General features: G+C 70.7%; 219 protein-coding genes, 1 tRNA gene, 5 pseudogenes and 1 riboswitch (1 of these 226 cut by a window edge). Of the genes and pseudogenes, 137 read left to right on the top strand and 88 right to left on the bottom strand.

The window, feature by feature from the left end:
• Positions 1-245: 245 nt before the first annotated feature.
• Positions 246-896 (top strand): hypothetical protein, encoded by a 651-nt coding sequence (locus AGRA3207_RS38270; RefSeq protein ID WP_231332250.1) that lies wholly within the window; start codon positions 246-248, stop codon positions 894-896.
• A gap of 240 nt (positions 897-1,136) precedes the next feature.
• Here the strand turns inward: AGRA3207_RS38270 and AGRA3207_RS38265 are convergent, their stop codons facing one another.
• Entirely contained in the window at positions 1,137-1,922 is a 786-nt protein-coding gene (locus AGRA3207_RS38265; protein ID WP_231332249.1) for a hypothetical protein, read from the bottom strand.
• 258 nt (positions 1,923-2,180) lie between these two features.
• On the opposite strand from AGRA3207_RS38265, the gene AGRA3207_RS38260 reads away from it, so the two are divergent.
• Both AGRA3207_RS38260 and AGRA3207_RS38255 read left to right on the top strand, forming a co-directional pair.
• Entirely contained in the window at positions 2,181-3,056 is an 876-nt protein-coding gene (locus tag AGRA3207_RS38260) for an aldo/keto reductase (RefSeq protein WP_231332248.1), read from the top strand.
• A 380-nt stretch (positions 3,057-3,436) separates the two neighbouring features.
• Positions 3,437-3,781 carry a protein kinase family protein gene (locus AGRA3207_RS38255; RefSeq protein WP_231332247.1) on the top strand — a complete coding sequence of 115 codons (345 nt, stop codon included), beginning with the start codon at positions 3,437-3,439 and terminating at the stop codon, positions 3,779-3,781.
• Positions 3,782-3,968: 187 nt separating this feature from the next.
• Here AGRA3207_RS38255 and AGRA3207_RS38250 read toward each other — a convergent pair whose 3' ends face one another.
• Complete coding sequence (locus AGRA3207_RS38250; RefSeq protein WP_231332246.1) at positions 3,969-4,370, bottom strand: YybH family protein; 402 nt, start codon at positions 4,368-4,370, stop codon at positions 3,969-3,971.
• 164 nt (positions 4,371-4,534) lie between these two features.
• On the opposite strand from AGRA3207_RS38250, the gene AGRA3207_RS38245 reads away from it, so the two are divergent.
• On the top strand, positions 4,535-4,831 hold the full coding sequence (locus AGRA3207_RS38245; protein WP_231332245.1) for a winged helix-turn-helix transcriptional regulator: 297 nt from the start codon (positions 4,535-4,537) through the stop codon (positions 4,829-4,831).
• On the opposite strand, the gene AGRA3207_RS38240 is transcribed toward AGRA3207_RS38245, so the two are convergent.
• Positions 4,828-5,490, bottom strand: a complete 663-nt coding sequence (locus AGRA3207_RS38240; protein WP_231332244.1) for a thiaminase II/PqqC family protein — start codon at positions 5,488-5,490, stop codon at positions 4,828-4,830. The genes AGRA3207_RS38245 and AGRA3207_RS38240 overlap by 4 nt on opposite strands.
• A 129-nt stretch (positions 5,491-5,619) precedes the next feature.
• On the opposite strand from AGRA3207_RS38240, the gene AGRA3207_RS38235 reads away from it, so the two are divergent.
• The 6 genes from AGRA3207_RS38235 (at position 5,620) to AGRA3207_RS38210 (ending at position 11,865) form a co-directional block, all read left to right on the top strand.
• Positions 5,620-6,903 carry a citrate synthase gene (locus tag AGRA3207_RS38235; RefSeq protein WP_231332243.1) on the top strand — a complete coding sequence of 428 codons (1,284 nt, stop codon included), beginning with the start codon at positions 5,620-5,622 and terminating at the stop codon, positions 6,901-6,903.
• Positions 6,904-7,117: 214 nt separating this feature from the next.
• Complete coding sequence (locus tag AGRA3207_RS38230; RefSeq protein WP_231332242.1) at positions 7,118-8,341, top strand: cytochrome P450; 1,224 nt, start codon at positions 7,118-7,120, stop codon at positions 8,339-8,341.
• A gap of 133 nt (positions 8,342-8,474) precedes the next feature.
• Positions 8,475-9,377, top strand: coding sequence for a hypothetical protein (locus tag AGRA3207_RS38225; RefSeq protein ID WP_231332241.1), 903 nt, complete (start codon positions 8,475-8,477; stop codon positions 9,375-9,377).
• 269 nt (positions 9,378-9,646) lie between these two features.
• On the top strand, positions 9,647-9,823 hold the full coding sequence (locus AGRA3207_RS38220; protein WP_231332240.1) for a hypothetical protein: 177 nt from the start codon (positions 9,647-9,649) through the stop codon (positions 9,821-9,823).
• A 236-nt stretch (positions 9,824-10,059) separates the two neighbouring features.
• Positions 10,060-10,524 carry a hypothetical protein gene (locus tag AGRA3207_RS40440; RefSeq protein WP_420830845.1) on the top strand — a complete coding sequence of 155 codons (465 nt, stop codon included), beginning with the start codon at positions 10,060-10,062 and terminating at the stop codon, positions 10,522-10,524.
• A gap of 681 nt (positions 10,525-11,205) precedes the next feature.
• Positions 11,206-11,865: a nucleoside triphosphate pyrophosphohydrolase gene (locus tag AGRA3207_RS38210; protein WP_231332239.1), complete on the top strand. Its 660-nt coding sequence runs from the start codon at positions 11,206-11,208 to the stop codon at positions 11,863-11,865.
• A 33-nt stretch (positions 11,866-11,898) separates the two neighbouring features.
• On the opposite strand, the gene AGRA3207_RS38205 is transcribed toward AGRA3207_RS38210, so the two are convergent.
• Positions 11,899-12,126 (bottom strand): hypothetical protein, encoded by a 228-nt coding sequence (locus AGRA3207_RS38205; protein WP_231332238.1) that lies wholly within the window; start codon positions 12,124-12,126, stop codon positions 11,899-11,901.
• Positions 12,127-12,336: 210 nt separating this feature from the next.
• Here AGRA3207_RS38205 and AGRA3207_RS38200 point away from each other — a divergent pair, with 210 nt between their 5' ends.
• Positions 12,337-13,032 carry an alpha/beta fold hydrolase gene (locus tag AGRA3207_RS38200; RefSeq protein ID WP_231332237.1) on the top strand — a complete coding sequence of 232 codons (696 nt, stop codon included), beginning with the start codon at positions 12,337-12,339 and terminating at the stop codon, positions 13,030-13,032.
• 2 nt (positions 13,033-13,034) lie between these two features.
• Here the strand turns inward: AGRA3207_RS38200 and AGRA3207_RS38195 are convergent, their stop codons facing one another.
• Complete coding sequence (locus AGRA3207_RS38195; RefSeq protein WP_231332236.1) at positions 13,035-13,643, bottom strand: DUF4291 domain-containing protein; 609 nt, start codon at positions 13,641-13,643, stop codon at positions 13,035-13,037.
• Between the two features lie 50 nt (positions 13,644-13,693).
• Positions 13,694-14,449 carry a TetR/AcrR family transcriptional regulator gene (locus AGRA3207_RS38190; RefSeq protein ID WP_231332235.1) on the bottom strand — a complete coding sequence of 252 codons (756 nt, stop codon included), beginning with the start codon at positions 14,447-14,449 and terminating at the stop codon, positions 13,694-13,696.
• A gap of 97 nt (positions 14,450-14,546) precedes the next feature.
• On the opposite strand from AGRA3207_RS38190, the pseudogene AGRA3207_RS38185 reads away from it, so the two are divergent.
• Positions 14,547-15,451: pseudogene (locus AGRA3207_RS38185) on the top strand (TIGR03620 family F420-dependent LLM class oxidoreductase).
• A 193-nt stretch (positions 15,452-15,644) separates the two neighbouring features.
• Here the strand turns inward: AGRA3207_RS38185 and AGRA3207_RS38180 are convergent.
• Positions 15,645-16,316, bottom strand: a complete 672-nt coding sequence (locus tag AGRA3207_RS38180; RefSeq protein ID WP_231332233.1) for a response regulator — start codon at positions 16,314-16,316, stop codon at positions 15,645-15,647.
• A 2-nt stretch (positions 16,317-16,318) separates the two neighbouring features.
• Positions 16,319-17,470 carry a sensor histidine kinase gene (locus AGRA3207_RS38175; RefSeq protein ID WP_231332232.1) on the bottom strand — a complete coding sequence of 384 codons (1,152 nt, stop codon included), beginning with the start codon at positions 17,468-17,470 and terminating at the stop codon, positions 16,319-16,321.
• 132 nt (positions 17,471-17,602) lie between these two features.
• On the opposite strand from AGRA3207_RS38175, the gene AGRA3207_RS38170 reads away from it, so the two are divergent.
• The 4 genes from AGRA3207_RS38170 to AGRA3207_RS38155 all read left to right on the top strand — a co-directional run bounded on the left by AGRA3207_RS38170 (position 17,603) and on the right by AGRA3207_RS38155 (position 21,538).
• The gene (locus AGRA3207_RS38170) at positions 17,603-18,505 is read left to right on the top strand and encodes an ABC transporter ATP-binding protein (protein ID WP_231332231.1); all 903 of its coding nucleotides are present in this window, start codon (positions 17,603-17,605) and stop codon (positions 18,503-18,505) included.
• Entirely contained in the window at positions 18,502-19,275 is a 774-nt protein-coding gene (locus AGRA3207_RS38165) for an ABC transporter permease (RefSeq protein ID WP_231332230.1), read from the top strand. Before AGRA3207_RS38170 ends, AGRA3207_RS38165 begins: the two co-directional genes overlap by 4 nt.
• Positions 19,275-20,054, top strand: a complete 780-nt coding sequence (locus AGRA3207_RS38160; protein WP_231332229.1) for an ABC transporter permease subunit — start codon at positions 19,275-19,277, stop codon at positions 20,052-20,054. The genes AGRA3207_RS38165 and AGRA3207_RS38160 overlap by 1 nt, the downstream gene beginning before the upstream one ends.
• Positions 20,055-20,671: 617 nt before the next feature.
• Positions 20,672-21,538, top strand: a complete 867-nt coding sequence (locus AGRA3207_RS38155) for a helix-turn-helix domain-containing protein (protein WP_231336518.1) — start codon at positions 20,672-20,674, stop codon at positions 21,536-21,538.
• 48 nt (positions 21,539-21,586) lie between these two features.
• Here the strand turns inward: AGRA3207_RS38155 and paaI are convergent, their stop codons facing one another.
• Positions 21,587-22,045 (bottom strand): hydroxyphenylacetyl-CoA thioesterase PaaI, encoded by a 459-nt coding sequence (gene paaI, locus AGRA3207_RS38150; RefSeq protein WP_338028245.1) that lies wholly within the window; start codon positions 22,043-22,045, stop codon positions 21,587-21,589.
• 84 nt (positions 22,046-22,129) lie between these two features.
• Between paaI and AGRA3207_RS38145 the strand changes: the two genes are divergently transcribed.
• The 8 genes from AGRA3207_RS38145 (at position 22,130) to AGRA3207_RS38110 (ending at position 30,333) form a co-directional block, all read left to right on the top strand.
• The gene (locus tag AGRA3207_RS38145; RefSeq protein ID WP_231332228.1) at positions 22,130-22,531 is read left to right on the top strand and encodes a nitroreductase family deazaflavin-dependent oxidoreductase; all 402 of its coding nucleotides are present in this window, start codon (positions 22,130-22,132) and stop codon (positions 22,529-22,531) included.
• 99 nt (positions 22,532-22,630) lie between these two features.
• Positions 22,631-23,680 (top strand): phosphotransferase enzyme family protein, encoded by a 1,050-nt coding sequence (locus AGRA3207_RS38140; protein ID WP_231332227.1) that lies wholly within the window; start codon positions 22,631-22,633, stop codon positions 23,678-23,680.
• Between the two features lie 155 nt (positions 23,681-23,835).
• Positions 23,836-24,702, top strand: coding sequence for an NAD(P)-dependent oxidoreductase (locus tag AGRA3207_RS38135; protein WP_231332226.1), 867 nt, complete (start codon positions 23,836-23,838; stop codon positions 24,700-24,702).
• 52 nt (positions 24,703-24,754) lie between these two features.
• On the top strand, positions 24,755-25,156 hold the full coding sequence (locus AGRA3207_RS38130) for a VOC family protein (protein WP_231332225.1): 402 nt from the start codon (positions 24,755-24,757) through the stop codon (positions 25,154-25,156).
• 336 nt (positions 25,157-25,492) lie between these two features.
• On the top strand, positions 25,493-26,398 hold the full coding sequence (locus AGRA3207_RS38125) for a serine/threonine-protein kinase (RefSeq protein WP_231332224.1): 906 nt from the start codon (positions 25,493-25,495) through the stop codon (positions 26,396-26,398).
• Positions 26,395-27,501, top strand: coding sequence for a PD-(D/E)XK nuclease family protein (locus AGRA3207_RS38120; protein ID WP_231332223.1), 1,107 nt, complete (start codon positions 26,395-26,397; stop codon positions 27,499-27,501). Before AGRA3207_RS38125 ends, AGRA3207_RS38120 begins: the two co-directional genes overlap by 4 nt.
• 16 nt (positions 27,502-27,517) lie before the next feature.
• Positions 27,518-28,990 carry a hypothetical protein gene (locus tag AGRA3207_RS38115; RefSeq protein ID WP_231332222.1) on the top strand — a complete coding sequence of 491 codons (1,473 nt, stop codon included), beginning with the start codon at positions 27,518-27,520 and terminating at the stop codon, positions 28,988-28,990.
• Positions 28,987-30,333 (top strand): AAA family ATPase, encoded by a 1,347-nt coding sequence (locus tag AGRA3207_RS38110; RefSeq protein WP_231332221.1) that lies wholly within the window; start codon positions 28,987-28,989, stop codon positions 30,331-30,333. Before AGRA3207_RS38115 ends, AGRA3207_RS38110 begins: the two co-directional genes overlap by 4 nt.
• A gap of 159 nt (positions 30,334-30,492) precedes the next feature.
• Here the strand turns inward: AGRA3207_RS38110 and AGRA3207_RS38105 are convergent, their stop codons facing one another.
• Complete coding sequence (locus tag AGRA3207_RS38105; RefSeq protein ID WP_231332220.1) at positions 30,493-31,293, bottom strand: ABC transporter ATP-binding protein; 801 nt, start codon at positions 31,291-31,293, stop codon at positions 30,493-30,495.
• A gap of 124 nt (positions 31,294-31,417) precedes the next feature.
• Here AGRA3207_RS38105 and AGRA3207_RS38100 point away from each other — a divergent pair, with 124 nt between their 5' ends.
• From AGRA3207_RS38100 to AGRA3207_RS38090, 3 genes are all read left to right on the top strand, one after another.
• On the top strand, positions 31,418-31,933 hold the full coding sequence (locus AGRA3207_RS38100; RefSeq protein WP_231332219.1) for a hypothetical protein: 516 nt from the start codon (positions 31,418-31,420) through the stop codon (positions 31,931-31,933).
• 309 nt (positions 31,934-32,242) lie between these two features.
• Positions 32,243-32,935: a thioesterase family protein gene (locus AGRA3207_RS38095; RefSeq protein WP_231332218.1), complete on the top strand. Its 693-nt coding sequence runs from the start codon at positions 32,243-32,245 to the stop codon at positions 32,933-32,935.
• A gap of 160 nt (positions 32,936-33,095) precedes the next feature.
• A complete protein-coding gene (locus AGRA3207_RS38090) occupies positions 33,096-33,317 on the top strand; it encodes a hypothetical protein (protein WP_231332217.1) in 222 nt (73 codons plus the stop codon).
• Positions 33,318-33,326: 9 nt separating this feature from the next.
• Here the strand turns inward: AGRA3207_RS38090 and AGRA3207_RS38085 are convergent, their stop codons facing one another.
• The 4 genes from AGRA3207_RS38085 to AGRA3207_RS38070 form a co-directional block, all read right to left on the bottom strand.
• Positions 33,327-34,865 carry a coiled-coil domain-containing protein gene (locus AGRA3207_RS38085; protein WP_231332216.1) on the bottom strand — a complete coding sequence of 513 codons (1,539 nt, stop codon included), beginning with the start codon at positions 34,863-34,865 and terminating at the stop codon, positions 33,327-33,329.
• A 192-nt stretch (positions 34,866-35,057) separates the two neighbouring features.
• On the bottom strand, positions 35,058-36,008 hold the full coding sequence (gene pip, locus AGRA3207_RS38080) for a prolyl aminopeptidase (RefSeq protein WP_231336516.1): 951 nt from the start codon (positions 36,006-36,008) through the stop codon (positions 35,058-35,060).
• An 8-nt stretch (positions 36,009-36,016) separates the two neighbouring features.
• Positions 36,017-39,949, bottom strand: a complete 3,933-nt coding sequence (hrpA, locus tag AGRA3207_RS38075; RefSeq protein ID WP_476692275.1) for an ATP-dependent RNA helicase HrpA — start codon at positions 39,947-39,949, stop codon at positions 36,017-36,019.
• 248 nt (positions 39,950-40,197) lie between these two features.
• Positions 40,198-41,034 carry an NAD(P)H-binding protein gene (locus tag AGRA3207_RS38070; RefSeq protein WP_231332214.1) on the bottom strand — a complete coding sequence of 279 codons (837 nt, stop codon included), beginning with the start codon at positions 41,032-41,034 and terminating at the stop codon, positions 40,198-40,200.
• 73 nt (positions 41,035-41,107) lie between these two features.
• Here AGRA3207_RS38070 and AGRA3207_RS38065 point away from each other — a divergent pair, with 73 nt between their 5' ends.
• Positions 41,108-42,067: an AraC family transcriptional regulator gene (locus AGRA3207_RS38065; RefSeq protein WP_231332213.1), complete on the top strand. Its 960-nt coding sequence runs from the start codon at positions 41,108-41,110 to the stop codon at positions 42,065-42,067.
• 36 nt (positions 42,068-42,103) lie between these two features.
• On the opposite strand, the gene AGRA3207_RS38060 is transcribed toward AGRA3207_RS38065, so the two are convergent.
• The 3 genes from AGRA3207_RS38060 to AGRA3207_RS38050 form a co-directional block, all read right to left on the bottom strand.
• A complete protein-coding gene (locus tag AGRA3207_RS38060) occupies positions 42,104-43,114 on the bottom strand; it encodes an aldo/keto reductase (protein WP_231336515.1) in 1,011 nt (336 codons plus the stop codon).
• Positions 43,115-43,291: 177 nt separating this feature from the next.
• Positions 43,292-44,044, bottom strand: coding sequence for an enoyl-CoA hydratase/isomerase family protein (locus AGRA3207_RS38055; RefSeq protein ID WP_231336514.1), 753 nt, complete (start codon positions 44,042-44,044; stop codon positions 43,292-43,294).
• 52 nt (positions 44,045-44,096) lie between these two features.
• Positions 44,097-44,804 carry a GntR family transcriptional regulator gene (locus AGRA3207_RS38050; RefSeq protein WP_231332212.1) on the bottom strand — a complete coding sequence of 236 codons (708 nt, stop codon included), beginning with the start codon at positions 44,802-44,804 and terminating at the stop codon, positions 44,097-44,099.
• Positions 44,805-45,062: 258 nt separating this feature from the next.
• Here AGRA3207_RS38050 and AGRA3207_RS38045 point away from each other — a divergent pair, with 258 nt between their 5' ends.
• Together AGRA3207_RS38045 and glpK are read left to right on the top strand one after the other, a co-directional pair.
• Complete coding sequence (locus AGRA3207_RS38045; RefSeq protein ID WP_231332211.1) at positions 45,063-45,881, top strand: MIP/aquaporin family protein; 819 nt, start codon at positions 45,063-45,065, stop codon at positions 45,879-45,881.
• A 66-nt stretch (positions 45,882-45,947) separates the two neighbouring features.
• Entirely contained in the window at positions 45,948-47,516 is a 1,569-nt protein-coding gene (gene glpK / locus AGRA3207_RS38040) for a glycerol kinase GlpK (RefSeq protein WP_231332210.1), read from the top strand.
• 66 nt (positions 47,517-47,582) lie between these two features.
• On the opposite strand, the gene AGRA3207_RS38035 is transcribed toward glpK, so the two are convergent.
• The 5 genes from AGRA3207_RS38035 to AGRA3207_RS38015 all read right to left on the bottom strand — a co-directional run bounded on the left by AGRA3207_RS38035 (position 47,583) and on the right by AGRA3207_RS38015 (position 56,406).
• The gene (locus AGRA3207_RS38035; RefSeq protein WP_231332209.1) at positions 47,583-48,569 is read right to left on the bottom strand and encodes an SDR family NAD(P)-dependent oxidoreductase; all 987 of its coding nucleotides are present in this window, start codon (positions 48,567-48,569) and stop codon (positions 47,583-47,585) included.
• 88 nt (positions 48,570-48,657) lie between these two features.
• Entirely contained in the window at positions 48,658-49,929 is a 1,272-nt protein-coding gene (locus AGRA3207_RS38030; RefSeq protein WP_231332208.1) for a glycosyltransferase, read from the bottom strand.
• Positions 49,913-52,831 carry a bifunctional glycosyltransferase/CDP-glycerol:glycerophosphate glycerophosphotransferase gene (locus AGRA3207_RS38025; RefSeq protein WP_231332207.1) on the bottom strand — a complete coding sequence of 973 codons (2,919 nt, stop codon included), beginning with the start codon at positions 52,829-52,831 and terminating at the stop codon, positions 49,913-49,915. Before AGRA3207_RS38025 ends, AGRA3207_RS38030 begins: the two co-directional genes overlap by 17 nt.
• A gap of 238 nt (positions 52,832-53,069) precedes the next feature.
• Positions 53,070-53,813, bottom strand: coding sequence for a CHAP domain-containing protein (locus AGRA3207_RS38020; protein ID WP_231332206.1), 744 nt, complete (start codon positions 53,811-53,813; stop codon positions 53,070-53,072).
• A gap of 11 nt (positions 53,814-53,824) precedes the next feature.
• Positions 53,825-53,980: riboswitch (cyclic di-AMP (ydaO/yuaA leader) on the bottom strand.
• Positions 53,981-54,468: 488 nt separating this feature from the next.
• Positions 54,469-56,406, bottom strand: coding sequence for a SpoIIE family protein phosphatase (locus tag AGRA3207_RS38015; RefSeq protein WP_231332205.1), 1,938 nt, complete (start codon positions 56,404-56,406; stop codon positions 54,469-54,471).
• 251 nt (positions 56,407-56,657) lie between these two features.
• On the opposite strand from AGRA3207_RS38015, the gene AGRA3207_RS38010 reads away from it, so the two are divergent.
• Both AGRA3207_RS38010 and AGRA3207_RS38005 read left to right on the top strand, forming a co-directional pair.
• Positions 56,658-57,986, top strand: coding sequence for a pyridoxal phosphate-dependent decarboxylase family protein (locus AGRA3207_RS38010; protein ID WP_231332204.1), 1,329 nt, complete (start codon positions 56,658-56,660; stop codon positions 57,984-57,986).
• A 5-nt stretch (positions 57,987-57,991) separates the two neighbouring features.
• Complete coding sequence (locus AGRA3207_RS38005) at positions 57,992-58,459, top strand: GNAT family N-acetyltransferase (protein WP_231332203.1); 468 nt, start codon at positions 57,992-57,994, stop codon at positions 58,457-58,459.
• Here AGRA3207_RS38005 and AGRA3207_RS38000 read toward each other — a convergent pair.
• Entirely contained in the window at positions 58,438-59,199 is a 762-nt protein-coding gene (locus AGRA3207_RS38000) for a hypothetical protein (protein ID WP_231332202.1), read from the bottom strand. The two genes, AGRA3207_RS38005 and AGRA3207_RS38000, sit on opposite strands and share 22 nt — an antisense overlap.
• Positions 59,200-59,417: 218 nt before the next feature.
• On the opposite strand from AGRA3207_RS38000, the gene AGRA3207_RS37995 reads away from it, so the two are divergent.
• Positions 59,418-59,491: transfer RNA gene (locus tag AGRA3207_RS37995), tRNA-Pro, on the top strand.
• Between the two features lie 121 nt (positions 59,492-59,612).
• On the opposite strand, the gene AGRA3207_RS37990 is transcribed toward AGRA3207_RS37995, so the two are convergent.
• The 10 genes from AGRA3207_RS37990 to AGRA3207_RS37950 all read right to left on the bottom strand — a co-directional run bounded on the left by AGRA3207_RS37990 (position 59,613) and on the right by AGRA3207_RS37950 (position 67,200).
• Positions 59,613-60,761, bottom strand: a complete 1,149-nt coding sequence (locus AGRA3207_RS37990; protein ID WP_231332201.1) for a tyrosine-type recombinase/integrase — start codon at positions 60,759-60,761, stop codon at positions 59,613-59,615.
• 17 nt (positions 60,762-60,778) lie between these two features.
• Positions 60,779-61,039, bottom strand: a complete 261-nt coding sequence (locus AGRA3207_RS37985; protein ID WP_231332200.1) for a helix-turn-helix domain-containing protein — start codon at positions 61,037-61,039, stop codon at positions 60,779-60,781.
• Positions 61,036-62,412 carry a replication initiator gene (locus tag AGRA3207_RS37980; protein WP_231332199.1) on the bottom strand — a complete coding sequence of 459 codons (1,377 nt, stop codon included), beginning with the start codon at positions 62,410-62,412 and terminating at the stop codon, positions 61,036-61,038. Before AGRA3207_RS37980 ends, AGRA3207_RS37985 begins: the two co-directional genes overlap by 4 nt.
• 625 nt (positions 62,413-63,037) lie before the next feature.
• Entirely contained in the window at positions 63,038-63,172 is a 135-nt protein-coding gene (locus AGRA3207_RS40030; protein WP_273699975.1) for a hypothetical protein, read from the bottom strand.
• Between the two features lie 193 nt (positions 63,173-63,365).
• Positions 63,366-63,509, bottom strand: a complete 144-nt coding sequence (locus AGRA3207_RS37975; RefSeq protein WP_231332198.1) for a hypothetical protein — start codon at positions 63,507-63,509, stop codon at positions 63,366-63,368.
• 100 nt (positions 63,510-63,609) lie between these two features.
• Complete coding sequence (locus tag AGRA3207_RS37970) at positions 63,610-64,062, bottom strand: DUF3307 domain-containing protein (RefSeq protein WP_231332197.1); 453 nt, start codon at positions 64,060-64,062, stop codon at positions 63,610-63,612.
• Positions 64,063-64,234: 172 nt separating this feature from the next.
• On the bottom strand, positions 64,235-65,020 hold the full coding sequence (locus tag AGRA3207_RS37965) for a DUF2637 domain-containing protein (protein WP_338028244.1): 786 nt from the start codon (positions 65,018-65,020) through the stop codon (positions 64,235-64,237).
• Positions 65,021-65,035: 15 nt separating this feature from the next.
• Complete coding sequence (locus tag AGRA3207_RS37960; RefSeq protein WP_231332196.1) at positions 65,036-66,472, bottom strand: FtsK/SpoIIIE domain-containing protein; 1,437 nt, start codon at positions 66,470-66,472, stop codon at positions 65,036-65,038.
• 115 nt (positions 66,473-66,587) lie between these two features.
• A complete protein-coding gene (locus AGRA3207_RS37955; protein WP_231332195.1) occupies positions 66,588-66,866 on the bottom strand; it encodes a hypothetical protein in 279 nt (92 codons plus the stop codon).
• Between the two features lie 4 nt (positions 66,867-66,870).
• Positions 66,871-67,200, bottom strand: coding sequence for an SCO3933 family regulatory protein (locus AGRA3207_RS37950; RefSeq protein ID WP_231332194.1), 330 nt, complete (start codon positions 67,198-67,200; stop codon positions 66,871-66,873).
• A gap of 167 nt (positions 67,201-67,367) precedes the next feature.
• On the opposite strand from AGRA3207_RS37950, the gene AGRA3207_RS37945 reads away from it, so the two are divergent.
• Positions 67,368-68,105, top strand: coding sequence for a GntR family transcriptional regulator (locus AGRA3207_RS37945; RefSeq protein ID WP_231332193.1), 738 nt, complete (start codon positions 67,368-67,370; stop codon positions 68,103-68,105).
• A 442-nt stretch (positions 68,106-68,547) separates the two neighbouring features.
• Here the strand turns inward: AGRA3207_RS37945 and AGRA3207_RS40435 are convergent, their stop codons facing one another.
• On the bottom strand, positions 68,548-71,097 hold the full coding sequence (locus AGRA3207_RS40435; protein WP_420830843.1) for a LacI family DNA-binding transcriptional regulator: 2,550 nt from the start codon (positions 71,095-71,097) through the stop codon (positions 68,548-68,550).
• 964 nt (positions 71,098-72,061) lie between these two features.
• Complete coding sequence (locus AGRA3207_RS37930; protein ID WP_231332192.1) at positions 72,062-72,457, bottom strand: hypothetical protein; 396 nt, start codon at positions 72,455-72,457, stop codon at positions 72,062-72,064.
• Between the two features lie 151 nt (positions 72,458-72,608).
• Here AGRA3207_RS37930 and AGRA3207_RS37925 point away from each other — a divergent pair, with 151 nt between their 5' ends.
• The 5 genes from AGRA3207_RS37925 (at position 72,609) to AGRA3207_RS37905 (ending at position 77,342) form a co-directional block, all read left to right on the top strand.
• A complete protein-coding gene (locus tag AGRA3207_RS37925; RefSeq protein WP_231332191.1) occupies positions 72,609-74,333 on the top strand; it encodes a hypothetical protein in 1,725 nt (574 codons plus the stop codon).
• Between the two features lie 398 nt (positions 74,334-74,731).
• Entirely contained in the window at positions 74,732-74,989 is a 258-nt protein-coding gene (locus AGRA3207_RS37920; RefSeq protein WP_231332190.1) for a hypothetical protein, read from the top strand.
• A 484-nt stretch (positions 74,990-75,473) separates the two neighbouring features.
• Positions 75,474-75,782 (top strand): hypothetical protein, encoded by a 309-nt coding sequence (locus tag AGRA3207_RS37915; RefSeq protein WP_231332189.1) that lies wholly within the window; start codon positions 75,474-75,476, stop codon positions 75,780-75,782.
• Between the two features lie 163 nt (positions 75,783-75,945).
• Positions 75,946-76,887, top strand: a complete 942-nt coding sequence (locus tag AGRA3207_RS37910) for a hypothetical protein (RefSeq protein WP_231332188.1) — start codon at positions 75,946-75,948, stop codon at positions 76,885-76,887.
• Entirely contained in the window at positions 76,884-77,342 is a 459-nt protein-coding gene (locus AGRA3207_RS37905; RefSeq protein ID WP_231332187.1) for a hypothetical protein, read from the top strand. The genes AGRA3207_RS37910 and AGRA3207_RS37905 overlap by 4 nt, the downstream gene beginning before the upstream one ends.
• Before the next feature lie 209 nt (positions 77,343-77,551).
• Here AGRA3207_RS37905 and AGRA3207_RS37900 read toward each other — a convergent pair whose 3' ends face one another.
• The 3 genes from AGRA3207_RS37900 to AGRA3207_RS40025 all read right to left on the bottom strand — a co-directional run bounded on the left by AGRA3207_RS37900 (position 77,552) and on the right by AGRA3207_RS40025 (position 81,905).
• Positions 77,552-78,913 carry a transposase gene (locus tag AGRA3207_RS37900; RefSeq protein WP_231332186.1) on the bottom strand — a complete coding sequence of 454 codons (1,362 nt, stop codon included), beginning with the start codon at positions 78,911-78,913 and terminating at the stop codon, positions 77,552-77,554.
• Positions 78,868-79,185 (bottom strand): transposase, encoded by a 318-nt coding sequence (locus AGRA3207_RS37895; RefSeq protein ID WP_231332185.1) that lies wholly within the window; start codon positions 79,183-79,185, stop codon positions 78,868-78,870. The genes AGRA3207_RS37900 and AGRA3207_RS37895 overlap by 46 nt, the downstream gene beginning before the upstream one ends.
• A 263-nt stretch (positions 79,186-79,448) precedes the next feature.
• Positions 79,449-81,905 carry a tetratricopeptide repeat protein gene (locus tag AGRA3207_RS40025; RefSeq protein ID WP_273699974.1) on the bottom strand — a complete coding sequence of 819 codons (2,457 nt, stop codon included), beginning with the start codon at positions 81,903-81,905 and terminating at the stop codon, positions 79,449-79,451.
• Between the two features lie 64 nt (positions 81,906-81,969).
• Here AGRA3207_RS40025 and AGRA3207_RS37880 point away from each other — a divergent pair, with 64 nt between their 5' ends.
• From AGRA3207_RS37880 to AGRA3207_RS37855, 6 genes are all read left to right on the top strand, one after another.
• Complete coding sequence (locus AGRA3207_RS37880; RefSeq protein WP_231336542.1) at positions 81,970-82,203, top strand: hypothetical protein; 234 nt, start codon at positions 81,970-81,972, stop codon at positions 82,201-82,203.
• A 232-nt stretch (positions 82,204-82,435) separates the two neighbouring features.
• Positions 82,436-84,031 carry a hypothetical protein gene (locus tag AGRA3207_RS37875; RefSeq protein WP_231332184.1) on the top strand — a complete coding sequence of 532 codons (1,596 nt, stop codon included), beginning with the start codon at positions 82,436-82,438 and terminating at the stop codon, positions 84,029-84,031.
• Positions 84,032-84,126: 95 nt separating this feature from the next.
• On the top strand, positions 84,127-86,271 hold the full coding sequence (locus AGRA3207_RS37870) for an ATP-binding protein (protein WP_231332183.1): 2,145 nt from the start codon (positions 84,127-84,129) through the stop codon (positions 86,269-86,271).
• 516 nt (positions 86,272-86,787) lie between these two features.
• Complete coding sequence (locus AGRA3207_RS37865; protein WP_231332182.1) at positions 86,788-86,976, top strand: hypothetical protein; 189 nt, start codon at positions 86,788-86,790, stop codon at positions 86,974-86,976.
• A gap of 126 nt (positions 86,977-87,102) precedes the next feature.
• Complete coding sequence (locus AGRA3207_RS37860) at positions 87,103-87,408, top strand: hypothetical protein (RefSeq protein WP_231332181.1); 306 nt, start codon at positions 87,103-87,105, stop codon at positions 87,406-87,408.
• 82 nt (positions 87,409-87,490) lie between these two features.
• The gene (locus AGRA3207_RS37855; RefSeq protein ID WP_231332180.1) at positions 87,491-88,501 is read left to right on the top strand and encodes a tyrosine-type recombinase/integrase; all 1,011 of its coding nucleotides are present in this window, start codon (positions 87,491-87,493) and stop codon (positions 88,499-88,501) included.
• A 483-nt stretch (positions 88,502-88,984) separates the two neighbouring features.
• Here AGRA3207_RS37855 and AGRA3207_RS37850 read toward each other — a convergent pair whose 3' ends face one another.
• Both AGRA3207_RS37850 and AGRA3207_RS37845 read right to left on the bottom strand, forming a co-directional pair.
• A complete protein-coding gene (locus AGRA3207_RS37850) occupies positions 88,985-89,617 on the bottom strand; it encodes a TerD family protein (protein ID WP_231332179.1) in 633 nt (210 codons plus the stop codon).
• Positions 89,618-89,732: 115 nt separating this feature from the next.
• On the bottom strand, positions 89,733-89,951 hold the full coding sequence (locus AGRA3207_RS37845; RefSeq protein WP_231332178.1) for a hypothetical protein: 219 nt from the start codon (positions 89,949-89,951) through the stop codon (positions 89,733-89,735).
• A gap of 291 nt (positions 89,952-90,242) precedes the next feature.
• Here AGRA3207_RS37845 and AGRA3207_RS37840 point away from each other — a divergent pair, with 291 nt between their 5' ends.
• From AGRA3207_RS37840 to AGRA3207_RS37645, 41 genes are all read left to right on the top strand, one after another.
• Entirely contained in the window at positions 90,243-90,428 is a 186-nt protein-coding gene (locus AGRA3207_RS37840) for a hypothetical protein (RefSeq protein ID WP_231332177.1), read from the top strand.
• Positions 90,429-90,596: 168 nt separating this feature from the next.
• Positions 90,597-92,306 carry an ATP-binding protein gene (locus tag AGRA3207_RS37835; RefSeq protein WP_231332176.1) on the top strand — a complete coding sequence of 570 codons (1,710 nt, stop codon included), beginning with the start codon at positions 90,597-90,599 and terminating at the stop codon, positions 92,304-92,306.
• 252 nt (positions 92,307-92,558) lie between these two features.
• A complete protein-coding gene (locus AGRA3207_RS37830) occupies positions 92,559-93,614 on the top strand; it encodes a DUF932 domain-containing protein (protein WP_231332175.1) in 1,056 nt (351 codons plus the stop codon).
• 393 nt (positions 93,615-94,007) lie between these two features.
• On the top strand, positions 94,008-94,400 hold the full coding sequence (locus AGRA3207_RS37825) for a hypothetical protein (protein ID WP_231332174.1): 393 nt from the start codon (positions 94,008-94,010) through the stop codon (positions 94,398-94,400).
• 129 nt (positions 94,401-94,529) lie between these two features.
• Positions 94,530-95,363, top strand: coding sequence for a class I SAM-dependent methyltransferase (locus tag AGRA3207_RS37820; RefSeq protein WP_231332173.1), 834 nt, complete (start codon positions 94,530-94,532; stop codon positions 95,361-95,363).
• Positions 95,364-95,407: 44 nt separating this feature from the next.
• On the top strand, positions 95,408-96,679 hold the full coding sequence (locus tag AGRA3207_RS37815) for a DNA cytosine methyltransferase (RefSeq protein ID WP_231332172.1): 1,272 nt from the start codon (positions 95,408-95,410) through the stop codon (positions 96,677-96,679).
• 191 nt (positions 96,680-96,870) lie between these two features.
• Positions 96,871-97,194 carry a hypothetical protein gene (locus AGRA3207_RS37810; RefSeq protein WP_231332171.1) on the top strand — a complete coding sequence of 108 codons (324 nt, stop codon included), beginning with the start codon at positions 96,871-96,873 and terminating at the stop codon, positions 97,192-97,194.
• Positions 97,191-98,540 carry an Eco57I restriction-modification methylase domain-containing protein gene (locus AGRA3207_RS37805; protein ID WP_231332170.1) on the top strand — a complete coding sequence of 450 codons (1,350 nt, stop codon included), beginning with the start codon at positions 97,191-97,193 and terminating at the stop codon, positions 98,538-98,540. The genes AGRA3207_RS37810 and AGRA3207_RS37805 overlap by 4 nt, the downstream gene beginning before the upstream one ends.
• Before the next feature lie 419 nt (positions 98,541-98,959).
• Complete coding sequence (locus AGRA3207_RS37800; protein WP_231332169.1) at positions 98,960-100,843, top strand: ParB/RepB/Spo0J family partition protein; 1,884 nt, start codon at positions 98,960-98,962, stop codon at positions 100,841-100,843.
• A 97-nt stretch (positions 100,844-100,940) separates the two neighbouring features.
• Positions 100,941-101,939, top strand: a complete 999-nt coding sequence (locus AGRA3207_RS37795; RefSeq protein WP_231332168.1) for a hypothetical protein — start codon at positions 100,941-100,943, stop codon at positions 101,937-101,939.
• Complete coding sequence (locus AGRA3207_RS37790; protein ID WP_231332167.1) at positions 101,939-103,081, top strand: recombination directionality factor; 1,143 nt, start codon at positions 101,939-101,941, stop codon at positions 103,079-103,081. Before AGRA3207_RS37795 ends, AGRA3207_RS37790 begins: the two co-directional genes overlap by 1 nt.
• A gap of 319 nt (positions 103,082-103,400) precedes the next feature.
• Complete coding sequence (locus tag AGRA3207_RS37785) at positions 103,401-103,829, top strand: hypothetical protein (protein ID WP_231332166.1); 429 nt, start codon at positions 103,401-103,403, stop codon at positions 103,827-103,829.
• Between the two features lie 310 nt (positions 103,830-104,139).
• Entirely contained in the window at positions 104,140-105,414 is a 1,275-nt protein-coding gene (gene dnaN, locus AGRA3207_RS37780) for a DNA polymerase III subunit beta (protein ID WP_231332165.1), read from the top strand.
• A 779-nt stretch (positions 105,415-106,193) separates the two neighbouring features.
• Entirely contained in the window at positions 106,194-106,391 is a 198-nt protein-coding gene (locus tag AGRA3207_RS37775) for a hypothetical protein (RefSeq protein ID WP_231332164.1), read from the top strand.
• A gap of 123 nt (positions 106,392-106,514) precedes the next feature.
• Positions 106,515-107,978 (top strand): serine/threonine-protein kinase, encoded by a 1,464-nt coding sequence (locus AGRA3207_RS37770; RefSeq protein ID WP_231332163.1) that lies wholly within the window; start codon positions 106,515-106,517, stop codon positions 107,976-107,978.
• Complete coding sequence (locus AGRA3207_RS37765; protein ID WP_231332162.1) at positions 107,975-108,304, top strand: PP2C family protein-serine/threonine phosphatase; 330 nt, start codon at positions 107,975-107,977, stop codon at positions 108,302-108,304. Before AGRA3207_RS37770 ends, AGRA3207_RS37765 begins: the two co-directional genes overlap by 4 nt.
• A gap of 163 nt (positions 108,305-108,467) precedes the next feature.
• Positions 108,468-109,538 (top strand): hypothetical protein, encoded by a 1,071-nt coding sequence (locus AGRA3207_RS37760; protein WP_231332161.1) that lies wholly within the window; start codon positions 108,468-108,470, stop codon positions 109,536-109,538.
• A gap of 469 nt (positions 109,539-110,007) precedes the next feature.
• On the top strand, positions 110,008-110,130 hold the full coding sequence (locus AGRA3207_RS40020) for a hypothetical protein (RefSeq protein ID WP_273699973.1): 123 nt from the start codon (positions 110,008-110,010) through the stop codon (positions 110,128-110,130).
• Positions 110,131-110,478: 348 nt separating this feature from the next.
• Positions 110,479-110,967 (top strand): hypothetical protein, encoded by a 489-nt coding sequence (locus AGRA3207_RS37755; RefSeq protein ID WP_231332160.1) that lies wholly within the window; start codon positions 110,479-110,481, stop codon positions 110,965-110,967.
• Positions 110,968-111,603: 636 nt separating this feature from the next.
• A complete protein-coding gene (locus tag AGRA3207_RS37750) occupies positions 111,604-111,987 on the top strand; it encodes a hypothetical protein (protein WP_231332159.1) in 384 nt (127 codons plus the stop codon).
• Between the two features lie 223 nt (positions 111,988-112,210).
• Positions 112,211-112,675, top strand: coding sequence for a hypothetical protein (locus AGRA3207_RS37745; protein WP_231332158.1), 465 nt, complete (start codon positions 112,211-112,213; stop codon positions 112,673-112,675).
• Positions 112,676-113,553: 878 nt separating this feature from the next.
• Positions 113,554-113,931 carry a hypothetical protein gene (locus AGRA3207_RS37740; protein WP_231332157.1) on the top strand — a complete coding sequence of 126 codons (378 nt, stop codon included), beginning with the start codon at positions 113,554-113,556 and terminating at the stop codon, positions 113,929-113,931.
• 82 nt (positions 113,932-114,013) lie between these two features.
• Entirely contained in the window at positions 114,014-114,853 is an 840-nt protein-coding gene (locus AGRA3207_RS37735) for a deazapurine DNA modification protein DpdA family protein (protein ID WP_231332156.1), read from the top strand.
• Positions 114,854-115,135: 282 nt separating this feature from the next.
• Positions 115,136-115,705 (top strand): DUF6939 family protein, encoded by a 570-nt coding sequence (locus AGRA3207_RS37730; RefSeq protein ID WP_231332155.1) that lies wholly within the window; start codon positions 115,136-115,138, stop codon positions 115,703-115,705.
• 31 nt (positions 115,706-115,736) lie between these two features.
• On the top strand, positions 115,737-116,219 hold the full coding sequence (locus tag AGRA3207_RS37725; protein WP_231332154.1) for a hypothetical protein: 483 nt from the start codon (positions 115,737-115,739) through the stop codon (positions 116,217-116,219).
• A 102-nt stretch (positions 116,220-116,321) separates the two neighbouring features.
• Positions 116,322-117,488 (top strand): hypothetical protein, encoded by a 1,167-nt coding sequence (locus AGRA3207_RS37720; protein ID WP_231332153.1) that lies wholly within the window; start codon positions 116,322-116,324, stop codon positions 117,486-117,488.
• A 135-nt stretch (positions 117,489-117,623) separates the two neighbouring features.
• Positions 117,624-118,760 (top strand): phosphoadenosine phosphosulfate reductase domain-containing protein, encoded by a 1,137-nt coding sequence (locus AGRA3207_RS37715; RefSeq protein WP_231332152.1) that lies wholly within the window; start codon positions 117,624-117,626, stop codon positions 118,758-118,760.
• Between the two features lie 261 nt (positions 118,761-119,021).
• Positions 119,022-119,387: a hypothetical protein gene (locus tag AGRA3207_RS37710; protein WP_231332151.1), complete on the top strand. Its 366-nt coding sequence runs from the start codon at positions 119,022-119,024 to the stop codon at positions 119,385-119,387.
• 223 nt (positions 119,388-119,610) lie between these two features.
• Positions 119,611-119,766, top strand: coding sequence for a hypothetical protein (locus AGRA3207_RS37705; RefSeq protein WP_231332150.1), 156 nt, complete (start codon positions 119,611-119,613; stop codon positions 119,764-119,766).
• Between the two features lie 422 nt (positions 119,767-120,188).
• Positions 120,189-120,338: a hypothetical protein gene (locus tag AGRA3207_RS37700; RefSeq protein WP_231332149.1), complete on the top strand. Its 150-nt coding sequence runs from the start codon at positions 120,189-120,191 to the stop codon at positions 120,336-120,338.
• Between the two features lie 38 nt (positions 120,339-120,376).
• Positions 120,377-120,919, top strand: a complete 543-nt coding sequence (locus AGRA3207_RS37695; RefSeq protein ID WP_231332148.1) for a hypothetical protein — start codon at positions 120,377-120,379, stop codon at positions 120,917-120,919.
• Entirely contained in the window at positions 120,916-121,383 is a 468-nt protein-coding gene (locus tag AGRA3207_RS37690) for a hypothetical protein (RefSeq protein ID WP_231332147.1), read from the top strand. Before AGRA3207_RS37695 ends, AGRA3207_RS37690 begins: the two co-directional genes overlap by 4 nt.
• Before the next feature lie 92 nt (positions 121,384-121,475).
• Entirely contained in the window at positions 121,476-121,625 is a 150-nt protein-coding gene (locus AGRA3207_RS37685; RefSeq protein WP_231332146.1) for a hypothetical protein, read from the top strand.
• Positions 121,622-121,816 (top strand): helix-turn-helix domain-containing protein, encoded by a 195-nt coding sequence (locus AGRA3207_RS37680; RefSeq protein WP_231332145.1) that lies wholly within the window; start codon positions 121,622-121,624, stop codon positions 121,814-121,816. Before AGRA3207_RS37685 ends, AGRA3207_RS37680 begins: the two co-directional genes overlap by 4 nt.
• 1,517 nt (positions 121,817-123,333) lie before the next feature.
• Positions 123,334-123,747 carry a hypothetical protein gene (locus AGRA3207_RS37675; protein ID WP_231332144.1) on the top strand — a complete coding sequence of 138 codons (414 nt, stop codon included), beginning with the start codon at positions 123,334-123,336 and terminating at the stop codon, positions 123,745-123,747.
• Between the two features lie 103 nt (positions 123,748-123,850).
• Positions 123,851-124,972 (top strand): DUF475 domain-containing protein, encoded by a 1,122-nt coding sequence (locus tag AGRA3207_RS37670; RefSeq protein ID WP_231332143.1) that lies wholly within the window; start codon positions 123,851-123,853, stop codon positions 124,970-124,972.
• A gap of 178 nt (positions 124,973-125,150) precedes the next feature.
• Positions 125,151-125,966, top strand: a complete 816-nt coding sequence (locus AGRA3207_RS37665) for a hypothetical protein (protein WP_231332142.1) — start codon at positions 125,151-125,153, stop codon at positions 125,964-125,966.
• A 93-nt stretch (positions 125,967-126,059) separates the two neighbouring features.
• The gene (locus tag AGRA3207_RS37660; protein ID WP_231332141.1) at positions 126,060-126,419 is read left to right on the top strand and encodes a hypothetical protein; all 360 of its coding nucleotides are present in this window, start codon (positions 126,060-126,062) and stop codon (positions 126,417-126,419) included.
• A gap of 343 nt (positions 126,420-126,762) precedes the next feature.
• Positions 126,763-127,032: a hypothetical protein gene (locus tag AGRA3207_RS37655; RefSeq protein WP_231332140.1), complete on the top strand. Its 270-nt coding sequence runs from the start codon at positions 126,763-126,765 to the stop codon at positions 127,030-127,032.
• A gap of 306 nt (positions 127,033-127,338) precedes the next feature.
• A complete protein-coding gene (locus AGRA3207_RS37650; protein ID WP_231332139.1) occupies positions 127,339-127,554 on the top strand; it encodes a hypothetical protein in 216 nt (71 codons plus the stop codon).
• 509 nt (positions 127,555-128,063) lie between these two features.
• The gene (locus tag AGRA3207_RS37645) at positions 128,064-128,333 is read left to right on the top strand and encodes a DUF4326 domain-containing protein (protein ID WP_231332138.1); all 270 of its coding nucleotides are present in this window, start codon (positions 128,064-128,066) and stop codon (positions 128,331-128,333) included.
• 612 nt (positions 128,334-128,945) lie between these two features.
• Here the strand turns inward: AGRA3207_RS37645 and AGRA3207_RS37640 are convergent.
• The 3 genes from AGRA3207_RS37640 to AGRA3207_RS37630 all read right to left on the bottom strand — a co-directional run bounded on the left by AGRA3207_RS37640 (position 128,946) and on the right by AGRA3207_RS37630 (position 130,802).
• Positions 128,946-129,122 (bottom strand): hypothetical protein, encoded by a 177-nt coding sequence (locus AGRA3207_RS37640; RefSeq protein ID WP_231332137.1) that lies wholly within the window; start codon positions 129,120-129,122, stop codon positions 128,946-128,948.
• A gap of 308 nt (positions 129,123-129,430) precedes the next feature.
• Entirely contained in the window at positions 129,431-130,402 is a 972-nt protein-coding gene (locus AGRA3207_RS37635) for a pentapeptide repeat-containing protein (RefSeq protein WP_231332136.1), read from the bottom strand.
• A gap of 202 nt (positions 130,403-130,604) precedes the next feature.
• Positions 130,605-130,802: a hypothetical protein gene (locus AGRA3207_RS37630; RefSeq protein ID WP_231332135.1), complete on the bottom strand. Its 198-nt coding sequence runs from the start codon at positions 130,800-130,802 to the stop codon at positions 130,605-130,607.
• Between the two features lie 501 nt (positions 130,803-131,303).
• On the opposite strand from AGRA3207_RS37630, the gene AGRA3207_RS37625 reads away from it, so the two are divergent.
• The 6 genes from AGRA3207_RS37625 to AGRA3207_RS37600 all read left to right on the top strand — a co-directional run bounded on the left by AGRA3207_RS37625 (position 131,304) and on the right by AGRA3207_RS37600 (position 136,693).
• Entirely contained in the window at positions 131,304-131,828 is a 525-nt protein-coding gene (locus AGRA3207_RS37625) for a single-stranded DNA-binding protein (protein WP_231332134.1), read from the top strand.
• Positions 131,829-132,202: 374 nt separating this feature from the next.
• On the top strand, positions 132,203-132,979 hold the full coding sequence (locus AGRA3207_RS37620) for a hypothetical protein (RefSeq protein ID WP_231332133.1): 777 nt from the start codon (positions 132,203-132,205) through the stop codon (positions 132,977-132,979).
• Between the two features lie 949 nt (positions 132,980-133,928).
• The gene (locus AGRA3207_RS37615; protein WP_231332132.1) at positions 133,929-134,288 is read left to right on the top strand and encodes a hypothetical protein; all 360 of its coding nucleotides are present in this window, start codon (positions 133,929-133,931) and stop codon (positions 134,286-134,288) included.
• Positions 134,289-134,789: 501 nt separating this feature from the next.
• A complete protein-coding gene (locus AGRA3207_RS37610; RefSeq protein ID WP_231332131.1) occupies positions 134,790-134,966 on the top strand; it encodes a hypothetical protein in 177 nt (58 codons plus the stop codon).
• 161 nt (positions 134,967-135,127) lie between these two features.
• Positions 135,128-135,700 carry a hypothetical protein gene (locus AGRA3207_RS37605; RefSeq protein ID WP_231332130.1) on the top strand — a complete coding sequence of 191 codons (573 nt, stop codon included), beginning with the start codon at positions 135,128-135,130 and terminating at the stop codon, positions 135,698-135,700.
• A 117-nt stretch (positions 135,701-135,817) separates the two neighbouring features.
• A complete protein-coding gene (locus tag AGRA3207_RS37600) occupies positions 135,818-136,693 on the top strand; it encodes a hypothetical protein (protein WP_231332129.1) in 876 nt (291 codons plus the stop codon).
• 194 nt (positions 136,694-136,887) lie between these two features.
• Here the strand turns inward: AGRA3207_RS37600 and AGRA3207_RS37595 are convergent, their stop codons facing one another.
• A complete protein-coding gene (locus AGRA3207_RS37595) occupies positions 136,888-137,253 on the bottom strand; it encodes a hypothetical protein (protein ID WP_231336541.1) in 366 nt (121 codons plus the stop codon).
• Positions 137,254-137,283: 30 nt separating this feature from the next.
• Here AGRA3207_RS37595 and AGRA3207_RS37590 point away from each other — a divergent pair, with 30 nt between their 5' ends.
• Positions 137,284-137,799, top strand: a complete 516-nt coding sequence (locus AGRA3207_RS37590; RefSeq protein ID WP_231336540.1) for a hypothetical protein — start codon at positions 137,284-137,286, stop codon at positions 137,797-137,799.
• A 146-nt stretch (positions 137,800-137,945) separates the two neighbouring features.
• Here the strand turns inward: AGRA3207_RS37590 and AGRA3207_RS37585 are convergent, their stop codons facing one another.
• Positions 137,946-138,362: a hypothetical protein gene (locus tag AGRA3207_RS37585; RefSeq protein WP_231332128.1), complete on the bottom strand. Its 417-nt coding sequence runs from the start codon at positions 138,360-138,362 to the stop codon at positions 137,946-137,948.
• 374 nt (positions 138,363-138,736) lie between these two features.
• Between AGRA3207_RS37585 and AGRA3207_RS37580 the strand changes: the two genes are divergently transcribed.
• Entirely contained in the window at positions 138,737-139,036 is a 300-nt protein-coding gene (locus tag AGRA3207_RS37580) for a hypothetical protein (RefSeq protein WP_231332127.1), read from the top strand.
• Positions 139,033-142,269, top strand: coding sequence for a relaxase/mobilization nuclease domain-containing protein (locus AGRA3207_RS37575; protein ID WP_231332126.1), 3,237 nt, complete (start codon positions 139,033-139,035; stop codon positions 142,267-142,269). The genes AGRA3207_RS37580 and AGRA3207_RS37575 overlap by 4 nt, the downstream gene beginning before the upstream one ends.
• 2 nt (positions 142,270-142,271) lie before the next feature.
• Here the strand turns inward: AGRA3207_RS37575 and AGRA3207_RS37570 are convergent, their stop codons facing one another.
• The 3 genes from AGRA3207_RS37570 to AGRA3207_RS37560 form a co-directional block, all read right to left on the bottom strand.
• Positions 142,272-142,550 (bottom strand): hypothetical protein, encoded by a 279-nt coding sequence (locus AGRA3207_RS37570; protein WP_231332125.1) that lies wholly within the window; start codon positions 142,548-142,550, stop codon positions 142,272-142,274.
• 61 nt (positions 142,551-142,611) lie between these two features.
• Positions 142,612-143,100, bottom strand: a complete 489-nt coding sequence (locus tag AGRA3207_RS37565; RefSeq protein WP_231332124.1) for a hypothetical protein — start codon at positions 143,098-143,100, stop codon at positions 142,612-142,614.
• Complete coding sequence (locus tag AGRA3207_RS37560) at positions 143,097-143,378, bottom strand: ParB N-terminal domain-containing protein (RefSeq protein ID WP_231332123.1); 282 nt, start codon at positions 143,376-143,378, stop codon at positions 143,097-143,099. The genes AGRA3207_RS37565 and AGRA3207_RS37560 overlap by 4 nt, the downstream gene beginning before the upstream one ends.
• Before the next feature lie 169 nt (positions 143,379-143,547).
• Between AGRA3207_RS37560 and AGRA3207_RS37555 the strand changes: the two genes are divergently transcribed.
• Positions 143,548-143,946 carry a hypothetical protein gene (locus AGRA3207_RS37555; protein ID WP_231332122.1) on the top strand — a complete coding sequence of 133 codons (399 nt, stop codon included), beginning with the start codon at positions 143,548-143,550 and terminating at the stop codon, positions 143,944-143,946.
• A gap of 166 nt (positions 143,947-144,112) precedes the next feature.
• Here AGRA3207_RS37555 and AGRA3207_RS37550 read toward each other — a convergent pair whose 3' ends face one another.
• The gene (locus AGRA3207_RS37550; RefSeq protein ID WP_231332121.1) at positions 144,113-145,648 is read right to left on the bottom strand and encodes a pentapeptide repeat-containing protein; all 1,536 of its coding nucleotides are present in this window, start codon (positions 145,646-145,648) and stop codon (positions 144,113-144,115) included.
• Positions 145,649-145,911: 263 nt separating this feature from the next.
• Between AGRA3207_RS37550 and AGRA3207_RS37545 the strand changes: the two genes are divergently transcribed.
• Entirely contained in the window at positions 145,912-146,565 is a 654-nt protein-coding gene (locus AGRA3207_RS37545; RefSeq protein ID WP_231332120.1) for a DNA/RNA non-specific endonuclease, read from the top strand.
• Positions 146,566-147,173: 608 nt separating this feature from the next.
• Positions 147,174-147,647, top strand: coding sequence for a GmrSD restriction endonuclease domain-containing protein (locus AGRA3207_RS37540; RefSeq protein WP_231332119.1), 474 nt, complete (start codon positions 147,174-147,176; stop codon positions 147,645-147,647).
• A 230-nt stretch (positions 147,648-147,877) separates the two neighbouring features.
• On the opposite strand, the gene AGRA3207_RS37535 is transcribed toward AGRA3207_RS37540, so the two are convergent.
• Both AGRA3207_RS37535 and AGRA3207_RS37530 read right to left on the bottom strand, forming a co-directional pair.
• Entirely contained in the window at positions 147,878-149,053 is a 1,176-nt protein-coding gene (locus AGRA3207_RS37535; protein WP_231331942.1) for an IS3 family transposase, read from the bottom strand.
• Between the two features lie 504 nt (positions 149,054-149,557).
• Positions 149,558-151,006: a pentapeptide repeat-containing protein gene (locus tag AGRA3207_RS37530; protein WP_231332118.1), complete on the bottom strand. Its 1,449-nt coding sequence runs from the start codon at positions 151,004-151,006 to the stop codon at positions 149,558-149,560.
• A gap of 331 nt (positions 151,007-151,337) precedes the next feature.
• Between AGRA3207_RS37530 and AGRA3207_RS37525 the strand changes: the two genes are divergently transcribed.
• Entirely contained in the window at positions 151,338-151,673 is a 336-nt protein-coding gene (locus tag AGRA3207_RS37525) for a hypothetical protein (RefSeq protein WP_231332117.1), read from the top strand.
• Positions 151,674-151,758: 85 nt separating this feature from the next.
• On the opposite strand, the gene AGRA3207_RS37520 is transcribed toward AGRA3207_RS37525, so the two are convergent.
• From AGRA3207_RS37520 to AGRA3207_RS37470, 11 genes are all read right to left on the bottom strand, one after another.
• Positions 151,759-152,364, bottom strand: coding sequence for a DUF6245 family protein (locus AGRA3207_RS37520; protein WP_231332116.1), 606 nt, complete (start codon positions 152,362-152,364; stop codon positions 151,759-151,761).
• 146 nt (positions 152,365-152,510) lie between these two features.
• A complete protein-coding gene (locus AGRA3207_RS37515; protein ID WP_231332115.1) occupies positions 152,511-153,482 on the bottom strand; it encodes a hypothetical protein in 972 nt (323 codons plus the stop codon).
• On the bottom strand, positions 153,479-154,195 hold the full coding sequence (locus AGRA3207_RS37510; protein WP_231332114.1) for a DUF4913 domain-containing protein: 717 nt from the start codon (positions 154,193-154,195) through the stop codon (positions 153,479-153,481). Before AGRA3207_RS37510 ends, AGRA3207_RS37515 begins: the two co-directional genes overlap by 4 nt.
• Positions 154,192-156,006, bottom strand: a complete 1,815-nt coding sequence (locus AGRA3207_RS37505) for a type IV secretory system conjugative DNA transfer family protein (RefSeq protein ID WP_231332113.1) — start codon at positions 156,004-156,006, stop codon at positions 154,192-154,194. Before AGRA3207_RS37505 ends, AGRA3207_RS37510 begins: the two co-directional genes overlap by 4 nt.
• Complete coding sequence (locus tag AGRA3207_RS37500; RefSeq protein ID WP_231332112.1) at positions 156,003-158,255, bottom strand: hypothetical protein; 2,253 nt, start codon at positions 158,253-158,255, stop codon at positions 156,003-156,005. The genes AGRA3207_RS37505 and AGRA3207_RS37500 overlap by 4 nt, the downstream gene beginning before the upstream one ends.
• A 116-nt stretch (positions 158,256-158,371) precedes the next feature.
• Entirely contained in the window at positions 158,372-159,739 is a 1,368-nt protein-coding gene (locus AGRA3207_RS37495) for an SCO6880 family protein (RefSeq protein ID WP_231332111.1), read from the bottom strand.
• Between the two features lie 72 nt (positions 159,740-159,811).
• Positions 159,812-161,773 carry a hypothetical protein gene (locus tag AGRA3207_RS37490; protein ID WP_231332110.1) on the bottom strand — a complete coding sequence of 654 codons (1,962 nt, stop codon included), beginning with the start codon at positions 161,771-161,773 and terminating at the stop codon, positions 159,812-159,814.
• Positions 161,773-162,501, bottom strand: a complete 729-nt coding sequence (locus AGRA3207_RS37485) for a hypothetical protein (RefSeq protein ID WP_231332109.1) — start codon at positions 162,499-162,501, stop codon at positions 161,773-161,775. The genes AGRA3207_RS37490 and AGRA3207_RS37485 overlap by 1 nt, the downstream gene beginning before the upstream one ends.
• Before the next feature lie 7 nt (positions 162,502-162,508).
• Complete coding sequence (locus AGRA3207_RS37480; protein WP_231332108.1) at positions 162,509-162,868, bottom strand: hypothetical protein; 360 nt, start codon at positions 162,866-162,868, stop codon at positions 162,509-162,511.
• Positions 162,865-163,416 carry a hypothetical protein gene (locus tag AGRA3207_RS37475; RefSeq protein ID WP_231332107.1) on the bottom strand — a complete coding sequence of 184 codons (552 nt, stop codon included), beginning with the start codon at positions 163,414-163,416 and terminating at the stop codon, positions 162,865-162,867. The genes AGRA3207_RS37480 and AGRA3207_RS37475 overlap by 4 nt, the downstream gene beginning before the upstream one ends.
• A gap of 46 nt (positions 163,417-163,462) precedes the next feature.
• Complete coding sequence (locus AGRA3207_RS37470; RefSeq protein WP_231336510.1) at positions 163,463-164,617, bottom strand: C40 family peptidase; 1,155 nt, start codon at positions 164,615-164,617, stop codon at positions 163,463-163,465.
• On the opposite strand from AGRA3207_RS37470, the gene AGRA3207_RS40015 reads away from it, so the two are divergent.
• Both AGRA3207_RS40015 and AGRA3207_RS37465 read left to right on the top strand, forming a co-directional pair.
• Positions 164,608-164,739, top strand: coding sequence for a hypothetical protein (locus AGRA3207_RS40015; RefSeq protein ID WP_273699972.1), 132 nt, complete (start codon positions 164,608-164,610; stop codon positions 164,737-164,739). The two genes, AGRA3207_RS37470 and AGRA3207_RS40015, sit on opposite strands and share 10 nt — an antisense overlap.
• A 695-nt stretch (positions 164,740-165,434) precedes the next feature.
• Positions 165,435-166,553, top strand: coding sequence for a VOC family protein (locus tag AGRA3207_RS37465; RefSeq protein ID WP_231332106.1), 1,119 nt, complete (start codon positions 165,435-165,437; stop codon positions 166,551-166,553).
• A 212-nt stretch (positions 166,554-166,765) separates the two neighbouring features.
• Here AGRA3207_RS37465 and AGRA3207_RS37460 read toward each other — a convergent pair whose 3' ends face one another.
• Complete coding sequence (locus AGRA3207_RS37460) at positions 166,766-167,095, bottom strand: hypothetical protein (protein ID WP_231336539.1); 330 nt, start codon at positions 167,093-167,095, stop codon at positions 166,766-166,768.
• A gap of 566 nt (positions 167,096-167,661) precedes the next feature.
• Between AGRA3207_RS37460 and AGRA3207_RS37455 the strand changes: the two genes are divergently transcribed.
• Positions 167,662-171,570 carry a CHAT domain-containing tetratricopeptide repeat protein gene (locus AGRA3207_RS37455; protein ID WP_231332105.1) on the top strand — a complete coding sequence of 1,303 codons (3,909 nt, stop codon included), beginning with the start codon at positions 167,662-167,664 and terminating at the stop codon, positions 171,568-171,570.
• On the top strand, positions 171,567-171,953 hold the full coding sequence (locus tag AGRA3207_RS37450) for a hypothetical protein (RefSeq protein WP_231332104.1): 387 nt from the start codon (positions 171,567-171,569) through the stop codon (positions 171,951-171,953). The genes AGRA3207_RS37455 and AGRA3207_RS37450 overlap by 4 nt, the downstream gene beginning before the upstream one ends.
• 332 nt (positions 171,954-172,285) lie before the next feature.
• Here AGRA3207_RS37450 and AGRA3207_RS37445 read toward each other — a convergent pair whose 3' ends face one another.
• The 3 genes and pseudogenes from AGRA3207_RS37445 to AGRA3207_RS37435 form a co-directional block, all read right to left on the bottom strand.
• Positions 172,286-172,537, bottom strand: coding sequence for a transposase family protein (locus AGRA3207_RS37445; protein WP_231332103.1), 252 nt, complete (start codon positions 172,535-172,537; stop codon positions 172,286-172,288).
• A gap of 78 nt (positions 172,538-172,615) precedes the next feature.
• Positions 172,616-173,725 (bottom strand): IS110 family RNA-guided transposase, encoded by a 1,110-nt coding sequence (locus AGRA3207_RS37440; protein ID WP_231332102.1) that lies wholly within the window; start codon positions 173,723-173,725, stop codon positions 172,616-172,618.
• Between the two features lie 234 nt (positions 173,726-173,959).
• Positions 173,960-174,436: pseudogene (locus AGRA3207_RS37435) on the bottom strand (transposase family protein); the annotation flags it as partial.
• A gap of 352 nt (positions 174,437-174,788) precedes the next feature.
• Between AGRA3207_RS37435 and AGRA3207_RS37430 the strand changes: the two are divergent.
• Both AGRA3207_RS37430 and AGRA3207_RS37425 read left to right on the top strand, forming a co-directional pair.
• Positions 174,789-174,959 (top strand): annotated as a pseudogene (locus AGRA3207_RS37430) (IS701 family transposase); the annotation flags it as partial.
• A gap of 563 nt (positions 174,960-175,522) precedes the next feature.
• Positions 175,523-176,437: a helix-turn-helix domain-containing protein gene (locus AGRA3207_RS37425; protein WP_231332101.1), complete on the top strand. Its 915-nt coding sequence runs from the start codon at positions 175,523-175,525 to the stop codon at positions 176,435-176,437.
• A gap of 72 nt (positions 176,438-176,509) precedes the next feature.
• On the opposite strand, the gene AGRA3207_RS37420 is transcribed toward AGRA3207_RS37425, so the two are convergent.
• On the bottom strand, positions 176,510-177,301 hold the full coding sequence (locus AGRA3207_RS37420) for an SAM-dependent methyltransferase (RefSeq protein ID WP_231332100.1): 792 nt from the start codon (positions 177,299-177,301) through the stop codon (positions 176,510-176,512).
• 361 nt (positions 177,302-177,662) lie between these two features.
• Between AGRA3207_RS37420 and AGRA3207_RS37415 the strand changes: the two genes are divergently transcribed.
• Entirely contained in the window at positions 177,663-179,237 is a 1,575-nt protein-coding gene (locus AGRA3207_RS37415; protein ID WP_231332099.1) for an SAM-dependent methyltransferase, read from the top strand.
• Between the two features lie 50 nt (positions 179,238-179,287).
• Here AGRA3207_RS37415 and AGRA3207_RS37410 read toward each other — a convergent pair whose 3' ends face one another.
• On the bottom strand, positions 179,288-180,187 hold the full coding sequence (locus AGRA3207_RS37410; protein WP_231336509.1) for an IS5 family transposase: 900 nt from the start codon (positions 180,185-180,187) through the stop codon (positions 179,288-179,290).
• A 631-nt stretch (positions 180,188-180,818) separates the two neighbouring features.
• Here AGRA3207_RS37410 and AGRA3207_RS37405 point away from each other — a divergent pair.
• Together AGRA3207_RS37405 and AGRA3207_RS37400 are read left to right on the top strand one after the other, a co-directional pair.
• Entirely contained in the window at positions 180,819-181,607 is a 789-nt protein-coding gene (locus AGRA3207_RS37405; protein ID WP_231332098.1) for an AfsR/SARP family transcriptional regulator, read from the top strand.
• A gap of 346 nt (positions 181,608-181,953) precedes the next feature.
• Entirely contained in the window at positions 181,954-182,625 is a 672-nt protein-coding gene (locus AGRA3207_RS37400; protein WP_231332097.1) for a hypothetical protein, read from the top strand.
• 430 nt (positions 182,626-183,055) lie between these two features.
• Here the strand turns inward: AGRA3207_RS37400 and AGRA3207_RS37395 are convergent, their stop codons facing one another.
• The gene (locus tag AGRA3207_RS37395; protein ID WP_231332096.1) at positions 183,056-184,360 is read right to left on the bottom strand and encodes a helix-turn-helix domain-containing protein; all 1,305 of its coding nucleotides are present in this window, start codon (positions 184,358-184,360) and stop codon (positions 183,056-183,058) included.
• Positions 184,361-184,566: 206 nt separating this feature from the next.
• Between AGRA3207_RS37395 and AGRA3207_RS37390 the strand changes: the two genes are divergently transcribed.
• From AGRA3207_RS37390 to AGRA3207_RS37355, 8 genes are all read left to right on the top strand, one after another.
• Positions 184,567-184,842 carry a hypothetical protein gene (locus tag AGRA3207_RS37390; RefSeq protein ID WP_231332095.1) on the top strand — a complete coding sequence of 92 codons (276 nt, stop codon included), beginning with the start codon at positions 184,567-184,569 and terminating at the stop codon, positions 184,840-184,842.
• On the top strand, positions 184,802-185,341 hold the full coding sequence (locus AGRA3207_RS37385) for a DUF6879 family protein (protein WP_231332094.1): 540 nt from the start codon (positions 184,802-184,804) through the stop codon (positions 185,339-185,341). The genes AGRA3207_RS37390 and AGRA3207_RS37385 overlap by 41 nt, the downstream gene beginning before the upstream one ends.
• A gap of 112 nt (positions 185,342-185,453) precedes the next feature.
• Positions 185,454-186,221 carry a DUF5753 domain-containing protein gene (locus AGRA3207_RS37380; RefSeq protein ID WP_231332093.1) on the top strand — a complete coding sequence of 256 codons (768 nt, stop codon included), beginning with the start codon at positions 185,454-185,456 and terminating at the stop codon, positions 186,219-186,221.
• Between the two features lie 197 nt (positions 186,222-186,418).
• Entirely contained in the window at positions 186,419-186,730 is a 312-nt protein-coding gene (locus tag AGRA3207_RS37375) for a hypothetical protein (RefSeq protein WP_231332092.1), read from the top strand.
• A gap of 113 nt (positions 186,731-186,843) precedes the next feature.
• Positions 186,844-187,065: a hypothetical protein gene (locus AGRA3207_RS37370; protein ID WP_231332091.1), complete on the top strand. Its 222-nt coding sequence runs from the start codon at positions 186,844-186,846 to the stop codon at positions 187,063-187,065.
• Positions 187,066-187,155: 90 nt separating this feature from the next.
• Positions 187,156-189,381: a cobalamin-dependent protein gene (locus AGRA3207_RS37365; protein WP_231332090.1), complete on the top strand. Its 2,226-nt coding sequence runs from the start codon at positions 187,156-187,158 to the stop codon at positions 189,379-189,381.
• Positions 189,382-189,410: 29 nt separating this feature from the next.
• The gene (locus AGRA3207_RS37360; RefSeq protein WP_231332089.1) at positions 189,411-190,502 is read left to right on the top strand and encodes an aldo/keto reductase; all 1,092 of its coding nucleotides are present in this window, start codon (positions 189,411-189,413) and stop codon (positions 190,500-190,502) included.
• A 289-nt stretch (positions 190,503-190,791) separates the two neighbouring features.
• Complete coding sequence (locus AGRA3207_RS37355; protein ID WP_231332088.1) at positions 190,792-191,352, top strand: class IV adenylate cyclase; 561 nt, start codon at positions 190,792-190,794, stop codon at positions 191,350-191,352.
• Between the two features lie 319 nt (positions 191,353-191,671).
• Here the strand turns inward: AGRA3207_RS37355 and AGRA3207_RS37350 are convergent, their stop codons facing one another.
• A complete protein-coding gene (locus AGRA3207_RS37350; RefSeq protein ID WP_231332087.1) occupies positions 191,672-192,127 on the bottom strand; it encodes a hypothetical protein in 456 nt (151 codons plus the stop codon).
• 26 nt (positions 192,128-192,153) lie between these two features.
• The gene (locus tag AGRA3207_RS37345) at positions 192,154-192,924 is read right to left on the bottom strand and encodes a hypothetical protein (protein ID WP_231332086.1); all 771 of its coding nucleotides are present in this window, start codon (positions 192,922-192,924) and stop codon (positions 192,154-192,156) included.
• 270 nt (positions 192,925-193,194) lie between these two features.
• Between AGRA3207_RS37345 and AGRA3207_RS37340 the strand changes: the two genes are divergently transcribed.
• From AGRA3207_RS37340 to AGRA3207_RS37325, 4 genes and pseudogenes are all read left to right on the top strand, one after another.
• Complete coding sequence (locus tag AGRA3207_RS37340) at positions 193,195-193,959, top strand: HEAT repeat domain-containing protein (protein WP_231332085.1); 765 nt, start codon at positions 193,195-193,197, stop codon at positions 193,957-193,959.
• An 839-nt stretch (positions 193,960-194,798) separates the two neighbouring features.
• Positions 194,799-195,521: a DNA/RNA non-specific endonuclease gene (locus AGRA3207_RS37335; RefSeq protein ID WP_231332084.1), complete on the top strand. Its 723-nt coding sequence runs from the start codon at positions 194,799-194,801 to the stop codon at positions 195,519-195,521.
• A 386-nt stretch (positions 195,522-195,907) separates the two neighbouring features.
• Positions 195,908-196,336 (top strand): annotated as a pseudogene (locus AGRA3207_RS37330) (helix-turn-helix domain-containing protein); the annotation flags it as partial.
• Positions 196,337-196,442: 106 nt separating this feature from the next.
• Complete coding sequence (locus AGRA3207_RS37325) at positions 196,443-196,769, top strand: transposase (RefSeq protein ID WP_420830841.1); 327 nt, start codon at positions 196,443-196,445, stop codon at positions 196,767-196,769.
• A 324-nt stretch (positions 196,770-197,093) separates the two neighbouring features.
• On the opposite strand, the gene AGRA3207_RS37320 is transcribed toward AGRA3207_RS37325, so the two are convergent.
• The 17 genes from AGRA3207_RS37320 to AGRA3207_RS37240 form a co-directional block, all read right to left on the bottom strand.
• Positions 197,094-198,467, bottom strand: coding sequence for a DHA2 family efflux MFS transporter permease subunit (locus AGRA3207_RS37320; RefSeq protein ID WP_231336508.1), 1,374 nt, complete (start codon positions 198,465-198,467; stop codon positions 197,094-197,096).
• Positions 198,468-198,675: 208 nt separating this feature from the next.
• Positions 198,676-199,881, bottom strand: coding sequence for an ATP-grasp domain-containing protein (locus AGRA3207_RS37315; protein ID WP_231332083.1), 1,206 nt, complete (start codon positions 199,879-199,881; stop codon positions 198,676-198,678).
• A complete protein-coding gene (locus tag AGRA3207_RS37310; protein WP_231332082.1) occupies positions 199,878-201,053 on the bottom strand; it encodes a hypothetical protein in 1,176 nt (391 codons plus the stop codon). Before AGRA3207_RS37310 ends, AGRA3207_RS37315 begins: the two co-directional genes overlap by 4 nt.
• Positions 201,047-201,721 (bottom strand): HAD family hydrolase, encoded by a 675-nt coding sequence (locus tag AGRA3207_RS37305; protein ID WP_231332081.1) that lies wholly within the window; start codon positions 201,719-201,721, stop codon positions 201,047-201,049. Before AGRA3207_RS37305 ends, AGRA3207_RS37310 begins: the two co-directional genes overlap by 7 nt.
• A complete protein-coding gene (locus AGRA3207_RS37300; RefSeq protein ID WP_231332080.1) occupies positions 201,718-202,692 on the bottom strand; it encodes a hypothetical protein in 975 nt (324 codons plus the stop codon). The genes AGRA3207_RS37305 and AGRA3207_RS37300 overlap by 4 nt, the downstream gene beginning before the upstream one ends.
• Positions 202,693-203,062: 370 nt before the next feature.
• Positions 203,063-203,419, bottom strand: coding sequence for a 6-carboxytetrahydropterin synthase QueD (gene queD / locus AGRA3207_RS37295; RefSeq protein ID WP_231332079.1), 357 nt, complete (start codon positions 203,417-203,419; stop codon positions 203,063-203,065).
• 36 nt (positions 203,420-203,455) lie between these two features.
• Complete coding sequence (gene folE / locus AGRA3207_RS37290; protein ID WP_231332078.1) at positions 203,456-204,160, bottom strand: GTP cyclohydrolase I FolE; 705 nt, start codon at positions 204,158-204,160, stop codon at positions 203,456-203,458.
• 1,999 nt (positions 204,161-206,159) lie between these two features.
• Positions 206,160-206,339, bottom strand: a complete 180-nt coding sequence (locus AGRA3207_RS37285; protein ID WP_231332077.1) for a hypothetical protein — start codon at positions 206,337-206,339, stop codon at positions 206,160-206,162.
• Positions 206,329-206,850 carry an RNA polymerase sigma factor gene (locus tag AGRA3207_RS37280; protein WP_231332076.1) on the bottom strand — a complete coding sequence of 174 codons (522 nt, stop codon included), beginning with the start codon at positions 206,848-206,850 and terminating at the stop codon, positions 206,329-206,331. Before AGRA3207_RS37280 ends, AGRA3207_RS37285 begins: the two co-directional genes overlap by 11 nt.
• 212 nt (positions 206,851-207,062) lie before the next feature.
• Positions 207,063-207,296 (bottom strand): hypothetical protein, encoded by a 234-nt coding sequence (locus tag AGRA3207_RS37275; RefSeq protein ID WP_231332075.1) that lies wholly within the window; start codon positions 207,294-207,296, stop codon positions 207,063-207,065.
• Positions 207,297-208,745: 1,449 nt separating this feature from the next.
• Positions 208,746-209,252, bottom strand: a complete 507-nt coding sequence (locus AGRA3207_RS37270; RefSeq protein WP_231332074.1) for a hypothetical protein — start codon at positions 209,250-209,252, stop codon at positions 208,746-208,748.
• 503 nt (positions 209,253-209,755) lie between these two features.
• Positions 209,756-210,124: a hypothetical protein gene (locus AGRA3207_RS37265; protein WP_231332073.1), complete on the bottom strand. Its 369-nt coding sequence runs from the start codon at positions 210,122-210,124 to the stop codon at positions 209,756-209,758.
• Positions 210,125-210,158: 34 nt separating this feature from the next.
• Positions 210,159-210,587 (bottom strand): hypothetical protein, encoded by a 429-nt coding sequence (locus AGRA3207_RS37260; protein ID WP_231332072.1) that lies wholly within the window; start codon positions 210,585-210,587, stop codon positions 210,159-210,161.
• Between the two features lie 430 nt (positions 210,588-211,017).
• A complete protein-coding gene (locus AGRA3207_RS37255; protein WP_231332071.1) occupies positions 211,018-212,217 on the bottom strand; it encodes an rRNA adenine N-6-methyltransferase family protein in 1,200 nt (399 codons plus the stop codon).
• Positions 212,218-212,222: 5 nt separating this feature from the next.
• On the bottom strand, positions 212,223-213,041 hold the full coding sequence (locus AGRA3207_RS37250) for a radical SAM protein (RefSeq protein ID WP_231332070.1): 819 nt from the start codon (positions 213,039-213,041) through the stop codon (positions 212,223-212,225).
• 549 nt (positions 213,042-213,590) lie between these two features.
• Positions 213,591-214,202 (bottom strand): GNAT family N-acetyltransferase, encoded by a 612-nt coding sequence (locus AGRA3207_RS37245; protein ID WP_231332069.1) that lies wholly within the window; start codon positions 214,200-214,202, stop codon positions 213,591-213,593.
• Positions 214,199-215,650 carry an NsdA family TPR-like regulatory protein gene (locus AGRA3207_RS37240; protein WP_231332068.1) on the bottom strand — a complete coding sequence of 484 codons (1,452 nt, stop codon included), beginning with the start codon at positions 215,648-215,650 and terminating at the stop codon, positions 214,199-214,201. The genes AGRA3207_RS37245 and AGRA3207_RS37240 overlap by 4 nt, the downstream gene beginning before the upstream one ends.
• A 179-nt stretch (positions 215,651-215,829) precedes the next feature.
• Between AGRA3207_RS37240 and AGRA3207_RS37235 the strand changes: the two genes are divergently transcribed.
• The 17 genes and pseudogenes from AGRA3207_RS37235 to AGRA3207_RS37160 form a co-directional block, all read left to right on the top strand.
• Entirely contained in the window at positions 215,830-216,453 is a 624-nt protein-coding gene (locus tag AGRA3207_RS37235; protein WP_231332067.1) for an HAD family hydrolase, read from the top strand.
• A complete protein-coding gene (locus AGRA3207_RS37230; protein ID WP_231332066.1) occupies positions 216,450-217,982 on the top strand; it encodes a sensor histidine kinase in 1,533 nt (510 codons plus the stop codon). The genes AGRA3207_RS37235 and AGRA3207_RS37230 overlap by 4 nt, the downstream gene beginning before the upstream one ends.
• Positions 217,983-218,052: 70 nt before the next feature.
• The gene (locus AGRA3207_RS37225; protein ID WP_231332063.1) at positions 218,053-218,730 is read left to right on the top strand and encodes a roadblock/LC7 domain-containing protein; all 678 of its coding nucleotides are present in this window, start codon (positions 218,053-218,055) and stop codon (positions 218,728-218,730) included.
• Complete coding sequence (locus tag AGRA3207_RS37220; protein ID WP_231332061.1) at positions 218,727-219,170, top strand: DUF742 domain-containing protein; 444 nt, start codon at positions 218,727-218,729, stop codon at positions 219,168-219,170. The genes AGRA3207_RS37225 and AGRA3207_RS37220 overlap by 4 nt, the downstream gene beginning before the upstream one ends.
• Complete coding sequence (locus tag AGRA3207_RS37215; RefSeq protein ID WP_231332059.1) at positions 219,157-219,807, top strand: GTP-binding protein; 651 nt, start codon at positions 219,157-219,159, stop codon at positions 219,805-219,807. Before AGRA3207_RS37220 ends, AGRA3207_RS37215 begins: the two co-directional genes overlap by 14 nt.
• A complete protein-coding gene (locus AGRA3207_RS37210) occupies positions 219,804-220,508 on the top strand; it encodes a GAF domain-containing protein (protein ID WP_231332057.1) in 705 nt (234 codons plus the stop codon). The genes AGRA3207_RS37215 and AGRA3207_RS37210 overlap by 4 nt, the downstream gene beginning before the upstream one ends.
• A 167-nt stretch (positions 220,509-220,675) precedes the next feature.
• Positions 220,676-221,887 (top strand): acyl-CoA dehydrogenase family protein, encoded by a 1,212-nt coding sequence (locus AGRA3207_RS37205; RefSeq protein ID WP_231332056.1) that lies wholly within the window; start codon positions 220,676-220,678, stop codon positions 221,885-221,887.
• 88 nt (positions 221,888-221,975) lie between these two features.
• Positions 221,976-222,860 (top strand): SAM-dependent methyltransferase, encoded by an 885-nt coding sequence (locus tag AGRA3207_RS37200; protein ID WP_231332055.1) that lies wholly within the window; start codon positions 221,976-221,978, stop codon positions 222,858-222,860.
• Positions 222,857-223,762, top strand: coding sequence for an SAM-dependent methyltransferase (locus AGRA3207_RS37195; protein ID WP_231332054.1), 906 nt, complete (start codon positions 222,857-222,859; stop codon positions 223,760-223,762). The genes AGRA3207_RS37200 and AGRA3207_RS37195 overlap by 4 nt, the downstream gene beginning before the upstream one ends.
• Positions 223,759-225,291, top strand: coding sequence for a hypothetical protein (locus AGRA3207_RS37190; protein WP_231332053.1), 1,533 nt, complete (start codon positions 223,759-223,761; stop codon positions 225,289-225,291). Before AGRA3207_RS37195 ends, AGRA3207_RS37190 begins: the two co-directional genes overlap by 4 nt.
• Complete coding sequence (locus tag AGRA3207_RS37185; RefSeq protein ID WP_231332052.1) at positions 225,288-225,689, top strand: MerR family transcriptional regulator; 402 nt, start codon at positions 225,288-225,290, stop codon at positions 225,687-225,689. Before AGRA3207_RS37190 ends, AGRA3207_RS37185 begins: the two co-directional genes overlap by 4 nt.
• Positions 225,690-225,894: 205 nt before the next feature.
• Entirely contained in the window at positions 225,895-226,647 is a 753-nt protein-coding gene (locus tag AGRA3207_RS37180; RefSeq protein ID WP_231332051.1) for a hypothetical protein, read from the top strand.
• On the top strand, positions 226,644-227,354 hold the full coding sequence (locus tag AGRA3207_RS37175; RefSeq protein WP_231332050.1) for a TetR/AcrR family transcriptional regulator: 711 nt from the start codon (positions 226,644-226,646) through the stop codon (positions 227,352-227,354). The genes AGRA3207_RS37180 and AGRA3207_RS37175 overlap by 4 nt, the downstream gene beginning before the upstream one ends.
• A gap of 61 nt (positions 227,355-227,415) precedes the next feature.
• Positions 227,416-227,700: a hypothetical protein gene (locus tag AGRA3207_RS37170; protein ID WP_231332049.1), complete on the top strand. Its 285-nt coding sequence runs from the start codon at positions 227,416-227,418 to the stop codon at positions 227,698-227,700.
• Positions 227,701-228,078: 378 nt separating this feature from the next.
• A complete protein-coding gene (locus tag AGRA3207_RS37165; RefSeq protein ID WP_231332048.1) occupies positions 228,079-228,234 on the top strand; it encodes a hypothetical protein in 156 nt (51 codons plus the stop codon).
• A gap of 523 nt (positions 228,235-228,757) precedes the next feature.
• A pseudogene (locus tag AGRA3207_RS40430) lies at positions 228,758-228,856 on the top strand (hypothetical protein); the annotation flags it as partial.
• 48 nt (positions 228,857-228,904) lie between these two features.
• Positions 228,905-229,592 carry the 5' portion of a WD40 repeat domain-containing protein gene (locus AGRA3207_RS37160; protein ID WP_231332047.1) on the top strand. The gene runs 29 nt beyond the window's last position, so only the first 688 of its 717 coding nucleotides appear in the window; it begins with the start codon at positions 228,905-228,907; its stop codon lies beyond the right edge, outside the window.

The following is a 229,592-nucleotide window of genomic DNA, read 5'->3' as shown; positions in this document are numbered from 1 at the left end:
AGCCCCCCGAGTCCAAGACTCATGGGAAACCGCAGACACGAACGACCGCTCCACCAAGCCCTCCCAGCACCACACCGGCGGCACCGACCACCAAGAAGACCCCCACACCAGCGCTTGAGCATGAGAAAGCCGATAGCGAACAGCCAAAGTCACACTCGCTACAGCCAGTACTCCTCTTGAGTCTTCTTCTTTCAGTCGCTGCGGCATGCTGTTATCCGTTCAGGCACCGCCTCTCCACCGTCGCCGTGGGGGCGCGATCCTCCCCGGTTTCGACAGAAGACAGCACATCCAACGAGCAGCCCGCACCCCTGACCTACCGCCCCTCACTGGACCCGTTCGCGCGTCCGGCCTTGGGCCTGTCGGGTCCAGGCGCCATCACTACCGCACGCCTGCTGGCGCTGGCCGCGCTCAACGATCTCGGCGACACGTCCCTCACCGTGATTCCGCGGCCCGTTGCCACCACCCTGTTCGGTCTGGACGAAGACGAGCTCCTGGACGAATCTGCTGCCGGCCTCTTCATCCCCGGCAACCTCGATGCCGCCCTCGCCTATCTCGAAACAGAATTGGCCATTCGTCAGAGCACCGGCGTCACCCAGGCACGACGCCTCCTCCTTGTAGCCGACTGCGAAGATGAGGCCGACCGGATCAGCAGACTCCTCGCCCGACACCCCGGTGGCGTCTCGGCGGTCCTCCTCGGCACTTGGACAGGTGATCAGGTCACCATCGACGAAGAAGGACTCGTCACCGCACCATCAGCCCTAGCGGAGTGCCTGCCCAGTCCCCTGCCGACCGTGTCACGCACCGAGGCACGCGACCGCTTGCACGCCGCCATCGAGCGCCACAGACAAGAGCAAAAGCGTCCTTCGGGCCGACGCCATGCCACCAGACGAACCTGATCCACGACACCGACAACACGATCGCCGGATCCGAGAACACCCCAGCACAGCACACCCTCCACGCCACTCCCACCCCCGATCCCCGATCCCCGATCCCCGATCCCCGAAGACGCTGCAGGGCGACACTCGTAGCCGCGGGAGAGGGGTCTTCGAGTTATGTCCGCTGGACATCCGGCGACGGCGGACTTCGGGACCTCACCGGCTCACGACCTGCTGCCGGAGCGCCTGCGTCAGAAATGCCTAAGTCTCACCGCGCTCTTGCCTGGCTGTCTCGGCTCTGGCAGTGACCAGTGCGCGGATCGCTCGCCCCGCGGCTCCGGGGTCCGGCGGCTGATCGGCGGTGCGATCCACGTAGGCCATGCATTGGAGGAGCCAACTGCGGACGACGTCCTCAATCCTGGTCTCCGTTTGCCGTGTTCTGGCCAGTGCCAGCCGTCGCTTCTCTTCCACGACCCGGCGGGCCAGGTTCTCGTCCTCGGCCAGGGCGCGGATGTCATCGAGGGCATAGCGGCCAAGCTGGTCGACCGGCAGTTCGAGCTCGCCCGCGATCGAGTCGAACGACCTTCTGGGCCAGTCGAGGATCATGGCCGCGCCGCTGGCGTCGACGCTGTCGAGCAAGGGGCCTTTGCGGGCGGAGACGACTCTACGCACCGATTCCGGGTCGAGGCGGTCCAGGTCACGGATGAGGTACACGGGATAGCCCCGGAAGTGGCTGATGACGTTGAGATCACCTTGGGCGACCAGTACCTCGACGTCCCCGCGTTCCACGTCGAGTCCGACTCGTGAGGCCAACCGGGCCGCCGCGCGGGCGGAGCCGATCGGCGGCTCGTCCCCGAACATCGCGATGACCGTGGCGCCGTTTCCGCTTGCTTCCTCGACGAGGCGGGCAGACCACCGTTCACCTTCGCGATCGGGAGGCGGGACGAGGCCGTGTTCGCGCCCGACCCGGAGTTGCCAGCGGGATAGTCCCAGGTGTCCCGCGAATTGGTGCACACCGAAATCGCCACGGGTGATCTGAGCAGCCATCTTGTGCCTCCCTGTCTCGATGAACGTCGCAGGGACAGCCTCACCCAAGCCGCTCGACGGCAATAGTAGAACGCAATTCTGTGGATAACCGAGAAAAGTGATTGCAGCGCAATTCATGCTATTAGCCTTTGATCAGGCAAACCGGGCATCACTTTTCGGGTCCTCGATCCTCGCAGGTCATGGCACGCTGTGAGGGTGGATGCGATAGGGCGAGTGGGACTAGGTCTGGCCGCGGTGGGACGTCCCGCGTATATCAACGTGGGCAGGACAGAGGTGCTGCCCGCAGACCGCAGCGTGGACGAGATGCAAGCCGCGACCTGGGATGTTCTGGACGTGGCGTACGCGGCAGGCGTCCGCTGGGTGGACACGGCACGGTCCTACGGTCTCGCGGAGGAGTTCTTGAGCGGCTGGCTCTCAGCACGCGCTGCGCACGACGTGACCGTGTCCAGCAAATGGGGCTACACCTACGTCGGCGACTGGAACCTGGACGCTGCCATCCATGAGGTCAAGGAACACAGCCTTCAGCGCTACCGCGAGCAATACGGCGAGACGAGAGCTCTCCTCGGGCAATATCTGGCCGTATACCAAGTGCATTCGCTCACTGAGGAAAGCGTAGTGTTCCAGGACGTTCGTCTGCAGGCGGCCCTTGCGGAGGCACGCGATGACGGCGTACGTGTCGGCTTCTCCACTTCCGGCCCAAGGCAGGCCGACACGATACGGCGTGCCATGACGCTTGAAGTGTCCGGGCAGCCCCTCTTCAGCACCGTCCAGGCGACGTGGAATCTTTTCGAAACCTCTGCCGAGACGGCCCTGAAGGAGGCACACGCGGCGGGTCTGCACGTCCTGCTGAAGGAGGTTTTGGCCAACGGGAGACTCGCCGTGCTGCCTCCCGCCGAGCTACAGCGCATCGCATCAACGAACCAGACACGGCCGGACGCTTTGGCTCTCGCGGTTGCGCTGAACCGCCCTTGGGCGGACACCGTGCTGGTCGGCGCGGCGAGCCCGGCACAGCTGACATCGAATCTCGATGCGACAAAGCTGTCACTTACCGGCGGCGAGTTGGACGCGCTCGCCGGACTGAGCGTCCCACCCGAACGCTATTGGGCCGAACGGAGCACGCTGCCCTGGGCCTGAACGACTCCGGCTCAGAGTAGGGGCTGGTTCATGGCACGATGAAGCGCGCGCCCACCGTGATCGGAACTCGTACCCATGCAGCCTGATCCTCCACAGATGATCAGTCCTTCTCGTGTGGTCGCGCGGCTGGGTTCGGGTGGGATGGGCGAAGTCTTCCTCGCGACGTCGCCGAGCAGGCGGCTCGTCGCCGTGAAGGTGATACAGCGGGAACTCCTGGGCGACCCCAAGGGCCCAAGGGCGCGCCCGGTTTCGCCGGGAGGTGACATCGGCGCAGTCGGTCAGTGGTTTCTATAGGGCGCCCGTCGTCGACGCCGACCCCGACGCGAATCAGCCTTGGCTCGCGACCCAGTTCATCCGCGGGGGTGAGTCTTTCCGCAGTCGTGCGTGAGAAGGGGCCGCTGCCAGAGCAGGCACTGGGCGACCCTGCGACGCCTAGGAGTGACGGGTTCTCACTTGGCGCGAGTCTCGTCTTCGCCGCGACGGGTGCCGCGCCGTTCGGTATCGGTCACAAGGTGCGCGGACGCATCGTCCACGGCGAACCGGACCTCAGTCGGTGCCGGACCCCATGCGTGGGGCTCGTGACGACGTGTCTCGTGAAGGATCCGGCGGACCGTCCATCGCCGGATCAGGTCCTCATCGCCCTCTCCACGCTCATCGGTGTTCAGGAACGAACCTTGGTCGAGATCACGGCTGAACTGCCGACCGTCCAGGAGGAGACGCGATAGATGGGACGGTGGATCGGCTAGGAGGTACCCAATCCCGACCAACCCGCCGGGGAGAAGGCAGGCCCATCGAGTGGCGTGAGCCCAGCCGAAGCCCTTCCCGTCGAGATCGCGTCCTGACTGCGTTGGCGTGGGCCACCAAGGCATCTTCGGCATGGTCTCGATACGACTTGGTGACGCGATTCTGCCTTCACGGGTGGGGGCGGGTTTGCGAAGACACGCCGAAGGGGTTGTCGATGACATATCGCCAGTGCCCGTCCTGTCCTCGCCGGGCGACATCGGTGGCGGTGCCCTCAATGTGCACGACCCGTCCATCACGGTCGGCGCCGTGGATGACCCAGTCCACGATCAGCAGGGCTATGTCGCCTGCCGCGTAGACATGGCGGGGCTGAACCGTGATCGGCAGCCCCAGGTCCACGAACCGGCGATTGGCATCGTGGGCTTGTCGGCCGGTCAACGCTGAACCCGGATCAGGGACGAACACCGCCCCGCTCTCGTACATCTCCGCCACCGCCACCGGATCACCGCTGTTGAAGCGCTCGGCGAACACCGCGGGCACGTCCTCGGGACGTACGGCGAGCCTCCCCATCATCCATACACGACCTTCCAGCAGGTAGAAAGCACCTAGACGCGGCAACGCTAGGAGGCGCCCTCGTGACTCACCAAACGGTTGGTCACCCCGTCAGGCCGGGACTGCCCGACGACCCACGCGCGGACGTCGTCGAACCCACTCCGTCCTGTCCGGTGGAGGTCGCCTTGGCAGCCCTGCGCGGCCGCTGGACGACCTTGGTGATCCGCGAGCTGCTGCGCGGCGGACGCACCTTCAGCGAACTCAGCCAGGCGTTGCCGACGCTGTCGGACAAGGTCCTCTCCGACCGGCTCGCGCATCTCACCGAAGCCGGTGTGGTCGATCGCCGTCGTCAGGCCGGCTGGCCGCCCCGAACCCACTACCGGCTCACGGCCCTTGGCAGCGGCCTCGGCCCAGTCCTCCAAGCGCTCTGGGACTGGGGCAGCCAGCACAGCCCTCAGGCGGCACCTCCAGGAGGCCGCTAAGACAGCCCCTCCGCGAGTGCGTCCCAGAAGGCGGTCTCGTAGGCGTGCAGGAGCCGCGCCGCGCGAGCGACCTCCTCAGGGTCGTCACCAGCCGCGAGTCCGGCCGCGACAACGGCCATGGCCTGTTCCTCGAAACCGGGGGGCGACTCGGCGAAGAAGGTGAAAAACGCGACCGCCTCTTCGTCGAGGCCGTAGTGAAGGTTGAGTGCCTTGGCCGTGCGCGAGCAGTAGCCGCCCCACTCCTCCAGGTTGGCGAGCATGGCCAGGGCGACCTCGGCAGCGGTGCCGAAGACGGCGCGCTGGGCGAGGTAGGCGGGGTACGCCTGGGCGAACGCGCGGGGCTCGTACGCTCTGAGATTCTTCTCACTCTCGCCGAGTGCCTCGGCGAATCCGTCGAGCAGCTTGAGTGCCTGCCCCTCGCCTTGCGCGAGTCCGAGGAAGAGGTCACCGGCCGGTGGATCCGGATACCGCGCGGCCAACAGGGCGAAACTACGCCGGTCGCTACTGACGATTCGATACTCCTCTCCGGCCAGCCAGACCAGGCGTTCTCGGGGCAAGCGACCTGTTTCGAGCAGGTCGAGGAAGCGATTGCCCGTCGGCGCGGCGGCGATCTCGCGGCGGACGCGCGCGAGGAGTTCGGTGGCGATGTGGTCGCTCATGCTCCCACCGGAGCACCACGCCGGGTCCTTCGTCAACGAGCCGGGCCCGGATCGGCCCGTGTGATCACGTGGATACGATGAAGAGCGGAGCGTCTGCGCAGGTGTGGACGGAGTTGGGAGCGAGCGAGTATGTCGGATTTCGAGCTCAGCCACGCGGGCGGCCGCATGCCCCTTGAGGTGACGGAGGCGACCGAGGGTCCCTCCGGGCTGGGCATGGGCAGCCTCTTGAAGGAGACCGGTCACGTCACCCTCGATCCCGGGTTCACCAACACCGCGTCCACCACGTCGTCGATCACCTACATCGACGGTGAAGCGGGCATCCTGCGCTACCGCGGCTATCCCATCGAGGAACTGGCGGAGCGGTCGTCCTTCCTCGAGGTCGCCTACCTGCTGATCTACGGTGAGCTGCCGACCGCCGACCAGCTCTCGGAGTTCACCGCCAGCATCCGCGTCCACACGCTGCTGGACGAGAAGTTCCGTGCGTTCTTCTCCGCCTTCCCGCGCCGCGCGCACCCGATGGCGGTCCTGTCGTCCGCGGTCAGCGCACTGTCGACCTTCTATCAGGACAGCCTCGATCCCTTCGATCCCGAGCAGGTCGACCTGTCCAGCATCCGGCTCATCGCCAAGCTGCCGACGATCGCCGCGTACGCGTACAAGACCTCCATCGGGCAGCCGCTGCTCTACCCCGACAACTCCCAGGGGTACGTGGAGAACTTCCTCCGCATGACCTTCGGGCTGCCCACGCAGCCGTACGAGATCGATCCCGAGATCGTGCGTGTCCTGGACATGCTGTTCGTCCTGCACGCCGACCATGAGCAGAACTGTTCGACGTCGACCGTGCGGCTGGTGGGTTCCAGCCAGGCGAATCTGTTCTCCTCGGTCTCCGCGGGTGTCGACGCGCTGTTCGGGCCGCTCCACGGGGGCGCCAACCAGGCCGTGCTGGAGATGCTGGAGAGGATCCACGAGAACGGCGACAACGTCGACTCGTTCGTCCAGCGGGTGAAGAACAAGGAGCCCGGCGTCAAGCTGATGGGCTTCGGCCACCGCGTGTACCGCAACTACGACCCGCGCGCGGCGGTAGTGAAGAAGGCCACCGGCAAGGTCCTGGAGGCCCTCGGGAAATCCGACCCGCTCCTGGACCTCGCCATGCGCCTGGAGGAGGTCGCCCTGAGCGACGACTACTTCGTCGAGCGCAAGCTCTACCCGAACGTCGACTTCTACACCGGTGTGATCTACAAGGCCATGGGCTTCCCCACCAACGCGTTCACCGTGCTGTTCGCGCTCGGGAGGCTACCCGGCTGGATCGCCCAGTGGCGCGAGATGATGAACGACACCGCCACTAAGATCGGACGTCCGCGTCAGGTGTACGTCGGTCCGGGCGAGCGCCGCTACGTAGATCTTTCCGCCCGCTGAGGACATCGTCAGGTCGCGGCCTGAACTGCGACGACCCAAATGGATTCCGGCTGGATTCGACGAGGATGCACTGGGCGGGCCGACGGCCCGTCCAGTGCGCACCCCCGGCCAGGCCGAACGCGACCCGCCGCCCTCGCCGCGTGCCACAACCGAGGGCTTCTCGCAAACGGCCGGGTAACCTGTGGTCGATTCCTCACGGAAGGCGGCCGGATCAGTGCCCTCCATCGTCGAGACACAGCTGACGAACCTGGACTTCTGGGCAAAACCACATAAAGAACGCGACGAAATGTTCGCCGCACTCCGGGCGGCCGAAGAGCGGATCTACTGCCCGCTTTCCGATGGTTCCGGCTTCTATGCGCTCACCCGGTATGAAGAGGTCAGCGAGGCCAGCCGGCACCCCGAGGTGTTCAGCTCCCAGCCCACCGCCGTCAGCGTCACCGACCCGGCACCGGAAGTCACCGAATACAGCGGTTCCATGATCAGCCTGGATGACCCGCGCCATGCGAGGCTCCGCCGGATCGTCTCCCGCTCATTCACCCCGCGCATGATCCAGCGGTTCACCGGCGACGTGACCGTTCTGGCCCGCCGTCTCGTCGACGAATTAGCGGAACGAGGCCCGTGCGACTTCGTCGAGCACGTCGCCACGCCGATGCCGCTGCAGATCATCTGCTCGATGATGGGCATCCCGGGCACGGCCTACGGCGACGTCATCGACGCCACCAACGCGGTCCTGGCGATCGGCGATCCGGACTACGTCGGCCCTGACGGGAAAGACCGCGCGACAACGATTCGCGAGAAGTTCTCCTACCTGCACGAACTCATGTCCGACCTCGGACGCCTGCGCCGTGAGCGGCCAGCGGACGACCTGGTGACGGCGCTCACGAACGCGAACGTGGACGGCGAGGCACTCACGGACATCGAATTGGGGCGGTTCTTCACGCTCCTGGTCGTGGCCGGGAACGAGACCACTCGGAACGCGCTGTCGCACGCGCTCGTGCTCTTCAGCGCGAACCCGGATCAACGGATGCTGCTCCTTTCGGATATGAACCGGCGGCTCCCCGGTGCGGTCGAGGAGGTCGTCCGCTATGCATCACCGGTGACCTGGATGCGTCGTACCCTGACGCGCGACTACGAGCTTCAGGGACACGCCTACCAGGCCGGCGACCGAGTCATCCTGTACTACAACTCCGCCAACCGCGACGAAGCCGTGTTCAAGGATCCGCACACGTTCGACATCACACGCTCTCCCAACCCGCACGTCGGATTCGGTGCACCTGGGCCCCACTTCTGTCTGGGCGCGCACTTGGCCAAGCGTGAAATCACTGAACTGCTCCGTGAGCTCTATGCGCGTCTGCCCAACCTGCATGCAACGGACCATGCCTGTCGCCAGCGGGCCAGTTTCATCAACGGCATCACATCGTTGCCCTGCGCCTTCTGAAACACACCATCTATCCGACTTGTGCTAAATCTTCCCCTCGTTATCCACAGAATCCCGTTCCACTTCCGCCGGATGGACGCCGCCCTGAGGCTGGACCATGACGCCAGTTCGCCACAGGTCCAGGGAGGCTGCCATGTCCGTCACCATCGCGGTACCCGAGAAGGTCATCGCCCGCTTCGTCGTCACGGCCGATCTGGTGCCCGAGGACATTCCCAGTATGATCCGCCAGTGCCTGCCGACGCAGTACACGGACTCCGTGACGGAACGCCTGGGCACGCCCCTCCTCGACGTTTCCGAACACCAGGCCGTGGAGTCGCATTGTGGCCTGGAAAATGTCACTGCCAGTGATGCTGATGACCTCAAGAAGGTACAGGGAGCCGCTCGGCACATCCATCTGACATCCGTGCTACCTGCCACGGACCTTCCCCACGGCCTGCACCTCGCCCGCGTCGCCACAGAGGCTCTGGCCGAGTCGCTCTGCAGTGTGCCCGTGGACCTTGATACGGCCCGCGTTCTTCCGGGTAACCCCTTCGACCGTCCCGAGCGGTTCCTGCTCGCCGATGAATGGCTGGGCGTCTCCTTGCCGTCCTACCGGAGCGCCGGCGCCTGCCCCGCCAAGGCGGACGACATCGACGGTTGCGCCTGCGTCGACCTCCGCACCCGTGGCCTGCCCCGCTTCGGTCTGCCCGACCTCGAGATCACGGACGTGGCTTGCGCACACGACCTGGCAGCCCTCAACATCCTGCGCACGACCGCACAACGGGTGCTTCCTCTAGGTCGACATCCGGGAAAGCACATCCTGTCTGCGGAGCTCCTTTTGTCGAGCGACGATTTCTCCGGCTTCTGGGGCGCCCATGGGCCACTGTGGGAAGACGGTCCACTACCCGTCAGGCTGGCAAAGGTCGGTTCCAGCCGTTTGAGCGTCCAGGCGCCGGAAGACTTTCCCGGCACCTTGAACGAGTGGCTCTGGGACGAACTTCCGCCCATCCTCCACGAACTACTGAGCTGCGAACCCGACGACCTGCACCCCACCTGACAACGGTCAGGAGCAACAACTCTCAACGGCGAACCCCAGGAACAGCGCCAACCGGCAAGAGGCGAGGCCGCTCAGACAGCATGACCAGAGCGTGACACCGCACCCGCAGAACGCCACCTTGCTGACCGGCTGCCTCCGAAGTCTTGCCCTCCAGGTGATCACAACGACCAACCTCCCGAACGCCGGACCCGCCGACACCTTCAGAAACGAGGGCTCACACTTGACAACGCATCAGACGTTCTCGAAGCCGGGGAGGCGGTCTCTGTCAGATGACCAGCACGGCCGTCAAGCAGGAAACCGGACACCTCGGGGCCGCCATAACGGTGACGAGGCGGTTCGACGTGCCGACGAGCCGCAGGCGCGGCTGGACCGTCGCCGCCAGTGCCCGCGCGGCCGGTCGGGCCTCCAAATGGACGGATCGGCAGCTCATCCACGGCATCCGATGACGAACCCGAGTCGGTGCACCTTGGCGGGGCGTCCCGTGGCGCCATGGCTCCTATGGGTGTGGGCAGCTCGTCCTGTGCGTCGTCGTCGCCCTGTACACGGCGGCGTTCCTGTGGCTGCGGCGCCTGGCGAAGTACGAGCTTCCCGGGCGGTTCCTCAGCGGGGCCCGCAAGGAGCAGCCGGGCGTGCCCGGCGAGGTGCCGACCACGGTCGCCGGCTGGCAGGGCGGAGGCGGCGCGTGACGGGAGCGATGATCGCGGGCGCCGTCGCCGGAGCCGGGCTCTACCTGCTCGTCCGGGCGCTGTTCCCGGCGCGTCCCGGGCTCGCCGCGCGGATGGCGGCCTTCGACGCCGCCCGCCGCCGCGACCTGGAGGAGGCGCAGGCCGGGCGGATGGCGCCGACGCTGGACCGCGTCGGCGGGATGCACGCGAAGGTACGGATTGTTCCGCCGCTGGCACTGCGATGGAGGTGGGCGAGAATTCTGTCCGGGTTGCAGGCATGTGCCGATGCCATCGGTCTGATCACCTGGCAGGTCGGCATGGATTCCACCGTCATGCGCGCCCACCGGCATGCCGCGGGAGCCTGGCGGCAGGGCGGGTCACAGGACACATCGCTGGGCGTGTCACCCGAAGTGACCGCACGCCAGCCGGGACGATCACTATCTGCGACGGCCGCGCGGTGGCTGCCGATCAGCTCCACCTGATTTGCGAGCAAGGCCAGAAGCCGTTGTCGCTGGTGGTGGCGGCCGCGCAGCGGTGCGGCGCGCCGTAGTTCGAGCCGCCCGGGGGAACCATGTGCGAGCCGGATGGACACGCCCTGGGACGTTCGCAGGGCGGACTGTCGACCAGGCTGCACCTGGCGTCCTGTCAGGGTGGAAGAGCGGTTGCTGGTGGTGGCGGCCGCGCAGCGGGGCGGCGCGCCGTTGTTCAAGGTGGTGACGGCCGTTGTTCAAGGTGGTGACGGCCGTTGTTCAAGGTGGTGACGGCCGTTGTTCAAGGTGGTGACGGCCGTTGTTCAAGGTGGTGACGGCCGGGATCGGGTCGCCCGTATCGGTGGCGGGCATCCTCGAACCCGGTCCGATCGGGTTCGCGCCGCCGAGGCGTACTCCTCCCGCACGAGTTGGGTCCGCCTGCGGTGACGAGGCATCGCAGTCGCGCTTCCCGAACTGGCCGACCAGGCCAGCCAGGTCGGCCGGCCATCAGCAGCGCAGCGACGGGGTGTCTGGGACGGCGAGCGGTCGGGGGCGGGATGACGGCGTGCGACGGGGCGGTAGGCGTCGCATCAGGGTGATTGGGCTGAGGAGCGTCGCGAGGGTTCTGTCTCAAGGTTGACGGGCTGTGGCGTCTTGCGGCGCGGGTTCGAGGAGTCCGGTTAGCTTGCGCTCATGGAGGACGAGGGAGTTGCACCTGCGCTGGCCAGGGTTCTGGCGGACGTCGCGGCCGAACGCGAAGCGCAGGACCGGATGTGGGGCGTTCAGGAGTTTCCCGACGGCAGTGGGCCGGAGTTCGTCGAGCGTGCGGAGGAGGCGAAACGGGAGTGCAGCACGGCGTGGGAGCGCGGACGGCTGACATGGCGCCATGTGCTCACGGAGGAGTTCTTCGAAGCGCTCGCCGAGGCGGAGCCGGACAGGCTTCGCGCCGAACTCGTCCAGACGGCGGCGGTCGCCGTGAAGTGGATCGAGTCCCTGGATCGGCGGCATGGCGGCATGGTGCACCGTACGAAGTCGGGCGGGGGCTTCACCGAGAAGCTCGTCCGGGACCGGATCCCCCAGGTCATCGAGGAGTCCGGACGGCGCGCCGAGTTCCGTGTGGCCGGTCTTGACGAGTACAGGTCCCGGTTGCGCGCCAAGCTGTACGAGGAGGCGGGCGAGTATGTCGCGAGCGGTGACCCTGAGGAACTCGCCGACGTGCTGGAGGTCGTCCACGCGTTGGCGGCGGTCCATAGGCTCACGCCGGACGGGTTGGAGGCGCGGCGAGCGGATAAGGCGCAACGGCGTGGCGGCTTCTCCGAGCGGATCGTCCTGCGATTGCCGGAAGGCCCTTAGGGTCGGGTGCCCGGCGCGGGTCGGCCGGTGGTGTCAGGGCCAGACCCGACGGAGCGTCCACGGGCCCGCAGGAGAGGCGATGACCTCGGCGATCGCCGGCCCCTCCGGCGTGGTGACCTGGAGGCGGTAGAACCTCGCCTGACCAGGTGCCTGCCATTCCTCAAGGACCCGGCGTACCCGGTAGTGTCCGCGTGAGCCGGAGATCTGCGACGGGCGGCCCGTGGGGGTGGTCTCTGCGGAGACGGGTTCATCGATCAGCACGGAACGACACCCTAACCCGAACACACGTTCGAGAACAGTGGGACACGCGGGTTTCGAGTCCCTTCGTGGGAGGGGTCGGCGGATTCGTCGTCGCATGGTGCGTGGCTGTCGGTAAGGGCGGGAGTCGGCGTCCTCGATGCGTGGTGGTGTGTTCGTGGGAGCGGGCGCTGCCAGATTCGGCGATCTCACCTTGGTAAGGTGCTGTTGAGTATGGCGACCTATGTGCTCGTCCCCGGGGCCGGAGGACGGGCCTGGTACTGGCATCGGCTCGTCCCGAGGCTGCGAGAGCGGGGGCACGAGGTGACGGCCGTCGATCTTCCGGCCGCGGACGATCAGGCCGGGCTCCAGGAGTACGCCGACACGATCGTCGACGCGATAGACGGCCGGGACGAGGTAGTCCTGGTCGCGCAGTCCATGGGTGGCCTGACCGCTCCCCTGGTCTGCGACCGGGTGCCGGTGGACCTGCTGGTGATGCTCAACGCCATGACGCCCCGGCCCGGTGAGACGGGCGGTGCGTGGTGGGACGACACCGGCCAGGCCCAGGCCATGGCGGACCAGGCGGCCCGGGAAGGACGGACGCTTCCCGCCGAGTTCGACTTGCGTGACACCTTCTTCCACGACGTCCCGTCAGAGGTGACGGACGAGGCGCTCGCGCAGGGAGAGCCGGTCCAGGCGGCCAAGCCGTTCACGGAACCGTGGCCGCTGGCGGGGTGGCCGGACACGCCGACCGTTTTCCTTCAGGGACGGGACGACCGCTTCTTCCCGCTGGAGTTCCAAAGGCGCGTCGTCTCTGACAGGCTCGGCATTCCGGTCGACGAGATGCCCGGAGGGCACTTGGTCGCGCTCAGTCGGCCGGAGGAACTCGCCGGGCGGCTTGAGGGGTACCGGACGCGGTGGGCAGTGTGATCTCAGCGTCCGGGGGTGTCGGCGCCGAGGCGGTGGGCGAGGGCGGCTGAGAGCGGGTACGGGCGTTCCGGTGGGAGGAGCGCCTTGGCCTTGCCGACCTGGCCGTCATGGACGAGCCGGTGCAGCCTGCGGACGAGGGGCGTGCGGTCCTCGATCCCGAGGATCCAGTGGTCGACGTAGCGGTCGACGATGTGGCGGCTCAGCCCGATCTGGATGCTGCGGGCCTCCAGTTTCCGGCCTCGCAGTGAGCGTTCCGGATCCCATTGGACGTGGACGACCGCGTCCGCGAAACGCTCGCGCCACTCGGCGGATCCGCGGAAGACACGCCGGTCCGGGTGCGTGGGGACGGCGAGGCCGAGCGCCTGCTCCCATCCCGCGCGGCTGATCCGGACGGCGAGCACCGACTCCTGTCCCCGTTCGCGCGCCCAGTTGCTGCGCGCCATCAGCCACAGGAAGGACGGTTTGATCCAGGTCATGCGGTTCCGGGAGAACGGCGGCACGAACGTGCCGTGCTCGGCGGCGGGGCCACCGATCTCCGGTCCGTACGCCTGGTAGACCGTGATCGTGTCGCGGTCGTGGTCCGCGCGGATCTGGCGTGTGGGCGTCTTCAAGCCGGCTCCTGGGTCGGGTGGCCCAGCGTGGCGCGCGGGTGGCCGGTGGATCAATCGGATTTCGCGCGGTGGCGGCGGCGGTGGGCCGTCTGCCGGCAGGTGGGACCGCAGTAGCGGGCGGGACGGCCGGTCCGGGCGACCGCCAGCGGTGTTCCGCAGACCGCACAGATGGTGGTTCCGTTACGTGACATCGGTTTCGTTTCGTTACGCACGTGGGGCGGGGGCGCGGCGCCACCGGGTGGGCGGAGGGCGTCGCAGGCCAGGGCGGTCATGCGGCCCGGCGGGCCCGCCGTCCGGCGCCGCCGTTCCATGATCATGCAGCCGACGAGCAGGGCACGGACATCGGCGACGTCCACGTCGTCCCGCACGCCGCCGGCCTCCTGGGCCCTCCGCAGCAGGACGGCGAGGGCGACCGTGAAGTCCTTGTCCACACAACGGTGGTCGAAGGCCGCGGCGGTGTCGACGTCCAGGGCCAGGGCCTCACACAGGGCGTGGTTGACCATCGCCCGCTCGACCACCCACGTCACGAAACCGTAGAAGGCGTCCACCGGTTCACCGCTGTCCGCGAGGGCCCTCGCCTCTTCCACGATCCGTAGGAAGCGGTCGGTGATGACGGCCGTGAAGAGGGCCTCCTTGGTCGGGAAGTTGCGGTAGACGGTCCCGGCGCCGACACCGGCCCGGCGGGCGATCTCGTCGAGCGGGACGAGCCGGCCGTCGCTGGAGAAGGCGTCGAGGGCGGCCTCCATGATCCGCGTCCGGTTCCGGAGCGCGTCGGCGCGGCGGGGGACGGGCTGTTCGGCGGTCACCGGACCTCCTTCGGCGGACGTTTGACAACCGGGCCATGCGTTCCGGTACCGTCCTAAACGGGCTACTGGTTCCGATATTACGGCGTCCGAGGGAGACATGATGGCGAGCACAGTGGTGGACGAGGCGCGACATCGGCTCGGGCGGATCGGGGCCGTGCTGATGACGCCCCTCGCCCCGGCCGACGAATGGCGGGACGCGGCGGCGCGGATCGAGAAGGCCGGGTACGGGTCGATCTGGCTGAACGAGATCGTCGGCGGCCGCGAGGTCTTCACGCAGATGAGCGTGATACTGGCCGCCACCGACCGGGTCGTCGTGGGATCGGGGATCGCGAACTGTGGGCCCGGCACCCCGCCACGATGCAGGGCGCCGCCTCCGTCCTGGCCGACGCCTATCCCGGTCGCCTCGCACTCGGGATCGGCGTCAGCATGGGCTTTCTGGTCGAGCAGAGCGGCCAGCAGTGGACCAGCCCTTTGCGCAAGATGCGCGAGTATCTGGACGGGATGGACGCGGCCGTCGAGGCGGCGCCGGTGCCGTCCGTCCCGTTCCCGAGGCTGCTCGCCGCGCTCGGGCCGAAGATGCAGGGGCTCGCGCGTGACGGCGCGGACGGCGCGCTGCCCGCGATGATGCCGCCCGAGCACACCCGGCGCGCGCGGGAGCTGCTCGGCCCGGACAAGCTGCTGATCACCGTGCAGAGCGTCATCCCCGAGCCCGACCTCGACAAGGCGCGCGCCATCGCGCGGCAGACGCCGACGCTGACGCTGCCCGGGTCCCCCTACATCCGCGCGCTCAGGAACCTGGGCTACGACGACGCGGCGCTGGCGGACGGCGCGTCCGACGCGGTCATCGACGCCTGCTTCACCCTGGGCGACGACGACGCGATCTCGGCGAGGGTCCAGGAGCATCTCGACGCGGGCGCCGACCACGTCGTCACCGCGGTGTTCGCGCCGGACCTCGCATCGACCGCCGACCGGTTCGAGCGGCTGGCATCCGCGCTCCTCTGATCCTCCCCGAGGGCCGGCCCGCCTCCGCTGGGATTGATCCCGCAGGAGCGATGCGCCCACGCTCCTCTCGTCCTGCGCAGAGCGACGCGCCCACCCTCATCTCATCCTCCGTATGAGCGGCGCATCCGGGCTTGGTGAACTGAGAAGGGCGGCACGCCCGACTCCTGTTCATCCCGCAGGAGCGGTGCGGTGGTCAGCGCGGCCGGACCAGCCCGGTCTCGTATGCGGCGATGACCAGCTGGGCGCGGTCACGGGCGTGGAGCTTGGCGAGCAGGTGGCCGATGTGGGTCTTGACCGTGGCCGGGCTGAGGTGCAGGTGCTCGGCCAGCTCGGCGTTGGACAGCCCGCGGGCGACGAGGCCGAGCACCTCCCGCTCGCGTTCGGTGACGCCGTCCAGCCCGGGGGGCGGCGGGCGGACGGGGGCGGGGCGGCGGACGAACTCGGCGATCAGGCGGCGGGTCACGGTGGGCGCGAGGAGCGAGTCGCCCGCGGCGACGACCCGGATGGCCGACAGGAGGTCGGCGGGCGGCGTGTCCTTCAGCAGGAACCCGCTGGCGCCCGCGCGCAGGGCGGAGTAGACGTAGGCGTCCAGGTCGAAGGTCGTGAGGATCAGGACGCGGACGTCCGGCAGGCCCGAGCAGATGCGGCGGGTCGCCTCGATGCCGTCCATCTCCGGCATCCGGACGTCCATGAGGACGACGTCGGGGCGCTCCCGCCCGGCCAGGTCGACGGCCGCGGCGCCCGTGCCCGCCTCGCCGACGGTGCGGAGGCCGGGCGCGGTGTCGACCAGGACGCGGAAGCTGCCGCGCAGCAGCGCCTGGTCATCGACGACGAGGACGCGGATCTCGTCCGGGGGGCTCTCCATGGTCACGCCGGATCGTAGGGGAAGGAGGCGGAGACGGCGAAGCCGCCCTCCGGCCGGGGGCCCGCGGCGAAGTCCCCGCCGTACATCATGACGCGCTCGCGCATGCCGACGAGCCCGTGCCCCTCCCCCGCCGCGCCGCCGGGCAGGACGCGGACGCCGGGACCGTCGTCGGCGACGCGGATGCGCATCCGCCCGCCCGCCGCGTCGACGAGGACGCTGCACCGGGCGGGCGTGGCGTGCTTGACGACGTTGGTGACGGCCTCCTGGACGATCCGGTACGCCGAGAGGGCGACGCCGTCGGGAAGGTCACCGGCCCGGACGTCGAGGTCGACGCTGACGCCCGCCATGGCGGCCCGCTCGGCCAGGGCGGTCAGCGCGGTCAGGCCGGGCGTGGGTGCCAGCGCGGCCTCGGGCACGGATCCGTTGCGCAGGACGCCGAGGAGGTGCCGCATCTCGGCGAGGGTGCCGCGGCTGGTGGTCTCGATGACGCGCAGGGCGTCCAGCGCCTCCTGCGGCCGGGCCTCGGCGACGTGGACGGCGACGCCGGCCTTGACGGCGATCAGGCTCATGCTGTGGGCGACGACGTCGTGGAGCTCGCGGGCGATGCGCAGCCGCTCGTCGGTGACCGCGCGGTCGGCGAGCTGGCGGGCGGAGCGTTCGGCGTGCGCGCGGCGCTCGCGGAGGGCGCGGCCGAGGGACCAGGTCACGCCGAGGACGCCGAGGCCCACGACCAGCGCGCCCGGCCGCCCGGCCTGCCAGCCACTGGGACCGACCGTCGCACCGCCGAGGATGGCCAGGGCGCCGGCGGCCCCGATCGCGGACGTCGGGACCCAGCGGCGGCGGGGCTGCCCGAGGGCGACCGGGTAGAGGGCGTACGCGGCGGCCGCGAAGAAGTCCCAGGGCAGGCCGAGGGCCAGGGAGAGCAGGGACGCGCAGAGGACGGCGGCGAACACCGGGACCGGATACTGCCGCCGGACGGCGAGGGGCAGGCCGGTCGCCGCCGTGACGGCGCACGCGAGGGGCGCGGGAACGTCGCCGCCCGCGAACGTCATGACCAGGAGGGTGTAGAGGACCGCGACCACGGTGTCGGTGAGGACCAGGCCCCGCCGGCCGAAACGGCGGAGGAGCAGGGAGCGCAGCTCGGAGTCGTCCACGTCACGAAGGTAGCCGCAGGCCGCCCGCGGCCGCGTCCGACCGGTGGACGTCAGCCCGGGGTCCGATTCCGCGGCGCGGAACCCGGACGTGGCTCCGATGCGCGGGCGGGACGCCGCCGCGAGGGTGGGGCCATGATCGAGGTGCGTGAGCTGACCAAGCGGTACGGCGGGACGGTGGCCGTGGACGGGTTGTCGTTCGAGGTGAGGCCCGGGACGGTCACGGGGTTCCTCGGCCCGAACGGCGCAGGGAAATCGACCACCATGCGGGTCCTGCTGGGGCTGGCCGCCGCGTCGTCCGGCGAGGCGCTGGTGAACGGCGGCCGGTACGCCGCGTTGCGGCGCCCCATACGGGAGGTGGGGGCGCTGCTGGACGCCGGCGCCGTGCACGGCGGCCGGAAGGCGTTCGACCATCTCGGGTGGATCGCCCGCAGCAACGGGATCGGATCGCGCCGGGTCGCCGAGGTGCTGGAGCGCGTGGGGCTCGCCGGGGTCGCCCGCAAGCGGGTCGGCGGGTTCTCCCTCGGCATGCGGCAGCGCCTCGGGATCGCGGCGGCGCTGCTCGGCGATCCGGGGGTCCTGATGTTCGACGAGCCGGTGAACGGGCTCGACCCGGACGGGGTCCGCTGGATCCGGGAGCTGATGCGCGCGCTCGCCGCGGAGGGGCGGACGGTGCTGATCTCCAGCCATCTGATGAGCGAGATGGAGCTGACCGCGGACCGGCTGGTCGTCATCGGGCGGGGCCGGCTGATCGCCGACACCACCGTGCGGGAGCTGGCGGCCCGCTTCGGCCGCGGGGTGGTCGTGCGGTCGCCGCGTCCGGACGACCTGCGTGGCGTGCTGACCGCGGCCGGAGGGACCGTGGAAGAGGCGGAGGGCACCCTCACCGTGACCGGCCTTGGCGTGGCGGACATCGGCGACCACGCCGCCGCGCACGGGATCCCGCTGTACGGGATGACGCCGCAGGCCGCGTCGCTGGAAGAGGCGTACATGGAGCTGACCGCAGGCAGCGCCGAGTTCGGGGCGGTGCCGCGGTGAGGGACGCGCTGGCGGCGGAGTGGCTCAAGCTCCGGTCCGTCCGCTCGACGATGTGGATCCTCGGGACGGTCGTGGTCTGCATGCTGCTGTGCGTGCTGTGGGCGTGGTACGCGGCCCGTTCCTCGGACGGATCGTCCGCGCAGCAACGGGAGGTCGTCTCGGCTCCGGCGGACCAGCCGCTCACCCTGGCGCTGCCCCTGTGCGCGATGGTGCTCGGCTCCCTGACCATCACGTCCGAGTACGCGACCGGGATGATCCGGGTGAGCGCGGCCGCGTCGCCGCGAAGGCTGCGGCTGCTGTCGGCGAAGGCGCTGGTGGCCGGTGCCGTGGCGCTCGCCGCGGGCCTCGTGAGCGTGTCCGTGGTGCTGCTGGCGGGGAAGGCGATCGTGGGCGACCGGCCGGTGGAGGCGTTCGAGACGCCGGTGACCGGCCATGTGCCCCATCTGCTGGCGACGGGGGCGGCGACGGCGGCGATCACGGTCGTGACCGTGGGGCTCGGCGCGGTGCTGAGGTCGGGCGCGGCGACGATCACGCTGGGCGTGATGCTGCTGTTCGTCCTGCCGACGCTGATCGTGGCGGTGCCCTCCCCCTACGGCGAGCGGATCTGGTCGGTGCTGCCGGGGACCCTGTCCGAGCAGATGGCGTCCCCGCCGGGCCTGCCCTACGACTACGGCGTCCTGTCCGCTCCGGCCGCCGCGGGGCTCCTGGCCGTGTACGTGGCGGCCGCGCTCGGGACCGGTGCGTACGTGTTTTGCAGGAGGGACGTGTGATGGGCGACGCGCTGGCGGCGGAGTGGTGGAAGCTGCGCTCGGTCCGGTCGACGTACTGGACGCTGGCGGCGGCCGCGGGGATCGTCCTGCTGGTGGTGCTGATCGCGCTTCAGGCGGCGCACGTGTGGGACGGCCTGCCGGCCGACGAGCGCGCCCGGTTCACCCTGCGCCCGCTGCAACGGCTCGGCCCGTGGGCGGCCTCGCTCTGCCTGGCCGTCCTCGGCGTGCTCACCGCCACGTCCGAGTACCGGACGGGGACGATCGGGACGAGCCTCACCGCCGTCCCGCGCCGGGGACGGCTGCTCGCGGCGAAGGCGGTGGTGGTGGGCGCCGTCTCGCTGGCCGCCGGGGAGGCCGCGGCGCTCGCGTCCTGCCTCGGGACCCGCCTCGCCGTCGGCGGCCGGCCGTTCCCCGACCAGCGGGAGCCGGTCCTGCACGACCTGCCGGGCTTCGCGGTCGAGGGCACGTCGGTGGCGATGTTCGCGCTTCTCGGGCTCTCGCTCGGGCTCCTGCTGCGGTCGGCGGCGGCGGCGATCACGACGGTCGTCCTCATCTGGCACGTCCTGCCGCTGGCCGTCTCCCACCTGCCGGGGCCGTGGAACACGCGGATCGGCTCGGTGATGCCGGGCGGCCTGGCCGCCCAGGCGAGCGGCCTGACCACGGAACACTCCATCTACGGCGACGTGCTGCCGCCCGGCGTGGCGGCGGTGATGATGCTGGCGTACTCGGCCGTCCCGCCGGCACTGGCGGCGCTCGTCTTCTCCCGGCGCGACGCCTGAGCCCGCGGCGACGGCCTCGGCTCGTCTCGGCGCGGGACTCCAGGGACGCCGGGGACGAGAGTTTCGTCACGTCGGCGCGGCAGGTCGTGAATGTTCCCCGGAAGGCAAGACATGCGTCATTCCGGCGCCATATACGAGTGCACCGGAAAACCGGTCACATTGGTCATCGACGGCACAGAAGAACACCGGGAAATTCTTCTGCCGGAGATCCTGGGCAGAACTGTGGAAATGCCCCCCGGCACGAGGGGCGCCACGCTGCCCGGTACCACGTTCCGCACTCGCGCCACCACCGACCGCACTGGTCACGGACACTCGTCACGGTCCAATCGATCATTGGCGCACGCGGGCCGTTCCGGGCATGGCGGCCGCACTTCCCGGACCGGGGTACCCTTACCGCGCGGCGATCGGAGAACGCACGTCCCCCGGCGACCCTTCTGCCATGAACGGGCAGTCGCGCCGGAGACGCGTTTTTCATACTTCCCAAAAACGTGGTTCCATCCTCTAACATAGGGCGGTGCCGTGCCGCCCGTGAGCAGACCCGTCGACTGGCTGGTGACCCCTTGCCCCAGGATTCAGCTGCACCCACCCCTCCGGCCGAAGGCGAACCGGCCGGAAGGCTGATCGACTACCCCCGGCGCGGTGGTCCCACGGTGCTGCGCATCCTCCTCGGCGCCCAGCTGCGCCGCCTCCGTGAGTCGCGCGGCATCTCCACCGAGCAGGCCGGATACGAGATCCGCGGCTCGCACTCCAAGATCAGCCGCATGGAGCTGGGCCGCGTCGGCTTCAAGGAGCGGGACGTCTCCGACCTGCTGACCCTCTACGGCGTCACCGACACCGCCGACCGCGCCACGATGCTGGAGCTGGCCAAGGAGGCCAACACGCCCGGCTGGTGGCACCGCTACGGCGACGTCCTGCCGAGCTGGTTCGAGGTCTACCTCGGGCTGGAGGAGGCGGCCTCGCTGCTGCGCACCTACGAGCTGCAGTTCGTCCCGGGGCTGCTCCAAACCGAGGCGTACGCGCGCGCGGTCGTCCGCCTCGGCTTCTCCGACGCCTCGGACGAGGAGGTCGAGCGGCGTGTCCAGGTCCGCACGACCCGGCAGGAGCGGTTCACCGCGCCCGGCGCGCCCACGCTGTGGGCCGTCCTGGACGAGGCGGTCGTGCGCCGCCCGCTCGGCGGCCGCGAGGTGATGCGGCGGCAGATCCGGCACCTCATCGAGATGTCGGAGCTGCCGAACGTCACGCTGCAGATCGTCCCCTTCGGCGCGGGCGGCCACGCGGCGGCGGGCGGCCCGTTCACCATCCTGCGGTTCGCCGAGCCCGCCCTGTCCGACGTCGTCTATCTGGAGCAGCTCACCAGCGCGCTCTACCTCGACAAGCCGACCGACGTCGACACCTACATGCGCGCGATGAACAACCTCTGCATCACCGCGGCGCGGCCCGACGACACGGCCCGGCAGCTCGACGCCATCCTGAAGGAGCTCTAGCACCCGGGCGGGCGCCACGGCGCCGCCCGCCTGGCCGGGACCGCCCGCCTAGCCGGTGCCGGTGCCGGTCTCGGTATCGCCGTCCAGGACGCGTTCGCCACGAGAGCGGCTGCCGCCGCGGAACTCCGCGATGACCTGCCCGTCCGGGACGCGGCGGACCGTCACGTCGTAGACGCCGCTGCGGCCGTAGCGGGTGCGCTCGACCGCGGTCGCCTCCAGCACGTCCCCGCTGCGCGCCGGCGCGACGAACACCACGTCGGCGGACGCGGCGACCGTCACTGCGCCATGGGTGTTGCAGGCGTAGGCGAACGCCGAGTCGGCCAGCAGGAACAGGTAGCCGCCGTGGGCGATGCCGAAGCCGTTCACCATCGCCTCGCCGACCGTCATCCGCAGCCGGGCCCGGCCCGGCCCGATGTCGGCGATCCGCATCTGCAGTTCCTGCGCCACCCGGTCCCGCGCGTACATCGTCTCGGCGCATCGGCGCGCCACCTCCGCCGCGTCGCTCACCCGCACAGCGTAATGATCGCCGGGCATTGACAGGCCCTCACCGGGGAAGGTCATCGTGACGCGGGATCACGATCAGGAGGAACCATGCTGTACGGCAAGGAGCACGTCGAGCGCTATCAGGAGACGGACGGCGAGGAGGGGCACGAATGGCAGGGCACCGTCACCCTGCTGCTCACCACCACCGGGCGCCGCAGCGGGAAACGGCGCACGACGCCGCTGATCTACCAGCGGGAGGGGGACGCCTACCTGGTCGTGGCGTCCAACGGCGGCGCCGACGAGGCGCCGGCGTGGTACCGCAACCTTGAGGCGGACCCGACGGCGCACGTCCAGGTGAAGGGCGAGAAGTTCACCGCGAGGGCACGGAACGCCACGCCCGAGGAGAAACCCGCGTACTGGGAGAAGATGACGGCCGTCTGGCCCGCCTACGACGACTACCAGCGCAAGACCGGCCGGGAGATCCCCGTGGTCGTCCTCGAACCCGCGTGAGGCGCGCGGTTCCCTTTCGCGGCGGGCGCCCGCCCGTGTAGCGTCGGTGTGGGAACATCCGTTCGACCGCCGTCCGTCCGACGCCGCCGAGGTGCTGAGGTGCCGACGTCACAGAGTGCTGACACCGAGCCGCCGCCACGGCTGCTGGGTCGCTGGGAGATCGGCGCCCCGGACGCCGTGTCCCCCGGGCCGGGAGGCCGGTGGAGGCGGATCGACACCGCCCGGGGCTCGTTCTTCCTGAAGGAGTACGCGGAGGCCGACCGGCGGCGCCTGCGGTTCCAGCACACGGTCACCGCCGCGCTCGACGCGGCGGGACTGCCGGTCCTCGCGCCCGTGCCCACCCGGAGCGGGAGAACGCTCGTCACCGCGGCCGGGCGGGTCTTCGTGCTGTACCCGTGGGTCGCGGGCCGCGTCCGCGGGGGGCTGGAGCTGACGTTCGGCCAGTGCGAGGCGCTGGGCGGGCTGCTGGGACGCCTGCACGCCGAACTGGACCGGCTGACACCGCCGGTGCAGCAGAGCCTGCTGGTGCCGACGCCGCGCGCCGCCGACGCAGCCGAGGCGGTCGGCGCGATGCTGGAGGCCGTCCCCGGCGACGGCGGGGGCACCGACTTCGACGCGCTGACCGGGCGGCGGCTGCGGGAGCGGCACGTCCTGCTCACCGAGTTCGCCGGCCACCAGCCGCCGGAGATGGAGGTCAGCACGGTCGGGCACCTGCACGGCGCGTTCGAGGCGGAGAACCTGCGCTACGGCGGTTCCGGCAACGTCACCGCGGTCCTCGGCTGGGACGGGCTGCGCACCGGGCCGGTGGCGGGCGAGGTGGTCCGGGCGGCGGCGCGGCTGTTCGCCTGCGAGGACGAGCGGGGTCTCGACCTCGACCGCGTCCAGGCGTTCGTGCGAGGGCACCGCGCGGTGTTCCCGCTGGACGCCGGGCAGATCCAGGCGGCCGTCCACCGGGAGTGGTGGGAGCGGCTGTGCGACGTCGCCGCGCTGCGGCACCGCTACCTCGGGGAGGAGGGCGCGGGCGAGCGCGGCTCGGCCGCGCTGGTCGCGTGGTGGTCGGCGCAGCTGGACCGCACCCTGGAGGTGTTCGCCGCGCCCTACACCGACGCGTTCGCGGACGCGCCCGGGGACAGCCCCGCCTTCGGCTGAACGCGACCGGCGCAATGTGACCGGCGCCGTCTGGCCGCGGTCGTCGACACCACCCTGCGAGCCCTGCCCGTTCCGGGGTAGGGGCGGGACGGGCCCGGCGTACGCCCGGAACCATCCCCGATCTGTAACGTCCAGTCGAGAAAGAGGATCCGATCATGAGCGATGTCGCGCTGCTGGGGACCGGGATCATGGGCGCGGCGATGGCGCGCAACCTGCTCCGGAACGGGCACCGGGTGAGGGTCTGGAACCGCACCCGGTCGCGGGCCGAGCCGCTCGCCGCGGACGGCGCCACGGTCGCCGGGACGCCCGCCGAGGCGATCGAGGGCGCCGAGGTCGTCATCACGATGCTGAGCGACGGCGGGACCGTCCTGTCGGTGCTGGCCGAGGCGGCGGACGCGCTGCGGCCCGGGCAGGTCTGGGCGCAGATGAGCACGGTCGGCGTCGCCGCGCTGGGGCCGCTCGCCGACCTCGCCGCCGAGCGGGGCCTGACGTTCGTCGACGCGCCCGTCCAGGGCACCAGGCAGCCCGCGGAGCAGGGCACGCTGGTGATCCTCGCCGCCGGCCCGGAGGAGGTCCGCGCCCGGCTGGAACCGGTGTTCGGCGCGGTCGGCCAGAAGACGCTGTGGCTCGGCACGGACGGCGCCGCGGGCGCCGCCACGCGGCTGAAGCTCGCCACGGTGGGCTTCGGCATCTCGATGACCTCGATCGTCGCCGAGGCCCTCGGGCTCGCCAAGGGCCTCGGGCTGGACCCCGCGCTGTTCGGCGAGGTCGTCACGGGCGGCCCGATGGACAGCCCGTACCTGCAGGCCAAGATGAAGGCGATCCTCGCCGGGGACTACACGACCAGCTTCGCCCTCCGCAACGCCGAGAAGGACACCCGGCTGATCCACGAGGCGGCCGCGTCCGCCGGGGTCCGCGTCGACATGAACGACGCCGCGGGCGACCGGTTCCGCCGCGCGCTGGAGCAGGGCCACGGCGACGAGGACATGGCCGCCACCTACCACGCCGGTTTCGACGGCTGAGCCGGGGCGTGGCGGCGCCTTCCGGTGGCGGCCGGGAGGCGAGGATGGGGCCATGGACGTCCTGAGCAGCCGCATCCTGCTCCGCCCGGCCGACCCGGCGCGCAGCCGCGCCTTCTACCGCGACGTGCTGGGGCTCGCGGTGTACCGCGAGTTCGGCCCGCCGGACACGCCCGGCGTCGTGTTCTTCCTCGGCCAGGGGTTCCTGGAGGTGTCGGGGCACGGCCCCGGTGGTGGCGGCGCCCCGGCCGTCCCCTGCCCGATGATCTGGCTGCAGGTCAGGGACGTCCGGGCCGAGCACGACCGCCTCGCGGAGGCCGGCGCGCGGATCACCCGGGGGCCGCGCGAGGAGCCGTGGGGGCTCGTCGAGATGTGGATCGAGGACCCCGACGGCGTGAAGATCGTTATCGTCGAGGTCCCGGAGGGACATCCCCTGCGGCGCGATCCGCGTCCCTGACCCCGCCAGGCGACGATGACCAAGGACCAGGCGGCCGACGAGCGGACGGGCGGCGAGTACTGGAACCACGACACGCACTACCACGGCGTCGTGCTCCGCAACGTCCGGCCGGGCGGGGGCCTGGTCGTCATGAGCCTCGCCGCCGACGCGGGCGCCCGGGATGACCTGGGGCGAGGTCCGCGCCGAGTCACTGCGGCTGCTGCCCGGCGCCTCGTTCCGGCGGCACGCTTTGTGGCGCTACTGCGTGGTGTGGCGCAAGCCGCGCTGATTCCGGATGCCTCGCCGGGTAACTGGAAAACGCTGGAACTGTCTGGAAGCTGCTGTACTGTCACGCGCATGCCCCGGTCCCCCGGCGTCCCCACCCCCGACGCGCTGGAGGCGCGCATCGCCGAGCTGCGCGCCGCCGTCCGCCGGGCGATGGCGACCGGCGACCGCCGGGGCGCCCGGGAACTGCGCGCCGACCTCCGCCTGGCCGAACGGCAGTGGGACGAGGCCGTGCTCGGTGACGCGGAGGCCCCCGCCGGAACCGCCGACCCCGACTCCGGCTCCGATGCCGACGGCGCGGGCACGGGCGCGCGGCGGGACGGGCGCGGGGAACGGCCGGAACGAGGGCTGCTGCCCGTCCGGGAGCAGGTCCACCAGGCGCTGACGCTGCTCGGTGCGCCGTCCGCGCCGAAGCTGGTCGGATCGGTGTACGCGGCGTTCTTCCCCGGCGAGATCGCGGGCGCCCGGCTGACGAGCCTGCGCCGCGACGAGGAGCGCTCCTTCCGCACCGCGCCGTACGCGCGGCCCTTCTACCTGTGCGCGGCGCTGACCGCCGACCTCCTCGCGCCCGCCCGCGGCCTGCTGACGGTGAGCACCTGGCCGCTGGAGAACCGGATCGTCGGGCCGCTGAGCCCGCGCACCGACTTCCTCACCTCCGCGATCCGCCTCGCCGAGCACGCCGGACGGGGAACGCCGTCCCCGGACGTGCAGCGGCTGCTGTGGCGGTTCGCGTCCAACATTCCCGGTACGGCCACCGGTACGGTCGGTACAGTCGACCCGGCCGATCTGGCGGAGGCCGCCCGGGCGGAGCTGGAAGTGCACCGGGATCCCGACCGGCGGCGGCGCGAGGAGGCCGCCGGACGGGCCCGGATCCGGCTCGACGACGCGGAGCGGCTGTTCGGCAGCCGGCTGCGGGCCCTGCACGCATCCGGCACGCCGGGCAGGCGGCGTGCCACACCTGGAGAACGAGACCGATGACCGAGACCGCGCCGGACCTGGACCGGCTGCGCGGCGGCGCTCCCCCGCGCAACCACGACGCCCGCACGATCGCGGCGCTGACCGCCAACCCCGGCTGCGCCCGCCGCGGGGTGATGGACGCGGCGGGTGTCGACAAGGACGCGGTGGCCCGGCACCTGGGGTTCCCCGCGCCGTTCGGCCAGTCGCAGTTCGCGATCACCCGCGGGAACGCGTTCGAGGCGCAGGTGAAGGCCGACGGATGCGCCGAGCTGCTGACGCTGCTGCGCGACCGGCTCGGCCTGGCCGTCGCGGAGGCCGCCTACGACGACCTGGAGGTCGTCGCCGGCAACGAGGGCCGGGAACTGCGGCACGCCCGCACCCGGCGGCTCCTCGCCCGCGCGCTGGAGACCGGCGAGGGCACGCTGTTCGACCATCCGCTGCTGCGGCTGGAGATCGGCGGGCGGCTCGCCTACCTGGAACCGGACGTCATCGCGTTCCAGGTCGAGGGCCGGCTGCACGTCATCGAGGTCAAGTCGTTCGCCGTCGTGGACGGGCAGGCCGAGCCGGAGCAGGTAGCGGCCGCCGCCCGGCAGTCCGCGGTGTACGTGCTGGCGCTGCGGCGGCTGGCGGCGGAGCTGGGCCACGACCCTGGGCGGGTGTCGCACGAGGTGTTCCTCGTCTGCCCGGAGAACTTCTCCAACCGGCCCACGGCGACGCCGCTGGACGTCCGGCCGCAGCTCGCCGTCCTCGAACGGCAGCTCGCGCGGCTCACCCGCGTCGACACGATCCTGGAGGCGCTCCCGGAGGACCTGTGCTTCGAGCCGGGCGACGCGCTCGCCGACTCGGTGCGCGCGGTCGAGGCCCGGTACGCGCCCGAGTGCATCGCGGGCTGCGAGATGGCGTTCTTCTGCCGGGACGAGGCGCGGGCGTGCGGGGCGACGGGGACGCTCGGCCGCGGCGTCCGCGACGACCTCGGCGGCATCGACACGGCCGGCACCGCGCTGGCGCTCGCGGACGGCTCGCTCAGCCCGTCCGACGACCTGGCCGAGACCGCCGCGCAGCTGCGCACGGCGGCCCGGCTCCGCGACGAGGCGCTGGCCGCCGCCCGGGGCGGCGCCGCGTGACCGCCGCCACCGCCCTATGAGCGCGCTGACCGCCCTGGCGCAGGTCCAGGCGATGTCCACCGGGATCGCGCAGCCGCTCGCGACGGTGCGGCACTGCCACGTGCCGGAGACGCCGCTCGTCCTCGTCCCGGTGAAGCTGGCCGGTGAGGCGGCGGCGCCGCTCGCCGTCATGCTCGGTGACACGCCCCGGGAACCGACGCTCCTGATCGTCCCGCAGCCGCGCAACCGCGACCTGCGGTTCGCGTTCGCCGCCTCGCTCGCCAAGCTCGTCCTGAACCACATCGAGACGAGCCGCGGCGCCGTCGAGGAGCTGCCGCCGGGCAAGGAGGGCGAGGAGCGAATCCGGTACGGCGACGCGCCGCAGCTGCTCGTCCCGAACCGGGGCGGCGTCGGGTTCCTGCGGCTGCTCGGGCGGTCGACACGGTTCCGCAGCACGGAAGGGCCCTACGCCGTCGACCCGGCGGTACCGGTCCTCGGCCGGTGGCTGACGTGGTTCGCCGACCGGCACGACCACCCGGGCTCGTCGCTGCTCCACGCCATGACGGAGCTGCTGCGGCTGCACTGGGCGACCGGGCAGAGCTCGGTGGAGGACGGCAACCTCGCCGCGCTGCTGGGCTGGATCGACCCGCCCGACGGCCTGGACGGCCCGGCCGCCGCCGCGCGCGCCGAGGACCCGGTCACCTGCCCGCCTGCCGGGCCAGCCACCGACCCGACGTTCGACAACGAGGTCCTCGCCCCGGCCATCGCCGCCTACGACCGGTCCGGCCGCGACCCGCGCGCCGAGGAGCGGCTGCGCGCCGCCGTCCGCTCCCAGCTCGCGCCGACCTGGGAGCTGATGTGGCGGGCCGTCGGGCTGCTGCGGGCGCTGCCCGAGGCCGCGAGCGTCGCGGGCCGCTGGGAACGCGACCGGGACGCCTTCACCTACTACCACCAGACGTTCGGTGAGGCGTATCCCCAGGCGCGCCGCGACCCGCCCGTCCGGGCGGCGCGCAGGCTGCACGACCTCGAACGCGCCCAGGACGCCTACGACGCCCAGCGGGCCTTCGACGACCCGCTGGTCATGGCCGAGTACCGGCTGTCCGGCCAGGCGTTCGGCGGCGTGGTCGCCGAATGCGAGCCTGACCGCCTGGACGAGACGGGCAGGCGGCCCAAGCTGCGCCCGCACCTGCGGGTCCGCACCGAGGACCCGGTCAGGCTGGACGCGGGGACGGCCGTGTGCAGCGCCGCGCGGCCGGCGCTCAAAGGCAGGATCGTGGAGGCGCGCGGCGGCACGGTGCTGGTGGAGCTGACCGGCGGGATGGGCCGCAAGCTCACCGCCGAGCCCGGAACCGTCCCCGCCGTGGGCGAGCGGGTGTGCTTCACCTCCCTCACGGACGGCTCGTGGGGCACGGCGAAGTTCCCCGACCGCGAGGACACGCCGTGGACGCACGGCGGGCCGCCCGCCGAGTACGTGCCGACCGACGAGGACGCCGAAGAGGACTGGTCATGACCGAACGCCACCTGGTCGCGCCGACGGGGGAGGACACCGGCCCGTCCGAGGCGGCCGGGCGGGTCGTCGACGCCGTCCTCGCCGACCTGGACGGCGCGCACCGCGGGGTGGTCGTCGACTCCCCGCCGGGCGCCGGCAAGTCGACGCTGGTCGTCCGCGCCGCCGCGCACCTGGCCGCCGCCGGCCGGCGGCTGATGATCGTCGCGCAGACGAACGAGCAGGTCGACGACCTCATCGAGCGCATCGCGGGCAAGCACCCGGACGTGTCGCTCGGCCGCCTGTCGGCCTCGGGGTACGTCCCGTCCGACCGCGTCCTCGGCCACCCGGCGGTCCGGGTCGCGCAGAAGGCGGACGAGCTCGCCGAGCACACGGTCGTCATCGCGACCGCCGCGAAGTGGGCGACGCTCACGTCCGGCTCGTGGCCGTGGGCGATCGTGGACGAGGCGTACCAGATGCGCTCGGACATGCTCCTGCGCATCGCCGGACGGTTCGAGCGGGCGCTGTTCGTCGGTGATCCCGGGCAGCTCGACCCGTTCTCCACCGTCGAGGTGGAACGCTGGGCCGGGCTGTCCTGGGACCCGATGCGCAGCGCCGTGTCCGTCCTGCTGGCCCACAACCCGGACCTGCCCGTCCACCGCCTGCCCGTGTCGTGGCGGCTGCCCGCCTCCGCCGCGCCGGTGGTGTCGGACGCCTTCTACCCCTTCACCGGATTCCGCGCCGGGACGCGGGAGGGCGAACGGCGCCTGGAGTACGGCGCCCGAGGGATGGGCACCACCTACGACCTGGCGCTGGAGGAGGCAGCCGCGAGCGGCTGGGCGCTGTACGAGCTGCCCGCCCGCCACACGCTCCGCACCGACGCCGAAGCGGTCCAGGCCACCGCGGCGCTCGCCGTCCGGCTGCTCCAGCGCGGCCCGGTCGCCCACTCGGAGCTCGGCTCCCACCCCGTCGGCGCGGACCGCGTCGCGATCGGCGCCGCCCACCGCGACCAGGTCGCCGCGATCCGCGCGGCGCTCGGCCCGCACGGCGAGGGCATCACCGTGGACACCGCCAACCGCCTCCAGGGCCGCGAGTACGACGTCACGGTCGTCCTTCACCCGCTCTCCGGCCGCCGCGACGCCACCGCGTTCCATCTGGAGTCGGGACGGCTGTGCGTCCTGACATCACGCCACCGCCACGCATGCGTCGTCGTGGCCCGCGCGGGCATCCCCGAGCTGCTCGACGCCCACCCCTCCACGGAACCCGTCCACCTCGGCGTGCCCGTCAAGTTCCCCGACGGCTGGGAGGCCAACCAGTCCGTCTTGGCCCACCTGTCCCTCCACAAAGTCCAAGCGGGCTGTGTTTGACTCAATCCCGGCCCAAGGGGCTCGCCTGGCGGCTCGCCCCTTGACCGTGCTTGGGCGAGCGCGACATCGCTCCGCGATCAGACCGCGTGAGGCTCGCCTCCGGCTTTGCCTCACCCGGGCTGGTAGCGCGCTCGCGTGACGGCTGGGGACCCCCGTCGCTCAGGCCGGTCCGGCGGTCGCGGCCCAGCGTCCGTTGTTCCGGGTGATCGTGATGGGGTGGTCGAAGCAGGCGCTGACCAGCTCGGTGGTGAGGACCTCCCCGGCCGGGCCCGACGCGAGGACCTGCCCGTCCCGCAGCAGCAGCGCGTGGCTGGTGCTGGTGGGCAGCTCCTCCAGGTGGTGGGTGACCAGCACCGTCGTCAGGTCGGGACGGTCCGCCCGCAGCTGGTCGATCGAGGCCAGCAGCCGCTCCCGCGCCGCGACGTCCAGGCCGGTGGCGGGTTCGTCGAGCAGCAGCAGCGGCGGGTCGGGCATGAGCGCCCGGGCGATCAGGGCCCGGCCCCGCTCCCCCTGCGACAGGTTCGGCCAGCGCGCATCCGTGCGGCGGGTCAGGCCCATCAGCCCGATCAGCTCGTCGGCGCGGCGAAGCTCGTCCTCCGAGGGGGTCCAGCGCGGGACCAGCTCGATGGTGCCCGTCACGCCGGTCAGCACGATCTCCCGGACCGTCCGCGCCGACTCCAGCGGATGCCGCGGGTTCACCTGGCCGATCAGCCTCCGCAGCTCCTGCACGTCCACCCTGCCGAGGCGGCGCCCGAGGATCTCCGCCATGCCGCGCGTCGGATGCGTGTAGGCCCCGAGGATGCCCAGCAGCGTGCTCTTCCCCGCGCCGTTCGGGCCGATCAGCGCCCAGTGCTCGCCGCGGAGCACGGTCATCGTCACCGCGTCGAGGAGGAGGCGCCGCTCACGGACCAGATCGATCTTGTCGGCGTTGAGCACGACGGACGCGCCGTAGCGAGACACGGGACCTCCCACCAGGGATCGAAGAAAGATCTTCAAGGTACCCGAAGGTTCGCGGCACCCGGTACGACGGAGCGCCCCGGCCGGATAATGTGAGTTCCGGTGCCTCAGCGATCAGGGGAGGGACATGGAGGACATCGGCTTCATGTGCGCCCGCTGCGGCGGCGAGGTGCACGACGTCACGCACAACCGTGAGGGTTCGCTGGACGGCGTGGGCTACCGCCACAACCGGCGGGTGGAGCCATGGGACCACGAGCTGGAGCTCGCGGTCGGCGCGCCCGCCGCCCAGGACCAGGCGTGCGACTTCTGCGCCTCGGCGGGCCCGAGCTGGCTCTACTACCCGACGCTCGACCCCGAGGACACCGACATGTTCGAGGTCGAGCTCGACACGACGCACCTGTCCGACGACGACACCGCCGTCGCCGTCCTCAACATGCTCTACCCCTGGTACGCCTGCGACACCTGCTCGGTCCTGGTCGCCGACCGCAACGTCGACCTGCTGATCGCCCGCGCGCTGGACCTCACCCCCGTCCCCGACGACGGCCCCGTGGACGAGGAGACCGTCCGCGCCCGCCTCAAGGGCTCCCTCTCCGTCTTCTTCACCACCCGCCCAGGCCGTCCCCAACCTTCCCGCGCCGTATAGAGGGTCAAAGAAGCGCACCGGGGGTCTGGCGGTCGCCCCAGGCAAACGTGCCTCGAAACCCCGACCCCGGCAGGTTGAGCCTCAACCACCGGTTCGAAGCCCGGCCACCGGTTTCGGGGAGGCACGCGGAGCGAGCGCAAGCGAGCGGAGCGGGTATCCCCGGCGCGCCGCGTCCCCGCAACGCAGCGAGTGCAGCGAGCGCAGTGGAGGAGACCCGTGCCGCGCAGCCGGGGGATATGGGGGCTCGCCTCCCCAATAAATATAGGATCGGTCCGGTTTTCGGGCGGTTTGAGCACGGGGGAACGCAGAGTGATCATTGAGAAGCGGTTCCATGGGCCGGACGGGTCGGGCAACGGCGGGTACGTCGCGGGGTTGCTGGCCGGGCGTGCGGCGTCCGACACGGTGACGGTGACGCTGCGGCGGCCTCCGCCGCTGGAGGTGGAGCTGACGGTCACGGTCGAGGACGAGCGCGGCCACGGGGTGCGGCTCTGGGACGGTGACGTGCTGGTCGCCGAGGCGCTGGCGGGGGCGATCGTGGTGCCGCCGGTCGCGGCGGTGCCGTTCGAGGTCGCGGAGGAGGCGGCGGCGGCGTTCGGGGCGGCGGCGGAGAGGCATCCGTTTCCGCGGTGCTTCGTGTGCGGGCCCGAGCGGGAGACCGGGGACGGGTTGCGGCTGGAGCCGGGGACGGTCGCGGAGGCGATCGTGGCCTCGCCTTGGGTGCCGCGGGAGGTGCCGGAGCCCGAAGTGGTCTGGGCGGCGCTGGACTGCCCCGGTGGCTGGTCGTTCGGCGTGGCGGGCCGGCCCGCGGTCCTCGGGACCATGACCGCGCAGGTCACCGGGCTGCCGCAGGCGGGTGAGCGGTGCGTGGTCATGGGGCTGGCGCGGAGCAGGGAGGACCGCAAGATGCACGCCGCCACCGCGCTGTACGGGGCGGACGGGCGGCTCCTCGGCCGTGCGGAGCAGATCTGGATCGAGGTCGATCCGGAGACGTTCGGGCGGTGATCCGGCGGGAACGTGCCAGGGGGTCACGTTCACCGGGGAATCGGTACCGCGCGGTGGTGGTCCGGTTCCGCATGGATTCTGGAAATGTGTCGTTTGACGCGGCCCGGCCGGGCCGGTCCGCTGTTCACTGTGAGCTTCCGCGAACACGGAGGCGGGACAGATGAGCGGATACGGAACCGGGTTACTGCTGCTCGGGCTGGCCGGGCTCGCGATCTACACGGGCATCCACTGGGAACGGGCACGACGTGCGGTGTTCGACGTGCGGCTCGGCCGCAAAAGGGTGAGCAGCCTGCGGCAGACGGCCGCGAAGGAGCGCACGCACACCGCGCTCCTCGTCGCGGGGTCGGCGATGGTGCTCCTCATGGTCGTCAAGTTCGGGTGAGCCGGGCCGTCAGGGGCCGGTGAAGAGGGGGTCCTCCCGGTCGGCGCCGTTCAGTGACGACTGCCCGCGGCCCGGCGGGACGGTGCCCTGGGCCGGGTGGCTCGGGGGCGGCGCGCTGAGCGGGACCGGCGCGTTCTGCGGGCGGGGGGCCGCGGACGGGCCGGGGCCGATCGGGGGCGGGCCCGGCGGGATCCCGGGGGGCGGCGGGGGTGCCGCGTTGTGCGAGAGGCCCGCGGAGGGCGCCGGGGTGCCGCCGCCCGGCATCCGGCCGCCGGGCGGGATGTTGGACGACAGCGTGTTGTGCGTGAACTGGTCCACCTGGCGGCGGGCACGGTCGGCCTCGGCGCGGGCGGCGTCGCGCTCCTCGGCGAGGGCGGTCAGCGCGGCCTGCTGCTCGGCGACCGACTGGGACAGCTGCCGGAGCTGCACCGACTGGTCGCTGATCTTGGCGTTGAGCTCCTCGCGCTCGGCGGTGGCGGCCTGGGCCATGGCCTGGGCGGCGTCACGCTCCTTGACCGCCTCCTCGGCCCGGGCGTTGGCGCGCACGAGCTCGGCCTCCGCCTCGGACTGGGCCCGCAGGGCGGTGGCGCGCTCGGCCTCGGCCTTGCTGGCGGCCTGCATCGCCCGCTGCCGCTGCGCCTCGGTGTCGCGCATGGCGTTGCGCAGGTCCTCGGCGCCCTGCTTGGCGACGGCCGCCTCGACGCGCTGGGACTCGACGGCCCCCTCGGTCTCGGAGAGTCTGGCGTGCAGGGTGACGAGTTCGGCGCGCGCCGCCTCCAGGGCGGCGAGCAGCTCGGTCTCGCGCGCGGCGATGCGGTCGCGCTCGCTCTCGGCGGCGAGCTTGGCGGTCATCGACTGCTGCGCGACCTGGTGGGCCTCCTCCCACGCCTGCTGGGCGGCGTCGCGCTTGGAGGTGGCGAGCTTGGCCTCCTCGCGGGCGTGCGCGGCCTCCTTCTCGGCGCTCTCGGCGCGGCCGCGGGCGGAGGTCGCCTCGTGCCACGCCTCCTCGGCCTTGCGCTGGGAGGAGTCGCGCTCGCTCTGCGCGATGGCGAGCTCGCGGGCGGCCTCGGCGCGCACCTCGGCGACGCGGCGCTCGACGCCGGCGACGCTCAGCTCGGAGGTCAGCGAGTCGGCGAGCAGGTCGGCGGCCTTCTCCAGGCGCTCGACCATCTCCCAGGTGGAGGCGACCTGGCCGGTCAGCCCCGGCGCGTCGCGGCCGCGGTCGCGGCGGTCGCGGGCCTCGCGGGCGCAGGCGCCGTCGTTGTCCTGGCAGTAGCGGACGGAGCGCACCGCCCCCACCGGCTGCGGGACGGGCCGTCCGCAGTTGGCGCACGGCCACACCGCGACCGGGTCGCCCACCCGCGCGACGGCCGTCTCGGCGGGACGTTCCGGCGTCGGGCCGCCGCCCCGCGGGTCCTGCGCGCCCGCGTCGTCCCCCGGGGGCGGGGGCACGCCGTCCTGCGGCTTCGCGCCTCCGGAGACCGCGGCTTCCGGAGTCGCGGCCGTCTCCTCGGGGCCGCTATTGTCGCGCTCTTCGCTCTTCGGCATGGAATGAACCATACGCACTAGTCGACATGACTGCAGTGACTTGCGAGGGACGAGTGGACATGTCCAGGTCGTCGGAGAGTGAGCGGATCGCTCCGCGACGACCGCCGCCAGGTGCGGAAACGGCGTGCGCACAGGGGTTCCCGGGCCTCGCCGTGAGAGGGCCGTCACCGGCACCGGGGTCCGAAAAGGTGGTCATCCGCGGAAGCGGTCGGTCGCCTCGATGAGGACGTGCCGCGTCCCAGGCTCGGACCCGCCGTGCCCCGCGTCCTCGACGATGGTGAACTCCGCCTCGGGCCAGGCGCGGTGCAGGTCCCATGCCTGGTCCGGCGGCGTCTTGATGTCGTAGCGCCCGTTCACGACCACGGCGGGGATGTGCCGGATGCGGTCCACGCCCGCGAGCAGTCCCTCCTCAGGAAGGAATCCCCCGTTGGCGATGTAGTGGTGCGTGATGCGGGCGAACGCGACGAGGAGGGAATCGTCCAGGTCGGGCGGCGGCACGGGCAACAGGGTGTTGGCCGACAGCTCCCATCCCATCCAGGCGCGCGAGGCGGGGACGTGCACCGCCGGGTCGGGGTCGTGGACGCGGCGGCCGTAGGCGCGCACCAGGTCGCCCTGTTCGGCGGGCGGTATCGCGTCGCGGAACGCGGCCCACTCGGCGGGGAAGAGGTGCGCCGCGCCACCCGGAGTGAACGCCCACGCCTCGTCCGCCGGACGGATGAGCCACACTCCGCGCAGCACCATCTCCGTGACGCGCCCGGGGTGGGCCTGCGCGTAGGCGAGGCCGAGCGTCGTGCCCCAGCTCCCGCCGAAGACCAGCCAGCGCTCGATGGACAGGTGCTCGCGCAGGCGCTCGATGTCGGCGACCAGATGCGGGGTCGTGTTGTGCTCCAACAAGACCCCCGGGTCGTCCGCGCCGGGCCGGCTGCGGCCGCAGTTGCGCTGGTCGAACAGCACGATCCGGTACGCGGACGGGTCGAAGTAGCGCCGGTTGTCCGGGAGCAGGCCGCCTCCGGGGCCGCCGTGCAGGAAGACCGCGGGCTTGCCCGCGGGGTTCCCGCACACCTCCCAGTAGATCTCGTTGCCGTCGCCGACGTCGAGCCACCCGGAGTCGTGCGGCTCGACGGGCGGGTAGTAGTCCCTCAGCCGGTCGTTCACAGCTGGGCGAGGACCTTGCGGATCCGCTTGTCCGACACGGGGTAGCGCGTTCCGAGCTGCTGGGCGAACAGGCTGACCCTCAGCTCCTCCAGCATCCAGCGGGCCTGCCGCGCGGGCTCGGCGTCCCGGCGGGACGGGTGGAGGCGCTGCAGCGCCCGCTCGTACTCGCCGGTCAGCTCCTCGACCTGGTGAGAGAGCATCCGGTCGCGGCCGGGGTTCTCGGGCAGCTTGTCCAGCCTCACCTGGAGAGCGCGCAGGTAGCGGGGCAGATCGGGCAGACGCTGCCAGCCGGTCGCGGTGACGAACCCGGGGGCGATCAGTGTGGCGAGGTGGCCGCGGATGCCGGTCAGCGCGGGGACGAGCGTCAGGCTCGTGGTCCCGCGCAGCCGCCGGTCGATCTCGTGGGCCTCGGCGAGGATCCGCTCGACCTGCGCGACGATCGCGGCGGTCGCGTCGTGGAGGCCGGCGCGGACGTGCTCGTCCAGGGCGCGGAAGCCGTCCTCGTCCCACGCGGGCCCGCCGGCCTCGGCGATGAGCCGGTCGGCGGCGGCGGTGACGCAGTCGTCGAAGAGGGCGGGCACGGAGCCGTGCGGGTTGTGGCTGAGCGCCAGCTTGCCCTGGTTGGTCAGCCGCCCCTGGATGAGCTTCACCGGTGAGGGGGCGTTGAGGAGGACGAGCCTGCGGGTGCCGAGCCACATGGCGCGGCGCTGCTCGGCCTCCGTCTCGTACATCCGGACGGCGACGGCGTCGCCCTCGTCGGTCAGCGCCGGGTACGCCTTGACGTCGTAGCCCGCCTGGTTGCGCTCGTAGGTGCGCGGCAGCTCCCCGATCGTCCACTCGCGGAGCCCGGAGCGTTCGATCGTGGACGCCGCCTGGGACAGCGTCCCGCGCACCTTGCCCGCGAGCCGGCGTTTCAGCTCGTCGAGGCCGGTGCCCTCGCCGAGGGTGCGGCCGCGGTCGTCGACGACGCGGAACGTGATGCGCAAATGGGCGGGGAGCCGCGACGGGTCCCACGCCTCCCGCGCGATCTGCACGCTCGTCATCGCGGTCAGCTCGCGTTCCAGCGCGTCCAGCAGCGGCTCGGTGCGCGGCGCGACGCGGTCGAGGAGCTTGCGCGCGTAGTCGGGCGCCGGGACGAAGTTCACGCGCAGCTGCTTGGGCAGCGAGCGGATCAGCTCGGTGACCAGCTCGGCGCGCAGGCCGGGCACCTGCCACTCGAACCCGTCCGGCCGCACCTGGTTGAGGATCTGCACGGGGATGTGGACGGTCACGCCGTCGGCGTCGGTGCCGGGCTCGAACTGGTAGGTCAGCCGCAGCCGCAGCGGCCCCTGCTGCCACACGTCCGGGTAGTCGGACTCGCTGACGCCGTCGGCGGTGTCGTTGATGAGCATCGACTTCTCGAACCCGAGCAGGTCGGGCTCGGACCGCCGGGTCCGCTTCCACCAGGCGTCGAAGTGCCGCCCGGAGACGACGTCCTCGGGGATCCGCTCGTCGTAGAAGTCGAACAGCGTCTCGTCGTCGACGAGGATGTCGCGGCGCCGGGCGCGGTGCTCCAGCTCCTCCACCTCGTCCAGGAGCGCGCGGTTCTCGTGGAAGAACCGGTGGTGGGTCTCCCAGTCGCCCTCGACGAGCGCGTGCCGGATGAACAGCTCGCGGGACAGCACGGGGTCGATGCGGCCGTAGTTGACGCGCCGGTCGGCGACGATCGGCACGCCGTAGAGGGTCACCTTCTCGTGCGCCATGACGGCGGCCTGCTTCTTCGACCAGTGCGGCTCGCTGTAGCTCCGCTTGACCAGGTGCCCGGCGAGCGGCTCGATCCACTCAGGCTCGATCTTGGCGTTGACCCGTCCCCACAGCCGGGACGTCTCGACGAGCTCCGCCGACATCACCCAGCGCGGCGGCTTCTTGAACAGCGCCGACCCGGGGAACACCGCGAACTTCGCGCCGCGCGCGCCGAGGTACTCCTGGCCGCGCCGCTGCTTGTCCTTCTTCTCGGTGTCGGCGAGGCCGATGTGGGAGAGCAGCCCGGCGAGGAGCGAGACGTGGACGCGGTCGGGCGCGGCGTCGGAGGTGTTGAGCGTGACGCCGAGGGACTTGGCGACCTGCTTGAGCTGGCCGTGCAGGTCCTGCCACTCGCGCACGCGCAGGAAGTGCAGGAACTCGTTCTTGCACATGCGGCGGAACGCGCTGCCCGTCAGCTCCCTCTGCTGCTCGCGCAGGTAGTTCCACAGGTTCAGGTAGGCCAGGAAGTCGGACGTGGGGTCGGCGAACCGGCGGTGCCTGTCGTCGGCGGCCTGCTGGTGCTCGGCGGGCCTCTCCCGGGGGTCCTGGATGGACAGCGCGGCGGCGATGACCAGGACCTCGCGGACGCAGCCGTTCGCGTCGGCCTCCAGGACCATCCGCGCGAGCCTCGGGTCGACGGGGAGCTGGGCCAGGCGGCGGCCGAGCGGGGTGAGGCGCTTGCGCGGGTCCTTCTCGGACGGGTCGATCGCGCCGAGCTCGTGCAGCAGGTCGACGCCCGCCTTGACGTTGCGGCGGTCGGGCGGCTCCACGAACGGGAACGCGGCGATGTCACCGAGGCCGAGCGACGTCATCTGCAGGATGACCGACGCCAGGTTGGTGCGCAGGATCTCCGGGTCGGTGAACTCCGGGCGGGACTCGAAGTCCTCCTCGGAGTACAGCCGGATGCACACGCCCTCGGACACGCGCCCGCAGCGTCCCTTGCGCTGGTTCGCCGACGCCTGGGAGACGGGCTCGATCGGGAGCCGCTGCACCTTCAGCCGGTGACTGTAGCGGGAGACGCGGGCCGTGCCGGGATCGACGACGTACTTGATGCCCGGGACGGTCAGCGACGTCTCGGCGACGTTCGTCGCGAGGACGACCCGCCGCCCGGTGTGCCGCTGGAACACCCGGTGCTGCTCGGCCGCCGACAGCCGCGCGTACAGCGGGAGGACCTCGGTGGCGTCGCGCCTGCGCTGGAAGTGCTTGGCCAGCGCGTCGGCGGTGTCGCGGATCTCGCGCTCGCCGCTGAGGAAGACCAGCACGTCGCCGGGCGCCTCGCGGCCCAGCTCGTCCACCGCGTCCAGGATCGCCTGGATCGGGTCGCGGTCGGGGTCGGCGGACGGGTCGCCGGGGTCGGCGATCGGCCGGTAGCGCACCTCCACCGGGTACGTGCGGCCCGACACCTCCACGATCGGCGCGCCGTCGAAGTGCTCGGAGAACCGTTCGGGGTCGATCGTCGCCGAAGTGATGATCACCTTGAGGTCGGGGCGCCTCGGCAGGATCTCCTTGACGTACCCGAGCAGGAAGTCGATGTTGAGGCTGCGCTCGTGCGCCTCGTCGATGATCAGGGTGTCGTACTGGCGGAGCAGCCGGTCGGCCTGGATCTCGGCGAGCAGGATCCCGTCGGTCATCAGCTTGACGAGCGTGTCGTCACCGGAGTGGTCGGTGAAGCGCACCTTGTAGCCGACGGCGTCGCCGAGCCCGGTGCCGAGCTCCTCGGCGATCCGGTCGGCGACGGTGCGGGCGGCGAGCCGGCGCGGCTGGGTGTGCCCGATCGAACCGAGCACGCCGCGGCCGAGCTCCAGGCAGATCTTCGGGATCTGCGTCGTCTTCCCCGACCCGGTCTCCCCCGCGACGATCACGACCTGGTGGTCGCGGACGGCGGCGAGGATGTCGTCCTTCTTCCGGGCCACCGGCAACTCGGCCGGGTAGGTGATCGCGGGCACGGCGGCGCGGCGCCGCGCCACGCGGCGCTCCGCCGTCTCGATCTCGGCGGCGATCTCCTCGGTGACCGCGGCGCGGCGCGCGGCGTCGCGCATCTTCTGGATGCCGTCGATCCGGCGCCGCAACCGGTGCTGGTCGCGGAGCATCAGATGCGGCAGGCGCGCGCGCAGGTCGGCGAGCGGCGATCTCACAGACGTCCTCATAATCCTCGACAAGGATAGGGTTCCAGGCCCCTCGGCCCCGCTCACCCCTCAAACCTTCGCACCGTAGCCGGAACGCCTCACACGGGGCGATTGATTTTCCCCGGCGGCACGACTGTTCAACACCGCGCGGCTGGACGGCATTCCGCGCGCACGGCCCCGGATCGGCGGCTGCCGGAGGCCGCCTGTGACCCGGCCGTCCGCCGAATGGTCCGGCGCCATCTGGCGGACTATCGTCCCCGGCCGCCCGGCTAGGCCGGGCCGCTCCAGGCACCGGCGGCCGCGGCCTCCTTGACGTACTCGGCGAACGGGCGCGGCTCACGGCCGAGCACATTCCGCACGTCGCCGGTCACGCGGTCGCCCGTGCCGTCGGCGATCCCCGCCAGCAGCCTCGCGAGGATCTCGATCAACGGGCCGGGGACCGCGTCCGCCTCCAGTCTCGCCTTGAACTCGGGCACCTCCAGCGGCGTGTAGCGGATGTCGCGGCCCGACGCGGCCGCGACCGTCCGGACGACCTCCCGGAACGACAGCGGCTCCGGGCCGGTCAGCTCATAGGTCCGCCCGTCGTGGCCGTCGCCGGTGAGCGCGGCGACCGCGATGTCGGCGATGTCCGCCACGTCGACGAACGCCTCCCGGCCCTCCCCCGCGGGCAGTGCCAGGTCTCCGCCGAGCAGCGGGGAGAGCAGGAAGTCCTCGCTGAAGTTCTGGTTGAACCACGCGGGGCGCAGGATCGTCCATTGCGCGCCGGCCTCCCGGACGGCGCGCTCGGCGGGCTCCTGCTCGGGCATGGGCCGCCCGTCCACGCCGCGCGCGGACAGCAGGACGAGCCGCCGCACTCCGGCGGCCGCGGCCTCGCCGGTGAATTCGGAGACGGCTTCCTGGCGGACGTGCTCGTTCATCGGGACGAGGTACACGGCGCCCGCGCCCTCCAGCGCCGGGCCCCAGGTGGAGCGGTCGGCCCATTCGAAGCGGGTCCCGGTCGTGCGGGACGCGGCGCGGACGGCCAGCCCGCGGTCCCGGAGGCGTGCGGTCACCCGGCGTCCGGTCTTGCCGCGGGCGCCGAGGACGAGGATCGGTGCATCGGTCATGTGACCAGCACATCAGCCGGGGCCGAGACGATCCATGGTCGCACGTCTCGATCACATGTGGGATCGTCTCAGCATGGACATCCTCGACGACCTGCTCTCGGGCGTGCGGGCCCGGGGCGCCGTGTTCTGCCGGTCGGTCGCCGAGCCGCCGTGGGCGGTGCGGTTCGACGCCCCCGCGCCGCTCGCGCTCGGCACCATGCTCAGCGGCGAGGCGTGGCTCGTGCCCGACGGTGGGCGGCCCCTCCCGGTCCGGCAGGGAGACATCGTCCTGACGCGCGGCGGGACGCCGTTCACGGCCGGGGACCATCCGGACACACCGCCGCAGATCGTGGTCCTCGACTCCGAGCGCTGCTACGCGACCGCCGACGGCCCGGCCGCCCCCCGGCGCGACTACCGGCTCGGCCCGCGCACCTACGGCTTCACCGCCGACGGATCGGACCTGTTCGTCACGGCCGAGTACCCGATGCGCGGCGACGTGTGCGAGCGGCTGCTCTCGGCGCTGCCGGAGCTGGCCGTCGTCCCGTGGCAGCGGGAGTTCGCGCCGCTGCTCGACCTGCTGGCGGCCGAGGTCGCCCGCGAGGAGCCGGGCCAGCAGATCATCCTCGACCGGCTCCTCGACATGCTGCTGGTGCGGGCGCTGCGCGCGTGGTTCGCACGCCCGGACGCGGCGCCGCCCGCCGGGTACCGGGCCCTCGGCGACCCGCGGATCGGGCTCGCGCTGCGGCTCCTGCACGAGCGGCCCGCCGGGCCGTGGACGGTGGCGTCCCTCGCCGCCGAGACGGGCATGTCCCGCGCGGTGTTCGCGCGCCGCTTCACCGAGCTGGTCGGCAGCCCGCCGCTCGCCTACCTCACCGAGTGGCGGATGACGCTGGCCGCCGACCTGCTGCGCGAGCGCGGCGCCAGCGTCGCCTCGGTCGCGCGGCGGGTCGGCTACGCCGACGGGTTCGCGTTCAGCAACGCCTTCAAGCGCGTCCGCGGCGTCGCCCCGAGCACCGTCCTGCGCGCCCGGGACGTGGACAGCCCAGCGCCCTGAGCCGGCCCGTCCCGTGGCCGCGCAACGGCGCCCGCTTCAGTAGCGTCCGCCGACGGCGGCGGGCACGGCGTCCAGCGCCGCGAGGTCGGCGCCGGTCAGTTCCAGGCCGGCGGCGCCGGCGTTGTCGCGCAGGTAGCGCTCCTTCTTGGTCCCGGGGATCGGGATGACGTGGTCGCCCTGCGCGAGCGTCCAGGCGATGGCGACCTGGGCCGGGGTGGCACCGTGGCCGTCCGCGACCGCCCTGACGACGTCGACGATCCGCAGATTGGCCTTCAGCGCCTCCTCCTGGAAGCGCGGGTTGATGCCCCGGAAGTCGGTGGCCTCGAACTCGGAGGTGGTCACGGTCCCGGTTAAAAAGCCCCGGCCCAGCGGCGAGAACGGCACGAACGCCGCGCCGTGGGCGGCGCACCAGCCGACGACGTCGCCCGCCTCGCCCGCCCCGGCGATGGAGCCCACGCCGTCGCCCGCCGCGCCCCCGCCGGGCTCGCCCATGGCGTCGCGCGTCCACAGCGACAGCTCCGACTGGACGGCTGCGACCGGGTGGACGGCGTGCGCCTCGGCGGCCTGCGCGACGCTGACCTCCGACAGGCCGAGGTGGCGGACCTTGCCCGCCGCGACCAGCTCCGCCATGGCGCCCCAGGTGTCGGCCAGCGGCACGTCCGGGTCGACGCGGTGCAGGTAGTAGAGGTCGATCACGTCGGTGCGGAGACGGCGCAGGCTGTCCTCGGCGGACGCGACGACGTGCTCGGGCGTGCCCCGCCGGACGATGCTCCTGGTCGCCATGTCCGCGACGACCAGGCCGGTCTTGGTGGCGAGGACCGCCTCGTCCCGCCGGCCGGCGAGCGCGCGGCCCACTAACTCCTCGTTGTGACCGTCGCCGTAAACCTGGGCGGTGTCCAGGAACGTCACGCCGAGGTCGAGGGCCTCGCGGATCAGCGCGGCCGACGCCTCGTCGTCGCGCTCGGACTCGGCGTACGCCCAGCTCATCCCCATGCACCCCAGGCCGACCGCGCCCACCGGCGTTCCGGCGAAGTCCCGGTTCCTCATCATCGAGCCCCTTCCTCCGGCTGTGCCGACGACGATATCCGCCAATTCCGGGCGTGATCGCGGAGCGCACTCAGTCCTCCGGCAGCCGGCGACCGATGATCATCTACTTGCCGTCGGCGGTGCCCTCGCCTCTCAGCGGCATCGGAGCGTCGGGTCGCCTCCCGGGCCGGCGTGCTGTCAGCGGCCCTCGAAACGGGGCGTCCTGCGCCCGGCGAACGCGGCGCGTCCCTCGGCGAAGTCGGCGGTTGCGAACAGGGCCGCCTGCTCCGCGCACTCGGCCTCCAGGAGCCGCTCCAGCCCGTCGTCACCGGCGAGCACGCGTTTGGCGGCGGCGACCGCCAGCGGGGCGAGGGCGGCGGCCCCGGCGGCGCGTTCCAGCGCGGCGTCCAGCGCGCCACCGGGCGGGGCGAGCGAGTCGGCCAGGCCGATCTCGTAGGCGCGGGACGCGGGCACGGGCGCGCCGAAGAGCAGCATGTCCCTGGCGGCGCCCGACCCGACCCGCCGCGGGAGCGTCCAGAGGAGCCCGCCGTCCGGGACGAGGCCGATCCTGCCGAACGCCGCGACGAACCTGGCGTCCTCGGCGGTGACCACGTGGTCGCAGACCGCGGCGAGGGAGACGCCCAGCCCGGCGGCGGTGCCCTCGACGGCCGCCACCACGGGCGTCCCGCCCGCGGCGATCAGCCGGACCACGTCGTGCAGCGGCGCGAGCCGCGCCCGCACCGTGTCCGGGGCCGCGCCCTCCATGGAACGGACGTCCCCGCCCGCGCAGAACGTGCCTCCGGCGCCGGTCAGCACGACGGCCCGCACGGCGGGATCGTCCACCGCGCGCCGGAGCTCGTCCCGGAGGGCTTCACGCGCCGGGACGTCGATCGCGTTGCGGGCCTCCGGGCGGTCGAGCGTCAGCACCCGGGTCGCCTCGTGCTCGGACACCGTGATCAACCGCATCCTCCTGGATATCGCTTATACGCTATAGGCGGCCGGTTCACCGGGCCGAGCGACGGCCACCGGCCCGCTCGTCCCAGAATCCCTGGGCCTCCAGGTGCACGACCAGCAGCGTGCCCGCGTGCCGGATGTGCGCCCGCATCGCCTGCCGCGCCGCGCCGGCGTCCCTCGCCCGCAGCGCAGCGAGGACGATGCGGTGGTCGTCGACGGACGCCTGTGTCCAGCCGTGGATGCTGGAGTAGAAGCGGCGCGGCGCGTACCGGACCACGAGCTGCAGCAGCCAGGCCGTCTTGGGCGACCCCGCGCACAGGTTGATCGACCGGTGGAACCGGTGGTTGGCGAGCTCGATCTCCTCCGCGTCCAGGGACCGGGACGCCTTCTCCAGCCGCGCCTGTGTCTCCTCCAGCGCGTCCAGCTCCGCCTCGGTGATCCGCCCGGCGGCGCGCGCCGCCAGCTCCCCGGCGAAGTACGCCTGCGCCTCGAACAGGTCCTGGACGTCCTGCCGTGTCAGCGGCGCCGGCATGAACCCGCGGCGTGGCTCCAGCGTGACGAAGCCCTCCCCGCGCAGTGACAGCAGCGCCTCCCGGACGGGCGTGACGCTGATCCCGAGATCCTCGGCGATCCGTTCCATCCGCAGGAACTCGCCGTGCCCGACCTGCCCCGACATGATGAGCTCGCGGACGTAGGCGGCCACCTCGTCGCCGAGCTGGCGGCGCCTGCCGAAGGCCGGCTCGCTGGTAGGGCCCACCGTCATCTCCCGCTGACATCGCCGGGTTCTCCTATCAAATATAGGAAAAGGGCGACCGGGCTGAGGAGCCCGGCGTCTTCGGCCCTGCATTCCCTCCCTTGCGCGCGGAAGCGGAACGGCGTGCCTGCTCCCGCCGGACGCCGCCGCACGCCCCGACGCCGGTGAGCGGCCCCCGACCGGCCTCTGTTGTCAGGCACTCCCGTACGACCTAGCGTCCAGGCCACCACGCACCACCCCCGCGTGACGAGGAGAGCAGACATGGCGGAACGAAGAACGATCCCACCCCTGGCCGGTGAACTCGCCGCGGAGTTCGCCGGCACGCTGATCCTCATCCTGTTCGGCGTCGGCGTCGTCGCGCAGGTCGCGGCCGCCGGCATCGGCGACCACGACAGCATCGCCTGGGCATGGGGCCTCGGCGTGACGCTCGGCGTGTACGTCGCGGCGCGCATCAGCGGCGCGCACCTGAACCCGGCCGTGACCGTCGCCCTCGCCGTCTTCAAGGAGTTCTCCTGGCGGAAGACGGCCCCCTACATCGCCGCCCAGACGCTCGGCGCGTTCGTCGCCGCGCTGATCGTCCGATGGAACTACAGCGAGGTGCTCGCCAAGGCCGACCCCGGCCACACCATCAAGACCCAGGGCGTCTTCTCGACCCTGCCGGGCAACGGGACGCTGCCGGTGGGGACGTGGGGCGCTCTCCGCGACCAGGTGATCGGAACCGCGATCCTGCTGTTCGTGATCAAGGCCGTCACGGACGCGCGCAACGCGCCGCCGCTGGCGAACCTGGCGCCGTTCGTCATCGGCCTTCTGGTGGTGGTGATCGGAATGGCGTGGGGGACGGACGCCGGTTACGCGATCAACCCGGCGCGCGACTTCGGGCCCCGTCTCGCCTCGTTCCTCACCGGATACGGGTCAGCATGGCGGGACCAGAACGGCGACCTGTACTTCTGGGTGCCGATCATCGGCCCGCTCCTCGGCGGCGTCCTCGGCGCGGGGCTGTACAAGGCGCTGATCGGACGGTTCCTGCCCGGCGACGCCCCACCCGACCAGAGGGCCGAGCCCGAGTACGAGGCGGCGTGAACCGCCACCGCGGCACCGGCCGCCCCCTCCCCCCGTCCGTCCCCGACATGACAGGAGACCCCGGACATGGCTGATTTCGTTGGTGCGCTGGATCAGGGGACGACCAGCACCAGGTTCATGGTGTTCGATCACTCCGGTGCGGTGGTGGCCCGGCACCAGCTGGAACACCGGCAGATCCTGCCCCGCCCCGGATGGGTCGAGCACGACCCCGCCGAAATCTGGGAGAACACCCGCACCGTCATCCAGACCGCGCTGGCCACCGCCGGGCTGTCCACCACCGACCTGCAGGCCATCGGCATCACCAACCAGCGCGAGACCACCGTGGTCTGGGACCCCCGCACCGGCCACCCCCTGCACAACGCCATCGTCTGGCAAGACACCCGCACCGACCAGATCACCACCGCCCTGCAACACGACAGCCGCGGCCAGATGATCCGCGACCGCACCGGCCTGCCCCCCGCCACCTACTTCTCCGCCGCCAAAGCCCAATGGATCCTGGACAACACCCCCGGCGCCCGCCAAGCCGCCCACCACGGCCACGCCCTCATGGGCACCATCGACACCTGGCTGCTATGGAACCTCACCGGCGGCCCCCACGGCGGCGTCCACCTCACCGACCCCACCAACGCCTCCCGCACCATGCTCATGGACCTGCACACCCTCACCTGGGACCCCGAACTGCTGGACATCTTCACCCTCCCGGCCACCATGCTCCCGGCCATCGGCCCCTCCACCCAGCCCGGCGGCTACGGCCCCACCCACCCCGACACCCCCCTCGCCCACCCCAACGGCACAACCACCGCAAGCACAGGCACCGGCGGGAGCGGCACCGGCGGGGTGCCGGTCACCGCGATCCTGGGCGACCAGCAAGCCGCCACCGTCGGACAGGTCTGCTTCGCCCCCGGCGAGGCCAAAAACACCTACGGCACCGGCAACTTCCTGCTGCTCAACACCGGCCACCAGCCCGTGACCTCCCACGCCGGGATGCTCACCACCGTGTGCTACCAGCTGGCCGGGCAACCCCCCGTCTACGCCCTGGAAGGCTCCATCGCCGTCACCGGATCGGCCGTGCAATGGCTACGCGACCAGCTCGGCCTCATCACCGACGCCGCCCACAGCGAAACCCTGGCCCGCCAGGCCGGCGACAACGGCGGCATCTACTTCGTCCCCGCCTTCTCCGGCCTGTTCGCCCCCTACTGGCGCGCCGACGCCCGCGGCGCCATCGTCGGGCTGTCGCGCCACACCACCGCCGCGCACCTGGCCCGCGCCACCCTGGAGGCCATCTGCTACCAGACCCGCGACGTGGTCGAGGCCATGCACCACGACTCCGGCGTCACCCTGGAGGTCCTCAAGGTCGACGGCGGCGTCACCACCAACCACCTGTGCATGCAACTGCAAGCCGACATCCTGGGCGTCCCGGTCTCCCGCCCCACCATCACCGAGACCACCGCCCTGGGCGCCGCCTACGCCGCCGGCCTGGCCACCGGCCTGTGGCACGACACCGACGAACTACGCACCCACTGGCACCAAGACCACCGCTGGGAACCCACCTGGACCCCCCGCCAACGCGACCACGCCTACACCGGATGGAAGAAAGCCGTCGAACGCACCTACGGATGGATCGACATCGACTGAACACGGCGGAGCGCCCCGGTGGCCCCGCCGTGGGCGGTCGTCCCCCCACAAGAGACCGGTGACAGGTCACGCGAAGGCGTCGACGCCCGTCAGCTCGGCGGACAGTGCCCAGAGCCGCGCCGCCTCGTCGGGGTCGACCGCGTAGGACCGGACGCCGCTCATCGGCCGCTCCGCCCCCGCGGGGCGGCCGATGGTCTCCGGGAGGTCCCCGGGCGCGGGCTCGGCGATGTCACAGTCCTCGCAGTAGACGCCACCGTGCCCGGCCAGCCGCGGTGACGTGGCAGCCCACACCCCGGTGGCCGCGCCCTGCCCGGGTGTCTTGAATCCCGCGCCGATCTCGTTGCCGTGCTCGTCGATCCAGCCCCGTTCCCTCTGCTCTTCCTTGGCGACATGCCGCACGAGCGGCGTGAGGATGCTGCCCGGGTGCAGGGAGAAGGCACGCACGGTGTCCCGGGCGAGCGCGTCGAGATGGACCGCGAAGAGGATGTTCGCGGTCTTGGACTGCCCGTACGCCTCCCATTTGTCGTAGCCGCGGTCGAAATGGACATCGTCCCAGCGCATGCGGGAGAAGTGGTGCGCGGCCGAGGAGACGGCGACGACCCGGGCACCCGGCCGGATCGCCGGCCACAGCCGGTTGACCAGTGCGTGGTGGCCGAGATGGTTGGTCGCGAACTGGGCCTCCCAGCCCGGGCCGACCCGGCTCTCGGGACAGGCCATGATCCCGGCGTTGGCGATGAGGAGGTCGATGCCGCGGCCGGTCGCGAGGAAGCGGCCGGCGAACGCCCGGACGTCCTCAAGGTCGGCCAGGTCCAGCTCGCCGACCTCGACGCCGCCGATCCCGGCGACGGCGTCCTCGGCGGCCCGCCGCCGCCGCGCGGGCACCACGACGCGGGCGCCCGCGGCGGCGAGCGCGCGGGTCGTCTCCAGCCCGATGCCCGAGTACCCGCCGGTGACGAGGGCGAGCCTCCCCGTCAGGTCGATCCCCTTCAGGACGTCCTCGGCGGTGCTGCCCGCGCCGAACCCCGATCCGATCTTGTGTTGAGAGCTCGTCATGGACGGAACGCTAGGTGCTGGATCGCGCTCCAGGTCAAGGGCCCGACGGCCAGCGGTACGGCTCGGCGATCCCCTCGGCGGACGGTCGTCAGGACGGGTCGCCACCGAGCGCGGGCTCGGCGCCCCGCACCGGGATACGGCCCAGGGCGCCGTCCCGGGCGCCGGGCCGCCGCGCGGGGACCGCCTCCTCGCGCTCACGCGGGGGTTCTCCGTGGAGAAGGCCGAAGAGCCGGTCCCACCGGGCGAGCACCGCGTCCGGCCGGAACCGCTGGACGGACGCGAGCGCCGCGCCGCCGAGCGCCCGCCGCAGGTCCGGGTCGTCCATCAGCCGGCCGAGCGCGGCGGCGAACGCGGCCGTGTCGCCGCGCCGGACCAGCAGCCCGCCCTCCTCGTCCCCGATCAGGGAGCGGACCCCGGGCGCGCAGTCGAACGCGACCGAGGGCAGCCCGTAGGCCATCGCCTCCATCACCGACATGGGCAGGCCCTCGTCCCGGGACGGCAGCGCGAAGACCGACGCCTCGACCAGCGCCTCCTCGACGTCGGCGATCACCCCCCGGAACTCCACCGATCCCGCCACCCCCGCGGCCTCGGCCCGTGCCCGCAACGCCTCCCGCTCCGGGCCGTCGCCGTAGACGTGCAGCCGCCAGCCCGCCCGGCCGGCGACCGCCCGCTCCCACGCCTCCAGCAGCAGGTCGACGCCCTTCTCGTACGACAGGCGCCCCACGCAGGCGACGACCGGGAGGTCGAGCGTCGGGTGGACGGCGGGCTCGACGGGCAGGGCGTTCGGGATGTGGTCGACGTTGGTCATGCCGTCGCGCGCCCAGGCGTCGGCGTCCTCGGCGGTCAGGACCAGCAGCCGGTCCGCCCCGGCGAAGTGCTCCCTGACCCGCCGGTACCGCGACGACCTGCGGGACGCCGCGTACGACTCGTGGCTCATGCCGATGACGCGCGGACCCCGGACGTCCGCCAGCCGGACCCACTCCATCGCCCACACCTGCGCGACGATCACCACCGCGCCCGGCCGCGCGGCGGCGAACAGCTCGGTCAGGCGCGCGGCGCCGCGCCGCTGGGCCGCGCGCCGCCACAGGTCGCGGCCGCGCGCCGCCACGTCCAGGCGCTGCCACAGGCCGGTGGGGCGCCACGGCAGGACGGGCGGACGCCACCGCCCGTGCAGCACCTCCACCGCGTAGGAGCCGTCCCGGTGGTGGTGGTAGGGCGTCTCCCCGCGGGTGATGCCGACGAGGGTGACGCGGTCGCCCCGCCCGGCCAGTAGCCGGGCCATGTGGTGCGCCCACCGCTGGAGGCCGCCCATGTCGTCGGCGTTGTTGCAGACGATGAAGACGTCACGAGGTCCGGCCACGGCCGCTCCCTTCGCCGAAGTAGCGTTCCACGACCGTGCGGGCGGCGGTCCCGCGGTCGTGCTCGCCGAACCGCAGCGCGAACGCCCGGCGGCGGGCCGCGTGGGCGTCGCCCGGTGAGCGCAGGCCGGCGAGCGCGGCGACGAGCTCGTCCTCGGTGCGCGTGATCGGGCCGGGGGCGTGCCGCCGCAGGTCGAAGTAGCCGGTGTCGAGGCCGTCCTCGTCCGGGAGGTGCAGGATGATCGGCCGGTCGAGCAGCGCGAAGTCGAACATGATCGAGGAGTGGTCGGTGACCAGCGCGTCCGCGAGCAGCAGCAGCGGTGTCACGTCGGGGACGGCGCCGGCGTCGCGCATCACGTCGTGCGCGGAGGGCGGGAGCGCGGCCTCGCACAGATAGTGGGGCCGGACGAGCAGTACCAGCTCGCCGCCCAGCTCGCGGGCGAACACCGCGGGGTCGACGGGGGGATCCAGCCGGCGGACCGGGCGCCCGCCGGGGCCGGTGCGGAACGTCGGCGCGTACAGCACGGCGCGGCGGCCGTCGCCGAGGCCGAGCGAGCCGCGGAGCGCGGCGATCTCGGCGGCCAGCTCCGGATCGCCGTCCACGCCGGTGACGAGCGGGTCGTTGCGCGGGTAGCCGGACGCGAGCAGCTCGGCGCGGACGCCGAGGCCCCTGGCCAGGGTGCCGGCGTCGTGCCCGGACCGCACGAGGAAGCAGTCGAACCGCTCTGCCATGCGCCGCAGCCGGGCCCGCTCGGACCTCGGGCCGCTCTTCACGCTCGGCTTGTCCGTCCCCATCGGCTTGTACGCCGAGCCGTGCCAGGTCTGGATGTAGGTGGTCTCCGGCCGTTTGCGGAGGCCGTCCGGATATCCCTGGTCGTCGACCCAGAACCGGGCCCGCGCGAGCGCCAGGTGGTAGGCCCAGGATCCCCGCCTGACCAGGGTCGCGTCCTGCGGGAACCCCTTCGCGGACGCCGCGTACGACCACACCGCCCGGACGGGCCGGCCCGAGCGGCGCAGCTCCCGGTAGATGTACTTGGGGTTGCCGGCGTACCGGGCGCCGAGGTGGCTCTCGAAGACCACGAGCCCGGCGCGGACGGGCAACCGGCTCAGCACCCGGTTGAACACGGCCGTCTTGGTCGCGCGGGACGTCAGCAGCCCGCGTGCCGACGACTTCAGCCGCCGGACCTCGCGCCAGGCCCGCCGCGCGGCGCGCGTCGTCGCGGCCCGGTGCACGGCCGCCCCGGCAAGCCGGGCCGGAGCGCCGCCCGGGTCGAGGGTGAAGGCCAGGTGGCCGCCCCCGGTGACGTACGAGCGGAGACGGCCGGCCGCGAGCCGCGTCAGCCGGGGCCGTACCGGAAGGGCGACCCCGTCGAGCGGAGGTGATCCCGCGCCGTCGCCGGGCCGGGTGACCAGCTCCTCGCCGTCCACCCGCACTCGGAGCAGGACGTCCCAGACGGGATCGACGAAGCCGACCGGGTGGACGCGGCGCGGGTCGAAGTCGGCCCGCCAGTCCAGCCGCCCTCCGCGGTGCTCGATCCGGGCCCGGGTCCGCCGACGGCGCGACGGACGGCGCCGGTCGCGGAACTCCAGCGTGGCCGCGAGGCGGGAGTCCGGACGTATCCGCTCCAACGGGTTGAGCACGTAGCCGGACATGTGCGCCTTGTCGCCGCGCATCTCCAGTCCCGTGACCGTGTTCGCCGGGCGCAGTTCCCGGAGGGGCCGCTCGTGGAAGCCGAAGTCGGTCACGTCCAGGATCCGGCGGCCCGCCGCCCTTGCCGTCCAGGCGGCCACCCCGTGCGAGGGCGCGGCGCCGTCCGGGGACGGGGCGCCGCCCCAGAGGACCCGCCCGTCCCGCTGCTCCTCCAGATGGACGCGCAGCTCAGGACGTGCGGCCCGGCCGTACTCGGCCGCCGCCAGCGCCCCGGCGTGGTCGCCCTCGCGGGTCAGGTACGCGGCGATGGCCGCCATCGGGTGGGCCGTCTCGAAGGCCCTCGGATCCAGCTCCGCGAGGTAGCGGGCGGCCGAGTCCAGGAGCCGGGCCCGGTGGCCGGGGTCGCGGCCGCGCAGCTCGCGCAGGCAGAGGACCAGGTCGTGGTTGACGAACTTGACGTCCTTCGCCCGTCTCAGATCGTGGGCGCCGCGCAGCGCGAACAGCATGTCGATGCGCCGGTGGACCTCCAGCCGGTCGGCGAAATTGGCGACCTCGGCCCGCCGGCTGGAGATCGACGGCGGGACCTCCCGCTCCTTGACCAGCCAGTGGTAGACCCGGTGGGGGATCAGCGCCGTCCGCCCCGCCGCGAGGTACGCCTCCGCCGTGAACAGCAGGTCCTCGTAGTGGAGCCGCTCGGCGAACCGCAGCCCGTTGTCCTCCAGGAAGGCCCGGCGGTACGCCTTGTTGGTCGACAGCGTGTCGTAGAGGAGGTTGGGCCGCTCGCTCAGCGACCGGTGCACCGCGCTATGCCTGTAGAGCCACGGATACCAGGGGCGGACGCGGTCCTTCCGCCCCTCGGGCACGTCCAGGAAGATCCGCTCGCACAGGCCCGAGACCAGGTCGGCGCCGGTCTCCTCCGCGGCCGAGACGAGGTTGAGGCAGGCGTGCCGGTCCAGCAGGTCGTCGCTGTCGAGGAACATCACGTAGCGGCCGCTCGACCGCTCGATCCCGGTGTTGCGGGGACGGCCGCAGCCCCCCGAGTTGGACGGCAGGTGGACGGCGCGGACCCGTCCCGGGTGCGCGGCGGCCAGCCGGTCGGCCGCCCGCGCGGTCCCGTCGGTGCTCGCGTCGTCGACGATCACCGTCTCGACGCCGCCCAGCGACTGCGCCAGCACCGAGGCGACCGCGCGGGGCAGCCGCCGCTCGTCGTTGTAGGCGATCACCACCACGCTGGCCTCCGGGCGCGCCCGCATGGCCCTCCCCTCCCCGACTCCCCCGTAACCGGGCGGATACGTCAGAGAGTGTGTTTCCCGGAACGCCGCGCAGACGTCCAAGATCAGTCAAAGGGCCTCATTGATTGGCATTACCCGACATGGAGGAAACACCTGGAGGCTCGGGGCGGACAGCCGGAAGGCGCCCGGCGGGGGACCGGGCGCCTTCCGTGGGGGACGCGGGCGCCTCGGGGGAGGGGCGCCCTGCGGCGGGAGCGGGTCAGCCCCGGTAGTCGGGGTAGCCGTAGCCGACGACCTGGGAGGTCTTGCGGACCTTCCGCTTGACGGCGTTGCCGGTGTTGCCCTCGACGGTGTCGATCGTGCCGTCGCCGTTGTCCTTGACGACGAGGCCGACGTGCTGGATGCCGCCGATCCCGCCGGAACGGCCGTCCTTCCAGTCGAAGAACACGACCGCGCCGGGCCGGGCCTTGGTGCCCCAGCGGTCCTCCTTCTTGAACCAGGTGGCGTGCTGGACGGTGTAGGCGTCCCAGCCCATGTCCTTGGCGCCGACCTGCGCGCCGACCCAGGAGACGAACATGTTGCACCACTGGGCGCCGTCGTAGTCGGCGACGGCGCCGCCGTCGCGCCGGGCGGTCTCGGCCGCGTGCGGGGTCGACATGTACCACTTGTGGTACTTGGTCCGACCGTTCTTGCCCTCGCGGATGCCGACCTGCGACTCCGCCATCTTGATCACTTCGGACGGCTTGACGCGGTGGGGGGCCACCTTGAAGCCCTCCCGGCGGGCCTCGGCGGCCGAGAGGCCGGCGGCCTTCGCGGACTTGCCCGAAACGTGCGCGGCGGCCGCGGCGCGGGCCGGGGTCTCGGCGGTCGCGCGGTCACCGGAGAGGGGGTTGAACACCGCCAGCCCGACGGCGCCGGCGAGCACGGCGCCGACGGCGACGCCGACGGCCCGGTCCTCGGGGCTGAGGCTGGTCAGGGACAGTCGATTGAAACGACCGGTCATGCGGGGAATCTCCTTGTCTTCCATGGCGCCTACCGGGTTAGCTGACGGATTCGGGCATGGAAGCAGCCCTACGGCGCGCTCTGAGAGCGCCCCGATTCACCCCTGGAACCTGGGTCCCCGGCTCCGTCCGGTCGTGACGACCGGCACGGACTCGGCCTGGCATCGCGCCGTGCGATGCCGTTGTCGGATGTATCTCTGCGACTGATCTTGACTGGCGCGCATCGTCCTGGCGCGCGTCGCGTGCGTCATCGCTCCGCGACCTGCGGCCGCGCTCGGCGCGACCGGACACAACGCATGGAACGCGTTGGTGATTGGGTAGAAGGTACCAACCATCCCAAGAAAAGCAAACCAGGCACAAAGCACTGTCTTGCCTGCTCAAGAGCCTTCCAAGAGACTCCCAACGCCGCCACCCGGCAGGGTCTTCCCGATCTTTCCGCAGGTCGGCGCGGAAGGGACGTCCGACCAGGCGAAAGCCCTTATGGCACCGGGTTTTCCCCGCACAGCGCGGGTCTCGGATTTTACCTTGACGAGGCTGCGCAACGGCCGGGTAAAGAAAGTCCGGCGCGTGGCGGGCTCCCGGCATCGGCCGGCCGCCCGTGCGTCGGCGTGTCCTGCATCACGCGGGGTCACCGGCCGGGCAGGGCTGTGACCTGCCTCACTCCACGCTGATCGCGAAGAGCGTCGTGTCGTCGGCCGCCCGGTCGTGTTCCATCCGCGCGAGCACCTCGTTCAGGACCAGGTCGGGGCCCGAGGAGCACTCCTGCAGGATCTTCGTGAGCCGCCCGATCCGCTCGTCCAGGTCGGCGTCCCTGCGCTCCACCAGGCCGTCGGTGTAGAGGAAGACCAGGTCGCCCGACTTCAGCCGGGTCTTGACCGTGGCGTACTCCCATCCCGGGACCGCGCCGAGCATCGGGTCCGGCGCCACCTCCATCGGCGCCGCCCGCCCGTCCCGCACCAGGATCGGCGGCGGATGGCCCGCGCACGTCCACTCCAGGACGCGGCGCCGGGGCTCGAAGCGGGCGACGACCGCGGTTCCCGTCGCGGGCGGCTGGATATGGCCGACCAGCTCGTTCAGCCAGCCCACCAGCTTCCCGGGCGGCTGCCCGGTGGAGGCGAGCCCGAGCAGGCCGTTGCGGGTGCGGGCCATCGCCGCGGCCGCCGGCAGCCCGTGCCCGGCGGCGTCCCCGATCGCGAACAGCGCCCGCCCGTCCAGCATCGCGCGGGTCGCGAACCAGTCCCCGCCGATGCGGGCGGTGCTCTCGGCGGCCAGGCTGCGCAGGGCGACCCGCAGGCCCGGCAGGTCCTCCAGCTCGTGCTCGTCCGGCAGGATGGCACGCCGCAGCGTCACCGCCACCCGCCGCTCCTGCGCCGTCTTCGCCCGCTGCTCCAGCATCTGACGGCGGGTCTCGGCCAGCGCCCGCTCCACCCCACGCCGCCGGGTGATGTCCTGCGAGACGATGTTGATCGACACCGGCAGCCCGGAGGCGTCCAGCACCGGCTCGGCGAACACCCACAGGTGCCGGGCCGTGCCGTCCTGGCCGGTGACGCGGTGCTCGGCCTCCACCGGCTCCCGGCGCGAGAACAGCGTCTGGACCGCCTCCTCCACCAGCGGCAGGTCGTCGTCCGCCACGACCTTCGGCAGGTCGTGCGGCATCGGCGGCACCTCGTCGGGGAGCAGCCCGTAGTTGGCGAGCATCTGCGGCGTCCAGTCCGCCTCGCCGGTCGCGAGGTCCCACTCGCCGAAGCCGAGCAGGGCGAGCCGCTCGACCCGCTCCAGCCGCCGCGCCTGCCGGTCCTCCTCCCGGTGGTAGCGCCAGGTCACGCACACGCCGGTGGGCACCGCCACGCAGCGCACGCTCATCCGGGACGTCCGCGAGAGCCCTCCCTGGGCGGTGGAGTGCGTCATCGACCCGCGCTCCAGCCGCGCCCCGGTCTCCAGCACCTCCACATAGGCGTCGAACAGGCCGCTCAGGACCGTCCCGGGGTCGGTCTGCACCAGCCGCAGCCCCGCCAGCTCCTCCGCGCCCCGGCCGAACAGGTCGCGCGCGACCTCGTTGAGCTCGGCGTACAGGAAGTCCACGACCTCCCCGTCCCGGCCGCGGACCGGGACCAGGTGCGCCGCGCCGTCCAGCGTCCCGTCCAGCACGGCCCTGGCCACCGGGTCCTCGGGCAGGCCCGCGATGATCTCCGCGTCCCCCGCGGTGTCCTCGGCCCGGACGCGGCGCAGCACGTCCTCGGCCTTCGACACCACGGCCTGCCGCGCCCCGGCGTCCTCGGCGCGGGGCGCCCCCCGGCCCGCCATGATCGCCCCGATCGGCCCGGCCCCGGCGTCCTCGTCGCGGACGCCGACCACGAGCCCCGCCGCCTCGGCCAGCTCGAGGTCGAGATCGCGCGCCAGCCAGATGAGGTGCTGCAGGGCCTCCCCCGGCGGGACGCCCAGCCGCCGCGCCAGCACGACCCGGGCCTCGGACAGGACGGCGCGGTCGTGCGCGGCCCCCCGCAGGTCCTCCAGGTCCGGCACGGCGGCGTGCGCACCCGCCGGCGCGGGCGTTCCCGCCGCCGGAGCAACCGGCGTGCCCTCGGCTTCCGCCACCCAGTCCCCCCATTCGGCATGACATGGCCCCGGGAGTGAAAAGCTACATACGCGGAGGAAGGGGTATTCGCACCCCTCACGTAAGCAGGCCCTATCTTTACCCTGGTTTTCCTTTCAGCCCGAAGACGACCGGTTCAGGTGACCATTCCCCGAAACATCCCAGCCCCACGGAGTGATCTGCGTCACACCACCGGACCACTTCCCTGGATTGGATCGCGACACGGCCCGGAACCGGTGCCTAGCGTGGGCCCATGCACGACGACCTGGACCGGCTGCCCGGCCTGCTCTCGCACCACGCCGCCGCCCTCCTGGCCGGCCTGGAGGACCGTCCAGCCGCCGTCGTGGACCGCCCGCCGCCCCCGCGCAGACCGCTCCCCGCCCCGACCGGCCTGGACGGCGCGCTCGCGGAGTTCACCGAACGCTGGGAACCGGGCCTCTCCGGCAGCGCCGGCCCCCGCTACCTCGGTTTCGTCACCGGCGGCGTCACCCCCGCGGCCCTCGCCGGGGACTGGCTGACCGGCGTCCTCGACCAGAACCCGACGTCCCGGCTCGACTCCTCGGCCCCCGCCCTCGAAGACGAGACCACTGGCTGGCTCGCCGAGATCCTCGGCCTGCCGTCCCACACCGGCATGCTCGTCTCCGGCGCGACCATGTCGAACGCCACCGGGCTCGCCATCGCCCGCGAATGGCTGGGCGAACGCGCGGGGATCTCCGTGGCGGACGACGGCGTCGGCGCCCTCGGCGAGATCACCGTGTTCTCCGCGGCGCCGCACGCCAGCGTCCACAAGGCCCTCTCCCTCCTGGGCATCGGCCGGAAGAGGCTCAGGACCGTCCCGGCCCTGCCGGGACGCGAGGCCGCCGACGTCACCGCCCTCGACGAGGCCCTCACCGCGCTGGACGGCCGTCCCGCCATCGTCGTCGCCAACGCCGGAACCGTGAACACCGTCGACTTCGACGACCTCGGCGCGATCTCGGCCCTGCGCGACCGCCACCCCTTCTGGCTCCACGTGGACGCCGCGTTCGGCGCGTTCGCCGCCCTCTCCCCCGCCCACGCCGGCCTCGTCGCCGCCCTCGACCAGGCCGACTCCGTCTGCGTGGACCTCCACAAATGGCTGAACGTCCCCTACGACTCCGCCGTCCAGTTCACCCGCCGCCGCGACCTCCAGCTCCGCGTCTTCCGGAACGACGCGCCCTACCTCGGCGCGCCGGGTGACGTCCCCGCCGACCTGACACCCGAGAACTCCCGCCGTTTCCGCGCCCTCCCCGCCTGGTTCACCCTCCGCGCCTACGGACGCGACGGCCACCGCGCCGTCGTCGAACGCAACATCGCCCAGGCGCACCGCCTCGGCGCCCTTCTGGAGACCACTCCCGGCTGGCGCCTGCTGGCCCCCGTCCGCCTCAACGTGGTCTGCTTCGCCCACGAGACCCGCTCCCCCGACGAGATCATCAGGAGGGCCTCCCCCGAGGTGTTCGTCACCCCCACCACCCTCTGGGGCTCCCCCGGCCTCCGCGCCGCGTTCAGCAACTGGCGCACGTCGGACGACGATGTGGAACGCGCCCACCGCGCGCTCCTACAGTGAGCCCCATGCGCGAAACGATCACGTACCTGGAGATGACCAGCCCGGACGACCTGGTCCCCGCGCGCCCCGCGCCCGTCACCATGGAACCGGCGGGACCGTCCCTCGTCCGCGACCTCAGCCTCCGCGTCGGCACCCCGCACCAGTGGCCCAGCAGCACCTGGACCGACGAGCAGTGGGCCGAGCACCTCTCCCGCCCCCACCACTCCTGGGCCCTCACCACCACCGAGCCCGCCGGCCTGGCCCGCTACGCGGTCGAGGGCGACGACGTCGAGATCACCTCGTTCGGCCTGCTCCCCGAATGGATCGGCCGCGGGATCGGCGGCCACGCCCTCACCCTCACGATCCGCAAGGCGTGGACCCTGACCCCCGGCGCCCGCAGGGTCTGGCTGCACACCTCGACCCTCGACCACCCCCACGCCCTGCCGAACTACCAGAAGCGCGGCCTGCGCCCCTACCGCACCGAAGCCCGGTAGACCTGCCGCGTCAGCGACGTCACCCGCGCCGACGCCGCCTGGAACGACGAACCCGCCGGCTGCAGCGTCAGCACGACCACGATCCTGTCCCCCACGATCCCGGTCGTGTGCAGCACCGGCCTCCCGATCCCCAGCCCCGGCGCCGATGCGGGCCGCATGTTCCCGTTGCACGGCACCGCCGGGACGTCCCCGAACCCCGACCACCCCTGCTTCACGGCCCACGGCCGCTCCACCGCCCTCGGGATCCCGAACGTCTGGTCGAACCCGTCCTTCCCGCACGGCGTGGACCTCCGCAGCTGCGCGACCACGAACTCCCGGTGCTCCTTGGGCGCCTTCTCCAGCAGATACCGGTACGTCCGCACGACGTCCTCCGCGCTGAGCGCGGTGTACCCCCAGAACCCGGGCTTGTCCCGCGGCGGCGGCGCCGTCTCCGTCAGCCCCAGCCGCGGCGCCATCCGCCCGATGACCTCCGCCTGCCCTCCCCGCCGCCAGAACTCGGTCGCCGCCTTGTCATCACTGGACCGCAGCATCGACCCCAGCAGGACCCGATCGGCCGCCGACACCTCATGCTCCCGCATGTAATCCAGCGCCAGCAGGACCTTCACCACCGAAGCCGACCGGAACGTCCACCGCGCCCCACGCTGCAGGACGACCCGCCCCGCCTTCCGGTCGTACACCATGTAGGCGGCACGCACCCCCACGGGCACCCGCACCCGAGGCACCGGCGCCCGGCTCGTCACCCGCGGACTCCCACCGGCAGCGGAAGGCGTCGCCACCGGACTACTGGCCCCGGACGGCTCGTCCGCCCCGCACCCGCACACCAGAGCCCCGAGCACCAGAGCCGCCCCGGCCCGCGCCACCAAAGTCACCACGAGGCATGCCTACCAGACCGCCCTCAACCCGGTACGCACTCGCACGCAGACTGCGCTACAGTAATCACGCCTGCTCCGGCGGGCACCGGGACGTAGCGCAGTTTGGCAGCGCACTTGACTGGGGGTCAAGGGGTCGTGGGTTCAAATCCCGCCGTCCCGACAGCACGAAAAGCCCTGCCGATCACGGCGTTTGCCGAGGTCGCAGGGCTTTCGCATTGACACGCACCTTTCGCCTGACCGGGCGGTGCGGATCTTTGCCGGGGACCACTTGGGGACCACGATCATTTAGCGAGATGCACGCTCAGCGCCGCACCGGCCCCGACAATCGCATCCAAGTCCGGGTGCAGGTACCGCTGCGTCGTCGTCAGCGAGCCGTGCCCCGCGATCAGCCGCAGCACATGCACCGGGACGCCCGCGTCTGCCATCCAGGTCAGACCGGTGTGCCGCAGGTCATGGCGCCGCAGGCTCTCAAAGCCGAGTGTGGTCACCACCTCATCCCAATGCGTGGCATCCCGCAGAACCGCAGTGGTCAGACGACCGCCGCGCGGCCCCGTGAACAGCCGGGCATCAGGTCGGCCTTGAAGCTTGTCCAGCCGCCGGGCCACCAGCGGACGCACCTCTTCGATCAGCGGCACCCGACGAGCGCACCGCCCCTTGGTGGCCTTGTCCACCAGGCCGCCGGGACTCGGCGTGGTCTGACGGCAGACCGTCCACACCCAGGCGCCCGGGTCGATGTCGCGGACCCGCACACCCGACACCTCACCGATCCGCGCGGCCGTGCACGCGGCGAAGACGACCGCCTCACCCCAGCCCGCAAATCGGCCGGCGGAACGAGCCACGAGCGCATCGGCGAGCTTGACCAGCGCTGCCCAGTCCGGCAACGCCAGCGCGCGCGGATCGTCCAGCTCATCGAACGCCTGCCGGTACTGACGCTGCCAGCCAGTGATCCGGGCCGGGTTACGGCCGATCAGCCCATCACGGACGGCCTGTTCCATCACCCGCACCAGCGCAGCCAGACTGTTCTTCACCGTTGACCGGCCGTGCCCCTCATCAATCCAGCCGAACACGGTCCGATCCACGACACCGTTGGTGATCCGCCGCACAGGCAGATGACCCAGCGAGGGGACCACCCGCAGCCGCCATCCGGCAAGGTAGGGATCCAGGGTCTTGGCCTCCAGTCCCCGCATGGCCAGCGGCATCACGCACCCGCCGTACTCGGCGAGCGACATCGTGAAGGTCGCCGGATCCACGCCCGCCGCCGCAGCCGCCATCACCTCATCGATCCACTTCTGCGCCGCGTCCTCATCAGGGGCAGCTTCGGAGATCGAGCGGCGCCGCTTGTCCACCGGATCAACCCAGCGGACCCGTGCCCGGTAGGGCTTGAGACGATCGTTGCGGTACTCGACATCAGCCGACAACGACAGGCCCACCGGAAGACGCTCAGGTGTCACAGGGCGCCCTCGTCCGGGTCGATCCGATGGCGCAGCATCCAGCGGCGGACGTCGGCCGCGTTGTAGCGCGTGACGGCCCCGCTCAGCCGGACGAACGGAGGCCCCTGCAACGGTCGCCCAGTCCGCCACCGGCGCAGAGTCGAGGGATCCACGGCCAAGAGCACCGCGAGCTGCTCCGTGGTGTACCAGACCTCCGACAACACCGGCCCGCCATCGAGCACCTCGTCTGATGGCAGGAGATTGGGGTGAGCGTTCATGGCGAAGGTCTCCGCTCGCCCTGGCCGGGCGATGGCCCTGTCACCGTCTCGACGAGCTGCCGTTCAGCAGCGGTATATCCCTGCCCGAGGTAGCGCCAGTGCGCCACTACGAGGATCGTTTCGTCGGTCGGATCAGGGCGGCCCAGACGACGACGGGTGTACTCCGCGCGGACGCCGCGAAGCGTGCCGAGCGTGGTGGAGTAGCCGCGCGACTTGGTGGTGAAATGACCGCGAAAGCCCAGCATGTGCGCCCACTTGCGGAGCTTGGCATCGGCAAGTTCGGGATGGGCGGCAATGTCGCCCAGATGCCAGCACGTACGAATGAGCCGGGCCGCGTGCCGCGTAACGCCACGTTCAGCGAGCCCGGCAAGGTCGTCTCCGTTGACGCGCCGGTCCAGTGTGCCCGTGCTCTCGGCAGCTTTGGTGGCGTACTTGGCGACGTACCCGGCAACGGCCTGATCACTGATCTCACAGCCGTCCCCGAACGCCGCGATGGACTGGACATCGACCTGTTCACCGAAGCCGAGCCGGAAGGCACGGCCCAGGCTCGGTACCTCGACGTCCAGGCGTACAGCAGCCGCAGCCGAGCCGATGGCCGCATCGAGGAGGCCGGGCGTCGCCCAGCACGGCGGAGCGGGCCAGGCGTCCGGGCCATCGGCGCGCCCGTCCAACCGGATGACAGCGTGGAAATGGACAAGGCCGCGCGCCTGATATTCGGCGACTTTGGCGAAGGAGACCTTGACTGACTGATTGAAGGCCCGCTGTGTCATGCCAGCCGCAGCAGCCAAGTGCCGCCGCAGGTAGGTAGTGAAGCGTCGCCACAGCTCCCCGGCATGCGCGTTCCATACCACGTGGCCCGCGTAGTCGTAGGCGTCGGGTTGGAGAGGCTGTCCGATCAGCTCGTCGTCGGAGCCGTGACGTCGCCAGCATGCGGGACCGTTGCGGCGTGGGTGACAGACCCGGACCCTCCCGGCCTTGTCCGGGCCGCGATGCACGGCCCCGAAGGTTGGCGCGGTCAGGGTCGCGAGCACACGGGGATGTGATCCCACTGAGACGGGAACCCCTTTGTCCCCGCCGCACAACCCGGCTTTGATCAGGTGATAGGTGTCGGCGCGGTACTCCTCCGCGCACGATGGGCAGCGGGACGCGCGCCGGTTCTTGCAGCGCACCATGAGTTGTCCGTGTGGTTCACCTTGCGTGGTGTAGGACGAGAGCACTTCGCCCGTGGTCGCGTTCAGGGTCATCGACTCACCAGACAGGCGAACGGGTTCGGCGCAGCCGCGAAGTGCGTTGACCTGATCGATCCAACGTTGCAGATCGGTCCCGGACCGGCGCGTCAGGTCTCGCAGTACCGGCCCGATGATGTCGGACAACGGGATAGGTGGGGTGGACATAGGTATGGGACCTCCCAGCGGTTGCGGGTGAGTGCAGGAGAGCGGGCGGGACGGCCAGTGCTGGCAGGCGTCGGGCCGTCCCGCCCGGAGGGTCGTCGGTCGTGGTCAGGGATTGGGGTCGATGCCGGTCCCGCCGCAGCGGAGGCAGGCACGGCCGCTATCGACGCGCGCTCCGGCGCAGCCGTAACAGATGGTGATCACCTTCCCCATCGGTCACCGCTTGCGAGCGGACTTGTTCTTGGCGTCGCGGCGGGCATAGACCGCCTCGTTCCAGCGGCGGATGAACTCGGCCGCTTCGGCGTCGTCGTGGGTGGCCATGGTCAGCCGGTCTGGCCGGTGCCGTTACAGACCGGGCACTGAACGGTGCCGGTACGGGTGCAGGCCTGACCGAAGCCGTCGCAGTCGGAGCAGGGACGGTCGGCCATGTCAGACCTCCCCCACGCCGTCGCAGACGGTGCACGTCGCAGTGGTGCCCCCACAGCTCATGCGACCGATTCCCCAGCACTGCACACAGGGTTGCTTGCTCATGGACTGGTGTTCCTTCCTGTTCGGGTGAGTGAAGTTGGGGGCGAGTGCTGGCAGGCATGTCGGCCCCCGTGGTGGATCAGTGGTCGGGGTAGGGGTGGATCAGTCCGAGGCCGTTGCAGGTCCGGCAGATCAGGCCAGCGGCGTCCAATCCGCCGGCGCCGCAGTCGAAGCACGCGCCGGACAGGTGAGATCCGGGGGCGTTGAAGGTCACCGGTGATGAATCCTTTCTGTGCTGAGACTTAGCCGTTGCCGCAGCAAGTCCCGTCACATTCGGCGGCGTGCTGGCATTCGGTCGAGCAGAACCCCTGGTAGGCGCGACATGGTGCGCCACAGTTGCCGCATTCCATGATTTGGTGTTCCTCTCTGGTCAGATGCGTGGTGGCGGGTCCTTTCCGTGCCTTGGGTCAGGCGTTGGCGTCGCCGGAGCAGGTCATGCACAACGCTTCCTGCTTGACGGCCTCGCCGGTTCGCCGGTTGGTTCGGGTCGTGGTGATCTGGCCGGTTCCATCGCAGGCGAGGCACGGAACCGGAGTGCGCTTGCGGCCCATGGCGGTTACCTCCCTTCGACGCCGTTGCAGGTGCAGGGGACGGGCGGGCGGCGGCAGCCCGCGCACAACGGGCAACGGCCGGGCCGGGGACGGTTCACGGTCACGGTGCGGCCCCCACACAGCAGCCCAGCGCTGCTACCAGGAGCCAGCCGACGTGCCAGGACTGATCCAGTGCGTAGGCGCCGGTCCCCGCGGGCGCGACTAGGCCGTCACCGAGCCGGGCAAAGTTGCCTTTGCCGAGGCGTTCCGCCAACGCGGCGAGCGTGCGACGCCGGTCGGCCCAGTAGTGCGAGACAGCGTCCACGGCCAAGGACATGATTACGGCGCAGGGCTTGAGGGGCAGGGCCAGCACCACGGCGACCAAACCCACCATGCTCGCCTTGACCAAAGCGAGCACGACGACGTGCCCAGCACAGGCCAACCGTCCAGCCCAGTCCGGCCGCCCCTTGGTGATCGCCTGATAGTCAGTCTGGATCCAATGGTCACCGACCTCATGCACGGCATACAGCACGGCGAAGGCCGCAGCGAATGCGGTTGCGTCAGCGTGGAACATGGCGTCGTCAGTGCCGCCGGGACAGCGTCCGGCGCCGGGTCTGGACCCGGCAGGAGCCGCACAGCACCCCATCACCCGGCCGCTTCCGGGCGCCGCAGGTCGGGCAGGTCAGGTCGTGAGTGGTCATGACAGCGAGTTCCTTTCAACAGAGGGAGTGAGCGATCAGGATTGATTAAGCAGGTTCGGTGCGGACCTCTCGCAGCAGGGTGGAAGCCAGGTCGGTGCCGATTTTGAGCCGGGTACGAAGCTGGTCGCGAGTGATCGGTTTGCCATGCTGGGCGCGGTGAGCTTCGGCGATCTGGCGCGCGTAGTTCACCAGCGCCGGAGACGGACCCGGCGTACCGCCGCTACCGGATGTACCGGAACCGGCAGCGGCCGGAGCCGAGGACGCACCAGTAGGCGTGTGAGCAGGGATTTCAGGTCGCTGCAAGTCGGAGGCAGGACCGACCGGGGCCGGGGAGGCAGCAGGCTGATCCCCCGCCGAGAGGTGTTCGGCGACGGCGGACGAGGGCTCGGCCCCCAGGCCATCGGCAGTGTGCCGTTCCTGCGGTTCCACTAGGACAGACGATCCGTGAGCGGCACGGCGCTCCAGCATGGAGACCGCGACCAGGAACGCCGCAGCGGGAGTCGCAGCCATTACCCAGCCCCACACGACCGGTTCGGCTTGCGCCAGGTTCGCTGCAAGCGACAACAGAACCCCGCCGATCAGTACGCACGTCGGCCACGACAGCCGGGGCGTGATCCGGCCGACGCGCTTGTCTCGCTGACGTTCCCGAGCCGCCATGACGCAAGTCAGGTCGATGCACACCGCCACGGCCCAGGCCATCCATCCGTGCTGGCCGTGTTCATTCGCGGTGTCGCGGATATGGGTGAACGAGCCAGCCGCCGCGATAACGGCCAACACCAGCACCGGGCTGGAATCGATGAGCAGGCCGGGCAGGCGACGCACCCGAGACATGGAGCACCTCCCTTTTCAGATCGGCGTCGTGGCGTCGGAGAACTCGGATTCGAACGCGTCTAACTCGGGCAGCTCGCCCGCCGTGTCGATTTCGGCGAGCAAGGTCTTCCACTCCGGCGCCAACGGCGCGTAGAAGGCGGCGGCATCCTCCGCCTGTTCCTCGGTGCGGTAGGCCGACCGGGCACGGTGCCATAGGCCATCGGAACCGATCACCACCGCCACGCCCGGCATGTTCGCCGGGATCTGCCGGGCAGCAGCCAACGCGGCCCTGTCCATGTCGCCAAGGGTCATCTCAGCAGTGGCTTCATCATTGACGCGATGACAGATCCGTCCCGATAGCTGCGAACGCAACGCGGTCACTCCCGAGCCGAGGTCGGAGCCGACACGCTGGCCGCACACCACCAGGTAGACACCGAAAGCGCGGGAGATCTGCGCGAGCCGCAGCAGCGCGGTAGCCGCGCGGGTGACCTCTTCCTTCTGTGACTTGTCGGCCATCAGGAACAGTTCGGCTATCTCATCGATCAGCACCACGATCGGAGTCGGACGCACGTCGGCCGAGATACGCGGATGCCAGATGTTGCGGGCACGATGCCGACGGCACAACGCCATCCGGGCACGGACGATGTCAATCAACTGATCCAGGAGCGCCAGGCAGTCGGCCCGCTCCGTCGCCAGTGCCGACATGCGCGCCTCATAGGGGGTGAACTCCACCCCGCCCTTAAGGTCAAAGCCCACGAGCGCGACGCCCTGACCCTCGTATTCGGCAGGTTCACCGGTCAGCGCCTCCCCGGACGCCAGCTGTGTCGTCAACCCCATGATCAGAGCGTTGATCAGGGTTGACTTGCCCGAATTGGTCGCGCCCGTGATCAGCCAATGCGGAACCGCGCGGAAGTCCATCACGAACGGCTCGCCGGTTTCCAGAACCGCCGGAACGACCGTCAGCAGGCCCGCCGATAGATCGGCCAAGTCCACATCCACCAGCGGGTCAGCGCCCGTGACCAGCAACGTGACCCGACCCGGCTTCCATGAATGCAGCCGCACCGCATGGACTCGCCAGGCGTGCGCGAGCCGATCCAGCGCCGCCCGCACATCATCGGGAGTCTGACCGTCATGCAGCCGCATCGGCACCCGGAGCCCGCGCGCGGTCGGCCGGATCACCCCCAGTCGAGGAGCCTTGTCGATCTGAACACGGCCCAGCCTTCGACGATGACGGAAGACCGGCGCCATGCCGGGGAACGCCTCAGCGCTCCACCGCAGCGCACGCCGCCGCCGGGTCAGGCCGCAGCCGGACGCCACGTGGTGCCACGTGCCGTACACCTGGGCGGCTTTCAGCGGGTAGCCGACGCCGTACCAGAACGAATGCGGCGCGTACCGCTGCCACGCCACCCCACCGGCCGCCGCCGCGAACGGTGTAGCCGCGATGACATACTCCACCGGAGCGAAATCCGGCATACTAAAGACACCTCCTCGTGAGGTTGCTTGCAGGAACCTTTCTGCAGGTGAGTGACCCGGGGCGGGTGATGCTGGCAGGCATATCTACGGCCCGCCCCGGGGACTCCTCGTGCTATCAGGCCGCCGCGTCACCCGAGTCACCGGCCGATTCGGCGGCGAGCGCGTACAGCCGCTCCACTTCAGCCGCGAACTGGGTGACGACCTTCAACAGCTGCCGGGCGTTCTCCACGTCGCCCGCCTCCACTCCCCCGGCCCGGCCGGACAGCATCAGCCAGCCCCCGGGAAGGTCGATCGTCAGAATCGGCCCCGACTCCGGGTTGTCGGGATAGGTCTCACAGACGAACCGCGCCCCCTCACCCAGGGCAATCGACGACGTCACGTAGCCGTGCTTCATGGCGCTACACCCCCGCCTCGTCGAGAACCGGCGCGATCGCGGTCACCGAGAACGACACGCCCGCACGGCCCGAGGTCTCCCAGAAGAAGCCCGTCAGCCCCTCCAAGGCCACGACCTGACCCGCCCGCACGTCCGGCGGGGCGTTCGTCGGCAGCGACACCGCCATCAACTCGGTACGCCGCCCCTCGCCCTTGACCGTCATCAGCACCTCGTACACCGGCACACCGGCCGCGTTCACCTTCATCTCGCCCGTCTCGCGGTTCTTCAGCTTCGGCGCGATGTCCTCCACCGCCCGGAACTCCAGCCCCGCCACATCCACCGGGATCCTCTTCACGTGTCTGACTCCTCCTCTTGGTTCGCCGTCGAGTCCGGCCTGTCCGCGTACTAGCTTGCGCTGAGTCTACGTGTACTAGTACGCGAAGGCAAGCCCTCTGGAGAGGAGACTTGTCTGCGCACTAGTAGGCATGTGATGCTTACTAGTAAGCAGAGAGAGGAGAAGAAGTGTCACCCCAGGTAGAGCGCACACCGCCGCCGTACGTACAGATCGCTGATCACTTCAGGCGGGAGATCAAAGACGGTCGACTCACAGAAGGCGACCGGCTTCCGTCCATCGCCGAGATCTCTCAGGGATGGTCCGTCGCCACCGCTACAGCAGCCAAAGCACTTACTCAGCTTCGCAATGAGGGCTTCGTGCAAGCCTCATCGCAGGGAACGTATGTTTCCATCACCCATCGCCAGACAACCGGCCCGGACCGGCTTCAGATGCTCCGCGCCACCGGCAACGGCTATCGCCCAGGCGAGCACGCAGAGATCCTAGAAGCGGAGCTGACCACAGCTTCGAGCGAGGTAGCGGCCGCTCTGAGGATCGAGGAGAACGGCCAAGTCATACGGCGACGCCGGGTCTACCGAGATGGCCACGGAGTCGTAACAGTCTCGACTTCCTGGCTCTCGGGAGAACTCGCCGAAGCAGCGCCGGAGCTCCTAAGCACCGAACCGCTCCCACAAATGACCTTTGGCTTGATCGAAGAGCGAACCGGGCGCCGGGTGGTTCGCCGACGTGACATCGTCACAATCAAGGCTGTACCCGAGGACATAGCATCGATCCTGGAGACAGAGGTCGGTACGCCAGCTCTGACCATGACCAATCACTATTGGGATCAAGAGGGCGAGCCAACGGAGTACGCCATCGACTTCCTGGGATCCGGACGCGAGCTATCCGCAGAGTACAGTTTCGACTAGACAGCAACGCGTGATCGTTCACGACCTCAGTCGGCCAGGGTCGCCCGGCCAGCCCGCCGCCGGAGGAGCAGACTAGGAGCATGGCCTACCCTTGCTGACCAGAGAGGAACGGGATCATGGCTGACGAGAAAGGTAAGCACCGCAGGCCCGTATCGTGCGCCATGTGCAACGGGACAGGGAAAACCCTGGTCAGCAAGAACGGCTCCAGCGAGCAGAAAGAACGAGCATGCTCACGCTGTAACGGGACAGGGAAGACAGCATGACTGATCGCCTAAGCTGCCCCGAATGCAACGGCGCAGGAGAGCACCAGCTAGGAGGAATCACCCTCCAATGCGAGTTCTGTCTAGGCGTCGGCTATGTAGGCGACGACAACGAGCCCGCCGAGGAGCATCCCGGATCGGACAGGCCGACCGCTGTGTGGGATCAGGTCGGAGCTAGCGACCTACCCGGCTGCCCTACCTGTCTGGGGAGGGGAAGAGTGGTCCACCTCGGCAAGGCCAGACCCGCGCGAACCCTCATCCAGGTCCCTTGCCCCACCTGTGCAAGCGGCCCCCTGTGACAAGTTTCTGTACGTCATCAAGCCGACGCGCGTTGCGCGTCGGGGGGCGGCAGCGAGCTGGCGGAGTTGCAGCGCGGATGCTCGGACGGTTCGCGGCAGGCGGGATGGTCCGGGGGCCGGTGCCCGCGTCCGGCGGGCTGCGGCCTCTTCGGGCCGGTCCCGCCTGCCGCAGCACCGCCCCGCGCCTACCGGCGCCAGCAACACACCAGCCAGCGGGCAAGCCGCCGACCGACGCACCCAAGCGCGAAGCGGCAAGCAGGCGCACAGTCTCCCCACCGGCACAAGCAGCCTCCGGCGGGGGCACTCTGACTCTGGGATGAGCCGGGGCAGGTCGGGAGACCGCGGGTGGTTGAAGGCTGAGATAGAAGCCTGCTCATCCCGCCTGCCGCCGTCCCGATCGGAGATCACCAGACCAGAACCAGGCGTCAAGGTCGTTCGTCCGGCAGGGCGCTCCACCTTGACGCCTGGCCCTGGCCCGGTAGCGCGGAGCGCGGGACGACGGCAGACGGGATGAGCAGGCAGGAAGGGCGTGCGCGCAAGCGCGCACGAGACAGGACGAGGGTGCGCGGCCCAGAGCCACGCGGCACGACACGGGTTCCCGCAGAGCGCGGGACGGCGCCCTCGACACGGGCCGCTCTGGGGACCACTTGGGGACCACACGCCATGCACGCCCCTGCACAGAGCCCGTTCCGCCGCACGCGCTGATAGCGCCCGGATGCGCGGTGACCTGGGAAGACCCGTTCCCCCGCAGTCCTGGGGGTCAAGGGGTCGTGGGTTCAAATCCCGCCGTCCCGACGCAGGCCAGGACCGCTTTCGGGGTCTGGCCCTGAAGGCAGGAACACCCCTCTGTGGGAGATCTGTGGGACGATCTTGGGATCGTCCCCTTTCCCGTGCCTGTGACCAGGCACGCAGTAGCTCATCGAGCACCGGCACCGGCGACGCCGGGCACAGCGCCAGCCGCGCGGCCAGCGCCGCCTCCCACCGCACGGTCAACTCTCCCACCAGACGCCGGCGCATCGGCGCGGTGACATGGGTGTAGCGGCGCTGCACCGAACCGTCCTCGTGCCCCATCCGCTCGTCGATCAGCACCGGCGGAATCCCGTCCTCCTCCAGCATCGTCCGATGTGAGTGCCGCAGGCCGTGCGGCGTCAGCCCGGCCGACAGCGGCGTCCAGCACGCCTCCGCCCGCCCGTGTGCGTTGCGGCCCCGCAGCGGCCTGCCCGGCCACGGGTCGGCCAGCAGCGGCACCGGCCGCGGCGGCTGCGGCGCCTTGCGGGGATACCAGCCCGACGCCGCCGGGCCGAACACCCACGTCGCGAACCCTGACCGGCGCCAGTGCGGCGCCCCCGCCCAGCCCTCGGGCGCGGTCGCCGGAGCGGGGCGGTCAAGGCCCAGCGCGCCGATCGCCGCCTGCACCCTGTCCCGGGTGGCGGGCGCGACGCGGTCGGGGTGGTTGAGGACGTTGGAGACCGTGCCGACGCTGACCTGCGCCCGCCTGGCCACCTCGGCGGTGTTCACCGGCCCGCTGCGCCGCCGCGCAGAGTCCGCCCCGCGGAAGACGTACCGTTTGCCGTGGCAGGGGCAGGGCTCGGGTGCGGTGCGGTGGATGTGTGCTGACAGCAGCGCCGACAGCCACGGGGGCAGGTCGACATCGCGGTAGGAGTCGTCTTTGGGCGGGATGGCGTGGAAGACACCGTCGTCGTCCTCCCACAGCTGCCGCTCGACCCGCAGGCTGCCGGGCCGGGCGTATCGCACCTCCAGGCCGACCAGTTCGGCCCAGCGCAGCCCGGTGTAGGAGCCCAGCAGGACCATCACCAGCTCGTCGTCGCGGCCGGTCAGCAGGCTCGCCCGCTCGGCGATCAGCAGGGCGCGCAGATCATCGGTGATCACCTTTTCGGGGCCGCGGCCGGCCTTGCGGCCCGCGCGTTTGCCCCGGCCGGGTCGCCGGGTCGCCGGGTTGCCCGGGATCAGGCCTTCCTCGACGGCGTCGCCGAGGAAGACGTGCAGGGTGCGGCGCCAGCTGCTGACGCTGTTGGGCTTGTACCCGGCGGCGTTCTTGGACCGCTGCCACTCCTCGATGCGCTCGGGCTCCCGGTAGAGCTGGTGCAAGGTGAGGTGCTCGAAGGAGGGGAGCAGGTGGTTCTCCAGGTGGCGCCGGTAGTTCTGCATCGTGGACAGGGCCAGGTCCAGCTCGGCGTACCGGCGGCTGGTGAACGCACCGAAGGTCTCCTGCGCTGCGCTGGGGTCGTACCACCGGCCCTTGCGCACCTCGGCCTCGGCGTCCTCGCCGGCCTTCTGCGCATCCAGCTTCTTCTTGAACCGCAGGGTCTCCCCGTCGGCGTTCTTCACTGTGGGCCAGTTGCCGCAGCCGTCGCTGAAGCGAGCGATGTAGTAGGCGTTGGCTCCTCTACCGCGTTTCTCCGAGTAGGCCATCCCTTTCCTTCCTGTAGGCGGTGGTTGACTTGGTCGCTTGTTGAAGTTTCATTTTTGCGCTGGCGCTGCAGCGGCCCATGATTCCATGCACCCGGCACCGGACGCTTCGTTTCCGCATATCGCACATTCAGCTGACCATCCCGCTGACATACGTGGGGATAACCTGTCTCGCAGGGGGGCCGCCGGCCTCGCCGCGCATGGCAGTGGTTACTGCGCGCACTGGCCGCCGATACTGTGCGTGAATATGCTAGGGGGTTCGATGCTTCACCGAAATGGGCTGCCGAGCGGGGCGCTCTGTGTCACGGCAGGGCTGCCATCAAGGCGGGCCGACACGGTCACGTCGTCGCGGCTTGCGCCCGGGAGTCGGAGCGATGCGGCTGGGGCGGTGGCCGGTATCCAAGTTCGGGCCCCACACCCTGAACCGACGTGCCGCTTTGCTGGTGGTGTTAAGGCGGACTGTTGGATATGGCTTCATTTGCTGTCGGCAGGCAGCCAGGGCTGGGCGGGTTGATATGGTCCAGCATCGAGTGCCCTGCTCTGATCGGGCTCCGTTTCATTTGCATTCGGTCTCTGAGGCAGCCTCCCTCCTGTCCGAGGGGATAACCGAGAGCTGGCTTCGAGAGAAGGCGCGCCTGCGGAAGATTCCGCACTGCATGATCTCGGGGAAGTACATGTTCTCCGACGGGCATCTTCAAGAGATCGTCGTGTTGTTCGAGCGCCGGCCCGCCACGCCTGTATTGCCTCGGCAGGTCCGGCGGCCGACGGCCCCGGCGTCAGGTATCACACCTTTGACCGCTCGGGCTCCGCGACGGAAGCCAGCGCGATAGAACCATGTGCCGACGCCCGGCCCTGCTTCTGCGAGCCCGCTGCCGGTGTCCGGTGTGACGGCGAGATGCCCGCAAGAATCGAAGTCGCAGGATGTTCGCCCCTACTCGGCACGGCCGCCCGAGTGGCCGCTGCAGTGTCAGCCGTTCCGGTCGCTGTGCGTCTCTTCGTAGCGCCGCGTCGCGGCCATGAGCCGTCGGTGATGCAGGCCCGTGCCGGGGCGCTTGCCCCGTCCCTTGCCCATCAGGCATGGCCCTTGATCGACGCCGCAGTCCGGGCATGGGAGGGTCCGGGCGATGGTGTGGATGTCCTTCTTGCGGGCTTGCCATGCCGCATCGGCGGCGTCGATGACCTCTTGCGGCGGCCGCTCGGGGAGTTCGGCGCCGGGCCGCCGCAGCCAGTGGGCGAGGAGCCTTTCGATGATGTTGTTGCGGTTGTCGCCCATCTGCTCGGCCAGGTGCCTGGCCGGTTCGAAGTCGTCGTCCCAGAAGTTCACTGCTCGTGGGCGGCGTCCGGAGCTGGGCTGACTGGGCACACGCGGAATTTTCGCAGGCGCGCGAACATGGTTCAACGCGGGCTCCCCTCTATCGCGGGGGTTGAGCTGGATCGTCCTCAAAGTTACGGTGTAGCTATACCCAATAGCAACCCTGGTTTGCTGCCGCAGAGCCGACGAAAAGGGTGTCAGCATGATCGATCTCGCGAACGCCCCAGCTCCCTGGATGCTCGTTGCCGCCGCCCTCCTGCTGGAATTGGTTCTCGCGCTCGCCGGTGGCCTCGTGCTCTACCGGGCTGGGCGGCACAGCGAACGCCGCCGCGGCCTTGCCCGGGCGCCCGCCGCAGGCAGCCGTCGCAGGGCAGAGAACTGGTTGACGTTCGCGGCTGCGGCTCTGGCAACGGCCGTGCAGGCCCAGGGCATGTGGCGCGTGTTCGAGCACCGTCTGCACATGCCCCTCGAGCTGCGCGTGCTGACCTCGGCGTTCCTGGAGATCGCCGTGGTGACCTGTGCGGTCCGGGCGCGCAGCAACGTGCAGGATCCGCGGATCGGCACGGCGGGGCAGGACGGCGTCGCGGTGTGGGCACTGACCGGCGCATCGGCGTTCGCGGCGGCCTGCGATTCACAGAGCTGGATCGAGGGCGTCGTGCGCTTGATCGCGCCGCTGACGGCGGCGTGGCTGTGGGAGCGCGGCCTGCACGTCCAGCGACGACACCACGCATCACAACGTCTGGCCTGGCTGAGGACGATCAATTGGCGCATCACGCCAGAGCGGGTCCTCGTGCGGCTGCGGGTGGCTGAGCCCGCCGATCGGACCGCCGGGCAGGTCGACGCGCACCGCCGCCTGGCACATCTGGCCCGCGCCGCCCGCCGGCTCCGCATCCTGCGGCACGCCGACGCCGCCCGATGGCGCCAGCACCGCGCGCAGCGCCACCTGAACAAGGCCCTCGACCGGGCGATCGAATACACCGGACTCATCAACGATCCGGCGTCGAAGAACGTGCTGACGACCATGCTCGCCACGATGTACCACGCCGGGGACCTCGCCGATCTGGCAGTGCCTGGCCCCTGGCTCCCCGGACCCGGCGGCGGCCGGTCGACTTCACCGCGCACCGAGCCCGGCAGCGCAGACCGGGACGCGCCGTTCTTGATGGCCGTCCCCGGGCACGGCGCCCTGGCTTGGTCGACGACCAGCCCTTGCGTGCGCTGGTCCCAGCGCCGTGCGCCCCACCGGACGCAGACAAGTCCTGGCGCCACCCATCCCGCAGACACCGGACTTCCCGCCCCGGGTCTGCGTTTCGGCGCAAGGATGGCACCGGTGCCCGATAGGGAGGCAGCGATCCAGGTGGCCAGGAACAAGGCCGCCGGTCCACCACCCGCCCCCCTGCAGCCCCTGCGTGCCGCTGCTCCCCGCGGGGGCGCCAGCCCGGCCGCCAGCGGCCAGGCCAACGCCGACACCGATCCAGGGGGCGGCCTGCCGCCGGCTCCCTCCGCCTCTGACCGCCACGACACCGGTAATCCGCGTGCGGCCGCCAGGACGCGTCGGCCGATGCCGCGCTGGGTCCAGCTGGCGGGGCCGATCTTCCACCGGGGGCTGCACGAGCGCGGGCGCCAGCCCACCGGAGCCGAGTTCGCAGCCGCCATCGCCGACGCCGGGCTCGGCGCGGTTTCGATCTCCACCGCCAAGAACATCCGCGCCGCCATCCGCAAGGCCTCATCGCCCCACAGCCCTCCTGCGCATGACGTGCCGACGGCATCACCACACTTGAGCAGCTCAACGCAGGTACCGGCATTCTCGGCGACAGCGATCCAGCAAGCCTCTGACGAGGCAACGCCCATCGACACCACTGGCGGACGCGCAGGCCTGACCGCTATCGCAAGGAAGAGTCCCGTGAGCGGGAGTGATGGGCCGGCGTAGCTTGCGAAGGTCGTCTCGATGCTGATCACCCCGCGATGCGCGGACCGGCAGCACCCGGCTTCGGGGCGCACGGACCTGGGCACGAACTCCAGGGCAAGGGGCGCCGTCGTCGCGCTCAGCTCAGCACGATCGGCGAGGCCGACCAGGGCGCCTTCGGCGTCGCAAGCGATGGCCCTGCGGGCCACCCTGGCCGGCCACCGCCGATCGTGCCGGGTGAGACGCACGACGGCGCCCCTCACCCTGGAGGTATTCGCGGTGAACACATCGAGCACCATCCGCAGACTCATTCACCTTCTGGACGACCGGCAGGCGGGCTCACCGCGGCTAGCCGATAACCGACGAGCGCGGGGGCCCAGCCTGGCCGGCGCAGGCCAGCGCAGGAGAACGGAGCGTCTCACGTGAGACCTCGCCTGGTCCTGCACATGTGTGAGCGCGGCCACTGCCACGCCATGCACCCGCTCGCCGTCCAGGTGGCCCGGGAGCGCCGGTGGAGCTGGGCGTGCCAGGTGCCAGGGTGCACCGGTCACCTGTCGCCGGTCGAGCCGCTCGCGAAGATCCCACCAGATCACCGTGATGACCACTGCCGCCAGGAGCAACTGGCGCTACTGGCCGCCGCTGCGGTGGTGGTCGTGTGGGCCTGGCGCAAGCGGCGATGAGCCCTATCGGCATCCAGCGCCGCCACACCGCGGACCGACGCATGCCGAGGACACGCGCCCAGTCACGCAGAAGTCACGCCGGAGATCACAGGCTGTGAGACCGGGTGATGACCGCGCACGCCAGGCCGACTCCACCCACCGCACACTCCACCGCCCTGGCCCGGGACAGGGAGCTCTGCTTCCGGGGGCACCGCCCCAGTCTTTCCATATGCGCTGTGCCCTCGGCACAAGTCCGCGGCCTGTACCCCGGCACGTCGTGGTGATCTTCGGGCGCGGACACCGCACCCGAGCGTCATCCACAGCTGACCGATCCGCAGGGTGCCCGGTTCCGGCCTGTCAGGATGAGCCGTCTGTGCCTAGGGGCAACCGCTTCGCTGGGTTGCCCCTAGGCACAGGACGACTCAAAACCCCGACACCGGAACCGAGCATCCTGCGCTCCGGGCCGCCGCAACGGCGGCCCTGACCCTTCCAGCAGGAGAGTTTAATGACCTCGATCTCGCCGCTGCCAGCTGCGATCACCCGCGAACTGCCCGCCCTGGTGGAGGAGGCGTTGAACGCCTGCGCCAACGCGATCATCGACAGGCTGCTGGAGGAGTTGGAGGGCCACGGGCTGCATCGTGACGAGGTCTGCCAGGACCGGATCTACGACACGCTGAGTTCAGCGTCCACCCCTGGCGAGGATGCCCACGGCCTGGCACTGGAACTCAATGACGTCCTCGTGCACATCCAGGTGGCCGTGGCAGGGTCCGAGGCCGCTTCGGCCGCAGCTCCCTGGCCGGACACGCCGCATTGACACCCGCATCTGCGGCTGCCGCGATCACCAGATCCTTTGATGCCGCCTTCCTGGCGGCCGCGCCCTCACCGAGGGCTCGGATTCCCAGGCGACTTCTGTGGCCCGGCAGCCCGGCAGTCCCTGGACTTGGCCCAAATCCGGGGCGCCCCGGAAAGGAACATCGATGTCCAGCAGCGACCTGACAAGCATGACAGTGATCCCGGTGTATGGGCGCATCACCACCGCGCCCATACCCGAAGACACGACGTGGCTGTTCACGCGCGCAAACCGGCTGGAGGCAACTCTCCCGCTGACGCACGACCCCGTCCACGGGATCGAGGTGGTGGTGCGGCACGGCACTGCACCCAACCGCCACCGCAACTGCGTCGCCGAGCAGCTGATCACCTTCTACACCGGTACCGATCAGCCGGTGACCGGGCTGGCGGTGCTCACCGCCGCTGATGCCCGCGGGCCGGTCACCGTCCCCTCATCGGTCACCGACCGGGCCCGCGTGCTGGCCGAATCCCCCGGCCCCGGGTCTCCGACCATGGCAGCGATCAGCCCCGCCGACGCCAGGGCGCAGCGGATGCTGGCCGTGCTGCCCCCTCACACACGCGGCATCGGCATTCATTCTGATCTGGTGACCGACATCGCTGCGGCGATCGGCGATCTGCTCAGCTACGCCGCCGTGCTGGCGGGGCCGCGCAACCACGCCACCGCCGGCGTCATCATCGGCAAGGTGATCGCCGCGGTCGCCGACCAGGCACGCGAGGACATGGCCGCCATCTTGCTGCCGGGCCTGCGCGCGCATGCCGCTCCGGGATTCCAGCAGGAGGCGGCATGGGCGATCGGCGAGCTGATCACCCAAGCGCAGCGGCGCCGGCCCGGCGACCCGCACACCAGCGGGTTCACCCTGCTGCGCGAGGCGGTCATCGCCCACATGCTCAACGCACCGTTCACCGACCTGAACCTGCGGCCCGAACGCGACACCATCACCGGACTCGGCGACCGGCTGGCGGAGCTGATCGACCGGGCCGAAGCCGAACTCGGCCCCGACGGCCCGCTGGCCCTGCTGTGCCACGCCCTCAACCGCCCCGCCGCCCCAAGCCGAACAGACCAGGAATGAGAACCGGGCGGCCATCGCAGCCGACGGGCGCAGCCGCCCTGACGCACCGACGCCCGCCAGCTCTGAAGGCCGAGCTGATCACCGCCGTCCAGCGGCTGTTCCCCGGCTGTGCGGAGGGACTGGTGCTGTGTGTCCATTTCCGCCGGCGCCGGTTCCGCCGCGAGGCGGTCACGGTCTCCAGCGTCTGGGCGCCTGGTAACGGCGATGGCGGACGCTGCATCTGGAGCAGGTCCCAGCAGCCACGCCGTCCGGGCACGGGCCGCTGGAGCATCCCGAGGCCGATCCTGTGGCGCCTGGCGCGGACCGTGGCGCGGCTGGAATCGGGAGGCGCGTTCTGCTGCGGGGATGACAGCGGATGGGTCGATGGCGACGGCTGGTGGCACTGGATTGACCCAGAGCCGGACGCCTACCCCGGCCTGGACCGGCTGGTCATCACCGTCATCCCGCGCCGATAGCGACCCTGGCCACGCTGGCGCGCCCACACCGGCCACCGGCCGGGCGCACCGCTGGGCAGCACTGGCACACCGATGCCCTACCCGGCCCGCGAGGCCCCCGGGTGCCACCGGTCCAGCCCGTGCTGCAGCCCCTCGCACCTCGTGCTTGCGGCCACTCCCCGATTGGTTCTGTCTCACTTCATGGATGCTGTTGGTGATGTTGGGCGTTGTTAGTCGGCCGGTGGCGTGTGGAATCGTTGGCAGAGCTGCTGGAATGGACTGGTCGGACGTGAGAGCCGGTCGGGGATGGTGCCGGGCGGGTAGCACTCGGCGAGCCGGATGATGTTGGTGCCGGCGGCGGTGAGAACGTGCTGGACGTGGGTCTTGGCCAGGCCGCGGTAGCGGCAGCGGCGCAGGCCATGGGCATGGACGGTCTCTGACACGGTGGCCTCACAGCCGGCGCGCTGTGCGTAGCGGGCCTGCCATTGGAGCGTCTGCTGCTCGGCTCTTGCGCGGGTTTGGATCTTCTGCAGGGGCTCGGGCAGCAGGGTGATGTGGCGTCCCTTGCCGTCGGCGTTGCCGGTGCAGGCCAGGCGGTCCTCGCAGACCCGGCAGGCCTTGCGGGGGAACAGCACCGACAGGTATGCGCGACCGTCGCCGGTGGCCGGTTTCCAGGGCGGGCTGGTCACTCCGCGTGGGCAGGTCAGGGTGTGCGCCTGCCAGTCGATGTGGAAGTCGGCCTTGGTGAAGCCCGGCCGCTGTGCGCCTCGCGGGTCGGCCCGGACGGGGCCGAGCAGCGTGATGCCCCATCGCGTGGCGGCGTGGTGCATGGCGTCGGGAGTGACATAGCCGCCGTCGACCAGGTGCTCGCAAGGCGCCAGGTCGCGGGCGGCCAGTCCCTGATGGATGGCCTCCAGGGCATCGATGTCCTGCTCGGGTGCCAGCCGGGTCACCACGTGCACGATGACATTCGGGCCCTCACCGTCGCAGGTCTCGCTCTGATGGTCGCGGTAGCCGATCCACTCGGCCTTGCCCGCAGATGTGGCCGTCGCTGCGCCCTTCCGGCAGTAGCGGGCCTGGGGATCGTGCGGGGTGAGGACCTCCAGCCCGGCCCACGGAACCCGGGCCGAGTCCGGGTCCGGCCGTCCGCGTACCGCTGCAGCCGCAGAGCGGCGGCGTGGGGTATCGCGACGGCTTTGCCGGTCCCGGGTGGTCTTGGGCCCGCGCCAGGCCAGGGAGCCGTCTTCTTCCCTCCAGTACTGCTGTACCCACATCTGGCGCAGTACCTGCACTTTGGGCAGCTCACGCAGCCGCCGCGGAGCGCCGGCGGCATACACCGCCTCCAGGATCTGCATCCCGTCGGCACCGACCCGCAGCACCCATGCGGCCAGTTCGTCCTTGCCGCGGGGCAGCCGTTCAAAGCGGATCGGGCGGTGGTAGCGCCGCGCCCATTCCGCCGTGACCAGTCCGGCCAGCCATTCCCCGCCGACGGCGGCCAGTTCCTCAAGCGCGGCGCGCAGCGTCTCACCGACCAGCTCGGCCCGGTTCAGCCGCCGCACCGCCGCCAGCACATGCGTGGAATCGGTCCGCACCCGCCGCGCCGCTTGACCAGTCCGGCTGCCACCAGCCGATCCACCATCACCGCCAGCAGCCCATCAGCCCGGTCCCCCCAGGCCATCCGGTCCCGGAACTCACACAGCACCGAATGATCGAACCCCGGATCGGTCAGCTCCAGCCCCAACGCGTACTTCCAGTCGATCCGGCACCGCACCGCCGGCGACAACCCCCGCCGCCCATCAGCCGGATACCAGCCGGCGAAGTCGTCATCGGTGCACAGACCCGCCAGCCGATCCCGGATCCACATCGCGGGTGTCCCACCCGGATTACTCGCCCACGCCGCCCGCACTGTATCCGCCGGGATCACCCGCCCGGCGGCACGCCCCATCGACACCCTGCCACCTCACTCACGGCGCGGACCGGAAGCGCGGCATACCCCACCAGAGAAACACCACTACCGCGAGATCGCCACAACCCGAAGATCACCAACAGCATCCTTCACGGGATGTGATTACGAAGAGTGAGTGGCGGTTCTATTGGAGCTCTGGTCGGAAGCGGTGTTCGAACGGGTCATTGGCTGCTGTTCTCCCGCCTGGCCGCCTCCAGGTTCCCGCGCACCACTCGGGTCGTTGGGTGCTCGGCGCCCAGTACCCGCTCGGTGTCGGTGAGGGTCTGCTCGTACAGCGGGATCGCCCGGCCCAGATCACCCACCGACTCATAGGCGTAGGCAAGGTTGTTGCGGGATCGCAGGGTGTCGGGGTGCTGCTCGCCCAGCACCCGCTGCCGGTCGGTGAGGGTCTGCTCGTACAGCGGGATCGCCCGGCCCAGATCACCCACCGACTCATAGGCGTAGGCAAGGTTGTTGCGGGATCGCAGGGTGTCGGGGTGCTGCTCGCCCAGCACCCGCTCGGTGTCGGTAAGGGTCTGCTCGAACAGCGCGATCGCCCGGCCCAGATCACCCACCGACTCATAGGCGCCAGCGAGGTTGTTGCGGGATCGCAGGGTGTCGGGGTGCTGCTCGCCCAGCACCCGCTGCCGGTCGGTGAGGGTCTGCTCGTACAGCGGGATCGCCCGGCCCAGATCACCCGCCGACTCATAGGCGTAGGCGAGGTTGTTGCGGGAGGTCAGGGTGTCGGGGTGCTGCTCGCCCAGCACCCGCTCGGTGTCGGTGAGGGTCTGCTCGAACAGCGGGATCGCCCGGCCCAGATCACCCGCCGACACATAGGCGTAGGCAAGGTTGTTGCGGGATCGCAGGGTGTCGGGGTGCTGCTCGCCCAGCACCCGCTGCCGGTCGGTGAGGGTCTGCTCGTACAGCGGGATCGCCCGGCCCAGATCACCCGCCGCCCGGTAGGCGTAGGCGAGGTTGTTGCGGGAGGTCAGGGTGTCGGGGTGCTGCTCGCCCAGCACCCGCTCGGTGTCGGTGAGGGTCTGCTCGAACAGCGGGATCGCCCGGCCCAGATCACCCACCGACTCATAGGCGTAGGCGAGGTTATTACGAGAGGTCAGAGTGTAGGGGTGCTGCTCGCCCAGCACCCGCTCGGTGTCGGTGAGGGTCTGCTCGAACAGCGGGATCGCCCGGCCCAGATCACCCACCGACTCATAGGCGCCGGCAAGGTTATTACGAGAGGTCAGAGTGTAGGGGTGCTGCTCGCCCAGCACCCGCTGCCGGCCCACGAGGGCGCGGTGAAAGTAGTAGATGGCGCGGGCCTCGGACCCCTGGTTGTGCAGGAAGGCGGCGGTGCGGTTCAGCAGGAGGCTGGTGGTGGCGGTGTCGGTGCCGGGGGGTGCGTGCTCGGCCAGGGCGTCGATGTGCGGCAGCAGCAGCCGCCAGGCCGGCCATCCCGCCGGATCCAGGGCGTCGGCGGGGCGGGCCTGGTCGAGCAGGGCGGTGGCGGTGGCGCGGGCGTGGTCGATGTCGGCGGCCTGCCGGTGCGGGTCGGCCGGGTCGGGGGTGCGGGCCAGGGCCTGCACCAGCCGGTGCACGGTGATCGTCTCACCATCCAGGGTGATCATGTTAAAGGCGGCCAGAGCGCCCAGCGCCCGCTGCAGGTCCGCAGGATCGGCCAGGGGCACGGCCGGTAACCGCCGTGACCGTCGTCGCGGCCACCGCAGCCCTCGCCCTCGCCACCCAGGCCTCCACACAGGCCTTTGCCTGGGTGCTGCCGGCGGGGCGGTGGCGGCGGGGATGGCCTCCAGCAGGGTGCGAGGGACGTCCTGGGGTGCGTACCAGGCCAGTATCCGCAAGATCGGTCCCGCCAGCGGGGCGTCCCGGGCGAGGGCGCCCAGGGTGATCTGCCAGATCCGCGCGATCGTCCGCCCGCTCTGCCCGCCCGCCGCGGCCTGGTCGTACACCCGGGCGGGTGAGGTGGCGAGCAGGTCCAGATACGCGCGCGCCGACATCTGGTTCTGGTGCAGGAACGCCGCCGCCTGCTCGACGGCCAGCGGCAGGCACCCCAACTCCCCCACCAGCTCCCTGGCACCCTCCAGCCCCGCCCTCACGCCGGTGTCCACGCCTGTGGCGATGCGGGTGAGCAGGTCCACCGCCTGGTCCTCGGTCAGCACCTCCAGCCGCACCACCTGGGCGCCGAAACGGTGCCAACCCTGGCCCAGGCGGCTGGTGACCAGGACCCGGCCGCCCGCGGCACGGTCCATCACCGCGGCGATGTCGGCGGGGTCGGTGACGTTGTCCAGCACCAGCAGCCATCCGCTGTGGCAGCCCAGCCACTCCAGCGCCCACCCGGCCATCTCCTCCAGCGCCAGCACAGTGCCCAGCGCCGGCTGCAGCGCGGTGGCCAGGGCGGCCAGACCCGCCTGTACCGCCTGGGGGGCGTCGGCGGTGATCCACCACACCGGGTTCCACCGGCCCCCGCGGCCGGCGGCGTAGCGAGCGGCCAGGGTGGATTTTCCGATCCCGCCCAGGCCGTGCACCGCGGCCACCACCACCCCGCCGGGAGCCAGCAACGCCGCCTCCAGCTCGTCCAGCTCGTCGCGGCGGCCGACGAACAGGTGCTGCGCGGGCACGTTCACCAGACCAGGCGGTGCCTGGACACGTGCCGCCGGGCCCAGCGAATCGGGCGGCAATACCGTCTGCGTGATCTTGGCGTTGTCACCGGTCGAGGCGATCCCCGAGATCCGCCCCGCGCCGATCGCCCGCCGCCCCGCCGCCGAAGGTGGCGGTGGCGGTGGCGGTTCCTCACTGCCCGGCATGGCCGCCATCATCGACCCGTCCGCCCCGCCGCCGCAGGCCATCGGTCATACCCGCCCGCATCCGGACACCCGCCCGCCCCACTATCGCTCACTCTTCGTGACCGATCCCGTGGAGTGAGACAGAGCCACTTGGAGCTGGCTGCTGTCGGCCTCGGGCGGGCTTTCCACAGCGAGGTGCCCCGGGCTCATCGGAGCACCTCCGAGACGCATCCGCAGCGCCCCGGCGGCACATGAGCGCCCGCCCCTGCTGACCGGGGTACTGCGGACGCACCAGGAGTAGCCGCCGACGGGCCCCGCCCGCGACTGCGCTCGCATCACAGATGCGCTGATCCCACGGGAAGGAGACGGCGATGGCGGAGCCGGACGGCGGGTCTTGGATCCTGGTGCTGTGCGGTGCGGCGGGTGCCGGGGTGGTGGCGGTGCTGGCCGTCGCGTTCTGGGCCAGCGGTCGGCGCGTGCGTCGTCGGGCGCTGCGCCAGGGGGTACCGCCGGAGCCGAAACCACCGGTGCGGGCGGGAGGTACCAGCGGGGGTGATCTGGCCGCGGCGGCGATCGCGACCGCGGTCAGCGCGGAGGGGATGTGGGAGACGTTCTCTGCGCTGGCGATGCCGGTTTGGCTGCGGGCGGGCACGTTCGCGTTCATCGAGCTGATGACGATCCAGTGTGTGCGCCGTGCCCGCCAGTCGATGCACGCCGGGTTCGGCCCCGGTGGGGACGGGGTCGCGATGTGGGTGCTGACCGCTGTGTCGGCGGTGTTGTCGGTCTCGCACGAAGTCACCTCCGCCCACCCCAACACCGCCGTCATCTTGGTGCGGTTGACGGCTCCGCCGGTGGCCGCCTGGGGCTGGGAACGCAACATGCGCTTGCAGCGGCGGCGCCGGTCTGGCCGGCGGATTCACTGGCGGGTCACGGCCGAACGAATCGCCGTCGGGCTGGGGCTGGCCTCAGGCGCCGGCAGCGCCGCCGGGCAGGATGAGGCGCACCGGCACCGGACCCGAGTGGTGCGTGCGGGGTTGCGGCTGCGCAACCTCCAGCAGACCGGCGCGTGGGGGTGGAGGGCCCGGCGGGCCCGGACCCGGCTGGAGAAGGCCGTGGCCCGCGCGACCGAACGCACCCCGCTGGCGCATGACCCCCGGATGCTGCGGCAGCTGATGGCCGAGCTCGGCGCGGTGTACCACGCCGCGGGCCTGGCCGAGCTGGCGATCAGCGCGCCGTGGTCGCCGGACCCTGTGCCCGCACCCGCGGGCCGGGCGGGCACTGGCGCGCACACCAAGGTGTGCACACCGCGCCCGCCTGCGAGGGTGCGGGCAGTGCCTGCAGCACCGCTCCGCTCTCCCCCGGGCGCCGACGGCGTCACGGCCGTGCGCTACCACCGCGCGCTCGTGCTCGGACACGGCGGCCGGTCTTCCGCCAGCACACCCCGCCCAGCCGGTGAGGTTCGTCGGCGACACCACCGGCCGCGGCCCGGCGCCACAACGGGCTCGGCTTCTGGCGCCAGCAATACCGGCGGTGTGACCGCCACCAGCCCGGCGGCCACCGCCGCCAGCACCGCCGGTGATGCTGCCAGCAACGGTCGGCAGAACCCGCCGGCTGGCGGCAATACCGTGGCCGCCGCCAGCTCCGGCGCCGACAACGGCAGCGATCCTGGCGGCCAAGGCCGCCACCGCCAGCACCGCCGTGCCAGCGCCGACACCGGCTCACCTCAGCGTCGCCACAGGCCCCGGGCCGGTAGTCCGGCAGGGAGAACAAGGCCACGCCGGCCGATCGAAGAGTGGGTCGAACTGGCGGGTCCGGTGTTTGAGGCCGAGATGGCGCGTCTGCGGCGCCAGCCGACGGGCGCTGAGTTCGCGGGCGCGATCGCCGCCGCCGGTCTGGGCGAGGTGTCGGCGTCCACCGCCAAGACCATCCGCGCCAGGATCCGCGCCACCGCCGAGCTGACGCGCTAACCCCAGGCCGCCGGTGCCGGCGTCAACAGCATGCCGTGATGCGAAGCGACCAGCCGATGCCCCGCAGCGGCCACGGCGCCGCAGGGAGGGCACCGATGGAGTCGTCTGAAGAGCGTGAGCCGCCCGCTGTAGATCTGGTTAAGCACGCGACCGAGTTGCTGCGATGCAGCGACGATGAAATCCAGATCGCTGAGCCTGAAGACCTCGACGTGCTGGAGGGCCGGGTGGTCGATGCGCCCCTCGGGCCGGTGGCCGCGGTCCGTGGGATGCTCGCCGAGGCCGCCGGGCACCGCTACACCCAGACTGCCGTCCGCCAGGTCCTCTATGTGGCGGGCGGCGTTCTGGTGTTGATCAGGCGGGTGTGGGACAGCCGCACCACCGCCCGGTATGAGCGGATGCTGCGCGCCGCCGAGGCGGGCGGTGACCAACAGGCCACGCTGGAATGGGAGGCACGCGCCGCGGCGTTTCGCCGGGATCGTCATGATCGGCGGATGGATCTGCTGAATGTACCGCTGCAGATCGTCTCAGCGCTGCCGAAGCTGGCGGCCGGTGCGGCCGTGCTGCTGATCGGGCCGGGGATCTTGGTGGCGGTCGCCAACGACGATCCTCGCCAGATCACCGCTCCGGTGCAGGGCCTGGCCCACCTGGTCCAGTTCCTCATCGTGGTCGCCGGTGCGATCTGGGTGCCGGTCCTGCTGGCCACACCGTGCGCCATGGCGGCGGCGCTGTGGTCGCTGGGCCGCACGCGGGCTCACACGCCTGGTTGGCTGGTCAGCGCCGCCGACGCCGATGTGGATCTGACGATCGATGAGACCACAATCGCACGGGCGCTGGAGGCGTTGCGGATACCGCAGATCACCGCCCACTTCAAGCAGGGCCTGCCGTTGCAGTACCTCACTCCGGCACGGCGGGACGGCCGCGGCACTCACGCGATCGTGCGGCTGCCGCCCGGCGTGACCGCCGAGCGCATCGCGCGGCGTCGTGCCGACCTGGCCACCGGCCTGCACCGGCTGGCCAAGGAGGTGTGGCCGACCACCGGCAGCGAGGCCGGGATCGTGGATCTGTGGATCGCCGACAAAGGCGTGCTGACCGAGGGCGCCGGCCCCTATCCCCCGCTGGAGGAGGGGGCCACCGACCTGTTCAAGGGCGTCCCGTTCGGCCGGACCCTGCGCGGTGACCCGATCACGGCGCCCATCATGGACAGCAACACCATCACCGGAGGCATGCCCGGTCAGGGCAAGTCCAGCGCCACTCGCGCGATCATGGCCGGCGTCGCGCTGGACCCGGCCGCCGAACTACGCATCTGGGTGCCCGATACCAACTACGACTTCGATGCCTTCCAACCCCGCTGCTCACGCTTCGTGCGAGGTGACGACGCCGCCCACATCGCCCAGATCCGCGATGATTTGCTCGAACTCAGCGAAGACGTGCAGCGGCGCGGTGACCTGCTGGTGCAGTACGAGGTCACCGCGGTCACCCGGGCGCTGGCCGACGCCGGTATCGGGCTACATCCGCTGGTGTGCCTGCTGGAGGAGGCGCACGTCGCTTTCCAGCATCCCCGCTACGGCGAGGAGATCTCGGGGCTGTACATCGACATCGTCAAGCTCGGCCGCAAGCGCGGCATTCATATGATCACCTCCACCCAGGCCCCCACCAAGGACTCGATGCCGCGCGCCATCACCCGCAACTGCTCGGTCGGCATCGCGTTCGCAGTCGGCGACCACTACGCCAACGACGCGCTGCTCGGGCAGGGCGCCTACGCCAGCGGGCACCGCGCTACCGAGCTGATCCCCGGCATCGACCGCGGTACCGCGGTCGTCAAAGGCTTCACCGGGCAGCGTTCGCAGATCGTGCAGGTGTACTTCCTCAGCGCCGACAAGAGCAACGACCAGGTCACCCCCATCATCGAGCGGTCCCTGGCCGAGATCGAGCGCGGTGGCCGCGCGGTGCCGGGCACCGACCGGTTCCGGCCCGGCCGGCACGCCCAGGACCTGCTGGCCGATCTCGACCGAGTCCTGGGCGCCGAACGCATCCGGCTCGCCGACGTCACCGTGCTGCTGCGCGAGCTGGCGCCCGCGTACGGCCCCTACCTCACCCTGACCGGCGTGCAGTTGCGTGACTGGCTGACCCAGCTGGGGGTCCGGGTCACCAACACCGGCAACGTCCTTCGGCTGGACCCGGCCGAAGTCCGTCACGCCCTCGCCAAGCGCGACATCCCCGCACCCGGCCACGACCAGTGAGTGAGTGAGTGAGGCCCCATCTCCCTCGAATCGGGCCTGGCAGGGCCCTGAACGGGGTCTGCGCCCCACTGGCCTAACTCACTCACTCACCTAACTTCCGCAGGTCAGCGGCCGGTTAGCAGCGCCTATGGCGCAAGTTAATGAATTAACTCAGTTAGCTGCCACCAGCTAACTGCAGTTATCGGAAAGGATCACCCCGTGCCGCCGCATAAGCCCGTGCAGAACAAGCCCGATCCCGCTCCCAGGGCCACCCCCAAGAACAAGGTGACGCCTGGCAGGAATGCTCCGGCGGCCAAGCGGAGGCTGGCGGGCGCGGGGTCGGTCAAGGCCCACGACCGTCACACCAGACACGGAACCGTCCACGTCCGCTCTCACGACCGCAGGGGTACCGGCGGTGGCTCGGCTGCACACCCTCACGGCACACGCCACCGGCATCGCCCGAACAGTGCCCAGTGGAGGAGGGCCGGTACCGCATGGGTCGGCGCCGGTGCCAGCGGGATCCTGGCCATCGGGCTGGTGCTGCAGCTCAGCTTCACTCTCGTCGCCGCCCTCGCCCTCCTCGCGGCAATCCTGATCAAGGTTGTGGTCTACCTGCTGACCAGCGAGGACCTCGGCCTGCCCCGCCAGAGCCGGTCCAGGCGCCGTCGACGCACCCGGCGCAACTCCGTCCGCCGCGGCACTTCCCGCAACCGCCGCCGCAGGTGAACACGCCGCCTGCGCGCCATCTCGTGTCCTGCCCTGATAGCCCGCTGGCGTCGACCATGCAGAACTCTCACATGCTTCATCAACCGGAGCCTTCACCCGATCAGCATCCTGCCGCAGGGAGTCGATGTGAGCGCATTGTCCGCGCAGGTGGTGGCATGGAACGACGAGGGCATCCCCCCTCAGATCAAGATCATGGAACGGGGTCGGCGCGTACGAAGCCCTCAGGTGGTCGGTCAGGCGTTCCTGACCGACCACCACGACGGATACGTCGATGAGTACGCCGTCGTCCTCAGGGGGCGGCAGATCGGCACCGTCGAGATCGGCAACCACTCCTCCCACGGAGGTATCTGGCCCGACTACCCCCAGATCACCGAGGAACGGCTCGCGTGCGAGGTCGCGCACGGCGCCGCCAGACGAGTGCGGGCGGACTGAGGGCGTGGACGCCTCCAACCCAGTCGGCCGCACGGCCGACACCGCGGCGGCACCCCCGCCGCCCCGCGCCCCATCGCTTGCCGTGGACGCACGGGAATGGCAATTCCCAGAACACGATCATGACGGCGCCGAACTGATCCTCACCGCCGCGGCCGCTCCCCCGCCCGCGCACAACCCGTACCTGGTGTACCTGGCCACCGTCGCCGGCGGCGAGAGCCGCCGCGCCATGGCCGGATGCCTGGACCGCATCGCCGGGCTGTGGGCCGTCCGCCTCGACCTCGAACCACCCGCCCCCGCCGGACAGCACTTCGCCTGGAGCGCCCTGCGCTACCAGCACACCGCCGTCATCCGCACCCTGCTCCACACCCAGACCAGACCTGGCGGGGCGCCTTGGGCGCCGTCCTACCGCAACAAGCACCTCACCGCCCTGCGGATGACGCTCAAGCAGGCGTTCCTGCTCGGCCAGATGACCGCCGAGGACTACCTGCGCGCCCGCGAGGTCAAAGCCGTCAAGGGCGTCCGCGTCACCACCGGCCGGCTCCTCGCCGCCCACGAACAGCAGCGGCTCGTCGACACCGCCCTGGGCGAGGGGACGCTGCTGGGCCTGCGTGACGCCGCGCTGTTGGAGACCCTGGATGCCACCGGCTGCCGCCGCCAGGAACTCGCTCTCGCCGTCCGCGACGACTACTCCCCCGGCACCCGCACCCTCCTGGTCACCGGCAAGGGCGACAAGCAACGCGAGGTCTACCTCACCCAGACCGCCGCCGCGCAGCTCGGCGCCTGGCTGACGGCGGCCCGCCCCGCTGGGCCGCTGTTCCCGGCCTTCGACCGCTGGGGCAACATCACCGCGCAGCCGATGACCTCCAACGGAATCGGCCGGATCGTCACCCGCCGCGCGGTGCAGGCCGGTGTGCCCGACCTCAGCGCCCACGACTTCCGCCGCACCTTCATCAGCCGCCTGCTGGACCTCGGTGTCGACCTGGCGACCGTGCAGCAGCTGGTGGGACACGCCTCGGCCACCACCACCGCCGCCTACGACCGCCGCCCCGCCGCCACCCGCCGCGCCGCAGTCGACCGCACCAACCGAACCTGACAACACAGGAACAGCGCAGCGCAGGGACGTCCGGTCACCCTGGCAGTCACAGCACTCCAGGACACCTAATGACGCCGAAGAGCGCCGCAGCGAGCTGTGGATCAGACAGGGCGCAGCGACGACTGGGAGAGCGAGCCCCGGTCTGTGAGGACGCTGTGGTAGCCGAACCTGCAAGAGGTGCACAGAATCAGCTTGTGATCTTGTGGAGAAGGGTGAGAACGCCCACCCCGACGAGGATCGGAGGGGCCAAAACAGGATGTATGGCTGCGACTCCTCCAGCGGTAACTGCGACGGCCGTAAGCAGCAGTGCTCGTAACGTAAGTAGCGGCTCAGAGTTTGGTGATCTCTCCTGACGGGGTTTAGCGCTTGGCAAGCGACGGCGTAGCCTCATTGCAGGTGCTCCTGTTCTCATCCATGGCTGGTTGGGACTCGGACTCCTACTGGCGGCTCTCCTGTTCCCGCAGGAGAGCCGCCGCCTTGTTCTCAGGGGCAGCCGGAGCGGTGGCGGTCTCCGCCCATCAAGGCCCCTTCCCTCATCGTGGAAGACTTTGGACCCAAGTCCAGGGCAATACCGGCCAGTCCGGAGGCGTCTCTCTGGCCGACGGCCCTGAACTTCCATTCGCCACTGTGGCGGTAGAGCTCGCCGAACACCATGGCCGTCTCGGTGGAGGCGTCCTCGGTGAGGTCGAAGCGGGCGAGCTCGTTGCCGTCGGCGCGGTTGACGATGCGGATGAACGCGTTGCGGACCTGGCCGAAGTTCTGGTGCCGGTTGTCGGCGTCATAGATCGACACCGGGAACACGATCCGCTCGCACTCGGCCGGGACGCCGGTGAGGTCCACGTTGATCGACTCGTCGTCGCCCTCGCCCGCGCCGGTGGTGTTGTCGCCGGTGTGCTCGACCCCGCCGTCCGGCGTGCGCAGATTGTTGAAGAACACGAAATGCTGGTCGGTGAGGATCTTCCCGGAGGCGTCCAGCACCAGCGCGGAGGCGTCCAGGTCGAAGTCCGTCCCCGTCGTGGTCCGCACGTCCCAGCCAAGCCCGACGGTGACCGCGGTCAGCCCCGGTGCCTGCTTGGTGAGCGAGACATTGCCGCCCTTGCTGAGACTGACACCCACAGTACGCCTCCAAGATCGCATGCCGTATCCGACGCCGACATATCAGGAGGCTATCCGTTCCATGGCTGCGACCCGTTAGGCACCGAAGTCCACTACGACGCAAACACCCCAGTTCTCAGGCGCACGCCAACCGACCGGATTCCCATTCGCCAATAATTCGGTTGTGGTGGCCTGGCGCTAGGCTCTCGTGGCGGAACCCTTTGACGGTGGTCGCCGCATCCGGACCGTCGCCTCGGTTGAGCACCAGCGACGACACAAACGCTGCGATGATCAGGGCGCCGCCGTGCTCTAGGTAGATGTACTCGTGCAGGGTGCCCTTACGGACCAGGAACACCGGTGCCGCCGCAACAGCGCTCGGGACGTAAGCCGGGCGCAGTGGCTGGCCTTCCTGGCCGACACTAGGTGTTTGCGCGTGGCGGAGTGGCCTTGCGAGTTGACTGCGCTGGACCGGTTGGCTTCTCTCGTCCGGCGGCCTACGCACGTGGGCGCCCACCGGCCCAGCCGGACCCGCCGCCCCCTTTGCCGGTCCGGGCGACGAACCCCCTGTACAAGTTCGTCGCGCACAATCGCCTGGGCCTTCGAATCGCGGCCGCGATCAGGGAACGGCTGGCACAGTTGCCCGACGATGCCGATCAAATCGCCCGCCGCCTGCGAGAACACAGCTTGCACCGGCCGGTTGAACAGCGCTGAGCGGTGCCAGCTGGCCCGCTATCTCAGCGACGGCCTGGTGGCTGGCGTGTTTGTCCGCGTCAACGGAGAGGACAAGCGCGTCAGCGTGCACCGCGGCGGCCTGGCCGGGCCGCTGCCGTAGGCCGAGCCACTGCCGCCCGCCGTCATCACCTTCATCCGCAGCTTCGACGAGGGCCGGTATTCCAGCCTGATGGGCCTGTGCAGCTAACCGGCCCGACTCCGGCGGCAAGCAAGGTCGCACAGCTGCACCCGGGTCTCAAGGGCTCTCTACACCTTCTGGAGGACAAGCATGGCCGGCTCCGCCTGCCTGCAGGCTGTATCCCTCATCGGCGTCGACACCTTCACCGTGCAGGTCCAGGCATGCCTGACCCCCGGCGTGCCAGGACTGCAGGTGCACGGCCTGCCCGCCGACGCCGCGGCCGGTGTCGAGGAACGGGTCCGCGATGCCATCGCCAGTAGCGGGCTGGACTGGCCGCAGCGGCACGTCACGGTGTCGTTGCTGCCGGCCGCCGTGGCCAAGCCGGGTACCGGGCTGGACCTGCCGGTCGCGGTCGCGGTCCTGACCGCCAACGGCGTCCTGCCCAGGCAGGCATGCGCGGACATGCTGCTGTTCGGTGAACTCGGCGCAGGTGGCGCGATCTGCGCGGTACCCGGGGCGGTGGCCGCGGCCCGGCACGCTGCCGCCACCGGGATCGGCACGATCGTGGTGCCGGCGGCCAACGCCGCCGAGGCCCGGCTGGTGGCCGGTGTGCGGGTGGTGACCGCGCGGACGTTGCGCGGGCTGGTCGCGCTGCTGCGCGGTGACCCTCCCGGTGGCGGACCCGACGCCCCGCCCGCCCCGCCGGTCCTGCCGCCGCCCGGCGGCCCCGGCGGGCTGACCGGTGCCCGCCAGGCCGACCTCGCCGACACCCAACTCCCCGACTCCGCCGTGCTGGCGCTGGCCGCCAGCGCCGCCGGCGGCCACCACCTGATGGTGTACGGCGCCCCCGGCAGCGGCGCCCGCATCCTGGCCGACCGGCTCGCCGATGTGCTGCCGCCACTGGATCCCCAGGCCGAGCTGGAGGTGGCGGTGATCCGCTCGGTGGCCGGCCTGCGCGGCCCCGGCCGAACCGCTGCCATTCGGCCTCCGGTCGCCTACCTGACCCCCGGCACGGGGCCGGCGGGGCTGCGTGGGCACCAGCCCGGCCCCGATGATCTGCACCGGCCGGGGGTGGTGTCGCTGGCCCACCACGGGGTGCTGCGCGCCGACGATCTGCAGCGGCTGCCGGCCGCGGTACTGGCGGCCTTGCCCGGCGTCCTGGTTCAGGGCGCGGTCGACACGCTGGGCCCGCATGGGCACTGCCGGTTCCCCGCCCGGTTCGTGCTGGCGGCAACCCTCACCCCGTGTCCCTGCCGAGCCGATCGGCCCGCGCACTGCCGCTGCACCCCCGGGCAGCTGCGCGGCCATCACGCGCGCATCCCCGGCCGCCTGCTTGCACGCCTGGACCTGCACGTGCACCTTTCCGCCCTGCCTGCCGCCAGGTCTGCGGACACCCTCTCACCACCGTCGGCAGGCGACCAGAACCCCACCCCGGCCAGCACGGCACACCCCGGAGCGGGCGCCACCAGTACGGCACCGGCCAGCACGGCACCGGCCACCGCGGCGCTGGCCGACCAGGTTGGTGAAGCCCGCGACCGCGCCCGTAAACGGCTGGACGAGACCGGATGGTCGTGCAATGCCCAGGTCTCGCGGCGTGCGCTGCACGCCGACTTTCGCCCCAGCGAGTACGGCGCCCGCTGCCTGCGGCGCGCGCAGGAGCGCGGTGAGCTCAGCAGCACCGGCGCCGCCCAGGTGCTGCGGCTGGCATGGACCTTGGCGGACCTGGACCACCAGGCACGCCCCGGCGCCGATCACATCCTGCGGGCACTGCAATACCGCCGGCCCTTCGACATCGCCGCCTGGGCCGCCGCACGATCACCGCGCGGCGCCAGTGCGGCATCGGCACATCCTGCCTTGTGACCCGCCAGCGGCAGCGCGCCGAAACAGCGTGAGCGGGCACGACCGGCCCGCGGAAAAACCGGTCACCGCATCCGCCACGCCCCGCACCCCGATCCCACCCCAGGGGACGGGGCGAGCTTCGCTCGGCGGTCCCGGCACGCGGCCGCCCGGCCGCCGCCCGGACCGCCATGGGCCGGCCTTCCCGGCATTCACCATCCGCTGCACCAGGCAACCCATGTCCGTGCCGAATCCGGCCGATCGACAGGAGAACCCATGTCCCGTGAGACGTCCGCCTGGCTCAACACCAACACACTGATCGGCTTCACCGACGAACGCGGAACCGCCTGGCACTACCGCGCCGACGACCAGGGCACCGAGCCCAACCACTACCCAGGCCCGATCCCGATCGAAGACGTGCAACGGCGCCTGTTCGGCTGGGAGGCCGTCGAGAGCATCAAGATCGCGGTCACCTACCGCACCCCCGGCGGCATGCTGCGGACCAAGGTCGACCACGACCGCAAGGCCATCATCCGCGCCGACAGCACCAGCCCCGGCACCGACAGCATCTTCGAGTACTTCAAGCACGGATACCAGATCCACCAGTACCGCCAGTGGCTGCTGAAGAACTTCGGGCTACTGCTGGACAGCGACCTGCGGATCGGCTCGGCGGGACTGCTGGACGGCGGCGCACGCGCCTGGGTCCAGGTGGAGATGCCCGGCAGCTGCGACACCCCCGAGGGCGTGAGGTTCCGGCCGTTCCTGTCCGGCGCCACCAGCCTGGACGGGACGCTGTCGACGACCTACGTCCGCGGCGCCCAGCTGGTGGTGTGCGACAACACCCTGTCGGCGGCACTGACCGAGCCCGGCACCGGCCGCATCAAGATCAGGCATTCGCGGAACTCGCTCGGCAGCATCACCCAGGTCCGGCAGGCGCTTGACATCGTCCACCAGGTCGAGCAGGACTTCGCCCGCCAGATCACCGCCCTGTGCCAGATCCCGGTCAGCGACCGCCAGTGGGACCGGTTCCTGGCCGTCGAAGCCGCCCCCGGCCGCGACACCAAGCACAGCCGCGCCCGGGCCGACCGCAAGCGCGCCGACCTGGAGGGCCTGTGGAGGCACGACGAGCGGGTCGCGCCCTGGGCCGGCACCGCCTACGGCGTGGTCGCGGCGATCAACACCTACACCCACCATCTAAAAACCGTCCGGGGCTCCAGCCGCGCCGACCGCAACGCCGAACGCGCCATCACCGGCGGCGTGGACAAGCTGGATTCCAAGACCGTCCAGGTGCTCAACCAGATCCTCGACAACGCCCTGGCCCACGCCACCTGACCGGCCCGGCCCCCGTTCCGCCTTCGCGCCGGCGGCCACCGGAGGTGGCCGGTCATCCCGGCCGCGGCCAAGGCGCGCCGCCACCCTCCGCTACCCGCACCGGCATGCGCATGCCGGGCACGGGAACCTGCTCTGGTCCCGCCTGGCCGAAGCGCCCGCCAGGCACCCGCACAACCCTCTCCCCGGCAGGGGCGCAATGCCCTTCGGCCCTCACCGCCTTCCACCCTGGCACGCCGGGCACAGCCTGCCGCGTGCACCACGCGAGGCCGATACAGATGTTCACCAGATCCGCCGCCCCGATCTTCCAGCCGACCGACACCCAGGTGATCGACTGGACCGACCAGTACTACCGCTCCCTGCGCCCCCCCGGCCCAGGGCGGCGCCTACTGCGCCGTGGCGACCGGCACCGACCTGGAAGTGGTCGTCGTGAACGCCGCCGACCAGGTCGCTGAACAGCACGTCCCTGGGCGAGGGGACGCCGGGCATCTGATCACCGGCGTGAATGTGTGGCCGCTGGCCGATCCCGACTACGACGAGGTGCTCATCACCGTCACCCTCGCACAGGCGCCGTGGACGCGACTGGCCTCCGAACCCATCGACATCACCACCTTCATCGCCCCGGCCAACGGCGCTGCGCCCGGCGGCCGGGAGGTCATCTCGCACGCCCTGACCGAAGTGCTCACCACCGCCCGGCACCTGCTCGCCGACCACCAGAACCTGCGCCAGCCAGCCGGGGCCGCCGCCAGGGCCTGGCAGCGCCTGCGGCGACCGCTGCGCAGGGTTTGACCGCCGCAACAGCGGCACACCCCGCTGCCCGGCCCACAGACCGCGCCGCGGGCGCGAGCGGATCCGCACCTTCACCCAGGCGCACTCGTGCGTGCGTTCTCGCCACTGACAGCACCGCGGGAGACCCCTGTGGCCGCATTGACCAGACGCCAGGCGACACGGCATCTGCAGGCGTGCGAACTGGTCGCGCTGGAACGAGACCTGACCGATGAGGAGAAGTGGTTCGTCCTGGAGCGCTGGCAGGAATCGGCCACGGCGGCCAGCCCCGTGGACGGCGCCTTCTTCACACCGCTGGGCCTGGCACGGGATCTGTCGCTGCACGTGCACGGGGAGCGGATCATCGATCTCGGCGCCGGCATCGGACGGCTGTGCTGGCAGTGCCGGGACGTGACCCCAAACTCCAACGGCGATTCCGCACGCCAGTTGGTGTGCATTGAACGCAACCCCGCCTATGCCGCCGTCGGCCGCAAGATCCTGCCGCAGGCCCGGTGGATCGTCGCCGACATCTTCGAGGTGCCCGCCCTGGGTCTGGGCCGGTTCGACTGCGCGATCGCCAATCCGCCGTTCGGGCGGCTGCCCCGTTCGGGCCGCAGAGGACCCCGGTATCGGGGCAGCCGGCTGGAACTGCACGTCATCGACATCGCCGCCGACCTCGCCCGCCAAGGCGTGTTCCTGGTCCCGCAGGACTCGGCGCCCTTCAGCTACAGCGGCAAGCAGCGCTACCTGGACGAACCCGGGCCGCACTATCGGCGGTTCACCACCGAAACCGGGATTCGGCTGGAGCCCAGCATCGGGATCGACACCTCCGGCTACGACAGGCAGTGGCACAGCACCCCGCCCCCGACCGAGGTGGTGATCGCTGACTTCACCGAACGCGCCGGCCCGGGACACCTTTCCCGGCCGGGGTCACCGGCACACCACCGCCCGAGCCGGGTGCAGCGGGCGCCGACGGGCCGAGCGTGAGGCCCGCGCCCCTTGAGCGCGCGCGGCTGGCGCCTGGAGATGCCGTGACCGTGCCCGCACAGCGACCTGCCAGCACGGGCCGGGGCCTCAGGCGGAAGGCCCATGCCGGCGACGTCATCGACGAGGAGATCATGGGAATCGAGTCGACCCATCTGCTGGCCGGCGGCGGCGGGGACATGGCGGGCTTTGTCGAAGCCGGCACCCGCCCGGTCATCGCGGTGAACCACATGCGGGCCTGCATCGACACCGTACGGGCGAACTGGCCGTGGGTGCGGGGGCTGGTGGAGGACGTCGCCCGGCTCGACATGCACGCCATGCCCCGCTCCCCGGTCCTGGTCGCCTCGCCGATCTGCACCGAGGGGTCGCCGTCGGGCCGCCGCAGCACCGCCAGCCAGCGCACCGACCCCTGGACCAAGACCAGGATGACCGCGTGGTGCCTGGTGCGGTACGCCGAGGTACACCGTCCCGAGGTGGTGTGCGGCGAGAACGTCCTGGACTTCGCCACCCGCTGGGAGCTGTTCGCCGGGTGGCTGCATGTGTTCGAGCTCATGGGCTACACCGCCCAGATCGTCTCGGTGAACGCCGCCCATCTGTCCGGCCCCGGCAATCCGGCCGCCCCGCAGCTGCGTGACCGGCTGCTGTTCGTGCTGACCCGCCGAGGGATCGACATCGATCTGGAGGTGCGCCCCGATGTGCTGTGCCCGGCCTGCGGGCCGGTCCAGGGGCGGCGGCTGTGGAAGCGGTCCGCCCGGCGCTACGCCGGTCACCTGGTCGGCGCCTACGGACGTGCCCGCGGCGCCTACTACTACGTGTGCCCGAAGATTGGGTGCGGGCTGGCGTGCGAGCCGGTGACCCGCCCGATCAGGCCGGGAATCGACTGGTCGCGGCCGCTGACCCTGGTCGGTGACGGACGCCCCCACCGCAAGACCCGCACCCCGTATGCCGACCGCACCCGGGCCGGTATCCAGGCCGGGCTCGGCACCCTGCAGGGCGCGCCGTTCCTGGCCATCACCCGCAAGCACGGCGGCGTGGTCGGGCTGGACGGGCCGATCCCTGCGGTCACCGGGCAGGGCAACCATCACATGCTGGTCGTCCCGGGAGCCGACGGCACCGTGGACGGCTGCGGAGTGCGGATGCTGGGGACCGCCGAGAAGGCCTACGCCCAGCGGTTCACGCCCGCGCACCGGTGGGTGCTCACCCGCACCAGCGCCGACACCAGGATCCGCGACATCGGCGGGCTGCTGACCGGCAACGCGGTCTCGGTGAACGTCGCGCACTGGCTGGCCGAGCGGATCGGCCACGCCCTGGCCGCCTGACCAGGCCCCTGCACCTGCCCGACGCCCCTTCACCCCCGCACGGGCACGGACCCGCTGCCGCCTCTCCCGCCGACCGCTCGGCGGCAAATCCGCACACCATGCCCCGCGATCCACGCCGGGTGAGCCAGCAGCCCAGGCGGCACCTGCGGCGTGCCGGACGGCCCCTGCACAGCCACAAGACAAGGAGTCCCATGCCCTCACCGGTCCCCCCGTTCCGGATCCTGAACGTCCGTCCGGGTGACGTCATCCGCCCCGCGCCCGGCCACGACGCCGTCCGCGTCACCCACGCACGCCACCCGGTGCCCGATCTGTTCACGCCACCGGTGTCGTTCATCACCTGGCGGCGCCCGGGCGCCGGTGGCGCCTGGGCGGCCCCGCAGTCCCGCGAGTGCGAACTGCTCCACCGGCCACCGGCCTGCATCACCGCGGCTGCGCACCGCCGCCGCGAGCACCGGCACAGCGCGGGACGGCACAGCGCAGGACCGCACGGCTTGCCCGTGCGGGGACGGTCGTGAGGCACCCGGTGAGCAACGGGCCGCTGCCCGCCGACGTGCGGGCCGTCACCCAACAGCTGACCGGGGCGATGACCGCGCAGGCCGCCGCGCACCTGGTGCACTCGGCCGCGTTGATCCAGCACGCCGCCGCCGCAGGCCTGCTCAGCCTCTCCGGTGATCTGCGTGGTGATCTGGACCGGCTCGCCGGGGCGCATCCGGCGCTGGCGCCGTTGACCGACCCGGCGGTCAACCTCTCCTACGGCACCGCCGCACCCGCCGAGGTCACCGGATTGTGGGCGCGGCACCCGGTCACCGCCGGCGACCGCCCCCAGCAGGGCGGCTACCTGCTGGGAGAGCTGTACCAGCAGCTCAGCGTGCAGGCACGCCGTGAGCGGGCGCTGTGCCAGACACCCCGGTTCGTCAGCGAGCTGCTGCTGGACATCGCCTTTGACCGGGCGTACACCGCGCGCGGCCCCCGCATCCAGATGATCGACCCGGCCTGCGGCACCGGCCACATCCTCATCGCGACGCTGATACGTGCGCATACCCGCCAGCATCTGGGGCCGTACCGCAGCAGCCGCGACACCGGCCCGAAGCTGCCGGCGTCCACCCCGGCGCTGGAGCGGGTGCATGCCGCGCTGGACACCGTGCACGGTGTCGACCTGGACGGCTACGCCGCGGCAGTTGCCGCCTACCGGCTGCTGGTCCTGGCGCGTGCCATCTTGCGCAGCTGGGGGCATGAGCCGGCCGCGGCCGAGCTGGCGGCGCTGCCGCTGCACGTCGCGGCCGCCGACGCGCTGCTGGACCAGGACGAGCCGCTGCTGGCCCGCGGCCGCTACGACGTGGTGATCGCCAACCCGCCCTACATCAGCTGCAACGATCCCCGGACCCGCGAGGCGGTCCGGGCGCGGTACCGGCAGGTGTGCACCGGCCGGTTCAGCCTGGCGCTGCCCTTCCATGTGCTGATGAACGGGCTGCTGTCGCCTGGCGGCTGGTGTGCCCAGCTCACCAGCAACGCCTTCATGAAACGCGAGTTCGGCCGCCGCTACGTCGAGGAGTTCCTGGCCTGCCTCGATCTGTACTGGGTGATCGACACCTCCGGCGCCTACATTCCCGGGCACGGCACCCCCACGGTCATCCTGGCCCACCGCAACCGGCCACCATCCGGTACCACCGTGCCGACGGTGATGGGCATCCGCGGTGAGCCCGGCACACCCGCCGACCCGGCCGGCGGCCTGGTGTGGACGGCGATCGCCAGCGCCGTGCGGACCCGCGAGGCCTACGACCGCCTCGCCGCCGCCCTCGAAACCCACCGGCGCTCCCCCGGACGCGGCCGCCCCGCCCGCGCCGTCACCTCACCACCCTAACTGCCGCACCGGCCTCCACGCCGCCGGTTCCGCGCCGTGAGCAGCCGCCGCCGGGACCGGGGGCCGGTGCCCGCTTCTGTCCGGCGGTGACCGCGGGGCGGGTGCGGCGACGGCGTCATCTGCGTGAACCGACGCCTGGCGCGGCGGCGGGCCACCGGCCCGCACGTGAAAGCCCCCGGCACTGCTCTTCTTCGTCGTCGTCTTTCCAGCGTGCGGCAGCCTGCCTCACCGCGCGGCCGCGTCCACGCGGGCTCGCTGCGCTCACCGGTGGACGCGCCCGCTTGCGGTAAGGCTGCCCTGCTGCCCGCCCGGAAAGACGACACACCCATTCGACTCAAAGACGATCACTCCAGAAAGGCGGACAGCACATGGCGAGTCCAGCGACTCTGCAGGGCGGCGCAAGCGAGGTGACCGCACAGGTGACCGCTGCTGCCGACCATGACACCAGCCCCGGCGCCGACGACACCGGCACCGCTACTGGCACCGGCTTGAGCCGGCGGGAGGCCGCCGAGGCGTCCGGCGAGGTGCTGCTGGAGCAGCCGATGCTGCCGTTGTCGCGGTTCAAGCCCGACCCCGACAACGTCCGCGACGGCCTGGACCTCAACACCACGTTCGTCGAGGACATCGCGGCGTTCGGGATCGAGGTGCCGCTGACGGTGCGCCTTGATCCCGCCGACCCCACCGCGGTGATCATCGTCGAGGGGCACCGGCGGTACTACGCGGCGCTGCAGGCCGGACTGGCCGAGGCGCCCTACAGCCTGCAGCCTGCAGACCAGGCCAGCAAGGCAGGCCAGAAGTTCCTGACCATGTACCGCCTCAACCACCCGGACCTGCGCAAGAACCACCGGCTGTGGGAGCAGGTCGCCGCCATCCAGGGCGCCGCCGCCAGCAGCCTGTCCCGCCGCGAGATCGGCAAGCGGACCGGGCTGAGCGGCGACGACGTCGATCGTGCGCTGGCGGCCGGCCGGCTGAGCGCCGACACCGTGGCGCAGGCCAAGGCCGCCCCGCAGGACTGCGGGCTGCGCGGGATCGAGCTGCTCGCCCAGTTCACCGGCGATGACGATAACGACCGGCGGGCCACCCAGAGGCTGCTGGCGACGATGGCCCGGGGCAGTGACCTGGAGCATGCCGCGGAGATCTTGCTGCAAGAACGCCGTGACCGCGTCCTGCGCGCCCAGGCCATCGCCGGCCTGCACGAGGCCGGGGTCCAGGTGATCGAGGAAATCCCGGACGGGGCGGTGGACCTGGCGGAGCTGCGGGACGGTGAGGGCACCGAGCTCACGCCGCAGGCGCACGCCGACTGCGCCGGGCACCGGGCCTTCTGCGGCCCCTACAGCACCGAGCCCGGCTATCTGTGCCTGGACCCGGTGGCGTTCGGGCACGACTTCGCCCGGCCGGGGGTGGCCGCGCTGCTGCGGCGGCGCGCCGAGCTGATCGCCGACGGCATCACCGTGACCCTGTCGTACACCGAGCTCCCGCCCGGCTCCTGCCGCCTGTCGGCGCTCGAACACGACGGTGAGAGGCTGACCCCGCAGACGCACCGGTCCTGCCCCGGCGACATCGCGGTCCTGTCACCCTATGGCGCCAGCGAGGGCGTCCACTACTGCACGGCCCCCGATGACCACGGGCACGCCCAGCTGCAGGTGCCCCAAGCCCCGGCACGACGGCCCCCCGAAGGGCCCTCGGCGGGCACGGTCGCCCGCTACAACCGCGAGTGGATCGCTGCGGGCAAGGTCCGCCGCCGGTGGCTCGCCGAGCAGCTGCTGGGCCGCAAGAAGGCCCCCAAGCAGGTGACGGTGTTCATCACGCAGATGATGATGAGCCGCCCGGAACCGGTCGCCGAGTGCCTGGGGTCGGCCAAGACCGAACCGCTGTTCGCCGACCTGACGCGCAAGCCACGTCCCCGGGTGCTGGAGGGGCTGGCCAAGCTGCCGACCGACCGGCTGGCGCTGATGCAGCTGGCCGAGATCGCCGCGGCGTTCGAACACCAGATCGTCCAGGACACCGGTGAACGCCGCAACACCTGGCGCACCGACCGCGGCAATCCGCACTGCCCCCGCTCTACCGCCGCGCAGTACCTGTCGTTCCTGGTCGCGCTGGGATACCAGCCCAGCCCGATCGAGAAGGCGATCATCGCCGGAGTCGCCTACACCGGAGCCGACCCCAGCGACACGCTCGGCCAAGACGACGGCGACGGCATCGCCGGTGACGGCGGGCAGACCGGCCAGGCAGAGGCCTCCGCTGACCCGCCCCACATCTCTGAGAGCGGGCGCGGCGCGGCACCGGACGCTGAGGCGTCGTGAGCTGCTGCACAGCAACGCCCGGCACAGCACCGCCCGGCACACCCCCGGCGGCCCGCCAGCCGGCCGGGGCCTGCCGCGCGCGAGACTGGCGGCGCCGATGACCGAGCCGAGGTACGCGCGCGCCACCCGCAACGGCCGCTACTACCAGGATCCGCTGGATGGGGTGCTGGTGCCCTCATGCACCAACGTGCTCGCCGAATGGGCCAAGCCCGCGCTGGCCCCGGCGGCGGCCAAGGTCACCGCGCGCTATGTGATGGACCACCTGCCGCAGGCCATCCGCGCGGCGCGCACCCCGGCGACGCTGGCGCAGTTCATCTCCGGCGCCACGCGGGAGTTCCGGCGGGTGTGGGACGAGCGGATGCAGCTGGGCAGCGCGGTCCACCATGCCGCCGAGGGCATGGTGCTGGGCCGCCCCGGCACCCCGCCGCCGCAGGTCCTGCCGTTCCTGGCCAGCTACCGCCGGTGGATGCGCGACTTCGGGGTGGTGGTGCCCCAGGATGTGTTCGCCACCGAGATCACCGTGTTCGGCCGCGGCCCGGTGCGCTATGGCGCAACCGCCGACCTGATGGTGCACCTGGAGTTCACCAGCGACTGGTCCGACCCCGACCCCCGGTTCCGGGGCCGCACCCCGGACAAGATCCACACTCCCAGCGGGTTGTGGCTGCTGGACCTGAAGACCTCCCTCACCAAGCCCGCCAGCGCCCGGTACCGCGACAACGTCCTGCAGCTGGCCGCGATCCGGTACGGGCACGCGATGCGGCTGCCCGACGACACCGAGATCGAGGTGCCCGAGTTCGCCGGCACCGCGGTGCTGAACCTGCGCCGGGACCGGTACGGGTTCATCCCGCTGCCGGCCGGGCCGCAGGCGTTCGCGGCGTTCACCTCCCTGGTGCCGGTCGCGCGGTACGCCCACCGGCTCACCCTCACCCCCTGCAGGCCCGTCGCGGCCACCGCCGCCGCCCGCCGCCCCGGCCACCACACCGGTCCACGCGCCGACAGCGGGGCCGACCACCGCGCCGACAGCGGAGCCGTGCCCGGCACGCCGGACACGGCGGGGACCGGCCACGCCGATCCGGATGCCAAGGGAGCCGTGTGATGCCCATCCAGCCGTTCCTCAGCCAGCAGCGGTTCACGCCGGTCGGCCAGATCCGGCTCGGGGTGTTCGTAGCGGGTAAAGGGACCAGGCCGCACCCGGAGAAACTGGACCGGTTCCGGTTCACCTCGGCCGCCCGCCCGCTGCTGGTTCAGGTCGCCGACCGGTACGGCGGCCAGGTCGTGCGGTGGCAGCCCCAGGGCGGCGGCCCGCCCGCCTGGCAGGTCGTCTCTCGGGTGGACCGGGTGCCGGTCATAGTCCCGCCGCGGGCGCTCAGCCAGTACATGGAGACCTGGTCGCGGGGCGGCCTGCAGCGCCGCTGCGACGGGGTGACCGAGCAGCTGTCGGGACGGCCGTGCCCGTGCCGCCGCGACCGCGACCGCACCTGCACCCCCAACACCCGCCTGTCGGTGCTGCTGACCGAGATCGAGGGACTGGGCACCTGGCGGCTGTGGACCCGTGGCTGGGACGCGGCCGCCGAACTGCCCCCCAGCGTGGAGGCGATGGCGCGGCTGCGCGCCTACTTCGAGGCGACGCTGTACCTGAGACGGCGGTCCAAGACCGTCCGCGGCCAGACCCGCCACTGGATGGTCCCCGCGCTGGAGATCCGCGGTGTCACACCGGCGATCCTCACCACCGCGGCCCCCTCCGCACCCGCCTCCTCCGCCCCCGCCTCCTTTGCCGCGGAACCGTCCGCGGCGGCCGCGCCGCCGCCTTCTCGCGCGCCGACCACGGCCCCTCAGCAGCCGGGGACTGTTGATCGGCCCCGCGCACGTTCTGCAACGCCCGGCGATGCGGACACCGCAGGACCCGCGGCGGGCACCGGCCTGCTGCAGGCGATCCAGGACGCCTCGACACCCGAGGCGGCCCGGCTGCTGATGGCGCACGCCACCGCCACAGACCACCCCAAACTCGACCAGCTCTCCGCCGCTGCCGAGCACCGGATACAGATGCTCGACCAGCAGGCCGCCCAGCTGTGGGAACAGATCTGCCGCGCATGGCCCGGCGACGACCTCACCCGCCTGCAAGCGGCCTTCGCCGCCGGCAACGACGGCATCCACCCCGGATCGGCGTCCATCCAGCAACTCACCGGATTCCTGCAAACCATCCGCGACGGCGACCACGCCACCACGGGCACCTCCTGAGCCCGCCCCTCACCTCACCCGCGGCGGTGGGTCCTGCTGCGGGCCTGCCGCCCGGCACCAGCCGCGCACGCCCAGGGCCGCGCCTGGGCCCAGCCACCATCCTCCACGCCCGCCGGTCGTCGACCACCGGCCGGCCGCACGGCCCCTCACCCTCCGCCCCACGCCCCCGGTCTTGCCCATCCACATCACGCCACCGAGGACGGCACTGATGACCTCTCCCCCGCCATCCGGCCCGCACCGTGTCCGGCCTGGCAAACCCCGCCCGCCGCGCCGCCGCCGGCCCGCCGCCCCGCCGGACCTGGAACAGGCCATCAACCAGGTGAAACAGCGCATCACACAGCTGCCCGGCACCGCCGACGCAATCGCCGACCATCTGCACCACCACAACATCACCGGCACCCGGGGCAGCGCACGCGACTGCCCGCTGAGCCGCTACTTCGCCGACGGCGCACCACCCGGATCGGTGATCTGCGTCGACACCGACCCGGCAGAAGTACAGATCAAGGAAGGCGAGCGCAACGGCATGAAGATCGACACGCTGCCGCTGCCACCGCCGGTGGCCGAATTCATTCACCGCTTCGACCACGGCCAGTACGGCTGGCTCAAAGACCCCGGCACCGGCCACCGCCCCCAGGAACCAGGCGACGCCGTCGCTCTGCTCATCGGTACGAACGACACCAGCACAGAAGACGCCCCTGAGGCAGGCACGCGGGAAGACATCGAGGACGACGTCGAGTGCGACGGCTGACGACCAGGATGGCGTCGGCTGAAAGGATCAGACGACCTGAGGTCCTGCAACCGGCGCCGGTCCTGGCGGGCAGGTAGCCGGAGGGACACCGATCTGGCAGGACGGCCTGGCCGCGGCTGGGCGGTGCAGCAGCCGGACCCAGCCGCGGCGGCCGCCCGCAGTCGGCGGGTGCGGCGGCCAGTCCTGCGGCCGTGCCCCCACACCACCACGGCCCAGGTGCGCTCTGCCTGCGGCATCGGCCGTGCCCGGGCCGGTGACCGGCCACCGGGTAGCCGAAGGCACCGACAACAACCACGCGAAGGAGCCCACCGTGCGGTTCATCGCCTCCCGTGACGAGCTCGCCGACCAGGCCCGCTGGGTCAGCGCGCAGCTCCCCGCCCAGCCAGCCCTCCCGATCCTGGCCGGGATACTCATCGAGGTCGCCGACAGCACCGCCATCGCGACCCTGACGGTGTCCGACCTCGAGACGACGGCGCAGGCACACCTGCCGGTAGCACAGGCCGACACCGCTGGGCGGGCCGTCGTCCCGGCCAAACCTCTGGCAAGGCTGCTGGCCAAGATGCCCCGGGGAACCGACCGGCTGCAGGTCATCGCCGAGGGTGAGACGTTCACCGTGCGGACACTCGACAGCGCTGTCTCCATGACGGTCAAAACCATGCCGCCCGAGGACTACCCGGCGCCATTGCCCGCAGTGTCCCCGCCGACGGGCTCGATCTCGGCCGCCGATTTCGCGGAGGCGGTCACCCGGCTGGCGGCGGCGGCAGGCACCGACGCCACCCTGCCGGTGCTCACCGGCGCGCTGGTCAGCATCCATGGCTCGACCCTGCGCGCGGTGACCACCGACCGGTACCGCGCCGCCAGCGTCGGCACCGCGATCCAGCTCGCCGATACCGCCCCTATCCCCCCGGTGGTGCTGGTGCCGATGAAGCCCCTCAAGGCAGCCGCCACAACGTTCAAGCGAGCCGGCCGGATCACCATCGGCATCGAAGCCGTCCCCGCACCGGGCGGCACCGGACAGAACGTGAGCAGGTGCACCCTCACCGGCGCGTCCCGGTCGCTGACCACGCGGCTTATGGACGAGACCTTCCCTGACCTGGACGCCCACTTCACCCTCGAGCCCGCCGCATGCGCCGACGTGCCGGTCACCGAACTCACCCAGGCATTGCAACTGGTCATCGCCGCGGTCGACGACAATCACGCCCCCGTCCAGCTGGTGTTCGAACCCGCCCAGCTGCACCTGCGGGCCTTCAGCGACGATGGTGAAGTACACATGAAGGTGCCAGCGGCGCTGGGCAACACCGGCACCTTCACCATCGCCTTCAACCCGAGGTTCCTGCTGACGGCGCTGCGGAACTTTCACACCACGGTGCGGTTCGGCCTCCGCGCGCCCACCAGCCCGTGCCTGCTCACCGAGATCGCCGACGACGGTTCAGCCGACGATGCCGACAGTCAGGCGCAAGCCCCAGCCGACACCGGCCACCTGCATCTGCTGATGCCGATACGGATGTCACAAGGCGATGACGCCGATAGGCAGCCCCCCAGGCCACACACGAAGGCCGCCCTGCAGGACCGGCCGGAGCCGTGACGGTCACAGGCACGGCGGCGTCCTCTCCTTCTCCGATCGCCGCGCGGCTCGCAGAAGAGAGGAACCGAACGCGATGAGTTCCACAGCCGTTCGCGGGGACCAGTTCCGTGATCAGCAAGGTCCCGACGATACGGCCGCGTTCACGCGCAGTGTGTGACCCGACTGCGATCCGGCCCTCGAATCGTCCGCGAAGCACGACTCCGTGGCCGCTCCACCGGGCACGAGCCAGATCCGGTGGAGCTGAACAGAAATAGCAGCCCTGGCACCGGCACTTGCGGGCCGCACCCCGGCCCCGGCAGGCCAGGCCCGCGACAACCAAGCGACACGATGCCCAAAGAGAAATCAGAAAGAGACACCCGCGCAAAGCGGAATGGATCATCACTGGTTCTCTTCGGGTCGGCCACCGCATACGACAAAGCCGATCTGAAGCGGCGTGAGCGTACTGCCAAGGAAGCCGACGTCCCGCTCACGATCCGGCCAGCCTGACATCCCCTGGCCTGGGGAGGAGAACCCCTTCCCGCGCCAAGGTGACGCGTCCCCGAAGTGCTCCTGTATCACGCGACCCCCCGCCATGGCGACCACCATTTTGAGGGTGTGATCGAAGCCGCGATAATCAGTCCGGCGACCAGCGGCTCCTGGTATCCCGCGACGACACCGTGACCCCCGATCCTGCTCCCTCCACGGCGTCACCGCTTCGGCGGGCGAGCATGCCGGGCCGTGGTGGTCCCGCACGCTCCGGGCTAGCGTGGCAGCACACCGGGCTGAGCTCGGGGGAGCACATGCCCAACCAGCACACGTTCGAAGCCGCGGGCAACGTCACGGTGGTGATCGCCGTGATCACCGAGGAACACGCCGACCACGGCGATACCGACGTCTCCTACCCTCGGATCTACGTCAACGAGGCGGTGGTGCACGAACACCGGCGACCAGTGCGTGCCATCGTCGCCCACAGGGATGAACCAGTCGTGAGACCCTGACAGAATCGAGGCCTCCGTAATCCCCACCTCGGTGATGGAGGCGTGCCAGTGTCCCCTCTCCAGCCCGGTGATCCGCACTCGGTCGGCAAGTACAGGTTGCTGGGCCGACTGGGCGAGGGAGGAATGGGCCAGGTGTTCCTCGGTCGTTCTCCCGGCGGCCGTCCTGTGGCGGTGAAACTCATCCGTCCCGATTATGTCGGCGAACCGGACTATCGCGCCCGATTTCGTCGGGAGGTGCAGGCAGCACGCCGAGTCGGGGGCTTCTACACCGCCCAAGTCGTGGACGCCGATCCCGACGCGGACCGGCCGTGGCTGGTTACCGCCTACATCCCCGGGCCTTCGCTCCAGCAGGCCGTCTCCGCCCGGGGGCCTCTGGATGCCGACATGGTGAGCGTTCTGGGTGCGGGGCTGGCCGAGGGACTGGGCGCCATCCACTCATGCCACCTGGTGCATCGTGACCTCAAACCCGCCAACGTGATATTGGCTGCGGACGGTCCCCGCATTCTTGACTTCGGCATCGCTCGGCCCTTGGATGTCGGCACCATGACCCAGACCGGAGCGATGGTGGGCACTCTTTCCTATATGGCCCCAGAGCAGCTCCGCGGGCAGAAGGCCGAACGTGTCAGCGACGTGTTCTCTCTCGGATGCGTACTGGCGTTCGCGCTCACTGGCCGCAGCCCTTTCGCCGGCGACAGCATGCAAGCGATCGTCCATCACATCACCAGCGAGCATCCCGACCTGCGGGATCTGCCTTCCGAACATGGCCTGCGCGACTTAATCGACGCGTGCCTGGCGAAGAACCCCGCGGACCGGCCCTCCATCTCCGACATCCTCGCCCAGTTGGACCACGCTGACTTCGATCGGGTCTGGCCTTCCGCAGGCGGCGGCGCGGACGAGCAGCACATCCCAGCGGACGAGCTCGCCGAGGAGGAAACTGACGAACGATTCGACGACTCCGCGTTCCTGCCGCCCTGGGAAAACTTTCCCGAGGAAGACGAAGGCATCACTTTCCAGAAAAGGCGAGACAATGATCTACGATTGACCTTCTTCGGCGGCGCCCTATTTTTAGGCATTGGCAGTTTATACCTGCTGGCGACTCTAGGCAAGATAGGCAAGTCCCCCGAGGATGTGCCTTTCGGCCTACTCATGACTTTCCCGTATCTTACCGTCGGAGTTCTCTGCGCCATCGGTGCCGCCAAAATCAGAAAAAGGCCGCAGCAGTTACGGATCAGCCATGCAGGCGTAGAGGCGCGGCACGACGGGCGGGTCTGCAGATACGACTGGTCCGACGCGATCAAGGTTGCAGCCACGGACCGAGGAAACAACTACTACGTGTCGGTGCTTCCCAGGCCGAAGTTTCCACCAGCCTCACGCGGGGCCAAGCTCCGACTCCCCTCGCTTGGCAAGAAGCACTACCCGCTCGCCGAAAGGGCCACCGGCTGGATCATCGTCTGTCCCGTGGGCGGGTTCGGCGCACCAGACGATGCGGTCCTCGAAGCCCTCAGCGAGTACTCCGGCCCGCTCTGGCGCGGCATCCGGTACCCCGGGCAAACGGGTGATCTGCCGACAATGCACTCAGGATCGTGAGCGGGCGGGCCGCCAGCAGCAGCGGGTTCGGAGTTCTCCTCGCCGCTCCGGCAAGGAGTTCTCCTCGCCGCTCCGGCAACACCCTGACACGGCACATCGGGCGCGGCGAACCCGAGGCCGCTGCCCCGGATCCGGGTTGGCGGCGTCTGCTGCTGTGCAGTGACGGACTGACCAGGCACCTCAGCGATCCCGACCTGCGTGACCTGCTCACCACCCACCTCGACGTACAGGCAACCGCCGACGCGCTCGTTCAGGCGGCCCTGCAGGGCGGCTCGGACAACATCGCCGTCGCCGTCATCGGCAATCAGGCGTCGGCCGACGGCTGACACACACCTGGACCCCGGCGCCCCGGCCCTGCGCGGTAGCGGGGCGATGCCGGAGTCTGGCCTGGGCGCCGATTGTCACCGCGCGCACGGTCTCTGCTGCCCGCACGGCCGTCCCCTGGCCGTGCGGGCGGCCCATATCGCCGCGTCCAGCTCAGGAGCCGCCGTGGCCCAGCCCCAGGACCGCTTCCCGGCCCGCCAGGATGGTGAAGCCCTCGACCAGCACGATGAACTGCGGGAAGGGCGAGCCCTCATTCCTTTCACCCAGCTGCCCGACTGGGTGGCGCTCAGCGGCATCAAACCCGTCGCCCAGGCGCTGTACTGGCAGCTGTCAATGCACCTCAACCGTGCCCGCGGGGACCGGACGGTGTTCCCCTCCCGCGCCCAGCTGGCCGCCCGGCTGGGTTTCGCCCATGCACGCTCGGTCGATGCGCATTTGGGGCAGCTGGTGCGGATCGGCGCCATCGACAAGCACACCCGCCGATCCGCTGGTGGCCTGCGAGCCCGCAACCTCTATGTCTTGCATCTGGAGCCGCCGCCGGGCTACCGCGGTCCGCGTTCCCTGGCCGACCTGGACATCTTCGCTGACGAACCCGCTGCCGGCCACGATGGCGACGGCGCGCACCGCTCCGGTTGCGGCGCACCCTGGTGCGCGTGGCCGCGCTACCGTAGGGCGCCGCAGCGCACCCCGGTAGTGCGCGCAGACGCACTCCCGCAGTGCGCCGCAGCGCACCGTGACCACATAAAGAAGAACCAGAGCACCACCAACCACCACCCGCCCGGCGCTGGCCGAACATCCGGTGCCGTCCCCCACCCGCACCGGCCAGACCCCGGCGCTGGCAGCGGCGAGGAGGCAGGGCGAGATCACGGGAACGGGCCTGAACCAGGTGGCGGTGGTGGGGATCAGGATGCCGACGCCGCCGAGTTGCTGCGCCACCTGCCGGCGGGCTGGCGTCCCAGCCGCGCCGTGATGCCCCGCCTGAACCGGCTTGTCCAGCAGGCGCTGGAGCGCGGCTGGAGCCGCAGCGACCTGGTCGGTGAGGTCACCGGCGGCCTGCAGGGTGCCCGGAACCCGGCCGGTGTGGTGATCAGCAGACTCGCCGGCCTGGCCGACAACGACCCGCCTGCCCGCGTCGCTGAGCCGGCCGCGCCTGTGGCCTGCCCACGCCACCCGGGGATGGGGCGCCGCAGCGACACCGGTGAATGCGGCGGCTGCTGGGCCGACCGGCACGGCTGACCCGCCAGCCATCACCCCCTGCACGACCCCACCCAGGCGTGACTCCGGCGACCTTCAGCGTCCCTCACGCTCCCTCAACCCGAGTACCTCGCCTCCATCAACCATGGACGTTTGCCATGCCCAAGGAGATGACCTTTTGTTCCGGCGGCCAGGCCGTTTCGCCGACCTCATCCAGGTGGCACAGCGTCCCCGAAGGAACGAATCCACGAGACGAGGGCAAGGACAGCGAAGAAGAATGCAGGAACGCTGACAACGCAAGAGATATCGCCCCTCCTGCGAACCGGCCCGTCTCAGGGCCAGCGATGCCGCGTCCGCCGGAAAAGAATCCCAGGTGACCGCGCTACCGGAGCAGAAACCGGCCCGCATGGTGTCGCTATCGCACCAGCATCGCGACACCGACCGGCAATAAAGCGTATTCGGCCGGCTGCTCGCCGGCCACCTGCGGCAGCGATGCCGCGGGATCGACGATGTGGCCCTGGCCATCGTGACGTTCGAGCTGGCCACCTGGCTGGCGGGGCTACGCGGCGAGCTCATGCTCCGCTTCTTCGGGGGACTGGCCAGGAACAGCAACTTCTCGGCAGCCTCAACCTGAGGTCGACCTACGTGGTCTTTTGATCTGGTCGACATCGAGCCGATCGAGGATTGTGGGCCGGAGTGAACCGCCGGACCACCCTGTCTCGATAGCCCGGTATCACGGCGCGATCAGCAGGACGCGGTCACAACGACCAGGCCATGTCGCCGCTTTCCCATCCCTGTGCCCGCACGGCCTGCCCTTACCCGGCACACCGCCGATGGCCGAACGGACCGCCAGGCAGCCGTCCCTCCCCATGCACGCCAGATCGGCCTGCCCACAAGGAGATGCCTTCTGTCTTTCACCGAGGCCCTTGCAGAGCTTCTCCCCGAAATCGGCTCCATCACCGCCACGCTGCATCTTCTCGAAGTGGCGGAAGAGGAGATACGCGCAACGCAGATCCGGCACAGCGAGCCCCTGCCCGTCCGCGACCCATCCGGCAAGGTCATCGGAACCCCCGGCCCGCTGTGGCGCTCATTTCGGCTTCTGCCCCCGCAGCATGCTCTGATCCACCAGAACGAAACGCTCTACCGCGTGCACTGCCAGGAGATCCTCCACCGGGTTGCCGCCCGGCAAGACACTCGTCCGGGCACCGACGTCGAGATCCTGGCCGTTTTGCATGACGTGAGCCTGAGGACCCCGATCCGCGGTCATGCCGTCGGCCTGTACTTCCGTATCTTGCAGCGCCGGTTCCCTGCATGGGCACGCCAGATCTTCGAGAACCTCCCCCTCGAAATCGACGACTACGAGCGCATGTACGGGACGCGGATGGACGAGGACGAAACCCTGATCCGCGCGAGACTCCGGCAGGACTGGCGGCGTCTCCCCCCGCCCTGGCCCTCTGCCTTGGACGAGTGAGGCGGCCGGCGGTCAGCAGGCGGACCTCGTCGGCCTCAGCAACGGCACTCCCTCCCGCCCCTCAACCACGGATCGTCAACTGTCACTACGGCGACATCGCCGCCGGGCCTGTCCGTACGCAAGCAGCCGCAGGCATCCAACACGCCGCTAGGCCGCCGTCCGAACACCCGGACCCGGCCCCCGTCGGCGCGTGGGGCCACCGGGCGGACACCCAGGCCGACGCCCGTCCGACGCCCGGACCGACACCGTCCGGAGGGGGCGTCCTCGTCGGGCGCACATCGCAACGCGGCGGGGCTGGTGGTGTCAATCGAGAACGCGCTGATTGACACCACCAGCCCCACCGCATGGGCCGCGGGCTCCCGACGAACCGCACCCTGCGGAGGCAGCCATGACCGCCGTCCCACCCGGTGACCTCACCGCTCACCAGCGCCCTTGCAGTCCCGATAATGCGGCCGGATACAACCGGCCACCCCGCCACTGCGCGGACGCGGCTTGCAGGCGGCACAGCACGCTGGCCCACGCCCGGCCAGCCGCCCGGCACCACAAGAAGAGCGCTCTCGCGACACCCCCGGCCCGGCTGGGCAGAGTCGAGCACCCGAGTCGGTGCGCCGGTCCCGCCGGGGGAGTGCAAGCGCCGTGCCACGCGAGCTGAAGGAGCACGGCACCCCGGCGGCCTACGAACGGCACCGCCGCAACCATGAGCGCCCCTGCGAGCAGTGTCGGCTGGCCCACAACGCTGCGGTCGCCGACTACCAGCGCAGGACCGGCCGCGGACGCGCCCGCCAGCGCGCCATGACCACCCTCGCCCGTCACCACCCCCAGCTGTTCGCGTCGCTGCATGCCCAGGCGTGGCTCGCAGAACCCGGAACCGATCGCAAGGCGCGTGTGCGCGCCCGCCAGGCCGCCCTGCGCGCCCTGGCCAAGCACGAGTCGGTGTGTGATGAGTTCGAGCCGTTGCTCGCCGCCGAACTGCACACAGAAGACCAGGCCGCACGCGGCAAACAGGCGCCACAGGACTGACCGCACGGCGCCGCCGGGCCGGCGCCTGGCTCGTCTCGTGCCAGGCGCCTGCTCCGGCAAGGACGTGCCTCAAGCAGGCCGGGCCCGGCGGAGGCGACCAGCGCAGCGCGGGTCCCCGCAGGGACCGCTCCGTGGTTCCTTCCTTCCCGGCCCCTGGCCCTCCAGCCGGTCGGCTACAGGGCCGCCGCCAGCCGTGACCGGTCTCACCTATGAAGGAGCGGATGTGGTCGCACGCTGGGAGTTCTACAACGGGTCCCGGCTGCAGGTACAGCTCGTCATGGCCGGAGACCGGTTCGACCACCTCTGCGATCCTGAACCGCTCGATGTCCATGCCGTGCTGATGCACGACGAGGAGGTGGCCGTCCTCACCGGCACCAAGGCCGACCTGCGGCGTCTTCTCCGCCGACTCTGGGCCGCCGTCGACGCCCTTCCCGATGACCAGCCCGACGGCTCGGCGACGCCGTCGCCGTACCACCGAGACCGGAAGGACACCAGCATGACCGGCCAGGAGCACCGGACGCCCCGCTACGGCCACTTCGGTGATCCGCCCTGCGAGGACTGCGGCGCCCCCGGCGGGTTCGGCTGCCGCCCGCACTACCCTTCTGAGGGCGACCCCTTCACCGGCCCCAGCCCGGCCAGCCCGTGGCCGCCCGACACGCTGGGACAGCAGGACCCGGCGAAGCGGTGATCATTTGGTCCCGGCGCCGTGGCCCGATCTTCCCTGGGGACCTGCGCGGGCCCAAAAGCGGTGCCGGAAAGGCGGCCCGCAACCCACGCCCCACGCTGGCAGCCTCGCCGGTGCTGTCTCCGGCTCGGGCGAAGGTGCCAGCACGCTGTGCTTCGCCAGCGGTGCATCCCCTGCCAGCGCAGCACCCGACCGTTCACAGAGCCGTGACCGGGGGCGACGGGGCGCTTCCCTTCATCCTCCAGCGCCACCTCGGGTGGCGCACAGCCCCTCGCACAGCGGCTCAGCGGCTCGCGTCCCGGTTCTCACCTGCGACGGGGGCGTGCGGTCGTGCGCCCCCTGGTGCGATATCTGCGGGGCCTGGTGCCGTCCACCTGGCACAGGCGCGGCGCCCTCGCTCAGCTGCGCTGGCCGACCAGCGCGACTGTCTGCCGGCCCCACTGAACCGGCCCGAATGCCCGCGCGGCGATGGATGAAATTACCCGGGCCGCTGCCCGAGATCACCGGCGATCCCCCGCCATCGCCACCGGTCAGAGCCGAGGCGGCACCGCAGCCCCAGCGCCACCGGCAGGCCACCGCACAAACGCGCCCGGCTCCGCACTCACCCGCCTGGCGGCACAGCACTACACCCCTGCAGAACCCGCCCGGCGCGAGGACACCGCACCTGGCGATCCCGCCCGGCGTGCGGCCGGTGACGCGCCACGTCCACCCGCCCCGCCGGCCTGAACAGCCCAACCCCGACCACCCCGGCCCCGGCCGATGGCCCTCTTCTGCGCGGCCACGGCTCCCGGTGCCGCCGCAAAAGTGGCCTGCCACACCTCACGTGGGTCACCCGGCGGCCGGATCCCTGCCAAGCCTCCAACCCGGAATGGGGTGCACAGATGACCGACCACGTGCGCGACAACATCCGCACAGCGCTGCAGGCGCTGATCCCCCAGGCCATCGCCGAGCTGCAGGAGGTGTCCTTCGAACAGCGGCGGGCCCGCGCTGCCGCGGCGTCACAGATCATCGCCGAGCGAGCGGACCGGCTGATGTTCGCCGCCCGCAGCAGGCCGGGCGTGCTGGGCCCGCTCGCCGAAGGGCTGGCGGTGCTGGCCTTCCAGCCCGGGGGCGTCACGGCGCTGGGCCTGCATGCCTGCACCGCCCCCCATATCGGGTGCCCGTCGGCCGCTGCCGGTCCTCATCCCCGCACCGGGCGGGTGGTCGACGTCGAGCACGGCCACACCGGCCGCCCTGCGGCCGGCGGGCACGGCCTCTGAAGCCCGTGCGCGGCGGCGTTCACAGGCCCCTGTGCCGCAGCCCGCGCCCGGGTGCCGCAGCCGGGCGCCGACGGGAGTGGTAATGGCGTCCATCTCACCGGTCCCCGCTGCGGGGCTGACCTTCTATCTCGGCGCCCCGGAACCGTCATGGCTGTCCAGGCCGCAGACCGCCGGGGTGGCGTTGTTGGTGTCGCATCCGCGGCTGTCGCGGCTGCGCACACTCCAGCCCCGCCCGGCGCACTGGGCGCCTTACGCCATCGACTCCGGCGGCTACAACAAGATCACCCGCTATGGGCGGTGGCCCTTCACCGCCCGCCAGTACGCAGCCGACATCCGGCGGGCCATCGACCACATCGGTGCCCGGCCCGCGTTCGTCGCCCCGATGGACTGGATGTGCGAGGACGCCGCGCTGAGCAGCACCGGCCTCACCGTGGCCGAGCATCAGCGGCTGACCCTGGAGAACTACCTGGAGCTGCGCATGCTGGAGCCCGGCATCCCGTGGGCGCCGGTGCTGCAGGGATGGACGGGCGGCCAGTACGAGCGGCACATCGACGCCTACCAGGCCGCCGGGATCGCGCTGGACCGGCTGGAGCGGGTCGGCGTGGGCTCGGTGTGCCGCCGCCAGAACATGATCGGCGCGTCGCTGCTCATCGACCGGATCGCCCGGCACGGCATCCGCATACACGCCTTCGGCTACAAGGTGACCGGGCTGGTGTCCAGCGCTGCGCAGCTGGCGTCGGCGGACTCGATGGCGTGGGTGACCCGTGCCCACCACGAGCCACCACTGCCCGGATGCACGCACGCCCGCTGCACCTACTGCCTGCGCTATGCGCTGGCGTGGTGGCAGGAGGTGCGTGACACCGTCACCGCCGCCCACCCCGGGCTGCTGCTCGACCTCGGCCAGCGACACCCGGCCGCCTGACCAGCCCCTCCGCCGCCGGGCACTCGAGCACCCACCCGGTGGCCTCAACGGCCGCCCCCCGGCCCCGCTTACCGGGGTAGCAGCCTCACCCGCCCCCGGGGATCGATACCGCGCGGACAGCAGCGCTGCAGCCCGGCGCCGCCCTGGCCCCCGCCCGGTTGGTGCGCACAACGCAGCAGACCGCGCAGGCGGGGTCAAGGGAGAACACCAGCCCTTGACCCCGCCTGCCCGGCCCGCTGGACCCGGCCCACCACCCAGCGGTCCCCGAGCAAGGAGTCCACCGTGCCGATCAGCGTCGCCCGCCGCCAGGCCACCGCCGCCCTCGCCCGCGAATTCCCCGACGCTCGGATCATCGACGTCACCTCCCGGGCGGAGCATCCGTGGGAGCGGCTGAGCCCGTGCTACCCGCACGGCGGCATCCCCGTCCCCTTCTCCCCCAGCCAGTCCGTCGAGGGGATCTGGCAGGCCCTGAAGGTGTTCCAGACCGCCGGGGCCGACCCCGCCAAGCTCACCATCACCACCATGAGAGGGCTCAAGCGCACCAGCCTGCGCCACGGCCCGCCGCTGGGCCACCGCCCGGGGCTCGCTGAAGGACCCGACGAGGGGCCCGGCGGCGTGCAGCTGCTGGATGAGGAAAGCGCCCGGCGCCGGATCTTCCTGCCGGCCTACCGGTGGATGCTGCGGCACCGGACGGCACCGCTGATCCGCCTGCTGAGCGTGCTGGCCGCCCGCGACCACGTCGTCCTGCTGGATCTCAGCACCAACGGCGACGTCAGCGACCTGTCCGCGCCGCTGTCGCACGCGGCCCTCATCACCCTGCTCATACAGGGGACGTGGCCGGAGGAGCAGTGAGGCCGCGACGCGGCGGACCGGATCGGGCGCGGTGAGCGGCGGCCGGGCGGGGTCGCTGCCCGGGCGCCGGGTCCGCGTCCATTTCAACCTCATCAACCACTGCTTCGCGGTGGTGTCGGTCGCCGGACCCGACCGTGGCCGGGTGATCCGCTACGCCACCGATGTGACCTGCACCAGCGTGCGGTTCCACGTGTCGCCGTCTGGGCGAGCGAAGGTGCAGCGAACCGGCCGGCGCAACGTCCACGCCTGGTGCACCGGCGTCGTCGAGGCCATCGACACCGGCCCCGACCTGACGGCGCTGCGGCGGGTCACCTACAACCCCCACCGCGGCGCGACCTTCTACCTGTGCCAGGAGCTGACCGCAGTGCTCTACGCCGACCGGGTCGTGTTCGCCAAGACAGCACCGTCGGCCCAGCACGGATACGCCTGGGTGAGCCCCCAGGAAAGCGCCCGGCCCGCACACCCCGCCCCCGCGCCGGTGCCCGGCACCGGCCAACAGGCCCGCCTGTGGTGACCACCGGCTCACCCCACCCGCCTTCCGCACCGAAAGCCAGCGAGGATGTCGCGGAGCACCCCCATTCACGGCCGTGTCCTCAACGACCCGTATCCGATCGAAGTGGTTCTCTCCTACGGCCTGGGCAAGGATTCCACCGCGATTTTGCTGCGATGGATCCAAGAGCCGCGGACCCGGCCGTGCCGGCTGGAGAACCTCCTGGTCGTCACCACGATGACCGGCGATGAATGGCCGGTGACCGGAGCCCTGGTGCAGCTGCACGTGCTGCCGTTGCTGCGGCGACACCGCATCCGGTTCGCGCAGGTGGCACGCGACGGCCCCTCCCAGCGCGACGGCATCGCCGTCCTCGACGATTCGCGGGACCCCCGGACCCTGTACCTGGAGGGCGCCTACCGGCTGCACGAGGAGATGCGCGCCGCCGGGACCCTTCCCCAGCTCGGCGGCGCGCGCCTGTGCTCGGCGAAATCCAAAGGCGTTCCGCTGGATGTCTTCGTCGCCCACGTGACCCGTCAGAAGCCCTATCTTCATGCCGTCGGATATGAGATCGGCGAAACCTCACGGGCTGTCCGGGACGCCACCTTCGACACCGTCCTGCGCACCGGCTACTACCCGCTGCGTGAATGGGGCTGGGACCGCGCCGCATGCGACCGCTACATCCGCGGGACGCTAGGGGTGACGTGGCCTAAGAGCGCCTGCGTGTACTGTCCCTTCACCTTCCAGAACAAAGCCAGCAGGATCCAGACGCTCGAACGCTTCGTTGCCGACCCGCAGGCCGGGCTGCTGGCGCTGGAGATGGAGTACCTGGCGGTCGCGCTCAACCCGCGCCAGGGGCTGCTGGGGCGGGGCACACTCAGCGATCTGCTCGCGCAGGAGGGCCGGCAGGACACGCTGCGACTGTTCCACCAGCACCTGGACCGCATCCCCTGGGCCTGCTATGAGGTGCGGCGGGCGCTGCTGCCCCGCGCCGGTGACCCCGCCAAGACCGGTACGGCAGCGCGCGAGGTGCGCGTGCGCGGCACCGGATCCCGGCAGCGGGTGCAGGCGGAGCTGGCCGCGTTCGCCCGCCGGGCCGGTGTCCCGGTGGACACCGGCGGCGCCATCGCGCGGGCATGGCTGCTGCGCCGGGGACCACAACGGCCCACCGCGGAATGGTTCGCCGTCGCGGCCCCGCAGGGAGCACTGCCCAAACAAGGCCCGGCCTTCGAGTCCGCCTGGACGGCGGCCACCGGGCGCCGCGCAGACCACCCGGCTGAACCCAACGCCACCTGACCGGCCGAGCCCGCAGCGCCCCTCCCCGCACGCCCCCGCGCCCCCCGGCGTCGGCCAGTACTGCCCCCAGGCCCCGGTCGGGGCATCCCCGGGGCCGCCGCCGCGCCGCCGGAGCAGGCGCGAACACCGAGACTCTTGGAGGCCGCCATCACCGCCGTGCCGCTCTCGCTGGGAATGGCGCTGGACAGCGCCCCCGACCTAGGCAGAGCAGATGTGATCGTCGTCGCTTCCTCGGCCGGCAAGGACAGCCAGGCCATGCTCGACCAGGTCGCCGAGCTCGCGCGCGCCGCCGGTGTACTGGAGCGGGTCGTGGTGGTCCACAACGATCTGGGCGTCACCGACCGGGGGCACCCGGTGGAATGGCCGGGCACCACCGCCCTGGCCCGCATCCAGGCTGATCATTACGGCCTGCCGCTGGAGATCCTGCATCGTGACAAGGGCGGGTTGTGGCAGCAGGCCCGCAACGAACGGCACGCCTGGCCCAGCGCGGCCGCCCGCTGGTGCACTGCGGATCAAAAGACCGGCCAGGCCATGAAGCTGGTGACGCGGCGGGTCGCCGCCGCAGGCATCACCGGCAGGCCGGCCGAGGTCATCTACTGCGTGGGCCTGCGCGCCCAGGAAAGCCCCAGCCGGGCCCGCAAGTCCGTCCAGGTCGTCGACCAGGGGCGGTCCAGCAGCGTGCGCACCATCACCCGGTGGCACCCGATCCTGGACTGGCCGCAGGAGCGGGTGTGGAAGCGCATCCACGCCAGTGGTGTTCCCTACCATCCCGCCTACGACTGGGGGATGCGGCGGCTGAGCTGCTCACTGTGCGTGCTGGCGTCCCGGGAAGATCTGGTACTGGCCGCGCGGCTGCGGCCCGCACTGGCCCGGGAGTATCTGGAGCTGGAAACCCAGTTCCGCCGCCAGGACGACGAACGGCTGCGCAAGCTCTGGAGATTCCGCTCCGATCTGTCGATGGCGCAGGTGATCGAAGCCGCCGAGACGGCCGGTCCGCTGGCGTTCGCCTGCCCGCGCCGGCGCTGTCCTGCGGCTCTGATCCCACCCGATGATCACGACCCGTTCGCGGCGCAGCGATGTCCGGTGCACCCGTCACTGCACCGGGATCGCCTGGTCGAGTGCGGCGGCCGGGTTCACGGCCTTGCCGGCCCGGGCGCTGGCCATCTCCGGCCGGTCGCCGGCGCGCGCCCGCCACAGGCCCCGGCATCCTGCCGCACATCGCTGCCGGATCCCGCTGCCGGGAGCCGCTGCGGCGCGGGGCCGGCGTCTTAGCGGCATTGCCTGCAGGGCCGGAGCGATCGCGTCCTGGACACCGCCGGTGATCGGCGGTGTTCCGCCGCACCCAGACGAGCAGACCGGGCGCCCGGGCGGCACAGTACGCCGCCCTGGCGCCCGGCCCGCTGAAGCGGATGCACCGGAATCTCCGCCTCCGCTACCGGGCCTGACCTGGTGCCGAGCGCGATCGCGGCCCGCGTGGGCTCTGCACGGAGATCACCGGAGCCTCCCGCAACCGGCGACCGGAAGGGCAAACGCATGACCGTGGTCGAGATCTGGCACAACGTGGCCACCGACGACCGGGGCAACCCCGTGGGCTTCTTCGGGTATCGCGCCGGTCACCCTGTGGTCAAGGTCTATGAGGTCGCCGTGGCAGGCGACGCCGACACCACGATCGGTGATCTGGCCGAGCTGGCCTTCCTGATCGGCAACGGAGAGAGCCAGGAGGGTGCCGCCTACTACGCGCGGACACTGCGGTCGGTGAGCGCCGGGGACCTGGTCAGGGTGGAGGGGATCTGGCTGGCGTACGGCAGCTCCGGCTGGTCCGTCGTTGAGGACCACACCCCCTGCGACATCACCACCGGATTCACCACGCGTCTGGGCACCACACCGTGGCGCCCGTGACCCTGCGCACCGCGCTCGCCCACCACCGGGACTGGCACCGGCCGCGGCGAACGCCCGGCGCGGCGAGCCAGGGGCGGACGGGGGCGCCGTCGCGGAACTTGCCACCGCGATGACAGCGCATCCGGGGTGACCGGGCACCCCGCAGGGGCCCCGCCCGGCCACCCCCGGATGCGCTCATGACCGGCGTCAAGCAACCGCGACGGCACCCACCCACGGAGGCCCCATGCCATCCATCACCGCACTCTTCGAAACCACAACTCCCCAGGGACCCCAGGAGGTCACCCAGGTCCGCTGGAGCGATCAGGTGGCGGGCCGGGAACTGCTGCCCGACCTCATGGAGGACTTCGACTACGACGCGCTGGAGCCAGAGGACCTCTGACCAGGTGACAGGAATGACCCCGATGACAGGGAGACCCGGCCGAAGCGGCGAACCTTGGCCGAACGGGCCCCGCGGTCCCCGCAAGGACCTGGAAGAGATCATCCGCCAGCCCGCGCAGCGCGTCCGGCTCCACCAGGGGAGCGCGCGATGGCAGACCTGCCCGGGTGCCAGCGCCTCATCCCGGAGCCCTGTCCCGCGCACAGAGGACCTCATCGCGGCTGATCACCGAGGCCCGCCGCGACCTCCACACGGCGGTACCCGTCCGCGCGGCCGCTTTCGCCCGGCCCACGCCGGGGAGGCAGCCCAGCCTCTCACCCAAGCCGGTCCGCCGCCTGACCACGAGCACGTGCCCCGGCCGCTGCAACGGCCCGGGCGAGGTGCAAGAGCACGCCCGCATTTCAGATCACACGAGAGGACCACGCATGGAGCTGGCCTTGGAGACCACGCCGCAGCCGGACACAACCGTCCACGCCGGACCGGCGATCCGCACGCCCGCCATCGGAGGAAACTGCCTGGCCGCGACCCGGATGGTCCAGGACGCAGCGGCCAGATGGCTGGCGGCCGCGTCGTGACCGCCACTCCCATCCCCCCGCGCGAGGTCCTGGCAGAGATGACCCGCGGCATCGCCGGGATGCATGACACCTGGGACTCCCCTCACCTCTTCATCACCCTGCACTGGGACGGCCAGAGGCTCGATCGCGGCAGCGTGGCGCTGATCCCACCGGACGTTCACCCAGACAGCTATCCCGCGCGCATGACGAAGATCGCCAGCAACAGCCTGAAGGGCGAGCACGCGGACACGCTGTACGCCTTCGCCCTCCAGATCGAAGGATGGGGCGTCGTTCCGCCAGACACCGACGCCAGCGCGTTCGAACGCAAGCGTTTCCTGGCCGACCAGAGAGGCCGTCGCCTTCACGCCCGTCCGGACGCCGTGGAGTTCGCCACGACGTTCTGCGCCGATGTGCACGGCCGTCTGTGGTCGGCCACCCAACGGCGTGACCGAGACGGATTGCAGGAGTCCTTCCACGAGCCCGGCGATCCCGGTCGTCCAGGCGGCCGGTTCGTCCGCGCACTACTGTCGATCGCCGTGACCACCGGCGTCGTTGTTCACGATCTTCCGGTTCCCGACGTCATGGATGAGGAGAAGTGGTGAAACTGAACCTGTGGGGCCTGCCGACCAGTCGCCTGTGGCACGCCGAACCCGAGCCGGACGACGTTCCCGAGCCGATTCCCGGTCCACCCCGGCACAGCGCGCCCGATACCTCGCCCAGCGAGGCCGTCTCCGAGCCGGTCGACCGCACCAAGGACGGGCCCGCGCAGATGGAGTCCACCGCCTCCGCGCCCCAGATGACCCGCGAGGAGTGGGGCCGCAGGACCAACGCCAATGGCGGCGCCGCTCCCTCCAGCCAGCGGCGCGACCCGCCGCCCGCTCCCCTGCCCGACGACCACCTGACACCCTTCCGGCACTGCAACGGCCGCCACGACGGCGGCGAGCGCTGCGACTGGTGCGACGCGGTGACCGACATGGCCACCGACCTGCGCCAGACTCGCCAGCGGGTCAGTGCTCTGGAGGCCGCCGTCGACGAGCTGCTGCGCGCCGGCCGGAGCACGCCATGAGCCAGACTCTCGACGGTTGCGAGCGCCCCCAATCCCGTCGGGCCGAGCACGCTATCCGGCGCGCCGACCGACCAGGTGGTGGCCGGTCCCGCATGGCAGACCCGCCGTCGGCGCTGGTCTCGGTCTTCTGCAGGCGCCGCCTGGACGACCTCGCCCAGCGCCGACCGGTCCGGCGGACGCAGCAGGAGGTCGTCTGCGCGTTGCGCGGCGGCGCCGGGTACCAGAAGGTGGCGGGGCGATGAACCGCATCCTGACCGCAGTGGAGGCCGCCGACCTGCTGGGCGTCTGCGAGGACGCCGTGCTCGGCATGGTCGCCGACGGGGAGCTTCCCGCGCTCACGATCGACGACGACGAGGTCCTCATCGCCGAGGGCGCGCTGTGTGAGGTCATGGTCGCACGCTGGGTCGGCGACTCAGCGGAGGGATCGCAGTGAGCGGCGACTTGTGGGGCGTCATCGGCCATGTGATCCGGTGACAGCTGGCCGCCGTGCGCGGCCTGGGCACCGGCTGCCGGTGGTCAACCGGGGCCCATCCGCCGCTGATTTCACCCGGGAAATGGGCGCACCACAGGACCATCCTGGCCCGCGCACCGGGCCGGAACACAACTACCTGCAGCGCCGCAGTGCAGTTCAGCCCTCGTGACGCCGCCGGAACGTCCCTGCCGCAGCTGCGATCACATCGCCGGATGAGCCGCCGCCGGCGACCTGCGCTCTGGTACCGACGGTCATGCAACCGGGAACGCCGCGCTCCAGGCCGCCGCCCGGACGGCAAACGGCGGGCCAGCCCGCCGCCCGGCCAGAGTCCCCGGTGACAGAGCTCAGCACGCCGCGCCGCGGCGGTCAAGCAACAAGCGCCTTGACCGCCGCGGCCCGGCGTGCCCGGGGCGGTCACCGGGAACATCACGCCGACCTTGGAGGGTCCATGCTCTGGCACCCCATCACGCGCGCCACCTTCACCGGCACTGCGCCGGCGTCTGTGCCAGCCCGCCGCCTGCGGCTCACGCCGACACCGGCGGTCCAGGGGTGGTGGCGGTGCGCCTACTGCCTCACCTGCAACCCCATCTGGCGTAAGACATGCAGATCGTGCGGCTGGTCTCGGTAGCTGCAGATCACACGCGCCGATGCGGCTGGCGCCGGCACCTGGGCGCAGGGACAGGTGCCAGCGCCGGGCACGGCTGCGCACAGCAGCTCCGGCGGGCCATGCCTCGGGATATCACACGCAGGAGTGATATGGCCTGGTGGCCGTGGGACGGCGTGGCCGCAAAGGTAACGCCTACCCGCAGATCGGCGGTGGGGCAGACGCCCGACGTCACCGTCCCAACGCGGCCGGGGTGCCAGCTGGCCGCCTCCCATCCCGCCGCCCTGATCCCAAGAACGGGGACCCTGCCTCTGGGTGAGGCACTCCTACGATCATGACAAGGGCCAGGAGTGCATCTATTTCAAGTGGTGCGACACCAGACACCAAGAGGTCCAGGTCGGCGGCGTGACCGTCGACGACACGCCTCACCGCCCCAGGCCCGGCGTGGAGGGCTGGCAGCTCACCGAAAGGGAGAACCGGAGACCACGCGCGGCCAAGCGGATGCGGACACCACCCCTGCAGGCGGTCACCGCAGACCACGATACGGCAGCGCCCCGGCCGGGATCCCCCAGGTGATCGGGTGAACAGCGGGCGGCTGCCCAGGGGCCTGGTAGCGGCTTGAGCACTAGCCCCGCCGCGCAGACCCTGGGAGATCACCGTGGCCCGGTCTCCACCCCTCTCCGGCCCTGCACCACTGGCAAGGCCCTGGCCGCATGCCTAAAGGCCCGCAGGCGCGGTGACCGGCATCGGCTTTGCACCCCAGCACCCGGGTGGCGGGCGGTCAAACCACCCCGCAGGGGCCCCGCTTTTGACCGCCCGCCACCCGGATGCTCATCGCAGATCACCGACGCCGCCCACCGAGCCAGGAGGCCCCGTGATCAAGCTCCGCACACTCCATCCCATGATCGTGATCAGCGATGATGGCCTCCTGCGGCAGCAGATGGCCGAATACGCCCGCTGTGCCGGGCGATCCTGCCTGCTCACCAAGAGCGCCGAGGGCCTGACCGCCGCGCTGGACAACCCGGTCCTGCTGGTGATCGGCGAAGACATGGCCGGCTCTCTGGCCGATCACACCAGCAGCTACGTGCCCGGCTGGGACGGCGGGCTGCTGCCATTGCGGATCGGGCGATTCGCGCTGCTGACCCGCACCGGCGGCCCCTACCCCGGCGCGCTGCTCGCCATGCAGGACAAGCTGCACATCGGCCGGGTGCTGGGCGTCCCGCTGAGCGAGGACGACCGGGCATGGCTGGCCGACACCCTGCAAACCGTGGGCGGCACTGGCCCCTGAGCACCGGCCCGATCCCGCACGTGCCACCGGCAGCGGCGGGCCGTGCCACCGCCCGGCCGGCATGGCCCGCCCGCAGCTGCAACCACACCCAAGGAGTCCTTGCATGCTCGCCCGCACCTTCGGGTGGTCCTTCGCCGTCACGGCCCTCGGCCTGCTGATCGCCCTGCTGTACGACGGGGCGACGGGCCTGGCGCTGGTGGCGGTGCTGGCCGTCCTTGAGATCTCGCTGTCGTTCGACAACGCCGTGGTCAACGCCAAGGTGCTCGACAGGATGAGCCCGTTCTGGCAGAAGATCTTCCTGACCGTCGGCATCGCCATCGCCGTGTTCGGCATGCGGCTGGTGTTCCCCCTGCTGATCGTGGGGATCACCGCGAAGCTGAACCCCTACGAGGCGTTCGACCTGGCGATCAACGACTCGCACCGCTACCACGAGCTGATGACCGACGCCTACCCGATGATCGCGGCGTTCGGCGGCATGTTCCTGATGATGCTGTTCCTGGACTTCGTGTTCGAGGAGCGCGCCGACAAGTGGCTGCCGTGGCTGGAGAAGCCGCTCGCCCGCATCGGCAAGCTGGACCAGCTGTCGGTGGTCGTCGCGGGCGGCGCGCTGGCGTTCGTGGCCGGCCTGTACGCCGAGGACCCGGGCGACGTCATGATCGCCGGTGTGCTGGGCATGGTGACCTACATCCTGGTCAACGGGCTCGGGGAGCTGTTCTCCGAGGCGGGCGGTGACGAGGACGAGGACGGCGAGGACGCCGGCGAGGAGGGTCCCGCGGGCGTCGCGGCGGGGGAGGGCGCGTCCGGGAGGTCCGGGCCGAGTTCGCTGGCGCTGGCCACCGGCAAGGCGGGGTTCTTCCTGTTCCTGTACCTGGAGGTGCTGGACGCCTCGTTCAGCTTCGACGGCGTCATCGGCGCGTTCGCCATCAGCACCGACCCGATCATCATCGCGCTGGGCCTGGGCATCGGCGCGATGTACATCCGGTCGCTGACGGTGTTCCTGGTCCGCAAGGGCACCCTGCACGAGTACGTCTACCTGGAGCACGGCGCCCACTGGGCGATCGGCGCGCTGGCGGTCTGCATGCTGGTCTCGATCGGCCACCACGTCCCCGAGTGGATCACCGGGGGGCTCGGCGCCGGCCTGATCATCGCGGCGTTCGTGTCGTCGGTGGTGCGCAACCGCGGCGACGACCAGGACGCCGAGTGCATCTCACCATCCCTGGCATGACGCGGCCCTCGCCGCCTCTGGCAGCGCTGCCGGTTGAACCGGAACGAGCCGGAGACACATGCGCGGCTCTCTTTGGAATGACCTCTCAGCGCTATGTTGCCGCACGTGATCGTGCATTGACGACTGGCTGCGACCCGATGGGCCGCGGGGTTCCCACCAGCCCTCCAGGAGCCCACCGATGACCGTGAACACCGGCGGCGGGTCACCGGACCGCGTGATCCAGTTCGACATGTACGCCGCCCCGCCACCCAAAGGCGAGTGGGGCTACACCCTCGACCAGTACGGCATCATCTACCGGCGCGGGCTCATCGCTCAGCGGCTGCGGCCCGGATGGTGGCCGTTCGCCTACGCCGACGCCGACCATGAGCACCATGCCCGGCGCGGTACCGTCCCGCCCGTCCCGGTGGAATGCGGTGCCGCGCCGGTGCGGCTGGCACCTGACTGCGCCGTGCGTTCCTGGGGGAACGAATACGTGACCGTCACGCCGAGCCGCACTATGCCGCATCACGCGGCCGCCACCCTCACCCTCTGGGTCCGGCCTCAGGGCGCTGGCGGGATGGTCACCCGCTGCCGCGTACATTTTGACCTGCTCGCCACAACCCACCACATCCAGCATCTGCACCCTGCCCTGCCCGAGGAGGTCTCAACACAAGCACAGGTCAAAGCAGCAAAGCTGACGGCCTATCTGGCCGCCGAGATCAAGTACCGCGACGACGGCCCCAGGCGGCCCGCAACCGCCGACGACCGGCAGCACCAGCGCAGGCACCGACCCGGCCAGTGGCAGGAACCCGACCCCCGCAACGGCAGCCCCGGCTGGTCTCGCGACGTCGGCGACGGCACGCGATGGTTGTTCGCCTGCCCGGCCGGTGGCCGCTGGAGATGGGCGGTGTGCCAGTACGACGAGTCCCGCCCGCTCGTCACCGGCCAGGCCGCGGACGCCCTGGAGGCCATGGCGCTGGCCGACGCTGCCGGCCGCCTGCCGCAAACCCGCTAACCCGCTGACACACCCGCGCCACCCCGTTCGCCGCACCCACCCCCGCGGCGGCGTGGACGAATCCGAATCCGCCGTTCGATCAAGGAGATGTTGATGCAGCACGCTCTGGAGCCGGTTCTGGAGTTCATCGGCCAGGCGACTCTCGCCGATCTCGACCAGGTCGAGGCAGCCATCGTCCCCCGCCGCCGGGCGGTCCTGCGGGCCTGGCGCGCCGGCCTCAGCGGCGGAGAAGCCGTCATGATCGTCGACACCAGCCCGGTGGTCTTCCAGGGGCTGACCGGAACCGTGGTCAGCCAAGCTCCTGGCAAGAAGGCCAGCTACCTCATCCGCCTCGACACGCGCTCCACCGACCTGCTGCGTCATGGCGGCGGAACCCGGGTCTACGTGCCCCCGGGCGTCCGCGAGCATCAGACCACGGTACCGCTGGGCTGCCTGATCCCCTATCAGCCCTGACTACCCCACTCCTCCGGGAGGCGCCTGCCGCTGCGCCGCATCCGACACCATCGCCGCCGGCGCAGCGGCCCGGCCCCGCCCGGCCGTGCTGGCGACGGCGCCACCAGGCCGCCTTGAGATGGCCTGCGGATCACCCGGGCCCCTTTTGTCCGCCTCGGCCACGGGGCCGGCGTGCTCGCCACAGGCGCTCCCCCGGGTGCACAACCCGGCAGCTGCCTCCACCCGAGGGCAGCACGCCCAGCCGGGCGAGTCAAACCACCCCTGCGGGGCCCCGGTTGGACCCGCCCGGCTGAACGCGCTGAGCGCGGCTCGCCAAGGAGATCCCCACCCGGAGGAGCCCGCGATGACAGCGCACGACCCTGACCAGCTTCTCCCAGCCCAGATCGTCCCAGAGCTGATGGAGAACATGCCGGGTATCGCCACCTTCACTTCATTCCCGCACGCCACCACAGACGCCATGATCATCTACCGTGTCGACGTCCTTGAACCGGCCAACCCCGGCGACCCAATCACGATCCGCTACACCAGCTGCGACGATCTGTATCCCGGAGCCTGGATCGTCCGGGCCACCGCCTCCATCGTCGGCTTCGCCCGCGAGCCGGCCGCCACCTGACCAGGGGATGCATCGGCCCCGGGGCCCGATAAGGGCCCGGGGCCGGTCCATCTCGCAGCCTCTACCCCGGCGTCCCGGCCGCACGTCAGGGCGACGCCGCCCCGCCCAGCGCCTGAAAACACGGCCGATCGTTGTTCCAGCCGCCCCCGCCAGCGCCGTCGCCACCATCCCCGCCTGGCCACGCCACCTGGCCGTTCATGTGCGGCGGAGGCGGCATAGGGGCGCCCCGAGATCACGCTGCTGGTCCCGCGGCCCGCCAATCCCGTTCTGCGCACGTGCGCGTTTACCCGTCCTCAAGGAGTCAGGGTGGACGACAGGGAAGCAGCGGAATTCATCCGCCGGTGGAATGACGCCGCCGTCCGCCGCAACGGCGGTATCGTGATCACCCCGTACGGGGAGATCGACACCGAGACGGCGCGCCAAATCACGCTGGCCAAGCAAGCAGGCCGCCCTGTGCGCATTATCCGCATTCGCGCGCCCCGGCGGGTCGGCCGGCGGGTCAGTGACCGCAGCCGCCGCTGACCGAGCGACATTGCCGGCCAAGACCGTTGGAGGGACGCGGGGTAAGCGCCGCGGCTCACAAATCCTGCGATCGCGGGGATCGTGCCGTGAGCTCCGGCAGTCCGGGCCTGGTGCAGCCGCTGCGAGAGGCGATTCCGTGAACATGTTGGGCGAACTCGCGAGGTCGGCACCCGCAGAGTCACGGTAGCCGCACTGGTGAGCCGAACCGGCAAGAGTCCTATCCGCCAGCCACCGCCCCGCTCCCGTGCCTTCCGGCGGCGTGGCCCATGACGCATGGGCGTGGGTCAGGCTGCCCCGTCGGCACGACGGCGGCCGTCTGTCCCTTGGCGGAAGTTCCCCTGCCGGGTGCGCATTGCCGGATCTCAGGGCGTGCAGATTGGCAGGCCGCTGTGCTGCGGGGTCGCCTGCGGCGTCGCGACGCGCTGCCTCCGGCGACCCTTTCCGCGCCGCGGGCCGGTCCGCTCAGGCAGACCTCATCACCGCAGCACCACCCAGAAGAGGAAGGACGGATGAGGCTGGTCGTCCACTGCAAGCGCGATGACTACGATGTCTACATCGGCCGGCCCTCGAAATGGGGCAACCCATTCGCCATCGGGCCACACGTTTCCCGCGAACAGGCCGTCTCACGCTATGAGCAGTGGCTGCCCACACAACCACATCTGCTCGATGCGCTCGGCGAACTGAGGGGCAAGATCCTCGGCTGCTGGTGCACCCCGCGCCGCTGCCACGGAGAGATCCTCGCCAGGCTCGCCAACCAGGGGGACACCGGTCACACATAGCCAGCCGACCTGCGGCTGGGAGCCAGATGATGGCGCAGCAGCTTTCGGGCCTTGGCACGCAGGTTACGGACTCGCTGAGGGTCGATGCCCATCTACTGGGCGATGACGGTGTCGCTGTAGCCGTCCAAGGTGTAGGCCATGACGGCGCGAGCCTGGTCATCGTCGAGGGCACGCAGGGCTCTCAGCACGTCCACCGTGATGGCCGCCAGCTCGGCCAGGTCCGGCCGGGGTCACGCCATGGCGGTGAGTGCACCCTCGGGATCGGGGTTCGTGGGCGGGTGTCTGCGGCGGGTGCTGCCAGGCTCGGTCGTGGCGGCGTAACTCGATCGTCCGGATTCAGGGACCCCAATCGTGGATCCCGCGCCAGCCACTCCTGGGTTCTGCGTGGTCCGCCAGGCTTTAAGGAAAACGCCCCCTGAATGGCATCTTCGACCGTTTCCCGGCTGGCGCTGCGGGCGAGCATCACAAACCGCACGACGGCGTGGCACTCATCGGTGTAGAAGTCCAGGAACTGCTCGCGCACCTCGTTGAGAGTGCCGGCGGCGGCAGGCACCTGTCGCGGTGAACCTAAAGGTTTGGCGCGGCGGCCTGAGGAGGCGGGCCACGTGGGGTTCATCGCCGGTCATCGCCGTCCTGCTCGCGTCGGCAACTCGGCGGACGGCCACCGTCGTGCTGCGCGCAGGCGGCGATCCGGGATCCGCTTGGGCGGCTCCAGGCCGCCGGGGGCAGCTTGCTGCTGACCACGCTCAGCACAGCGACCACCATGTTCACCGTCGTTCCGGCCTCCATGCGGCATCTCCTTTATCTTCGAGGGGACTCATAGAAGTAGTGGGCAACCGCCATGATCGGTAAATCGGCGAGGGTGCTGTTTGAATCTGTGGGTGGCGATGAGCACATGAGCAGGGGTGAACCGCCGAGGTAATCTGCCCCCGCTCCCCGGTCGGATCCATGAAACCGGTACAGGTCAACGGGGAGTGCAGGTGCGGCGGGCGGTGATGGGCTTTGAGCATCGCGCCGAGTCGGCCGTCACGGTCTGCCTGTATGTGGCCTGTGACGCATCGGATAACGGCACCCAACCTGGGCGATCCTGCCGGCCACTATCGCCAGTCCCCGCCGCGCCCGTGAGTGCCTTCAGAACCACGCCCCGCCATGGGTATCACCTCGTACACACCCAGATGACGTTGCCTTGACCGTTGCAGTATTTGAGCCTCCCATCCCGCTGGCCACACTGTTGGCGCCCGCGATGCCTCGGCCCGCGACCAATGTGCCCCGTGCAGGAACACCTTGACCAAACTTGTTCCGCTCAAGTCCGCGCCGCTCAGGTCGGCACCGCTCAGGCTCGCGCCGTCCAGGTTCGCTTGGGTCAGGTTCGCGCCGGACAGATCCACATCGGACAGGTTCGCGCGCTGTAGGTTCGCGCCGGACAACCCTGCACCTGACAAGTCCGCAGCGGACAGGTTTGCACAGTCCAGGTTCGCGTGTGCCAGGCTCGCCCGGCTCAAGTTCGCGCCGTTCAGGTCCGCGCCGCTCAGGTCCGCACTGTTTAAGTTCGTGCAGGCTAGGTTCGCCTCGGTCAGGATCGCGCCGCTCAGATTCGCGCCGCTCAGGTCCGTGTCGTTGACACTAGCCATCTTCAAGCTCGCGCGGACGAGGAGCGCGTCGGTCAGGTCCGCGCCGGGCAAATACGCCCCGGTCAGATCCGCGCCCGACAGGTTGGCTTGGGCCATGTGCGCGCGGGTCAGATCCGCGAGTTTCGGGTGCTCAAAGACCAGGTTCGCCCCGGTCAAGTCCGCCCCGCTGATGTCAGCATCGACCAGGATCGCACCGATCAGGGTCGCACCGATCAGGCTGGCGCGGTTCAGCTTGGCTCGGGTCAAGTTGGCTTGGGTCAGGTCCGCGTAGCTCAGGCGAGCGCTGGTCAGGTCGGCGCTGTGCAGAAATGCGAGGGCCAGTTTCGCGCCGACCAGATTCGCGGCCTCGAGGTCAGCGTGGCTGAGCTTCGCGCGGCTCAGGTCAGCGTAGGGGTGGATATGGTCCTGGGTAATGCCGGGTGCGACCTCCTCATCCATCGGCTGCCGCCCGCCGCGCTGTCAAGACCCGCATGTACCCGACCGTAGGGCCGCGCCATCCCCGCGCGCAGGACAACGGGTCACCGGGCGCCGGTCTCGGCCTACCGGGTGAGCTGAACTAGACCGTATTCACTCTCACATCGACCGCTAGCACCAGGTTCTGAGGGATGCTGACGAACACCCGGAAGCGTTGGCAAGGGCGTCAGGGAAGATCGGATGGGAAGCCCGACTTCTCGTGCATCCAGTCGAGGCCCAATGTCGAAGGAACTACGGTCAGGGACAATGCGCCGGTGTTCTGGTCGTGCGAATCCATGCCCGCAGCATGGTTGCCTACCTCCAGCCGTTTCTCCATGGCCGGGGAAGGGGCGAGGCCTGGCACTGCCAGGGTCAGTTGGTGCATGGAGTTGGGGTGTAATGCGGCTCTCGGGCGGGGCAGTGGCGGGGGTTGCACGGCGACCTTCAGTTTGGTGCCGGGGTGGGCCTTGACGATCACGGGGTGGCGATCAGGTGGTAGAGGGTCTGGCTTTCGACGGTGAGGATGGCGGGGACGGTCGGCAGGCGCGGGTGCTGGGGCGCGTCCAGGCCGACGTTGTTGCTCACGCCGCCCGGGCGGGCCAGCGCTGAGCCGACGCTTGGAGCTCAGCAGTTCCGGGCGGGGTATGGGACCGGTGGCGCAGGTTCGCCGGTGGGGTTGAGGGGCGCCGATCGGTGACGTCCCTTCATGGTCTTTTCGCAGGCGAAAAGACCATGAAGGGCCTTGCCTGGAAGTCCCATGCCCCACCCGGACCCGCTTGTGGCAGCCGCGTCGGAACGCGCGCCGGCCCCACCCGGGGGTCCGAGCCGTCCTGGACCGGTTGGTCCGGCTGGACGGCACATGCGCGGGATGCGAGAGGAGCAGCTCATGGCTGGGGACACCACGATCACCTTGATCGGGAACCTCGTGGAGGATCCGAATCTGCGCTTCACCCCCAACGGCCAGGCGGTCGCCTCGTTCCGGGTGGCCTCGACACCGCGGTTCTTCGACCGCCAGTCGGGCGAGTGGAAAGACGGTGATGCGCTGTTTTTGACCTGCACCATCTGGCGGCAGGCCGCCGAGAACGCCGCCGAGTCCCTGCAGAAGGGGATGCGGGTGATCGTGCAGGGACGGCTCAAGCAGCGCTCGTATGAGACCCGCGAGGGTGACAAGCGCACCGTCTATGAGCTCGACGCCGACGAGGTGGGCCCGTCGCTGCGCAACGCCACCGCCCGCGTCACCAAGGTGCAGCGGACAGGCGCCCAGCAGGGCGCCGGCTTCGGCAACGGCGGCGGTGGCCAGAGCAGCCAGCAGGGCGACGGTTTCGGCGGCGGCCAGCAGGGCAGCGGCGGCGCCTCCGCCGACGACCCCTGGGCCTCCGGCGGCGGATTCTCCGACGACCCGCCGTACTAACCGGCGCCGCCTGGCCGGGCCGGGTGCCATGCGCCCGGCCCGGCCCGCTCTGGTGCCGGGTGGGCAAGGGAAGCGGCACGCGGTGGTACTGCGCCACTGACCCGTCCGCCCCGAGGCAGAGTCGATCATCTGCACCCGGAGAGCACCCTCCCGGGGCACGCCGATCGTGCCGCACCCTGCCCGTCCCGTCCACCGTCCACCTGACCCGGGCGGCGATGATGTTCTCTCCTGCGTCGACAACATCATCGCCGCCCAGGGTGGACGGTGGACGGGACTGCCCGGGCGCGGCTGCAGGCGGCCCGCCGGGACGGTGATGATTCTCCGGCCGCCAGCCAGGGCGGCCGACCTTCCGGCCCGAGGACAGGAGGGTGAGGATGCAGCACGAGTTCTTCGCCGAGATCACCGGCCGTGTCCAGGGCACGCCCCAGGTCATGGGCGACGAGACGAGCTTGCAACGGGCCAGCGCGCGGATCGAGGTCACGCAGGACATCGAGACCGGTCACGGCATGAGGTCGGTGACGTTGCGGCTGAAAATCTGGACCGACGCGCAGCGGTGGATCGATGAGCTGCGCCTGTACCGCGACGGTGACCCGATCCAGGTGTGGTGCAAGCAGCTGCGGCCGGCGCTGCCCTGGCGCAAGCCCGACGAGGCGACGTGGCGGGCAGGCCGGGAAGGATTCGTGGTCGACTACCTCGAACCGGCTGCCGCGGCGATCACCGAGATGTTCCGCGTCGAGATCACCGGCAGGCTCGGCAGCGATCCCGGGCTGGGCAGCGACCGGTTCGGCCGGTTCGGCCACCTGGAGCTGATGGTCAATCAGCGCAGCGGGCATGGCCGCGACAGCGCGACCTGCTCGCAGCTGTTTCACGCTCGCGTCTACGACGAGGACCGCGCGCTCTGGCTGCGCCGCCGGCTGCACCAGGATGATCTGGTGACGGTGGCCTGCACGTCCTTGATCCCGGGCAGGCTGCGTGCGGGCAGCCCGAGCCGGGACGACGGCGAGTACAGCGTCGACCCGCCGCTGTTCAATCTCGTCGCCGTCCGCCCCGCAGCCGGTGACCCTGCGGATGAGGGCGAAGACTCCCCCGGCGGCGACGCTCACGACGCCGACGCCGCCAGGGAGGCCCAGACGCTCGCCGGTCTGCTGTAGCGCAGATCCGGGGCCAGCGGCGGTGACCGCGCCGCCGCTGGCGATGTGGGGCCGCCGCACCCTCGGCACGGCCCGACGCCGGGGCCCGGCATGTCCGCGCGGCTTGGCGGGCCAGGCTGCTGCTTCGCCAGCCGCGGCAGGCGAGAGCCGGTCCTGTGCCCCCCCGGGGGAAAATGCGGTTGTCATGGGATCGGCGGCCGGTCGGCCACCACGACGGCGGCGCCGACTTTGCGGACAGGCTGACGCCGACCGGGTACTCACAGCTGATCGGTACTCACAATGGCCCGAAGAATGCCGCACCACCGGTCAGGTTCTAAATCCTCGACACGCTCCTGGTCTGCCCTGGGGTGCGGCCTGGACAGCGCCTGAGACCCGCGCCGCCGCTGCCTACCCGGACCCGGCCAACCGTGATCGCCAGCCCGCCGCCCGGCGCGTCCGCATCCGATCGCCTCAGGGCCGGGCCGCGAGTCGCCGCCCCGGGCCGGGAATACCGGGCCGGTGCCAGCCCACCCGATCGTTGTGCTCCCCCGGCGGGGACGTTGCGGCCGCCATGGCGGTCATCTCGCGGGCGGGCACCCACAGCGTGTCCCCCTGAGGTGAGGCACCCCTGGTCGAGTGGGCGAGTATCGCGGCCGTCGGCACGAGCAAGGCTGCGGCACAACGCGAGGCGCAGGTCCGGTCTTTCACCTGGCTCGGAGTCCGGTGGCCGCGGCCGACCGGCGCGCTGACATCACCATCGCGCCCCGCATCGCCGCCACACAGTCGTGCCGCGCATGGGCGGGTTTCGGGCCGCAGCCGGTGCCTCCGGTAGCGGCCCCGGGCTTCATCGGCGCCCTAGGGCAGCACGCCAGTGCGGGGGTGTCAATCGGAAAGGCGCCGATTGACATCCCCCGCCCCGGCGCGCCCTGGAGGGCTCACCGATGAAGCCCGCGACCCACCGGAGGCGCTGATGCATTCCTTCAACCTCGACCCCGTCCCCGTGCCCCACAACCTCATCGTGAGCCGATACCGCGAGTCGGTCCGTGCCCGCGCCGCCGAGTTCCGGCGGCAGCTGACATGGGTGCAGCCCGCTGCTCTGCTGCTGCCCGCCGACCCCGCCGGTGCCGGCCTGAGGTGGAATCCACGTCTGGTCCAGTGGCATGGTGACCCGGCTCTGGCCGGGACACGCGGAGACTGCGGGGCTCTGAGCCCCGGCCGTCTGGCGCTGACCGGATACCCGATGCTCCCCGAGCAGTGCACCGCATCGGGCATCCAGCAGCTGGGTGAGGGCCTGCTGGTCTGCCGCGACTGCGGCCTGGACTACCGCTAGCGGCAACCCGCCGGTTCCTGGTCCTGGCCGTCGGCCAGGACCAGGAACCGGCGGCGGCAGGGCAACCACGGGCCGGTCACATGCGCACGATCGAGACCCTCGGCTCCCCGCTGGAGCCCACCGCCCGATGCGCGGCAGGGCCTTCGATGCCGTCGGGCGGACACCGCATCGGCGGCACCGCGACACTCCGCCGGGATGGGCCCGAGCAGTACCTCAGCGGCCGCCGCCAGCCCTCACCAGCCACGGCAGGTGCTGCCGCGCCGGGCCGAAGCGGGGCGGTCCTGATCGCCGGGGGCGCCCGGGGTGCGTGCCGCCGGTCCTGCGGTGCTCGCAGAAAAGCAGACCCGGCCGGGTCACGCGCCCCCTGCGGCCAGGGCCGTGCCCACGGTCAGCTCACCGGGGGCCGGGGTGGAAGGCGCGTGACCCGGCCGTGCCTGCTGGCGGGGCGGCACCGCAGCACCACCGGCAAGCACGCTGCGCGACACCAACGGAAGGATCACGATGAACCTGACCCCCGAGTGGCTGCCCAGCCCCGCCGACATCCAGGCCAGCCTCACCGATCCAGCACCGACCTGCCAGCCGGGCCGCGAGCTGGCCCTGTCCGCCGAGGAACTCGACGCCCACCTCGACCTCCAGGACGCGATCGCCGAGCACCCGCAGGAGCTGCGCATCCGGTAGCAGTCCGCGGCAGGACCAGGGCCCCGCTGCGGCAGGCGGGTCCCTGGTCCTGCCGCCTGAGGGCCAGACCACAGGACACCGTCCGGCCGGCGGGCGCGACCAGCACTAGACCGGCGTACTGGACCGCGCCGACGTCACACGCCCTGGCTACAGTCGATCTCATGAACACCTTTCTTGAGATCGGCCCGGCGGATCAGCCGGGGAACACTGTTTTCGCTGCGTTGGACGACGTGGTGAGCTGCGGCGCCGAGGCCGTCCCGGTGGCACTGGGCCGTGGCCGTCCACAGGGGGTCTTTCTCACCCTTGCCGTGCTGGAGCTCATCCTCCCGGCCGTCGAAGGTGTGCGGGGCCGGCCGTTGGATGTGGCGGGCCTGCCGGTCGTGCACGCCGGGAGCACCGCGGGCGCGGCAGCCTTCCTCGCGCCGATTTTGGAGCGGGTGTCCCGGTCGGATGCCGCGGGCGATCCGGTGGTGATCGGGTGGCGGGACCAGCGCGGTGTGGTGATCTCGGTCGCGTTGTTCGCCGAGGTGTACCGCGACATCGACCGCGCTCAGGCGGCACAGGTCACCGCCCGGCGCCTGGGGCTGGGCGACGACCCCGATGAGTTCCGCGCCGCCCAGCTGGCCGCGCTGTACGCCGACCTGGGCGTCGACCCCGACGAGGAGACCACCCGGCAGAAGGGCCAGGACACCGCGGGCCCGGCGTTGACCGCAGTCCCTCCATGGGAGAGATGAACTCAATGACCACCACCAGGCGTTGATATGGCTACCCCTAATCCTCCCTTCCGGATTGTTTTCAACCCGGCGACCGCCGCGGATCTCCGCAACCTCGCCCCCTCGGCACGAAGTGCCGTGCTGCGGAACTTCGCCGCCGCCGCCGATCACGGCCACGTCCCCGGCCGCCCCGCCGCAGCCGACGGCCTGCGCGAGGCGTTCGTGCGCACCGGCCGCGGCACGGCGGGCGACGCCACAGGTCTGTGCGGCGTGACCTACGCGGTGCACAACGTTCCCCGCCGCCCCGGCGTCTTCAACATCCTGGCCGTGGCGCCGGTCGCCGATGAGCGCGAGCTCGCCGCCCTTCAGCAGCGGACCCTCCTGCGGATCAGGCCGCACCATCACCGTTCGGCGCTGGCGTTCACGCCCGGCGTGAGCCACGACCTGCGGCGGCTGGAGTCGATCGGCGAGGGCTACCACCTTGCCTGGGCGGCCATCAACGCGCTGCGCACCGACGGCACAGGGGTGTTCCAGGGCCCGGATGTCAGCCTCGCCGACGGCGAGCCGCTGACGGGCCCGGCCGTCCCCGGCTTCAGCCCGGGCGCCGGAACCCCCCTCAGCCACGACCGGGTCGATTTGCGTGGGCTGCTGCGGATGCCGTTCGACACCCCGGCGCACCTGGCCGAAGGCAACCCTGCCCGCTTCGCGCTCATCTACAGCATGCTGCGGCCCCCCGACGGCGAGAGTTTCCAGACTCTCAACATCCACGCGGCGGGCCCCCTCAGATCCGCTGAAACCTACATCGACGCCGCGGCCAGGATCCGCGGGCACACCCCCGCCCCGCAGGCACAGCAGGCTGAACGTGCCGCCCGCTCGCGCGCTGAGGCAGCCCGCCGTATTTCCACCTCCGGGACCCCGCCGCGGCCTGTGAGCCAATCACCCACCCCGGCCGCGCCGCGCCCCCGCCCCGGCGACCCCGAACCCTCACCTCACCAATCCCGGCACCGGCGGTAAACGCCGCTCTGCCTCCACCCGGCGCCGCGGCAAAGGCGCATGCACGCACGCCGCCTCGGGCCGCACCCTGCGTTGTGACGCGCTCGCGATTGCCGTCTCCAATGTCTCACGCCATCGATGTCTGATCGCGGTCGTAGGCTGATTTCATGACTACTCCCCGGTTGTCTCAGAATCAGTTCTTCGTCCTGGCGTATTCAGGTCGCACGATCGAGGACTTCAGACGCCTGCCCGATGAGGCAAAGCGAGATGCGGCGGGCGTCATCACCAAACTCGCTCACGGGCGGATCCAGGGCATGCCACTTCCGGCTCTGCTCGACGATGAGCTGGCCGGTACCCACCGGGTCGGCCTCAAAGACGGCTGCGCATTGCTCTACCGATTTCATCCCGTGCCCGAGGGCTTCGACCAATTCGCCACCGCTCACCTGGTCGCTGCGGGGCCCGACGACCGGCACCTGCGCCAGCGGGCCATCCAGCGATTGCAGCCTGCGCCCGGTCATGTGTGGAATCTGGCCTATACCCGCGACTTTCTGATCAAGGACCTTCCCGCGCTGCGTCAGCACGACCAGCTCTATCAAGGTTTGCGCGAGACGATGGCCACGGTGGCAGGCCCCCATCCCCCGCGCTCTCACGATCCGCTGGCCAGCGACCAGGATGTGTATGTCACCGCGCTGAGCGCCACCGGCCAGAGCGTCCGCCAGGTCCCCTTCGACACCGCAGAGCAACACGCCAGCGGAGCAGACCCTTACGGGTTGCTGACCTACCGGATGCTGCGCCCACCGGCCGGAGTCCGGTCCAACACCCTGCTCATGGTCCAGGCCGCCCCTGCCGCCGCCGCCGACCTGCACACCGACATGCAGGAACGGCTGCGGCTCACCCAGCACCGGGACGCGCGGCTGCTGGCCGGCAACCAGCAGATCCGCGAGCGGCTGCTCCAGCAGCAACGACGCGAGCAGGCCGGGCGCAGCCGGTCGACCACCGGCTCGGCTCCCTCACCCACTCCGCCCGCCGCCGACGCACCCCGCGCCCAGCCCGCCCCTCAGCCCGCCGACAAGGCCCGCCACAGACCCGACGCCGCCGAACCCGGCCACCACCAGCGCCGCCAGTGACCCCTGCCAGTGCGCAGCACGGCCGAGGCCAGGCGCCACCCGACGGTCCCGCGCACAACCCCGGAGCCAGCGGCTTCGACGCTTTCCCGGCCGCGATCCACCAGGCCGATCCCGCCGCTTACTGTGTGTGGCGTGACCGGCCCGGCTCACCGGGCCGGATTGTCCCGGACTGCGCTGACACCGGCGGGCGCCGAGGCAGCGGGCGGTGCCGCCGCTGCGCGCCCCGGCCGGGGATGCGGCGCCGAGGCGGCAGCGGGTGCGCCCACCGGCCGCGCGGCGCCCTCATCGGCCGGCTTGGCGGGCTTGCCGCGCGGGCGGCCCCGGGGGCGGCGAACCGGTTCCCTGCGGCCCAGTTCCCGCAACTGCTCGGCCAGCCACCCGCGTTTGAGGGCGTCGGTGTAGGCGGCACCGTACTCCCGCTGGGTGTCCTGCAGTTCCTGCTGCAGCCGCTCGCATTTTTGCCCGGCCGCGTGCAGCCGCTGGAAGGCCTCCAGCTTGCCGTCCAGATCCAGCACTTTCAAAGCGGCGTCCTTGACCGGGTCCGGCAGCGCATTATTCGTCATGCCCCGCAGCGTATAAGACCACCCGCAGATCTGGAACCGCGTAGCCATTGTCAGCTGGCGTGTCAGTGGAAAAGCGGCGCCGGGGCCGCCGGGATCCGGCACCCGTGAACGGGCACGGCGGGCATGCAGAATTTTCGCCCGGGTTTCCGGCTGTCTCACCGGAGCAAGATATGTCATATGTCTGACATAACGTTTCGCGGGCGGGCTGCGGATCCTATGCTGCGGGAGTGGTTGACCATCGAGCGTCACAGGATGAGGATGATTTTCCGGCGGTGCCGGGCCATTTTCCGGCGCGGGCGGAGCTGCGCCGGGGTCATGCGGCAAGCCGCCGCCGTTGCACGCTCGGACCGCTGCGGCTGAGCACCGAGGAGTTCTTGGCGATCCGGCTGGCCGCAGAGGGCGCCGGAGGCCTGGCGCCCGGCGCGTGGGCGGCGCAGGTGCTGGTCGCGGTGGCCCGGCAGGAGCTGGCCATCGTTCCGGTCAGCGACCGCATGCGGGCGCTGGAGCTGGTGCTCGCGCGCGCCGATCTGGCGCGCGTGGGCGAGCTGCTGCAGCAGCAGTCCCCCGACCCGGAGATGCGGCGGCAGGTCGTGCGCGCCGTGGCGCGGGTGGAGGCCGCCGCCGATGCGATCAGCATGGCCCAGCCCGACCGGCGGCCGCGGCGGCCCGCGTGATCGTCAAGGTGATGCGGCGGCGCGGATCACAGACTCTGGAGCTGCTGAGCTACCTGTACGGGCCGGGCAGCCATCACGAGCACACCGACCCGCACCTGGTGGCCTCCTGGGACGGGCTGGTCACCGATCCCGGGCATGCCCGGCCGCATGAGTTCACCGGGCGGCTGGGGTGGCTGAGTGAGGAACTCGACCGGCTGGTGCTGATCCACGCCGGACCCGGCCGGCACGTCTGGCACTGCGCGGCGCGCACCGCACCCGCCGACCGGCGGCTGACCGACGCCGAATGGCGCCACGCGGCCCATGCACTCATCGACGCCGCCGGGATCGCCTCCCGGCAGGACCCGGCAGGCTGCCGGTGGATCGCCGTCCGGCACGCCGACGACCACATTCACCTGGTGGCGACGCTGCGCCGGATGGACGGCAAAACACCCCGGCTCGGCAACGACTTCCTGCGGCTGCGGCGGGCGTGCCAGCAGCTGGAGCAGCGCTACGGGCTGAGGCCGACGCCGCCGGTGGAGTGGACCGCCGCCCGCCGCCCCACCCGCGCCGAGTACGGCAAAGCCCAGCGGCTCGCCTACCACCTGGCGCAGCCCCCGGCCCGCCGCCGCGGAGGTGCCCGCGCGCACCCGGCCGGGCACCAGCCGGTGGCCGCCGCGCTGCAGACCGGCCCCTATCTCCACCGCCTCACCGAAAGCGCACCCCATGACCAACCCGACCCGCCCACCGCACACAGCCGACCCGCCACACGCAGCCGGCCTGGCGCCATGGCCGAGATAACGGCCCAATGGGCCCTGCAGAGCAAACCGCCCGGCATCTCCGACGACTACTCCATCCTGTACTCCAGCGACCTGCGGCTGCCCTACCGGGCGATCCTCCGCCGCTACCAGACCGGGATCGCGCCGGGCCCGGCAGCGCGGCGCGCCGAACGCTACCCGCGCATCACCATCGGCCCGCACCGCTTCGCCGGCCAGGACTATCTGGGCATCGCGGTGGAACGCTGGTCCGAGCAGCGCGACGGTGCCGGCCGCGACATCGCGGCCACCTCTTACTTCGCCCTCCCCCACGACCCGGCCACCCCCGCGATCTCCTTCCTCGATTTGCACCAGGCCATCAAGGGCATCTCCCTGTCCCAGCGCGCGGGCCAGGCCGCTCCTCCGGGCAGCGGGATCGTGCTGAATCTGCCGGGCTATGACCCGCAGCGGCTGGCCGAGCTGGTTGCCCGCCATGGCATCCAGCGGTGCGCCAGCGCCGCCGCGTCGCTGCTGGCCGGCAACGTCGACGTCATCGACGCCCGGGCACGGACCGGATACCAGGCCCGGCTGGAGATCATCGACGCCGTCGCCGCGCTGCTGCCCTATCAGCTGCGGCTCAACCTCGCGGCCTGCACCTGGGCCAGCACCAGCGACCACCAGATGCGGCTGGCCTTCAGCGGCCGCGCCCGCCCCGGCGCCCACCCGCTGGACCCTGCCGCGCCCCGCGCGGCGCCCGATGACCGGCAGGCACGCGACTACCACCGGCTGCTCACCTCGGTGACCGACGACCCCGGCCGGCTCGCTGCCGTCATCGGCGCGCTCGCCGAGGACCGCAGCCCGCAGCAGTTCACACAGCCGCACCGGGCACTGGCCAGCCTGCGCACCGCCGTCGCCGCGGCGCACCGTACCCACCCGCGCACCGGCCCCGCCTCCCCGCCGCAAGCCGCCCAGCACACCGCGGCCACCGGGAACAGCCCCGCCGCCGACACCTCCATCGCCACGCCCCGGGAAACTTTGGCCGACCTCGCAAGCCGGGCCGCCGCGGCCGCCAGCGACGACGCCAGCTTCCTGCTCGGCCTGCACACCGCCGGGCTGCACGTCCGCCTCCACCAGCTCGCCCGTCCCGACGGGCCTGCCGCCATCACCGGCTACGAGGTCAGCCTGCCCGGCGACACCGACCGCGCGGGCGACCCCATCTGGTATGCCGGATCGACGCTGGCCCCCGACCTGTCACTGCCACGCGTACGCGAACGCTGGGAAGGGGTCTTCCGCCCACCCGACCCCGTCGGCCCACCGGCAGCTCGGGCCACCGGCGACCCGGCGCACGCGCGGGCACAGGCATGGGAAGAGGCGGTCGGCCCGCTCGGGCAGGCCGCCCACGCCTTCGGCCACGACGACAGCCACGCCACCGAAGCCGAGCGGGCCGCCACCGCACAAGCCGTCGGCGACTTTTTGACCGTCGCCGCCGACCAGGCACCCGACCACATCCGCCAGCAGATCCTCGCCGCCGCCCACGCCTTCGAACGCGGTTCACGCGTCCCGCTGGAACGCGCCCACGGCGATGCCAGCTCCGGGCTGCGGCTGGCCACCCAGGGCATGAACGCCGCCGGGCAGGCGATGGCCAGCGGCCGCGAAGCCGCCGCCATGGCCGCCGTGGTGGTGGCCTCCGCAGGCGCCCTGCAAGCCGCGATCGGCTGGTACCACGCCCGGAAATTCACCGCGCAAGCAGCCTCCGCCCAGCGCGCCCTCACCCACCTGCAGCTGGCGGCCTGGCAGCTGGACCCCGCCCGGCACAGCCCCGACCCGCGTGCCGCCCACCGCCCCGACCTCCAGCAGACCGTGCGGGCAGTGCTCGGCGGCGCGATCGACACCCGATGGGTGCTGGCCGACCCCGCCTACCCAGTCCTGGCGACCGTCCTGGCCCGCGCCGGGCACGCCGGCGCCGACCCGGCACAGATGCTGCACTCGGCCGTCCTCGACGCCAACGTCCGCCGCGGCACCCCACCCGGCCCGCCGCTCACCGACGCACTGGCCTTCCACATCCAGCGGCGCCTGCACGCCCAGGCGCCAGGCCACGGCCAGCCGCCCCCGCAGCAGCAGCAGCCCACCATCGCCTCCCCCGACGCCGCACCCTCACGCGAGCAGCACTACCGGGACATCCTCCAGCACGCCCTGGCCGCCGCCCCAGGCGCCGTCACCGCTGAGCAGGTCATGGCCGATCCCGCCTGGCGCACCGTCGACGCCCGCCTGCGCCGCGCCGCCGCAGCCGGCCACCGGCCCGACGCCGTCCTGGCCGCCGTCGCCGCCCAGCCACGCGGCTTCACCGACGCGCACTCCACCGCCAAGGTCCTGGTCTGGCGCATCGATCAATGGATGAAACAACCATCGCAGCCCTCCGGCAGCGGCCCCACCCACCAAGCGCGGCGACGCCCCCACCGCGACGGCCCCGACGAGCCCCACCACCGCCATCGCCCGCGCTGACATCACCGCTCCCCCAGGGGAATGTAGATCTGGGCTCCCGGGCAGGTCAGGTGATCCTCCGGGCTCAGCTCCCGGCCCGCCTGGCGCAGCTCCTGCAGGCTGTAGGAGCCGACGGGCCAGTCCCCCAGGATCTGCGCCTCCGACCCGGCATATCCGGCCCGCAGCCGCATCGGTTCGGCATCACGGGGGTCGCCGAACCCGTGCCCGTACCGGGCCGGATCGGCGCAGTAGGGCTCGGGTTCGGTCAGGGAACGGGGGAAGAAGACCCCCGGCCCAGGCATCCGGCGTGCAGCTCGGCGTCTGTGTCCGCATCGCCGGGCTGGTCACCGGTCCGCAGCGCGCTCACCCGCAGCCCGCCGCCGGGCAGATCCTCGGTGACGGGACCCCCTCGGCGGCCAGCCGCTCGCGGATCCGCTGGTGCTCGACGGTATCGGACCGCTCCCGGCGCATCAGCGCCGCCTCGTGCGCCACCGACCCGCGGTATGCCTTCATCCTGGTCAGCCGGTCGAGGGCCTCCTGGTCCTCGCTGAACTCCCCCAGCAGGCCGTACTCCTCGATGGTCCATTCGCGGGCGATCTCGTGCGCGGCGGCCACCTGCTCGTCGGTGAGCCGGCCCGCCTTCACCGCCTGGCGCACCTGGTCGGCCTTCAGCCCCAGCGACTTGCGGATCTCTGTCTTGCTCGCCCCGGCCTGACACGCCATGAACAGCGCACGGGTCTGCTCCCACGGCGAGTGGTTGCTGCGCTGCTCACCGGCATTGGTCAGGTACATCGCGATGAACCGGTCGGCGTCATCGCCGCCGGCGACCAGCTTGTAGGGCACCTCGGTCACCCCGGTCTCCAGCGCATCGCAGTACCGGCGATGCCCTTGATGATCACGCACATGCCCGCCTCGCCGGGATCGGGGCGGATCAACAGCGGCACCTGGACACCGCGGTGCGCCAGCGAGGCCAGGAACGCACGATTCAGATCCAGGTTCTGGCGGGGGTTGTCGGGATCGGGCTTGAGCCGTGAAACCGAGATCATCGGCTGCTGCTGCAGCTGCTCGGGGGCACCGGCAGGCGGCTCGGCGTTCTGGCTTTCCGGTGGAGCCGTTGCGTCGACGGTCACGCGTCAGGTCCTCCTCGATCTCTGGGAAATCAGGGCGGGATGAGCGATGCGAAAGCCGGGTTGCGGTCACCGCCCCGGTAAGGCAGGCGGCGCCGCCGGACAGGGAGAGGGAGCGAGGACTCAAACAGCGGGAAACCAGGCGCGGCGGGCGGCGAAAACGCGCGTTTCGGTGTCAGCTTGCGCGGCCGCCGACGCGCGAAGCGGCGCCCACGAGGGGGAGGAGGGCATCACCCTCGTCGGCGGGCGGGTACCCTCCACCCCCGTCGATCTGGACAAACTCGGCGTCTACTGCCCGCCCCTGGTGCAGCTGTCTGCCGCGACCGACCGGCAGCCGGCGTACCTGCTGGCCTGGCTGCGGCTTGAGCGGACGGCCGAGTGGCGGGCCATCGTGACCTTCCCGCACGTGACCGGTGACCCGCCTGCGGCCCGCCGCCTGGTCTCAGAGGTCTCGGGCCGGTCGGTGCGGCCGCTCGAACCCCCCGCCGCCTACGCCGCGGTCCCCCGGCTGCGGCTGACCCTCGACGGCACGGTGGAACCGTGGGAACCGCCACCGCCCGGCGATCCCTGAACCGCTGGCGTCCGACTGTGGTTGCCAGCGTCATCGCTAGATCATGTTGATAGCTCGTCTGCTCGTAGGGCTCTGGCTTCCGGCCCAGAGCCACCGGTTCGGAGGGTTGGCCTGACCGGCCTGGTATAGAGGGCTCAGATCACCGCGGTCTCATCCCTGCAGCGGCTCACGACAGATGCTCGGCCATGCCATCCGGCAACCCATGAGGTCGCCGCCCATTCGCCGACTCGAAGCTGACCGCGCCGCCCTCGAACGCGGCGTCCCCGAAGTTGACCCTGCCGCCCTCAAACACGGCGTATCTGAAGCCGACCGCGCCGCCTGCGAACCGGGCGTTCCCGAAGTCGACGGCGCCGCCCGCGAACCGGGCGTCCCCGAAGGTGACCGCGCCGCCCTCAAACCGGGCGTGCCTGAAGTTGACCGTGCCGCCCTTAAACCGGGCGTCCCCGAAGGTGACCAGGCCGTCCACGAACCGGGCGTCCCCGAAGGTGACCAGGCCGTCCACGAACCGGGCGCCCCCGAAGTCGACGGCGCCGCCCGCGAACCGGGCGCCCCCGAAGGTGACCGTGCCGCCCGCGAACTGGGCGAACTCGAAGGTGACCGTGCCGCCCGCGAAGTGGGCGGCCCTGAAATCGACCGCGCCGCCCGCGAACCGGGCGCCTCCGAAGTCGACCAGGCAGTCCTCGAACCGGGCGCCCTGGAAGGAGATGCTGGCGTCCACGAACCGGGCGGTCTGGAAGGAGATGCTGGCGTCGGTGAAGACAGTGTCGTGGAAGTCGCCGCCGTCGAAGACGACGTCGGTGAAGTCGAGGTCGTGGCCTCGCCAGGAGATGGGGGCGCCGTCACGCAAGTGGTTGCCGATGGTGCGGATGATGGTGTGGCGGACCTCGCGGATCGCCCGGTACGCCGTGCGCGCTGCGGCGTGCCCGGCCGGGTCCTGGCCGTCGGCGGGGGTGTTGCCGGGGTCCGGGTCGTACGGGAGGCGCAGGAACGCGCACAGCACGTCGATGCAGGTCTGGCGGAACTCGCGAGTGGGGGCGTCGTCGGCCAGGCCGGCCAGGGCGTGCACGCCGCCGAGCTGGACCGCAGGGGTGGGGTCGCCGAGATGGGCGACGGCGGCGGAGAACCGGTCGGTGTTCTGCCCACGCTCGGTCAGCTCATGGGTCCGCCGCTGGCCTTCCTCGGTCAGCTCGTGGGTACGGCGCTGGGCTTCATCGCTTTGCCGCTGCCCCTGCTGGGTCAGTTCGAAGGTCCGTAACTGCGCGGCTTCGGTGGCCTCGGCGCTGCGCCGGGCCGCTTGGACCCCCTCGATCGCCGCCTGCGCGGACCGACGTGCCGAGGAGGCGTTGGAGGCGGTGTAGTAGATCGCCACCGCCGCCAGCAGCCCGGTGCCCAGGGCCATCGCCCTACCCCGCACCGTGTCCAGCGCGTCCGCCAGGTCCTTGCCGGTCAGGCCGCCCTTGCCACCGACCTTCACCCCGTCGACGTGCACCAGCCACCACCGGGCCCCCGGACCCAGCACCCACACCACCATCAACGCCACCAGCACCCCGCCGGCCACCAGCGCCGCCCGCGCCGCCCGGCCCGCCCACCGCGGCCCGGCCGCCACCGCCCGTCCCCCCGGTGCCGCAGCAGCCCGCTGTACCTGTGCGCGCCCGCCGACGCCGTCGCCTTCCTCTGGTCCGTCCGCCCCTGACTCATCCACGCCCCGAACCTAGGGAACCCGCCTCTGGCCAGCCCCCGGCTGCGGCGATCTGCCCACATTCGGACACCTTCATCGCCGCCTGCGAACTGGGCGAACAGCACTTCTCGGCGTGGACGCCGGTGCCGGGTCGCGGGACGAGAAACTCCTCTCCGTGACCGTGATGTGGCGGTCACGTACGGTCATTTCCGGTGGTGTGCGTGCTTACCTGGGGCGAGCCGCGCGGCACCCCCGGTGCGCGGCGCCCTGAGAAAGAGGCTCCCGCGATGAATTTGCGCCCCGCCCCCGCCGCGGTGTCGGTGTTCCTGCTGGCAGGAACCACCGTTGCCGCCCTGTCCTCCCACGCCGCCGCGGCGCCGAGCGGTCCTGCGGCCGCGGCCCGGCAGGCCGACGATGCCCCGTGCGACCGCACGATCGAGAAGAACCACACCTACAAGGCCAACGGCTACAGCTTCCGCACCGACGGGCAGGGCCGCCCTGAGCGCGCCGATGCCTTCAATCTGAAGGTGGTGCCGGCGGGCCGGGACACCTGCGCCAAGAAGGTCGGGCAGATGGGCGGGGCCGGCTACCACGGTGGTCACCTCATCGCCGCCAGCCTCAACGGCGTCGACATGCGCTACAACCTGGTCCCGCAGAACGGCACGCTGAACACTGGTTTCTACAACCACCAGGTCGAGGGCGGCACCCGCAAGTGCATCGCCAACGGCGGGCAGATACCGCGCTACGTGGTCAACGCCGTCTACCCCACCGGCACCACCGGGATCATCCCCGACCGGTTCGTCCTCAGCATCACCGCCAAGAAGACCGCCGAGCGGACCATCCCGCTGACCATCCCCAACCGGGCGCTCACCGACACCGAGAAGAAGGACTTCGGCAAGACCCTGGACGACGGGTTCAAGGGCGCCGGCTGCAAGACCTGACCAGCCGGGTGACCTGCCGTGCGCGGCCGGCTCCAGGCGGCCCGTTCCCTGGCTGCGTTATCGGCGTACGCCTGGGCTCCGGGACGTCGTCCACCGCCGTCCGCCATGGCGGGCCCGGGCTTCGGCGGTGAGCGAGAGCGGCCGGATTCGGCCGCTCTTTTGACAGATTCCGGGCGTACCGTCGTTGCAGTGGTGGTGCTGTCCCACCTGATCAGCGCCGCTGGAGATGGTCCTGCCTCCTCACAGGTGCCATCACGTGGCCACCCGCTCGGGCTGCCGCGAGGGCCCCGCTCCGCTGGCGGGGCCCTCGTCGGTGCGCGTGCTGCTCTTCTTCACGGTTCGGGCTGCGGGGGGCAGGTCACCGTTGCCTGAGCGGTGCCGCGGTACTACTTCGCCTCCTGCGGCCGCGGCTGAGGTGCACCCTTGTGGCGAGTTCCCCCCGTCACGAGAGGCTCACCATGCGCCGTGCTCCCGCTGCCCTGCCCGCTGTGGTTCTGGCCGCGATGCTTGCCGTCGCGCCGGCCGCGTCGGCTCTCCCGCCTGCTCCGCCGGATGCCGATGCTGCCCGGGCGCACCTCGCCGAGCTCACGGTCGGTCCCGAGGGGAGCATGGACGGCTACTCTCGCACGATGTTCCCGCACTGGATCACCCAGTCCGGGCAGTGCAACACCCGCGAGACCGCCCTCAGGCGGGACGGTGAGAACGTGGAGACAGACGCCAAGTGCGCGGCCGTGTCGGGCACCTGGAGGAGCCCGTACGACGGCGCCACCTGGACCCAGGCGTCCGACCTGGACATCGACCACATGGTCCCGCTGGCCCAGGCATGGAGGTCGGGCGCGGCGGCGTGGACGACCGAGCGCCGCAAGGAGTTCGCCAACGACCTGACCAGCTCGCAGCTGTGGACGGTCACCGACAACGTCAACCAGGCCAAGGGCGACAAGGACCCGGCGCAGTGGCTGCCTCCGCTGGCCTCGTTCCGGTGCATGTACGCCCGGTCCTGGATCGATGTGAAGTACCGGTACGGCCTGACGATCGACGCGGCGGAGAAGACGGCCTTGGACGGACTGCTCGGCTCCTGCTGAGGTGCTGCCTGGCCCGCCCGCGGTGGTTCTCGCCCTGCTGGCGGGGGCATCGCCGGCCGGCAGGGTGCGTGGCGCTGATGTTTCGTGAGGGCCCCGCCTTCCTTGGCCCTCGTCATGTCTGCTGGTCGCCTTGCGGGCTGCCGTGATCAGCGCGACGGCGGGCGTCGAAGGGCTCAACCCGCCCTCAGACACCCACGAGTGACCTCACCGCCGGTGATGTTGCCCCTGTTTCACGGACTCGCGGGTGAGGAGATCGGGCTCGACGGGTGGGTGGTTTCGAACTGTATCGGGCTCATGTAGTCCAGGGCGGAGTGGCGTCGGCGACGGTTGTAGAACCCTTCGATGTACTCGAAGATCGCGTTGGCGAGTTCGACGCGGGTTCGCCAGCTTTGCCGGTCGAGCAGCTCGGTTTGCATGCGCGCCCAGAACGACTCGGCCACGGCGTTGTCGTAGGGATCGCCGACTGTGCCCAGGGAGGGCAGCAGCCCGGCTCGGCGGGCGCGTTCGGTGAAGATCCATGAGGTGAACTGGGTGCCGTGATCTGCGTGGATGATCCCGCCCGGGACCTGTCCGGCGGCGCCGCGGGAATCGATCGCCATGCCCAGCGCGGAAGTGGCCAGATCGGCCCGCTGCCGCGAATCGATGGCCCAGCCGACCACACGGCGGGAGAAGGCGTCCAAGACCACGCAGCAGTAGAGCTTGCCCTCCCGGGTGGGATGCTCGGTGATGTCGGTAACCCACAACTGATTCGGCCCGTCGCGGTGGAAGTTGCGTTTCACCAGGTCGGTGACCGTCGCCGAGGCGGGGACCCGCTTGGCTCTGCGCCGCAGGGGCAGCCCCGCCAGGCCGGCCCGCTGCATCAGCACCGCCACCGTCTTGCGCGAGACGACGACGCCCTGCCCCTGGACGAGCTCGGCGCGCACTCGGGGCGACCCGTATGTCTGTCGTGACGCCTGGTGGATGGCGGTGATCTGATCGGTCAGCCACGCCTGGCGGATCGCCCGGGCCGACGGCGGACGGGCGCGGGCGTCGTAGAAGCCCGACCGGGACACCCCGAGCGCCAGGCATGCCTGCTTGACCGGGACGCCCTCAACGGCCAGTTCGGCCACCAGGGCGAAGCGGGCTTTTGGGGGCACCACCTTCTCGATCGCCGCGGCGGCCTTGTGTAGGATCTTGACCTCGTTCTCCAGCTCGGCGATCCGTGCTCGGGCCTGGGCCAGGGCAGCGGACTCGGCCTGTGCGGGGCTGAGTGACTTCAGACCACGGTCGATCAGGTCCCGCCGTTTCCAGCGGTGCAGGCACGACTCCGCGATGCCCAGGGACGCGGCCACGTCCCGCACCGATCGTCCCGACTCCAGCAGATTCAGGGTACGCCGACGAAACTCCGGCGGGTAAGGCTTGGGCACCAGAACGATCTCCTTGACAAGATCGCCGAACCCTACCTATCTCAACAACCGTGCCCGTCAAACGGGGGCAACATCACGGTGTCCGTGCAACAGGGGGAAGCTCAGAGCCTCCAACTCCAGGAGGGCGGCCATGCGCAACGCAAGAGCGTGGTGGCCCTGGCTTGCGGTCGTGGCGGCGGTGGCCGGCGTGGCGGTACTTGGGATACGGCAGCCGCCGATCACCGGACTCCCCCGGCGGTGACTTCAGACATAAGACTGATTATGACTGAAGGAGTAACGGCCGGTCCGTCATTTCCCAACGGCGGGTTCAGCACGGTTCCATCACGGTCCCAACCCGATGCGGGCCCCAGCGCGGGTCCGGCCCGATGGGTCGGCGCGGCGCATCGGACGGGACTGAGGTCCCGTCGCATCGATGCCAGGGGCATTCGCGTCGAATATGAGGTGTTGGGGTGCCGTCGGTGTCCATAGGGATGGCGCCAGCGCCGGACCGGGGTTGATGCTGTCTCAAGCGCCGCTCGGCGGCGCGGGTGCTGTAACAGGCATGAGGCGGCCTGAAGCGCCCTCGTCCGGCTCGATGCGCCAGTCTGCGGGGAGAACGTGTGCCAGGTTGCGGTCAGCCACGCTGGCCCCCTCGAAGTCGACGCCGGTGAAGGTCGCCCGGCTGAAGTCGGCGCGGCCGGTGAAGGTCGCCCCGTTGAAGTCGGCGCCGGTGAAGGTCGCCTTGATGAAGTCGGCGCCGGTGAAGGTCGCCCCGTTGAAGTAGGCGAGGCCGGTGAAGGTCGCCTCGGCGAAGTGGGCGGTGCCGGTGAAGGTCGCCCTGGTGAAGTAGGCGCCGGTGAAGGTCGCCCCGTTGAAGTAGGCGAGGCCGGTGAAGGCCACCCCGTTGAAGTTGGCGAGGCTGGTGAAGGTCGCCCCGTTGAAGTTGGCGAGGCTGGTGAAGGTCGCCTCGATGAAGTCGGCGCCGCCGGTGAAAATCGCCCGGCTGAAGTAGGTGCGGGTGAAGGTCGCCCGGTTGAAGTAGGCGGTGCCGGTGAAGGTTGCCTCGCTGAAGTCGGCGCCGGTGAAGGCCGCCCCGTTGAAGTCGGCGGCGCTGGTGAAGGTCGCCCCGCTGAAGTTGGCGAGGCCGGTGAAGGTCGCCCCGCTGAAGTTGGCGAGGCCGGTGAAGGTCGCCCCGTTGAAGTCGGCGGTGCCGGTGAAGGTCGCCTCGTTGAAGTCGGCTTCGTGTACGGTGCAGCCGGTCAGGGTGAAGTCGATGAGGGTGGCGCCGGTCAGGTCCACGGTGATGCCGGTCCAGGGTGTTTCGGCGTCGGGTCGCAGGTGGGTGTGCAGGATGCGCTGGGCGGTGAGGCGGACCTGGCGTTCTTCGTGCGGGTCGGGGTGCGGCCCGGTGGAGGGTGGCTGCGGCGCGGGGCGGCCGGCGCGGGCGGCCTGGTAGCGGCGGACCGCCTGGCGCTGCCCTTCCCCGTGGTCGGGCTGCTCGGCGGGGGCGGCACAGGGCATGCGCAGGTAGGCGCAAATGATGTTGACGATGGTCTGCCGGTGCCGCCGGTTGTCATCGGCCAGGCGTTCCAGGGTGTACAGCGCGGTCAGGCGGACCGGGGCCTTGTCGGAGCCGAGCTGCTCGGCGGCGGCGTTGTACAGCTCGGTGACGCGCCGTTCGGCGGTGTCGTGCTCGGTGTGGGCCTGGCGGCGGAACGCCAGCATCAACCCGACCGCGGCGCCCGCGCCCGCGCCCGCGGCTAATCCGGTGCGCACGGCCTCGACTCGGACCCGGGCCCGGTCGGCGCCGGTCGCCTTGGCATCGCGGTCCATCACCTGCCCGGTGGTGTGCAGCAGCCATCCTGTGGTGAACCAGATCGCCGCGCCCGCCGCCGCACCCGCGGCCGCCATCCAGAACCAGGCCGCCAGCGACCACCCCCGCCGCCGCACCCTCCGCCACACCCGTACCGGCACCTGCCACCCACCCGTCACGACGCCCCGATCACCGACCAGACCCCCAGCCAACGACGTACCGGCACGCGCCGCCGCCCGATGGCCACATTGGGCTACAACACCGCCGCCACCAGACACCTGGACCTGCTGCGGTCCCGAGCCAGGTCGGATGCGGCCCGCGCAGCCGGTAACCGGGGCCCTTCCCGAACAAGGAGCCGCACCGTGGCAGCGCTGCCCCTGGCGAAAACCAGAACCAGACATTGCGGCAATACGGTTTGCGGGCCCTGCGGCGGCGGATAATCCCAGGTAGAACGGCCCAATGGCGGCCACATCATCCGGGGGAACCGTGTTTGTGAGCGACGTGCTGGAACTTTCCGCCACCCGCCGAGACGCGATGGCGCTGCTGCGCGCGTCGGGCCTGGGCCAGGACCCATTCGGCGGCGCCGACGTCGACCGAACACGGCTCCGCCGGCCCGATGTGGACGCCGTCAAGCTGGTGCGTCTGGTTCCCGATGACGACGAGTCCACCGCCGTCGAACTCCTGATCGCCGCCGGGTACGACTACGAGTACGGCGCCGCGATCCTGGCGCTCTATCCGCCCTTCGCGCCCGACGCCGAAGGCACCGCCCTCGTCCGTCGGCTGCTCGCCGAGGCTGGGCTCCCCGAAACCCCGGCGGACGCCCTGTAAAGGCCGCCAACGGTCCAGGAGCATGGTGCTCCGGTTGCGTATCCGGAACCGGGGGCACCGCGGGCGACGCCCGGCTCGTCGGTTGCTACGCGTCGACGTGGTCCCATAGCCGAACGAGCGCGGCTGCCATCTCGGCGGCGGTGCCGGTCAGTTCGTCCAAGCGGCCAGCCGCGGCAGCGAGCAGGGCACGCGCCTCGGAGACGTTTTTGTGAAGGTCGTCAAAGCGCGGATCGGTCGGCTCGGTAACAGTGAGGGCCTGGAGCAGCAGCGTCAGTGCCCATGCCACGTCTGCGGCAGCACCACCGAGCGGGCCGAGGTCGGCTCGACGCGACCAGCCGCGTAGCGGACCACCGACCTGGGAAGCCTGCCAATGCAGCATTCCGGTCACTCCGGGCCCGGTCGCGCCGGATGCCTTCAGGACCTGCTGGCGTCCCAAGGGCAGGGCACGATCGTTGCCCTCGATCTCGATCATCCGCCCCTCGGCCATCATTCCGGCGCCGATCGCCGCGCCGTACAACGCGTTGGCCAACATCGCGGCGAGGACGTGCTCACCGCCGACGGCATCAGCTTGGGCGGCCAGCTCGGCATCGGTCGGCGGCTTGGCGTACGCGCCCAGCGCGGCCAGAGCAGCCGACACCGACGCGGCCGACACAACGGGAGGAGCCTGGGAGGAAGACGACGCGGCAGACATGACGGCACCGTAGCCGCCCGTTCCGGGGGGACGGGGCCGTGTTCACCAGATCGCCGTCAGCCATCCGGTTTCCTCAACAGGTCTCGTGGACGTCGCGCACGCGCCTAGTGGTGGATCCTTGCCACCAGGCTCGGATGAGGCGAGGGCTACCGGCCTCGGCCACTGGGCCGCACGATCGCGGCCAGCTCCCGCGCGCCGTGGACCCGCGGATGCCGCTCCACCACGTCCAAGGCCATCCGACGGATCGACGGTCGTCCCGCCATCTCCCCCGGTGCCTGCGCGTGCGCGGCAAGCAGCCGCTGTGTCGTCTGCTCCGGACGTCCTCGGAGCCATTCCGCGCGGGCCATGTCGGTTTCCAGCCGTGCTCGCCGCTCGGGAGTCGGGAACATCTCGGGACGCAGGCCCCGGCCCGCCGCGAGTGCTTCGCTGGCGTCGCCGAGCGCCCATCGCACCCCAACTCGGTAGAGCGACACCTGCGCGCGGTCGATGGGGAAGCGGGCCTTCACCGCCCAGGTAGGCGGCTGCTCGGGGAGCGTGCGGACGGCCGCCCAGGCATCCTCGATCATCTCCAGGGCCCGGTCGCGGTCGTCGGCCAACGCCGCGTTGTAGGCCGATGTCGCGAGCATCTGCGCGTAGGCGCGGGCTCGCGCCGGGTCTGCGAGCCCGGCGCGGGAGATCCGCGTCGCGGCATGCAGAGTGATCTCCTCGGCGAGCTGATGCTGACCTTCGTGCCGGAGGACGATGCCCCGGGTGCGTGCGGCCGACGCCAGAGCGACCGGGTCCTCTGACCGTTCGGCGTACAAGGTGGCCCAGTCCGCTGCGATGTGCGCCTGGCGGTCCACGCCGACCTTGCTGAGCGTCTCGGCCGCGAGGTCGTAGCAGGCTCCGGCCAGGACGAATCCGGCGGAGTCGCCGGTCTCTTTCGCGGCGTGACCGGCGGCGCTGAGCAGGTCCGGCAGGTCGGGCACCAGGCGGCGCAGCTGGCCGGCGTCCCACAACCGCCGGGCGCGCAGCAGCCGCCGCATGATCTGCTGCCGGTCCAGCGGCTGCACGGGCGTGAGCCCCTGCCCCAGCACCTTGTCCAGGGGAACCAGCGCCGACAGAAGGCGGTTGATCAAGGTGACGGCGTGGCGCTGGGTCGGTAGGGCTCGCTGGGGGCGGGGCGGTCGCGTCGGTGGCTGGGGGTTGAGGGGTCGATCATGCAGGTGGCGAAGGGGCCGTCGTGGGAGCGTAGTCGGCGCATGGTGTCGTCAAGGTGGTCGCGGTGCCACAGGCTGGGGCCGGTGTGTCCGCCAACGGTCTCGTCGGTGAGTTCTTGCCAGGCCAGCCAGAGGGCGTGGATGCGGGCGAGAGCTTCGGGGTGGTCCCACCAGTGGGTGCACCAGGGTTGCCGGGGGCTGATGCCGGTGATGTAGGTGGGGATCAGGATGCCGCGGACCCACTGGTCCAGGGCGAGGAGCTCTTGGTGTTCCTCATCGCTGCCGACGTTGAAGAGCAAAATGAAGGTCGGCGCGGGCGCGGCTTCGGGTTCGGCGAGCAGAGGGCTGGGCAGCGTGGTGCCGGGTTGAGCGTCGGCGGCGGTCGGCGGCGCGGGCAGGCCGGGGAAGAGCGTGGGCTGGTCGCCGACGGGACTGGGTGGTGAGGGCGGCTCGGGTGCCGGGGGTGCGACCGGCCCGTCCAGCTCCTCCAAGCGGGTTTCGTGTTCGGTCAGTCGTGCCGCCAGCCGGGTGGCGCGGGTTTTGAGGTCGGCGAGGAGTTCGGCGAGTTGCTCTGCGGCGACGAGGTCGGCTGCGGAGGGCCCTGCCGACGGTTCGGGGTCGTCGGCGGTCATGGTGGTGGTGTTGCGGGTGGGGTTGTGGCTGATGTGGGGCGGGCGGTGATGCCGGGTTCGGGTGGGTCGAGGGTTTGGAGGGCGCGGGCGGTGATCGCGGCGGTTTCGCGTTCGAGCGCTGCGCCGAGTTGGGTGGCGTGTGCACTTTGGTACCAGGGGTCCAGGGTGATCAGTGCGGGGCGGATCCCGGTGGCCAGCAGCACGGACCAGCCTTTGGGCAGGGCGCGGATGTCGGCGGCTTGCAGGGTGCGTTCGCGGCGGCGGGTGACGCTGGTGCTGGTGCCGCCAGGGCTGTAGGAGTGGGTGATCTCGGGGGTTTTGTGGCTGCCGATGAGGCGGCTGATCTTTTCGACGAAGTCGGCGTCGTCCAGGCCGGCGCCGAGGATTTTGATGGTGGCGGCCGACCAGAGGGCGTCCATGCCGGGTTCGCCCCAGACGGTGACGCCTTGGCGGTAGGACTGCAGGATGGTGATGATGGGCAGGCCGCGGCTGCCCAGGTGGGAGTACAGGGCGGGCAGGTCGGGGATGCGGCAGATGTTGGCGGCCTCGTCCAGGATTGGGATCATCGGGGGGTCGATGCGGCCGCCTTGCCGTTCGGCTTGCAGGATCGCGGCGCGGATGACGGCGTCGGTGGCGGCGGCGATGACGCCGGCTGCGGAGCCGCCGCCGTCTTTGGACAGCAGGTAGAGGGTGTCCCGGCTGCGGGCGAACTCGCGCGGGAGGAACTGCCGTGTGCCGGGTGCGGGGGTGACCCAGGTGGCGATGGCGGGGTCCAGCAGGCTGGCGGTGCATTGGCGGGCGGTCTCGTAGATGCCGTCGCGGGTGTCGGGGGCGCCGTGGATGGTGCCCTCCAGCTGTTTGCTCAAGGCGGGCATGCCGACCTCGTCGAGCAGTTCGACGGGGGTGCGGTCGGCGGGGAGCGCGAGCCAGCCGAGGACGTCGTTGATGGTGCGGCCGGGGGTGCGGGCGGCTGCGTGGAACAGGGCGGCCAGCAGGTTGGCGGCGGCGGCGAACCAGAAGTCCTTGCGGCCGGCGGCGTCGACGGTGGAGGCGATGAAGTTGCCGGCCAGGCGGCGGGCTCCTTCCAGGGTGGCGGCTTCGGCGAGCATGTCCCACCAGAAGTCCTGATGGGTGTAGGCGATGTTTTGCGGGTCGAAGGTCCAGATCTGGCCGGTGGCGGCGCGGGCGGCGCGGGTGACGGCGTAGACGTCGGCTTTGTTGGAGGTGAGCAGGACCGGGCCGGGGGCGCGCAGGACGGCGGGGGCGGCCAGCGCGGTGGATTTGCCTGACCGGGGTGCCATGACCGCCAGCGTGACGTCCTCCCAGGAGGCGCGGAGGGGTTTGCCGGTGGGGTGGTGGGCGCCGATGAGGATGCCGGTGTCGTCGGCGGCGATGCGGTGGGCGTGGGCCAGCGCGGGTCGCAGCCGGCGGGTCCGGGACCGGATGTTGTTGCTCGTCAGGGGGGCGAGGTCGGGCAGGCGGGCCAGGCCGGGCAGTGCCGACCAGCGGCGCCGCACCTGCCGGGCCGCTGCCGCTGCCGGGGTGGTGAGCGCGGCGATGACCGCGGTGATACCGGCCCAGAGCCAGCCGGCGGGGACGCCGGGCCACAGCGGGCCGGGGCCGTGGCCGAGCAGGGTGACCAGGGTGGCCAGGGTGAAGGGGGGCGGGCGCCAGTGTCCGGTGGCGGCCAGGGCGCCCAGGGTGCCGCCCAGCCAGCCGATGGCCTGGACGGCCAGGCCGCAGCCCATGATCGCCAGGATGACCCAGGGTGTGGCCTGGCCGCTGCCCCGGACCGGGGCTGCGCCGTTCACTCGGTTCCTCGCGGGGTTGTCCCTCTGGCCGGTGTGCCGGGTGGGGGCTGGCCGGGGTCGTCTGCGGCCGCTGGCCGGTGGGGTTGGCGGCCGGCGGCGGGGTCGGTGTTGTACAGGCGCCGTTCGGCGGGGGTGAGGTGCAGCCGCGCGGGGGTTCCGACCCGGTGGCCGATTTTGATGAGCAGGTGCCCGCGGGCGGGGTGGCGCTGGGTGGTGCCGTCGATGCCGGTGGCGGTGGGTGCTGCCCAGGAGGTCACCAGGGCGCGTTCCCGGTCGGTGAGGGGTTTTTGCTCGGCGAAGCGCTGCAGTTCGGAGGAGGGCATCGCGGCCAGGATGACGGTGTCGCAGCGTTCCATGAGGCCGAGTGCTTTGGCGCGGTCTTCTGCGGTGGGCAGCGCCGCCAGGTCGCGCAGCGAGTGGGTGATCAGCAGCGAGACCTCGCCTTTGGTGCGGCTGAGGCGGGTGATGGCGTCCATCGCGTCGACCATGCCGGGGCCGGCGCGCAGCGTGCGCCAGAGTTCGTCTAGGGCGAGCACGAGGGGCCGGTCGGCCAGGGCGAAGGCGCGGGCGGTGTCGATGGCGCTGTAGGAGTAGGCCCAGGTGGCCAGCAGCCCGGCGGCGATGACGGTGTCACCGGCGGTCAAGATGGCCGACAGGTCGATGCTGACGGCGGGGGCGTCCAGGTCAAGGTGGGTGGTGGTGGGGGCGTCGAACAGCCCTGCCAGTGGCCCGGAGCACAGGTTTTCCAGGGCGGTGGTCATGTGCCGGGTGAGGGTGAGGTAGGTGGTGTCGGTGCGGGCCATCAGCTTGTCCATGAGTTCGGCTGGTGCCTGGCGCAGGGTGGTGATGACGTCGGGGATGGTGGGGTCGGTGCCGCCGGCGGCCTGGACCGCCAGGGCGATGGCGGTGTGCAGGGCGGTGGATTCGGGGGCGGTGGGGCGGCGTGCCAGTCCGTGCGGGGTGGCCAGCAGCGCGTGCAGGAGTTCGGCGCGGCGGCCGTTGACCTCGGCGGTCAGCCGGTCGCGGCCGGGGCCGGGAAGGGTCGGCAGCAGCCGGCCCAGGGGCCCGGAGTCCAGCGGGTTGATCCGGTCAAGGCCGCGGCCGATGCGGACCACCTGGCCGCCGAGCGCTTGGACCAGGTCCCGGTATTCGCCTTTGACGTCGCCGGGGGCCAGCATCCGGTAGCCGTAGCCGACCAGGCACAGGCAGACCCTCTTGGCGACCGCGGAGTTGTGGGTGGTGACGCAGTGGCGGCCGGCCAGGAACAGTCCGCGGGGTGAGGCGACCTGGATGCAGCGGACGGGCCTGCTCGGCACCGGCTGCACGGCCACGACATACCGGTACCGGGTCACCGGCGGGGCGCTGGGCGGTGCTGGCAGCCGGGTGCCGGTGCGGATGCTGGCTGTGGTCGTAGCGGTGGGGATGCCGGGGCCGGGGCGGCGGGTAGGACGGCTGGCGGGGCGGCGGGCGGGGCCGGGGACCGGTGGCGGCGGGCAGCAGAGGACGGCGTGCCGCGGGGCCCCGGTGGGATCGGTGAGGGTGGCCGCGATGTGCGCGGTGCTGACCACGGCCGGGACCAGGTCACCGTGCGCGCCGGGGTCGGAGCCGGGGGGCGGGGGCCGGTGGGGGGCGCCCGGCAGGGCGGCCACGGCAGGGTGGTGGCGGGGCGTGCAGGTCAGCCACAGGTGCTGGGTGTCGGCGACCAGGTCGGCGCCGTCGTCGAACAGCACGCGCCGGCAGTCGCGGCCGGTCTGCACCGGCGAAGTCGCCGTCACCTCAGTCGGCTGCCCGTATTCGTCGAAGACCTGGTCACCGGCGGTGAGGGTGCGCATGGTCTGCCATCCGGACGGGGTGGGGATGGGGGTGTCCACATCCAGGGCCTTGCCGACGCCGGGCTGGCCGTGGATGAACACCCCCGGGTTGGAGGTCAGCCGCCCGACCCACCCGGCCGGGTCCAGGCAGACCAGTTCGCGGGTGAAGGGGTTGGGGCCGATCGGGACTCCTTCGGCCGGAAGTGAGGAGGCTTGCAGGAACGGGAAGAGCCCGGCGACCTCGGTGCTGGTGCCCAGGTAGACCGCGCCGCGCTCGATGTGGGCGGCGCGGCCGCCGCCCGGGCCGGGCCATCCGCGCCGGGGTGCGATCGCGTGGCGGTGCAGCGGCGCAGGCTGGGGCGTGGCGTCGCGAGGATCATGCTGGCCGGCCGGGGCCTGGAGGGTGCGGCGGTTGCGTGCCGGTCGGGGACGGGGCATGTGCGCTCCTTGAGGGTGGTGCCGGTGGGACCGGCGCGGATGTCGGCGGACGGATGCGGCGGGGCCGCGGGTGCGGGAGGCGGGTGCCAGGTGCGGTGGGCACCCGCCTTTTTGGGTCAGGTGTCTGGAGGGAAGAAGGGGATGGGCAGACCGGCGGCGAAGCAGGCGGCCTGCCCGCCGCGGGCCAGCCGCAGTTTCAGCCGGCAGTCCCCCGCTGCCCGTTGCACCTCCTGCCGGGCCTCGTCGAGGTCGCGTTGACGGGCCGTGGTGGTGGTGACGTAGAGGGCGAACTGCACCAGGCCCGCGCCGCGGGCTTCCTGCTGGGCGGCGCGCAGCGCCCGGTCGCGGTCGGCGTTCTCGCGGGCGGTGGGGTCGCGCTGGGATTTGCGGCGGGCGTAGTCGCGGGCGGCGGCGACATTGGCCTCGCGTTCCAGGACCGCCCCGGCCTCGTCGCGTCCCAGCGTCTGGTACATCAGGGTGACGCGGCGGGTGAAGCGCCCCGGTTTGCACAGCGGGAACAGCACGTCGTGGGCGACGCGCTGGCGGGGCGCGGCCAGCAGCGCCCACGATTGTGAGTAGGCGCCGTCGTGGTGGTAGTGGTCCAGGTGGTCCTCGGCGGTGATCGGGCCGGCGTCGGCCCAGCCGGTGTTCCAGGCGCCCGGTGGCGCGTCTTCGGCGGCGGGGTCGAAGGCCGTGCGGACCGCGCGGACCAGGTCGGCGGGGGTGGCGCGGCGCAGCACGTCGGCTCCGGCGGCGCTGATGGGCAGGCCGCCCAGGGTGCGGACGACGTCGGCGGCGGCGCGGGCGGCGGTGCGGTGCCTGGCCGCGGCGGTGTCGAGGGTGAGGGTGAGCCGCGCGCGCAGCTGGCAGGCGCTGCGGGGAGCGGCGGCGACCAGTTCTCCCAGTACCTGGCGGGCCAGGTGCGGGGCGCCCGGGGCGATCCGGGTGGCGAGGTGGTCGGCGAGCTGGACACCGGCGTGGGGCACCAGCTCGATGGTGACCGCCGCATGGTGGATGCTGTCGTCGTCGGCCAGTGAGGACAGCAGGTCTCCCCAGGAGCTGACCTGGTTGTCGATGGTGGCCATGTCGGCCAGCAGCGCCCCGGCCGGGGACAGCAGGACCGTGGCCGACATGTGGCCGCTGTGCTGGTTCCACACCACCCCGACCGGGGCGGGGTGGCCGGGTTCGTGCACGGCCACCAGCGTGCAGGGGGCCAGCACGCCGGGCAGGTCCCAGGCTCTGGGCAGCGGGGCGAACACCTGCCCGCGGTAGCTGGTCTCGCCGCGCCAGTGCGCGCGCTGCCAGCGGATCCGGGCGATGGCCAGGTCCATCACCAGCACGCCGCCGCGGCGGGTGACCGCCGCCAGCGCCACCAGCGCCGCCGGTGCCGCGGTGATGAGCGCGGGCCAGGGGCCGGTGGCGGCGAAGGCCAGCAGCGGGATCACTGCGGCGGTCGCCACCATGACGCTTTGGCGGGTGTCCATGGCGCCCAGTCCGATGGACCGGCTCACCCGCCAGCCGCCGTATCCGCGTGCCCGCTCTCCGGTCACCGCCGCCTACCGGTCGCCTGCGTCGCCGGGCCCGGCGCGGTCGTCGAAGCCGTCGTCGGGGTCGGTGAACAGGTCGGGACGTAGTTCACGCAGGTCGTCGCGGGGGTCCAGGCCAGGGATCGGCAGGTCCGGGCCTGGGCCGGTGCTGGATCCGCCCGTCCCGGCCGCGTGCGGCGGACGCGGCGGTGCGCTGTCACCGCCGGTGAAGGCATCAGCGGCCCGCCCGATCATCTGATCGGCCTTGGCTGCGGCGGCGGTGGTGGCCTGCCCGGCTGCGTCGGCGGCGGCCAGGGCGGCGCCGATCACCGGCATTACTGCGGCGGCGCCGGCGGTACCGGCCTCACCGGTGGCTGCGGCGTCGCCTGCCTGGCCGCCGCCGGCGCCGACGCGGGCATACGAGGACGGGTCGGCGGGGGCGGCGCCCTTCTGCGGGCCGCCGCCCCCGCCGAGCAGGGAGGTGATCATCGAGCCGGAGTCGTCCAGGCCGCCGCCGCCCATCCCGGCCACCAGTCCCTGCAGGGTGATGGTGTGGGAGCCGATGGTGACGGCTATCCCCACCACCGGCGTGAAGATCTTCATCAGCGCGGGGAGAGCGAAGATCGCCAGCACCAGCGTGGTCAGCCCGCGGACGATGTCCCAGACGCCCTGGCCTTCGCCGGTGCCCAGGAAGCCGACCACGAAGATCAGCGCGGCCAAGGGCTTGTACAGCGCGATGGCCAGCAGGCTGGCCCACAGCCGGATCAGCCATTGCCGCGATATCTGCCCGCCGACCTGCCCGGCGGCCGCCACCGGGATCAGCATCGCCAGTACCGGGATCGAGGCCTGCCGCAGGAACAGCAGCACCAGCTGCATCAGCGCGATGGTGAAGATGAACAACCCGAACAAGATCACCGGCCCGGCGCCCAGCCTGGACACCGACAGCCCCAGCATCGCCGCGATCCGCTCGCCCAGGCCCTGGCCCATGGAGCTGCCCAGGATCTGCTGGGTCACGATGTCGCTGAAGACCAGCAGCCCGTCCAGCAGCGCGATGCCCATCGCCGACATCACCGCCATCACCAGCAGGCCCTGTGCGGCATCCATCAGATGGCGGCCGGTGCGGCTGAGCGCGGTGCGCATGCCCTGCACGATCAGCAGCAGCGCGGCGATGATCGTGCCGACCCCGGTGGTGACCGCGTGCACCCGCACGCTGGCGAACTGGCTGATGGCGGTGCTGTCGCCGGTGTCGCCGCCCGCCCCGTCAGAGGGCGGGCACGCCGACCGGCCCGGCGGGGCGGCGCCCGCTGCGGTGCCGGGTGCGGGCGAGGTGGTGGGGGAAGGGCCGGTGCCATCGCGTGACCAGTCCGTGCAGCGCAGGCCGGGCCGCAGGTAGATCCCCGATCGTCCCAGCCGGATCGAGGGAAGCTGCAGCCACCCGGTCAGGCTGAGCACGACCAGGGAGTTGGTGGCCTTGGCGATCGCCGTCGCCAGCGGCTTGAGCACGGCGTCGGAGGCGGCGTCGGCGACCTGCCCGGCGCCTTTGCCGGCCTGCTGTTTCAGGCAGTGGGGCAGGTTGGGCAGGTGTGGGACGGGCAGATCGGGCTGGACGGGCAGATCCGGCATGCCGGGGATCTTCGGCAGCACCGGCAGGCGGCCGGTGACGCATTTCTTGCGGCGCTGGCCGGGGGGCGGGGCCGGGGCCGGCCCGCTGGCCGACGGGGACGGTGCCGAGGATGGTGGCGGGGACGCTGAGGGGGAGGGTGACGCCGGGGAGGGCGGCGTGGTGCCCGGCCCGGCGGGGGTGGGGCGCGAGGGGATGGCCGGTGCTGGTGTGCGCGCCGCCAGGGCGAGCGGACCACCCGTGGCGGGAGCGTTCCCGGCCGGGGCGGCGGCCGCGCAGGGCACCGCCAGCGCCAGCGGCAGCGCCACGGCCCCGGCGACCGCGACACCGCGCACGGCCCGCCGGATCCGCTGCAGCACGGGCCGGGTCATCAGGCCACCCCCCGCCAGCCCAGGGCGGCGAAACGCGCAGTGCCGGGCTCGGCGATCAGCGGCACCAGATCATCGACGTCGTCGCCGGTGAACACCCAGTCGCCGCCCCGCACGCCCCGGTCCCACCGCCAGGCCGCGCCCAGCGTCACCGTCTGGGTGAGCGGGGCGGCCTGGGCGCCGGCGGCGCTGGTGAAGGTTGCCATCATCGCCACCTGCACCTGGCCGGGGCCGGGCTGACGCCACCGCACACCGATCGGGATCAGCGACACATAGGCGCCCTCGGGCACCGCACCCGATGCCGGGAGCCCGATTTGCAGCCGCAGGTCGGCCGCCGCCGGCCGGCCGGCCCGCCGCGCCACGGCCCGCAGCCGCGGCTGGGCGTAGACGTCGGCGGCCGCTTGGTTCGCGGCGGCATCCAGCGTCCAGGTGCAGGCGAGCATCGCCGCCATCGCCGCCGCCGCGCCCTCGGGGGTGAAGGGGAAGGCGACCGGGAACTTGTCGTCGAGCATCCGCCCGGCCTGCGGCAGCAGCACCGGCGGCTGCGCGGCCTGACCGGCCATGGAGGAGGACGTGGGGGTGGCCGGGGCGCGATGGGGCGAGTGCGGCTTCCCGGTCATCAGCACGGCCAGCAGCGCTGCGGCCACCAGCCCCGCGAGGGTGATCACCGCGATCCGGACGCGGCGGCGGCGGCGTTCGGCGGTGCGTGTGAACTGCTGGAGTGAGGTCATGGCCGCCTCAGCCCCCGCTGCCGGACGCGGACATGATCTCGATCGCCAGCGGGACCGCCAGCGCCCCCAGCGACAACCCCGCGATCGTCCAGGGGATCCCGGCGGCTCCCTCCCCGGCCAGGTGGGAGCGGTTGCGGCGGCCGACCGTCATCATGGCGCCGCAGACGAGAAAGCCCAGCGCACCGCACAGCAGGCAGCCCCACTTGGCCCAGGAGATCCACTGTTCGGCGATCACCGAAAGCCCGTCGGGGGCCTGCGGAGGAGGGTTGTTCAGGCCGCCGTATCCGCCGTTGCCCGGGCGCCCGGTCGGCGACGGCGCCAGCACGTCTGCCAGCACGCTGCCCAGGTGAACCAGCAGAGAGCTCATCTGCACCCAGCTCCATGCGAGGGCGCGGGCATCTGGTCAAGGCGGCGGCGCACCTGCCCGACCGCGGCCGCCACTTTGCGCTGCGCCAGCGCCTCGGCCGGGTCGTCCAGGTGCCGCAGGCACGGGAAATAGGGGACCTCGATCACGGCGTGCACGCGCGAGGACAGCGCGCGGATGCGGTACCGCACCAGCGGCGGCGCCCGGAACGGCGCGTCAGCGACCACCATCAGCACCGGCCGCCGCAGCTCCGGCCGCCAGCGGGTGACCCACTCGGCCGCCGCCGCGAGCCCGGCGGCGGTGCTGCGTGCCACCAGCAGCGCCGTCCGGCCCAGATCGGCGCCGGCCCCGGGCCGCCACTGCGTGCACTCCCCCGCACCGGCCGGGTCCAGCAACCGGGCCAGGGTGGAGGCCCCGGCTCCGCCATGGACCCCGATCACCACATAGCCGCCGGGCCCCCGGCCATGCCGGGCACCCGCACCGGGCGGAGCCGCCCCGGCGGCCACCGGCGCCGCCCTGCGGGCGGGCCGCCTTGTCACCGCACTCGTCATCGTTCACCTCCGCGAATTTTGAGAAAAGGGGAAGCGGTGTCGCCCGTCAGGGGCGCCCGTCCACAGAAAAACGGGTGCCGCCGCTGAATTCACGGCGGTAATAGCCGGTGGTGATGGGCGAGACCTTCACCCAGTCGCCGGTGTGCGGGGCGTGCACCATCGTCCCGGCCCCGGCGAAAACACCGACGTGATGCGACACCAGAGCACCGGGATGGGAAAAGAACACCAGATCACCCGGCTGCAGCTGCCCGAAAGCGACATGGGTGCCGCGCGGGTCGTTGTACTGCGCGCCGGTGAAATGCGCGATTTTGATGCGCCCGCCGGTGGCCTGCGCGACCGCGTGCATGGTCAGTCCGCTGCAGTCAAAAGCGCGGCCGCAGCGCCCATGCGCGCACGCCCACCCGGTCGGCCCCGCCCAGCCGCCCGCGCCCCACTGATAGGGCGTCTTCAGCCAGCGCATCGCCCAGTCCAGGATCCGCCGGCCGGTCGGCCCGGCCATCGCGCCCGCACCGGGCCCGCCGCCGGCGCCCTCGCAGGCGCCACCGGCCGGCCCGCCGGCCAGGCGGCCGGAGGGAGCAGAGCCGCCGGGAGCAGGGCCGCCGGCGGCGTAGCGTCCGGCCAGCGCCATCACCTTGCCGGCGTAGGCCTCGGCCTGCGGGCCGCTGCCGTTGTAGCGGCCTACCGCGGTGCGCACGTCGCCGCGCAGACCCTTGTCCTCGATCAGGATCCGGGCGGCGGCCGGGATGGCGTCGGCCGGGTCGTGGACGTCGCGGTCACCATCACCGTCCCCGTCGACCCCGAAGCGCGCCCAGGAGTTCCCGGCGGCGCCGCCCACCCCGATCTGCATCGGCCCGGCGGCACCGGCGTGGTTGGCGCCCCGGACGACCCCCGGCCCCCGGTCGCGGCCGTGGTCGGACTCCACCTTCCCGATCGCCGCCAGCACCGTCCAGCTGAGCTGATAGTCGCGGCCGGCCTTGCGGTAAAGCGTCAGGTAGTCCGGGGGAATGTCACTGGCTGCGGCGGCCGGTGCGGGCTGGGAGACCACAGCGCCCGGGGCCGCGGCACCGGCCTGGGCGGCGCCGCAGCCCGCGCCGCTGACGGCGGCCACCGCCAGCACGATCACCAGCACCCACAACAGCGCGACGGCCGTGACGCCCGCGCCGAGCGCGGCCGCGGCCTTGGCGGCCGCCGATGACAGCATCACCGGCCGCGTTCCGCCGCACCGGCGCCCGGCGGGTGCGCGCCGGGCTGGTGGCCGCGGTCAGCCCGCGTTTGAAGGCCCCCGGCAGAGCCGGCGACCGGGGCCGGTGGCTGCCGGGCTGATCGCGGGCGCAGCTCACCGGCGCCGTCCGGGGCGCTCTGCATCCACCGCACCTGCCGGCACCGGCCTGCTCCCAGCCACGGCGTCGCTGCTGTCCCGCCGGGGCCCGCAGGTGACACGCCGCCGGTCAGCGGCGCGGTCACCGCCGCGGCACCAGACGGGCTGCCGGGCTCGCCGGTGGCGGGCAACGGCGGAGAGGGGAAGCGGCCGGGCCCGGCCGACGGCGGGCGCCGCGGGCTCAGGTCACCGATCACCTGGATGCGCCCTTCGCGGCGGGAACGTGGTGGAGTCCCGGTCCCAGTCACCACGGGCCGGTGGCCGGGAGGGTGCCGGGCGGTCAGGCGTCGGGACCGGCCAGATGAAGGGGACCAGGACACGCCGGTCCAGCGGATCGCCGGTATCCCTGGTGGAATCGCACGCCCCCGCCAGGGCGATGCCGCAGAGCATGAGAGCAGGGGCGAGGTATTTCAGCATGAAGTTCTCCTTCGGCGAAGAGCGGCCCGGCCGATCGTAATGGGGCCGTTGTCAGCAGAACTGTCAGCCGAAAAGGGCGGGAGTATTTTTCTTCTGGCGTTTTAAGAAGGTCGCCAACTTGCGGTTTGCGCTGACACGTGTACTGACATCGGGCTGCCTAGGGTGTGGCCGGTACGCACCCCGCCGGATAGATGCACTGATTCACGCAGAAAGGGCTTCCGCTGTGTCTGAGCGCCTGAAAGGCATCGCCTACGTCGAGCTGTATGTCGCCGACGGCCCCGCCATCGTCGACCACTACGTCAACGGGCTGCTGTTTGAGGAGATCGGCATCGCCTACGGGTGGCAGCAACGCTCGGTCCTGCTGGCCAGCGGCACCGCGCAGGTCCTCATCACCTCGCCGCAGGGAGCGGGCGGGCCGGTGGCCGACTACCTGGCCCGCCACGGTGATGGCGTCGCCGACATCGCCGTGTACGTCAGCGAACTGGCCACCGTCCTGACCCGGGCGCACCGGGCGGGCCTGCGGGTCCTGCAGGAACCCACCTACCCCACCATGACCGACGACGTGCGGATCGCCCGCATCGACGGAGCCGGGTCAGTGCAGCACACCCTCATCGCCGCCAGCCCCGGCCTGCCGCCCGAATGGCCGCCGGGGTTCGTCTGGGAGCCGCCCGCCGCGCCCCGGCCCTCCATCGCACCGGCCCTGGAATCGCTGCGCCCCCGCGGATTCGACCACTTCGCCTGGTGCCTGCCCACCGGCAGCCTGGAAAGCGTGGTCTCCCAGTACCGCGAGACCTTCGGCATGACCATCGCCGGCAGCGACCAGATCACCGCGGGCGCCACCGTCGCCAACAGCCACGTGCTCCGCGGCGACAGCGGCCTCACCCACGTCATGGTCGAAACCGACCGGATCCTGCAACCCCACCCCGGCGGCCACATCGAGGAGTTCATCGAACGCCACGCCGCCGCGGGAGTACAGCACATCGCCCTGGCCACCGACGACCTGCTCACCGCCGTGCCCCAGCACGCCGACGGGGGCGTGCAGTTCCTGCCCACCCCCGGCACCTACTACGAGATGCTGCCCCGCCACCTGCGCCAGCACCCCGCCGTCAACGACCAGCTCGCAGACCTGCACACTCACGGAATCCTGCTCGACCAGGACGGCGACGGGCTGATCTACCAGATCTTCACCACCTCCCCGCACACCCGCGACACCCTGTTCTACGAACTCATCCAGCGCCGCGGTGGCGCCACCGGATTCGGCCACCGCAACGCCCAAGCACTGTTTGAGGCCCGCGAAGCCCACGCCACGCTGGGCAGCGCCCCCCAGCCTGACCCGGGCTGATCCCGGAAGGTGCACCTGTTGGTGCTGGGCAGGGGCTTGGACAACAGCGTCCGCCCTCGCCGGGCACAGGCCCGGAGGAGGCGCGTGCCTGGAGAGTCAGGAGGGGAAGCAGGCTGTCGGGGCTGTCCGAGCTGCTCGCCGGGCTGCAAGCGGCCACCCCGCGCACGCTGGTCCGGCCCGCCCGCGAGACGGCTATCCCCAATGCCGGCTAGTTAGGGTGTTCGGGTGGTTGTCGGCTCGGGGTAGAGGTTGAGGTCGATGACCGCTCGGTGGTTGGTGCGATCGATGCTGCCCTTGGCGCGGTGTTCGGAGATCGCGCGTTTGACCACGCGGGGGCAGATCCGGACGCGTCGGGGTGGCAGCGGGTCGTCCAGGACGGCGCGGCCGATGTGGCCGACCAGGTCGGCAGGGATGCCGGTGAGGATCCCGGCGGCGTGGACGATCTGGTCCCGGGCGGTGGCCAGTGCGGTGGTGAAACCGGCCCGGTCGGCGTCGATGCCGCCGGTCGTGGTGGCGTCGGCCATGGCGGTCCGCTTAAGCACACACAGGCCCTGATCGCGCTGGCCCGCCGCCGCGTCAACGTGCTGTGGGCTTTGCTCCGCGACGGAAGGGTCTTCACTCTTGACCCACCCGCCGCACAGGCGGCTTGACTTCCCCCATTGAGACTCTGCGGGCCGACCCGCCCCGGCCGCCCGGCCTGCCCAGTCCGTTGCGCCTACAACGATCACGGGGCTGCGTGGACATGGCGAGTTGGTCCTTCGTCGACCCGGGATTGGTCATGCCGGCCGAGGCCGTGAAACCGTACGGGGCGCGGGGTGCTGAACTCCGACAGCGGTAAGACGATCAGTGCAGTGCCGGTTCCCCTCTGCTGGGTGGGGTCGATCTCGTTGCTTCCGGTGGGTTGTCTTTGGCCGGTTTCGGTTGTTGGTCGAAATGCGCGGTGTGCTGGTCGTGGTGGGTCTAGCCTGCGTTCTGACGTTGCGTACCGAATTGATCACTAAGGGTGCACACTTTGTTCGGGGACGGTGGTCGTCTTCCGCGGGGGCGACGGTGAGGCGGGGGTCCGGTGACGGATCGGTTGTTGGTATCTGCTGACGACGATGGTTTGGTGTCGGTGCACCTCTGGCGGGAGGGCGAGCACACCGCGACCACGGTGGGTGAGCCCCGCCAGATGGTGTGGCCGCTGGATGCCGGTGAGCTGGAAGATCTGCGCTGGTACCTGGAGAGGTATCTGACGGCGCCGTTCGCGGTGTGGGAGCAGCGGGGCGTGCAGGTGCAGGACCGGCTGCCCGAGTGGGGGGAGCGGCTGTTCGCCGCGCTGCTGGGCGAGGCGGGTCCGGCGCGTGAGGCTTATGCGGCGGCGCGTTCCCGTACCGGCGGGCTGGAGATCGTGTTGAAGTCGGGGTCGGCGCGGTGGCTGGGGTTGCCGTGGGAGTTGATGCGTGATCCGGCACGTCCGGCGCCGCTGGCGCTGGACGGGGTCGCGGTGACCCGCGAGTTGCCTTCGGTGGATCTGCTGGCTTCGTTCCCGGTGGGCGGGTCGGGCTCGCGGTTGCGGGTGTTGATGGTGATCTGCCGGCCGGAGGGGCCGGCGGATGTGGGGTATCAGATGGTCGCGCGGCCGTTGCTGGAGCGGCTGGGCGCGGTGGCCGGGACGGTGGAGCTGACGGTGCTGCGGCCGCCGACGTTCGAGCGGCTCGCCGAGGTGCTGGCCGGGGCGGCGCGTGCGGGGGATCCGTTCCAGGTGGTGCATTTCGACGGGCACGGGGTGTTCGGCCCTGCCGACGCGGCCGGGACGGCCGGGGCGGGGGCGGTGGTGGCTGGGCGGGGTGCGGAGATGTTCCGGGGGCCGGGCCCGGTGGGGATGCTGGCGTTCGAGAAGCGCGGGGGCGGCGCGGATCTGGTGCCGGCCGGGCGGGTGGCGCAGGCTCTGGCGGCCGGTCAGGTGCCGGTGGTGGTGATGAACGCCTGCCAGTCCGCGCAGCTGGGCGGGGAGCTGGAGGCGAGTGTGGCGACCCGGTTTCTGCAGGGTGGTGCGGGGGCGGTGGTGGCGATGGCCTACAGCGTGTACGCGGTGGCCGCGGCCGAGTTCATGGCGGTGTTCTATGAGCGGTTGTTCGCCGGGGACACCATCGCCGCCGCGGTGACCGCAGGTCGGCAGCGGCTGCGGGTCGCCGACAAGCGGCCCAGCCCCAAGGGGTTATTGCCGCTGGCGGACTGGATGGTCCCGGTCCATTACAGCCGCCGCGAGATCTGCTTCCCCGCCCTGGCCCCCAGCCGCGACACCACCCTGTCGCTGGACCGGTTCCTGGACCGCATCCGCACCGAGCCGACGCCACCACCCGGCGCCGCGGGCAACGGGGGCGAGTTGGCGCCGGACGGCGCGTTTGTGGGCCGGGACGCCCTGTTCTACACGCTGGAGGTGGCGGCGCGGCTGCAGCATGTGGTGGTGCTGGTGGGTCCGGGCGGGACGGGCAAGACCGAGCTGGCCAAGGGGTTCGCCCGCTGGTGGCGTGATACCGGCGGGGTCGATGACCCCCGGCTGGTGGTGTGGCATTCCTTTGAGCCGGGTGTGGCGTCGTTCGGGCTGGAGGGAGTGATCACCCGGATCGGTTTGCAGGTGTTCGGCACCGGCTTCGCAGCCCTGCCGACCGGGCAACGGCGGCGGGTGGTGCAGGATCTGCTGGCCGAGCAGCGGGCGCTGCTGGTGTGGGACAACTTCGAGTCGGTGTGCTCCATGCCCGACCCCACCGGCGCCACCCCGGCGTTGTCGCAGGCCGAGCGGGACGAGCTGCGCCGCTTTGTGGACCATGTCGCGGCGGCGGGTTCCAGCTCGGTGATCATCACCAGCCGGGGGCCGGAGGAGTGGCTGGGGCCGGCCAGGCGGGTGAAGGTCGGGGGGCTGACCCGCGAGGAGGCCAACGTCTACGCCGACCGGCTTCTGGAGCCCTACCCGCACACCCGGGCCAAGAGGGATCGGCGGGCGTTCGGGGAGTTGATGCAGTGGCTGGACGGCCACCCTTTGGCGATGCGCCTGACGCTGCCGCTGCTGGACGAGCTGACCCCCGACCGGCTCCTGGAGGGCATGCGGGGAGTGGCCCCGCTGCCGGGCCGTGACGAGGGGGACCGGCGGACCTCGCTGGCGGCGTGTGTGGCCTATTCCTTCACCCACCTGCCGCCCGCCGACCGGCAGGCGCTGGCCGCGGTGAGCCTGTTCCACGGCATCGCCGACACCAATGTCCTCGGGGCGTTCTCGGGGGTGGAGGGGGTGCCGGGCTGGTTCGCCGGCCGGTCCGCCGGCGACTGGGCGGGGGTGCTGGATCGGGCGGCGGCGGTGGGGTTGCTGACCGGGATCGGCGGTGGCATGTACCGGATCCACCCGGCACTGCCCGCCTACCTGGCCCAGCAATGGCGCACCGACCAACCTGATGACTTCGACACCCAGCACACCGCCGCAACCCACGCACTGGTGCACGCCTACGCCGCGTTCGGCGGCTGGTTGTCCCAGCAACTGAGCGGCGGCAACGTAGATATAGCGGTGACGGTCATCGCCCTGCAGCGCCGCAGCATGGGCGCCATGCTCGGCTACGCCCTCGACCAGCAGCTTTGGCGACACGCTCTCATGATGGTGGCATCGCTCAACACCTTCTGGAATCTGCGGGGGTTGGCTGAGGAGGCGCGGCGGTGGGTGGAGCGCGCTCGCACCGTGCTGGAAGCGGCCGACGGCACCCCACCCGGCCTGGACACCCCCGCTGGACAGCTCTGGCTGGGTCTGGTCGGCGACCATGCCACCCGGCAGCTGAACGCGGGTCTACCAGACCAGGCCGAAACTACCTACAAAAAGCTCCTCCACGCCCTCAAACAACAACCCGCCACAGATGACCAGCGAGGCCTTATCGCCGTCACAACCCACCAGCTCGGCATGGTCGCCCAGGAGCGGGGGCGGCTGGAGGACGCCGAAACCTGGTACCGCCAATCCCTCACCATCAACGAAGACCTCGGCAACCGGCCCGGCATGGCCAGCAGCTACCACCAGCTCGGCAGGGTCGCCCAGTTGCGGGGGCGGCTGGAGGACGCCGAGACCTGGTACCGCCAATCCCTCACCATCAGAGAAGACCTCGGCAACCGGCCCGGCATGGCCACCACCTACCACCAGCTCGGCATGGTCGCCCAGGATCGCGGGCGGCTGCAGGACGCCGAGACCTGGTACCGCCAATCCCTCACCATCAACGAAGACCTCGGCAACCGGCCCGGCATGGCCACCACCTACCACCAGCTCGGCATCGTCGCCCAGGATCGGGGGCGGCTGCAGGACGCCGAAACCTGGTACCGCCAATCCCTCACCATCAAAGAAGACCTCCACAACCGGCCCGGCATGGCCACCACCTACCACCAGCTCGGCATCCTCGCCCAAGACCGAGGGCGGCTGCAGGACGCCGAAACCTGGTACCGCCAATCCCTCACCATCAACGAAGACCTCCACAACCGGCCCGGCATGGCCAGCAGCTACCACCAGCTCGGCATCGTCGCCCAGGAGCGGGGGCGGCTGCAGGACGCCGAAACCTGGTACCGCCAATCCCTCACCATCAACGAAGACCTCCACAACCGGCCCGGCATGGCCACCACCTACCACCAGCTCGGCATCGTCGCCCAGGAGCGGGGGCGGCTGGAGGACGCCGAAACCTGGTACCGCCAATCCCTCACCATCAACGAAGACCTCGGCAACCGGCCCGGCATGGCCCTCACCTACGGGCAGCTTGGCCTTCTCGCCGAAGAACGCGGCCACCCCACCCAAGCACTGGAATGGACGATCCGCAGTATCGCCCTGTTCGAGGACTTCCCCCACCCCGCCACCGGACCGGCACCACACCACCTACGACGCCTCACCACCCAACTCGGCATCCACACCCTCACCACCACCTGGCAGACCCTCACCGGCCAGCCCCTCCCCCCAGCCATCCACGACCATGCCCAAACCCCACCGACCAATCCGGAAGAAGGGCAACCGCCATCATGAGCGACCCTGCAGAACGCGGTGCACGCGCCTCCGCCCAACGGCTGACCACCCGCTTGGGCGCCAATGTGGAGGCCGAAGTCGAGGCCGCCCTCCACAGCCGGCACACACAGCAACAACCCGACCAGTACCTCGACCCGGTCACCATCTCACTCGGCACCCTGATCGTCAGCATCGCCGGCCTGACATGGAACATGTACAAAGACCTGCGCAAACAAACACCGGCCCCCTCCCCCCAGCACATCGTCATCCTGGTCCGCCAGCAACTCGACCAACAGGGCCAGCTGCCAGCAGCAGAGCCAGTCCTGGAAGTCGTGGTCGACGAAGTCATCCAGGCCGCCGCGGAAACCAGCCACGACTACAACCGTGGTGAGGAACTCGCCTAGACCCCGCCGACAAGACCGACATAGGACGAGTGAGGACGCCGCGGATTCCGACGCCTCCACTCCGTCACGATGCCGTGAGAAACAGGACGAGAAGGTACAGGTAATCGACCAGGCCGGTACAACGAGCCCGAAGAGGGGGCTCGCGACCCCCAGCCCTCCGCGAGCCAGAGCGCCCCGCCCATCCAGGTAGCCAGCGACCAGACCCAGAGCTGAGGTTCCCCCGTTGCACGGACACCACCATGATGTACTCGCTCGAACCCGGGCTAAAGGCTGTCCCGTAATGATTCAGAAGCGGTGGTTGAGAGCGGGTCGCCCCTGCGGCCGGAAGTCGTTCAGCCGGTCATGGTCAGGTTGCGCATGAGGGCGATGCCGCGGGTGGCGTGGTAGACGCCGTCGCGTTTGCGGCGGCAGTTGCGCAAGATGTTCCACCGCTTCATCTGTGCGAACGAGTGCTCGACGCGGGCGCGGACCTTCTTGTGAACGGTGTTGAGCTCTACCTGCCATTGCAGCAGTTCACCGCCGTCGCGGGGCCGCCGGTAGGGCATGATGACCTGCCGGTTTCCGTGATAGGCGCCGTCGGCCATCACGTTCGCACCTCGGCATTGACGCTCCACGCCCGAGTCACGGTAGGCGGTGCAGATGCCCCTATGTTCGGCAAGCCCCTATGTTCGGCAAGCCGCTGTTGATGCGGCTGGGCGGTCGGTGGCGATGACTTGGTAGCCCTCGCGAGCTATGTAGCGTTTGAGGCATCGCATCACTTCGGGTTTGGTCTTGCCTTCCCGGACTCGCCGGTCGAGATCATCGCGGGTTCGTGTGTCGCACCGCAGGCGGGTCACGACGATCCTATACAGGGCCGCGTTGGCTTGACGATCGCCGCCGCGGTTGACGCGCAGTCGCCTGGACTTGCCCGATGACGCCTCGACCGGGCTGGTTCCGCACAGCGCCGCGTACGAGGCTTCACTGGCCATTCGGTCGGGGTTGTCGCCTGCCGCGATGAGCAGGGTGGCGGCAGTGTCGCCGGCGATGCCAAGGCGATCGAGGAGTGCGGGGGTGTGGGCCTGGATGGCGGAGGTGATGCGCTTTTGGAGATCACGGATCTCCCGGGTGAGGTGCTGGACGCGTGCCGCGAGAAGACGCAGGGTGCACACGGCAGCTTGACCGGCTGGCCCGATGGCCTGCCCGTCGGTCAACTCGGCGCAGGATGTGATCAACCTTGCGCTGGTCAGCCCGTTCATCGACTCGCGCAGTTGGGGGTCGGCGGTGACCAGGACAGCACGAAGCTGGTTGATGGCCTGGGTACGGGCCTTGGTGGCTGAGTCCTTCGCCAGCTTGAACAGGCGCATCGCCTCGACCTGGCCGTCACCGGTCTTCGCTCGCGAGGACGCGCGCCCGGAGATGACGGCACGAGCGGCGGCCTCCGCATCGAGGCGGTCGGTCTTCCCACGACGCCTGCGATCGGCTCGATCAGGGTGGTTCACGTCAATCACCTGGACGTCCTGGCCGTGAAGGTAACGTGTGAGGGCCGCACCGTAGGAGCCGGTGCCCTCCACTCCCGCCCTTCGCACCGAACCCATGCCGTGCGCCCAATCCAGCAGGTCCCGATAGCCGGCCGCGGTCGCTGGGAACGCCGCCGTGGCCAGCAGAACCCCCAGGTGGGTAACCGCGGCGGCAACGTGGGTGTCTTTATGGGTATCGACCCCGAGCACAATCTCTGGACCGATGGCAGGTGTCTCGGTCTGCGCGGTCGCAGTCGGCTGCTGGATGCTGGGCACGGAGATGTGAGTTCCTCTACGACGTCGAGGGGGCAGTTGGCAGTCGCCGGGCCAGCGAGGGGGTCAGGACTGTGACGACGCCCCAAATGGGCAAGCCCCTATCGGGACACCCCTCACCCAGCCCAGCGCCAGCAAGCGCCGTCCCGACCGAGGCCGACAGATCTGCACCCAGGCATCGAAAGCCGATCGTTGTGCGGGTCAGACCATCGGGCGGGACAGCACTAGATCATCCTCACAGTCGTTGTGGTTGCCCGGCACCGGCCGTCCGACCGCGGCCACCAGTCGGGTGTCGGCGTTGATGACGACCTGCATGTTGTTCACCGAGTACCGGTAGTTCTTGGACGGTGCCGTCACCGTCCGGTCGTGGGCGGGTACCAGAGTCCCGTCCACGATCAGCACCGTGTCGGGGCTGTGCCGGCAGGTGACCGGGGCCAGCGCCAGCAACGGCGCCAGGTGGTCCACCATCCGATGCGCGGCCGACTTGGACACCCCGCACAGCAGCGCGACCTGCCGCAGCGTCAGGTTGGTGCGGTAATACACCGCGATCAGCAGTACCCGATCGGCCAGCGGCAGACTCCACCGGCGTCCGGTGCCGGTCTGCTCACCACCGCGACCTGCGACGATCCGCACCAGGCGGCGGAATTGCCGTACCGACAGGCCCGTGAACACCGGCACCCACTCGTCCCCGTCCGCGCTGAGCACCTGCTCCACAGCAAGATCATCGGTCCAGGGGACCCACCGTTGCGGTCCAGCCTTTAGCACCAGACACTCGCCGACGCCCTGACCACAGCGCTCAGCCAACTGTGGCTAGACGAGCTGAGCATGACTGCGTGGCCCCAAAAAGGCGGCGGCACCGCGCGGCCACAACAACTGATCGCGGCGGACCAATTCCGCGCGATCGCCACCAGCTCGAGAAATCGACCAGCCCGCTACCGCTCCGACATGCCGCGGGCCAGCCTCATCCTGAGGCTTCGCCACCACCAATTATCAGACACCCCCTAGTACTACAACGACAGGTTGTGATCACTGGCCCCGGGCCGATAGGTAGTGGTCTGTGGTCACAATCGATGCCGAAGCCTGGTCGCGAGAATTCTCTGACTTCTTGGCGGTCTTTGCTCATCGTTTTCCCCGGGTGGAGTCACGCCGACAGGCGGCCTCCTACCTGCGCGGACTCCTCAGCGAGCTGGAGCGCAAGAACGGCTGGACCCTGGCTGAGATGGCGGGCGAGGCTGGGGTGGGCCGGGGCGCTCACCTCTCCAGTGTCGGCCTGAGCCGAGCCGGGAGGGAGTGCCCGGGAGACCAGACTTCCCCCAGACCTGGCAGAGGTACTGGGCCCGCCTCCAAGGAGCGGCACCAGGACTCCCACACCCGCCGGACGTACTCCTCGGACGGACGGTTCAGCTGACCGATCTAGGGTTCTCGGCGTCACCTTTCTGGCCCGGAAGGGTCGGTGGATGACTCGCTGACTCTCTTGCGGTGGTCGATGTGCGTGGCGACGGCTGCCGTACCCTACGCCGTTGTGCGGGAGCTGGCCGAGGCACAGGGATTCGTGCCCCTTTTCAAGCCCGCTGGGTCGCGTTCGCGTTCATGGGCGTGTAATGCACGTGCGCCAGCGTCTTGCGCGACAGCGACAGGAATTCGTCACTGTCTTTGCTGGGTGGTGGCCGGATCGATAAACGCGGCTTCGGGCAGCCAGGCGCGGCCGTGACGGGGATGCTGAATCCTGGTAGTGGTCACTAGGGTGCATGTGTGCCCCATGGACGAAGCCTGGACGCCGACCGTCAACGGTTATTCAGCGTGGTGCGGGTGCTGAGTGAGCGTTCGGCGGAGTCGGGCAGGGCCGCCGAGCACAGTCCAGCTCTCAGCCGTCGTCGGTTGTCCACCCTGTTGCGGTTGCTGCGGGAAGGGTCGGGGCTCACCGCCACCGAAGTCGCCCGGCGTCTCGGGGTGCAGACCTCGACGGTGACCCGGGGCGAGCGGGGCGAGTGGAGCCGCCCTGATCCCGAGTATGTCGGCCGGCTGCTGGATGCGCTGGGTGTCACCGACCGGCAGCTGCACCGGATGTTGCTGCAGCTGGCATGGGAGGGACGGGAACGCGGGTGGTGGAACTCCTACCGGGCCATCACCGAGACCTACAAGAAGTATCTGGGGTTGGAGGAGGGCGCCTCGAGGATCTGCGTGTGCGATCCGCAGATGGTCCCGCACCTGCTGCAGACCGAGGAGTACTCCCGCGCCGCGCTGGTCGGCCGGTATCCGCAGCTGCGCGGTGACGCCTGCGCCGGTGAGGGGGCTTTGGTGGAGCAGCACCTGCGGGTCCTGCATCAGAGGAAGCGCCTCATCACCAGGCCCGATCCGGTGCATCTGTGGGCGGTGATCGGGCAGCAGGCGTTGCGTCCTCCCGACGGCGACGCCGAGGGTGTCCTGGCACGCCAGCTAGAGCACTTGCACGTCATGGCGCAGCGGCCCAACGTCGACATTCAGGTGATTCCCTGGTCGGCGGGCGTGCCTCCGACGCCCAATCCCTTCACTGTGCTGCGCTTCCGGCATCCGTTGGATCCCGAGGCCGGGTGGATGGAGACCGTGCTGGGATCCCGGATGGTCGATGATCCCACCGATGTCGCTCACCTGCACGAGATCTGGGTGTTGATGGTCGACCTGGCGCTGACCCGCAGGCAGAGCTGTGATCTTCTATCCCGCCCCCCGGCGGAGTGATCCGGCCCGATCACGGCGTCCAGGAGCCAGCAGCGCGCCGAGTCGCTCCAGCTCCCGGGACCTCGGGCCGGCTCATCGGACGGCTGCCACACCCCCCAGAGCAGGAAGCGCATAGGAAGGCGCAAGCTCGTGCGCGTGCCACCGGGTGATGTCGACCAAGCCCGGAGCGAGCGGCTCGTGGCCAGCGAACAACGCGGCGATCGCGGCCGGGGCGCGAACGTATACCGGCACCGGGGTCTCGGTGTGCTGATCGCGGATGGCCTGCAGGACCGAGGGGGTGGCGCCGGCGTCGGTGACGTGCGAGATGGCCACAAAGCTTCCGGGCACGGTGTGGGAGGTCAGCCATGCCACGACGTCGGCGGGCTGGTCGGCCTCGGACAGGAAGTGCAGGACCGCGATCAGCAGGATCGCCACCGGCCGTGACCAGTCGAGCAGCTGCAGTTCGGGGGTCTCCAGCAGGCCGGGGTCGCGGACGTCGGCACAGGCGAACGCGGTGCGCCGGTCGCCTGAGAGCAGGGCGCGTGCGTGCGCGCGGACGCTGGCGTCGTTGTCGACGTACACCACGCGTGCCTCAGGGTTGTGCTTCTGGGCGACCTGATGGACGTTGGCGGCGGTGGGCAGTCCTGATCCCAGGTCCAGGAACTGGTCGATGCCCTGGTCGCGGGCCAGGTGCATGACCACCCGTCCCAGGAAGGCCCGGTTGTGCCGGGCGCCGTCACGGATGCTGGGGTCGCGGCTCATGATGGTCTCGGCGGCCTGCCGGTCCACCAGGTAGTTGTGGTGGCCGCCCAGCAGATAGTCATAGACCCGTGCCGGGGAGGCCCCGGTCACATTAGAGACCGCGGGGATCGGTCGCTCGCTCATGGCATTGATGGTGACAGACGCCATCTGAGCCTGGCAGTCCCCGGTTTCTGCCGCAGGCGATGTTCCGCTGCGGCGTCCCCGCCAGCATCGGCGCGGTCGGCGCCACACACCTGCCAGAAAAGAGAACCACTCAGAACAAACCGAAAAGCGTTTACGCCGGGCTTTGTGATCGCCGCAGTCAGCAACTCCGCAAAGACGAGAAAAATCCTCGGTATTGCAAGTTTCTGGGTGCTGGACCATGATGGAGCGCTTGCGGCGAGCGGGGATCACCGACGGCTTCGTCGGCTGTGACCGGCCAGCCGCGGTGATGCGCAGGCACTGCGGGAGCTGCCGCCGGTCAATGGCGGCAGGAGGGAGTCTCATGCAGGTGCGGGTCCTGTCGGCGACGGTGGAGGTGATTGCCGACGACGGTACCCCGGTCTCCCTGCAGCCCCTGCTGGGCGCCGCGCTGGGTGTGCTGGTGGTGGTGGGGGGCAGCCGCGGCGTGGCCCGCGACCGGCTGAAGGCGATGCTGTGGGACGACAGCGGCATCGTCGACCGCGGCAGTGCGCTGAAGACCGCGATGAGCAAGCTGCGCAGGCTGGTGGGCAAGGACCGGGTGCTCTTCGGCGACGGCGTCTACCGTTTCGCAGCCCGCGACGGCCAGGACTACCTCGACCTGCAGGTCATGCGGTCATTGCGGGACCGGGCCGGCCAGCTGCGCGGCGAGGACCCGGCGACCTCGGTACGGCTCTACCAGCATGTGCTGCAGATGTGGGCCGAGGAGCCGCTGGCCGGGCTCCCCCAGACCCCGGAGGTGATGGGCCACCTGCAGACGCTCGCCGAGGAGCGCATGGCGATCGTCGAGGCGCTACTGGAGACCCAGCTGGAGCTGGGCCAGCACCGGGAGGTCGCCACGACCACCCCGGCGCTGGTGGCCGCCCATCCGCTCAACGAGCATCTGCGGGTGCTGCGGATGCGGGCGCTGGCCTGCACCGGCCGCAAGGGCCGGGCGCTGCAGGAGTACCACGAGGCCGAGACGCTGCTGCTGGAGGCCACCGGCACCCGCCCCGGCCCCGCACTGCAGGACATCCGCCGGCAGCTCATGGACAACTCGCCCGCCCTGCAGTCGCCTGCGGCTGCACCGCGCGCCGGCGATGCCCTGGTGCTGGCCTCGGGCGCGGACGCCGCCGCGCACTCGGTGGCCCGGATGATGAACTACATGACCGGCGGCTCCTACCACCTGCCAGTGGACCGGGCGGTGACCGAGATCGTGCTGGCGGCCGTCCCCGATGTGTGGATGCTGCCCAACGAGACCGGCGACTTCTGCCGCCGCGCCGCCCACGCGGCCGCTGCCGCCGGTATCGATCAGTTCCTGGAGATCAGCTCCGGGCTGCCGGTGCGCGAGCCGATCCACCAGGTCGCCCGTTGGACCGCTCCGCAGGCCCGGGTCCTGTACGTCTGCACCGAGGCCAGCGTGGCCACCCATCTGGGGCCGCGGATCGGCGACGAGCGCACCGGCATCGTCCATGCCAACGTCTGGGATCCCAGCGCCCTGCTACGGGCCGCCGCGCACCGGCGGCTGCTGGACTTCACCCGCCCGACCGCGGTGATCGTTCGTGACGTGTTGAACTTCGCGGGCGCAGACGATGACCCGTGGGGGGTCACCAGAGCGCTGGCCGGGGCGATCTGCCCGGGAAGCCTCCTGATCCTCTCGGTCGCCACCAGCGACCAGTGCTCGAGGGTGCTGCAGCGGCAGATCGCCGCGCTGGCCCTGCACCGACCGCTGGCCAAACGACTGGTGCTGTGGTCGCGTGAGGCCATCATGCAGATGTTCGCCGGCCTGCCCCCGCTGGAGCCGGGGGTGGTGGAGCCACACCAATGGCGAGCCGGCCGCGACGGCGGATCCGCCGCCGGGCCGATGCGCGCCCTGGTGGGCATGGCCCGCAAGCCCTAGAGAGCCACCCGCCCGCTCACTTCTTCCGGCGCCGGGGCCCCGGCGCGGGCCTAGGCCGTGTGTCGAAGTAGGTGGAGCCATTCGTTGATGGCAGTGATCTCAAGGACGGCCTGGTAACGGACGCAGAGCTTGTCGTATCTGGTGGCCACAGCCCGGTGCCGCTTGAGACGGTTGATGCCGCACTCGACGGCGTGGCGGCCGTGGTAGTCGACCGGGTCGAAGGACGGCGGGCGGCCGCCGCGGCTGCCCCGCCGCTTCCGGTGACCGGACTGGTCGGCCGGCTCCGGAATGGTGCAGGCGATACCACGGCCGCGCAGGTGAGCGCGGATCGCCCGCGACGAGCAGGCCTTATCGGCCCGAACCCGATCCGGGCGGGTGCGGGGACGGCCCCGTCCTGGCCGGGCGACCCTGATCTGGGCCATCACCGCCTCGAACTGCGGGGCGTCCCCGCGCTGCCCGGCCGTCACCACCATCGATAAAGGCCGCTGCCCCTGCTCACAGGCCAGATGCACCTTGGTCGACAACCCGCCGCGGGAGCGGCCCAGGGCGTGATCGGCCGGCTCGGTGCCCGCACCTGCGGGTGGCTCGCGCTGCAGATCGCCGCGGCGGCGGGCACCGGCGGCGTGCTGGTGAGCCCGCACGATCGTGGAATCCACGTTCACCTCCCAGCCGGTCAACCCGGCCGCATCCGCCTGCGTCTGCAGCCCGGCCAGGACGCCTGCCCAGATGCCGGCGCGCTGCCAACGGCGAAACAGCGCGTAGACCGCGTGCCAGGAGCCGTAGTGCTCCGGCACGTCCCGCCAGGGCGCACCGGTCCGCACCCGCCAGCGGATCCCATCGATGAGCTGGCGTTTGGTCCACTTCGACGGCCTACCTGGCCCCTTGGGCGGTGGGAGCACCGGCTCCAGGAGCGCCCACTGCTCATCGGTCAGGTCGAACCGCCTCGTCACCGCTAGGGTGGCCACGAGGTCTCCGGAACTCAGGGTCTTCTTGGTCGATGACTCCTGTACCGGAGACCTCACTACTTTCGGCGCCGGACACGCCGCTCACTCCACTTTGAGACAGGACCTAGTCGAAGGCCAGATCACGCCAGCACGGTTGCCTGGGAGCGTGCTCCCGCGCTGCAGATGAGGCGACGTGGTGTGACGGGCCAGGTCGACCGAAGTACGCCCACGGCCCGGTCCGCGAACCATCGCGTGAGCGCAGCATTCGCCCCGCAAAGGGGCAGGCGAACCGCACTGCGGTCAGGAGAGCGGCTCGCGCAATGGCGCCGTTTCACAACCACTGCGACTGCTCGGCACTTAACTTTCCGGCGCGCGCTGCTGGAAATTATCTTCAATGCCCAAGCGCGGGCCCGGAGATCACCCGGGACAGATGCTCCCCTTGACCGCTTCCGGTCGATTTCCTTTCTCGCAGCCAAGGACGCGACGCGCCCGTGACACAGCAGTCGCTTCCGCGGCAACCAGATGGAAACCGGGAAGGAACCGACCGAAAACCGCAGCCCCTTAAAGTGACAGCGCTATTGACAGTCATGACATGAGTGGTTGAGGAACCAGAGGGCACCGATGCCTGGGAGAGACGATGCAGATCTCAATGCTCGGCGAGAGCCTCGTCATCAAGGACGACCACGGCCGCAACGTGCTTCCACAAACCAGGCGAAGGCAACAACGCCTGCGCGGCCTGCTGTGCGCCTTGTCTTTTGAGGACTGGGCGATGACGGCACGGCAGCTCAAGGCACTGGTCTGGGCGCACGAAGACTACCGCGACCTCACCTCCGCACTCACCAGCCTGATCTACGACGCACGCCGGCTACTGCCACCCGATCGCCTGATCACCACCTCAGGCGCTGACGGCACACGCCGCTACCGGATCCAGCGGCGATCAGGCGACCGCGTCGACGTCGACCAGTTCAGGACCGCGTACGAGCTGGCGCAGCAGGCATGCCGCACCGGTGACCTCGACACAGCGGCGCGACATTACGGGAAGGCGCTGGCCCTGTGGCACACCGACCAGCCCACGCCTCTGGGAGACCTCCCCGAGGCCATGAGCGGCCACCGCGAGAAGCTACTGGCACAGCGCCGCCACGCCAGCGAAGCCTATGCCGAGACCCGGCTCGCGCTCGGCCAGCACACCACCGCCCTCGCCGAGGAGATCAGCGCCCTCATCCGCAACCAGCCGGCCAACACCCGTCTGCACCACCTGCGGATCCTCACTCTGCATCGATCCGGGCGGCCAGCGGAGGCTCTTCTGGCCTACCGCGAGGCGGCACAGGCGCTACAGCAGCTGCCCGGATCAGATCTCGAACGGCTGCGCGACAGGATCGTCGCCGATGACCCTGCACTGGCCTGGCAGCAACACAGCCAACCCTGATGACCGCAACGCCATGACCTGGCAACGAGACCGGTCAAGCGCACCGGGGCCAGCGACAGCGACCGGCGGCTGGCTCGAGGACTCAAGCCCGACCTACGAACCGCCCACGACCAGCCGCGCTCCTCTTGCGGCATCGCCGCCTACCTGGCCCCCAGCCCCCGAGGGCGCGCCCTGCACACCACCCCCGGCACCTGCCGGAACGGCAACGTCAAGGCCTGTGCACACCCCTGGCCGCGGCAGTCAGTCGCCGAATCAGGAATATGCGAGCGGCGGCCTCTCAGCATACGAACCGCCACCACATGGAATCGAAGGTCGAACCTGCGCAAGCAGGCGGCGGGATGATTGGGTGATCGCTGTGACCGCTTTCAAAAAGATCAGTGAGATCTCTAGCAGCACCTGGCTCTTTCGATACAACAAGATGCGCGAGCATGCGAGGTGGATAGAAACACTTGATCCATGCAGCCAGCACGATGGGGGCCGGGCGGCGATGGAGGCGCTGCTGTATGTGTACAACGGGTTGGCGGAGTGGAGCTATGCCGACCCGGCCGAGGCGGCAGTGCTCCAGGCCCGGGTCCGGCGACCGGAGCTGATCGACCTCCTACACGGCCAGCGCGCCCAGGGCACGCTCATGTGCTACGCCGGCGAAGGCCAGAGCTACGCACTGCGAGGCCGGGTCGACGGCTACCGGCAGGCCTGCGAACACCGTTCCGCGATCAAACTGCTAATAGACGACTTCGAAGAGGTCATCATCGACCAGTTCACCCAGGAAGAACTCGAAGACCTCGATGAGGAACTGCGTGATGCGGCCGACGACGCCACCCCCGTGCACCGGCGACAGATCCCCTCCTGGGCACCACGGTCGCACTGGTGGTGGTGGAAACCTGATCACATCGACATGAGCATGAGCGAGTACGGCAACCGCATCTACGCAGGCGACCTCGAAGATGGCGCCTCGGCGTTCGCCGAGGTGTTGCGTTGCGGCGACCAGGAATGCTGGTGCTACACCGCACCTGCGTGATGGAACACGGAACGGGCATCACGCAATGGATCCCCGGTGACCTCCGTCGCAGGCTTCTTATTGTGGCTGAGCTGCCAACATGAGGATTGATTGCTGTCAAAGGGCTCGTGTTGCACGCCGGCGCTGGGTTGCTCGCTATCTTGGAACCGGCGCCGCATTCCTCGTGGACAACGTCCACGAACGGCCTGTTCACGGTCGACCCGAATCGGCCGCGTTCAGGTGTCCCTACCGGCACCAGCGCTGGTAGGCGCTCACCAGCCCGTCCCAGAGATTCCGCAGACCCGACTGCTTGACCTCGGTCTCGGTCCCGGTGGGCCGGTGGGTGGCCAGAACGTGGGAGTCGCCCAGCCTCAGGGCACCCGGAACAAGCCGTCCCGTGTGTTGGTGACGCTGCCCGCGGGGCCTCCGTCGGCTCCGGCCCCGCTGACCCTCATCTGGTGTTCCGCAGTATCGCGGCGAGGCGGTGGGCGCCGTCGGCGCGCGGGTGGCACTGCACGAGGTCGACGGCGATCTGGCGGATGCTGGGGCGGGCGGTGACCTCGCCGGGGGCCTGGTGATAGGCGGCGAGCAGGGCGTGGGCGGCCTGGTCGGGCCTGCCCCACTGCCACCAGGCGCGGGCCATGTCGGTGTGCAGGCGCCCGCGGCGTTCGGGAGTGGGGAACTGGCTGGGGTGCAGGTCGGTTCCGGCGTCGATGGCGGTACCTGCGTCGCCGAGGGACCAGTGGACTCCAACCTTGTAGAGGGTGACCTGGGCCGGGGTGATGGTGAACGGCTGGCCGGCGACGGGGTGGTCAGGGAGGCGGGCGGCGGCTTTGCCTGCGTCGGCGATGAGCTCGAGGGCACGGGCGCGGTCGCCGGCCTGGGCGGCGTTATAGGCGCAGGTGGCGAGCATCTGCGCGTACGCGGCGGCCTGGGCCTGCGTCGTCAGGCCGGTGGCGTCCAGCCGGTCGGCAGCGGTGAGGGTGACGCGGTCGGCGAGAGCGCGCCGGTCTTCGTGACGGAGGACTATGCCCAGGCAGCGCGCCGAGGCCGCCATCGCGATGGGTGACCCAGACAGCGCCGCCGCTGTGGTGGCGCGGTCCGCGGTGATCCGGCTGGCCGGATAGCTGCCGATCTTGTTGAGGGTCTCGGTGGCCACGTCGTAGCAACCGGCCAACAAGGCGAACGCTTCTGGGGCGCGGCTGCTTTCGGCGGCGTGGTTGGCGGATGCCAGCAGGTCGGGCAGTTCGGCGATGAGACGGGTGAGGCTGCCGGTGTCGAACTGACGGCGGGCTCTGGCTAGCCGTGCGGTGAGCTGCGCCTGGCTGGGCGGGGTCTTGGGTTCAGGGAGTATGGCCAGGGCGTCGTCCAGGCCGGTGAGCAGGGTGAGCGGGACGGCGAGCCCGGCGGTCATCAGCGTGCGGCGGCGCATCGCATCATCGGTTTCTGCTGGACGGCTGACGGTTGGAGCCACGGTAACGGGCGGGGCGGTGGTGATGCCCACAAGCTCGCCAAGCAGATCGAGGGGAACGCCTGCCGCGGTGGCCACCCGGCGGAGCATGTCCAGGTCGGTTCCGGCACGCCGCCCGGTCTCCATGCGGGAGATGGTGGAGGCCGAGTAGCCGCATTCCTCGCCCAGGTCGGACAGGCGCCAGCCACGCTCCTGGCGCGCCAGGCGAATCGCGCCGCCGACGTCGCGGGCTTTGATGATGGCGCGGGCACGGCGCGAACTCCACAGGGCGTCGCGTGCTGCCATCGCGGAGCCCCCGGGAGGTCGGAGAGGGCGGACACAGCGGACTCGCCACTACCGTACGGCGCGGCAGTCCCGTCGACCAGAGCGCTTGCAGAACCTGCAAACGGCGTGCGAATCGCAGTCGAAAGACTCCCCTTGGGGTGCATTGTCGCGCCTAATGAGGCGCATACGTGCCACATTCGGGCACACTGTCGGCAGAGGAGCCCCCCGTGGACCTACGGTTTATCGGCATCGACCCCAACACCGGTGACGGCCACTGCCCGGCCGTGTTCCTCGACCACGACAGCGGCGACCTGGTCCTGGTGGCCAAGAAGGTCACCGACCCGGGTGACCACGCGCAGATCCTGGAGCACACGCCGATCGGCGAGGACGAGAGGGTGGTCAGGATGCCGGCGCGGATGCGGGACATCATCTTGAAGGCCCTTCTGGGAGAGGAGCACGGTGATGACGACGGAGCAGACGGCGGACCTGCCGCCGTTCGGTGAGCTGCTGGCCCGGTGCGAGCGCTCGGTGGTGCATCTGGAGATGCGCGACACCTACGCCGACCCGGTCGAAGACGAGCGGGTGGCCGCGTGGCGGGCCGGGCACCGCGACGACCCCGCCGACCCCGCGTCCTGGTGGCGGCCCTTCCATCAGGACATCGCTGACACCATCGCCCGCGGCGTCAGTGTGCAACGGGCCCGGATCGTGTCCGAGCCGATCACCGAGTATGTCCGCTTCGAGTACGACACCACCTTCCAGAACCTGGCCTCGGGTGAGGGCGTGCGGTGGCTGCCCCGCCGCCGCGCGTCCCGGCTGGCGCTGCCCGGCAACGACTTCTGGTTGTTCGATGACCACACCATCCGCTGGCACTACTTCGCCGGTGACGGGACCTGGCTGGAGGACGAACTGGACCACGACGCGGCCGCCATCAAGCTGTGCGCCGAGTCGTTCGAGGCCGTCTGGGGCCTGGCGATCCCGCATTCGGCCTACACCCCGCACTGAGCAGCGATAGCGCCCGCCCGCGATGCCCGTATCCCCGTCCCCGTCCCCGTCCGCCCAGGCAGCCCGCCAGGCCGTCGCCGACCAGCTTCGTGACATCCGCACAGGTGCGGGGATGAAGGCGATCGTGCTGGCAGATCGGGCGGGCTGGGACCGCACGAAGGTCAGCAAACTCGAGCACGCCGTCCGCGCCGCCTCCGCCGACGACATCGCGACCTGGTGCCGGATCTGCGGTGCCGAGGACCAAGCCGCCGACCTGATCGCCAAAGCCCGCGAGGCCGACTCGATGTACCTGGAGTGGCGGCGGGCGCACCGCACCGGGCTGCGCCGCCTGCAGGCTTGGCGCCAGCCGCTGTTCGAGCAGACCGAGCTTATGCGGGTGTACTGCTGCAACGTCGTCCCCGGCCTGTTCCAGACCCCCGCGTACGCGACCGCGCTCCTGCATGCCGTGACCGAGTTCCAGGGCACCCCCAACGACGTGGACGCCGCGGTGCAGGCCCGGCTGGACCGCTCGCACGTCATCTACAAGGCCGGGCACCGGTTCTCGGTGGTCATCGAGGAAGAGGTGCTGCGGCACCGCATCGGCGACGCCGACACGATGGCCGGGCAACTGGGCCACCTGCTGGCGGTGATGTCGCTGCCGGCGGTGTCGCTGGGCGTCATCCCGTTCGCCGGGCCCGCGCGCCAGATCTGGCCGGTGCCGACCTTCGACGTCTTCGACGACAAGCGCGTGCACATCGAGCTGCTGTCGGCGACGGTGACCATCACCGCGCCCACCGAGGTCGGCGTCTACGTCAAGGCGCACACCCGGCTCGCCGAGATGGCCGTCTACGGGGCCACCGCTCGAGGGCTCATCACGACAGCAATCGACGCGCTCGACTAGGTGCTCGCCACATTCGGGCACATACGTGGACCATGCCCTGTCTCCAGCGTAAGTGTCAGGTGACACTTTCCTGACGATGCGTTCGGAGGGCCGCCATGGGCACCCGAGGCCGCCACACTTCCGCAGCACGCCGAGTCGGCCACCCGGACGGTCACCGGGCCGACCGCCGGGCTGTCGACCAGACCGACCAGACCGTTGTGCCGCCAGCGTCCGGGCGTGACCCGGACGAGGCGCAGCAGCTGGAGAACCTTCGGGTCACCGTGGGACGACAGGATCCGGAGCTGTACGCCAAGCTGGTCCGCCCTGCGGGCAAGCCGCCGTTCCTGCGGCTCCTCAACCGCGCGGCCGGGGACCTCGCCGAGGACGTCTCGGTCCGGGCCGGTGCGACGGCCTGCGACCCGAGCAACTTCTTGTGGTCGTGGGGCCAGGTCATCGGCCCGGTGAGCGACCTGGACGGCTCCGCCGCGTCGCTGCGCAAGGTGCTGGCGACGCATCCCCAGGACCAGTGATGCGTCACCGTCGCCACGGCACACCACCGGCGCCCGGACGCATTCGGTCGGCCGCCAGCACCCCGCACCGGCGCAGCCCAGAACCCACGATCCCTGCGGGCAAGAGCCCGTCCTTGACCGACCAGCACGGCGAGTCGGCCGCGGAAGAACGGCCACCGAACCCGGCCACGCTCTTGCGGCGGTTCCAGGCCGCCCACCCGGACTGGACGTTCCAGCACGACGCCCCATCCGGCCGGTGGATCGCCGCGCGCGGCCACGACCTGACCTTGATCCGGTGCGCGCCGGTCGCGCTGCGGTTGGCGATCGACACGGCCGACAAGCGCGCGCGTCCCTGAAGGCGTCACCGGGGCCAGCGCCCGAACGGCCGCCTCACTGCTCATACCCCTTGCTGCTCCCCTTTTCCTGGTTCGCGATGGGAGATCGCCATGCCTGAAGCACCGCGCACCGCGATCGGCAGACTGATCCTCGGCATCGAGCACGCCACCGGTCTCCGCCTCCAAGAAGCCGCCTTCGAGGCGATACCGCTTACCGAACCGGCCTGCCTCGCCGAGGCCATCAGCGGCCACCTCAGCGACGACAGCGGGGGCTGGGAGGTCGTGGTAACCGGAACCCTGGACCGCCGCCTGGCCCTCATCGAGCACGACGCCGACCACGACATCGGCCACGCCCGGGATGCACGGGCCGATGCCGCCTCCACCTGGACGGTGGTGGACCTGTCCGGGCAGCCACACCGAACGCGAGCCTGGCCATCGTGGACCGCTGGTCGGCTGACCCTCGACGACCCGGCCGGATGGCTGTCAGCGGCGACGGTGACCGCCGGGGGCGCGGCCCGGCTGCTGTCACCCAAGCTGCTGCTGGTGGCGCTCTACCACCCCGAGTACTTCCCGCTGCCGCGCTTCCCCCTAGGCATCTCCGGCCTGGCCCGCGCCGCCCGTGCCACGCTGCTCGGCCAGGTCGACCTGATGGACATGCAGCTCGGCCACAGCCTGGACGATGTCCTGGAGCGCATCGCCGCCACCGAACCCGACATCGTCGGGGTGTCGGCGACCTTCGGCCAGCACGACCTGATGACCGCCCTGCTCGACCAGCTCACCACCCGGCTCGCCAACGGTCAGAACGGGCCGATGCTGGTCGCTGGCGGCAGCCTGACCGTCCGCAACGAGCGCCTGCTCCTGGACCGCTACCCACGCCTGCTGATCGCCCGCGGCGCCGGCGAACCCACCATCCAGGACGTCCTCGCGCTCTGGCATGGCGACCTGCCCCTCGACCATGTCCGCGGCATCGGCTACCACGACGCGCCCCCGGAATCGTCCACCTCGTGCGGTGGGGTGCTGCAGATCGGCAAGAGCGGGCAGGGCGCCCGCCGGACCGCCACGGTCGCCAACCGGCTCCAGACCGACATCTGGCCTGAGCTGGACCTGCTCCCCGAGACATTCCGCCACGGCGGGGTCGCCCAACTGGAATCCTCCCGCGGCTGCGTGAGCTTCTGCTCGTTCTGCCCCCGCGGCCACAAGGGCTCCTGGGCCGGTGCCGACCCCGACGATCTGACGTGGGTGCTGGGCGCCTACCGCGCGGTGTTCGACCAGTTTCCCGACATCCCGCCGATCCTCTACCTGGTCGATGAGGAGTTCATTGGCCGCGACGCCGACGCCATGCCTCGGGCGCTGCGCCTGGCCTCGGTGCTGCAGCAGGCCAAGCTGGAGTGGGAAACCTCCTGCCGCATCGACCAGGTCGCCCGGACGGACCGGGACCGGGACTGGCACCTGGGGCGCGCCGCCCTATGGCGCGCCCTGATCGCCCGTGGGCTGCGGCGCTGCCTGTTCGGTGTGGAGTCGGGGGTGACCTCGATCCTGCAACGGTTCAACAAGGAGACCACCGGCGAGCAGAACGCCCTGGCCATCCGCACCTTGTCCGCGCTGGGTGTGCCGACCCGCTTCACCTACATCACCTTCGACCAGCTCATGAGCCTGGACGAGCTGGCCGCCAGCCACGCCTTCCAGGGCCGCACCGATCTGCTGCTGCGGCCGCTGCCGCACCTGGACGTCGCCGCCATCGTCGACGGGGTCCGCGACGAGGCGTTCGTCGCCGAGCACGCTACCGGTGAGCCCTTCCACACCGCGATCAGCTACATGCTCGTCAGCATGGAGTGCCTGGTCGGCGCCGCCTACACCCGCCAGGCCGCCGCCCATGGATTGACCGGCGACGCCGATCCGATGATGGGCCGCGTCCAGGCCCGCTTCGCCGACCCGCGCATCGGGGTCGCCAGCCGGTGGGCGCAACTGTGGGTGGACCGCAGCTTCCCCTTCGACTACACCCTCAAGTCCCTGGAGAAGGTCCTCACCGGCTCGCCGCGCCGCCACGTGCACCAGATGCGCAGCATCCTCAAACACGCGGCCTCCGGCCTGCTGGGCGACATGCTGGCCCTTCTCACCAGCCCGGACGCGGCGGCACTGGACGAGCTCGACCGGGCCCTCCAGCGGCTCGCCCACCGTCGGCTCACCGACCTGATCGGTCAGATGACCCCGGCCGTCCCCGAGCTGTGCCGGGCCCTGCCCGACGATCGGGCCGCCGTCCTGGCCCGCGAGCACCACCGGTGGGCCACGCCAAGCCGGTGGCGGCTCATCAACGCCGCCGACCCCTGCAGCACATGACCCCGCACCCGAGGCCGGAGGACCCAACAGTGACGACCACGCTGGACCAGCGCCGCGTGCCGGGGCTGTCCCGTCCGGTATCGGTGATCGGCGCGGGCTGCTGGACCATCGGCGGCGCCGCCACCAACCAAGGGATCCCGATCGGCTGGGACCACGTCGACGCCGACCAGGCGCTGGCCGGGCTGGTCCGCGCCCACCAGCTCGGCGTCACCCTGTACGACACCGCCGACGTGTACGGGCTGGGCCGAAGCGAACGACTTCTCGGCCGCCTCCTGCAGGCCATCCCGCGCCATCAGGTCGTGGTGTCCAGCAAGGTCGGCTACTTCGCCGGCACCGCCGCGCACCCCTACCAGCCCGACCAGATGCGCCGCCAGCTCGACACCACCCTGGCCAACCTCGGCACCGACCGTCTGGACCTGTACTTCCTGCACAGCGACGACTTCGGCGATGATGACACGCATCTGCAGGCCGCCATCGGGCAGATGCGCGCCTTCCGCGATCAGGGCCTCGTCGGCACGATCGGGATGCGGGCGCCGCACGAATTCGCCGCCGAATGGGCCGACAGCCCCGAAACGGGCTGGCGCGGCGTGCAGGCTGCCCGGTTCCTGCACCTGTTCACCCAGATCCGGCCGGACGTGGTGACCGCCCGCTACAGCCTGCTGTCCCCGACCTACCGCGACGGCGAGACCGACATTTTCGCCTTCGCCCGCCACCACCGGTTCGGCGTGCTCATCAAGCAGGCCCTCGCCCAGGGGCTGCTGGTCACCGACCTTGACCGGCCCGCCGTCGCCTTCAGCAACGGCGACCACCGCAGCCGCGACCCGCTGTTCCGGCCTCCCGCCCGCGCCGGCATCGGCCACATCGTCCTGAGGCTCCGCGACCAGTTCGGCCCCGCGGGCCTGCACCGGGCCGTCCTACGGTACGCCATCGACCAGCACCCGGACGCGGCCGTACTGGTCGGGTTCCGCAACGCGGCCCAGATCCAGCAGACCGTCACCTGCCTCGGCGACCCGCTCACCGGCCAGGAACTGGCCGCCCTGCGGGCAACGGCCGAGACCGCGCGACGGCTTCTGCGCGGCGGCTCGGCCGACAGCCCCGAGGTAGGTCGCCGCCCGCCCTAGCCAGAGCCCGTACCGGCCTGCGCTGGTGCATCACCGGTAGCCGCCCATCGGCACCCGACGCATCGGCGCACCGTGGTCCGACGCCCGCACCACCAGCAGATCGTCACCTGGAGCTGACCGGGTCGGCGCTCGGAACCGATGATCGCTTTCGCTATTTGCGCCGGTCACCTCCGCAACATGCCAGCGGATTCATACCCGCCGTCACCACGACGCTCTAGGGTGCGGGGCACGGCCTCGGGCCGGTCCGCGCCTGGTTCACCCATCCACCCGAGTACAGGAAGGCACAACCGTGAAATACGTCGAGATCGAGCAGAAGTACCAGGTCGCCGACCCCGACGCCCTGCGGGCCGTTCTGGCCGACCGCGGCGGCAAGCCGAGCACGCCCGTACGCCAGGTCGACACCTACTACAACGCCCCGCACCGCGACTTCCTCGACACCCCGGTGGTCACCGACTGGCTGCGCGTCCGCCACACCGGCGACGGCTCCTCCCTGAACTTCAAGAAGTGGTACCTCGGCGACGACGGCAAGGCCACCCACTGCGACGAGTACGAGAGCGGCGTCACCGATCCTGAGGCCGTCCACCGCACCCTGCACGCCCTGGACTTCACCCAGATGATCAAAGTGGACAAGGTCCGCGAGGAGTGGACCCTGCCCGACGGCCAGGTCCTGATCGCCTTCGACACCCTCGCCGACGTCGGCGCGTTCGTGGAGTTCGAGTTCAAGGGCGACGCCGATTCCATCCCGGCCGCCATCACCGAGCTGACCGCCTTCATCGACGGGCTGGACGTCCCGCTCGGGGAACGGATCCACCGCGGCTACCCGCACATGCTCCTCGGCCGCGACCAGTAACCCATCTCGGCGGCTCTGGCCGACTCTCAAGCTGGTCCAGCCCGCCACGCTTCCGGGCTAGACCAGCTGGTCGAGGGCTCCCGCTCCGCTGACCTTCATGCAGTGGGCTGCCGGACCTGAATCTTCCTCTTGTGTGGTCGGCAGGCGTGGCCGGGGGTGTCGACCGAACCGAGCCCGTCGTGGCCAAGTGGGCTGGCTCCACGGTGACATCGTTGTAACGCCGTCTCCACAGGGCTGCGCGAATGACCTGCTGAGACGCCCCTGCGCGATCGGAGTCCCCAACCATCGCCCGTGGCCAGGTCATCAGAGGAACGAGTGGCTACTCGTCCCGGAAGTACGCGGCGGCCTTCTTGCGGATCTGGGTCAGACGTTTGGACACGGGGCTGTGGTTCCTGTAGCCCAAGAGATCTGCGATCTCGGTGAGCTTGGTGATCCCGCTGTGCAGCAGGACCACCACCTGCCGCTCGCGCGGATTCAGCAGAGCCAGGAAGTCGCCGTACACCAGGCCGTCAAGGATCTCGCTCTCGGGCCCCTGCACGGGGATGGTGTCGGTCAGCTCGACGAACCGCACGCCGATCTTGGACCGTTTGCTGTACAGCTTGCGTTCGAAGTCCTCCCGCGCGAACGACCAGTAGTCGGAGAAGTCGTCCTGCACGCGGTGCGACCGTACCGCTTCCAGGATGCCGCGCAGTTGGCCGTCGGCGTCGGCGTGCTCAACGGTCGCCCGCACCACCTCGGCGGCCTCGGCTTCGCCCCGCCAGAGATCGCTGCCCATCCGAGGGCTGGCCGCCACCGCGCCCTTCAGGAACGATCCGTCCTCCAGCGGAACCGGCCCCCCTTAACGGTGGCATCCACCCTTGGGAGACCGCCGAGAATGTCCTGGATGGCCGCGGTCACCGGCGGAATCCAGAAGTCCAGATTGTGAGCCAGCAGCCGGATCGGATCAGAGTCAGAAAAAGCACGCAGCGGCGAGCCGGAGACCAGCTGCCGCCACACCGTCGCCGCCCAGGCCCGCGATAGACGCTGTTCGAAGTCAGCGGGCAGGAACCGGTCGACCGGCTCGGTCTTCGCCACATACGGCCACTGCCCACAGCGCAGCGCTGGCATCTCGTACCGCTGGAGCGTCGAGTGAGACAGTAGGTGGAACAGCGGGGCGTACTCGTAGTGGCGGCTGGCCGTCCGTGGCACGAACACGACGTTCACATCACCGCGATCGGCGATCTCGTGCATGACCGGCGGGAGGTCGTCCTCGGAGAAGAAGCGGCGCCGGAGCTGCGCCGCTTCCCAGAGCAAGTTCCACTGCGCGACCATCACATCCAGCCGCACCCCGTCCTCATCCCTGATCCGGGGCATCGGCAGCGTGACGTACTCCGGCGGATCGGGTACGAGCGGACGGATCACGCGTCGGTAGATGTGTGCTGCGGACAAGTTCGTGGCGCGAGGGTAGAGTTCGGCGGTGACCGCCTCGGGCTCGGCGTAGAACTGCTCGCGCTGGAAGGCTTCGATTTCCGCGGCGGTGAGCTCGCGATCGTCGGTCATCGGCTCAGGACCTCGGTCGGTGGTGTCGGTCATGTCTACATCACGACACCAGCGGCCGTTTTCGTTCCACCGATTTGCGAGACGCTTCTGAGGTCCTCATGTACCAGCCCGCCGACAGCAACTGGTGGCTGGGGCGGCTGGTTAACGGCCAGCTGCAATCAGGTCCGCGCCCTGGTCACCCGCATCGACCGCGACCGGCAGCCGACGCCCCGGCTCGAAGCCCAGGACCTCGCCCATCTGCGGACGCTGGCGCGGGACACCGACACCGGTATCGCCCGCAAAGCCGTCGCGCTCGCTGCCTCGGTGCCTGGCCCGGAATCCCTGGAGATCCTCACCGAGGCCAGCACCAGCCCGCACGAGGAGATCAGGCTCACCGCCGCAGCCACCCTGTGGCGGTACGGCCCCAGCGCCGACGACCTCGCCCCGGCGCTGCTCCTGGACCCCGACCAGGGGGTGCGCCGCTTCGCGCTGCGCTCGCAGGCACGCCGCATCAGAGCACACCCCGGCACACCGCTGCCGGCACGCACCCGCGACGCCATCGATCTGGTGACGGCACGCGCCGCCCCCGCGCTGCGTCTGCTGGCAGCCAGCGTCGCGGCGCGATTGGAGGATGAGGAGCCCACCTCGGCGGAGGTGAGCGGCCTGCTGCAAAGCCCGCTGCTGAGCAGGGACGTCGCAGACGTCATCGGGCCGCAGGGCTCGGGACCGCTGCTGGAACTGATCCGCTCGGCTGATGCAGGCATCGCCGGTGACGCCACCGACGTCGCGAGCGAGATCGAGGGCGACCCCGCCGCCCTCCTGACGGCCGCGGCCCAGCACCCGGACGCGAGCGTCCGGATCCACGCGGGGCAGGCGCTGGCCCGCACTGGCCCGCCCGAGCTCGTGCTCCTCCTCCTTGACGACGACGAGGCCGCCGTCCGCCATCAGGCCCTCGCCGCGGTCCCCCGGCTTCCCGCCAGCCGGGAGCTTTCCGCCAAGCTGGCCCAGCTGAGCGCGCAGGATCCGGCCGAAAGCGTCCGCACACGAGCCCAGCGGGCGACTTCACCCCCAGCGGAGAACGGCCTATGACCCGGCCACCAGGAAGGCGCTGCGCCGCCCCGGCGGCTTCTGACCCTTTATGGCAGGCCACTGGCTTGACCCTCGACCTTGCGCGCCTGCACGATCAACTCCCGCGTGCTTGGAGTCCGCTGTCTTGACCGCCGGGCCGTCGCCGAATGCACTTCCGCCCCGCCCCCATTCGCCGTCCCCGCCTATTCAATGGACCAGAGCCGAACGGTTTCGTCTCCAGCGCCAACGGCGAGTCCCCGGCCCTTGGAAGCGAACTTCAGCACGATCACCGGCTCGCCCCCTGCGGCCAGGAAGGCGCGGTCGCGTTCACCGGACGTGACGTCCCAGACCGATACCACTGCCCTCCTCGGTCCCGTACCTCCCGGGGGCTGCCTGGAGCTTGCCTCTCCAGGCCAGGGTGGTCACCGGGCTACCAGGCGCGCGGGACGGCGGCCACCTCGGCCAGGTGACGCAAGCGGTGACCGGTCCAGCCGTGCCCGCGTCCAGGTCCGGGAGCTTCGGCACCAGGCACCGCAGGACCCTCCTCCGCCTCGGCGGTCGGGCGCGTACTCGGGTTCAGGCTCGGGTTGCCCGCCACCGGCCATCCCTTGGGAGGCGATCGCGGGGCGCACCACGACCACTCTGCCTCTACAGCCACAACTCAACTACTCATTGTAGTTACTCGGACTCGGAGGGTGTCAGGATGGTGGCCTTCGACATGAGGAGCCGTGATGTCCCCCCTCTGCTCACCTCCGAGCTCTACTGCCTCCGCCCGGTATGGCCGTGCCCGCGCCCTTCTCTTGAGAGGTCGCCGGGCCTCGCGTGCGATGCCACGGGCCGCCGCCCTCACAGGCAGCGCGGTGCTGGTGACGGGGGCATTGGCACTGGGCGCCGCAGCGCCTGCGTCGGCCTCGCCGCCTCCTGCGCGGCACGCCGCGCCGCACGCGCCGGCGGTCGCCTTCCAGGGCGGGCCGGGTGGCAGGGAGGCCGCGTACTCGGCGTCGGCGATCGTGCCGTCCTGCGAAGGGCAGGAATGGCTGTACCGCCCGCAGGCGAACACCTACATACCCGACCCGCGCCCGGGGGTGGGATACCGGTACCACATCGATGCGCAAGGACGCCCAGACCAAGGGCTGGCGAACAACTACTCCTTCCGGGCCGAACCGGGACAAGCAGACAACAAGTGCCGGGGTGATGTCGGCCATTACGGCGGCAAGGGATACCACGGCGGTCACCTGATCGGCTACGAGTCAAACGGCCCAACCTTCCGCGCGAACCTGGTACCGCAGTGGGGCCAGATCAACAGCGGAGTCTTCCAGGTCTTCGAGAAGGGAATCCGGGCCTGCGCCAGGACGAGTACCACTCCGGGCACGGTGGTGGAGACCTACTCGGTCCGGGTCACCTACGCCGCCACCACCACCGTGATCCCCAATGGCTTCACCGGGACCGCACGGGTCCACGTCGCAGGGGCCGCCTCGACCATCACCCAGCAGTTCCCCAACGCCCAGATCGACAATCAGCAAAGCCAGCAGATCAGAGACAGCATCAACACGCAGTTGCAGGCTGCCGGGTGCAAGTCGTAGACGGACCCCCTTTCCCGGAGTGTGGACGACCAGTCACTGCCAGGCCCCAACCCACCAGGGCGGCTTGGCGTGACCGGTCGTCAGGGCAGAAAGAACAGCCGCCCACGCCGACCACGTGACGGCCAAGCAGCTCACGCAGGGCACGGCCAGCCCCGTCTCCTGCTGTGCCGGGCCGGCACAATGCACGCGATCGCTTCTCACTCGAAATGACTGCCATCTCATGTGACTAACGAGCGCAAGGCGAGAACACTGAACCCTTTTCATCCGTGCTGGGCAGGTGCTGATCACGGCATGATCGCGATGCGGGCGTTCGGCCGCTGACACGAAGAAGCCCCTGGTAAACGGTTTGATCACCACAACCAGCACGTCCGAACCAGGGGCCCTGCATGCTTTTGTACCGTGCCGCCGTCGATTTGTCGCGCGCGACGCTGAACTGCCTGGCCGGACTGCTCCGGCGGAGTCGCAAAGCGATCAGGGCGCCTTGGCGACGGCTGAACGCCGGACGGCACACCCTGCTGGTGCTGGTCCACCTACGCAAAGGCGAGACCTTCACCGAACTCGCCGCCGGTTTTGAGGTCTCGGCCAGCACCGCCTGGCGCTACGTCGAGGAAGCGGTGACCCTGCTGCCAGCGCGCTCACCGAAGCTGACAGCGGCGTTGCGCAAAGCCCGCAAGGACGGGCTGCACGTGCCCGTACTGGACGGGACGCTCATCACCTGCGACCGGGTGCGCGCCGACCGGCCCTGCTACCCGGCCAAGCATCGCTGCCACGGCATGAACCTACAGGTCATTGCCGGACCCGACGGGACGATCCTGTAAACCTCGGGGACGCTGCCCGGCAGCACTCACCACCTGACCGCCGCCCGCATCCTGAAGCGCCCCGGGTTTGCTCGAGGCTAGATTGCTTGGAGAGGATCGAGTCATGGCACGTCTGTCCCCCTATCCCCTCGAGTTGCGTAACCGCGCGGTGCGGATGGTCACCGGGGTCCGTGCGGACTACGACACCGAGACCGCCGCGTTGCGGGCGGTGGCGGTGAAGCCGGGCATCCGCTCGCCCGAAACGCTGCGGAATTGGGTCCGCCAGGCCGAGGTCGATACCGGTCAGCGGGCGGGGACCACGACCGAGGAGGCCGCCGAGATCAAGCGGCTGCGCCGAGAGAACGCCGAACTCAAGCGCGCCAACGAGATCCTCAAGGCCGCGGCGGGTTTCTTCGCGGCCGGGCTCGACCGGCCACAGCGGTTCTCATAGCGTTCATCGACGCCTTCAAGCAGGTGTTCGGGGTCGAGCCGATCTGCCGCGTGCTGCGCGAGCACGGCGCGGCGATCGCCCGTTCTCGTACCGGCACAGCCTGGTGGTGTTGAGGACGAACCCCCGCGCCGTCATGCGGCGTGAAGGTTGGCGGCCAGCCCCTCCACCTGGGCCCGCGGACAGCCGCAGGCCCGCTGGCCTCTCGAGCGGATGGACTGCATTCGACCGCGCACCACGCCGCAATACAAAGGCTGCTCCGGGAGCAGAACCCTAGGCGTTTACAACGGTCATCGCCGACGCCGAAATGAAGTACATCACGCTGGGCTACTTTGCAGAGAGTGAAGTATTGGGCAGGAGCCACGATAATGCGAAGGCGGTGGTCAGCACGATCGCGGTGAGTAGGAAAACAGTCGCGATCGAGTCGGCGAATGCAGATCGGGTCGCGTGGTCAAGTCCCTGGTGGATGGCGTAGGGAGAGTCGGCCGAGGAGCTGGCGCTGCTGGTGGCTGCTGGTAGGCGAGTGTTGAGTCGGGTGGTGAATACCGCGCCGAGCAGGGCGATGCCGACAGTCCCGCCGAGGCCCCGGGCGGTGGAGATGGTGGAGGTAGCCGCCCCCAGGTCGCCAGCGGCGGTTGTGGCCTGCGCACCGACGAGCAGATTCTGGTAGATCACGCCGATGCCCAGGCCGAACAGCACCATGGCGGCGCTCGTGAGCAGGGTGCTGGTGTCGGTGTTCATAGCGGCGAGGGCGGTCATCGCCGCGGTGGCCAGGGCGGTGCCAGCCAGGACGACGGGACGGTAGCGGCCGATCCGGCTGACCAGTCTGCCGCCCAATGCCGACGACAGGGTCATGCCGCCCAGCAGGGGCAGCATCAGCAGCCCGGACCCGGTGGCATCTGTTCCCGAGGCCAGCTGCAGGAAGAGCGGCAGGAAGGTGGTGGCTGACCACATCGCGACACCGACCAGCGCCACGGTGATCGTTGCGAGCAGGAAGGTACGGTTGGTGAACAGCCGGGGCGGCAGCACTGGTTCGGCGGCTTTGCGTTCGAGCAGGATAAGTGCGATGAGTGAACCCAGGCCTGTGGCGGCTAGCCCGATGATGACCGGGGAGGCCCATGAGTAGGTGGTGCCAGCCCAGGAGGACAGCAGGGTCAGAGTGGTCACCAAACTAGCAAGCGCGGCCATGCCGGGGTAGTCGATGCGGTGGGGACTGACTCGCCGTGGCAGGTGCAGGTTCCGGGCGGCCAGCAAGATCGCCGCAGCGCCCAGCGGCAGGTTGATGAAAAAGATCCACCGCCAAGACACGTAGTCGGTCAGGAGGCCGCCCGCGACCGGCCCGCCGATGGAGGCAATCCCGAAGACCGCCCCGAACACGCCTTGCCACTGGGCGCGCTCGGCGGCGGGGGCGACGTCGGCGACGATGGCCATGCTCAATACGATCAGGCCGCCGGCACCGGCCCCTTGAAGAGCGCGGAAGACCAGCAACTGCTGGATCGAGGGCGCCAGGCCACATAATGCTGAGCCGAGAAGAAACAACACCAGCGACCATAGGTACAGCTTTCTGCGGCCGTACATGTCACTGAGCTTGCCGAACAGCGGTGTCGCTAGGCTGGAAGCCAGCATGAACGAGACGATCACCCACGATAGATCCTGGTATCCGCCCAGTTGGCGAGCGATCGTGGGCAGGGCAGTGGACATAATTGTCTGATCGAGCGCGGCCAGCAGGAGACTGACTGCTAGCGAGGAGATGACGGGTACCACCGCTGAGCGGTCCCGCCCGTTTAAGTCTGACTGTGGTCTGGTCACGGCGCCTCCGAACCAGACGTTCGATGGTGACTGACTGCCATGAGCAACCGTAGTCGATGCCGTCGGCAACGTGATGGCGGCGTCACTGCGGTCAGCTCGCTCATGGCGCGAGCCGTTCGACGGCCTGATCCAGCCGGAGGGTCACCTGTTGTTCTGTTTCGCCGCGCACTGTCAGGACGACCGCGGCGTCTCCCCAGTCACCCGGAGCATTTCGTTCCTGGTTGTGATTAGTGGAGATCCGGGTGTCGATGACCCATGGTTCGCCAGCTAGAGCAGGCAGGGCATGCTGAGCGCCGCTGTCGGAGTAGATCATCACATAGCCGGTCAGATGTTCGGCAATCTCGAGCTGGGAGGGGACTGGTGCTCCCAGCTGCGCGTGGACGGTGATTTCGTTGAGGTTGGCGCCGGTCCGTGAGTGAAAGCCTGGTACGACGCCGCCGCCGCCGGGCCGGGCTGCGATCTCGCAGAATACTGGTTCACCGCGGGCGAGGAAGACCTCGTGATGGGTGACGCCGCTGAAGGTTGGGTGGCAGGACAGGACCGCCTCATTGAACGCGAGCAAGGTGTCGAGCTCGGGGCCCTCGGCCACGCCGACATCGCGGCAGGGTTGCAGACCTTGGTAGCTGGTGGTGGGGTCGATAGTGCGGCCTGCGGTTGCTGCGACGACACGGCCGTGATCGACGACGCTGTCGATATGGAAGAGCTGGCCATCGATGTATTCTTCGATGTCGAGCTCTTGTGCTGCGGCTGGCCGGTTGCGGGCAAGCTGCTCGATGTCCTCTTGACTGGCAAGGACGGTGACATCCATCGATCCAGCACCGAGCCGGGGTTTGACGAATAGCCGCCGGTGGGTTTGCAGCAGTGAGCGTGCCGCCCGTCGGTCGAACGGCATGAAGTCGGGGACCCTGATGCCCTGGTCGCGCAGATGCTGCTTCATAATAATCTTGTCGCGGAAGGGGAGCACATCGGGCACGTGTGGTCCGGTGAGCCCGAGCTCTTGGCGCAGCTGTGCTCCGAGCAGCAGATGCACCTCAGAGATCGCCACCAGACCGGCGGCTGCGGCAGCACCGTTGTTGCACTGGAAAGCAGCAGCGCAACGAGATGTCTCCTCATCGAGCCGGATGCCGAGCACTGATTCTATTTCGGGGCCCTTGGCCTCATCGAGTTTGCCCACGTCCGTCACGAGCCGGACCGAATACTGGTCACAGGGCAAGAAGGGCGTGCCGTCCCGGCGGTGGTAGGACCGGTAGCCGAAGCGGTCGAGCAGGACGACTGGCACCGGGCCAGCTACGCCCGCGCGGATCATGGCGTCCTCGTCTGGGGTGCGTAGGCGCGGTAGCGAGCGGCTAGTTCCCTGGCCCACCCGTCGGCTTCGGACCAGTGCATCTTGGGGCAGCGGTACCCGAGTTCGTCCTGCATGACCTGCATGCTGGCTTCCTCGAAGGTGATGTAGCCGTTGCCGTCGATGTCGGCGATGCCGTCCTCGCGTTGACCGATAATGTTGATCTCGCGTGCTGCGGAAGGCGTAACGCCGCCGGGAAGATCCAGTTCCGCACGGCCAGCGTTGAGTCTGACCGGGTAGCCGCCGTGCATTCCGTCGAAGCCGGGGGCATGGACTTCGCTGGCAGTGCCATCGGCCAGGGGTTCCAAGACGCTCAGGGCAGATGATGTCGTCATGAAGGTTCCGGCCAGACCGCCGACGCGCCGGTACTTGACCAGCAAAGGCTTAAAGATGGTCCCGACGTCGACGCCGGGGGTAACATCATGGCCGTCGCATTGAACCGTTAAATGGAATGTTCGGGGGTTGGCGTCCCCCATGCGGGAGATTCGATGGCTCACGTAGTGGTGGGCGACGAAGCGGACCTGAACGCGTTCGACACCGCATCCCAGCCGTTCCGCGGCAATGACACGCAGCGCCGGGACGTTGTTGGCCACGTTGCCGATGCCCAGGTGGGGGCTCAATCCTGCGCCTTTGAGGGCGGGGTGCACTGCGTCAGGATAGGCGGCGTTAATGACGAACGCGCCGCTGCCGGCCATCCGGACGGCCTGCATCAGTTTCGCCACGGGAGCCAAATGCATCGGCAGCCATGGGCCAAAGTTCGCCGAGTAGATCCTTTCGAACTTGTCCTTGGGCAGGTTGTTGATGAACCACCACGACTGCAGGGAGGCGGAACTGAAGATGATGTGTGGCTCGAACTGGGAGATGTTCTCGGCCATGTGCGCGATGTCATCCAGGGAACAGATCGCATAGCCGACCTCTGGCGCATAGCCTCGCTGCACGGCGCTTAGGCAGGCGAGATTGGCTGCCCGAACCACCGATTCTTCCGACCGGCCGACTAGGCTGAGTGTGCGCGGCGAAGAGGAGTGGGCAAGGCCTTGAAGAACTTGGGTCCCCAAGGTTCCGGCTCCGACGACCATGATCCGGGCGCGTTTTTCCACATGTGCTCCAAACGTGACTTTGAGCCTGGGCTTCAGCACAGCGTGTGGCTGGGGCCTGCCTCCAGCAGGGCGGGGAGATGCCTCATGTCACAGAAGGATGTGACTTCATCGGTTTCCGCATGCTGAGCTGGTGAGCTGTAGCGCAGAACGGGAATATCCGCGCTGAGGGACGCCTGCACCCCCACGGTGCTGTCTTCGATTACAACACAACGGTCGGTCGGATAGCCGCATGTCTCGGCTGCCCATAGGAAGAGATGAGGATCCGGTTTCCAAAACCCGATGTCGTAGGCGGAATAGATACAGTCGCCGAAATATTCGGCCAGGCCAGTCGCTTCCAGTCTTGAATGGATGATCCCCCTAGGGCTGTTAGAGGCTACGCACATGTGGACGCTAAGGCATGCCAAGACCTGCTCGACCCCCGGAATCGGCCGCAAAGTGGTCCGCAGGATCTGCTCACAAGTGCTGCGCACGATGTCGACCGCATCGGCCGGGGCAGATGTTCCTGCAAGCTCCTCAAGTAAGGCGATGCATGTAGATAGCCTTTTGCCGCTGAAAAGGTCATCGGCGAGTTCGTCTGTTAGCTCTACTCCCATGCCGAGTCCCAGTCTCATCAAAGCTTGGGATTCGGCCCCTTGCGCATCGACGAGGACCCCATCGAGATCAAAGATAACTAGCCTGTCCGGTGTCTGGGAAGACTTAATCATCATGTCGCCGCCTCGAGCGACGATGGGTCCAGGAACAGGACCGGGAAATCGCTATTGCGCAGGCATGAGCCCGCGACAGTAAATACCGCGTCCTGGTAGATGCACACGGAGGGCCCCAGGCGATCCACGATCAGCCGCGCATAGAGCTGGTACTCGACGTAGCGTAGGAGCGCGTCGTAGAATGCTGATTCCAGCAGCGCGCGACGCTCGCCAGAATCGAGTTCCCCAGGGCCCGCAGCGCGGTGGAATTCCTCTCGGAAGCGCACGTAGGCGATGCTCCTGTAGGTCTGCATTAGCACGGTTGCCGCTGGCCGAACTTCGGCAGGGATGTCCCGGTAGTCTTTTGGAGACAGCCATTTTTCCAGCCCGTCATCCGGTAGCCTCATGACGGCGTCTAGCATCTCGTCACCGATCCAGTCTATTCCCTCCGCTATCCGCTTCGCGAGCCAGTTGCGGCGCTCGGGTGCGTGCTTGGAGAATCCCAGCGGCAGGTGTTTCGAGACACCCAGTTCTGTGAGCGACAGCACCATGTGCTGGGGAAAGGCCTGCGCGCACAACTCCCGCAAGCTGGCCGTAAAGGAACCCAGCTTCTGGATGATCTCGTCATCGTTGCCGGCGGTCTGGCGAACGCCGGGCAGGTCCACCAGCGCCCAGTCTCCCAAGATCGCCCATGGCTGACTCTGCACGCCCTGATTTCGAAGTAGCCGGGCGGCATTTTGCAGCCCGGCCAACTGGCTCCGGTAATCGTAGTCGGATTGGAAGGCTTTCGGTGAAGCGAAAGCATCGGTGAATAGCCCGTTATATCCGCTCAAGCGACCATCGGCGGCATGTTTGGTATATGGAGGGCAGAGCAGCGCAACGACATTCCCGGGAGTGCCTGCCAGGATGTCTTCTGCCCGGTTCCAGTCCCAGGTGGTCGTCGGTTTCTCGGAAGCACGCTTCCCGGGGATCTGTAACTGGTGCTCACCGAACACGTTCCTGAGGAAGCGTGTGCGATCCCTGGTCTTCGTGCCCCTTTGACGGGACTTAGCTTTCTGCCACGTTCCATGTGATGTTAGTTCAGCGGAGTGCAATTCCACCTCGATCCGCCGTGCAGAGGGCATTCTGCAACGCACCATGCGGCGGCCCAGCCACCGGGCTAGCGCCTCGGCGCTTCGTTCGCGTACCAGGCTTTGCAGGGGCTTCTTAGCAAGTAGCCTTACAGTCTTCTCGTAGAAGAAGTTCCGATTTTGGCCCTCGTTGGGCCTGTCCAGGTAGACAGAGATCACAACGCGTTCGCCGGAGCCGGGCGGGTACATCTCGGTGCTCCATGCACAGTCAGGTTCGTCTCGCATGAAGCGTGGCTCACTGTCCCCGGTAGATGGCGCCGGACGTGGCTGTCTCCCAGACTGCTACCTCGCTGAGTACCGGGAGTTGTGCGATGAGCTGTTCCCACACCCATCGCGCGAGGACCTCACAGGTAGGATTATCCAGGCCTGGAATGTCGTTCAGAAGCCGGTGGTCCAGTCTTCCAACCAGCGTTTTAACCGGGCCGCCAATGTCAGCGAAGTCGATCACCCAGCCCAACTCACCGTCGACCTCGCCGTCCACGGACACCTTCAGCAGGTAGGAGTGGCCATGCACCCGGCCGCACTTGTGCCCTGGCGGCACGCGCGGCAGCTGGTGCGCCGCCTCGAACCTGAACTCCTTAAATACGATCATACCTTTTCCTCTCTCTGTTGCAGCCTTGGAGTTCCGCTACGGGTTGCGGAGCATTCCCATGTACTCGCGCCTGGTCTCCGGATCCGACTGCATCTTTCCGCGAGCTGCGCTGGTCACCGTGACCGATCCCGGCTTGCGCACACCCCGCATGGTCATGCACAGATGCTCGGCGTCGACGACAACCAGCACACCCTGGGGACGCAGGACCTCCTCGATCTTCTCCGCGATCTCCCTGGTCATCCGCTCCTGCAGGCTCGGACGGCGAGCCATGACGTCCACCAGCCTCGCGATTTTCGACAGACCGGTGATAAAGCCGTCCGGATGCGGCAAGTAGGCAATGTGGGCTTCGCCGATGAACGGAACGAGATGATGCTCACACACCGAGGCGAACGGTATGTTACGCACGATCACCACCTCATTGTGGTTCTCGTCAAAGAATCTATTCATGGCCTCTCGCCCGTCGCTTAGCAGGCCAGAGAACACTTCGTCACACATCCGGGCATAACGCGTCGGCGTGTCCTTGATCCTAGGATGGTCAGGGTCCAGCCCCAGCCCTTCAAGGATCATGGTGACACCTGTCTCGATCATGTGGTGGTCGAAGGACCTTTTGCGCGGCTCGAGAGGGTCCTCGGCGGGCAGAAGCTCATGCGAAACGGTCTCTGTTGCTCCAGCTCGATACTCCAAACCTTCGACGATGGAGCCGCCCACGATGGCGTCTCCGTTTTCGCTGGGCCCGTCCATGCTTCACTCCCTGGGATAGTCCGGCAGGATGCTGAGAACGTAGAGGATCGCGTGGGTGAGAACTCATGCGCGGCACGGATATGCACCTCGGGCACTTCAATTTCGTCTACTCGAGCCCACTAGAACAGAGTTGATTATTTGGTGTCAACCGTCAGTAACTTCTTACCTCGACGGACTTGCGTGCGGGCCTGCCAGCGCTTTTACCCGGTCGCGAACTGGCGCCGCCAGCGACCACGAGATGACGAATCCGCGCTCTGCAGCGGCAGAGGTGACGATTTTGCGCAGCGACACCAAGATCCGCGGATCCGGATAGATCTTCTCGGCTACCGGCTGGCGCGTAGATCACAAGTCGGCAACACCGGCTTGCTCGGAAGGGTCGACACTCCCATCTTTGCTGTCCGTTTCCGGCCATGTAAGCGAACTCACGCGGCTGGTCTGTGCCTGTCCATCGCTCTCAGATTCGCCTTCGTCATCTATCCTCGCCAGGCCGGTCTGGCGATCGTCATCGGCCTATCGATGCTGGATGAACAGATCAACTCCGCTCCACGTGGTGTCCGCCGCGTGCCATGCGCATCCCTGTTCACCCGGATTCCACGTGGATGCCGGGCCGATGTAGCCGTAAATTTGGATAGTGGATGTGTTGATCGCGGCAGGTGCTCGCAGTCCTGGTACTCCGTGGTGAGGTCGCCGCTGGCGGCCAGAAGGGAAAACGCACTGCGTCGCCTGGACCACGGGGACCCGCGGGAACCTGTGACCTGAAAGCCGCTACGACCTCTATGTCATAGGGAAGTGGCAGCTTCCCGGCGGCGGCCCCGATGAGCAGCCTGCCCGTCATGGAGCGGACGAGAGCGGTCCGCAAGGTCGCACAGGCGTCCCGCCCTGTTTCAGCCCGTGATTTGACCTCTGGGTTCCACGCTGCTGAAGAACTCGTGGAGCCCACGGCGAAGATCGTCCGGAACCGGCTCGGCGTTGAGTGCTCACCTACCGCGAATGTGCCCCGGCCAGCCGGTGATGCGCATAAGGCCCTGGCCCAGCACCCGGCTGCGCGCACGACGGCCTGGACGCCAGCAAGGAGATCAAGCGGCTGCTGGGCTCCGCACAACGACTGGCGCCGCGTCGGCCGCCTTACGCAAACAGCCATGGCAGCGGTTACGGCCCAGCCACACTCCCCGACGGACTTCGCCCACGCCACGGCCGGCTCGCCCTGCCCAATGCCGATGGCTGGTGCATCTCCATGCTTGACGCCCTCGCTGACCTGGCCGAACCGACACCAGCCCCGGCGATTTCCACACCGCACTCCGCACTCCGCAGCGACGCGAACACAGTGGCCGCCGGGGCGCGGCCGGAACTCATCGCGCCGGGCGATGCATCCAGATCGGCCGACCGCACCCGCTGGATCCGTGCCAGCGGTACCAGGCGATCAGCAGACTCTCGGCGGGGTCCTAACCTTCGGAACCTACTACGCAATCGGGCGTACCGGCAGGGTCGAACGCGTCGACGAAAGTAGGGACATCGATCAGCGCAGCCTCGGCTGGCCATGACGTCTTCAACTGGCCCCGCCGGGGCGACCTCCGTAGCCCCTCTTCCGGCAGCGCAGGGCAGTACGAAACGGTTGCGCCGTTGTGCGGCAGATCGCGTCTTCCCAGCTCACAGACGGAGCTACTTCTGGACTTCACCGAGGTCGCTATTCGCGGTGGGGCCGCTGCAAGGCGTCCCGATGAAACCGGTTGAAGACGTCGTAGCCAGCCTCGGCCAGGCCACTCCCCCGGTGGACCGGGATCGTGCGAACGAGCGCGGCCGGAACGGCTGATCAGGGCCGGCCCATATGACGAACACCTCTACCAGGGGGCGCGCGCGCTGGATCCGCAGCCTCTGGTGGCCTGCTCGGCGGGCCGCTGCGGGCGGGGCATGTCGCCCATGGCCTCCACAGCCAACGCGAGCCGTAGCCCGCGGCCGCGCGGAGCCTGCTGGCACCCCCGGTCGACGTGGTTCGAGGTATTCACTCGTGACCGTTGTCCTGGCCACGCGGAAGGGCAAGTCCAACTTCGCGGTAGAGGTCACGCAGTCGCTGGTCGACGTCGATGGCTGCGTCGAGGGTCTTCAGCGTGGAGATGAACGCTTGCCGGAGGAACTGCTCAAGCAGGGAGTGGTCGTTGCCCGGCTGATGATCACGGTCCATGGCGTCCCCCTTCCTGGCCCGTAAGCTCCTGGGTGAGACGCTTGCGGGCGTGTCGGAGGTGTGAGCGCACCGTGGCGGGCTTGTGGCCGGTGAGCTCGGCGATCTCGGCGGGTGTGAAGCCGTCGATCGTCCATGCCATGACGGTGCGCTGCTCAGTGGGCAGCAGGCTCAGCAACTGCAGCAGGTACTGGCGCAGGCCTTCATCGGTGTGGGTGCCCGCAGCCGCGAGCCCGCCGGGGCCGGTTCGGGAGACAAGGGCCTGGGTCTCGTTCTGAACCTTGGCACGCGAGCGCCGTAACTGGCGCTGGGCGACAGTTCGGGTGAACGCCTTAGGGTGCTCGATCGCCGGCCAGCTCAGCAGGGCGGCCTTCATCGCCTCTTGCGCGATATCCTGCGCCTCGTGCTCGGTGGCACCCAGGTAGATCACAAAGCCGATCAGCGGTTTGATGTCGGCCCGGTAATACTGCTCGAACGCCGCCATCGAGGAGCTGATCGCCATGTGTTCTGGCATCTATGACTCCGTGCTGTTGGTGGGGGTGCCTGAAGTCCCTCATGGATGGTGTCTCTCCCATTGGTCGTGGAGCTCCGTCGTGCTCCGCGCCCTTCGCCGGCCACTGAAGGTCCGCCGGGTCAAGCGGCGAACACAACGGTTGAGTGCTCCCAGCAGGCCCGGGCGTGCAAACCGCCTCCAAGATCTTCTTGGAGGCGGTTTGCTGCGGGGCTCTACCGGCGGCCGCTGCCCAAGAGGGCGAGCACGATCGCGGCCACCGCGGCGATCACGGTCACCGGCACCGACCGGGAAGCGGCGTAGGCGGCGGGCACCCCGATTAGCGCCGCATTGGTGGTAATCAGCAGCCTGGTCGTCGGCTCTCCCTGGTCAGTCGGTTTCGCCGTGGCTTCAGACGTGCTGCCCTTCTCCGGTTCTGGCACCATCGGGTGGACGCTCTCCTTGCGCAAGATCTCCTCCGTTCGCGATATCTGGGAGGTACGCCAGGTAGGTGCAGTCAAACCACCTGATGTGCAATGCGCTCGTGGTTTCCGTTGTGTCGTCCTAGCCGCCGCTGCCGCCCGATCGCCCTGGCCGCCGCTCGCGCCGCCCAGGGCGAGGCCGCCACTCCGCAGGCCGCTGATGCCACCGACCCCCTCACGCCGCGCCGCGTACCGGCGTCGGGTGTCACCCAGATAGGTCAACATGACCGGCGGACGCGGCGATCGGGGTACGCGGCTTGGCCGCCACGGCGCGGCGGCCAAGCCGGTGGTCTTCGCAGCAAGGCTGTGACCACCTCCGCTAAGGCGGCGGCCGACACCGCGCGAGCCAGAGCACAATCCTGTTTTTGATCGTCCTTTTCGACGCGAACGCCCTGACCGCCACCCCGTTCCACAACCCCTGGTTGAAGGTTCTCGCCCTCGCCAGTGACGATTGGGACGTCCAGATCCTCGTCCCCTGAGTCTCCTTCGAGGAGATGGTCGCCAAGGCCCAACGGGACACCGACAAACTGATCAAGGATTTGGCATCCATCGCCAGCAAGGCCGGGGAACACCTCCGGCTTCCAGGCGGCCCTGGCCGACCTTCGAGCCCGGCGCGCCGCCGTCCGCCCGAGGCAGACCCAGGACACGGAGGCCGCCGGAGCGGTGTTCGTCGATCCCGTCAGCGCTGCAGTTCGCCGATGACTGCGTGCTGCGATCTCCCAGTTCTCCGATTACCTGCCCCCGGTGGCCGAGAACAGGCCGCGCCGACGTACAGCCGAACGGTTCCATCGACATCTACAACGACAGCGGCACCCAGCCTTACCCGCAGCGGTGACGGCGGGGGCGGTTGTCGGGTCGCGGCCGGTCACGCCGCCAGTGAGGGCGCCTGGTTCATGCCACTGCGCGGCAGCGGCTCCCCGCCACGCAGCTGCGGCAGATTCCGACAGTGCGCCCGACGGGCTGAAAGTCCGCATCATTCCTGAGGGTCACAACACTTCATCTGCCCCTGACCGCCGCCATCGGGGCTGGGAGCCGACCTCCAGCTGCGTCCCATCCCCGCCCGCGGACGCGGTTCGACGGCGCCAATACCGGCGGCCCACCCTGGGAGTGTTCTCTACCTAGGGCTAGGGGCAGCCGTCACGCGGGCCGCACCCGGCGTGCGCGGGCGCGACCCGGGACTTCGGCGCGCCGTAACAGTGGTCTTCGATCGCTTGTTGCCACGCCGAAAGTTGAGCATCGGCCACCCGAAGGCCGTCCGGGTACGCGAGGCACTGGACACCGACAGCGCCCGCGAAAGGCTCCACAAGCCGTCTGATACACGCCAGAACAACCCCCTTGGAGATCGTTTTTAAAGGGGGCGTTCTGGTTTCGCATACCCCGGAATCTGGTTTCGTCCCGGTTCCGGGGATGACCTGTAAGGTTCCGGGTTTCGCCCGATCAGCTCAGTGCCGTGTCGGCCAACTCAGAGACCTCGCGATAGGTCAGGGCACGTGGACTGGACAGCAGCGTTCCGGCAACCGCCAGGATGGCAGGCCAGAGGATTCCGGTCACCATGAGCTCGGTTCCACGCCACGTAGGCACCCATTGTCCAGGAGGCAGTGCGCGACCATACGCGACATAGTCTCCCGACGCCCACTCGCCGCCCTCGTCATCGACCAGGGCGACCGCGTCCTCGATTTCCTCGATGATCTGCTCGTCTGTGACTGTTCGGCCGAGGTAGCGGAGTTCAGCGATGGGGCCCGCCGCTGCTATCGCGGCGAGGTCCCACGCTCTCGTGCGCCGAGGACGCCGGAGTGCCACCTGTCCGACGTTGTGCGTGCTGCGAATGGTGACGTATCGGAAGCTCAGGCCTTTGTGCCAGTACATGACAGCGTGCGCGGCCTCGTGATGCGCCGTGATCGGGAGCTGCTCGGTGATGATGGTGCGGTACTGCGACGTCGTCATGGTCAACCCTTCTTGCGGAGGCAGGCCGCAGGCAATCGTTCAGCACGTCCGAGATCGTCTTGTCCTCCTCGGCTGCCTTTTCCTTTGCCGCCTTCCAGACCTCATCCGGGACGCGAAACCCGCGCACCGACGTACCAGCTTCGCAGTTGCCCGGTTCAACGGCCGGACACGGTCCGACCCGATGTGCTGCACCCCCATCGCGGCCAGCATGGCACGTGCCTGCACGGCGCGCTGCTCGTCGCGACGACACGCCTATCCGCTTCGGCTCTGCTGATCGGCTCGAAGCTGAACACAGTTGCCACACTCCACGCCTGGGGCACCCGCCCGCCTACCACTCGGCCACCGAGGGTCCAAGGCACATTGCGCCCATGTTGAGGGCGCTTTGGCCCGTCTGCGACGTTGACTAGTCCCCACCTGTTGCAAGTCGGCAATTGGGAGGCACATGAACGGCCTCGGCCTGCCCAGACCGGCAATTTCTTCGGGAGCAGCGCTTATCGGAATACCTACAAGGCGTCCCGTTCGATCGCCTCGAAGATATCGGAGTCTGTCTCCTGCTGCCATGAGGGCAGGTCTGCCCAGTCTGCGACATAGGAGGGTTTCGGATCGGGAATGTGCTTGTAGATCTGAGCTATCCAGCACAGCGACACAAAGCGGCCCTTTTGCTCCCTGGTGAGCTTAGATGCTGCACCGTCGGACAATCCGATGAATTCAACAACCTGATGGAAGACAGCACTTGCGGCCTGCCGCTCCCAATCGGGCATTTCTTTCCAGGGGGCGACGTAACCCGGATTTGGGTCTCCGGGGTAGTGTTTCCGAACACCTTGGATCCATGCCTGCCGGAACACGAGTCCCGAGTCGTCCTGCTTTCCCATTGCACTCCTAGAGTCGGATTATGCGGTCATTAACTTAGATCGTTCGATTGTCAACCATGGAGGGCCCTAGTTTGCCGCTGAGGGTTTCAACTCTCGCCCGCCTCACCGAGCACGTCTTGCGGTTCAGCATGTGCGCAACCGACCTCCTGAGACTGCGCCCCAAGGCCTTTGGCGCCCAACTCACCGAGATCAACTTCGAAGGGCTGGACGTGGCGCAGCTGTAAACGTGGGCACGGGGGCAGTCGATGGGGTCCTTGCCGGAGTCCACCAGACGTCCATAGAGGGCTCCCATCACGTCTTCGGCGATATCCGTAGACGCCTCCCTTCCCAGGAGGATCCCGCCGCGGCGGCTGATGAATCCGGCAAGCTCTCTGTAGTTGTCCTTGAAGAACTGCTCGAACTCGGCCCGGGCGCGGCGTTTTTGAAGATCGTCGCTGTGCTGGTCCCGGTCCGTTGGTGCCACTTGTTGGCTCCGATGTCGTGTCCTTCGTCGGCACAAGCTATCGACGGGTACCAGTCGCCAGCACCCCAAAACGTGACCGCTCTGCCCGAGAACCTCCTTGCCGGACCTGACGCCCCACGTCGGCGGCGGCGTCCAGGTTCCCGGCGCGGGCGTGCGCGGTGGCCAGCAGCGCGATGTTTAGGGCGCTGGTGCGGGCGTTTCCGGCCGGGGCGGCCAGGACCTAGGGAGGCGAGATGCAGTGCCCGGGCGGGCCGGGAGAGATCTAGCAGTGAACGCAGAGCCACTCCGGCAGCGGCCAGCCCACGTGGAGTACTCACCTGCCTCATCCTGGTCCCGGGTTTGTCGGGCAGGTCGGGGGAAGCCTGATGTGGCGGCCGGTCGAGGTATTCAAGCGCGAGAGTGATGTGGTAGGGCGGCATGTGATGGCTGCTCAACCCACAGTAGTGCTGGGCTGGTCCAGCCAGAGGGTCTGACGGTCGTGGGTGATGGTGATGCCGTAGCGGCCGCGGTCGGGCCGGCCTTTGCCCAGCCACCACCGGTAGGCGCTGGCCGCCTCGTCCCACAGTCTGCGATCCCCGTGCTGATGGACCGTGTACTCGTCGGCGCCGCGCGGGGCCTGGCAGTGCGCCCAGGCGTCGCCGGTGGTCAGCGTCGCGGTGTAGGCCCATTCCCCTGCGGGGGTCTTGGTCCAGCCGGTGCCGACCGACAGGCCGGGGACGAGCGCGGCGATGGCCAGCTGGGCGCCGGCGTCGGCCTGGGCGATCAGCCGGGGGTCCATGCGGGTGGTGCCCTGGTCGCCAGCCCGGGCCATCTCCCTGGTGGTCTCCTGGGCGGTGTCCGGGTCGCCGGGCGGGATGGTGCGCTGGCTGCGGAGCATCATGAACCCGCCGCCGCCGGTGAAGCGTCCCACGGCGGTGGTGTTGCAGGGGTCGATGACGTCCAGGCGCAGCTGGTGTCCGCCGGCGCCGGTGACCGGCATGTAGGGCAGCACGATCTGCCCGCCGGGCCGGGTCTGGGCGATCCAGGCGCGCGGGATGTCGCGGACGCCGCAGGTGACGTGGACCCGGTCATAGGGCGCGCGCGGGGGGTGCCCGCCAGCGCCGTCGCCGGTGACGACCTGCGGGTCCTGCTCGACCCGTTTCACGTGCTCGCGGGCGGCCTCGGCCAGGTCCTTGTCGACCTCGACGGTGACGACGTTGCGGCCGCCCAGGCGCCAGGCCAGCATCGCCGCGGTCCACCCGGTGCCGGTGCCGATCTCTAGCATCCGGTGGTGGTCGTCCAGGTCGAGCAGTTCCAGGTACTGCATCGCGATGTGCGGGCACGACAGCGAGCACGTCGGTGTGCCGGTGGTATCGGCCGGGTCGGTGGCGCCGTCGTCACGCTGGGTCACGATGGAGAAGTTGCGGTAGACCGCGTTCAGCCAGCCGGCCCGGTCGGCGGCCCGGTCGATGACGCGGTCGGGCTCATCGGGCAGGAACGAGGCCGCGTACGCGCGCGGGGGCACGAACCGTCCCCGTGGGACCTCATGCAGCGCCGCCCGCCACCGTGGGTCGGTCAGCACACCGGCGTCGGCCAGGTAGTCGGCCAGCGCCTCCACGCGGGCGTGGAACATCGGATCACGGCGGGCCATCTCGTTCAGTCCTCGGGCGTGCAGGGGATGTCGGGGTCGCACTTTTGTGGTTCGCAGGGCGGCTGGCAGCCGTCGTGCGGGCCGCACCCGGCGTGCGCGGGCGCGATCTGGTCCCGGGCGCGCCTCCAGGTCTCCTCCAGGAGTCCGGCCAGCGGGCTGGTGCGGACGTCGCCGTGTGCCATCCACCGCGACATCGGGCACGGCGCGAGAGAGCCGGAGGCCAGGACCACCGCGTTGCCCCGCCCGCAGTGGCCGCATAATTCGCCAGGGTCGTGGCCGCCTGCGGGGGCGGCGCGGCCGAACGGCCGGACACGGTCCGAGCCGACATGCTGCACCCCCATCGCGGCCAGCATGGCACGTGCCTGGGCGGTGCGCTGCCCGTCCAGGACCTCCACGATGCCGGCGCGGACCGGGATGCCCAGCTCCACGGCGCGGACAATGTTGATGCGGGTCTGCCGGTGGGTGTCGCGGCCGGTGATCTGGCGGTGCTCGTCCGGGTCATCGCTGTAGAAGCTGGTGGCGAGCCGGACCCCCTCCTGGGCCAGGGCCGTCCACACTGGCTCGGTGAGGTGGACCAGGTTGCTGTACACCTCCACCTGCAGGCCTGCCCTTCGGGTCGCGCCGATGAGGACGGGCAGGCCGGGATGCAAGGTCGGCTCGCCCCCGATGAACTGCACCAAGCAGGTACCGAGATCGGCGGCCTCGCCGATGGCGCGCCGCCAGTCGTCCACGGTCATCACACCATGATCGCCGTCGGCACCGGAGTCGTTGTAGCAATGACGGCACGCAAGCTGGCAGAGGGTCCCCAGCTCGAGCCACAGCATGCGGGGGACAGCACCGGCAGTATCCTCGAACGGCTTCATTGCAATCACTCCCAAGGCGCGCGCAGCAGTCTGCGCGTCTCTCTGGCGGAAGAACGCCATGCATCAGGGCATCCGCCGGTCCCGCTGAGGCGCAGCCTGGTTATCGACGAAAGCACTGATACGGGCGCCTATGTCGGGGCCTCGTCGGCAGGCGCCAGAAGCGGTGTCGACACCGGGCAGGGTTAACGACCGTCCGTCCTGCTGGCCGCGTCGAAAGGGGCACGTGGCCCAGGGCAGTCGGGGGGACGGTGGCGTGTGGCTGGCCCGGACGTGTGGCAGCCGGTCGGCGCCGCGGTCGCGGTTACCGGGCTGGCGCCGACACTGTACAACTTGCGCCACGACGACCCTCACCCACACTTGCTAGCGATCCTGTCCGGGGTTTGCATCAGGCTCGAACTCCACGATGCGCGGGGTCTGCGAGATCGGTGACCAGCGAAGAGCATCCACTGGGCGGGGCTGCGGCCCACGCGTGCCTTCAACGGTGGATGTGACTGTCTTGCGGTGATGCGATCAGTGTTCGGGACCGGGCGGGGCAAGTGGAAGCTGCATGATCAGAACGTCCATGAGGGGGGCGTCGGGTAGGCCGGGACGAAGCTGGGTTGCTTTGCGCCAGCCCCATCGCGTGTAGATGGCGTAGGCGGGATTGTCCGGTCGTACGAGCAGTGTGGCGCGCTGTTCGGTGCGGGGGCGCAGGAGCGCGTCGTGGAGGGCGTGGGCGATGCCGCGGCCGGTCCAGGGGCGGCAGACCATGATCTCCGACAGTGCGAAGGTGCGGCTGCCGTCTTCTTCTGTAAAGGAGGGCTCAGGCGGGATCTCCAGTCCCTTCCACCAGGCGGTCTGCGGGCCCAGGGGCCAGCCCCATGTCTGACCGACCGGCCGCGCATCCGGGCCGGTGTTGTCGTAGGCGATGACGAGGTCGAAGCCTTCGCGCTGAACGTAGACGTCGAAGCGGTTCATGAACGCCTCGACACTGTCGAACTGGCTTCCAGCAGCGATGCGCTCGGCGTAGGCGCCGCGGTGGATCTGGGAAACCACCTCGCGCTGAGCGCGGGCACCGGTGGCGTTGAACCTACGCAGCGTCACATCGCCGGGCGTTGCTCCGGGGACACGATCTGTGTTCATGCCGCCGCCACAGTGAGCGTGCGCGCCGCAGTGTCGAACTGACGGCAAAATTCCTGGGCATCGTCGGGAATCGGCGGACCGACGATATCGCGTATCGGGCGGAGTCTGTCGAGCACGCGCATAGAACTCATCGTGTTTCCCAAGCCATCGACGACGTGAAGGCCCTGGGTGATGGCACCGCGGTGATCTCCGGCGGAACAGAGGGCACCAGCGAGCGCAGCACTATAGAAGGCGAGGTCGTGGGGCGTGCGAGCGGTGTCTTTCAGCACCGAGCGGTAGAGCTCGGCGGCGTGGCCGGGGCGGTCGTATTGGGCTGCCATCGCTTCGTGTCCTGTGATCTCGGAGTGGCTGATGAACGCGGTCCAGGGTTGATCACTATCGTGCGGGCCGCGGTCGATGTCCCGCCGCGCCTTGGCGATTGCCGTTTTATAGGCAGTGGCATCACCGAGCTGGGCGTGGGGAAGTGCTCGGCGCAGCGCGAGGAGGGCCTGCAGAGTCGGGGAGGGCAGGTATCGGGCGGAGTCGGCAGCTCGGTCGAGGAACCGCAGGGCTTCGCGGGCGGCGCCGCGGTTACCGGTGGCACGGGCCAGGTATGTGGACTGCTGGGCCATGTTGGCGTAAATGTGCACCAGTAGCTGGGCATCGTCAGCGCCCCCGGCGAGCGTTGCGGCCTCGGTGTAGAAGGCCCGTGCGCAGGCCTGGTCGCCTGAGTCGTAGGCGAGCCATCCGGTGACTAGGGCGAGGTCGGCCGTGACGACCAGCAATTCGCGGCCGACCTGCTCGGTGTAGTCCGATTCATCCAGCATCGCCCGCGCGCGAGAGAACAAGCGCGTCGCCTGTGTCCGCAGGGGCATGCCGCCAATGCTGGCTGCCTGGCCGCGTAGCCGTTCAAGGCTAGCCTGGAGGTATCGGATGTGTCCGCGGTCGATCCTGTCCGGCGGAACAACGGCCGCCAGCGCCAGGCCGGAGATCATTACGTTGAACCCTCGTCGTCCCATCCGCGCGAGCGGCTCCATGGCGTCCTCCCAGAAGGCAGTATCCTGGTCGGTCACCAGCCTGGAGTCTGCACAACCTGTGACGAGTGGCAGAAGGGCTTGACGTGGCATGTCTAAAAGGTCGGCTACGCGCACGATCTCCCGGATGTCGTGGAAGGTGTCACGCTTCCGGCGTTCGATCTTTGTGACCACCGACTGGGACCAACCCAGGATATGCCCGAAATCGAGCTGGCTCATCCTGGCCGCCCCGCGCAAGATCGCCATCACGGCTGCCATATCCACTCGGGCAAGAGCGTTGCGCAGCGGCACCGAATCCCAGAGCCACAATGGTGTCACCCCGGTCCCATTGCGCACGGCCACGAGACATGCCCCGCAGAGCGGATCGGGGTTGTAACGGCTCAATCTTGTGATGCGGCACGCCGGACAGACCCGATCGCCCGCTTGTTCAGCCACGGTCCTCCTCCATCGGTCACGGCTGTCGCACTCACCGTAGCCATTGCTCTTCGGTCGATGAGGCCAATGTGGCCTATCCGGGGTCGGCGGCGGTAGGCCGCTCCGGCGTTGGTTGCCGCCCGCTGTTCCCGCACGCTCGATACGCCCACTTTGCAGCGGCAACCGATCGGAGGCGTTCGGTGAGACAGTCCCAGCCAGGACGCGTTGAAGGGGCGACCGCGATCGGGCGCGCCGCGAGTTGGTCGCCGCCGATCCGTAATGTCGCGCTGGGCTATGGCGGGGTGCTTGATGCCCAGGTCCCCGGCAGCAGGGTCGACTTTCCGCAGGGCTATGAGGGCTTTGTGGCGGTTGCTCTTGCTGAGAGCAGGCTGCTCAGGCAGGAGTCGTTGCCGGTAGATCCGGCGGCCGCGGAGGCGGTGCAGGTCCTGGCCGGGTTGGGCCTGGGGGTGCTGGTGGCCTCTAATACGCTGCCCGGTCAGTCTCGCGAGCAGCAACTGGCCGCGGCGGGCGTCGATGAGCTGCTGGACGCCGTGGTCGAGAGCGAGCACATCGGTGTGGCCAAGCCCGATCGTGTCTTCTTCGACATGGTGGTCGCGGCGGCGGGCGGGTGCGTGGCGGCCGAGGTCTGCTACGTCGGGCACCGAGTGGAGACCGATATCGGTCCGGCGGTGGCGGCGGGGATGCGCGCGGTGCTGGTGACACCGTCCGCTCCGACACTGCAGATTCCGGCGAGTGTGCCGGTGATCGGGCATGTGGCGGAGCTGCCGGGGCTGTTCGCGCGGGCGGCGGGGAGGGCCCGGTGATCGCCGCGGGCCCGTCGACGCGGGCGCGGTCGGGTGGTGACCTGGATGGGTACGCCACCCGGCTGGTGGAGTGCCTGGCCGGGCTGGGGTTGCGTGCTGCCGGGCGGCGGGCCGGGTCGGCGCTGGCGGATCTGGATGCGATGACGGTGACGGCGCACCAGGCGGAGGTGGTGCCCTCGGCCGGGCGGTGCGTGGTGTTGCTGCCGGGGCCGGGCCCGTCGGCTGGGTTGTACTGGCATTGGCTGCGGGGGTTGCGCGGGCACTGGCCGACGGCGCACTGGTTTCAGCCGTTCTGCCCGGCCGAGGATGCCGGTGGTGCGGCGGCGGCGATCGCCGCGGCGATCGAGGCCGAACAGGCCACCCGCGCCCGCCTGGAGCACGCCTCGCTGATGTCGGCGGCTGGGACCGCCCCTGGCCCGGGCGGTGGCGGGGCCGAGGCGCCGATGCTCTCCTGCGTGGGCAGGCCGCTGACGACGCTGACCCACCGGCTGCTGTCGCAGCTGAAGGCGGTGGAGGATGGCGTGGAAAATCCTGAGCTGCTGCACCGGCTGTTCGGGATCGATCACCTGGCGACGCGAATCATGCGGCTGACCGGGCGGCTGGCGGTGCTGAGCGGCCAGGCGGGGCGGACCGCGCGGCTGCCGGTGCCGCTGGCGACGGTTTTGCGTCAGGCGGTGGCCGAGGTCGAGCACTTCTCCCGGATCCGGGTGGCGCCGGCGGGCAGTGCCGTGGCGTTACCGGGTCACGCCGCCGATGTGATCTTGATGCTGGCCGAGCTGGCCGAGAACGCCACGGTGTTCTCGCCCCCCGACACCCAGGTGAGGATCTGCGCGGCCCGCACGCCGGTGGGCCTGAACATCGAGATCGCCGATCACGGGCTGCCGATCTCGGTGGGCAAGCGGACCGCGCTGAACCGGCTGCTGGCCCTGCCGGACCTGGTCGATGTGCACGAGCAGGTCCGGGCCGGGCAGATCGGGCTGCTGGTGGCCGCCTTGGTCGCGCAACGCCACGGCATCACCATCACCCTGCTCCCCCGCCGCGGTGACGCCTGGGGCACCTGCGCGGTGGTCGAGATACCGGCCGCGCTGCTGGTGGCCCCCGTCCCCCCGCGCTCCCTCGCCTGGCCCGCCGGGGCGGGGGCAGTCCCCGCGGCCACCGGGCGACCACACCGCCCGGCGGCTGCGGCCGGACCCGCCGGGTCCGGCTCCCCGCCGCCCGCACCGTCGCCCGAGGCCTTGTCTGAGGTCGACGGTGCGCGGCCGGTGCTGCCGCAGCGCGGCGCGGGCGGACGCGCAGCGCAGGACCCCGCCCCCGGACGGAGTTCCGCACAGAGTTCCGGGCAGGGCTCAGCCGTACCGGGCTCCGGACCGGCGCGGGGGGCCGCGCCGGTCCGCGATCCCGACCCGGCGTTGATGGCCGCGTTCATCGCGGCCACCCGTCCTCCCCGGCGGCGCGGCGAGCAGGACCCCCCGCAGCAAGGCCCCCCGAAGCAGGACTCCTCTGCACCTTCGGGGGATCTGGCGCCATGACCGCCCCCACCTCCCTCTGCCGTCCGGCCGTGCCCGGTCCCGGGTCCGGCGCCACCCGCAGGAGCCACCGATGACCACTCCCCCGCCGCCCGCCAGGCCGCCTGCCGCGTCCCCTGCCGGATCCCCGGCCGGGTTGCCTGATGCGCCGCCCGCCGCGCCCGCCGCGTTGCCCGCCGCGCCTGCCGCGTTACCGGCCGAGCCAGCTGCGGCGGCGGCCGGGGGCGTGCCGGGCCCCGGCGGTGACCTGGGGTGGCTGCTGGGCGAGCTGCTCACCCGTGTCCCGGCGATCGAGGCGGCGCTGCTGGTCTCGCGGGACGGGCTGAGACTGGCGGCCGCGGGTATGAGCGATGACGACGCCGACATCGCGGCCGCGGCGGCTGCGTCGCTGTGCTCGGTCGCCGGTGCCACCGGCCGGATCAACCGGCGGCCCGGCGGGTCCTTGCGGATGGTGCTGGTCCAGCACGACGCGGGATGGACGTTCGTGATGGGCACCCCGGGTCAGCAGGGGCTGGCGGCGGCGCCGGGCGAGCCGGACACCGTGCCCGAGGCGGCGCCGGAGTTGGTCGGGTGCGCGCTGGCGGTGCTGGCCGCACCCGATGCCGACCCCGGCGTGATCGGGCATGAGATGAGCGCGCTGACCCGGGCCGTGGCCGAGCACCTGCTGATCGCGACCCGCGCCACCGGCACCGACACCGGCACCGGGACTGGGACTGGGGCTGGGAGCGGTCATGGCGGGGGGCGGCCGTGACCGGCGCGCCGCATCCGGGCGCGGGCGGGCCGTGGTGCCAGGTGGAGTCGCTGACCGCGCCGTCGTTCGCCCTCACCGGCGGGCGGGTGCGCCCCCGGCATGCGATGCGCCTGGACACCGTGCTGACCCCCGGCGCCGCCGGCCACGCCACCGGCCCTCACGCCGCCGGCATCGATGATGGTGCGGGTGCGGCCGGAGCGCCCGAGGCCGCGCACGCGCTGGGGCTGTGCCGGGTGCGCGACTGCACGGTCGCCGAGATCGCCGCCACCCTCGGGCGTCCCGTCCCGGTCACCAAGATCATCTTGTCGGATCTGCTGGACTGCGGTGCGCTGGCGGTGGCGGTGCCCGCGGCCGCCACCGATCCGGTCACCGGCCGTCCCGCGCCCCAGGTGCTGGAGGCGCTGCTGGCGGGGCTGCGGAACCATCATGCAGCCGTGTGAGGTGCGCCCGGCGCCCGCACCGGCCCGGTTGAAGATCATCGTGGCCGGTGGGCTGGGCGCGGGCAAGACGACTCTGATCGGCGCGGTCAGCGAGATCGCGCCGCTGGCGACCGAGGAACACCTCACCGCTGCCGGCGGCGGGGTGGACTGCCTGAGCGGGGTGGCGGGCAAGACCACCACCACGGTGTCGCTGGACTTTGGCCGCCGTAGCTTCACCGACCCCGCGCCGATGGCGTTGTTCCTGTTCGGCACGCCCGGCCAGGACCGGTTCCGGTTCGTGTGGGACGAGCTGGCGTTCGGGGCGGTCGGCGCGGTGGTGCTGGTCGACACCCGCCGCCTGCCCGCCGGGTTCGCCGCGGTCGATTACTTCGAGGGGCGTGGCGTGCCGTTCGTGGTCGCGGTCAACCGGTTCCCCGGCACCCACCCCTACACCCCCGCCGAGGTCGGCCAGGCCCTGCAGCTGGGCGCCGGGGTTCCGGTGGTGGGCTGCGACGCCCGCGACCCCGGATCGGTCCTCACCGTGCTGATCACCCTGGTCGAACACGCCCTGACCCGCCCCCACGCCACCCCCGCTCCCGCGCCCGCATCACCCGTTCATGCCGCCCCGTCCCCTCCGGACACAGGAGCCCGCCCGTGACCATCGACACCGGCCCGCACACCCCGCCGCTGCCCGCCCGCAACACCCCCGGCCCCGGCATCAACCCCGGCACAGGCCCCTGCGCTGACCCCCGCGTCGGCCCCGGCGCCGCCCTTGCCGCCGAGCCGGGCCCCGGCTCGAGGGCTGACGCCGCCGCGCCCGACGGCGGCCTGGCCGCCGGCCTGCGGCTGCGGCTGCTGGGCGAGCTGGGTCTGACCGGCGCCGAGGGCCGGTGGGACGCTTTCGCCGCCGACCTGGCCCGCGCGTTCGCCGGGCAGCTGCACGCCGCCGCAGCAGTTCCTTACGCGATGGTCAACGTGATCACCGACCGGCAGCATTTCGTCGGCCTGCACATCCCGCAGGGCCAAGAGCCGGTGGAGCGGACGATGTCCACCCAGGACGGGTTCTGCCCGGAGGTGGCGGCGCGGGGCCTGGGCCTGGTCCTGCCGGACGTGTGCGCCTATCCCCGGTTCGCCGCGAACGCGGTGGTCGACGGGCTGGGCATCCGCACCTACGCCGGGGCGCCGCTGGTCCACCCGGCCACCGGCATCGTGCTGGGCACGGTGTGCGTGGTGGGCACCACCCCGCTCCCGCTGTCCACCGGGACCGCCTCGCTGGAGCTGCTCAAGGCCCGCAGCACCGCGCTGATGGACCTCATCGACCAGGCCGCCGATCCCTTCCCCGACCGGGACGGCTGCTGAGAGCGGGGGCGGCGGGGCCTGGCGGCCCCGGCCCCGCCGCCCCGGGCCGGCCAGCACCCGCCCCGCCCCGCCCCGCCCGCCGAGCGTTATCCAGGCCCCCCGCCGCAGCGACGGCTGCCGGCCGACCACCGGCAGCAGCAGGCCAGCAGGAAATGAGGGGAAAGCCCGTGTTCGAGACCGACGACCACCACCGCCTGCGCGAGCAGGTGCGCGCGTTCGCGCTGGCCGAGGTCGCCCCGCGCGTGCAGCAGATGGCACAGCGCGCCGCCACCGGCGCCGACCCGGCCGACGCCGAGGTTTCGGCGTTGATCGCCCGGCAGGGCTGGATCGGGGTGACCATCCCCGCCCAGTACGGCGGGATGGACGCCGGGCACCTGGCCAAGACCATCGTCGTGGAGGAGCTGGCGCGGGTCAGCGGCGCGATGGGCGCCATGGCCCAGGCGTCCCAGCTGGGCACCGCCCCGATCCTGCATTTCGGCAGCGCCGAGCAGAAACAGCAGTGGCTGCCGCCGATCGCCCAGGGCCGGTGCCTGCCCACCATCGCCGTCACCGAACCAGACTCCGGCAGCCACGTGCTGGGGATGCAGGCCACCGCCCGCCGCGACGGCGGCCACTGGGTCCTGCACGGCCGCAAAAGCTACATCGGCAACTCCCACATCGCCGACCTGCACCTGGTCATCGCGCGCACCGGCGGCCGCGAAGAGCGGTCCCGGGAGCTGTCGGCGTTCCTGGTCGAGGCCGGCCGCGACGGCGTGCGGCTGCTGCCGCACCCGCGCACCCTGGGATTGCACGGGTTCTGCTTCGGCGACCTGGCCCTGGAGGGCTGCCGGGTCCCCGACGGCAACCTGCTCGGCCAGCAGGGCGATGGCCTGGCGGTGGCCTATTCCTCCAGCATCCTGTACGGGCGCCCGAACCTGGCCGCGGTCGCGCTCGGCATCCACCAGGCCATCGCCGAGGAGACCGTCCAGTTCGCCCGGCAGCGCCGCCGCTACGGCGCGCCGCTGGCCGAGCTGCCCGCCATCGAGCACCGGATCGGGCTGATCCAGCACCGGCTCATCACCGCCCGCGGCGCGGCCTACCAGGCCGCGTCCATGCTCGACCGCGGCCAGGCCTGCGACCAGGAGCTGATGAACGCCAAGTACTACGGCGCCCGGGCCGTCGTGGACTCGGCCCGCGAGGCGATGGAGGTGCACGGCGCCGCCGCGCTGCGCACCGGCCAGCCGGTGCAGCGGCTGCTGCGCGACGCCCTGCACCTGGAGGCACCGGCCGGGACCGGCGACATCCAGCTGCACCGCCTGGCCCAGGCCGCCCTCGGCACCCCGCACCACCAGCCGTGGTCGCAGCTGCTAGCCCACCTGACCACCCCGCGAGCCGCCTGACGCCCCCACAGCCACCCGGCCCCTCCGGCCCACCCGGCGACCGTGCCGGGCCACCCCCACCCCAACCAGCCCCCGCCCCCTACACCCCGTGCACTCCTCATCCCTGGACACCGCCATGCCCGCACCCCGCCCGCGACCATCACAGGACCACCTCCAGCCAGCGTCCACCCAGATCAGCACCGGCACGCCGAGCCCCGCACGCGTCTATGACCATCTGCTGGGCGGCAAGGACAACTACGGGCCCGACCGCGAATTCGTCGCCGCGCTGCCCAAACCGGCGCAGCTGCTGCTGCGGCGGCTGGCGCACGACAACCGCTCGTTCCTGGGCCGCGCGGTGCGGCATCTGGCAACCAGCGCCGGGATCCGGCAGTTCATCGACATCGGCACCGGCCTGCCCACGCGCGACAACGTCCACCAGATCGCCCAGCGACATACGCCCGGCACCCGCGTCGTCTACGTCGACAACGATCCGGTGGTGCTGGCGCATGCCCGCGCGCTGCTGACCTCGACCCCCCAGGGACGCACCGCCTACATCGACGCCGACGCCCGCGACACCCCCGCGATCGTGGACGGGGCCGCCCAGGCCGGCGTGGATCTGTCCCGGCCGGTGGCGGTGCTGCTGGTGGCCGTCCTGCATCTGATCGACGACGCCGAGGCGGTCGCGGCGCCGCTGCGCCAGGCCGTCGCCCCGGGCAGCCAGGTGGTGATCTCCCACGGTGTGGACTGCGCCCAGATGGCCGAGGTCGCGGCCGCCTACCGGCAGCACGTGGGCATGGGCACGCCCCGCACCGTGGAGGAGATCGCCGGGCTGTTCGGCGGGTGGCCGATGGCCGACCCGGGCCTGGTCGGTGTCGCGCACTGGCGTCCCGACCGGCCCCGGCCCGCCCAAGCGCACGACGGGCTGGTGGTGGGCGGCATCGCCCGCAAACCCGCCGCCCCGGCACCCGGCCCCGGGCGGGAGTGCACGCGATGACCGGGCACCCCCGGGAACCCGCCCCGGCCCCTGCCCCGCCCCCGGACACGGCCACGGCGCCCGGAGACCACGACGAGGGGTGGGACACCGGCCCCAGCCTGATGGCACGGTTGTGGAATCTGCTGGCCGCGGGCAAGGACGCCTTCCCCGGCGACCGGGAGATCTGCGACCGGGCCCAGCAGATCTACCCCCAGCTCACCGGCCTGGCACGGCACCGGCTGCTGTTCCGGGCCAGAGCAGTCCAGGCCCTGGTGGCCGGGCACGGCATCGACCAGCTGCTGGTGGTGGGCACCGACCTGCCATTGCAGGCCGAGGTCCACCAGATCGCCCACCGCATCAACCCCCACACCCGGGTGCTCTACACCGATCCCGATGTGTTCCTCATCAGGACCGCCCAGGCGCTGCTGGTCGCAGGCGAGGGCAACACCGCGTGCGGGTACCTCACCGCGGGCCTGGACGATCCCGCCGCGCTGCTGGCCGGTGCCGCCGCCACCCTGGACCTGCAGCGCCCCATCGGGGTGCTGATGCTCAACAGCCTGGACCGCATCCACGACGACAACACCGCCGCCGCGGCGGCGGGCGCGCTGCGCGCCGCGCTGGCGCCCGGCAGCGCCCTGGCCTCGTGCCACCTGGTCGACGACGGATACGACACCGCGCTGCGCGTGGCCCTGGGCAGCGGACGCGACCCGCACCTGCCGCTGCCCCGCACGCTGGCCGCGGCCAGCCGGTTCCTGGACGGCACCCGGCTGCTGCCGCCCGGGATCGTCCCGGCCTCACTGTGGCGGCCCGAGACCTGCCAGCACGGCCCGGTCACCACCGGCCTGTGGTGCGGCATCGGCCAGATCCCCGCCCGAGCCGCCGCGCCGCACCTGACACCCGCCACAGCCCAGCACACACCATGACCCGCAGCACGGTGATGGACCTGCAGACCGGCCACCGCACCCTGCCAGCGCACACCGGCCCCGGCCACACCCAGGCCCGCCCCCGCGGCACCGACCACCCGGGCACACCACCCGGCCACCCGCACGCGCCGGCCACGCTCACCGGCGACACCGCATCCGGAGGACACCACCCGATCATGACCACTGCAGCATCCGGCCCGCACCAGATCAGCCCCGGCCCCCTCACCGGCGCCCTGCCCTTCCGCACGATGGTCGCCGCGGCCACCGGACCGGCCGTCTACGAACCCGCCGGGCGCCTGCTCCCCCGCCGGGCCCCGCTGACGCCCGCCGACGGCCACTGCACGCCGCCATCACCGCTGTCGGGCAACATGACCGAGGGCCTGCGGGCCTGGTGCCAGGGCACCGCCGACACCGGCGTCCTGGCCCCCTGGACCTCCCACCGGCTGCTGGCTGCGATGACAGGCAGGGACGACTTCGCAACCATCGCGCCGGTGCTCGCCAACGCCTTCACCATGATCATTGTGGACGGATGCCACCGGCTGGGGGCACACACCAGCGACGGGCTCCCCGATTCACGCCGTTTCCTGCCCGCCGCCGGACAAGGCCCGCACGCGGCGATGACCGATGCCGTCATCGCCCTGGTCACCGCGCACACGGCACCGGATGAGGCACGGGCCTTCACCGGCGATTACCGGGCGCTGCTGCGCACGCTGCTGATGACCGCGATCAACGTGCGCCGCCGCCTGCCGCGCACCTCCGGCATGCAGCACATCGCGACGGTGACCGGGGACCGCATCGCCTGGCCCCGCTCCCCGGTCCACCCCCGGCCGCGCACACCCGCCCCGCAGCCCCCGCCCCGCCCGCAGGCGGCCCCGGCGCGCGCACAGACGCCACCGGTCCCGGCAGTGATCAAACCCTGGCTGCTGCTCACCCGCACAGACATCACCGCCATCCGCGCCCGCGCCACGGCGGTGATCGCCACCGCCGCCGACGGCGACCACCAGACATCCGATGAACTGCTCGCCCGGCTGCTGGACCGGCTCTACCTCGACCGATACGAGGCGATGATCGCCGGCGACGCCAAGGAATCGGACGAGCTGCTCCACCGCCTGCTCAGCCAGTTCCACCCCGGCACCATCGCGCCGGTGATCGCCGGCGCGTTCACCGCGATGATCGTGACCGGATGCCGCGCCCTGAGCGCCCAGACCGGCGACGGGCTCCCCGACATCCAGGCGTTCCTGCCGCCCGCCGACCCCGCGCTCGGCAGACTCGCGGGCGAAACCATGACGGGCAGAAGGATCGGCGTCCCAGGCGCCCGCACCATCCACGAGCGTGCCGTGCACCGAGTCAACGCCGCCCACCGCATGCTCGACGCCGCCAGCGACATGGTCGCCGAGCACGCCGCCGGAGGCGACGGGCAGTCCTACTGGATCTTCTACGCCGCCGACCTCGCAGGATATGGCCGCGGCCTGCTGCAGGCGCTGCGCGAGACAGCCACCAACATCCACCGCAAGCTCCACACCCCATGACCGCCACCCCAGGACCGGCCGGCACCCGCACAGAACCTGCACCGGCTCACCCCGGCGAACCGGACGGCACCCCGTGCGCCATCTGCGGGGCGCCGATCCCGGCACAGGCCACCAGGTGCGTGCTGGCCTGGGGGTGGGTGGCGGTGCTGCACTGCACCAGCGGCGGCTTCTGGCACTATCCCCGCCAATCCGCGCTGCTGGCCGGCGTGAGCACAGCCCACCTGCGGAACTGGGCACAGCACGGCCTCATCACCGCCCTGCACTCCCCGCCCGCCACACGGCGCTACTACGAGCCCGAACTGCACGCCTTGGCGAAGATCGTGCGCGCCCAAGAACTGGCGGCCCTCCCGCACACCGCTGGCCGCAGGCTGCTGGCCGAACACCTCGGCCTGCCGTAGCCGCAACGGCAACAGCGGCCGATGAACACCACCGATCCCCGCCAGCACGCGACCGCGGCCAGCAAACAGTCGACACCAGACGCCCGGCCGCAGACCGCAGCCGACACGATCACCGGGTGCGGCGCCGAGCACGGCGGCCACCCTGGCGATCACCGGCCCGCCCGGGCCGAGCCCGCCACCCACCGGCAACCCCCAGGAGGACACCATGCGCGGCCTTGACCGCCTGCGCCGCCAGCGCGGCCGCACCCACCCCCACCTCAAGCCCCCGCCGCAGGGCACGATCCTCACCGACCAGGCCGCCCGGCGGCTACTGGCCTCGGCCATGGACACCTCCTGCAACGTGTGGGCCTACGCCGCCGCATCGGCCACCCCCGCCGACCCGCCCGCCGATGAGATCGTGTGCACCGAGACCGATGCCGGCGGCATGGCCGTGGTGTGGGTCCGCCATCACCGGTCCTTCACCGGCGCCACCGGGCACCTGGCCGCCGCCACCGGCACCGGCACCGAGGACTACCTGCCCCTGCTGCGGCGCTGGCAGGACGCGGTGTTCGAGCTGGCCGACCTGATCGAGCCGCACGCCGCCCAGGAAAGCGAGCAGGCCTGGTTCGCTGAGCTGCAGGTGGCCCATCTGCGCTGGGCGGGCTCCTACGGGCTCACCGCCGCCCTGAGCGGATCGGCCGGCCACACCATCGGCGACACCGTCCGCGACGCCATCGAGCACCACCAGATCAGCGGACTGCACCACGACCTGGGCCAGATACACCCCGATGACGCCGCCCGGATCGCCTACAGCACCACCCAGGGACCCGCCGCCCTGATCCCGCCCGGCTGGAGCACCACCGGCTGGGACTACGACCGCCCCCGCACCCACCCCATCCTCACCGGCCTGCGCACCCAACCACACCCGGCCAGCGTACGCACCGGCCCGCCCAGCCCACCCCAAGGACCCCCAGGATGACCGCGGCCAATCTCACCAGCCGCCAGCGCAGCAGCGAGACCAAGAAACAACGGACACGCCAGGCACTGCTGAAGGCGGCCCTAGACCTGTTCACCGAACGCGGCTGGCACGCCACCCGGATGCAGGACATCGCCGAGGCCGCCGACGTGACCTGCACCACCGCCTACAACCATTTCCCCACCAAGCCGAAGCTGCTCCTGGCTGCGTTCACCCCGCTGCTGGACGAGCTGGCCCAGGCCACCGACCGGGCGATCGAGGCCGGGCACCCACCCATCACCGCCATCGCCAGGCACCTCCTGGAATTGTCACGCCTGGCCCGCACCCACTCCACCCTGCCCGCCTGCGCCATCACCGCCCTGCCCGAACCGGGCCACCACCCGGCCGGCACCACCACCGAACCTGGCCAAGCGCACCTGCTCGCACTGCTGTCCAGACCGCTCACCGACCTCATCTTCCACGGCCAGCAGACCGGAGAACTGCAGGCCGCCCTGCCCGCAGCCGACACCGGCCTCCACCACACCAGCGCCCTGCTGCTTCGCGCGCTGACCAGACCAGGCGAATCAGCCGAGGACACCGCGGCCGCGACCCTGAGCCAGCTCCTGCCCGTCCTGACCACCGAACCGGCCCAATCACATCTGTGCGCCACGATCGTGAACCCGCTCACCGGTGGCGGCGCCATCATCGACCCCGGCGCCGGCCCCCGCTGAGGCCGCTCCCCGCATCACCCTCCGGGCAGTCAGCATCGGGAATCGGCGAGGAAGGCTGCTCGTGATCGAGAGGGCCGACGGGCACCGCCGCCTTCTCGTACACCAGATCAACACGTCGGCGTTCCTGCCATCCGGCTCTGTCATCACCGGCCGGCTCGGCCACTCCATGCTCTGCACCGCCACAGAAGTCACCGGCCTGTGCCACGCCGACGTCGGACCGCTCCGGACATCATCGGGCGACGACTGGAGCCACCAGACCATCGGCGGGTACCGCCGCCATCCCGGCCAGCAGGCCCTCCGCCGACTGAACAAACCGGCACCACCAGACCCCCGGACATCCGTGTAGTCGACTTCGGAAATCGACAGCGGCTGTCCAGGCGGGAGGCCGCCGACAACCCCGCCCACCAACCCGACCTCGCCCGCGCCCTGGCCAACCTCGGGATCACGTGAGATCAGCTCGGCCAGCACAGCGAAGAGCTGGAGTGCAGCGGGGAGCGGTCACTGTCCCGCGGGAACTGGCAGCCCAAGACCCCGACCAGTTCAGCGATCGATACCCCAACAGCCGCGAAGCTCTGCAACGATTCTTGGAGGGACTGTACGGTTTCCGGCTCTATCCCGTAATCGGTGGTGGCGTTGAGTGATCACCTGCCAGTCTGGGGTGTGCTGGAGATCGACGATCTGATGGGTATGGTGTTCTCGGGCTTGTCCGCCCTGGTCATCGAAAATGTGGAGGACGAGGCCGATCTCATTCGGATCAAGGCCCGCCGACGCCGACCGGCGTGGGCTCACCCCGCTGTTCCACACCAATATGACCCCGTACGGCGAGATCCAGCTCCGCACCGACCGTCGGCTGGACCTCACCGACCTGCCGACGGCGTGAGCTCGGCCCTATACCGTGGCCCGGGCCCCGTAGGCGCGCTGCTAGCCGGTTCGCGAGCAGTTCGGCGCGGCGGGACGACCGGTTCCAGCGCGCAGGGGGTACAGGTAGCAAACGGCGACTGCAGCCGTGGACGACCGGCCGCCAGGCCGACAGGGGGGTGGTGATCCGGCAGGCAGGGCTCCTGCTTGATCGGATACTCATGGCCGGAGATTTCCGGGCGCCTACGAGGCTGTGTCCCTCATACATGCGCTTAGGACTGCGCAGAAGGTGATCCGGGTCGCGCCAAGCGAGGGCTACTCCCACCATCAGGGCGGAACGCAGCACCACTAGACCCGCACCAGGTCTAATCTGCCCCTAGCAGCCCGTATCGCCGAGCTAGGCAAGGAACCATCCCATCGATTAGGCACCCACGTCATCAACCACGGCTTCTCCCGCGCGGTAGTTCCCAGGATTCAACAGCCACGATCGACAGGTCGAATTCGCGGCCTGACGCGACGGTCATGTCCGGTCTCCCGAAAGGACCATGCCTATGCAGTCAGACACTGTGGGACGCGTCCGTTGGCTGCGGCAAGGCCATGTGGGGGAAGTCTTCGCGCTATGCACGCTCGGGACGGACTCCTCGATGCTTGTGACGGCGGGGCGCGACGGTACGGTCCGGGTCTGGGACGCAATGACCGGCAAGCAGCAGCAGGTCTTGCGGGGTCACACGGACTCTGTTTTCAACGTCACGCCGCTAACTGGCGGCACGGTTCGGCTCGCTTCGGTCGGCAGAGATCAGACGGTACGGATCTGGGAACCGTCCAGCGGACAGCAGTTGGGCGTGATTGCCGGGCATTCCGACGTGGTCAGGGGAGTCTGCGAGGTGAAGTTGGGCGGCACAACACTGCTCGCCTCCGCCAGCAATGATCAGACCGTGCGGCTGTGGAACCCGGATAGCGGCGAGCAGGTCATGCTCTTGTCCGGGCACAGGTCCAGCGTCTACCGGGTCTGTGCCTTCGAACTCGGCGCGGAGACGCTGCTTGCCTCTGGGGCTTCCGACCACACGGTGCGGGTCTGGGATCTTGCTACCGGGCAGACCCGCCACATCCTCGACGGGCAGACCTTCCGCTGGCACGAGCGGCAGCCCGATGCTCTGACAGGCCGCATCAAGGTTCTGGTGCGTTGCACCTGTCACGAACATCGCTGCGGGCTCTTCAAGATGCCGCCGCAACTTCGCCATGTCCACTTTGTCGGCCACCCTCCTATGCTGGCAGGCCGCCATAGCTGGCCGCAGGAAGCGCCGTCAGCGCTCTCCACCCCGACATCATCCGGAGGTCCGGTGACACTTTTTGTTGTCGTCGTTCCTCCTCTCGGCCGAG

The organism is Actinomadura graeca (genome assembly GCF_019175365.1).
Classification (GTDB): Bacteria; Actinomycetota; Actinomycetes; order Streptosporangiales; family Streptosporangiaceae; genus Spirillospora; species Spirillospora graeca.
Note: the sequence above shows the minus strand (reverse complement) of the source record. Positions and strands in the feature narration are given on the sequence as shown.

Bases quoted from the DNA above. Each gene is read 5' to 3' on its own strand.
- AGRA3207_RS37695 (WP_231332148.1), top strand. From the start codon at position 120,377: ATGACCCGCGGCATCGCCGGGATGCATGACACCTGGGACTCCCCTCAC.
- AGRA3207_RS38025 (WP_231332207.1), bottom strand. From the start codon at position 52,831: ATGCGGGCGCGCCCGGAGGCCAGCGTGGTGGTGATCGCCTACAACGAC.
- AGRA3207_RS40435 (WP_420830843.1), bottom strand. From the start codon at position 71,097: ATGGCCTACTCGGAGAAACGCGGTAGAGGAGCCAACGCCTACTACATC.
- AGRA3207_RS37925 (WP_231332191.1), top strand. From the start codon at position 72,609: ATGATCGATCTCGCGAACGCCCCAGCTCCCTGGATGCTCGTTGCCGCC.
- AGRA3207_RS37270 (WP_231332074.1), bottom strand. From the start codon at position 209,252: ATGACGACGTCGCAGTACCGCACCATCATCACCGAGCAGCTCCCGATC.
- AGRA3207_RS38210 (WP_231332239.1), top strand. From the start codon at position 11,206: ATGGAGGACGAGGGAGTTGCACCTGCGCTGGCCAGGGTTCTGGCGGAC.
- AGRA3207_RS37365 (WP_231332090.1), top strand. From the start codon at position 187,156: ATGCCTGAAGCACCGCGCACCGCGATCGGCAGACTGATCCTCGGCATC.
- AGRA3207_RS37570 (WP_231332125.1), bottom strand. From the start codon at position 142,550: ATGCCTGGGCCGGGGGTCTTCTTCCCCCGTTCCCTGACCGAACCCGAG.
- AGRA3207_RS37620 (WP_231332133.1), top strand. From the start codon at position 132,203: ATGCAGCACGAGTTCTTCGCCGAGATCACCGGCCGTGTCCAGGGCACG.
- AGRA3207_RS37325 (WP_420830841.1), top strand. From the start codon at position 196,443: ATGGCACGTCTGTCCCCCTATCCCCTCGAGTTGCGTAACCGCGCGGTG.
- AGRA3207_RS37830 (WP_231332175.1), top strand. From the start codon at position 92,559: ATGTCCCGTGAGACGTCCGCCTGGCTCAACACCAACACACTGATCGGC.
- AGRA3207_RS37625 (WP_231332134.1), top strand. From the start codon at position 131,304: ATGGCTGGGGACACCACGATCACCTTGATCGGGAACCTCGTGGAGGAT.
- AGRA3207_RS37665 (WP_231332142.1), top strand. From the start codon at position 125,151: ATGACCGTGAACACCGGCGGCGGGTCACCGGACCGCGTGATCCAGTTC.
- AGRA3207_RS40015 (WP_273699972.1), top strand. From the start codon at position 164,608: ATGACAGCATCACCGGCCGCGTTCCGCCGCACCGGCGCCCGGCGGGTG.
- AGRA3207_RS37470 (WP_231336510.1), bottom strand. From the start codon at position 164,617: ATGCTGTCATCGGCGGCCGCCAAGGCCGCGGCCGCGCTCGGCGCGGGC.
- AGRA3207_RS38110 (WP_231332221.1), top strand. From the start codon at position 28,987: ATGACCGAACGCCACCTGGTCGCGCCGACGGGGGAGGACACCGGCCCG.
- folE (WP_231332078.1), bottom strand. From the start codon at position 204,160: ATGGACGGGCCCAGCGAAAACGGAGACGCCATCGTGGGCGGCTCCATC.
- AGRA3207_RS38070 (WP_231332214.1), bottom strand. From the start codon at position 41,034: ATGACCGATGCACCGATCCTCGTCCTCGGCGCCCGCGGCAAGACCGGA.
- AGRA3207_RS38265 (WP_231332249.1), bottom strand. From the start codon at position 1,922: ATGGCTGCTCAGATCACCCGTGGCGATTTCGGTGTGCACCAATTCGCG.
- AGRA3207_RS37500 (WP_231332112.1), bottom strand. From the start codon at position 158,255: ATGCCCCGTCCCCGACCGGCACGCAACCGCCGCACCCTCCAGGCCCCG.
- AGRA3207_RS37640 (WP_231332137.1), bottom strand. From the start codon at position 129,122: ATGGAGGCCGGAACGACGGTGAACATGGTGGTCGCTGTGCTGAGCGTG.
- AGRA3207_RS37870 (WP_231332183.1), top strand. From the start codon at position 84,127: ATGGAGTCGTCTGAAGAGCGTGAGCCGCCCGCTGTAGATCTGGTTAAG.
- AGRA3207_RS37185 (WP_231332052.1), top strand. From the start codon at position 225,288: ATGACCGCCACCCCAGGACCGGCCGGCACCCGCACAGAACCTGCACCG.
- AGRA3207_RS37705 (WP_231332150.1), top strand. From the start codon at position 119,611: ATGCCATCCATCACCGCACTCTTCGAAACCACAACTCCCCAGGGACCC.
- AGRA3207_RS38220 (WP_231332240.1), top strand. From the start codon at position 9,647: ATGACCAGCACGGCCGTCAAGCAGGAAACCGGACACCTCGGGGCCGCC.
- AGRA3207_RS37960 (WP_231332196.1), bottom strand. From the start codon at position 66,472: ATGCCGGATTTCGCTCCGGTGGAGTATGTCATCGCGGCTACACCGTTC.
- AGRA3207_RS37965 (WP_338028244.1), bottom strand. From the start codon at position 65,020: ATGTCTCGGGTGCGTCGCCTGCCCGGCCTGCTCATCGATTCCAGCCCG.
- AGRA3207_RS38145 (WP_231332228.1), top strand. From the start codon at position 22,130: ATGCTGTACGGCAAGGAGCACGTCGAGCGCTATCAGGAGACGGACGGC.
- AGRA3207_RS38120 (WP_231332223.1), top strand. From the start codon at position 26,395: ATGACCGAGACCGCGCCGGACCTGGACCGGCTGCGCGGCGGCGCTCCC.
- AGRA3207_RS37415 (WP_231332099.1), top strand. From the start codon at position 177,663: ATGCAGGTGCGGGTCCTGTCGGCGACGGTGGAGGTGATTGCCGACGAC.
- AGRA3207_RS37450 (WP_231332104.1), top strand. From the start codon at position 171,567: ATGAGCGACCCTGCAGAACGCGGTGCACGCGCCTCCGCCCAACGGCTG.
- AGRA3207_RS37895 (WP_231332185.1), bottom strand. From the start codon at position 79,185: ATGTGGATCCGGGATCGGCTGGCGGGTCTGTGCACCGATGACGACTTC.
- AGRA3207_RS37245 (WP_231332069.1), bottom strand. From the start codon at position 214,202: ATGAACACAGATCGTGTCCCCGGAGCAACGCCCGGCGATGTGACGCTG.
- AGRA3207_RS37385 (WP_231332094.1), top strand. From the start codon at position 184,802: ATGACGACGGAGCAGACGGCGGACCTGCCGCCGTTCGGTGAGCTGCTG.
- AGRA3207_RS37445 (WP_231332103.1), bottom strand. From the start codon at position 172,537: ATGGCCGACGGCGCCTATCACGGAAACCGGCAGGTCATCATGCCCTAC.
- AGRA3207_RS37635 (WP_231332136.1), bottom strand. From the start codon at position 130,402: ATGGATGAGGAGGTCGCACCCGGCATTACCCAGGACCATATCCACCCC.
- AGRA3207_RS37740 (WP_231332157.1), top strand. From the start codon at position 113,554: ATGACCGACCACGTGCGCGACAACATCCGCACAGCGCTGCAGGCGCTG.
- AGRA3207_RS37770 (WP_231332163.1), top strand. From the start codon at position 106,515: ATGGGCCAGGTGTTCCTCGGTCGTTCTCCCGGCGGCCGTCCTGTGGCG.
- AGRA3207_RS38090 (WP_231332217.1), top strand. From the start codon at position 33,096: ATGAGCGGATACGGAACCGGGTTACTGCTGCTCGGGCTGGCCGGGCTC.
- AGRA3207_RS37670 (WP_231332143.1), top strand. From the start codon at position 123,851: ATGCTCGCCCGCACCTTCGGGTGGTCCTTCGCCGTCACGGCCCTCGGC.
- AGRA3207_RS37810 (WP_231332171.1), top strand. From the start codon at position 96,871: ATGCCCTCACCGGTCCCCCCGTTCCGGATCCTGAACGTCCGTCCGGGT.
- AGRA3207_RS37585 (WP_231332128.1), bottom strand. From the start codon at position 138,362: ATGACGAATAATGCGCTGCCGGACCCGGTCAAGGACGCCGCTTTGAAA.
- AGRA3207_RS38065 (WP_231332213.1), top strand. From the start codon at position 41,108: ATGGACATCCTCGACGACCTGCTCTCGGGCGTGCGGGCCCGGGGCGCC.
- AGRA3207_RS37605 (WP_231332130.1), top strand. From the start codon at position 135,128: ATGAACACCTTTCTTGAGATCGGCCCGGCGGATCAGCCGGGGAACACT.
- AGRA3207_RS37190 (WP_231332053.1), top strand. From the start codon at position 223,759: ATGACCCGCAGCACGGTGATGGACCTGCAGACCGGCCACCGCACCCTG.
- AGRA3207_RS38240 (WP_231332244.1), bottom strand. From the start codon at position 5,490: ATGAGCGACCACATCGCCACCGAACTCCTCGCGCGCGTCCGCCGCGAG.
- AGRA3207_RS37795 (WP_231332168.1), top strand. From the start codon at position 100,941: ATGACCGAGCCGAGGTACGCGCGCGCCACCCGCAACGGCCGCTACTAC.
- AGRA3207_RS37495 (WP_231332111.1), bottom strand. From the start codon at position 159,739: ATGGACACCCGCCAAAGCGTCATGGTGGCGACCGCCGCAGTGATCCCG.
- AGRA3207_RS37285 (WP_231332077.1), bottom strand. From the start codon at position 206,339: ATGGACCGTGATCATCAGCCGGGCAACGACCACTCCCTGCTTGAGCAG.
- AGRA3207_RS37280 (WP_231332076.1), bottom strand. From the start codon at position 206,850: ATGCCAGAACACATGGCGATCAGCTCCTCGATGGCGGCGTTCGAGCAG.
- hrpA (WP_476692275.1), bottom strand. From the start codon at position 39,949: ATGAGGACGTCTGTGAGATCGCCGCTCGCCGACCTGCGCGCGCGCCTG.
- AGRA3207_RS38225 (WP_231332241.1), top strand. From the start codon at position 8,475: ATGTCCGTCACCATCGCGGTACCCGAGAAGGTCATCGCCCGCTTCGTC.
- AGRA3207_RS37165 (WP_231332048.1), top strand. From the start codon at position 228,079: ATGTGGAGGACGAGGCCGATCTCATTCGGATCAAGGCCCGCCGACGCC.
- AGRA3207_RS38160 (WP_231332229.1), top strand. From the start codon at position 19,275: ATGGGCGACGCGCTGGCGGCGGAGTGGTGGAAGCTGCGCTCGGTCCGG.
- AGRA3207_RS37540 (WP_231332119.1), top strand. From the start codon at position 147,174: ATGGACGGCTACTCTCGCACGATGTTCCCGCACTGGATCACCCAGTCC.
- AGRA3207_RS38020 (WP_231332206.1), bottom strand. From the start codon at position 53,813: ATGACCGGTCGTTTCAATCGACTGTCCCTGACCAGCCTCAGCCCCGAG.
- AGRA3207_RS38235 (WP_231332243.1), top strand. From the start codon at position 5,620: ATGTCGGATTTCGAGCTCAGCCACGCGGGCGGCCGCATGCCCCTTGAG.
- AGRA3207_RS37985 (WP_231332200.1), bottom strand. From the start codon at position 61,039: ATGAACGCTCACCCCAATCTCCTGCCATCAGACGAGGTGCTCGATGGC.
- AGRA3207_RS37255 (WP_231332071.1), bottom strand. From the start codon at position 212,217: ATGGCCCGCCGTGATCCGATGTTCCACGCCCGCGTGGAGGCGCTGGCC.
- AGRA3207_RS37265 (WP_231332073.1), bottom strand. From the start codon at position 210,124: ATGGGAAAGCAGGACGACTCGGGACTCGTGTTCCGGCAGGCATGGATC.
- AGRA3207_RS37215 (WP_231332059.1), top strand. From the start codon at position 219,157: ATGCAGCCGTGTGAGGTGCGCCCGGCGCCCGCACCGGCCCGGTTGAAG.
- AGRA3207_RS37225 (WP_231332063.1), top strand. From the start codon at position 218,053: ATGACCACTCCCCCGCCGCCCGCCAGGCCGCCTGCCGCGTCCCCTGCC.
- AGRA3207_RS37485 (WP_231332109.1), bottom strand. From the start codon at position 162,501: ATGACCTCACTCCAGCAGTTCACACGCACCGCCGAACGCCGCCGCCGC.
- AGRA3207_RS37615 (WP_231332132.1), top strand. From the start codon at position 133,929: ATGCATTCCTTCAACCTCGACCCCGTCCCCGTGCCCCACAACCTCATC.
- AGRA3207_RS37775 (WP_231332164.1), top strand. From the start codon at position 106,194: ATGCCCAACCAGCACACGTTCGAAGCCGCGGGCAACGTCACGGTGGTG.
- AGRA3207_RS38135 (WP_231332226.1), top strand. From the start codon at position 23,836: ATGAGCGATGTCGCGCTGCTGGGGACCGGGATCATGGGCGCGGCGATG.
- AGRA3207_RS38250 (WP_231332246.1), bottom strand. From the start codon at position 4,370: ATGATGGGGAGGCTCGCCGTACGTCCCGAGGACGTGCCCGCGGTGTTC.
- AGRA3207_RS38005 (WP_231332203.1), top strand. From the start codon at position 57,992: ATGCGCGAAACGATCACGTACCTGGAGATGACCAGCCCGGACGACCTG.
- AGRA3207_RS37480 (WP_231332108.1), bottom strand. From the start codon at position 162,868: ATGAGCTCTCTGCTGGTTCACCTGGGCAGCGTGCTGGCAGACGTGCTG.
- AGRA3207_RS37350 (WP_231332087.1), bottom strand. From the start codon at position 192,127: ATGGGCAGCGATCTCTGGCGGGGCGAAGCCGAGGCCGCCGAGGTGGTG.
- AGRA3207_RS38010 (WP_231332204.1), top strand. From the start codon at position 56,658: ATGCACGACGACCTGGACCGGCTGCCCGGCCTGCTCTCGCACCACGCC.
- AGRA3207_RS37835 (WP_231332176.1), top strand. From the start codon at position 90,597: ATGGCCGGCTCCGCCTGCCTGCAGGCTGTATCCCTCATCGGCGTCGAC.
- queD (WP_231332079.1), bottom strand. From the start codon at position 203,419: ATGATCGTATTTAAGGAGTTCAGGTTCGAGGCGGCGCACCAGCTGCCG.
- AGRA3207_RS37320 (WP_231336508.1), bottom strand. From the start codon at position 198,467: ATGTCCACTGCCCTGCCCACGATCGCTCGCCAACTGGGCGGATACCAG.
- AGRA3207_RS37975 (WP_231332198.1), bottom strand. From the start codon at position 63,509: ATGGGCCGCAAGCGCACTCCGGTTCCGTGCCTCGCCTGCGATGGAACC.
- AGRA3207_RS37710 (WP_231332151.1), top strand. From the start codon at position 119,022: ATGACCGTGGTCGAGATCTGGCACAACGTGGCCACCGACGACCGGGGC.
- AGRA3207_RS37955 (WP_231332195.1), bottom strand. From the start codon at position 66,866: ATGAAGCACGGCTACGTGACGTCGTCGATTGCCCTGGGTGAGGGGGCG.
- AGRA3207_RS37790 (WP_231332167.1), top strand. From the start codon at position 101,939: ATGCCCATCCAGCCGTTCCTCAGCCAGCAGCGGTTCACGCCGGTCGGC.
- AGRA3207_RS38200 (WP_231332237.1), top strand. From the start codon at position 12,337: ATGGCGACCTATGTGCTCGTCCCCGGGGCCGGAGGACGGGCCTGGTAC.
- AGRA3207_RS38130 (WP_231332225.1), top strand. From the start codon at position 24,755: ATGGACGTCCTGAGCAGCCGCATCCTGCTCCGCCCGGCCGACCCGGCG.
- AGRA3207_RS38045 (WP_231332211.1), top strand. From the start codon at position 45,063: ATGGCGGAACGAAGAACGATCCCACCCCTGGCCGGTGAACTCGCCGCG.
- AGRA3207_RS37685 (WP_231332146.1), top strand. From the start codon at position 121,476: ATGGCAGACCCGCCGTCGGCGCTGGTCTCGGTCTTCTGCAGGCGCCGC.
- AGRA3207_RS38060 (WP_231336515.1), bottom strand. From the start codon at position 43,114: ATGAGGAACCGGGACTTCGCCGGAACGCCGGTGGGCGCGGTCGGCCTG.
- AGRA3207_RS38115 (WP_231332222.1), top strand. From the start codon at position 27,518: ATGAGCGCGCTGACCGCCCTGGCGCAGGTCCAGGCGATGTCCACCGGG.
- AGRA3207_RS38180 (WP_231332233.1), bottom strand. From the start codon at position 16,316: ATGGAGAGCCCCCCGGACGAGATCCGCGTCCTCGTCGTCGATGACCAG.
- AGRA3207_RS37840 (WP_231332177.1), top strand. From the start codon at position 90,243: ATGCCGATCAAATCGCCCGCCGCCTGCGAGAACACAGCTTGCACCGGC.
- AGRA3207_RS37875 (WP_231332184.1), top strand. From the start codon at position 82,436: ATGGCGGAGCCGGACGGCGGGTCTTGGATCCTGGTGCTGTGCGGTGCG.
- AGRA3207_RS37180 (WP_231332051.1), top strand. From the start codon at position 225,895: ATGCGCGGCCTTGACCGCCTGCGCCGCCAGCGCGGCCGCACCCACCCC.
- AGRA3207_RS37970 (WP_231332197.1), bottom strand. From the start codon at position 64,062: ATGTTCCACGCTGACGCAACCGCATTCGCTGCGGCCTTCGCCGTGCTG.
- AGRA3207_RS37610 (WP_231332131.1), top strand. From the start codon at position 134,790: ATGAACCTGACCCCCGAGTGGCTGCCCAGCCCCGCCGACATCCAGGCC.
- AGRA3207_RS37405 (WP_231332098.1), top strand. From the start codon at position 180,819: ATGCAGATCTCAATGCTCGGCGAGAGCCTCGTCATCAAGGACGACCAC.
- AGRA3207_RS37660 (WP_231332141.1), top strand. From the start codon at position 126,060: ATGCAGCACGCTCTGGAGCCGGTTCTGGAGTTCATCGGCCAGGCGACT.
- AGRA3207_RS37915 (WP_231332189.1), top strand. From the start codon at position 75,474: ATGACCTCGATCTCGCCGCTGCCAGCTGCGATCACCCGCGAACTGCCC.
- AGRA3207_RS37645 (WP_231332138.1), top strand. From the start codon at position 128,064: ATGAGGCTGGTCGTCCACTGCAAGCGCGATGACTACGATGTCTACATC.
- AGRA3207_RS37590 (WP_231336540.1), top strand. From the start codon at position 137,284: ATGGCCACGGTGGCAGGCCCCCATCCCCCGCGCTCTCACGATCCGCTG.
- AGRA3207_RS37630 (WP_231332135.1), bottom strand. From the start codon at position 130,802: ATGCACCAACTGACCCTGGCAGTGCCAGGCCTCGCCCCTTCCCCGGCC.
- AGRA3207_RS37910 (WP_231332188.1), top strand. From the start codon at position 75,946: ATGTCCAGCAGCGACCTGACAAGCATGACAGTGATCCCGGTGTATGGG.
- AGRA3207_RS37195 (WP_231332054.1), top strand. From the start codon at position 222,857: ATGACCGGGCACCCCCGGGAACCCGCCCCGGCCCCTGCCCCGCCCCCG.
- AGRA3207_RS37175 (WP_231332050.1), top strand. From the start codon at position 226,644: ATGACCGCGGCCAATCTCACCAGCCGCCAGCGCAGCAGCGAGACCAAG.
- AGRA3207_RS37345 (WP_231332086.1), bottom strand. From the start codon at position 192,924: ATGACCGACACCACCGACCGAGGTCCTGAGCCGATGACCGACGATCGC.
- AGRA3207_RS37680 (WP_231332145.1), top strand. From the start codon at position 121,622: ATGAACCGCATCCTGACCGCAGTGGAGGCCGCCGACCTGCTGGGCGTC.
- AGRA3207_RS38170 (WP_231332231.1), top strand. From the start codon at position 17,603: ATGATCGAGGTGCGTGAGCTGACCAAGCGGTACGGCGGGACGGTGGCC.
- AGRA3207_RS37250 (WP_231332070.1), bottom strand. From the start codon at position 213,041: ATGCTGTGGCTCGAGCTGGGGACCCTCTGCCAGCTTGCGTGCCGTCAT.
- AGRA3207_RS38035 (WP_231332209.1), bottom strand. From the start codon at position 48,569: ATGACGAGCTCTCAACACAAGATCGGATCGGGGTTCGGCGCGGGCAGC.
- AGRA3207_RS37395 (WP_231332096.1), bottom strand. From the start codon at position 184,360: ATGGCAGCACGCGACGCCCTGTGGAGTTCGCGCCGTGCCCGCGCCATC.
- AGRA3207_RS37490 (WP_231332110.1), bottom strand. From the start codon at position 161,773: ATGACCCGGCCCGTGCTGCAGCGGATCCGGCGGGCCGTGCGCGGTGTC.
- AGRA3207_RS37905 (WP_231332187.1), top strand. From the start codon at position 76,884: ATGAGAACCGGGCGGCCATCGCAGCCGACGGGCGCAGCCGCCCTGACG.
- AGRA3207_RS38100 (WP_231332219.1), top strand. From the start codon at position 31,418: ATGGAGGACATCGGCTTCATGTGCGCCCGCTGCGGCGGCGAGGTGCAC.
- AGRA3207_RS37655 (WP_231332140.1), top strand. From the start codon at position 126,763: ATGACAGCGCACGACCCTGACCAGCTTCTCCCAGCCCAGATCGTCCCA.
- AGRA3207_RS37305 (WP_231332081.1), bottom strand. From the start codon at position 201,721: ATGATGATTAAGTCTTCCCAGACACCGGACAGGCTAGTTATCTTTGAT.
- AGRA3207_RS37380 (WP_231332093.1), top strand. From the start codon at position 185,454: ATGAAGGCGATCGTGCTGGCAGATCGGGCGGGCTGGGACCGCACGAAG.
- AGRA3207_RS37735 (WP_231332156.1), top strand. From the start codon at position 114,014: ATGGCGTCCATCTCACCGGTCCCCGCTGCGGGGCTGACCTTCTATCTC.
- AGRA3207_RS37520 (WP_231332116.1), bottom strand. From the start codon at position 152,364: ATGTCTGCCGCGTCGTCTTCCTCCCAGGCTCCTCCCGTTGTGTCGGCC.
- glpK (WP_231332210.1), top strand. From the start codon at position 45,948: ATGGCTGATTTCGTTGGTGCGCTGGATCAGGGGACGACCAGCACCAGG.
- AGRA3207_RS37545 (WP_231332120.1), top strand. From the start codon at position 145,912: ATGAATTTGCGCCCCGCCCCCGCCGCGGTGTCGGTGTTCCTGCTGGCA.
- AGRA3207_RS38085 (WP_231332216.1), bottom strand. From the start codon at position 34,865: ATGCCGAAGAGCGAAGAGCGCGACAATAGCGGCCCCGAGGAGACGGCC.
- AGRA3207_RS37420 (WP_231332100.1), bottom strand. From the start codon at position 177,301: ATGAGCGAGCGACCGATCCCCGCGGTCTCTAATGTGACCGGGGCCTCC.
- AGRA3207_RS37475 (WP_231332107.1), bottom strand. From the start codon at position 163,416: ATGACGAGTGCGGTGACAAGGCGGCCCGCCCGCAGGGCGGCGCCGGTG.
- AGRA3207_RS37510 (WP_231332114.1), bottom strand. From the start codon at position 154,195: ATGACCGCCGACGACCCCGAACCGTCGGCAGGGCCCTCCGCAGCCGAC.
- AGRA3207_RS37315 (WP_231332083.1), bottom strand. From the start codon at position 199,881: ATGATCCGCGCGGGCGTAGCTGGCCCGGTGCCAGTCGTCCTGCTCGAC.
- AGRA3207_RS38125 (WP_231332224.1), top strand. From the start codon at position 25,493: ATGCCCCGGTCCCCCGGCGTCCCCACCCCCGACGCGCTGGAGGCGCGC.
- AGRA3207_RS37700 (WP_231332149.1), top strand. From the start codon at position 120,189: ATGGAGCTGGCCTTGGAGACCACGCCGCAGCCGGACACAACCGTCCAC.